Annotated in this window: 207 protein-coding genes, 2 pseudogenes and 1 riboswitch (1 of these 210 running past the window's edge); of the genes and pseudogenes, 104 read left to right on the forward strand and 105 right to left on the reverse strand. The window is 73.9% G+C overall.

Annotated features, from left to right (window positions below; translation table 11 throughout):
• Nucleotides 1-115 precede the first annotated feature (115 nt).
• Complete coding sequence (locus ACFY7C_RS02235; protein ID WP_389642398.1) at nt 116-1,039, reverse strand: NADP-dependent oxidoreductase; 924 nt, start codon at nt 1,037-1,039, stop codon at nt 116-118.
• A gap of 128 nt (nt 1,040-1,167) precedes the next feature.
• Between ACFY7C_RS02235 and ACFY7C_RS02240 the strand changes: the two genes are divergently transcribed.
• Nucleotides 1,168-2,334: a GlxA family transcriptional regulator gene (locus ACFY7C_RS02240; RefSeq protein ID WP_389642401.1), complete on the forward strand. Its 1,167-nt coding sequence runs from the start codon at nt 1,168-1,170 to the stop codon at nt 2,332-2,334.
• Here ACFY7C_RS02240 and ACFY7C_RS02245 read toward each other — a convergent pair.
• Complete coding sequence (locus ACFY7C_RS02245; protein WP_389642404.1) at nt 2,272-3,165, reverse strand: SDR family oxidoreductase; 894 nt, start codon at nt 3,163-3,165, stop codon at nt 2,272-2,274. The two genes, ACFY7C_RS02240 and ACFY7C_RS02245, sit on opposite strands and share 63 nt — an antisense overlap.
• A gap of 234 nt (nt 3,166-3,399) precedes the next feature.
• Here ACFY7C_RS02245 and ACFY7C_RS02250 point away from each other — a divergent pair, with 234 nt between their 5' ends.
• The 4 genes from ACFY7C_RS02250 (at nt 3,400) to ACFY7C_RS02265 (ending at nt 8,292) form a co-directional block, all read left to right on the forward strand.
• On the forward strand, nt 3,400-4,617 hold the full coding sequence (locus tag ACFY7C_RS02250) for a YihY/virulence factor BrkB family protein (protein WP_389642406.1): 1,218 nt from the start codon (nt 3,400-3,402) through the stop codon (nt 4,615-4,617).
• Entirely contained in the window at nt 4,607-5,641 is a 1,035-nt protein-coding gene (locus ACFY7C_RS02255) for a glutathione S-transferase family protein (protein WP_389642408.1), read from the forward strand. Before ACFY7C_RS02250 ends, ACFY7C_RS02255 begins: the two co-directional genes overlap by 11 nt.
• A 202-nt stretch (nt 5,642-5,843) precedes the next feature.
• The gene (locus tag ACFY7C_RS02260; RefSeq protein ID WP_389642411.1) at nt 5,844-7,421 is read left to right on the forward strand and encodes a polysaccharide lyase family 1 protein; all 1,578 of its coding nucleotides are present in this window, start codon (nt 5,844-5,846) and stop codon (nt 7,419-7,421) included.
• A gap of 214 nt (nt 7,422-7,635) precedes the next feature.
• Nucleotides 7,636-8,292 (forward strand): lysophospholipid acyltransferase family protein, encoded by a 657-nt coding sequence (locus ACFY7C_RS02265; protein ID WP_389642414.1) that lies wholly within the window; start codon nt 7,636-7,638, stop codon nt 8,290-8,292.
• Nucleotides 8,293-8,527: 235 nt separating this feature from the next.
• Here the strand turns inward: ACFY7C_RS02265 and ACFY7C_RS02270 are convergent, their stop codons facing one another.
• The 3 genes from ACFY7C_RS02270 to ACFY7C_RS02280 form a co-directional block, all read right to left on the reverse strand.
• The gene (locus ACFY7C_RS02270) at nt 8,528-10,258 is read right to left on the reverse strand and encodes a hypothetical protein (RefSeq protein ID WP_389642417.1); all 1,731 of its coding nucleotides are present in this window, start codon (nt 10,256-10,258) and stop codon (nt 8,528-8,530) included.
• A 124-nt stretch (nt 10,259-10,382) separates the two neighbouring features.
• A complete protein-coding gene (locus ACFY7C_RS02275; protein WP_389642420.1) occupies nt 10,383-11,219 on the reverse strand; it encodes a pyridoxamine 5'-phosphate oxidase family protein in 837 nt (278 codons plus the stop codon).
• On the reverse strand, nt 11,216-12,598 hold the full coding sequence (locus ACFY7C_RS02280) for a globin domain-containing protein (protein ID WP_389642423.1): 1,383 nt from the start codon (nt 12,596-12,598) through the stop codon (nt 11,216-11,218). The genes ACFY7C_RS02275 and ACFY7C_RS02280 overlap by 4 nt, the downstream gene beginning before the upstream one ends.
• Nucleotides 12,599-12,892: 294 nt before the next feature.
• On the opposite strand from ACFY7C_RS02280, the gene ACFY7C_RS02285 reads away from it, so the two are divergent.
• From ACFY7C_RS02285 to ACFY7C_RS02305, 5 genes are all read left to right on the forward strand, one after another.
• Nucleotides 12,893-15,097: a SpoIIE family protein phosphatase gene (locus ACFY7C_RS02285; protein ID WP_389642425.1), complete on the forward strand. Its 2,205-nt coding sequence runs from the start codon at nt 12,893-12,895 to the stop codon at nt 15,095-15,097.
• Nucleotides 15,094-17,622: a SpoIIE family protein phosphatase gene (locus ACFY7C_RS02290; RefSeq protein WP_389642428.1), complete on the forward strand. Its 2,529-nt coding sequence runs from the start codon at nt 15,094-15,096 to the stop codon at nt 17,620-17,622. Before ACFY7C_RS02285 ends, ACFY7C_RS02290 begins: the two co-directional genes overlap by 4 nt.
• A gap of 175 nt (nt 17,623-17,797) precedes the next feature.
• On the forward strand, nt 17,798-18,649 hold the full coding sequence (locus tag ACFY7C_RS02295; RefSeq protein ID WP_389642430.1) for an MBL fold metallo-hydrolase: 852 nt from the start codon (nt 17,798-17,800) through the stop codon (nt 18,647-18,649).
• A 106-nt stretch (nt 18,650-18,755) separates the two neighbouring features.
• On the forward strand, nt 18,756-19,928 hold the full coding sequence (locus ACFY7C_RS02300) for a polysaccharide pyruvyl transferase family protein (RefSeq protein ID WP_389642433.1): 1,173 nt from the start codon (nt 18,756-18,758) through the stop codon (nt 19,926-19,928).
• An 82-nt stretch (nt 19,929-20,010) separates the two neighbouring features.
• Complete coding sequence (locus ACFY7C_RS02305; protein ID WP_389642436.1) at nt 20,011-21,420, forward strand: FAD-dependent oxidoreductase; 1,410 nt, start codon at nt 20,011-20,013, stop codon at nt 21,418-21,420.
• Nucleotides 21,421-21,527: 107 nt separating this feature from the next.
• Here the strand turns inward: ACFY7C_RS02305 and ACFY7C_RS02310 are convergent, their stop codons facing one another.
• Nucleotides 21,528-22,136, reverse strand: coding sequence for an SGNH/GDSL hydrolase family protein (locus ACFY7C_RS02310; protein WP_389642439.1), 609 nt, complete (start codon nt 22,134-22,136; stop codon nt 21,528-21,530).
• 365 nt (nt 22,137-22,501) lie between these two features.
• Here ACFY7C_RS02310 and ACFY7C_RS02315 point away from each other — a divergent pair, with 365 nt between their 5' ends.
• Complete coding sequence (locus ACFY7C_RS02315) at nt 22,502-23,827, forward strand: cytochrome P450 (protein WP_389645887.1); 1,326 nt, start codon at nt 22,502-22,504, stop codon at nt 23,825-23,827.
• Nucleotides 23,828-23,833: 6 nt separating this feature from the next.
• On the forward strand, nt 23,834-24,103 hold the full coding sequence (locus tag ACFY7C_RS02320; RefSeq protein WP_389642442.1) for a ferredoxin: 270 nt from the start codon (nt 23,834-23,836) through the stop codon (nt 24,101-24,103).
• Here ACFY7C_RS02320 and ACFY7C_RS02325 read toward each other — a convergent pair.
• The 3 genes from ACFY7C_RS02325 to ACFY7C_RS02335 all read right to left on the reverse strand — a co-directional run bounded on the left by ACFY7C_RS02325 (nt 24,075) and on the right by ACFY7C_RS02335 (nt 29,447).
• Nucleotides 24,075-24,872, reverse strand: a complete 798-nt coding sequence (locus ACFY7C_RS02325) for a polysaccharide deacetylase family protein (protein ID WP_389642444.1) — start codon at nt 24,870-24,872, stop codon at nt 24,075-24,077. The two genes, ACFY7C_RS02320 and ACFY7C_RS02325, sit on opposite strands and share 29 nt — an antisense overlap.
• A gap of 199 nt (nt 24,873-25,071) precedes the next feature.
• Nucleotides 25,072-28,257 (reverse strand): TIM-barrel domain-containing protein, encoded by a 3,186-nt coding sequence (locus ACFY7C_RS02330; protein ID WP_389642446.1) that lies wholly within the window; start codon nt 28,255-28,257, stop codon nt 25,072-25,074.
• Between the two features lie 347 nt (nt 28,258-28,604).
• Complete coding sequence (locus ACFY7C_RS02335; protein ID WP_389642449.1) at nt 28,605-29,447, reverse strand: alpha/beta fold hydrolase; 843 nt, start codon at nt 29,445-29,447, stop codon at nt 28,605-28,607.
• Between the two features lie 231 nt (nt 29,448-29,678).
• Here ACFY7C_RS02335 and ACFY7C_RS02340 point away from each other — a divergent pair, with 231 nt between their 5' ends.
• The 6 genes from ACFY7C_RS02340 to ACFY7C_RS02365 all read left to right on the forward strand — a co-directional run bounded on the left by ACFY7C_RS02340 (nt 29,679) and on the right by ACFY7C_RS02365 (nt 34,949).
• Nucleotides 29,679-30,617 (forward strand): SIS domain-containing protein, encoded by a 939-nt coding sequence (locus tag ACFY7C_RS02340; RefSeq protein ID WP_389645890.1) that lies wholly within the window; start codon nt 29,679-29,681, stop codon nt 30,615-30,617.
• Between the two features lie 67 nt (nt 30,618-30,684).
• The gene (locus tag ACFY7C_RS02345) at nt 30,685-31,584 is read left to right on the forward strand and encodes a ketose-bisphosphate aldolase (RefSeq protein WP_389642453.1); all 900 of its coding nucleotides are present in this window, start codon (nt 30,685-30,687) and stop codon (nt 31,582-31,584) included.
• A 162-nt stretch (nt 31,585-31,746) separates the two neighbouring features.
• Complete coding sequence (locus tag ACFY7C_RS02350; protein WP_389642455.1) at nt 31,747-32,364, forward strand: histidine phosphatase family protein; 618 nt, start codon at nt 31,747-31,749, stop codon at nt 32,362-32,364.
• Nucleotides 32,365-33,171: 807 nt separating this feature from the next.
• A complete protein-coding gene (locus ACFY7C_RS02355; protein WP_389642458.1) occupies nt 33,172-33,813 on the forward strand; it encodes an endonuclease in 642 nt (213 codons plus the stop codon).
• A gap of 191 nt (nt 33,814-34,004) precedes the next feature.
• Nucleotides 34,005-34,574, forward strand: a complete 570-nt coding sequence (locus ACFY7C_RS02360) for a hemerythrin domain-containing protein (RefSeq protein ID WP_389642461.1) — start codon at nt 34,005-34,007, stop codon at nt 34,572-34,574.
• 12 nt (nt 34,575-34,586) lie between these two features.
• Complete coding sequence (locus ACFY7C_RS02365; protein WP_389642464.1) at nt 34,587-34,949, forward strand: hypothetical protein; 363 nt, start codon at nt 34,587-34,589, stop codon at nt 34,947-34,949.
• 93 nt (nt 34,950-35,042) lie between these two features.
• Here ACFY7C_RS02365 and ACFY7C_RS02370 read toward each other — a convergent pair whose 3' ends face one another.
• Nucleotides 35,043-35,876, reverse strand: coding sequence for a transglycosylase SLT domain-containing protein (locus ACFY7C_RS02370; RefSeq protein ID WP_389642467.1), 834 nt, complete (start codon nt 35,874-35,876; stop codon nt 35,043-35,045).
• Between the two features lie 4 nt (nt 35,877-35,880).
• Nucleotides 35,881-36,070: riboswitch (cyclic di-AMP (ydaO/yuaA leader) on the reverse strand.
• A 406-nt stretch (nt 36,071-36,476) separates the two neighbouring features.
• On the opposite strand from ACFY7C_RS02370, the gene ACFY7C_RS02375 reads away from it, so the two are divergent.
• A complete protein-coding gene (locus tag ACFY7C_RS02375) occupies nt 36,477-37,226 on the forward strand; it encodes a class E sortase (protein ID WP_389642470.1) in 750 nt (249 codons plus the stop codon).
• Nucleotides 37,227-37,233: 7 nt separating this feature from the next.
• Here ACFY7C_RS02375 and ACFY7C_RS02380 read toward each other — a convergent pair whose 3' ends face one another.
• From ACFY7C_RS02380 to ACFY7C_RS02395, 4 genes are all read right to left on the reverse strand, one after another.
• Entirely contained in the window at nt 37,234-37,653 is a 420-nt protein-coding gene (locus tag ACFY7C_RS02380; protein WP_389642472.1) for a DUF6213 family protein, read from the reverse strand.
• Entirely contained in the window at nt 37,650-38,123 is a 474-nt protein-coding gene (locus ACFY7C_RS02385) for a universal stress protein (protein ID WP_389642475.1), read from the reverse strand. Before ACFY7C_RS02385 ends, ACFY7C_RS02380 begins: the two co-directional genes overlap by 4 nt.
• 243 nt (nt 38,124-38,366) lie before the next feature.
• The gene (locus ACFY7C_RS02390) at nt 38,367-38,786 is read right to left on the reverse strand and encodes a CBS domain-containing protein (protein WP_389642477.1); all 420 of its coding nucleotides are present in this window, start codon (nt 38,784-38,786) and stop codon (nt 38,367-38,369) included.
• Between the two features lie 133 nt (nt 38,787-38,919).
• The gene (locus ACFY7C_RS02395) at nt 38,920-39,768 is read right to left on the reverse strand and encodes an SDR family oxidoreductase (RefSeq protein WP_389642480.1); all 849 of its coding nucleotides are present in this window, start codon (nt 39,766-39,768) and stop codon (nt 38,920-38,922) included.
• A 193-nt stretch (nt 39,769-39,961) separates the two neighbouring features.
• On the opposite strand from ACFY7C_RS02395, the gene ACFY7C_RS02400 reads away from it, so the two are divergent.
• Together ACFY7C_RS02400 and ACFY7C_RS02405 are read left to right on the forward strand one after the other, a co-directional pair.
• A complete protein-coding gene (locus tag ACFY7C_RS02400) occupies nt 39,962-41,434 on the forward strand; it encodes an aminotransferase class I/II-fold pyridoxal phosphate-dependent enzyme (protein WP_389642483.1) in 1,473 nt (490 codons plus the stop codon).
• Between the two features lie 281 nt (nt 41,435-41,715).
• Complete coding sequence (locus ACFY7C_RS02405) at nt 41,716-43,350, forward strand: cytochrome bc complex cytochrome b subunit (RefSeq protein ID WP_389642486.1); 1,635 nt, start codon at nt 41,716-41,718, stop codon at nt 43,348-43,350.
• A 34-nt stretch (nt 43,351-43,384) separates the two neighbouring features.
• On the opposite strand, the gene ACFY7C_RS02410 is transcribed toward ACFY7C_RS02405, so the two are convergent.
• The 3 genes from ACFY7C_RS02410 to ACFY7C_RS02420 form a co-directional block, all read right to left on the reverse strand.
• A complete protein-coding gene (locus tag ACFY7C_RS02410) occupies nt 43,385-43,783 on the reverse strand; it encodes a cytochrome c oxidase subunit 4 (protein WP_389642488.1) in 399 nt (132 codons plus the stop codon).
• Nucleotides 43,780-45,417: a cytochrome c oxidase subunit I gene (gene ctaD, locus ACFY7C_RS02415; RefSeq protein WP_389645893.1), complete on the reverse strand. Its 1,638-nt coding sequence runs from the start codon at nt 45,415-45,417 to the stop codon at nt 43,780-43,782. Before ctaD ends, ACFY7C_RS02410 begins: the two co-directional genes overlap by 4 nt.
• Nucleotides 45,418-45,680: 263 nt before the next feature.
• The gene (locus tag ACFY7C_RS02420; RefSeq protein ID WP_389642491.1) at nt 45,681-45,908 is read right to left on the reverse strand and encodes a hypothetical protein; all 228 of its coding nucleotides are present in this window, start codon (nt 45,906-45,908) and stop codon (nt 45,681-45,683) included.
• A gap of 67 nt (nt 45,909-45,975) precedes the next feature.
• Between ACFY7C_RS02420 and ACFY7C_RS02425 the strand changes: the two genes are divergently transcribed.
• Nucleotides 45,976-47,178: a YbdK family carboxylate-amine ligase gene (locus tag ACFY7C_RS02425; protein ID WP_389642494.1), complete on the forward strand. Its 1,203-nt coding sequence runs from the start codon at nt 45,976-45,978 to the stop codon at nt 47,176-47,178.
• 31 nt (nt 47,179-47,209) lie between these two features.
• On the opposite strand, the gene ACFY7C_RS02430 is transcribed toward ACFY7C_RS02425, so the two are convergent.
• Nucleotides 47,210-47,992 carry a 2OG-Fe dioxygenase family protein gene (locus tag ACFY7C_RS02430; protein ID WP_389642497.1) on the reverse strand — a complete coding sequence of 261 codons (783 nt, stop codon included), beginning with the start codon at nt 47,990-47,992 and terminating at the stop codon, nt 47,210-47,212.
• A gap of 509 nt (nt 47,993-48,501) precedes the next feature.
• On the opposite strand from ACFY7C_RS02430, the gene ACFY7C_RS02435 reads away from it, so the two are divergent.
• The 10 genes and pseudogenes from ACFY7C_RS02435 to ACFY7C_RS02480 all read left to right on the forward strand — a co-directional run bounded on the left by ACFY7C_RS02435 (nt 48,502) and on the right by ACFY7C_RS02480 (nt 60,795).
• Complete coding sequence (locus tag ACFY7C_RS02435) at nt 48,502-49,464, forward strand: NAD-dependent epimerase/dehydratase family protein (protein ID WP_389642499.1); 963 nt, start codon at nt 48,502-48,504, stop codon at nt 49,462-49,464.
• Nucleotides 49,465-49,566: 102 nt separating this feature from the next.
• On the forward strand, nt 49,567-51,261 hold the full coding sequence (locus ACFY7C_RS02440) for a carbamoyltransferase (protein ID WP_389642502.1): 1,695 nt from the start codon (nt 49,567-49,569) through the stop codon (nt 51,259-51,261).
• Nucleotides 51,258-52,325, forward strand: coding sequence for a glycosyltransferase family 2 protein (locus ACFY7C_RS02445; protein WP_389642504.1), 1,068 nt, complete (start codon nt 51,258-51,260; stop codon nt 52,323-52,325). Before ACFY7C_RS02440 ends, ACFY7C_RS02445 begins: the two co-directional genes overlap by 4 nt.
• A 413-nt stretch (nt 52,326-52,738) precedes the next feature.
• The gene (locus tag ACFY7C_RS02450) at nt 52,739-53,386 is read left to right on the forward strand and encodes a D-glycero-alpha-D-manno-heptose-1,7-bisphosphate 7-phosphatase (protein WP_389642507.1); all 648 of its coding nucleotides are present in this window, start codon (nt 52,739-52,741) and stop codon (nt 53,384-53,386) included.
• Nucleotides 53,383-54,393, forward strand: a pseudogene (locus ACFY7C_RS02455) (glycosyltransferase family 9 protein); the annotation flags it as partial. The gene ACFY7C_RS02450 and the pseudogene ACFY7C_RS02455, both read left to right, overlap by 4 nt.
• Nucleotides 54,394-54,617: 224 nt before the next feature.
• Complete coding sequence (locus ACFY7C_RS02460) at nt 54,618-55,583, forward strand: glycosyltransferase (RefSeq protein WP_389642509.1); 966 nt, start codon at nt 54,618-54,620, stop codon at nt 55,581-55,583.
• 110 nt (nt 55,584-55,693) lie between these two features.
• Nucleotides 55,694-56,905 carry a glycosyltransferase gene (locus ACFY7C_RS02465; protein ID WP_389642512.1) on the forward strand — a complete coding sequence of 404 codons (1,212 nt, stop codon included), beginning with the start codon at nt 55,694-55,696 and terminating at the stop codon, nt 56,903-56,905.
• A 79-nt stretch (nt 56,906-56,984) separates the two neighbouring features.
• Nucleotides 56,985-57,719, forward strand: a complete 735-nt coding sequence (locus tag ACFY7C_RS02470; RefSeq protein ID WP_389642515.1) for an SIS domain-containing protein — start codon at nt 56,985-56,987, stop codon at nt 57,717-57,719.
• The gene (rfaE2, locus tag ACFY7C_RS02475; RefSeq protein WP_389642517.1) at nt 57,716-59,152 is read left to right on the forward strand and encodes a D-glycero-beta-D-manno-heptose 1-phosphate adenylyltransferase; all 1,437 of its coding nucleotides are present in this window, start codon (nt 57,716-57,718) and stop codon (nt 59,150-59,152) included. The genes ACFY7C_RS02470 and rfaE2 overlap by 4 nt, the downstream gene beginning before the upstream one ends.
• A 509-nt stretch (nt 59,153-59,661) precedes the next feature.
• Complete coding sequence (locus ACFY7C_RS02480) at nt 59,662-60,795, forward strand: glycosyltransferase family 9 protein (protein WP_389642520.1); 1,134 nt, start codon at nt 59,662-59,664, stop codon at nt 60,793-60,795.
• A 56-nt stretch (nt 60,796-60,851) separates the two neighbouring features.
• Here the strand turns inward: ACFY7C_RS02480 and ACFY7C_RS02485 are convergent, their stop codons facing one another.
• Nucleotides 60,852-62,159 (reverse strand): MFS transporter, encoded by a 1,308-nt coding sequence (locus ACFY7C_RS02485; RefSeq protein WP_389645896.1) that lies wholly within the window; start codon nt 62,157-62,159, stop codon nt 60,852-60,854.
• Between the two features lie 465 nt (nt 62,160-62,624).
• Here ACFY7C_RS02485 and ACFY7C_RS02490 point away from each other — a divergent pair, with 465 nt between their 5' ends.
• The 3 genes from ACFY7C_RS02490 to ACFY7C_RS02500 all read left to right on the forward strand — a co-directional run bounded on the left by ACFY7C_RS02490 (nt 62,625) and on the right by ACFY7C_RS02500 (nt 66,732).
• Nucleotides 62,625-63,395, forward strand: a complete 771-nt coding sequence (locus tag ACFY7C_RS02490; protein ID WP_389642522.1) for an SDR family oxidoreductase — start codon at nt 62,625-62,627, stop codon at nt 63,393-63,395.
• A 73-nt stretch (nt 63,396-63,468) separates the two neighbouring features.
• Nucleotides 63,469-64,647, forward strand: a complete 1,179-nt coding sequence (locus ACFY7C_RS02495; RefSeq protein WP_389642525.1) for an alcohol dehydrogenase catalytic domain-containing protein — start codon at nt 63,469-63,471, stop codon at nt 64,645-64,647.
• 195 nt (nt 64,648-64,842) lie between these two features.
• Nucleotides 64,843-66,732, forward strand: a complete 1,890-nt coding sequence (locus tag ACFY7C_RS02500) for a transketolase (protein ID WP_389642528.1) — start codon at nt 64,843-64,845, stop codon at nt 66,730-66,732.
• Here ACFY7C_RS02500 and ACFY7C_RS02505 read toward each other — a convergent pair.
• Nucleotides 66,729-68,882: a SpoIIE family protein phosphatase gene (locus ACFY7C_RS02505; protein WP_389645899.1), complete on the reverse strand. Its 2,154-nt coding sequence runs from the start codon at nt 68,880-68,882 to the stop codon at nt 66,729-66,731. The genes ACFY7C_RS02500 and ACFY7C_RS02505 overlap by 4 nt on opposite strands.
• Nucleotides 68,883-69,078: 196 nt before the next feature.
• Nucleotides 69,079-69,435 (reverse strand): MmcQ/YjbR family DNA-binding protein, encoded by a 357-nt coding sequence (locus ACFY7C_RS02510; RefSeq protein ID WP_389642531.1) that lies wholly within the window; start codon nt 69,433-69,435, stop codon nt 69,079-69,081.
• 159 nt (nt 69,436-69,594) lie between these two features.
• Between ACFY7C_RS02510 and ACFY7C_RS02515 the strand changes: the two genes are divergently transcribed.
• From ACFY7C_RS02515 to katG, 3 genes are all read left to right on the forward strand, one after another.
• Entirely contained in the window at nt 69,595-71,892 is a 2,298-nt protein-coding gene (locus ACFY7C_RS02515) for a DUF4139 domain-containing protein (RefSeq protein WP_389642534.1), read from the forward strand.
• A gap of 8 nt (nt 71,893-71,900) precedes the next feature.
• Nucleotides 71,901-73,517, forward strand: a complete 1,617-nt coding sequence (locus tag ACFY7C_RS02520) for a mucoidy inhibitor MuiA family protein (RefSeq protein WP_389642537.1) — start codon at nt 71,901-71,903, stop codon at nt 73,515-73,517.
• Nucleotides 73,518-73,676: 159 nt separating this feature from the next.
• Nucleotides 73,677-75,872 carry a catalase/peroxidase HPI gene (gene katG, locus ACFY7C_RS02525; protein ID WP_389642540.1) on the forward strand — a complete coding sequence of 732 codons (2,196 nt, stop codon included), beginning with the start codon at nt 73,677-73,679 and terminating at the stop codon, nt 75,870-75,872.
• Between the two features lie 85 nt (nt 75,873-75,957).
• Here katG and ACFY7C_RS02530 read toward each other — a convergent pair whose 3' ends face one another.
• Nucleotides 75,958-76,923: a TIGR03557 family F420-dependent LLM class oxidoreductase gene (locus tag ACFY7C_RS02530; protein ID WP_389645902.1), complete on the reverse strand. Its 966-nt coding sequence runs from the start codon at nt 76,921-76,923 to the stop codon at nt 75,958-75,960.
• A 140-nt stretch (nt 76,924-77,063) separates the two neighbouring features.
• Here ACFY7C_RS02530 and ACFY7C_RS02535 point away from each other — a divergent pair, with 140 nt between their 5' ends.
• On the forward strand, nt 77,064-77,600 hold the full coding sequence (locus ACFY7C_RS02535; RefSeq protein ID WP_389642543.1) for an isochorismatase family cysteine hydrolase: 537 nt from the start codon (nt 77,064-77,066) through the stop codon (nt 77,598-77,600).
• Between the two features lie 15 nt (nt 77,601-77,615).
• Here the strand turns inward: ACFY7C_RS02535 and ACFY7C_RS02540 are convergent, their stop codons facing one another.
• Nucleotides 77,616-78,089 (reverse strand): hemerythrin domain-containing protein, encoded by a 474-nt coding sequence (locus ACFY7C_RS02540; protein WP_389642545.1) that lies wholly within the window; start codon nt 78,087-78,089, stop codon nt 77,616-77,618.
• Nucleotides 78,090-78,232: 143 nt separating this feature from the next.
• On the opposite strand from ACFY7C_RS02540, the gene ACFY7C_RS02545 reads away from it, so the two are divergent.
• Nucleotides 78,233-79,282 carry a DNA topoisomerase IB gene (locus tag ACFY7C_RS02545; protein WP_389645905.1) on the forward strand — a complete coding sequence of 350 codons (1,050 nt, stop codon included), beginning with the start codon at nt 78,233-78,235 and terminating at the stop codon, nt 79,280-79,282.
• Nucleotides 79,283-79,310: 28 nt separating this feature from the next.
• On the opposite strand, the gene ACFY7C_RS02550 is transcribed toward ACFY7C_RS02545, so the two are convergent.
• The 4 genes from ACFY7C_RS02550 to ACFY7C_RS02565 all read right to left on the reverse strand — a co-directional run bounded on the left by ACFY7C_RS02550 (nt 79,311) and on the right by ACFY7C_RS02565 (nt 81,743).
• Nucleotides 79,311-80,018, reverse strand: coding sequence for a DUF6766 family protein (locus ACFY7C_RS02550; protein WP_389642548.1), 708 nt, complete (start codon nt 80,016-80,018; stop codon nt 79,311-79,313).
• Between the two features lie 82 nt (nt 80,019-80,100).
• Entirely contained in the window at nt 80,101-80,538 is a 438-nt protein-coding gene (locus ACFY7C_RS02555; protein ID WP_389642551.1) for a hypothetical protein, read from the reverse strand.
• Between the two features lie 85 nt (nt 80,539-80,623).
• Nucleotides 80,624-81,154, reverse strand: coding sequence for a hypothetical protein (locus ACFY7C_RS02560; protein WP_389642554.1), 531 nt, complete (start codon nt 81,152-81,154; stop codon nt 80,624-80,626).
• Between the two features lie 28 nt (nt 81,155-81,182).
• A complete protein-coding gene (locus tag ACFY7C_RS02565) occupies nt 81,183-81,743 on the reverse strand; it encodes a hypothetical protein (RefSeq protein ID WP_389642556.1) in 561 nt (186 codons plus the stop codon).
• A 139-nt stretch (nt 81,744-81,882) separates the two neighbouring features.
• Between ACFY7C_RS02565 and ACFY7C_RS02570 the strand changes: the two genes are divergently transcribed.
• Entirely contained in the window at nt 81,883-82,803 is a 921-nt protein-coding gene (locus tag ACFY7C_RS02570) for an ADP-ribosylglycohydrolase family protein (protein WP_389642559.1), read from the forward strand.
• A gap of 28 nt (nt 82,804-82,831) precedes the next feature.
• On the opposite strand, the gene ACFY7C_RS02575 is transcribed toward ACFY7C_RS02570, so the two are convergent.
• Complete coding sequence (locus ACFY7C_RS02575) at nt 82,832-83,530, reverse strand: response regulator (RefSeq protein WP_389642562.1); 699 nt, start codon at nt 83,528-83,530, stop codon at nt 82,832-82,834.
• Nucleotides 83,527-84,765 (reverse strand): sensor histidine kinase, encoded by a 1,239-nt coding sequence (locus tag ACFY7C_RS02580; protein ID WP_389642565.1) that lies wholly within the window; start codon nt 84,763-84,765, stop codon nt 83,527-83,529. The genes ACFY7C_RS02575 and ACFY7C_RS02580 overlap by 4 nt, the downstream gene beginning before the upstream one ends.
• 231 nt (nt 84,766-84,996) lie before the next feature.
• Here ACFY7C_RS02580 and ACFY7C_RS02585 point away from each other — a divergent pair, with 231 nt between their 5' ends.
• The 3 genes from ACFY7C_RS02585 (at nt 84,997) to ACFY7C_RS02595 (ending at nt 86,962) form a co-directional block, all read left to right on the forward strand.
• Nucleotides 84,997-85,416 carry a DUF2690 domain-containing protein gene (locus tag ACFY7C_RS02585; RefSeq protein ID WP_389642568.1) on the forward strand — a complete coding sequence of 140 codons (420 nt, stop codon included), beginning with the start codon at nt 84,997-84,999 and terminating at the stop codon, nt 85,414-85,416.
• Nucleotides 85,417-85,781: 365 nt separating this feature from the next.
• The gene (locus tag ACFY7C_RS02590) at nt 85,782-86,378 is read left to right on the forward strand and encodes an NUDIX domain-containing protein (protein ID WP_389642571.1); all 597 of its coding nucleotides are present in this window, start codon (nt 85,782-85,784) and stop codon (nt 86,376-86,378) included.
• A 77-nt stretch (nt 86,379-86,455) separates the two neighbouring features.
• Nucleotides 86,456-86,962: a hypothetical protein gene (locus ACFY7C_RS02595; RefSeq protein WP_389642573.1), complete on the forward strand. Its 507-nt coding sequence runs from the start codon at nt 86,456-86,458 to the stop codon at nt 86,960-86,962.
• A gap of 13 nt (nt 86,963-86,975) precedes the next feature.
• On the opposite strand, the gene ACFY7C_RS02600 is transcribed toward ACFY7C_RS02595, so the two are convergent.
• A protein-coding gene (locus ACFY7C_RS02600; protein WP_389642575.1) for an IS5 family transposase occupies nt 86,976-87,820 on the reverse strand; the annotation gives its coding sequence in 2 pieces (ribosomal slippage) (nt 86,976-87,490 and nt 87,490-87,820; 846 coding nt in all).
• Between the two features lie 242 nt (nt 87,821-88,062).
• Here ACFY7C_RS02600 and ACFY7C_RS02605 point away from each other — a divergent pair.
• The 4 genes from ACFY7C_RS02605 (at nt 88,063) to ACFY7C_RS02620 (ending at nt 93,617) form a co-directional block, all read left to right on the forward strand.
• Nucleotides 88,063-90,891, forward strand: coding sequence for a hypothetical protein (locus ACFY7C_RS02605; protein ID WP_389642578.1), 2,829 nt, complete (start codon nt 88,063-88,065; stop codon nt 90,889-90,891).
• Between the two features lie 170 nt (nt 90,892-91,061).
• Nucleotides 91,062-91,313 carry an EF-hand domain-containing protein gene (locus ACFY7C_RS02610; RefSeq protein WP_356697792.1) on the forward strand — a complete coding sequence of 84 codons (252 nt, stop codon included), beginning with the start codon at nt 91,062-91,064 and terminating at the stop codon, nt 91,311-91,313.
• 70 nt (nt 91,314-91,383) lie between these two features.
• Entirely contained in the window at nt 91,384-92,115 is a 732-nt protein-coding gene (locus tag ACFY7C_RS02615; RefSeq protein ID WP_389642581.1) for a GntR family transcriptional regulator, read from the forward strand.
• Between the two features lie 155 nt (nt 92,116-92,270).
• Nucleotides 92,271-93,617 carry an amidohydrolase family protein gene (locus tag ACFY7C_RS02620; protein WP_389642584.1) on the forward strand — a complete coding sequence of 449 codons (1,347 nt, stop codon included), beginning with the start codon at nt 92,271-92,273 and terminating at the stop codon, nt 93,615-93,617.
• A gap of 40 nt (nt 93,618-93,657) precedes the next feature.
• Here the strand turns inward: ACFY7C_RS02620 and ACFY7C_RS02625 are convergent, their stop codons facing one another.
• Entirely contained in the window at nt 93,658-93,939 is a 282-nt protein-coding gene (locus ACFY7C_RS02625; RefSeq protein ID WP_389642587.1) for a hypothetical protein, read from the reverse strand.
• A 327-nt stretch (nt 93,940-94,266) separates the two neighbouring features.
• On the reverse strand, nt 94,267-94,740 hold the full coding sequence (locus ACFY7C_RS02630) for a DUF5709 domain-containing protein (RefSeq protein WP_389642589.1): 474 nt from the start codon (nt 94,738-94,740) through the stop codon (nt 94,267-94,269).
• A gap of 278 nt (nt 94,741-95,018) precedes the next feature.
• Between ACFY7C_RS02630 and ACFY7C_RS02635 the strand changes: the two genes are divergently transcribed.
• On the forward strand, nt 95,019-95,216 hold the full coding sequence (locus ACFY7C_RS02635) for a hypothetical protein (protein WP_389642592.1): 198 nt from the start codon (nt 95,019-95,021) through the stop codon (nt 95,214-95,216).
• Between the two features lie 189 nt (nt 95,217-95,405).
• Entirely contained in the window at nt 95,406-95,642 is a 237-nt protein-coding gene (locus ACFY7C_RS02640) for a DUF6480 family protein (protein WP_389642595.1), read from the forward strand.
• Nucleotides 95,643-95,711: 69 nt separating this feature from the next.
• Here ACFY7C_RS02640 and ACFY7C_RS02645 read toward each other — a convergent pair whose 3' ends face one another.
• The 5 genes from ACFY7C_RS02645 to ACFY7C_RS02665 are packed head-to-tail and all read right to left on the reverse strand — an operon-like array spanning nt 95,712 to nt 99,318.
• Nucleotides 95,712-96,515, reverse strand: coding sequence for a metallophosphoesterase (locus ACFY7C_RS02645; RefSeq protein ID WP_389642597.1), 804 nt, complete (start codon nt 96,513-96,515; stop codon nt 95,712-95,714).
• A complete protein-coding gene (locus tag ACFY7C_RS02650) occupies nt 96,512-96,781 on the reverse strand; it encodes a hypothetical protein (RefSeq protein ID WP_389642600.1) in 270 nt (89 codons plus the stop codon). The genes ACFY7C_RS02645 and ACFY7C_RS02650 overlap by 4 nt, the downstream gene beginning before the upstream one ends.
• The gene (locus tag ACFY7C_RS02655; protein WP_389642603.1) at nt 96,774-97,604 is read right to left on the reverse strand and encodes a nucleotidyltransferase family protein; all 831 of its coding nucleotides are present in this window, start codon (nt 97,602-97,604) and stop codon (nt 96,774-96,776) included. Before ACFY7C_RS02655 ends, ACFY7C_RS02650 begins: the two co-directional genes overlap by 8 nt.
• A gap of 54 nt (nt 97,605-97,658) precedes the next feature.
• Nucleotides 97,659-98,846 (reverse strand): iron-containing redox enzyme family protein, encoded by a 1,188-nt coding sequence (locus ACFY7C_RS02660; protein ID WP_389642606.1) that lies wholly within the window; start codon nt 98,844-98,846, stop codon nt 97,659-97,661.
• A gap of 40 nt (nt 98,847-98,886) precedes the next feature.
• The gene (locus ACFY7C_RS02665; protein WP_389642609.1) at nt 98,887-99,318 is read right to left on the reverse strand and encodes a CDGSH iron-sulfur domain-containing protein; all 432 of its coding nucleotides are present in this window, start codon (nt 99,316-99,318) and stop codon (nt 98,887-98,889) included.
• Nucleotides 99,319-99,480: 162 nt separating this feature from the next.
• Here ACFY7C_RS02665 and ACFY7C_RS02670 point away from each other — a divergent pair.
• Both ACFY7C_RS02670 and ACFY7C_RS02675 read left to right on the forward strand, forming a co-directional pair.
• Nucleotides 99,481-99,939: pseudogene (locus tag ACFY7C_RS02670) on the forward strand (SRPBCC family protein); the annotation flags it as partial.
• 289 nt (nt 99,940-100,228) lie between these two features.
• Entirely contained in the window at nt 100,229-100,945 is a 717-nt protein-coding gene (locus tag ACFY7C_RS02675; protein ID WP_389642612.1) for a UdgX family uracil-DNA binding protein, read from the forward strand.
• Between the two features lie 30 nt (nt 100,946-100,975).
• Here the strand turns inward: ACFY7C_RS02675 and ACFY7C_RS02680 are convergent, their stop codons facing one another.
• Both ACFY7C_RS02680 and ACFY7C_RS02685 read right to left on the reverse strand, forming a co-directional pair.
• Entirely contained in the window at nt 100,976-101,692 is a 717-nt protein-coding gene (locus ACFY7C_RS02680; RefSeq protein ID WP_389642614.1) for an HAD family hydrolase, read from the reverse strand.
• A gap of 37 nt (nt 101,693-101,729) precedes the next feature.
• Nucleotides 101,730-102,485 (reverse strand): HemK2/MTQ2 family protein methyltransferase, encoded by a 756-nt coding sequence (locus tag ACFY7C_RS02685; protein ID WP_389642616.1) that lies wholly within the window; start codon nt 102,483-102,485, stop codon nt 101,730-101,732.
• 198 nt (nt 102,486-102,683) lie between these two features.
• Here ACFY7C_RS02685 and ACFY7C_RS02690 point away from each other — a divergent pair, with 198 nt between their 5' ends.
• On the forward strand, nt 102,684-103,178 hold the full coding sequence (locus ACFY7C_RS02690) for an SRPBCC family protein (RefSeq protein WP_389642619.1): 495 nt from the start codon (nt 102,684-102,686) through the stop codon (nt 103,176-103,178).
• 48 nt (nt 103,179-103,226) lie between these two features.
• On the forward strand, nt 103,227-103,382 hold the full coding sequence (locus ACFY7C_RS02695) for a hydrophobic protein (protein WP_389642622.1): 156 nt from the start codon (nt 103,227-103,229) through the stop codon (nt 103,380-103,382).
• A 106-nt stretch (nt 103,383-103,488) separates the two neighbouring features.
• Here the strand turns inward: ACFY7C_RS02695 and ACFY7C_RS02700 are convergent, their stop codons facing one another.
• Nucleotides 103,489-103,824 (reverse strand): DUF3040 domain-containing protein, encoded by a 336-nt coding sequence (locus tag ACFY7C_RS02700; RefSeq protein ID WP_389645908.1) that lies wholly within the window; start codon nt 103,822-103,824, stop codon nt 103,489-103,491.
• A gap of 183 nt (nt 103,825-104,007) precedes the next feature.
• Between ACFY7C_RS02700 and ACFY7C_RS02705 the strand changes: the two genes are divergently transcribed.
• On the forward strand, nt 104,008-104,286 hold the full coding sequence (locus tag ACFY7C_RS02705; RefSeq protein WP_389642625.1) for a hypothetical protein: 279 nt from the start codon (nt 104,008-104,010) through the stop codon (nt 104,284-104,286).
• Between the two features lie 5 nt (nt 104,287-104,291).
• Complete coding sequence (locus tag ACFY7C_RS02710; RefSeq protein ID WP_389642628.1) at nt 104,292-104,801, forward strand: hypothetical protein; 510 nt, start codon at nt 104,292-104,294, stop codon at nt 104,799-104,801.
• A 58-nt stretch (nt 104,802-104,859) separates the two neighbouring features.
• Here ACFY7C_RS02710 and ACFY7C_RS02715 read toward each other — a convergent pair whose 3' ends face one another.
• The 3 genes from ACFY7C_RS02715 to ACFY7C_RS02725 all read right to left on the reverse strand — a co-directional run bounded on the left by ACFY7C_RS02715 (nt 104,860) and on the right by ACFY7C_RS02725 (nt 108,772).
• The gene (locus ACFY7C_RS02715) at nt 104,860-106,659 is read right to left on the reverse strand and encodes a thiamine pyrophosphate-requiring protein (protein ID WP_389642631.1); all 1,800 of its coding nucleotides are present in this window, start codon (nt 106,657-106,659) and stop codon (nt 104,860-104,862) included.
• Nucleotides 106,656-107,693: an LLM class F420-dependent oxidoreductase gene (locus ACFY7C_RS02720; RefSeq protein ID WP_389642634.1), complete on the reverse strand. Its 1,038-nt coding sequence runs from the start codon at nt 107,691-107,693 to the stop codon at nt 106,656-106,658. Before ACFY7C_RS02720 ends, ACFY7C_RS02715 begins: the two co-directional genes overlap by 4 nt.
• A gap of 185 nt (nt 107,694-107,878) precedes the next feature.
• Nucleotides 107,879-108,772, reverse strand: coding sequence for a SigB/SigF/SigG family RNA polymerase sigma factor (locus ACFY7C_RS02725; RefSeq protein WP_389642636.1), 894 nt, complete (start codon nt 108,770-108,772; stop codon nt 107,879-107,881).
• Between the two features lie 234 nt (nt 108,773-109,006).
• Here ACFY7C_RS02725 and ACFY7C_RS02730 point away from each other — a divergent pair, with 234 nt between their 5' ends.
• The 3 genes from ACFY7C_RS02730 to ACFY7C_RS02740 are packed head-to-tail and all read left to right on the forward strand — an operon-like array spanning nt 109,007 to nt 110,390.
• Nucleotides 109,007-109,330 carry a plasmid stabilization protein gene (locus tag ACFY7C_RS02730; RefSeq protein ID WP_389642638.1) on the forward strand — a complete coding sequence of 108 codons (324 nt, stop codon included), beginning with the start codon at nt 109,007-109,009 and terminating at the stop codon, nt 109,328-109,330.
• A complete protein-coding gene (locus ACFY7C_RS02735; RefSeq protein WP_389642641.1) occupies nt 109,327-109,911 on the forward strand; it encodes a type 1 glutamine amidotransferase domain-containing protein in 585 nt (194 codons plus the stop codon). The genes ACFY7C_RS02730 and ACFY7C_RS02735 overlap by 4 nt, the downstream gene beginning before the upstream one ends.
• 56 nt (nt 109,912-109,967) lie before the next feature.
• Nucleotides 109,968-110,390 (forward strand): CBS domain-containing protein, encoded by a 423-nt coding sequence (locus tag ACFY7C_RS02740; RefSeq protein WP_389642644.1) that lies wholly within the window; start codon nt 109,968-109,970, stop codon nt 110,388-110,390.
• 100 nt (nt 110,391-110,490) lie between these two features.
• Here the strand turns inward: ACFY7C_RS02740 and ACFY7C_RS02745 are convergent, their stop codons facing one another.
• On the reverse strand, nt 110,491-110,691 hold the full coding sequence (locus tag ACFY7C_RS02745; RefSeq protein ID WP_389642647.1) for an antitoxin: 201 nt from the start codon (nt 110,689-110,691) through the stop codon (nt 110,491-110,493).
• A gap of 167 nt (nt 110,692-110,858) precedes the next feature.
• Here ACFY7C_RS02745 and ACFY7C_RS02750 point away from each other — a divergent pair, with 167 nt between their 5' ends.
• Nucleotides 110,859-112,049: an alpha/beta hydrolase family protein gene (locus tag ACFY7C_RS02750; RefSeq protein ID WP_389642650.1), complete on the forward strand. Its 1,191-nt coding sequence runs from the start codon at nt 110,859-110,861 to the stop codon at nt 112,047-112,049.
• Between the two features lie 78 nt (nt 112,050-112,127).
• On the opposite strand, the gene ACFY7C_RS02755 is transcribed toward ACFY7C_RS02750, so the two are convergent.
• From ACFY7C_RS02755 to ACFY7C_RS02770, 4 genes are all read right to left on the reverse strand, one after another.
• The gene (locus tag ACFY7C_RS02755; protein WP_389642652.1) at nt 112,128-113,459 is read right to left on the reverse strand and encodes a sugar ABC transporter permease; all 1,332 of its coding nucleotides are present in this window, start codon (nt 113,457-113,459) and stop codon (nt 112,128-112,130) included.
• Nucleotides 113,459-114,262, reverse strand: a complete 804-nt coding sequence (locus ACFY7C_RS02760) for an ATP-binding cassette domain-containing protein (protein WP_389642655.1) — start codon at nt 114,260-114,262, stop codon at nt 113,459-113,461. The genes ACFY7C_RS02755 and ACFY7C_RS02760 overlap by 1 nt, the downstream gene beginning before the upstream one ends.
• Nucleotides 114,263-114,291: 29 nt before the next feature.
• Entirely contained in the window at nt 114,292-115,380 is a 1,089-nt protein-coding gene (locus ACFY7C_RS02765) for a substrate-binding domain-containing protein (RefSeq protein WP_389642658.1), read from the reverse strand.
• Between the two features lie 242 nt (nt 115,381-115,622).
• Nucleotides 115,623-117,032 carry an aminopeptidase P family protein gene (locus tag ACFY7C_RS02770; protein ID WP_389642661.1) on the reverse strand — a complete coding sequence of 470 codons (1,410 nt, stop codon included), beginning with the start codon at nt 117,030-117,032 and terminating at the stop codon, nt 115,623-115,625.
• Between the two features lie 136 nt (nt 117,033-117,168).
• Here ACFY7C_RS02770 and ACFY7C_RS02775 point away from each other — a divergent pair, with 136 nt between their 5' ends.
• The 5 genes from ACFY7C_RS02775 to ACFY7C_RS02795 all read left to right on the forward strand — a co-directional run bounded on the left by ACFY7C_RS02775 (nt 117,169) and on the right by ACFY7C_RS02795 (nt 124,941).
• A complete protein-coding gene (locus tag ACFY7C_RS02775) occupies nt 117,169-118,152 on the forward strand; it encodes a LuxR family transcriptional regulator (RefSeq protein WP_389642664.1) in 984 nt (327 codons plus the stop codon).
• A gap of 438 nt (nt 118,153-118,590) precedes the next feature.
• Complete coding sequence (locus ACFY7C_RS02780; RefSeq protein ID WP_389642669.1) at nt 118,591-118,842, forward strand: hypothetical protein; 252 nt, start codon at nt 118,591-118,593, stop codon at nt 118,840-118,842.
• 105 nt (nt 118,843-118,947) lie between these two features.
• Nucleotides 118,948-119,718, forward strand: a complete 771-nt coding sequence (locus ACFY7C_RS02785) for an HlyD family efflux transporter periplasmic adaptor subunit (RefSeq protein WP_389642671.1) — start codon at nt 118,948-118,950, stop codon at nt 119,716-119,718.
• Nucleotides 119,715-121,952 carry an NHLP family bacteriocin export ABC transporter peptidase/permease/ATPase subunit gene (locus tag ACFY7C_RS02790; protein ID WP_389642673.1) on the forward strand — a complete coding sequence of 746 codons (2,238 nt, stop codon included), beginning with the start codon at nt 119,715-119,717 and terminating at the stop codon, nt 121,950-121,952. Before ACFY7C_RS02785 ends, ACFY7C_RS02790 begins: the two co-directional genes overlap by 4 nt.
• Before the next feature lie 67 nt (nt 121,953-122,019).
• The gene (locus ACFY7C_RS02795; RefSeq protein ID WP_389645911.1) at nt 122,020-124,941 is read left to right on the forward strand and encodes an NHLP bacteriocin export ABC transporter permease/ATPase subunit; all 2,922 of its coding nucleotides are present in this window, start codon (nt 122,020-122,022) and stop codon (nt 124,939-124,941) included.
• 39 nt (nt 124,942-124,980) lie between these two features.
• Here ACFY7C_RS02795 and ACFY7C_RS02800 read toward each other — a convergent pair whose 3' ends face one another.
• From ACFY7C_RS02800 to ACFY7C_RS02825, 6 genes are all read right to left on the reverse strand, one after another.
• A complete protein-coding gene (locus ACFY7C_RS02800; protein ID WP_389642675.1) occupies nt 124,981-125,628 on the reverse strand; it encodes an alpha-ketoglutarate-dependent dioxygenase AlkB in 648 nt (215 codons plus the stop codon).
• A gap of 75 nt (nt 125,629-125,703) precedes the next feature.
• Entirely contained in the window at nt 125,704-126,570 is an 867-nt protein-coding gene (locus ACFY7C_RS02805) for an SDR family oxidoreductase (RefSeq protein WP_389642677.1), read from the reverse strand.
• Between the two features lie 316 nt (nt 126,571-126,886).
• Nucleotides 126,887-128,464 (reverse strand): phytoene desaturase family protein, encoded by a 1,578-nt coding sequence (locus ACFY7C_RS02810; RefSeq protein WP_389642679.1) that lies wholly within the window; start codon nt 128,462-128,464, stop codon nt 126,887-126,889.
• A complete protein-coding gene (locus ACFY7C_RS02815) occupies nt 128,451-128,915 on the reverse strand; it encodes an SRPBCC family protein (RefSeq protein WP_389642681.1) in 465 nt (154 codons plus the stop codon). Before ACFY7C_RS02815 ends, ACFY7C_RS02810 begins: the two co-directional genes overlap by 14 nt.
• Nucleotides 128,894-129,985, reverse strand: a complete 1,092-nt coding sequence (locus ACFY7C_RS02820; protein WP_389642683.1) for an SDR family NAD(P)-dependent oxidoreductase — start codon at nt 129,983-129,985, stop codon at nt 128,894-128,896. Before ACFY7C_RS02820 ends, ACFY7C_RS02815 begins: the two co-directional genes overlap by 22 nt.
• 332 nt (nt 129,986-130,317) lie before the next feature.
• Nucleotides 130,318-131,685: an aldehyde dehydrogenase family protein gene (locus ACFY7C_RS02825; protein WP_389642685.1), complete on the reverse strand. Its 1,368-nt coding sequence runs from the start codon at nt 131,683-131,685 to the stop codon at nt 130,318-130,320.
• A gap of 188 nt (nt 131,686-131,873) precedes the next feature.
• Here ACFY7C_RS02825 and ACFY7C_RS02830 point away from each other — a divergent pair, with 188 nt between their 5' ends.
• The 5 genes from ACFY7C_RS02830 to ACFY7C_RS02850 all read left to right on the forward strand — a co-directional run bounded on the left by ACFY7C_RS02830 (nt 131,874) and on the right by ACFY7C_RS02850 (nt 137,683).
• Nucleotides 131,874-133,631 (forward strand): ABC transporter substrate-binding protein, encoded by a 1,758-nt coding sequence (locus tag ACFY7C_RS02830; RefSeq protein WP_389642687.1) that lies wholly within the window; start codon nt 131,874-131,876, stop codon nt 133,629-133,631.
• Nucleotides 133,632-133,735: 104 nt separating this feature from the next.
• Nucleotides 133,736-134,653 carry an ABC transporter permease gene (locus tag ACFY7C_RS02835; RefSeq protein WP_389645914.1) on the forward strand — a complete coding sequence of 306 codons (918 nt, stop codon included), beginning with the start codon at nt 133,736-133,738 and terminating at the stop codon, nt 134,651-134,653.
• Complete coding sequence (locus ACFY7C_RS02840) at nt 134,650-135,636, forward strand: ABC transporter permease (RefSeq protein WP_389642690.1); 987 nt, start codon at nt 134,650-134,652, stop codon at nt 135,634-135,636. Before ACFY7C_RS02835 ends, ACFY7C_RS02840 begins: the two co-directional genes overlap by 4 nt.
• Nucleotides 135,636-136,664, forward strand: a complete 1,029-nt coding sequence (locus ACFY7C_RS02845; protein WP_389642693.1) for an ABC transporter ATP-binding protein — start codon at nt 135,636-135,638, stop codon at nt 136,662-136,664. The genes ACFY7C_RS02840 and ACFY7C_RS02845 overlap by 1 nt, the downstream gene beginning before the upstream one ends.
• Entirely contained in the window at nt 136,661-137,683 is a 1,023-nt protein-coding gene (locus tag ACFY7C_RS02850) for an ABC transporter ATP-binding protein (protein ID WP_389642696.1), read from the forward strand. Before ACFY7C_RS02845 ends, ACFY7C_RS02850 begins: the two co-directional genes overlap by 4 nt.
• 2 nt (nt 137,684-137,685) lie before the next feature.
• Here the strand turns inward: ACFY7C_RS02850 and ACFY7C_RS02855 are convergent, their stop codons facing one another.
• Together ACFY7C_RS02855 and ACFY7C_RS02860 are read right to left on the reverse strand one after the other, a co-directional pair.
• Nucleotides 137,686-138,783 (reverse strand): LCP family protein, encoded by a 1,098-nt coding sequence (locus ACFY7C_RS02855; RefSeq protein ID WP_389642699.1) that lies wholly within the window; start codon nt 138,781-138,783, stop codon nt 137,686-137,688.
• A 231-nt stretch (nt 138,784-139,014) separates the two neighbouring features.
• Complete coding sequence (locus tag ACFY7C_RS02860) at nt 139,015-139,674, reverse strand: hypothetical protein (protein WP_389642702.1); 660 nt, start codon at nt 139,672-139,674, stop codon at nt 139,015-139,017.
• Between the two features lie 239 nt (nt 139,675-139,913).
• Here ACFY7C_RS02860 and ACFY7C_RS02865 point away from each other — a divergent pair, with 239 nt between their 5' ends.
• The 3 genes from ACFY7C_RS02865 (at nt 139,914) to ACFY7C_RS02875 (ending at nt 145,245) form a co-directional block, all read left to right on the forward strand.
• Entirely contained in the window at nt 139,914-140,699 is a 786-nt protein-coding gene (locus ACFY7C_RS02865; RefSeq protein WP_389642705.1) for an alpha/beta fold hydrolase, read from the forward strand.
• Between the two features lie 478 nt (nt 140,700-141,177).
• Entirely contained in the window at nt 141,178-141,945 is a 768-nt protein-coding gene (locus tag ACFY7C_RS02870) for an NPP1 family protein (protein WP_389645917.1), read from the forward strand.
• Nucleotides 141,946-142,119: 174 nt separating this feature from the next.
• Nucleotides 142,120-145,245: a BTAD domain-containing putative transcriptional regulator gene (locus tag ACFY7C_RS02875; protein ID WP_389642708.1), complete on the forward strand. Its 3,126-nt coding sequence runs from the start codon at nt 142,120-142,122 to the stop codon at nt 145,243-145,245.
• Nucleotides 145,246-145,367: 122 nt separating this feature from the next.
• On the opposite strand, the gene ACFY7C_RS02880 is transcribed toward ACFY7C_RS02875, so the two are convergent.
• Entirely contained in the window at nt 145,368-146,294 is a 927-nt protein-coding gene (locus ACFY7C_RS02880) for a MerR family transcriptional regulator (protein WP_389642711.1), read from the reverse strand.
• Between the two features lie 120 nt (nt 146,295-146,414).
• Between ACFY7C_RS02880 and ACFY7C_RS02885 the strand changes: the two genes are divergently transcribed.
• Complete coding sequence (locus ACFY7C_RS02885; protein WP_389642714.1) at nt 146,415-147,920, forward strand: alpha/beta fold hydrolase; 1,506 nt, start codon at nt 146,415-146,417, stop codon at nt 147,918-147,920.
• A 102-nt stretch (nt 147,921-148,022) separates the two neighbouring features.
• On the opposite strand, the gene ACFY7C_RS02890 is transcribed toward ACFY7C_RS02885, so the two are convergent.
• Nucleotides 148,023-148,688 (reverse strand): Tat pathway signal sequence domain protein, encoded by a 666-nt coding sequence (locus tag ACFY7C_RS02890; protein WP_389642717.1) that lies wholly within the window; start codon nt 148,686-148,688, stop codon nt 148,023-148,025.
• Nucleotides 148,689-149,116: 428 nt separating this feature from the next.
• Between ACFY7C_RS02890 and ACFY7C_RS02895 the strand changes: the two genes are divergently transcribed.
• From ACFY7C_RS02895 to ACFY7C_RS02905, 3 genes are all read left to right on the forward strand, one after another.
• The gene (locus ACFY7C_RS02895; protein ID WP_389642720.1) at nt 149,117-149,809 is read left to right on the forward strand and encodes a TetR/AcrR family transcriptional regulator; all 693 of its coding nucleotides are present in this window, start codon (nt 149,117-149,119) and stop codon (nt 149,807-149,809) included.
• A gap of 219 nt (nt 149,810-150,028) precedes the next feature.
• Nucleotides 150,029-150,691, forward strand: coding sequence for a DUF6230 family protein (locus ACFY7C_RS02900; protein ID WP_389642723.1), 663 nt, complete (start codon nt 150,029-150,031; stop codon nt 150,689-150,691).
• 2 nt (nt 150,692-150,693) lie between these two features.
• The gene (locus tag ACFY7C_RS02905; protein WP_389642726.1) at nt 150,694-151,170 is read left to right on the forward strand and encodes a DUF6114 domain-containing protein; all 477 of its coding nucleotides are present in this window, start codon (nt 150,694-150,696) and stop codon (nt 151,168-151,170) included.
• Between the two features lie 131 nt (nt 151,171-151,301).
• Here the strand turns inward: ACFY7C_RS02905 and ACFY7C_RS02910 are convergent, their stop codons facing one another.
• A complete protein-coding gene (locus ACFY7C_RS02910; protein ID WP_389642729.1) occupies nt 151,302-151,661 on the reverse strand; it encodes a winged helix-turn-helix transcriptional regulator in 360 nt (119 codons plus the stop codon).
• A 71-nt stretch (nt 151,662-151,732) separates the two neighbouring features.
• On the opposite strand from ACFY7C_RS02910, the gene ACFY7C_RS02915 reads away from it, so the two are divergent.
• Nucleotides 151,733-152,629, forward strand: coding sequence for an NAD(P)-dependent oxidoreductase (locus ACFY7C_RS02915; protein ID WP_389642732.1), 897 nt, complete (start codon nt 151,733-151,735; stop codon nt 152,627-152,629).
• Between the two features lie 68 nt (nt 152,630-152,697).
• Here the strand turns inward: ACFY7C_RS02915 and ACFY7C_RS02920 are convergent, their stop codons facing one another.
• Nucleotides 152,698-153,864 carry an alpha-hydroxy-acid oxidizing protein gene (locus ACFY7C_RS02920; protein WP_389642735.1) on the reverse strand — a complete coding sequence of 389 codons (1,167 nt, stop codon included), beginning with the start codon at nt 153,862-153,864 and terminating at the stop codon, nt 152,698-152,700.
• A 105-nt stretch (nt 153,865-153,969) separates the two neighbouring features.
• On the reverse strand, nt 153,970-154,551 hold the full coding sequence (locus ACFY7C_RS02925; protein ID WP_389642738.1) for a Type-2Aa cytolytic delta-endotoxin: 582 nt from the start codon (nt 154,549-154,551) through the stop codon (nt 153,970-153,972).
• A 161-nt stretch (nt 154,552-154,712) separates the two neighbouring features.
• On the opposite strand from ACFY7C_RS02925, the gene ACFY7C_RS02930 reads away from it, so the two are divergent.
• The 3 genes from ACFY7C_RS02930 to ACFY7C_RS02940 all read left to right on the forward strand — a co-directional run bounded on the left by ACFY7C_RS02930 (nt 154,713) and on the right by ACFY7C_RS02940 (nt 157,720).
• Nucleotides 154,713-155,822 (forward strand): molybdopterin-dependent oxidoreductase, encoded by a 1,110-nt coding sequence (locus tag ACFY7C_RS02930; protein ID WP_389642741.1) that lies wholly within the window; start codon nt 154,713-154,715, stop codon nt 155,820-155,822.
• Nucleotides 155,823-155,981: 159 nt separating this feature from the next.
• Nucleotides 155,982-157,112: a YncE family protein gene (locus tag ACFY7C_RS02935; RefSeq protein ID WP_389642744.1), complete on the forward strand. Its 1,131-nt coding sequence runs from the start codon at nt 155,982-155,984 to the stop codon at nt 157,110-157,112.
• A gap of 80 nt (nt 157,113-157,192) precedes the next feature.
• On the forward strand, nt 157,193-157,720 hold the full coding sequence (locus ACFY7C_RS02940) for an NUDIX hydrolase (RefSeq protein WP_389642747.1): 528 nt from the start codon (nt 157,193-157,195) through the stop codon (nt 157,718-157,720).
• Here ACFY7C_RS02940 and ACFY7C_RS02945 read toward each other — a convergent pair.
• Entirely contained in the window at nt 157,699-158,040 is a 342-nt protein-coding gene (locus tag ACFY7C_RS02945) for a VOC family protein (protein ID WP_389642750.1), read from the reverse strand. The genes ACFY7C_RS02940 and ACFY7C_RS02945 overlap by 22 nt on opposite strands.
• Before the next feature lie 123 nt (nt 158,041-158,163).
• On the opposite strand from ACFY7C_RS02945, the gene ACFY7C_RS02950 reads away from it, so the two are divergent.
• The 3 genes from ACFY7C_RS02950 to ACFY7C_RS02960 all read left to right on the forward strand — a co-directional run bounded on the left by ACFY7C_RS02950 (nt 158,164) and on the right by ACFY7C_RS02960 (nt 161,340).
• Nucleotides 158,164-159,027 (forward strand): DUF6585 family protein, encoded by an 864-nt coding sequence (locus ACFY7C_RS02950; protein ID WP_389642753.1) that lies wholly within the window; start codon nt 158,164-158,166, stop codon nt 159,025-159,027.
• A gap of 164 nt (nt 159,028-159,191) precedes the next feature.
• Complete coding sequence (locus ACFY7C_RS02955) at nt 159,192-160,379, forward strand: phosphodiester glycosidase family protein (protein ID WP_389642756.1); 1,188 nt, start codon at nt 159,192-159,194, stop codon at nt 160,377-160,379.
• A 166-nt stretch (nt 160,380-160,545) separates the two neighbouring features.
• Complete coding sequence (locus ACFY7C_RS02960; RefSeq protein ID WP_389642759.1) at nt 160,546-161,340, forward strand: VOC family protein; 795 nt, start codon at nt 160,546-160,548, stop codon at nt 161,338-161,340.
• Nucleotides 161,341-161,419: 79 nt separating this feature from the next.
• On the opposite strand, the gene ACFY7C_RS02965 is transcribed toward ACFY7C_RS02960, so the two are convergent.
• The 13 genes from ACFY7C_RS02965 to ACFY7C_RS03025 form a co-directional block, all read right to left on the reverse strand.
• A complete protein-coding gene (locus ACFY7C_RS02965) occupies nt 161,420-163,027 on the reverse strand; it encodes a hypothetical protein (protein WP_389642762.1) in 1,608 nt (535 codons plus the stop codon).
• Nucleotides 163,028-163,146: 119 nt separating this feature from the next.
• A complete protein-coding gene (locus ACFY7C_RS02970) occupies nt 163,147-163,341 on the reverse strand; it encodes a hypothetical protein (protein ID WP_389645919.1) in 195 nt (64 codons plus the stop codon).
• Nucleotides 163,342-163,466: 125 nt separating this feature from the next.
• The gene (locus ACFY7C_RS02975; protein WP_389642764.1) at nt 163,467-164,099 is read right to left on the reverse strand and encodes a hypothetical protein; all 633 of its coding nucleotides are present in this window, start codon (nt 164,097-164,099) and stop codon (nt 163,467-163,469) included.
• On the reverse strand, nt 164,096-164,779 hold the full coding sequence (locus tag ACFY7C_RS02980) for an ABC transporter ATP-binding protein (protein WP_389642767.1): 684 nt from the start codon (nt 164,777-164,779) through the stop codon (nt 164,096-164,098). The genes ACFY7C_RS02975 and ACFY7C_RS02980 overlap by 4 nt, the downstream gene beginning before the upstream one ends.
• Nucleotides 164,772-164,936: a hypothetical protein gene (locus tag ACFY7C_RS02985; RefSeq protein WP_389642770.1), complete on the reverse strand. Its 165-nt coding sequence runs from the start codon at nt 164,934-164,936 to the stop codon at nt 164,772-164,774. Before ACFY7C_RS02985 ends, ACFY7C_RS02980 begins: the two co-directional genes overlap by 8 nt.
• Nucleotides 164,929-166,299 (reverse strand): ABC transporter ATP-binding protein, encoded by a 1,371-nt coding sequence (locus tag ACFY7C_RS02990; protein WP_389642773.1) that lies wholly within the window; start codon nt 166,297-166,299, stop codon nt 164,929-164,931. The genes ACFY7C_RS02985 and ACFY7C_RS02990 overlap by 8 nt, the downstream gene beginning before the upstream one ends.
• The gene (locus tag ACFY7C_RS02995; protein WP_389642776.1) at nt 166,296-167,141 is read right to left on the reverse strand and encodes an ABC transporter permease; all 846 of its coding nucleotides are present in this window, start codon (nt 167,139-167,141) and stop codon (nt 166,296-166,298) included. Before ACFY7C_RS02995 ends, ACFY7C_RS02990 begins: the two co-directional genes overlap by 4 nt.
• On the reverse strand, nt 167,134-168,126 hold the full coding sequence (locus ACFY7C_RS03000) for an ABC transporter permease (RefSeq protein ID WP_389642779.1): 993 nt from the start codon (nt 168,124-168,126) through the stop codon (nt 167,134-167,136). The genes ACFY7C_RS02995 and ACFY7C_RS03000 overlap by 8 nt, the downstream gene beginning before the upstream one ends.
• Nucleotides 168,123-169,739: an ABC transporter substrate-binding protein gene (locus tag ACFY7C_RS03005; protein WP_389642782.1), complete on the reverse strand. Its 1,617-nt coding sequence runs from the start codon at nt 169,737-169,739 to the stop codon at nt 168,123-168,125. The genes ACFY7C_RS03000 and ACFY7C_RS03005 overlap by 4 nt, the downstream gene beginning before the upstream one ends.
• Before the next feature lie 111 nt (nt 169,740-169,850).
• Nucleotides 169,851-170,936, reverse strand: a complete 1,086-nt coding sequence (locus tag ACFY7C_RS03010) for an acyl-CoA dehydrogenase family protein (RefSeq protein ID WP_389642785.1) — start codon at nt 170,934-170,936, stop codon at nt 169,851-169,853.
• Complete coding sequence (locus tag ACFY7C_RS03015; protein WP_389642788.1) at nt 170,933-172,171, reverse strand: acyl-CoA dehydrogenase family protein; 1,239 nt, start codon at nt 172,169-172,171, stop codon at nt 170,933-170,935. Before ACFY7C_RS03015 ends, ACFY7C_RS03010 begins: the two co-directional genes overlap by 4 nt.
• Nucleotides 172,168-173,172 carry an NADPH:quinone oxidoreductase family protein gene (locus ACFY7C_RS03020; RefSeq protein WP_389642791.1) on the reverse strand — a complete coding sequence of 335 codons (1,005 nt, stop codon included), beginning with the start codon at nt 173,170-173,172 and terminating at the stop codon, nt 172,168-172,170. The genes ACFY7C_RS03015 and ACFY7C_RS03020 overlap by 4 nt, the downstream gene beginning before the upstream one ends.
• Nucleotides 173,173-173,274: 102 nt before the next feature.
• Nucleotides 173,275-173,859 (reverse strand): helix-turn-helix domain-containing protein, encoded by a 585-nt coding sequence (locus ACFY7C_RS03025; protein ID WP_389642794.1) that lies wholly within the window; start codon nt 173,857-173,859, stop codon nt 173,275-173,277.
• A gap of 63 nt (nt 173,860-173,922) precedes the next feature.
• Here ACFY7C_RS03025 and ACFY7C_RS03030 point away from each other — a divergent pair, with 63 nt between their 5' ends.
• The 3 genes from ACFY7C_RS03030 to ACFY7C_RS03040 all read left to right on the forward strand — a co-directional run bounded on the left by ACFY7C_RS03030 (nt 173,923) and on the right by ACFY7C_RS03040 (nt 176,895).
• Entirely contained in the window at nt 173,923-174,924 is a 1,002-nt protein-coding gene (locus ACFY7C_RS03030; RefSeq protein ID WP_389642797.1) for an NAD(P)/FAD-dependent oxidoreductase, read from the forward strand.
• Nucleotides 174,925-175,057: 133 nt separating this feature from the next.
• Nucleotides 175,058-175,999: an SDR family oxidoreductase gene (locus ACFY7C_RS03035; protein WP_389642800.1), complete on the forward strand. Its 942-nt coding sequence runs from the start codon at nt 175,058-175,060 to the stop codon at nt 175,997-175,999.
• Nucleotides 176,000-176,115: 116 nt separating this feature from the next.
• The gene (locus tag ACFY7C_RS03040) at nt 176,116-176,895 is read left to right on the forward strand and encodes a VOC family protein (RefSeq protein ID WP_389642803.1); all 780 of its coding nucleotides are present in this window, start codon (nt 176,116-176,118) and stop codon (nt 176,893-176,895) included.
• Nucleotides 176,896-177,073: 178 nt separating this feature from the next.
• Here ACFY7C_RS03040 and ACFY7C_RS03045 read toward each other — a convergent pair whose 3' ends face one another.
• The 5 genes from ACFY7C_RS03045 to ACFY7C_RS03065 form a co-directional block, all read right to left on the reverse strand.
• Nucleotides 177,074-177,727, reverse strand: a complete 654-nt coding sequence (locus ACFY7C_RS03045) for an enoyl-CoA hydratase/isomerase family protein (RefSeq protein WP_389642806.1) — start codon at nt 177,725-177,727, stop codon at nt 177,074-177,076.
• Nucleotides 177,728-177,736: 9 nt separating this feature from the next.
• The gene (locus ACFY7C_RS03050; protein ID WP_389642808.1) at nt 177,737-177,907 is read right to left on the reverse strand and encodes a hypothetical protein; all 171 of its coding nucleotides are present in this window, start codon (nt 177,905-177,907) and stop codon (nt 177,737-177,739) included.
• 69 nt (nt 177,908-177,976) lie between these two features.
• The gene (locus ACFY7C_RS03055) at nt 177,977-178,738 is read right to left on the reverse strand and encodes a PIG-L deacetylase family protein (protein WP_389642811.1); all 762 of its coding nucleotides are present in this window, start codon (nt 178,736-178,738) and stop codon (nt 177,977-177,979) included.
• Between the two features lie 40 nt (nt 178,739-178,778).
• The gene (locus tag ACFY7C_RS03060; protein WP_389642814.1) at nt 178,779-179,672 is read right to left on the reverse strand and encodes an SIS domain-containing protein; all 894 of its coding nucleotides are present in this window, start codon (nt 179,670-179,672) and stop codon (nt 178,779-178,781) included.
• A gap of 71 nt (nt 179,673-179,743) precedes the next feature.
• Entirely contained in the window at nt 179,744-180,892 is a 1,149-nt protein-coding gene (locus tag ACFY7C_RS03065) for a substrate-binding domain-containing protein (protein WP_389642817.1), read from the reverse strand.
• A gap of 180 nt (nt 180,893-181,072) precedes the next feature.
• On the opposite strand from ACFY7C_RS03065, the gene ACFY7C_RS03070 reads away from it, so the two are divergent.
• Both ACFY7C_RS03070 and ACFY7C_RS03075 read left to right on the forward strand, forming a co-directional pair.
• Complete coding sequence (locus ACFY7C_RS03070; RefSeq protein WP_389642819.1) at nt 181,073-181,642, forward strand: hypothetical protein; 570 nt, start codon at nt 181,073-181,075, stop codon at nt 181,640-181,642.
• Nucleotides 181,639-182,232, forward strand: a complete 594-nt coding sequence (locus ACFY7C_RS03075; RefSeq protein ID WP_389642822.1) for a TetR/AcrR family transcriptional regulator — start codon at nt 181,639-181,641, stop codon at nt 182,230-182,232. The genes ACFY7C_RS03070 and ACFY7C_RS03075 overlap by 4 nt, the downstream gene beginning before the upstream one ends.
• A gap of 55 nt (nt 182,233-182,287) precedes the next feature.
• Here the strand turns inward: ACFY7C_RS03075 and ACFY7C_RS03080 are convergent, their stop codons facing one another.
• The 10 genes from ACFY7C_RS03080 to ACFY7C_RS03125 form a co-directional block, all read right to left on the reverse strand.
• The gene (locus tag ACFY7C_RS03080; protein WP_389642825.1) at nt 182,288-183,601 is read right to left on the reverse strand and encodes an alpha/beta fold hydrolase; all 1,314 of its coding nucleotides are present in this window, start codon (nt 183,599-183,601) and stop codon (nt 182,288-182,290) included.
• Between the two features lie 140 nt (nt 183,602-183,741).
• Complete coding sequence (locus ACFY7C_RS03085; protein ID WP_389642828.1) at nt 183,742-185,220, reverse strand: cellulase family glycosylhydrolase; 1,479 nt, start codon at nt 185,218-185,220, stop codon at nt 183,742-183,744.
• Nucleotides 185,221-185,364: 144 nt separating this feature from the next.
• Nucleotides 185,365-185,757 (reverse strand): VOC family protein, encoded by a 393-nt coding sequence (locus tag ACFY7C_RS03090; protein ID WP_389645922.1) that lies wholly within the window; start codon nt 185,755-185,757, stop codon nt 185,365-185,367.
• 188 nt (nt 185,758-185,945) lie between these two features.
• Nucleotides 185,946-186,776, reverse strand: a complete 831-nt coding sequence (gene nadE / locus ACFY7C_RS03095; protein ID WP_389642831.1) for an ammonia-dependent NAD(+) synthetase — start codon at nt 186,774-186,776, stop codon at nt 185,946-185,948.
• 101 nt (nt 186,777-186,877) lie between these two features.
• A complete protein-coding gene (locus ACFY7C_RS03100; RefSeq protein ID WP_389642834.1) occupies nt 186,878-188,167 on the reverse strand; it encodes a sulfite oxidase in 1,290 nt (429 codons plus the stop codon).
• Nucleotides 188,168-188,220: 53 nt separating this feature from the next.
• Entirely contained in the window at nt 188,221-189,822 is a 1,602-nt protein-coding gene (locus ACFY7C_RS03105; RefSeq protein WP_389645925.1) for a molybdopterin-dependent oxidoreductase, read from the reverse strand.
• 104 nt (nt 189,823-189,926) lie between these two features.
• Nucleotides 189,927-190,856 (reverse strand): amino acid ABC transporter permease, encoded by a 930-nt coding sequence (locus tag ACFY7C_RS03110; protein ID WP_389642837.1) that lies wholly within the window; start codon nt 190,854-190,856, stop codon nt 189,927-189,929.
• The gene (locus ACFY7C_RS03115; RefSeq protein WP_389642840.1) at nt 190,853-191,518 is read right to left on the reverse strand and encodes an amino acid ABC transporter permease; all 666 of its coding nucleotides are present in this window, start codon (nt 191,516-191,518) and stop codon (nt 190,853-190,855) included. The genes ACFY7C_RS03110 and ACFY7C_RS03115 overlap by 4 nt, the downstream gene beginning before the upstream one ends.
• A gap of 10 nt (nt 191,519-191,528) precedes the next feature.
• The gene (locus ACFY7C_RS03120) at nt 191,529-192,371 is read right to left on the reverse strand and encodes a glutamate ABC transporter substrate-binding protein (RefSeq protein WP_389642843.1); all 843 of its coding nucleotides are present in this window, start codon (nt 192,369-192,371) and stop codon (nt 191,529-191,531) included.
• A gap of 97 nt (nt 192,372-192,468) precedes the next feature.
• Entirely contained in the window at nt 192,469-193,224 is a 756-nt protein-coding gene (locus tag ACFY7C_RS03125; protein ID WP_389642846.1) for an amino acid ABC transporter ATP-binding protein, read from the reverse strand.
• A gap of 187 nt (nt 193,225-193,411) precedes the next feature.
• On the opposite strand from ACFY7C_RS03125, the gene ACFY7C_RS03130 reads away from it, so the two are divergent.
• From ACFY7C_RS03130 to ACFY7C_RS03140, 3 genes are all read left to right on the forward strand, one after another.
• On the forward strand, nt 193,412-194,080 hold the full coding sequence (locus ACFY7C_RS03130; RefSeq protein WP_389642848.1) for a hypothetical protein: 669 nt from the start codon (nt 193,412-193,414) through the stop codon (nt 194,078-194,080).
• On the forward strand, nt 194,077-195,354 hold the full coding sequence (locus ACFY7C_RS03135; protein WP_389642851.1) for an ATP-grasp domain-containing protein: 1,278 nt from the start codon (nt 194,077-194,079) through the stop codon (nt 195,352-195,354). The genes ACFY7C_RS03130 and ACFY7C_RS03135 overlap by 4 nt, the downstream gene beginning before the upstream one ends.
• 282 nt (nt 195,355-195,636) lie before the next feature.
• Complete coding sequence (locus ACFY7C_RS03140) at nt 195,637-196,095, forward strand: cyclic nucleotide-binding domain-containing protein (protein WP_389642854.1); 459 nt, start codon at nt 195,637-195,639, stop codon at nt 196,093-196,095.
• A gap of 21 nt (nt 196,096-196,116) precedes the next feature.
• Here ACFY7C_RS03140 and ACFY7C_RS03145 read toward each other — a convergent pair whose 3' ends face one another.
• Nucleotides 196,117-196,572 carry a GNAT family N-acetyltransferase gene (locus ACFY7C_RS03145; protein ID WP_389642857.1) on the reverse strand — a complete coding sequence of 152 codons (456 nt, stop codon included), beginning with the start codon at nt 196,570-196,572 and terminating at the stop codon, nt 196,117-196,119.
• Nucleotides 196,573-196,745: 173 nt separating this feature from the next.
• Here ACFY7C_RS03145 and ACFY7C_RS03150 point away from each other — a divergent pair, with 173 nt between their 5' ends.
• From ACFY7C_RS03150 to ACFY7C_RS03160, 3 genes are all read left to right on the forward strand, one after another.
• Nucleotides 196,746-198,185, forward strand: coding sequence for a diacylglycerol/lipid kinase family protein (locus ACFY7C_RS03150; RefSeq protein ID WP_389642860.1), 1,440 nt, complete (start codon nt 196,746-196,748; stop codon nt 198,183-198,185).
• Nucleotides 198,182-198,814, forward strand: coding sequence for a phosphatase PAP2 family protein (locus tag ACFY7C_RS03155; protein ID WP_389642863.1), 633 nt, complete (start codon nt 198,182-198,184; stop codon nt 198,812-198,814). The genes ACFY7C_RS03150 and ACFY7C_RS03155 overlap by 4 nt, the downstream gene beginning before the upstream one ends.
• An 86-nt stretch (nt 198,815-198,900) precedes the next feature.
• On the forward strand, nt 198,901-199,335 hold the full coding sequence (locus ACFY7C_RS03160) for a PPOX class F420-dependent oxidoreductase (RefSeq protein ID WP_389642866.1): 435 nt from the start codon (nt 198,901-198,903) through the stop codon (nt 199,333-199,335).
• A gap of 21 nt (nt 199,336-199,356) precedes the next feature.
• Here ACFY7C_RS03160 and ACFY7C_RS03165 read toward each other — a convergent pair whose 3' ends face one another.
• From ACFY7C_RS03165 to ACFY7C_RS03205, 9 genes are all read right to left on the reverse strand, one after another.
• A complete protein-coding gene (locus ACFY7C_RS03165) occupies nt 199,357-200,073 on the reverse strand; it encodes a GntR family transcriptional regulator (protein WP_389642869.1) in 717 nt (238 codons plus the stop codon).
• Between the two features lie 40 nt (nt 200,074-200,113).
• The gene (locus tag ACFY7C_RS03170) at nt 200,114-201,055 is read right to left on the reverse strand and encodes an ornithine cyclodeaminase family protein (RefSeq protein ID WP_389645928.1); all 942 of its coding nucleotides are present in this window, start codon (nt 201,053-201,055) and stop codon (nt 200,114-200,116) included.
• Between the two features lie 50 nt (nt 201,056-201,105).
• Nucleotides 201,106-202,155: a proline racemase family protein gene (locus ACFY7C_RS03175; RefSeq protein WP_389642872.1), complete on the reverse strand. Its 1,050-nt coding sequence runs from the start codon at nt 202,153-202,155 to the stop codon at nt 201,106-201,108.
• On the reverse strand, nt 202,152-203,156 hold the full coding sequence (locus tag ACFY7C_RS03180; protein ID WP_389642875.1) for a proline racemase family protein: 1,005 nt from the start codon (nt 203,154-203,156) through the stop codon (nt 202,152-202,154). Before ACFY7C_RS03180 ends, ACFY7C_RS03175 begins: the two co-directional genes overlap by 4 nt.
• 13 nt (nt 203,157-203,169) lie before the next feature.
• Nucleotides 203,170-204,081 carry a dihydrodipicolinate synthase family protein gene (locus ACFY7C_RS03185; protein WP_389642878.1) on the reverse strand — a complete coding sequence of 304 codons (912 nt, stop codon included), beginning with the start codon at nt 204,079-204,081 and terminating at the stop codon, nt 203,170-203,172.
• Between the two features lie 72 nt (nt 204,082-204,153).
• Nucleotides 204,154-205,587 (reverse strand): NAD(P)/FAD-dependent oxidoreductase, encoded by a 1,434-nt coding sequence (locus ACFY7C_RS03190; RefSeq protein WP_389642881.1) that lies wholly within the window; start codon nt 205,585-205,587, stop codon nt 204,154-204,156.
• Nucleotides 205,568-205,840 (reverse strand): (2Fe-2S)-binding protein, encoded by a 273-nt coding sequence (locus ACFY7C_RS03195; RefSeq protein WP_389642884.1) that lies wholly within the window; start codon nt 205,838-205,840, stop codon nt 205,568-205,570. The genes ACFY7C_RS03190 and ACFY7C_RS03195 overlap by 20 nt, the downstream gene beginning before the upstream one ends.
• A complete protein-coding gene (locus ACFY7C_RS03200) occupies nt 205,837-206,991 on the reverse strand; it encodes an NAD(P)/FAD-dependent oxidoreductase (protein ID WP_389642887.1) in 1,155 nt (384 codons plus the stop codon). The genes ACFY7C_RS03195 and ACFY7C_RS03200 overlap by 4 nt, the downstream gene beginning before the upstream one ends.
• Nucleotides 206,992-207,050: 59 nt before the next feature.
• On the reverse strand, nt 207,051-209,414 hold the full coding sequence (locus ACFY7C_RS03205) for a collagenase (RefSeq protein WP_389642890.1): 2,364 nt from the start codon (nt 209,412-209,414) through the stop codon (nt 207,051-207,053).
• Nucleotides 209,415-209,589: 175 nt separating this feature from the next.
• Between ACFY7C_RS03205 and ACFY7C_RS03210 the strand changes: the two genes are divergently transcribed.
• The 3 genes from ACFY7C_RS03210 to ACFY7C_RS03220 all read left to right on the forward strand — a co-directional run bounded on the left by ACFY7C_RS03210 (nt 209,590) and on the right by ACFY7C_RS03220 (nt 212,721).
• Complete coding sequence (locus ACFY7C_RS03210) at nt 209,590-209,859, forward strand: hypothetical protein (protein ID WP_389642893.1); 270 nt, start codon at nt 209,590-209,592, stop codon at nt 209,857-209,859.
• Nucleotides 209,860-209,913: 54 nt separating this feature from the next.
• Nucleotides 209,914-210,507 carry a TetR/AcrR family transcriptional regulator gene (locus ACFY7C_RS03215; protein ID WP_389642896.1) on the forward strand — a complete coding sequence of 198 codons (594 nt, stop codon included), beginning with the start codon at nt 209,914-209,916 and terminating at the stop codon, nt 210,505-210,507.
• Nucleotides 210,508-210,654: 147 nt separating this feature from the next.
• Nucleotides 210,655-212,721: a discoidin domain-containing protein gene (locus ACFY7C_RS03220; protein ID WP_389642899.1), complete on the forward strand. Its 2,067-nt coding sequence runs from the start codon at nt 210,655-210,657 to the stop codon at nt 212,719-212,721.
• Between the two features lie 116 nt (nt 212,722-212,837).
• Here the strand turns inward: ACFY7C_RS03220 and ACFY7C_RS03225 are convergent, their stop codons facing one another.
• Nucleotides 212,838-214,139, reverse strand: coding sequence for a YncE family protein (locus ACFY7C_RS03225; protein WP_389642902.1), 1,302 nt, complete (start codon nt 214,137-214,139; stop codon nt 212,838-212,840).
• A 239-nt stretch (nt 214,140-214,378) separates the two neighbouring features.
• Between ACFY7C_RS03225 and ACFY7C_RS03230 the strand changes: the two genes are divergently transcribed.
• Together ACFY7C_RS03230 and ACFY7C_RS03235 are read left to right on the forward strand one after the other, a co-directional pair.
• The gene (locus tag ACFY7C_RS03230; protein ID WP_389642905.1) at nt 214,379-215,596 is read left to right on the forward strand and encodes a sensor histidine kinase; all 1,218 of its coding nucleotides are present in this window, start codon (nt 214,379-214,381) and stop codon (nt 215,594-215,596) included.
• Entirely contained in the window at nt 215,584-216,228 is a 645-nt protein-coding gene (locus ACFY7C_RS03235) for a response regulator (protein WP_389642908.1), read from the forward strand. Before ACFY7C_RS03230 ends, ACFY7C_RS03235 begins: the two co-directional genes overlap by 13 nt.
• A gap of 268 nt (nt 216,229-216,496) precedes the next feature.
• Here ACFY7C_RS03235 and ACFY7C_RS03240 read toward each other — a convergent pair whose 3' ends face one another.
• On the reverse strand, nt 216,497-217,837 hold the full coding sequence (locus ACFY7C_RS03240) for a hypothetical protein (RefSeq protein ID WP_389642911.1): 1,341 nt from the start codon (nt 217,835-217,837) through the stop codon (nt 216,497-216,499).
• Nucleotides 217,838-218,078: 241 nt separating this feature from the next.
• Between ACFY7C_RS03240 and ACFY7C_RS03245 the strand changes: the two genes are divergently transcribed.
• The 3 genes from ACFY7C_RS03245 to ACFY7C_RS03255 all read left to right on the forward strand — a co-directional run bounded on the left by ACFY7C_RS03245 (nt 218,079) and on the right by ACFY7C_RS03255 (nt 220,551).
• Complete coding sequence (locus ACFY7C_RS03245; protein WP_389642914.1) at nt 218,079-218,549, forward strand: cation:proton antiporter regulatory subunit; 471 nt, start codon at nt 218,079-218,081, stop codon at nt 218,547-218,549.
• Nucleotides 218,550-218,552: 3 nt separating this feature from the next.
• On the forward strand, nt 218,553-219,854 hold the full coding sequence (locus ACFY7C_RS03250; protein WP_389642917.1) for a cation:proton antiporter: 1,302 nt from the start codon (nt 218,553-218,555) through the stop codon (nt 219,852-219,854).
• Between the two features lie 61 nt (nt 219,855-219,915).
• Nucleotides 219,916-220,551 carry a cysteine hydrolase family protein gene (locus ACFY7C_RS03255; RefSeq protein ID WP_389642920.1) on the forward strand — a complete coding sequence of 212 codons (636 nt, stop codon included), beginning with the start codon at nt 219,916-219,918 and terminating at the stop codon, nt 220,549-220,551.
• A 46-nt stretch (nt 220,552-220,597) separates the two neighbouring features.
• Here ACFY7C_RS03255 and ACFY7C_RS03260 read toward each other — a convergent pair whose 3' ends face one another.
• The 3 genes from ACFY7C_RS03260 to ACFY7C_RS03270 all read right to left on the reverse strand — a co-directional run bounded on the left by ACFY7C_RS03260 (nt 220,598) and on the right by ACFY7C_RS03270 (nt 222,822).
• Nucleotides 220,598-221,290 carry a hypothetical protein gene (locus tag ACFY7C_RS03260; RefSeq protein WP_389642923.1) on the reverse strand — a complete coding sequence of 231 codons (693 nt, stop codon included), beginning with the start codon at nt 221,288-221,290 and terminating at the stop codon, nt 220,598-220,600.
• 105 nt (nt 221,291-221,395) lie between these two features.
• A complete protein-coding gene (gene lexA, locus ACFY7C_RS03265) occupies nt 221,396-222,124 on the reverse strand; it encodes a transcriptional repressor LexA (RefSeq protein WP_389642926.1) in 729 nt (242 codons plus the stop codon).
• A gap of 77 nt (nt 222,125-222,201) precedes the next feature.
• Nucleotides 222,202-222,822, reverse strand: coding sequence for an L-threonylcarbamoyladenylate synthase (locus ACFY7C_RS03270; RefSeq protein WP_389642929.1), 621 nt, complete (start codon nt 222,820-222,822; stop codon nt 222,202-222,204).
• Between the two features lie 173 nt (nt 222,823-222,995).
• On the opposite strand from ACFY7C_RS03270, the gene ACFY7C_RS03275 reads away from it, so the two are divergent.
• Nucleotides 222,996-223,501, forward strand: partial view of an acyl-CoA dehydrogenase family protein gene (locus tag ACFY7C_RS03275; RefSeq protein ID WP_389642932.1) — the start only. Its footprint extends 652 nt past the window's final position; only the first 506 of its 1,158 coding nucleotides appear in the window; its start codon is at nt 222,996-222,998; its stop codon lies beyond the right edge, outside the window.

The following is a 223,501-nucleotide window of genomic DNA, read 5'->3' on the forward strand; positions in this document are numbered from 1 at the left end:
CAATGGATCAGCGGGGAATCAGCGCGGGCTCAGCGGGAGTTGGGCGGCAATGCCGAAGCCCGGCCCCGGAGGTACCGGGGCCGGGCGACGGCGAAGCGGGGGCAGGATCACATGATCAGGCGACCGTCAGGACGATCTTCCCGGTGGTGCGGCCCTGTTCGCCGATGGTGTGGGCCTTGGCCGCCTCGGCGAGCGGCAGCACCGTGTCGACCAGGGGCCTCAGCCGCCCGTCCTCCACCAGCGCCGCGATCTCGCGCAGACCGAGGTGGTCGGGCTCGACCAGGACCCAGCCCGCGGTCACTCCGGCCGGGACGGCGGGCACGTCGTCCGGGCCCGGCAGGGTGATCAGCCGACCGCCGACGCGGAGCACCTTCAGGGAGCGCTCGGCCGTCTCGCCGCCGAGACCGTCCAGGACGACGTCCACGTCGGAGACGGCCTCCTCGAAGCGGGCCGAGCGGTAGTCGACGACCTCGTCGGCGCCCAGCTCCCGGACCAGGTCGTGCTTGGCCGCGCTCGCCGTGCCGATGACGTACGCCCCGCGGGCCTTGGCGATCTGTACGGCGAAGTGCCCCACTCCCCCGGCCGCGGCGTGCACGAGCACCCGCTCCCCGGGTCGGACGTCCGCCGTGTCGACGAGGGCCTGCCAGGCGGTCAGGGCGGCGAGCGGCAGCGCCGCGGCCTCCACGTGGGTCAGGGAGGCGGGCTTCGGCGCGAGGTGGCGGGCCGGGGCCACCACGTACTCGGCGTAGGCGCCGGCCTGGCGCGGGAAGAGCGGCATCCCGAACACCTCGTCGCCGGGGCGGAAGATCCCCACGCCGGGGCCGACGGCCTCCACCGTGCCGGACACGTCCCAGCCGACGACGGGCACCTCGCTCCAGGAGATCAGGGCGCCGCTCGCGCGGGTCTTCCAGTCCACCGGGTTCACACCGGCGGCGTGCACCCGCACCAGGACCTCGTTCAGGCCCGGCTCGGGGCGCTCCACCTCGCGCTCGACCAGCTTCTCGGGTCCGCCCCACTGCTCCACGACCACCGCACGCATGCCGTCCGCCTCGTTTCCGTCTCTCGTCGGCAGCCGCCGGATCCCTTCCGGCGGCGACCGCTCCACGATCGGGCACGCCACCCCGTCGTGGTATTGGCCGCCGGGCCACTATGTGACAGGATCTGGCCATGAGCACTCCCTCGGAAACGGCCACCCCGCGGACCCCCCGGACCGACGTGCGGGACGAGCGGGCAGAGCGGAACGAGCGAGAAGGGTGGACCGAGGAAGAGCGGGGCGGGCGGGGCGGGCCGGCCGCCGGGCCGGCGCGGCTCCACCGCATCGCCGTGCTCGCCCTCCCCGGCGTGCCGCCCTTCGAGCTCGGCATCCCCTCCCGCGTCTTCGGCAGCGCGATGGACGCCGACGGGCGCCCGCTCTACGAGGTCACGGTCTGTACGGCCGACGGCGAGCCCGTGCCCAGCGACGCCGGTTTCTCGGTGCAGCCGGCGGCCGGGCCGGAGGCGCTCGCCGTGGCCGACACGGTGGTCCTGCCGCCCACGCACGCCATGCCCGAGCTGGGCCGGGGCGGCCCGCTGCCGCCCGAGGTCGCCGCCGCCATCGCCCGGATCCGGCCGGGCACCCGGCTCGTGTCGATCTGCTCCGGGTCGTACGTGCTCGCGGCGGCCGGGCTGCTCGACGGGCGGCCCGCCACCACGCACTGGCACCTGGCCCCGGAGTTCCGCCGCGCCTACCCGGCCGTCAAGGTCGACGAGGAGGTGCTCTTCGTCGACGACGGGGACGTGCTGACCTCGGCGGGCGTGGCCGCGGGCGTCGACCTGTGCCTGCACATGATCCGCCGCGACCACGGCGCCGCGGTCGCCAACCGTGCGGCCCGGATCTGCGTGGTCCCTCCCTGGCGGGACGGCGGGCAGGCCCAGTTCATCGACCGCCCCGTCCCGGAGCCCACCCTGGCCAGCACCACCGCCACCCGCGCCTGGGCCCTGGAACACCTGGCGGAGCCGCTGACCCTCGCCCGGCTCGCCGAGCAGGCCCGGATGAGCCTGCGGTCCTTCACCCGCCGGTTCCGCGACGAGGTCGGCATGACGCCCGGGCAGTGGCTCACCGCGCAGCGCCTGGAACTGGCCAAGCAGCTCCTGGAGACGACCGACCTGCCGGTCGACCTGGTGGCGCACCGGGCCGGACTCGGCTCCGGGAACTCGCTGCGCGCCCACATGAGGACCGCGTTCGGCATCTCGCCCGCCGCCTACCGCCGCGCCTTCGGCACGGGCGCACCGTCAGGGCAGGGGCGTGCCGCCCGTGGCGTTGACGATCTCTCCGGTGATGTAGCTCGCGCCTGACGAGGCCAGGAAGACGTAGGCGGGTGCCATCTCGGCCGGCTGCGCCGCCCGCCCCAGCGGCGCCTGCTTCCCGAACTCCGCCACCTCCGGCATGGTGGCGGGGATCAGCGGCGTCCACACGGGCCCGGGTGCGACCGCGTTGACCCGGATGCCCCGCTCGGCCACCATCTGGGCCAGGCCGTGCGTGAAGTTGACGATGGCCGCCTTGGTCATCGCGTAGTCGAGCAGGTGGGGACTGGGCTGATAGCCCTGGACCGAGGTGGTGTTGATGACGCAGCCGCCGCGGGGCATGTGGGCGAGCGCCGCGCGGGTCAGCCAGAACATGCCGTAGAGGTTCGTCTTCATCACCCGGTCGAACTGCTCCGTCGTGATGGCCTCGATGCCCTCGGGCTGCGCCATCTGGTAGGCGGCGTTGTTCACGAGGACGTCGATGCGGCCGAACGCGTCGACCGCCGTGCCGATCAGCGCCTCGCACTGCCGCTCGTCGCGGATGTCGCAGGCGACGGGCACGGCGGTGCGGCCCGCCTCGCGGATCAGCCGGGCCGTCTCCTCCGCGTCCTCGCGCTCCTCGGCCAGGTGGGTGAACGCCACGTCCGCGCCCTCGCGAGCGAACGCCAGGCAGACGGCCCTGCCGATCCCGGAGTCCCCGCCGGTCACCACCGCCGCGCGGTCCGTGAGCAGCCCGTGCCCGCGGTAGGACTCCTCCCCGTGGTCGGGGCGGGGCTCCATGTCCTCGGTGGTGCCGGGGTGGGGCTGGTGCTGCTCGGGTTGCGGCGGCTGGGGGTGGCGGGTCTGCGGGTCGGGGACGCGGGGTTCTGCGGGGGAGGGCATCCGGTGCTCCTTCGGGTGGTGGTCGTTGCCCGTCGGCGGGTCGGGCCTGGGTTTTGTCTCTCCGGTCCGAGCCGGTCCGGTCCGGTCCGGTCTGGTTTCCGGTATCCGAGCCGGTCCGGTCCGGTCTGGGGTCGACTACCCGAGGCCCGGTCGGACATCCACCCCTTTTCGCCTGTTTCGCCCGGCCGGGGGGCGCCGCGCGTACGTCTCGCCGATGCGGGTAGCCGCCCCGGCATGGCCGATCGGAATCCCCACCCTCATGAAGATCGCGCGCCCGAGGACCGCACGGCGCACGACCGGACGGCGGAATACCGCACGCCCGAGGACCGCACGGCGCACGGCCGCGGGGCGGAAGAGCCCGCGGGCGCGGGCGGCTCCGGTGACGGCGACCCGACCCGTACGCCACCGGATCCGGAGGACGTCGGCCCCGGCCCCGCGGTCGAGGAGCGCGCTCCCGACTCGCCGACCGGGCTGCCGCGACGCTCCTGGCTCGCGGTGCTCAAGGGCTCGCTGCGGGAGTTCACGGCCGACGAGCTGACGGACCGGGCCGCCGCCCTCACGTACTACGGCGTGCTGTCCCTCTTCCCCGGCCTGCTGGTGCTGGTCTCGTTGCTCGGTCTCAGCGGCCGGTCGACGACCGACAAGGTGCTGGACACCCTGCGGGATCTGGCCCCGGGACCGGCCCGTGACGTGCTCGGCCGCGCCGTGGAGAACCTCCAGGGCGGTACGGGCACGGGGGCCGTCATGGCGGTGGTCGGCCTGGTGCTCGCCCTGTGGTCGGCCTCCGCCTACATCGGGGCGTTCATGCGGGCCGCCAACCAGGTCTACGACGTGCCTGAGGGCCGCCCGGTCTGGAAGGTCCTGCCGATCCGCCTGGCCCTGACCGCGGCCCTCATGCTCATGGCGGCGGCGAGCGCCCTGATCGTCGTCCTGTCGGGTGACGTGGCGCGCCGCGCGGGCGATGTGCTGGGCGTCGGCGACACCGCGCTGACGGTGTGGTCGATCGCCAAGTGGCCGGTTCTGGTGGTGCTCGTGACGATAATGATCGCGCTTCTGTACTGGGCCAGTCCGAACGCCAAGGTCAAGGGCTGGCGGTGGATCACTCCGGGCAGCGCCCTCGCGCTGCTGATCTGGATGGTCGCCTCCGCCGGGTTCGCCCTCTACGTGGCGGAGTTCGCCTCGTACAACAAGACCTACGGCACGATGGCGGGCGTCATCGTCTTCCTGGTCTGGTTGTGGATCAGCAACCTGGCCGTGCTGCTCGGCCTGGAGTTCGACGCCGAGGCGCTGCGCCAGCGGGCGGTCGCCGGCGGCATGCCGCCGGACGAGGAGCCGTACGTCGAGCCGCGCGACACCCGCTCGTGGAGCGAGGAGGACCTGAGGACGATGCGCCCCGCGGAGGGTTCCGACCGCGGGCGGCCGAGGGAGGCGCGGGACGACCATGACCGGTGACGGTGCCGATCACGTTGACAAAGACGGTGGCAAGGGCGGCGAGGGCGCGTACGAGCGGGACCGGAGCTACCTCACGACGCGGATCACGGCGGACGGGCGGGACGGCTATCCCGTGGAGCCCGGGCGCTACCGGCTGATCATCGCCAGGGCCTGTCCGTGGGCGAACCGGGCCGCGATCGTCCGGCGGCTGATGGGCCTGGAGGACGCGCTGCCGATGGGCATCGCCGGGCCCCTGCACGACGAACGGAGCTGGGCCTTCCATCTGGATCCGGGCGGCCGGGACCCGGTGCTCGGCATCGAACGGCTGCGGGAGGCGTTCCTCCGCCGCGACCCCGACTACCCGCACGGCATCACCGTGCCCACGATCGTCGACGTGCCCACCGGCGAGGCGGTGACCAACGACTTCGAGCGGATCACGCTCGACCTCGGCAGCCAGTGGTCGGCCCACCAGCGGGCCGGCGCGCCGGACCTCTACCCCGAGCGATGGCGCGACGAGATCGACGACGTGGCCGACAAGGTGTACCGGGACGTCAACAACGGCGTCTACCAGTGCGGTTTCGCCCGGAGCCAGTCGGCGTACGACCAGGCCTACCGACGCCTGTGGGAGCGGCTCGACTGGCTGGAGGAGCGGCTCCGCGACCGGCGCTACCTGGTCGGCGACACCCTCACCGAGGCCGATGTGCGGCTCTTCCCCACGCTCGCGCGCTTCGACGCCGTCTACCACGGCCACTTCAAGTGCAACCGGCAGAAGCTGACCGAGCTCCCGGCCCTGTGGGCGTACGCACGGGACCTGTTCCAGACACCGGGATTCGGCGACACGATCGACTTCGCGCAGATCAAGGCGCATTACTACGTCGTCCACCACGACATCAACCCGACCGGGGTCGTGCCCCGCGGCCCGGACACCCGCAACTGGCTCTCGCCGCACGGCCGGGAATCGCTCGGCGGCCGCCCCTTCGGCGACGGCACGCCACCCGGCCCGCCTCCACCGCCCGAGCGCGTGCCGCCGCTCCAGGAGACCTGAGCCGCCACCTTCTCCCCCTCGGTGATCCTCGCGGCGCCGCCTCTTGTCGCGCGCGGCCGTGCCGACTCTTGTCGCGCGCGGTCTTGTCGCGCCGGGTCTTGTCAGTCGCCCGTGTCGCCCCTATCGTCGGCGCGCAGCGCAGAAAGCGCTTTCTATCTTCGGCGGGGCGCGCCTTGATTCGACGACGCATCGGGAGACGACCATGAGACGACCAGTGGCAGTTCGGCTCTCCGCGGGCCTGGCCACGATGGCCCTGGCGGCGGTGGCCGGCGTGGTGGTGGCGATGCCCCAGGCCTCGGCCTCGGCGGCGGCCACGACCGGGAGCGCCACCGGCTACGCGACCCAGAACGGCGGCACCACCGGCGGGGCGGGCGGCCGGACCGTACGGGCCGCCACCGGCACCGAGATCCACGCGGCCTTGTGCGGCCGGGCGAGCAGCAGCACCCCGATCGTCATCGAGGTCGAGGGGACGATCAACCACGCCAACACCGCGAAGGTGTCGGGCGGCAGCTGCAACACCGCCGACGGCGTGATCGAGCTCAAGCAGATCAGCAACGTCACGCTGGTGGGCGTCGGCGGCGGAGCAGTCTTCGACCAGCTCGGCATCCACATCCGCGAGGCCCGCAACATCATCATCCAGAACGTGACCGTCCGGAACGTCAAGAAGTCCGGCTCGCCGGTCTCCAACGGCGGCGACGCCATCGGCATGGAGAGCGGCGTCCGCAACGTCTGGGTCGACCACGTCACCCTGGAGGCGTCGGGCGGGGAGTCCGAGGGCTACGACGGTCTCTTCGACATGAAGGACAACACCCAGTACGTGACGCTGTCCTACAGCGTCCTGCGCAATTCGGGCCGCGGCGGCCTCGTCGGCTCCAGCGAGACCGAGCTCTCCAACGGCTTCATCACGTACCACCACAACCTGTACGAGAACATCGACTCCCGCGCGCCCTTGCTCCGCGGCGGCGTCGCGCACATGTACGACAACCACTACCTGAGGCTCAACGAGTCCGGCATCAACTCCCGCGCCGGAGCGCGCGCCAAGGTGGACAACAACTACTTCGAGGACTCCAAGGACGTCCTGGGCACCTTCTACACCGACGCGGCCGGTTACTGGCAGGTGAGCGGCAACACCTTCGACAACGTGACCTGGTCGGCCCCGGGCACCGATTACAACCCCGCCGGTCCGGACGTCCGGTCGACCACCACGGTGAGCATCCCGTACGGGTACTCCCTCGACCCGGCCTCGTGCGTGCCCGGCGTGGTGAGCCGGACGGCGGGCGCCGGCAAGGGACTGCTGGTGTCGGACGGCTCCTGCACGCCGCAGACGCCCGCGCCGACGGCGACCGCCACCACACCAGCCCCGACCCCGACGTCCCCGACACCGGTTCCGACCTCGACGGCGACCCCGCCCACCGGGACGAACCTGAGCATCGGCGCCGGCTCCGACGGCTCCAGCAAGGCCGACGGGACGAGTTACGGCAACGTCCGCGACGGCGACCTGGGCACCTACTGGTCGCCGGCCGGCTCGACCGGCTCGATCTCGATCAAGTGGGGCTCCCCCGTCTCCGTGGCGGCCCTCACCATCCGGGAGGCCGCCGGCTCGGCGGGCACCATCCGGACCTGGCGGGTCCGCAACGCCGACACCGGTGCCGTGCTGGCCTCCGGCACCGGCGCGGGCGCCGTCACCTTCCCGCGGACCTCCCTGAGCAAGGTCACCTTCGAGATCACCGGCTCGACCGGCACCCCGAAGGTCGCCGAGTTCGAGACGTACGCGGGCTGATCGGCCGCACCGACGCCGTGCGGGCCGGGCGTGTCCGGCCCGCACGGCCGGCTTTCCTCCCGTGTCATGACGCCGGTCCGGCGGGCACTCCCGTCGGGCCGGCGTCCCGCGCTGAGTACGGGCCCGGCCGGCGGGTGAGTAGCGGAGCTCAGGCCGACGTGGCCGCCGCGGCGGAGCATGAGGGCATCCCGTCGCCGACCCCGGGGAGCAGCACGTGCTCAGCCGTATCTCCAGAGCCCTGGTACCGACCGTGGGCCGACTCGCCGTGACCACGGACCCGCGTGTCGACCTCGCCCCCGGCAGCATCGTCGTCGCCAACCACACCTCGCTCGCCGATCCGGCGATCGTCCTCGCCGCGCTGCACCGCCTCGGCATCGAGCCGGTCGTCGCGGCGACGGCGGGCCTGTGGCGCATCCCCGGGCTCGGCACGGCGCTGGCCCGCGAGGGCCACATCCCGGTGCACCGCCGAAGCGACCGTGCCGCCGACGCCCTCGACCTCGCCGCTGCGGCGCTCGGCAGGGGACGGATCGTGCTGATCTACGCCGAGGGCGGCCTCCCGCGACGCAAGGACGCGGGCGAGGCGCCGCCGGAGGCCTTCCGGACCGGCATCGCCCGCCTCACCGACCGCACCGGAGCCCCCGTCGTCCCGATCGGTCAGGCGGGTGCGCGCCGGGTCGTCTCGGGCGGTACGGCCAAGCAGGTGGCCGGCCTCGCCACCGCACCGCTGCGGCGGCCCGGACTCCACGTCCACGTCGGCGCGCCGCTCGTGCTGAGCGGCGACGGCCCGGCGAGGACGGCCCAGGCCCACGCCGCGGTGACCACCGCGTGGCGCACCGCCGTGGATCGGCTGACGGCGAGGTCCGCCGTGTAGGGGCGAGACCGGCGAGGCGGCCCCTGGGGCCGGGCGGCCGGCGGATCGACTCCCGTCGCACGTCGGGCCCGGGCAGCGGGTGCTGCTGCCGGGGCCCGGGGGCGCTCGCCGCTTCGGCCTCACGCCTGGCACCGCCGACGACTCGTACGGCTCACGGCCGACGGCTCACGCGTCACGGCGTGCCGCTTGCCGCTTGCCGCTTGTCTCTTGTCTCTTGTCTCTTGTCGCTTGCGGCTCAGGGGCAGCCGGGGCCCGTGCTGGGGTTGGCGCAGATGTCGTTGCCCCGGCCGCCGTTGTTGGTGTTGGTTCCGGGTCCGCCGTCGAGGGTGTCGCGACCGCTCTCGCCGATGAGGGTGTCGTCGCCGGGGCCACCCGTCATGTGGTCGTTGCCGGGGCCGCCGTTGAGCGTGTCGGCGCCGAAGCCGCCGCAGACGAGGTCGTCGCCGGAGGCACCGGTCACGGTGTCGTTTCCGGCGAGGGCCATGATCACGTCGCGCTGCGGGGTGCCGGTGATCCGGTCGTCGCCGGGAGTGCCGGTGATCGTCGGCTGTTCGCCGAAGCACGTGGTCAGAGGCTGGACGGTGGTCGTCTCCGACGCGAGGTCGTTGGCCGGGACGGGGTCCGAGACGGCGCCGGCCACCCCGGCCGTGTCGGTCCAGTCGCCGCCGGCGGCGGCGAGCACCGTGACGGTGCGCGTGGCGTCGGTGCCGGCCGGCAGCGTACCGATCTCGCAGGTGACCACCTCCGGCGTGGATCCGGAGACGGTGCATCCGGCGGACGCGGAGGCGAACCGGACCCCGGCGGGCAGGGTGTCCTGCAGGACGACGCCCTCGGCGGTCTCCGGGCCGTGGTTGGTCGCCGTGAGGGTGTACGCGACGGTCTGCTCCTCCTGGGCGGGGTCGGACCCCGCGTCGGACTTGGTGACGCCGAGGTCGGTGTGGGCGAGGCGCACGCTGCCGATCCGGTCCGAGGCCTCGGCGAACCAGATGTCGCCGTCGGGGCCGGTCGTGATGCCCCAAGGGCTGCTCTCGGAGGACGGCAGGGGGAATTCGGCGATCACTCCGGCCGTGCTGATGCGTCCGATCTTTCCGCTGTTGCGCTCGGTGAACCACAGGCTGTCGTCCGGGCCGGCGGCGATGTCCTCGGGGGCGCTGATCTCGGTGGGCACGGCGTACTCGGTGATGACGCCGGCGGTGGTGATCCGGCCGATCCTGTTCCCGCCGAACTCGGTGAACCACAGGGCGCCGTCCGGGCCGGTGGCGATGCCGGTCGGCGCTCCCCCGTCCGGCAGCGGGTACTCGGTGATCTCGCCGCTCGTGGTGATCCGGCCGATCTTGTTGCCGGCGAGTTCGACGAACCACAGGTTGCCGTCGGGACCCGTCGTGATGTCGGTCGGCTGGGCGATCTCGGTCGGCACGGGGTGTTCGGTGATCTCGCCGCTCGTGGTGATCCGGCCGATCTTGTTGCCGTTCTCCTCCGTGAACCACAGCGCGCCGTCCGGACCGGCGGTGATGCCCGTGAGGTCGGCGAACGGGGTGGGCACGGGGAACTCGGTGACCGTGCCGTTCGTCTCGATCCTGCCGATCCTGGAATCGAAGTGCTGCATCGTGAACCAGAGGTTGCCGTCCGGCCCCGTGGTGATCTCGTGCGGGGTGCTGAACTCCCCGGGCAGCGGGAATTCGGTGATGGTCCCGTCCGTCGTGATCCGGCCGATGTTGTTGCCGCCGGCCTCGGTGAACCACAGGGCGCCGTCCGGCCCGCTGGTGATGCCGACCGGGGCGCCGGCGGAAGTGGGGACGGGGTATTCGTCGATGACGACGGCCGCGTGGGCCGCCGGGGCGACGGCGGTCAGGGGCACCGTCAGCAGGGCTCCGGTGAGGAGCGCCGCCGTCAGCCGGCGCGTCCGGCCGGGCTCGGGGCGCGGGAGCGGTGTCTCGGACGGCGCCCGGTGGGGGGTGGGTGGCACGGTGGCAGCACCTTTCGGTCATGGCTGCGGAACGTGCCCGTCATACCAAGGGCCTGACAGCCCTTCGGGGGCGGCACGGTCCGCGCCACGCGGGGAGTGGTGCCGCCTTCACCTGAGCGGCTCATCAGGTGCTGCGACTGAACCAACCGCTGAACGTCCGTGCCCCGGCGGCGGAATCGGCCTTCGCCAGGACCGTCTCGGCCGCCGCGCGCCAGGTCGCCGGGTCGGCCCGCCAGGTCGCCGCGTCCGCGCGGGGCGGTGGCACGAACGGGCCGCGCTCCGGCGCCTCGGCGGCCGCGCCGAAGAAGTCGCCGCCCTTGCGCTTGGCGTCGTCCGTGCCCCAGGACCGGTCGGCGCCTCGCGCGGGAACCTTCTGGAGGTGCGGGATGTGCTTGGCGCAGTGGATGTACGCCTCGTCGACGGCGATCTCGACCCAGACGAGGGCCCGCCGGCCGGGCACCGGGTCGACGGGGAGGTCGGCGTCGGGGTGGGCGCGGCGCATCTCGTCGTCGGGGAGGACCCTGGCCCGGCCGTTGACGTGGAGGCCGATGCGGTCGCGGAGGAAGTCGACCATCAGGATGCCGACGTGCGGGTTCTCCTCGATGTTGCCGAGGCTGGCGTGGACGCCGTTGCCCCGGTACTCGGGGTAGGCGAGGGTCCTGTCGTCCAGGACGTGGAGGAAGCCGGGCGGGCCGGCGCGGAAGGTGTTGTCGCAGTCTCCGTGGCGGTCGGCGGTGGCGAGGAAGAACATCTCCTGCCGCGCCGTGAACTCGCGCATGCGGGGGTTCAGCCGGTCGAGGACCTGTTCGGCGTAGAAGCGGTCGGCGCGTTCGGTGGTGCCCATGCGCCATTGGACGAGGTGTTCGCCGTCGCTGCCCGGGCGGGTGGTGCGCAGGGGCGTCGCCGTCGGCAGCTGCCCGGTCTGTGCGAAGGTGCTCGGGTCCTGCTGGAAAGTGCTCACGTGGTTGCCCCGACCAGTTCCTCTATGGAGTCGTGTCGTATGCGGTGGGTGGGGATGCCGACGCCCATCAGGGCCTCGACACCGCGGCGGATCATTCCGGGCGGGCCGGACAGATAGGCGTCGTGGGTGTGCCACGGGCCGTGTTCGCGGATGGCGTCGGGAAGTCCGCCGGTGGGCAGGCCGCCGGGGCCGTCGTCGACGACCGGTCGGACCGACAGCCAGGGATGTGACTGCCGGAGCCGGAGCATCGTCTCGATGTCGTACAGGCCGTGGTTCTGGCGGGCGCCGTAGAAGACGTCGACGGAGCGGCGCCGGCCGTGCCGGGCCACGTCCTCGACGAGGGCCTTGATGGGCGCGATGCCGGTGCCGCCGCCGAGGCACAGCAGCCCGTTGTCGCTGTTGTGGTCCACGGTCATGGAGCCGGCGGGAGGGCCGAGCCGGATGACGTCGCCCGGACGGGCGCGGTGCACGAGGGCGTTGGAGACCCAGCCCGCCGGAACGGCCTTGACGTGAAAGGACAGCAGTCCGTCGGAGCGGGGCGCGGAGGCGAAGGAGTAGTGCCGCCAGACGCGGGGCCACCAGGGGGTCTCCAGGGCTGTGTACTGCCCGGCGAGGAAGGGGTAGGGCTGGTCGGGCCGGACCGTGACGACCGCGATGTCCGGCGTCCGCATCTCATGGGCTACCACCTCGGCCTGCCACCAGGCGGGCGAACGGAGTTCGTCCTCGGTCGCCGCGTCGATCATGATCTGCGAGATGGTGGTGTACGCGGCCACCCACGCGGCTTCGGTCCTCGGCCCCCATACGGCGGGCGCGTAGCGGGTGAGGGCTCCGATCAGGGCTTCGCCGACGGCCGGGTAGTGCTCGGGGCGGGTGCCGTACTTCCGGTGACCGCGGCCGAGATGGGTCAGGTACGTGGTCAGGGTCGCGGCGTCGTCCGCGTGGGTCGCGGCGGTGAGCAGCGCCTTGAACAGGCGGTCGCGCTGGGTGTTCATCGCCGCGGGGAAGAGCTCCCGCAGCTCGGGGTGGCGGAGGAAGAGCAGGGCGTAGAAATACGAGGTGACCTGGTCGGCGATCGGCTCGATCTCGGCCATGGTGCGGCGCAGGAGCGCGGAGTCCGACGTGTCTGACGTGTCCGACGTGTCCGACGGTTCGGGCCTGGGGTGCGCCGGGGGTGCCTGCGCTGCCTGGGACGACTTGGGCGCGTCCGGGTCCGGCGCCTGCGACGGGTTCGGTGCGTGCGACGGGTTCGGCGCGAAGGAGTCCGGCGTACGGGAAGGGTCCTGCGCACGGGAAGGGTCAGGGCTCTGTGTGGGCCGGCGCGTGAACCAACCGCCGCCCTGGCTGTCGCCGCCGTACGACGGAGTGGTCGGAGCTTCCATCGGTGTGCCTCGCCTCGAATTGCCTCGCCTTCACGCCCACCTGTTCCAGGGCGGCCCGACCATACATCGGCCGTCTGAAGGGACGGGATACCCGTGCCCGCTCGTGAGTTCGGCGCGTTACCGCTGGTCAGAGAGGGTTACCGATGAGTTCGACAGGTGTCGATTCGTGTTCGATACTCGAAGGCCCAAGGAATCCACGACGGAATAGTCACGGCGTCACCCGAACTTCTTCACATCCCCCTGCGCACCGCCGGACGACTGGCGGTCCGCTCCCGCGGCGCGATGATGGAGAGGATGAGCGCGGCGGCCCTTCCCCCTGCCGGCCCGGACCCGGCGAACGGTGAGCTCGCCGTGGAACCCGGCGGGCTTCTCGATGTGCTCGGAGTGGCGGCGGTCGTCCTGGACGCGTCGGGGCGGATCGTCCTGTGGAGTCCGCAGGCGGAGACGATCTTCGGCTACCCGGCGGAGGAGGCACTGGGCCGCCCGGCGGCGCGGCTCCTGGTCGAGGAGCGGCACCGGGACCGGGTGCTGGCCCTGTTCGAGCAGGTCATGTCGGGCGGCGGCCCGTGGGCCGGTGTCTTCCCGGTGCGTCACAAGGACGGCCGAACGATCCCGGTCGAGTTCCGCAACACCCGTCTGCTCGACTCCCTGGGGCGCCGCTACGCGCTCGGACTCGCCACGGACGGGGCCACGGTCAGACGGGTGGAGCAGGACCTCGCCCTGTCCTCCCGTCTGGTCGCCCATTCCCCGATCGGCCTGGCGGTGCTGGACCTGGACCTGCGGTTCGTGCTCGTGAACCCCGCGCTGGAGCGGATCGACGGCCGGAGCGCCGACGCCCATCTGGGCCGCACGTTCCGTCAGGCGGTCCCGACGCCGGACGCCGACGTGGTGGAGTCGGCGATCCGCGAGGTGCTGGAGACAGGGGCGCCCCTGCTGTCCCGGAGCGTGCGGGGCCCCCTGCGACCCGGCGGGAGACAGCAGATCTGGTCGATGTCGCTGTACCGCCTGGAGACCTCGGCGCAGCGGGTGGTCGGGGTCGCCGCCTCGGTCGTGGACATCACCGACCAGCACCACGCCGCCCGCGCGGCCGCGCGGGCCAGACGCCGCCTCGCGGTGATCGCGGACGCCTCCGAGCGGGTCGGCACCACCCTGGACCTGGATCTGACCGCGCATGAGCTGGCGGACCTGGTGGTGCCGGAGTTCGCCGACATCGCGGCGGTGGACGTCCTGGAGGACATCCTGACCGGTCCGCATCCCGGCGGGACGCGCGCCTCGGGTCCGGCGGTGTTCCGGGCGCTCGCGGTCAAAGCCGCCTATCCCACTCCGGCGCAGGAGGCGGCCGACCCGGTCGGCGAACCGGCCCGCTACGGCGCCGAACGCCTGGTCACCCAGTGCGCCCGCACCGGCCGTCCGGTCCTCGTCGAGCGCGTCACCGACGACGACCTGGCCCGCATCGCCCGGGCCGACTCCGCCGCGCGGCTGCTGCGGCAGGCGGGCGTGCACTCCTACCTGGCCGTGCCGCTGCGCGCCCGGGGCGTGGTCCTCGGCGTGCTCGACCTCAAGCGGGCCCGCAACTCCCTGCCGTTCGACCGGGACGACGTCCTGCTCGCCGGGGAGCTGGCGGCCCGTGCCGCGGTCGCGATCGACAACGCCCGCTGGTACCGGCACCAGAGCCAGGCCGCCCTGGCCCTGCAGCGCCATCTGCTGCCGCACGGACCGGCCCGGCTGAACGGACTCGACGCGGCCTACCGCTATCAGCCGGCGTCCGCGGCGGTCGAGGTCGGCGGGGACTGGTTCGACGCGATCCCGCTGCCCGGCGGCGAGACGGCCCTCGTCGTCGGTGACGTGATGGGCAGCGGAATCAACGCGGCCGCCACCATGGGGCAGGTGCGCACCGCGGCCCGTACGCTCGCCGCCCTCGGCCTGTCGCCGGCCGTGGTCCTCACCCACCTGGACCGTACGGTCGCGGGTCTGGACGAGGCGATGGCCACCTGCGTGTACGCGGTCTACGACCCCCGGCGGAGGGTCTGCCGCATCGCCAACGCGGGCCATCCCCCACCCGTCCACGTCCCGGCCGACCGGGCGCCCCGGCTGCTCGACCTGCCCACCGGAGCACCCCTGGGTGTCGGCGGTGTCCCCTTCGAGACCGTGGAGATCCCGTTCGAGGCGGGTGACGAGCTGGTGCTCTACACCGACGGCCTGGTGGAGACCCGCGACCAGGACATCGACGTCCGGCTCGCGGCCCTCACCGACCTGCTGGCCCTGTCGTCCTCGCTCCCGCTGGAGCAGACCTGCGATCTGCTCCTGGGCGCGCTGCGCGGCCCGGACGACCACGACGACGTGGCGCTGCTGATCGCCCGCGCCCACGCGTTGTCCGAGGCCGAGGCCGAGGCCGAGGACGAGGACGGCGGCGAGGACGAGGACGGCGGCGAGGACGACGACCAGAAGCCTGTCCGAGCGGACGACCGTGCGGAAGAGCGCGAGGAGGGGGGACCGTGAGCGACACGCCCTTCCCCGGTGACGGCTTCCCGCCCTTCCCCGAGGGCACGGCCGGGGTCCTGCTCGACGGGCGCGGCCGGGTCAGCGGCTGGACGCCGGAGGCCGGTGCGCTCCTCGGCCGGTCGGCCGCCGAGGTCGTGGGCCGGCCGGCACGCGCCCTCCTGGCGGATCCGGCGGCCTGGCCGGCGTTGCTGGAGGCGTACGGGCGGGGGGCCAGGGGCGGCGAGACGGTGCTGCGCTCGGGCCGGGGCGAGGACGTGCCCGTCGTCTTCCGCGTCTTCGCCCTCGACGGCGACGGCGACGCGGGGAGCGGTGGACACCGGGCGGCGGACTCGATGGCGGGCGCGGGGAACGGCGGGGCGGGGTGTCTCGTCCTGGCCACCGCGGCGTCCCTGGCGGCCCGCTGGCACGAGGACCGCGCGTTCATCACGGAGCTCTTCCTCCAGGACCGGGTGGGGCTCGCGGTGTTCGACCCCGCGCTGCGGCTGCTGCGGACCAACACGCATCTGCTGCCGTACACGGGGGTGCCGTCCGATCTGAGCGGCCGCCGGCTGGGCGACTTCCTGTGGCCCGGGGACGCGGCCGCGGTGGAGGAGAAACTGCGCCACGTCCTGCGGACGGGGCGGCCGCTGATCCGGGCCGAGGAGCTGTTGCGCACCGTCGAGGATCCCGCCGGCGGGGTGGTCATCGCGATCACGGCGTTCCGGTTGCAGGCTCCCGACGGACAGGTCCTGGGCGTCACGGCCCTCTTCACCGACGAGACGGAGCTGCGCCGTTCGAGCGAGCGGCTGGCACTGCTGCACCACGCCACGGCGCGGGTCGGCGGTTCGCTCTCGGTCCGGGACACGGGCGGGGAACTGGCCGCCGCGCTGGTGCCCGGCCTCGGCGACCTCGCCGTCGTGGAGATCGCGGACGCGGTGTCCCTGGGCGAGGAGCCGGTGCCCGACCGGGAGGGGCGGCTCGCGCTCCGCCGTACGGCCGTGGCGGGTCGGCCCGCGAGCGACGTCGCGGGCGAGGGCGGCCGCGGGGCGGGTGCGGGTGTCGACGACGGCGCCGTGCCCGCGGCCGGACCGGCGGCCGGTTCCCACAGCGGTACGGACACCGGCAGTGGTGCCGGGCGGCCCTATGTCGGTGGCTACCCGGTGACCATGGCGGCTCAGCTCTGCGCCCGGGGCATCGTGCTCGGCCGGGTGTCCGTCGGCCGCCACGCCGACCGCGGCCCGTACGAGAAGGCGGACCGGGACCTGCTGCGCGAGATCGCCGACCGTGCGGCGCTCGCCCTGGACAACGCCCGCCGCTTCACCCGCGAGCGGCGCGCGGCCGTCGGTCTCCAGCGCAGCATGCTGCCGCCCACACAGACCGAGACCGCCGCGGCGACCACCGCCGGCGTGTACCTTCCCGCCGACACGACGACCGGCGTCGGCGGCGACTGGTTCGACGTGATTCCGCTGTCGTCGGGGCGGGTGGCCCTCGTGGTGGGAGACGTCGTCGGCCACGGCCTCGCGGCCACCGCCACCATGGGCAGGCTGCGCACGGCCGTCCGTACCCTCGCGGACCTCGACCTCGAACCGGACGAGCTGCTCACCCATCTCGACGACCTGGTCTCCCAGTTGCTCGCCGAACCCGAGGAGACCGACCGGGAGGACCGTGAGGACCGCGCGGACGACGGGCGGGACGGGCCTCGGGGGAAGGACGAGGAGGAGGACCGCGAGTGGGGTGCCCGCCATGTCTCCTCCCCCACCGGCGCGACCTGCGCCTACGCGGTCTACGACCCGGTGTCCCTGCGCTGTGTGGTGGCGTCCGCGGGCCATCCGCCGCCCGCCGTCGCGGACCCGGAGGGCCGGGTGGCGTACCTTCCGGTCGATCCGGGACCTCCGTTGGGCGTCGGCGGTCTGCCGTTCGAGGCGACGGAGGTCGACCTGGCGCCGGGCAGCGTGCTCGCCCTGTTCACCGACGGACTGATCGAGGGGCCGGACGGCGACCTGGACAAGGGCATGGCCGACCTCGCCGCCCGTCTGGCCCGCCCCGGCGCCCTCACCCGGCCGCTGCGCGAAATCGCCCGTGAGATCGTCGCGGGCCGCCCCGCGGACGGCCTCGCCGACGACGTGACGCTGCTGCTCGCCCGTACCCGGGCCGTACCGGCCGAGGACGCGGCGATCTGGACGATCGACGCCGATCCGGCGGCGGTCGGCACCGTACGGGAGGCGGCCACGGCCCGGCTGCGCGCGTGGGGGCTGGAGGAGCTCGTGTTCACCACCGAGCTGGTGCTGAGCGAACTGGTCACCAACGCGGTCCGGTACGCCGGAGGGCCGATCGAGGTGCGGCTGATCCGCGCGGGCCGGCTGATCTGCGAGGTGTCCGACCCCAGTGCCGCCCACCCCCGGATGCGCCGGGCGCGGCTGACCGACGAGGGCGGCCGCGGTCTCTATCTGGTGGCCCAGCTCACCACCCGCTGGGGCAGCCGCTACAGCCGCAGCGGCAAGACCATCTGGGCGGAGCAGGAGTTCCCGCCGACGGGCGAATGACGCGCCCGGCGCCTGGGGCGCGTCCTTTGATCGGTTGATCGGTTGATCGGTAGGTCGGTTGGCCGGACGTGGCCGTCCGGTCGCCCGTCACAAGGTCTGCGTTTGACGACGGCCCGGCACGGGGCTGCACTGGATTCATGGACGCTGCGGCGACTCCGCCTTAAGGAGAGCAGCGATGACGACCATGGAAAGCTTCCAGCTTCTGCAGCCGTACAAGATCGCCGAGGAGACGTTCGTCATCCCCTGGGCCCTCGAGGCCCCACCGGTCGGCCACTTCCCGATGAATTCGATGGTGATCCGGGGAGCCGAACCGGTCATCGTGGACACCGGGGCGCCCGCTGTGCGCTCACAGTGGCTGGAAGCGGCCTGGTCCGTCGTGGATCCCCTGGACGTACGGTGGATCTTCCTCACTCACGACGACCGCGACCACGCCGGCAACCTCCTGGCGGTCCTCGCGGAATGCCCGAACGCGACCCTGCTGACGACCTGGTTCTCCATCGGCCGCATGGCTGAGGAGTGGGAGACCCCCATCAACCGGTGCCGCTTCATGACCGACGGCGACACGATCGACTTGGGCGACCGCACCTTGGTCGCCAAGCGACCGCCCCTGTACGACAACCCCACGACCCGCGCCCTCTTCGACTCGAAGACCGACGTCCTGTGGGCCGTCGACACCTTCGCCACGAACGTGCCGACGCCCGTGCCCGAAACGGCAGCTCTGTCGCCCGACGAATTCCGCGACGGCCAGTTCTTCGGCGGAAGGCTGGTCTCCCCCTGGGTCGCCCTGCTGGACGCCCAGAAGTTCGGAGCGGTCGTCACCGCCTTCCAACAGCTGAACGCCGAGGTCATCGCCGGCTGCCACTGCCCGGTCCTGCGCGGCCACCAGATCCCCGAGGCCTACGACCTTCTCCGCCGGCTCCCCGACATCCCACCGTGGACCGAGTTCACCCAGTCCGACCTGGACCAGTGGATGGCGATCGCCGAGAGCTCGGTTCCGCCGGAGCAGCCGCGGCCGTCGGCGACGTGAGCGGCGCCGCCGCGCGGACGAGACCGAGGAGTCGTCCCGAGATGCGTAAATCTCGCGATGGGGTGAACTGGTGTAGGAGTAAGCGCACCGGGCACGAGAGGCGATCATGGGCGACGACAGCGAAGTCACCGTGGGAGTGCTGGGCTCCTACGGGGGACGGAACGTGGGCGACGAGGCGATCCTCACCGCCATGCTGGACCGCTTGCGGGCGGCACGACCGGATGTCCGTGTCGTGGTGTTCTCCCGCAACCCCGAATACAGCCGCAGCATCCGGCCGGACGTCGAGGTGGTCGGCTGGGAGGGTCTGACGAGAGAACGGACCTCCGAGCACCTGAGGCGGCTCGACGTGCTCGTGCTCGGCGGCGGCGGCATCCTCTACAACACCGAGGCACGCCGTTATCTGCGACTGGTGCGCACCGCCCAGGGCTACGGCGTTCCCGTCTTCACCTACGCGGTGGGCGCGGGCCCGCTGACCGACGAGGTGGACTGCAACTGGGTCCGCACCACGCTCACCGACGCGGCCGAGGTGACGGTCCGCGACGAGGAGTCGAAGGTGGTCCTCGAAGAGGCCGGCCTGGAGCGCCCCATCACGGTGACCGCCGACCCGGCGCTGCTGCTGCGGCCCGGTGACGGCGGGCAGGAGCTGCTGCGGGCCGAGGCCGTGCCGAGCGGTGTGCGGCTGGTCGGAATGAGCGTGCGGGAGCCGGGCCGTGCGGCCGAGCACCTCGACGAGGAGGGCTATCACCAACTCCTCGCCCATGTGGGTGACTTCCTGGTGAACCGGCTGAACGCCCATGTCGTCTTCGTGCCGATGGAGCGCGACGACATCCGGCACGCGCACGCCGTGGCCTCGCACATGGCCGACGCGGGAGCGTGCACGGTCCTGCGGGGCGCCTCGCGTCCGCAGCAGGTGCTCGACATCGTCAAGGAGCTGGATCTGGCCATCGGCATGCGGCTGCACTTCCTGATCTTCGCGGCGCTGTCCGGTGTCCCGTTGCTGCCGCTGCCGTACGCGGGCAAGGTCTTCGACTTCGCCCAGCAGATCGGCGCGCCCGCCCTGCGGGGTGTGGTGCGGGAGAACGTCGGTCTGCTGCTTGCCGAGGTGGACCGTCTGTGGGACGAGCGGCCGGCTCGTCTGGCCGAGACGGCCGCCCGGACCGCGGACATGCGGCTGCGGGCGGACGTGACGGCCCAACGCTTCCTGGCTTACCTGGACCGCATCGCTCCGCCGCCGCTGCTCTCCGATCCGTCGCCACCGCCCCTGGCCCCCGTCGGCTGACGCCGCCCCGGCCGTCCCGGCCCGCGGTCCCGCCCCCGCACCCGTCCCCGTTCCCGGCCCGTCCTGGCTCCCTGGAGATCATGTGACGTACCTGAACCCGCCCCGCGTTCCCCGGAACGTGGAGCTTCCGCCACGCCAGGCCCTGCACGCGGGCTCCACGCAGGTGCTGGTCATCGGCGGCGGGCCCGCCGGGATCGGTGCGGCCCTCGGCGCCGCGAACGCGGGCGCCCAGGTCATCCTGGTGGAGCGCTACGGCTTCCTCGGCGGCAACGCCACCGCCGCGCTCGTCATGCCGCTGATGAGTTTCCACAACGAGGTCAAGCAGGCCGTCGCCGGGGACGCGGCCCGGCTGCTGCCGCCCGACCACGGCGAGGGCGAGCCGGTCGTCGGAGGCGTGCTGTGGGTGCTCCTCGAACAGCTGGTGCGGGCGGGGGCGGCGATCCGGCCCTCGGTAGAGACCGGCTACACGGTGCCCTTCGACGCGGAGCTGTTCAAGCTGGTCGTGTACGACCTGCTGGAGAAGCACGAGGTGCGCACGCTGCTGCACGCCTTCGCCTCCGGTGTCGTCCCGCTGCCGGACCGCGCCCGGGCCGTGTTCGAGACCAAGTCGGGTCCGCTGGTCATCGACGCCGACGTGATCGTGGACTGCACCGGTGACGGCGACATCGCCGCGGCGGCCGGGGCCTCGTACGACATCGGGCGTCCCGAGGACGGCTGGACGCAGCCCATGACGCTGATGTTCCGCATGGTCCGCTTCGACCAGGAGGAGTTCGCGAACTATGCCCGGTCCCATCCGGACCAGTGGAAGGGCGTGCACGGGCTGTGGGACCTGGTCCGCGCGGCCACCGACGCCGGCGAGCTGGACCTGCCCCGGGAGGACATGCTCTTCTTCGCCACCCCGAACGCCGGCGAGGTCGCGGTCAACTCCACCCGGGTCACCGAGGTGCTGGGCACCAGTGTCTGGGACCTGACCCGGGCGGAGTTCGCCGCCCACCGCCAGATGGAGCAGATCGCCCGCTTCCTGCGCGGGCGGGTGCCGGGCTTCGGCCAGTCGTACGTGGTGCAGAGCGGGGTCCAGGTGGGGGTCCGCGAGACGCGGCGGATCCTGGGCGAGTACGAGCTCACCGGGGAGGACGTGCTCACGGCGCGCACGTTCGACGACGCCATCGCCCGCGGCGCCTATCCCGTGGACATCCACAATCCGAGCGGCCGCGGCACCACGCTGCGACGGCTCCCGCGCGGCGCGTCGTACGACATCCCACTGCGCTGCCTGATCCCGAGGGGCGTGGACCGGGTCCTGGTCGCCGGCCGCTGCATCTCGGGGGACCACGTGGCCCACTCCTCGTACCGCGTCATGCCCATCTCGATGGCGACGGGTCAGGCGGCCGGCGTCTGCGCCGCCCTCGCCTCCGCCCGGGGCCGGCTGCCCCGCGAGGTCTCAGTCGAGGCGGTCCAGCGGGAGCTCCGCGCGCAGGGCGCCAGCCTGCGGTAGCCGGGGCCGGGGCAGGTGGCTCCCGGATCCCGGCCCCGGATCGCGGCCCGGATCCGCGGCCCTGGGTCTCGGGCTGCCGGGTCCCGGGTCCCCGGTCCCGGTCCCGGTCAGAGCGGGTCCAGCTCGCCCAGGCCCAGGGTGCGCAGGGTGTGGTTCGCCATCCGGAGATGGCCGACCGCGTTGGGGTGCGCCGGGTCGTCGAGCCACGGGATCGGGTCGTCCGTCCCGAAGTGCTCCAGCCAGTGGGCCTCGTGGTCGACCAGCAGCGCTCCGGTGTCCTTCGCGATCTCCCGTACCGCCCGGCAGTAGTCGGGCAGCGCGGCACGGCGCTCCCGGCCCGAGGCGCTGACCAGGACGGGCGTGTGCAGGACGACCTGCGTGCGCGGGCCGGCCGCCGCGACGATCCGGCGCATCGCGTCGTGGAACTCGGGCAGTCCTTCCGGTCCTTCGAGGCAGTCGTTGGTGCCGAGCGAGACGGACAGCACATCGGGTTCGAACCGGCCGATCAGCCGCTCGTGCGCCGCGAGCACGTCGACCGCCCGCCACGCGGAGACACCGCTGTTGACCACGATGTCGGTGAGCCGTTCCAGCTGCCACCGGACCCGTTCGTGCAGGTGCTCCACCCAGCTTCGGGCGCCGTGGGTGTGCAGCACGCCCTGGGTGATGCTGTCCCCGGTCGCCACCCAGGTCATGGGGCCGTCCGACAGCCTGATCATGGTGTTTCCCTTCCGCGGCCGGTCGCCGCGCGTCCCTGATGAGCGCGCCGCCGGGGCCGGTGGGCCATGCTGCCCGTTCAAGATCGTGAACGCAACGGCGCCCGAGCGCCCGTCGCCGGTGGCGAGACGTGACGCCACATGGCGCCATCATGACTTGCTCTGGCGCCATAGTGGTGCCACTATGGCGACATGAGCGAGGTCGCCTGCGGGCCGATCCGAGCTCGCAAGGGCTCCGACTTCGCGAGACGAAACCGGAGTTAGCTGAAGCAGTACCGCCTGACGCCATGGCGTCAGGCATGGCTCCACATGGCACCGAATGGCGCCACCTCGCCACCTTCTCCCTCGCCTCTTCCACGGAGGACACCGTGCAGCACGAACCGTCGCCCCACGCCGACGCCACCGAGCCGGTCACGCTTCCCACGCAGCGCGCCGCCGGCTGCCCCTTTGACCCGCCCACCGGTCTGGCGGAGATCCGCGAGCAGCGGCCACTGGCCCGGATGACGTACCCCGACGGGCATGCGGGCTGGCTGGCCACCGGCCACTCCACGATCCGCGCGATCCTCGGGGATCCGCGCTTCAGCTCGCGCTACGAGCTCTTGCACCACCCCTTTCCCGGCGGCCCGGAGGGCCCGATCCCGCCGGCTCCCGTCGGGGACATGACCGGGATGGACGCACCCGAGCACACCCGGTTCCGGCGGCTCCTCGCGGGCCGGTTCACCGTCCGCCGGATGCGGCGACTGGCAGCGCGCGCCGAGGAGATCACCGCCGAGCACCTGGACGCGATGGAGCGCGGCGGGCCGGGCGTCGACCTGGTGGAGGCGTTCGCCCGGCCCCTTCCCGCGCTGATGATCTGCGAGCTGCTCGGGGTGCCGTACGCCGACCGCGAGCGCTTCCAGCACCACGCGCACACGCTCATGGCGATGGAGGTGACGCCCGAGGAGCGGTACGCCGCCTTCGTCGGCCTCCAGGACTACATGGCCGAACTGGTCGCGGCCAAGCGACTCGCGGCCAAGCGCGCCACGAGTGCCGCGAGTGGCACGAGTGGCACGAGTGGAGCCGGTGCGGCCGGTGCCGCGGTGACCGCGGGCGCCGAGCACTCCGACGACCTGCTGGGCGATCTGGCCCGGGACTCCGACCTCACCGACGAGGAACTGGAAGGCGTCGGTGGCTTCCTGCTCGCCGCGGGGCTCGACACCACCGCCAACATGATCGCCCACGGTACGTTCGCGCTGCTCGCCAACCCGGCCCAGGCCGAGGCGCTGCGCACCGATCCGGACCTCGCCCCGCAGGCCGTCGAGGAACTGATGCGCTATCTGACCGTCGCGCACACCGGTGTGAAGTCCGCGCTGGAGGACGTCGAGATGGACGGGCGGCTGATCCGGGCGGGCGAGAGCGTCACCCTCTCCTTCGAGGCGGCCAACCGGGACCCGGAGCGGTTCCCCGACCCCGACGTCCTCGACCTGCACCGCAAGGCCACCGGCCATCTGGGCTTCGGGCACGGCATCCACCAGTGCCTCGGACAGCAACTGGCCCGTGTGGAGCTGACGGTGGCACTGCCCGCGCTGCTCAGGCGGTTCCCCACGCTGCGGCTGGCCGTGCCCGCGGAGGAGGTGCCGCTGCGGACGGACATGAACATCTACGGGGTGCACCGGCTTCCGGTGACCTGGGACACGGACGAGGACGAGGGCTGAGCGGCGATGGACGTCCATGTCGACCGCCACCGCTGCCTCGGTGCCGGAATGTGCGCCCTCACCGCGCCCGCCGTCTTCGACCAGGACGAGGACGAGGGACTCGTCGTCCTCCTCGACCCCAGCCCGGCCGAGGACCGGCGTCCGGCGGTCCGCGTCGCCGCCGGGGTCTGCCCGGCCGCCGCCATCTCCCTCATCGAGCAGGGCTCCTCCTCCGCGTCACCCGAGGGCGGCGCGGAGGGCAGGGTCGTCAGGGGGTCGTCCGTACGGGAAAGCTGAAGGAGCGCCCCTGCTCCTTCAGCCAGGGCAGCACCTGGCGCAGGGCGGCGACGGTCTGCCGACGGTCGCCGCCGCCGTCGTGGAAGAGGATCGTCGGCCCGTTGGACAGCTCGGACTTGACCGTGTGGACGATGGCGGCCGTTCCCGGCCGGTCGAAGTCCTTCGTGTCCACGTTCCAGCCGAGCGGCCGCATCCCCGCCGCGGCGGCGATCCGCCGGCTGTCCGGGGTGAACGCTCCGCCGGGCGCCCGGTAGTACTCGACCTTCGCTCCCCCGGCGGCGGCCTCGATCATCTTCTTCCCCTCGAGGATCTGCTGCTTCTGGTAGGCGACGGACTTCTTGTCCATGGCGGTGTCGTGGGTGACGGTGTGGTCGCAGAGCCGGTGGCCGTCCGCGACCACCCGCCTGACGAGGTCGGGGTGCCTCTCGGCCTGCGGGCCGACCATGCAGAAGACGGCCTTGACGTCGTGCTCCTTGAGGATGTCGAGCACCTTGGGGGTCCACCGGGGGTCGGGGCCGTCGTCGATGGTGATGTTCACGGCGTTCCCGCCCTTCTCGGCGGCGTGCGCGATGCTCTCGGGCACCTTCACCTCGGGCACCCGCGTCGGTTCCTCGGCACGTTCCACGGGGGCGTGCTCCGTGCGCTTCACCGTGTTCCCGGCGGCGGCCCCGGTGTCCATCAGCACCGCGGCGCCCCAGACCGCGACGCCGAGTCCGACCGCCGAAGCCGCCACGGCTATGTGCGCGGTGTACTTGCCCTTCAGCCCCATGGATGCCACTCCCCGCAGGTTCTCGACCGTCTCTCCACCGGAGGACGGGAAACACCCCGGGAAGGTTTCACTCGATCGGCCCCTTGACGTGTCGTCATCTGCGCGTGCGCGTCATGACGCCCTTCGCCGGCCGGGCTTGGGGCCCGGCCGGCGAAGGGGACGGTGGACGGTGCGCGTAGCGGTCGGGCGGTCGCGGGCGTCAGGCCGTGGGGGTCCAGCGCTGGGCCGCTCCCCCGGTGCAGGCGGCGAGCTCCAGCTTGGTGCCGTTGGCCGTACCGGAGCGGATCGGGGCGAGGCAGCGGCCGCCGCTCGTCACCGAGAGCTCGGGGCCGAGCTGCCACTTCTGGGGCGCCGAGCCGTCGCAGGCCCGGACGGTGACCGTGGCGCCGGAGCCGTCGAGGCAGACGCCGTCCTTGCCGGTGAGCGTCCCTGCGGAGGTGAACGTCCACCGCTGGTTCGCCCCGCCGTGGCAGGTGTACAGGGTGGGCTCGGTGCCCGGCGTGGTCGCGCTGTACGGCAGGTCGACGCAGCTGCCGGACGCTCCGTTGACCAGGGTCGCGTCGGCCGGGAGCGGAACCGCCCTGCCCAGGGCGGAGATCTCGGCCGCACTGGTCCAAGGGCCCCGGCCGCCGGCCTCCGTCAGGGCCCTCAGCTTCAGATAGCGGCCCCGTTTGGCAGCCGTGGCGACCGTCTTCTCCGCCGCGGTGTCGGCGAAGGTGCCCGTGCCGACGGGGCTGCCCCAGTCGCTCGTCGTGTCCGACACGTACACCTCGTACGCACCGACACGGCCGTTGACGCCGCCGTCCTGGCGGGGGAGGTAGCGGACGCCGTCGATGTCGTACCGGGCGCCGAGGTCGATCTGGATCTCGTGCGGCAGCGGCGCGGTCGTGCCGGAGTAGGCGGTGTGCCACCGGGTGGCCGGGTCGCCGTCGATGGCGTTGGCTGCGGCCCCGTTCTCGGCGGTGGTCTCCTCGCTGTCGGCGCGGACGACCTTCCAGCCGGTCTTCGGGATCGGCGTGCCGGAGGTGCCCGAGACGGGAGCGGCGGGGAGCAGCGTCACGCCGGCGGCGGTGACCGTGAAGGCTCCGGACTTCGAGCCTGTTTTGATCCAGAGCGTGCCGGAGCGGTCGGCCGGGTCGAAGTACCAGCCGGTGGCAGCGGTGTCGTACGCGCTCTTGGAGCTCAGGGCGGGCAGGGCGGTGCCGTCGACGGTGACGCCGGTCGGTGCGGCGGCCGCGTGGACGGTGAACTCGTAGCCGCGGGAGGCCGGCTTGCCGTCGTACGTACCGGTGCTCGCGCCGACGGCGATGCGCACCTCGCCCGTACCGGAGGCCGGGGCGGTGACGTCGACCTTCTGCTTGGCGTAGGCGCCGGTCTGGTGCCGGCGGGTGAGGCCGTCGTCCTCGTAGAGGGTGAAGGTGGAGGAGCCGCGCGGGTGGATGTCGTAGGTGAGGGTGGACACCGGCTTCTCACCGGTGTGGTTCATCTGCGGCCACATGGGCACGATGCCGCCGCCCTTGACGAAGAGGGGCAGGGTGTCGAGCGGGGCGGAGTAGCCGTTGAGCCAGCCCGGGCCGCTGTACGTCTTCCCGGTCCAGTAGTCGGTCCAGGTGCCGGCCGGCAGGTAGATGCCGTCGCGGGTGGCGGTGTCCGCGACGACGGGCGCGACCAGGAAGGAGTCGCCGGACATGAACTGGCCGCTGGTCAGATTGCCGCGCGCTACCGGGTCGTCCGGGTGTTCGAGCACCATGGCCCGGGTGGAGGGCACGCCGGTCTCGTGGGCGACGCGGCTCATCGAGTACAGGTAGGGCATCAGCCGCATCTTGAGCTTGAGGTACTTGCGGTTGATGGAGAGGTACGGGTCGGGGAACCGCCAGGGCTGCTTGTCCTGGTAGCCGGCCGAGGGGTTGGTGGGGCCCCAGCCCGACATGGTCATGAAGGCCGGGGTGAACGCCTTCCACTGCAGGTCGCGGACGTAGGTCTTGGGGCTGCCGCCGAAGATGCCGTCGACGTCACCAGAGGCGTAGTTGAAGCCGGACAGGCCCGCGCCCGCGATGGCGGGGACGTGCCAGCGCATGGCGTCCCAGGTGCCGGAGGTGTCGCCGGTCCAGACGACGGCGTTGCGCTGGGTGCCGGCCCAGCCGTCGACGGTCCACACGTAGCGGCGGGCGTCGGAGTTCTTCTCGATGCCGTCCACGGCCTGCTGGACGCCGTCGAAGGCGTATTTGTAGCCGGATCCGATCCACGCGACGTCGGTCTTGACTCCGCGGGTGCCGGCGGTGCCGACCTCCTGGCCGATGTTCGCGAGGCCGGTCGAGGTCCACAAACCGGTCTGGAAGCCGCGGGCCTTCAGCGCGTCGACGGTGCTCTTGAGGGGGGCGGTGTAGCCGCAGCCGTAGCCGTCGTTGGGAAGGAACCAGCCGGAGGGCATGTCTGCGGCGCGGGCGTCGTCGGCGTATCCGACGACGTCGGGGGTGGTCTGGTGGCGCGGCCGGTTGTGGTCGCCGTTGTAGTCGGGGTTGGAGGCGTTCCAGCAGTCGGCGTTGCCGAGCTCGAAGCCCCACATGGGTGCCAGGAACGGCTTGCCGCTGACGTCCGTGTACGCGTCGAGCACACCCTTGAGGGAGTCGGCGACGAAGTACCAGGCATCGAAGCGGCTCTCGTCGTGGGTGAAGGTGCCGGGCGCGTTGAAGCTGTACGAGCCGGGGGCCCAGGTGTTGCGCATCACGCCGTAGCCGTTGGTCGACATGTAGAAGGGGGCCGGGCTGGCGTTGGTGTTCTCCTTCCAGGTGTTGGAGACGGAGACGGGCACGGTCTTGCCGCGCAGCGCCCACTCGCCGAGCCGCAGGCCCGTGCCGTAGAACTGCTCGTCGGCGCCCTGGGCCAGGTACTGGCTGGTCTGGGAGCCGGTCCAGGAGAGCGGTTGGGCCTCCTGCCAGACGAGGGTGGTGTTGTCGGCCCGGTAGACGGAGAACCGCAGCGGAGACTTGTTGACCCGGATGTTCATGGCCGGCGTGCTGATCCGGTAGTACGCGCCGGCGTCCGCGACGCTCGCGGTCACGGCGCCGAAGTCGGTGTCGATCGCGAGCGCGTTGCCGGCCGGGTCGTCGGTGAAGGTGCCGCGGGGGGACAGCCAGATCCGGAAGATGTCCTGGCGGGCGACGACGACCCGGGCCTTCGCCGCCGTGGAGGTGCTGATCGTGAAGGTGTTGCCCGACCGGGTGACGCCGGTGGCGTTGCCGGCGCTCGCCGCCGACGCCGGGGCGACCGGGCCGCCGAGGGAGAGCAGCGCGGCGACCAGGGCCGCGACGAGCCCCAGCACGGTGAGCCGCCCGCCGCCTCTGTCGGGCCTTCGCCTGCGGGCCCGTCGCGTACGTCGTTCCATCACAGCCGCCTTTCGGCCGGGCGAGCGCCTCGAGCACTCGCCGCCATGTACATGACCGTGGTGCTCGCGCCATGAGAGCAGGGCCGAGAGGTGACGTCAAGTGCGCGATATCTGCGTCATTGAATCAACTCCGCGCAAGAGCAGACAGGAAAGCGCAGGGCGTGGGCTGGCGGCCGCAGATCGGACGAGGGGAAGCGGGAGGGCTGGGCCGGCCCGGGCGTCGACGTCCACCGTTCCGTGAAGGCCGGACCCGTGCGGCGCCCGCCGCCCGCTGTCCGTGCGCCGCGCCCGCCATCCGCCGTCCGCAATCCGCCGTCCTTTATCCGCCGTCCTTTATCCGCTTTCCGCTATCCGAGCGTGAGCATCGCCTCGGCGACCTCGGCGACCGCCGCGTCGGGGAGCGCGGTGGCGGCCTCGTCGAGGACGAGCAGCCGCACCCCGGGGATCTCGCGCGCGATCGCCTCGCCGTTGCCGACGGGGAAGAACCGGTTGCGGCGGCCGTGGACGACGAGCGCGGGGACCGCGATCTCGGACAGGCGGTCGCGCCAGCGGGGTCCGCAGTCGAGCCTGGAGAACACCACCCCCAGCTGGTTGGCCCTCTGGACCGGGGGCGCGGCTCCGGGCGTGCGGTCCCAAATGCGCGCGGCGACCGCACGTGCGGCGACGGGGTCGTCGCCGAGGATCTCCGCGCCGGCAGCGGCGAACTCCGCAACCGCCTCGCGGTCCGTCCAGTCGGGCACGGGACGCGCGAAAAGCCGGCGCATGGTCGCCTGGTCATGGCCGGGGAGGTCGGCGTCGGTCGGCCCGGGGGCGACCGCGCGGGTGCCGACCAGGGTGAGCGCCGAGAACGCGCCCGGATGGTCGAGCGCGGCCACCTGGGCGACCATTCCGCCGACCCCGATCCCCGCGAGGTGCGCGGGCCCTCCACCGAGCACGTCGACGAGGGCCGCCGCGTCGGCGGCGAGGTCGCGCAGGGTGTAGGCGGGCGCCTCAGGATCCGTCGTCGTCGACTCCCCGCTGTCGCGCAGGTCGTCGCGCACCACTCGGCGCCCGCCGGCGGCGAGGCGCTCGCACAGCGCGTCGGGCCAGGAGAGCATCGTCGTCCCGCCCGCGAGCAGGACGAGTGGCGCGTCCTCGTCGCCGAACGACTCGACGCCCAGGGCGATCTCGTTGGCGCGGACAGTGGTCATCGGGTCACCTCGGGACGTCGTTTGCCGCGGGTCATGCCAGGGCAGACCCGATCCGCCCTCCGAACTCATCGCGACGCACTCATCGCGGCGAGGCCGCCATCGAGCCGCCGGTCGGGCTCTTGATCGCCCACACCCCTCTCTTGCTCATTCCTGCGCGCAACAGCTATACATGGAGCATCTTCGAGCATGCGCGCTGCAAGCGCCTCGATCACCTCGCAGGAGGCACGCACCATGACCCATGTCGGCAAGGAGATCGCCAGTCAGCCGGAGTGCTGGCGCCGGGCACTGGAGATGGATCCGGCGGGGCTTCCGGAGACCGGGGAGCGGGTGGCGGTCATCGGCTGCGGCACCTCGCTCTACATCGCACAGGCCTACGCGGTACTGCGCGAGGCGGCCGGGCGCGGCGAGACCGACGCGTTCGCGGCCTCCGAGTTCCCCGCGGCACGGCGCTACGACCGGGTGCTCGCCATCAGCCGCTCCGGCACCACCACCGAGGTGCTGGACGCGCTGCGGCGCACCGGCGACGTCCCCACCACCGCCGTCACGGGCGACCTCGCCACGCCGATCGGCGAGGTGGCGGGGACCGTGGTGGACCTGTCCTTCGCCGACGAACGGTCGGTCGTCCAGACCCGGTTCGCCACCACCTGCCTGGCACTGCTGCGCGGCCGGCTGGGCCTCGCGCCCGCGGACCTGCCCGAGCAGGCGGAACGGGCCCTGCACGCCGAGCTGCCCCAAGGAGCCCTGGAGGCGAACCAGTTCACCTTCCTCGGCACCGGCTGGACGATCGGGCTGGCGAACGAGGCCGCCCTGAAGCTGCGCGAGGCGTCCAACGCCTGGACCGAGTCGTACGCGGCGATGGAGTACCGGCACGGGCCCATCAGCATCGCCGGCCCGAACAGCGTCGTCTGGTTCTTCGGCCGGCCGCCGGCCGGGCTGCCGGCCCAGGTCCGTGCCACCGGGGCGACCCTGTCGCACGCGGAGCTCGACCCGCTGGCCGACCTCGTCCGCGCTCAGCGGCTCGCGGTGGCCCTCGCCGAGCGGCGGGGCCTCGACCCGGACCGGCCGCAGGGGCTCACCCGCTCGGTGGTCCTGGACGACGGCCACGGCCCGACGGACGCCTCGGCGGACGCCCCGTCCGGCTCCCCGGCCCCCGCCCCGGCCGGGTCGTGACGGTGCGACGGGCCGGCGACCGGCGTCCGTTCCCCCACCATCGCCCCGCCGAGCAAGGAGAGTTCCCATGCCGCTGGTAGGAACCGGCGCCGTCGTCACGCCCGCGGCCCGCGCCGGGCACGGCGTCGGCGCGTTCAACGTCGTGCAGCTGGAACACGCCGAGGCCGTCGTCGACGGCGCCGCCCAGGCCGGTTCACCGGTCGTCCTGCAGATCAGCGAGAACGCCGTCCGCTACCACGGCGCGCTGGCCCCGCTGGCCACCGCCGTGCTGAGCATCGCCGAGGCCGCCCCGGTGCCGGTCGCCGTCCATCTGGACCACGCGACCGACGCCGTTCTGGTCGACCAGGCCGTCGAACTCGGCTTCTCCTCCGTGATGTTCGACGCCTCCGCCCTGGACTACGAGGACAACGTACGCGCCACCGCGAAGGTCGTGGCGCGCTGTCACACCGCCGGTGTATGGGTGGAGGCCGAACTCGGGGAGGTCGGCGGCAAGGACGGGGTGCACGCCCCGGGCGCGCGGACGTCACCGGACGAGGCCGTCGCGTTCGTCGCCGCCACCGGCGTGGACGCGCTGGCGGTGGCCGTCGGCACCTCCCACACGATGCTCACCCGTGACGCCGTGCTCGACTTCGCCCTGATCCGCGCGCTGCGCGCGGCCGTGCCCGTCCCGCTCGTCCTGCACGGCTCCTCAGGGGTGGCCGACGAGCACCTGACCCGGGCGGTCGAGCACGGCATGACCAAGATCAACATAGCCACGCATCTCAACCGCGTCTTCACCACCGCCGTCCGGTACGCGCTCGCCGAGAATCCGGGCATGGTCGACACCCGGCGCTATCTCGCCCCCGGCCGGACCGCCATGGGCCATGAGGTCGCCCGCCTGCTCACGGTCCTCAACGCCCCGGTCGTCCGGCCCGCGGCGAACCCGGTCCAGCGGACCGCGGACCGGATCCAGCGCACCTCTGCCTGAGGCCCGGGGCCCGGGGCCTCGGGTGCCGGGGGCGCGGGGCCCGGCCCCGGGGCTCGGGGCTCGGGGCTCGGCCGCGCTCACGGCATCCTCGTTCCCGCCCGGGTACGGTGAGGCTTCCGGATCCGGTGCCTGCGAGGCGCCTGCGAAGGGAGCGGCGCGGCCATGGGTGATCTCCTCCTGATCCGTCACGGTGAGACGGAGTGGAGCGCCACCGGACGGCACACCGGGCGCACCGATCTGCCGCTCACTCCGGCCGGTGAGACCGAGGCTCGCACGCTCGCCCCGTACTTCGAGGGGCGCGCCCTCTCCTTCGTCCTGACCAGCCCGCTGCGGCGGGCCCGGCACACGGCGGACCTGGCGGGGCTGTCCGGCGCGCGGACGGACGAGGACCTGGCCGAGTGGGACTACGGCGGGTACGAGGGCCTGACCACGGCCCGGATCCACGAGGGCCGGCCGGACTGGTCGCTGTGGCGCGACGGCGTTCCCGCGCATCCGGACGGGCGGCCCGGAGAGACCGCGAGGGACGTGGGGCGCCGGGCCGACCGGGTCCTGCGCCGGATCGCGCCCCTGCTCACGGGCTCGGCGGAGGACGGCGTGGTGGTCGCGCATGGCCATCTGCTGCGGGTGCTCACCGCCCGCTACCTCGGCCTTCCGCCTGCCGACGGGCGGCTCTTCCTCCTGAAGACGGCGACCGTCGGGCGGCTCTCGACCGAGCACGGCCTCCCGGTCGTCGCCGGCTGGAACCAGCGCCCCCTGCCCCGTACCGGCGCAACTCCCTGACACGAGTCCCGTCCCGCGGCGGCGCCGGGGCCATGGCGGAGGTGTGGCGTGACCGCCCGTCGTCGGGGCAGACGCCGTCCGGAAGAGCCGGAGACCGACAGGCCGGGGCACCGGAGGGCAGGAAGCGATGGGCGGACTCCTCGACCGGCTGGGCCGGGACAGCGGCGGCTGCTGCGTCCGGGACCGCGCCACCCGCGAAACCCCATGCGGCCACGCTGAGCGACCGGCGCTCGTTCGACGGCGACCAGGTCCTCGCCGTCCGCCAAGGGGCCGAGGTCCGCCTGATCTCCCGGACCGGCAGGCCGCTGAAGCTCAGGAGCGCCGGGACTTCGCCGTCGACGGCGAGATCGTCGCGCTGTCCCGCGGCCGCACCGACTTCGCGCGCCTTCGGCGGACGCCGAACCCGATCCGGCTGGCCCGTCGGCGCGGTGCGCTCGTCGGTCACCAGGAGGAGGGCCGGCTGCGCCACGCGGGCGAGGTCGGCACCGGGTACGCCACCGCCACCCCGCGCCGACCGCGGGGCTCGACGGGCTCCGCCAGGACGCCTGCCCGTTCGTGGACGAGGTCCGTGAGCCTTCGGCGGTGCGGGTTCGGCCGCGGCTGGTCGCGCGGATCGATTCGCGGGGTGGACGCGCGCCGGACGGCTGCGCCATCCGCAGTTCCTCGGACTGCGCGATGAAAACGACCGGACGAGGTCATCCGTGAACGCCCGGCAGGATCGTGAGACGCCGGCCCGGCAGGCGATCCACGTCCGGGCGCTGCGGACCAGACCAGACGGGGCGCTGCGGAGCGGAAGGAGCGACTGTCATGCGAACCTCCGAGACCATCGACAAGCTGCTGGGCACGCACGGACGCACCTTCGCGGACGAGGCCGGCATCACTCTGCGCGACAAGCCCGCCCCGCTCTACCAGCTGCTGGTCCTCACCGTGCTGGCCTCCGTCCGGATCAGTGCCGGTACGGCCACGGCGGCCGCGCGGGAGCTGTTCTCGGCGGGCCTGCGCACGCCCAGGGCCATGGCGGACTCCGCCTGGCGGCAGCGTGTGGACGCCCTCGGCCGGGCGCACTACGTCCGTTACGACGAGAGCACGGCGACGGCGCTCGGTGAGGGCGCCGAACTGGTCCTCGACCGCTTCGGCGGCGATCTCCGCGGACTCCGGGAGGAGGCGGGAGGCGACAGGGACGCACTGCGTTCACTGCTGCGGGAGGTGCCGAGGATCGGACCGGTCGGCGCCGACATCTTCTGCCGCGAGGTCCAGGCCGTGTGGCCGGAGCTGCGTCCGTTCTTCGACGAGCGTTCCCTCGCGACCGCCGAGGCCCTCGGACTCCCGCACACGCCGGCCGGCCTCGCGCGGCACGTGCCGTCGGAGGAGGTGGCCAGGCTGGCGGCCGCCCTGGTGCGTGCCGGCCTGGCGGGCGGGTCCGCGGCGCGGTCGCGAGCCGCCGCCTGAGGCCGGACCGGCCCGGGCGGGCGTGCGCAATCCACCGGTCCGGACGGGCCCGGGGGCGGCGGAGGGCGGGGTTTGGCGCGGCGGCGACGGGCTAGACGCGGGGACAACGACGACGGACTCCCGGCAAGGACGTAGAGGACGTCCGGGAACGGGAGTGGTCTCCATCCGATCGCCACTCCGAAGGAGGGGTCATGAGCATGACGAGCGGTTCGCCCCGCGCGGTCGAGCCCGAGGACGACATCCTGGAGCAGCTGCTGGAGCAGCACGACCGGATCCGGCAGCTCTTCGCCGAGACGCTGGACTCGGAAGGCGACGCCAAGCAGCAGTGCTTCGACGAGCTGCGCGCCCTGCTCGCCGTACACGAGAGCGCCGAGGAGATGATCCTGCGGCCGGTCGCCAAGCGGGTGGCCGGCAAGGAGGAGGCCGAGGCCCGCAACGAGGAGGAGTCGCAGGCCAACAAGGAACTGGCGGAGCTGGAGCATCTCGACGTGCACAGCGCGGAGTTCGACGCCCGTCTCAAGGCCTTCCAGCGCGCCGTGGAGGACCACGCGCGGCACGAGGAACAGGAGGAGTTCCCGAGCATCCGCGCGCGGTGCGACATCGACGCCCGCCGTTCGATGGGACGCCGGCTGCGCGCCGCCGAGCGCATGGCCCCCACGCATCCGCATCCCAGGACCGCCGGCTCGACGGCCGCCCAGTGGACCGTCGGCCCGTTCGCGGCGATGCTGGACCGGGCCAAGGACGCGCTGCGGCGCGGCTGAGCGGAGGCGGTCATGGTCACACCGGTGGCGGTGGCCCGCGGCCAGGGGCTCTTCAACCTCGTCGGCGGTCTCTGGCCGCTGGTGTCGCTGAGGACCTTCGAGCGGGTCTACGGCCGCAAGACGGACGACTGGCTGCAGAAGACCTCGGCCGGCCTGCTGGCCGCCGCCGGGATCGGGATGCTGCGGGCGGCGAACTCCCCCGAGGGCATGCGCCACGCCCGGCGTACGGGCGTCGGAACCGCCCTCACCTTCCTGGCCGTGGACCTCGTCTACGTGCCCCGCCGGCGGATCAGCCCCGCCTATCTGATGGACGCGGCGAAGGAGACGGCCTGGCTGGTCGCCTGGTGGAAGGCCGGCCGCCTGTCCCGCCCGTGACCTGAGCCGCCACGCCCCGGACGGGGCCGACCGGACGCGGCAGGCCGCGCCCACCGGAAGGCGGGCGCGGCCTGTCGTGTCGGGACGCTCGGCTCAGTAGGCGCCGAAGACGTTGTCGATGGAGCCGTAGCGGTCGGCCGCGTAGTTGCAGGCCGCGGTGATGTTGGCGACGGGGTCGTACGGGTCGAAGGGCGTGCCGGCCACGTGGTAGGCGCGGAAGGTGGGGTCGATCACCTGGAGCAGCCCCTTGGAGGGGGTGCCGGCGGCGGCGTTGGAGTCCCAGTTGTTGATGGCCTGGGGGTTGCCCGAGGACTCGCGCATGATGTTGCGGTAGATGCCGTCGTAGCTGCCGGGGATGCCGTTGCGGGCCATGACGTCCAGGGACTCACGGATCCAGCCGTCGAGGTTGTCGCCGTACGTGGCGGCCTTCGCCGGGGCCGCGGCCTTGACCGCCGCGGCGGGGCGGGCGGCCGCCGCGCCCTGGCTCGACGAGCGCTTGGTCGCCGCCGTGCGCTCGGCCTGCGCGGGCTTGGCCTGCTTGCGCTTCGCCTCGGTGCGCGGTGCGGACTTCGCGTCGACGCTGAGCTTCAGACCGGGCCGGATGAGGCTCGGGTTGTCGCCGACGGCGGCCCGGTTGTCGCGGTAGAGCTTCTTCCAGCCGCCCTGCACCGAGTAGGCGTGAGCGATCTTCGAAAGCGAGTCGCCGCGGACCACGGAATACTTCACAGGACCGGCCTTCGCGGCCACCTGAACGGTCACTGCCTTTTCGACTGCGACGGAAGGCGTTCCCTGCGGGGTGACCGCTCCGGCACCCGTCGCTCCGACGAGCGGGAGGGCGAGTGCGGCGCTGCCCGTGAGGCCGGCGGCGGCGAGGCCACGGGCGAGCGGGGTGTTCTTGGGGCGACGGTGCTTCCCGTGTCCACGCATGGCGAGTTCCTCTCCTTCGCCTGCGAGGTGAGCTGTCGGGTTCGGGCAGGAGATGCCCGGCCGCGGTGCGCGCGACTTCACCCCGAGCCGTGTCCGAGGGGCCGGACACGGCGGAGAACCTGGGTCCCCCGCTCCTGCCGGAAGGGTCGTGAGTGCGGTTGCCGGGCGGTGGCAGGATTCGGCGTTTCCGACCGGTTGCCGGGTGACCGTATGCGAAGACAAAGCGCGAGAACAAGACGGAAATTAAGCAAAGCAAATAGTTCTCGACGATCACGGAAAAGGATCATCCGGACCTCTCACCCCCGTTCCGCCAATCCTTTTCCCCACACCCGAGTTTGACGTCTCGCCAGCCCCCGGGTGCGGCGGCACACCTCCCCACCCGTGATTCAGATCACCCCGGTCGCGACAGCAGCCTTTTACGTGTGAAATACAGCCCTTGCGGGATTCCACTCGCCATTCCGGTATTGCAGATGAATAAGCCGACATCATCCGATTTGCCCCTGCGGCCAGCCCGCGCTCTCGGGGGCGGCAGCGCGTAGCGTGGAGGTGTCGGGTGCCTTTCGGGCGGCACCTCGCCCTCCCGGGCCCCGACGGATGATCATGGACCGTTCGCGCGCCCGTTCCCGCAGGGCCCGCCGGGTCGTCGCGACCCTCGCGGCCGTCGTCGCGACGGCCGGCGGCGTGCTCGCCGGCTGTGCCCCCGCCTCGGACCGGGGCACCGAGGGGACGACGCCCGCTCCGGCGCCCACCTCCGGGCCGCCCGACCGTCCCGCTCCCCCGCCGCAGACGGCGCCCGCGCCCCCTCCCACACCACCCCCCACCCCCTCACCCGAGGCCCGGCCTCGGCCCGCCGACCTGGACATCCCCTCGATCGGCGTGAGGGACCTGCGGGTCGTGCCCTACGAGGGGAAGACCGACGACCGGGCCGGCACCCGCATACAGGACCGGGGCATCGCCGCGAGCCCGTACGGGCAGCGCGGCGGCGTCGGCCCCGGCGACATCGGCAACTACCAGGTGACGGCGCACCGCCTCTCGGCCGGCGGACCGATGCGCGACCTGCCGGCCGTCGACGTGGGCGACCGGGTGTTCGTGACGGCCGGCCGCGAGGTGTACGAGTACCGGATCACCGAGACCCGCACGACCTCCTTCCGCTCGGCCCGCTCCCTCGCCGAGCAGCGCGCCGCCGTCCCCGGCTCCCCCGGCGAGAAGCCCACCCGCGCGATGATCACGCTCTCCACCTGCGCGACCCCTGAGGACGACGCGGCCGGCAACTTCTGGCGGGACGCCCTGGGGAACCCCGAGCACCGCATCGACAAGATCGGCGTGCTGGTCTCGGTCCGCCCGGCGTGAGGTGACCTCAGTCCGCCGGCGGGTTCTCCCCGATGCCCGCCTCTCCCGGGCCCGCACCCCCCGGGCCCGAGGCCGGGCCGGCGTCGTCAGGATCGGCGTCGTCAGGGGCGGCGTCGTCAGGGGCGCCGTCGTCAGGGGCGGCGTCCGCGCGCCCCTCCGGGCCGGTCTTCGCACCGCTGTCCGCGTCACTTTCCGCGTCCGCTTCACTGAGCGGCATGAGCCCGATGCACTCGGCGTCGATCTGGTCGGCGATCTCCATGAGCCCGGTCGCCAAGGACAGGACCGTCGCGGGGTCGTGGTCCTCGTACCCCTGATCGGTGGCCTGCAGCCAGCCCGCCGCGACGCGGCGCAGCAGCCCGGTCATCTGGTCGGCGGGGACCAGGAGGTGGCCGTCGGCGAGGACGATGAAGGACGTGGGCGCGTTCACGAGGCGACCTCCGGGCGGACGACGACGACCGGGCACGAGGCGTGTGCGACACACTGCTGGCTGACCGAGCCGAGCAGCAGGCCGGCGAAGCCGCCCCGGCCCCGGCTGCCGACGACCAGCAGCTCGGCGCCGGCCGAGGCGTCGATCAGCGCCTCGGCCGGCCGGCCGCGGACCACGTGCTCGGCCACCGGCACCTCGCCGACCGGGATGAGCACCGTACGGATCTCGTCCGCCAGGGCCCTTCGGGCCGCCTCCTCGTCGAAGGCGGCGGACACCGCCGGCGCGGAGCGCCCCACCGCCCCGGGCACGTCGTAGGCCGCCACGACCTCCAGCGTGGCGCCGATCAGCCGTGCGTGCCGGGCCGCCCATCGCAGCGCCCCGTACGAGGACGGTGAGCCGTCGAGGCCCACGACCACGCGGGCGCTCCGTCCCCCGGTGTCGTTCATGGCCGTGCCCTCGTCCATGACCATGACCATGACCTCCTTGTTCGGTCCGGGGCCGGTGGTTCGGGCCTGGGGGCGGGATGGGGGGCCGGCCGGGGGGCCTGCGGGTCGGGCGGGAAGGGGCGGGTCGGCGGCGCCGGGTGCGGCTCGGTCGGATCGCGGGGGAAGGGCTGGGTGGGCGGCCCCGTCGTCGGACGGGCCGTGGGCAGGGTGTGCGTCACGGTGTCTCGCCTCCTCGGTACGGGTCGGCCCGGGTGCCGGGCCCACCGCTCATGTGGTGCCCTCGGCGGACGAGATGTCCGCGAGCGCCGAGCTCGGGTCCTTCTCGATGGCGAGGTCGCCCAGCGTGACGATGCCGACAAGCCGGCCCTCCTCGGTGACGGGCAGGCGTCGCAGGGCGTGTTCGCGCATGAGGCCCACCGCGCGGTCGATGCCCTCGTCGGGTGCCACGGTGACGGGCCGCTCGCTGCACACCGACTGGACCGTCGTGTCCGCCGGGTCCCTGCCCTCCGCCATCGCGCGGACGACGAGGTCGCGGTCGGTCACGATGCCGCGCAGCGTGTCGCCGTCGACGACGAGGACGTCCCCGATGTCGGCGTCGCGCATCACGCGCGCCGCCTCCGCGACGGACGTCAGGGTGCCGACGGTGACGGGATGGCCGGTCATGACATCGCGTACGGACTGGGTCATGTCTCCTCCTGCTGCCGGGCAGCCGGTTGTCCCATGGGACCGGCTACCCGGCCACCGGGGCGATACGCGTGCGACGCCACGCGCGTCGGCCGCCGCGCGTCGACCACCGCCGGGCTCCCTGCACCACCGGCCGTCAGCCGCTGCGCCAGGCGTCGTCCCGCAGGTGCGAGCCCGCCATCGGCCCCATCCGCAGCATGCCGCCGTCCACGGCCCAGGAGGCGCCGGTGACGTACGAGGCGTCCGGGCCGGCGAGGAAGGCGATGACCGCGGCGACCTCGCGGGCGTCGCCCGGGCGGCCGAGCGGAACGCCCGGGCGGGACTCGGTGGTGACGTCGGTGTCCTCCTGCCCGGTCATGGGAGTCGCGATCTCGCCCGGGGCGACCGCGTTGACCGTGATGCCGTGCTCGGCCAGCTCCAGGGCCATGACCTGGGTCAGGAGGCCGAGACCGCCCTTGGCGGCGCAGTACGGGGCCGCGCCGACCCGCGGCTGGTGCTCGTGCACCGACGTCACGTTCACGATGCGGCCCCCGCGGCCCTGGCGGATCATCCGCCGTGCGGCGCGCTGCCCGCACAGCAGCGGGCCGACCAGGTCCACGTCGATGACCTCGCGGACCGTGGCGGGGTCGAGTTCGAGGAACGGCGTCGACGTGCCCGTACCGGCGTTGTTCACGAGGACGTCGATGCCGCCCAGCCGCTCGGCGAGCGCGTCGACGACCTCGGCGGCGTCCGGCAGCAGCGTCAGGTCGAGGTGCTCGACGTACGCCTCCCGGCCCTGGGCGCGCACCTCGTCGGCGGTCTCCTCGGCGCCGCGCAGGTCCTTGTGCCAGGTGAGGCCGACGTCCATGCCGGACGCGGCGAGCCGGACGGCCGTGGCCCGGCCGATGCCGGAGTCGGCACCCGTGACGACGGCGGTCCTCGGGGTGAGGCTCGACGGCGTGGACGGGGCCGACGGGGCTGAGGGGGTCGACGGACTGTTGTTCATGACGCCTTCCTCGGTCGTGGGACTCCGGCCCTCGGTCGAGGGAAGCCGGTCCTCCGGATCGCAGGGCGCCGCTGCCCACGGCGGCGCGTTTCATGCCCGTCGGCGGCCCGTTTCGCCGGAATCGTCCGGGGCAGGCGTGCCACGCGCCCGTGCGGCGCGCTCAGACAGAACGGCCGGACGACCCGGAGGAGCCATGGATCACTCGCGTGCACCGGTACTCGAAGCACTGGAGGACTTCCGACGCCGGGGGGACATCGTCTTCGGACCGCCGGGGCACAAACAGGGGCGGGGCGCCGATCCCCGGGTCACCGACGTCGTGGGGCAGGACGTCTTCCGGTCGGACGTGCTGCTGCTGAACGGTCTCGACGACCGGCGCGAGTCGCAGGGCGTGCTGGACCACGCCCAGGAGCTGATGGCCGACGCGGTCGGCGCGGAGCGGGCCTTCTTCTCGACCTGCGGAAGCTCCCTGTCCGTGAAGACCGCGATGCTGGCCGTCGCGGGCCCGGGCGAGAAGCTGCTGCTGTCGCGGAACGCGCACAAGTCCGTGATCGCGGCCGTGATCGTGAACGGGGTCGAGCCCATCTGGGTGCACCCGAAGTTCGACGCGGACCGGCATCTGGCCCATCCTCCGGAGCCCGACGACGTACGCGCGCGGCTCGAGGAGCACCCGGACGCCAAGGGCATGCTGCTGATCACGCCCACCGACTGGGGCACCTGCGCCGATGTGCGGGGCGTGGCGGAGGCGTGTCACGCCGCCGGTGTGCCGCTGATCGTCGACGAGGCGTGGGGCGCCCATCTGCCCTTCCATCCCGAGCTGCCGGTGTGGGGCATCGACGCGGGTGCCGATCTGGTGGTCACGAGCGTCCACAAGATGGGCGGGGCGATCGAGCAGAGTTCGGTCTTCCACCTCCAGCACGACCGGGTGTCGCCCGAGGTCCTCAAGCAGCGGGAGGACCTGCTCGGCACGACGAGTGCCTCCTCGCTGGTGTACGCGACGCTCGACGGCTGGCGCCGGCAGATGGTCGAGCAGGGGCGGGAGCTCCTCGACGGCGCGCTGCGGCGGGCGGACCGGGTGCGGAAGGCGGCGGCCGGTCTGCCGGGGCTCGCGCCGATGGGCGGGGAGGTGGTGGAGGCCGGGCTCGCGGCCGAGTTCGACCCGCTCAAGATCGTGATCGATGTACGGGGTCTCGGCATCAGCGGCATGCAGGCGGCGGAGTGGCTCCGCCGGGAGCGCCATGTCGACGTGGGCGGTTCCGACTCCTGCCGTATCAACGTGGCGATCACCCACGCGGACGACGACACGACCGAGCGCGTGCTGGTGGACGCGCTGCAGGCGCTCGCCGAGGCCGACCGGACCGGTCCGCTCGCCCCCCGGCCGACGGTGCGGCTTCCGGAGCCCCGGGCGCTGGAGCTGGAGCAGGCCCGGCGGCCGAGGGACGCGTTCTTCGGGCCGGTGGACCACGTACCGGCGAAGGACGTGGTGGGCCGGATCTCGGCCGAGACGATCAGCCCGTACCCTCCGGGCGTACCGGTGGTGACGCCGGGTGAGGTGATCACCGCCGAGGTGGTGGACTACCTGCGCAGCGGCGTCGCGCACGGCCTGCTGATTCCCGACGCCGCCGATCCGTCCCTGGAGACCTTCCGGGTGGTGGCCCGCGAGGGCTGACCCGGGGACCGAGGACATGCGAAGACGGCGCGCGCCCTCGGGCGCCCACACGCGCACTGCCCAGACGGCCGTTCCCACACGGGGACGGCCGTGGCCGTGCCCGGGACGGCGGCCGTGCCGACTTTTCCCCCGCCCGGCCCAATGTCCGGCGCGCCCGGCCCGCCGACGCGCGGCGGGGCGGCAGGGTCGGCAGGGCGGCCGCCGCGGAGGCCGCGCGCGCGGCAGGAAGACGCGTGAAGCGGCGGATCGTCGGCGGACCGCCAGAATACGTGGAGACGCGCATGTTCCTTCGCAGGCACCGGAACCGCTGGAACGCGCGGGCGAAGGACGCGGCCGTCCGCGGGTTCGACGCGGCCGACGGCCGGCTCCCGCTCGCCGAGCTCGCGCGTGGTGCCCTGCGCAAGGCGTTCCCCGACCACTGGTCGTTCCTGCTCGGGGAGATCGCCCTCTACTCGTTCGTCGTCCTGCTGCTGACCGGTGTGTACCTCACCCTGTTCTTCGACCCGAGCATGGTGGAGAGCACCTACACCGGGCCCTACCGGCCGCTGCGGGGGCAGCGGATGACCCAGGCGTACGCCACGACCCTGCACCTCAGCTTCGAGGTGCGCGGCGGCCTGCTGATCCGGCAGGTCCACCACTGGGCGGCGCTGGTGTTCGTGGCCGCCATCGCCGTGCACATGCTGCGGGTCTTCTTCACGGGGGCCTTCCGCAAGCCGCGGGAGGCGAACTGGGTGCTGGGCGTGACCCTGTTCATCCTCGCGCTCCTGGAGGGCTTCGCCGGCTACTCCCTGCCGGACGACCTCCTCTCCGGCACGGGCCTGCGCACGGCGGCCACCATCATGGGATCCGTGCCGCTGGTCGGCACCTATCTGGAAATGGCCGTGTTCGGCGGCGAGTTCCCCGGTCATGTGGTCATTCCCCGGCTGTACGTGCTCCACGTCCTGCTGGTCCCGGGGCTGCTCGTCGCCCTGGTGACGCTGCATCTGCTGCTGGTGTTCTACCTCAAGCACACCCACTGGGCGGTGCCCGGCCGGACCAACCGGAACGCGGTGGGCCAGCCGATGGTCCCGCACTTCGCCACCAAGTCCACGGGCCTGTTCCTGCTGGTCTTCGGGGTGTTGACGGTCATGTCCGCCGTGGCCCAGATCAACCCCGTATGGAATTACGGCCCCTACCGCCCCGACCAGGTCTCGGCCGGATCCCAGCCCGACTGGTACGTCGGCTTCCTGGAGGGCGCGATGCGGCTGATGCCGGCGTGGGACACCGTGGTGGCGGGCCACACGATCATGTGGAACGTCTTCGTGCCGACCCTCGTCCTGCCGGGGGTCCTGTTCACCGGGCTGCTCTGCTATCCCTTCATCGAGAAGTGGGCGTCGGGGGACCGCGCGGAGCACCACCTCTGCGACCGGCCGCGAAACCGCCCCGCCCGCACCGGTCTCGGCGTGGCCGGCATCACCTTCTACGCCGTGCTGCTGCTGGCCGGCGGCAACGACCTCATCGCCTTCGTCTTCCGGGTCTCGATCGAGACGATCACCTGGCTGCTCAGGGTGGCGCTGGTGCTCGCCCCGGTGCTCGCCTTCGCCGTCACCAAGCGCGTCTGCCTCGCCCTGCAGGCGGCGGACCGCCGCCGGCTGACCGAGGGCGAGGAGACCCGCGAGGTCTTCCAGGAGGTGCAGGGCCGTCTCTCCGGCCGTCACCGGCCCGTACCGGCCGGTGTGCGCTACCGCCTGCTGATGCGCGAGGTGCCGGAACCCCTGGAGCCGCAGGCGCCGCCGGAGGGAGGCCCTGTCCCCCGCCGTCTGCGGTTGCGGGCCGCCCTCAGCCGGTTCCTCCTCGCCGACCGGGTGGAGCTGCCGGCCGCGGAGAAGGAGCGGGCCGCCGTTTCCGAGCGCACGGCGCCGCCCCGCCGGGACTGACCCCGCCGGGACCGTCCCCGTCGGCCCGTACGGCTCACCGCCCCTCGTCGTCCTCCGCCGCGTACTGGAACACCAGGCCGCCCACGCCCGCCGCCAGGACGCCGAGGCCGAGCAGGGCGAGCCACAGCCCGTACACCACGCCGAGCGCGAGGACGGCCGCCCCGACGGCCGTGAGCACGGGCCAGCGGCTGTGCGGCGGGAAGAGGCCGAGGGAACCGTACCGCTCCCGGACCTCGCCGTCCCTGCGGTCCTCGGGCCGTTCGCCGTTCAGACGGTGGTTGCGGGCGAAGAAGAAGCTCACCAGCAGCGCCATCAGGAAGGCCACGGTCAGCGCGGCGGTCCCGGCGGGCTCGCGCGCCCACACCGCGTACAGCACGTCCACCACGAGGAAGAACCCCGCCGTGCCCGCGAACACCACCGACTCGGTCCTCATCGCCGCTGCCCCCGTCCCTCCCGTTCGGCCCGGGCCACCGGTTCCGCCCGGGTCTGGGTGGGCGCCGGGAACTCCGGGTGGTGCAGGTCGAAGGCCGGCGAGTCGGACCGTACGCGGGGCAGGGCGACGAAGTTGTGGCGCGGCGGCGGGCACGAGGTGGCCCACTCCAGCGACCTGCCGTGGCCCCAGGGGTCGTCCACGCCGACCGTGCCTCCCCGGGCACGGGTGCGCGCGACGTTGAAGAGGAACGGCAGCGTCGACAGGCCCAGCAGGAAGGAGCCGATCGACGAGATCGTGTTGAGGAGGGTGAACCCGTCGGCCGCCAGGTAGTCGGCGTAGCGCCGTGGCATGCCGCCCTGCCCCAGCCAGTGCTGCACCAGGAAGGTGACCTGGAAGCCGACGAAGAGGGTCCAGAAGTGGACGGCGCCGAGGCGCTCGTCGAGCATGCGGCCGGTCCACTTGGGCCACCAGAAGTAGAAGCCGGCGAACATCGCGAAGACCACCGTTCCGAAGAGCACGTAGTGCAGGTGCGCCACGATGAAGGAGGAGTCGGTGAGGTTCAGGTCCAGCGGGGGCGAGGCGATCAGCACTCCGCTGAGGCCGCCGAGGAGGAAGGTGACGAGGAATCCGAACGCGAACAGCATCGGGGTCTCGAAGGACAGGCTGCCGTGCCACATGGTGCCGATCCAGTTGAAGAACTTGACGCCCGTCGGCACGGCGATGAGGAACGACATCAGGGAGAAGAACGGCAGCAGCACGGCCCCGGTCGCGAACATGTGGTGGGCCCACACGACGGCGGACAGCATGGTGATGCCGATGGTCGCCCCGACCATCCCGACGTAGCCGAAGAGGGGCTTCCTGCTGAACACCGGGATGATCTCGGAGATCACCCCGAAGAACGGCAGCGCGACGATGTAGACCTCCGGGTGTCCGAAGAACCAGAACAGGTGCTGCCACAGCAGGGCGCCGCCGGAGGCCGCGTCGAAGGTGTGGGCGCCGAACTTCCGGTCCGCTTCGAGGGCGAGGAGCGCCGCGGTGAGCACGGGGAAGGCGAGCAGGGCGAGGACGGAGGTCAGCAGCACGTTCCAGGTGAAGATCGGCATCCGGAACATCGTCATGCCCGGGGCCCGCAGGCACACGATCGTGGCGACGAAGTTGACCGAGGTCAGGGTGGTGCCGACGCCCGACAGGACAAGCCCCATGGTCCACAGGTCACCGCCCGTGCCGGGCGAGAAGACCGGGCCGTTCAGGGGCGCGTACGCGAACCAGCCGAAGGACGCGGCGCCGCCCGGCACGACGAGGCCGGAGATCACCATCAGCCCGCCGAGGAGGAAGAGCCAGTAGGTCAGGGCGTTGAGGCGGGGGAAGGCCACGTCGGGGGCGCCGATCTGCAGGGGCATGACGGCGTTGGCGAAGCCGGCGAACATGGGGGTGGCGAAGAGCAGCATCATCACCGTGCCGTGCACGGTGAACAGCTGGTTGTACTGCTCGGCGCTGACCAGGGACAGTCCCGGCCGGGCCAGCTCGGCCCGCATCAGCAGGGCGAGCAGGCCGGCGAAGAGGAAGAACGCGAACGCCGTGACCATGTAGAGGTAGCCGACGACCTTGTGGTCGGTGGTCGTCAGCAGGCCCATCAGCCGCACCCCGGACCGCACCCGCCGGTCGTCCGTGGCCGGTGTCCCGGGCCGCGTCGTCGCGTCGCCGTCCGGCACCACGCTGTCCCGCCGCATTCGTCGTGCACCCCAGTGTGTCGTTCGGAAGGCCCGTGTCGCGATCCTTCCGCCGAACGCGGCGCCACGTCCGGTGCCAGGCGTCGACGCGCCCGTAATTCACCCCCTCACCCCCTCGCCGGCGTCGCGGCGAGGGGGTGAGGGGGTGAGGGGGTGAGCGGTTCGGGTCAGGGCTCGTCGGGGCGATGGCCGGTGGGGATGCCGCCGTCCGGGGCGACTCCCTTCTCCGCCCGTGCGGCCCGGCCGCCCCGGTCCCGGCGGTCGTCGCGGTGCTCCGCGCCCGGCGCCTTCTCGTCGTCCTTGTGGGCCTGCCTGGCCTTGAGCTCGGCGAGGTCCTTCGGCGTGGCCGCGCTCCTCCCGCCGTGTCGCTGCGCGCGGCTCTGCGGATCACTCATGACCGCCTCCTCGTTGTCGGGGTCGGCTCGGTCTGTCCTTCCGCGTCTCCCCCGCGAAGCCCGGGGCATGCCTCCCGGGCCCGTGGGCATGGGCACGGGGGTGAACACGGACGCGGGCACCGACGAGAGCGTGAACGGTGGGGGTGACGCCGGACGGGTGATGCCGGAGGTGCCGACCTTCGGCGTCGAGGAGGAGTACTTCCTCGTCGAACCCGGCTCCGGGCGGATCAGCGACGCCGCCGGGCGGGTGCTGGCCCGCGCCCGCTCGGAGGACGGCTTCGCCGACACCCTCACCGGCGAGTTCACCCGCTACCAGATCGAGGGGCGCACCCCGCCCTGCACGAGCCTGGCGGAGCTGCGCGCGGAGCTCGGGGCGGTGCGACGCGCCGCCGCCCGTGCCGCGCGCGCCGAGGGCCTGCGACTGTGCGCCTCCGGCACGCCGGTGCTCGGCCGGGCGGCCACGGACGCGATCGGCGATCACCCGCGCTACCGGGCCGGCCTCGCGCAGTACCGCTCGATGATGCGCGACTTCGCGGTCTGCGCCCAGCACGTGCACGTCCACTGCCCGGATCCCGCGCGCGCGGTGCTCGTCGGCAACCACCTCAGGCCCCTGCTGCCGGCGCTGGTGGCCCTGAGCGCGAACTCGCCGTACCACGAGGGTCGCGACACCGGCTACGCAAGCTGGCGGACCGTGATCCGCCAGCGCTTCCCGTGCCTGGGGCCGCCGCCGTACGCGGAGTCGCTCGCGGAGTGGGACCGACGGGCCGAGGCCGTCACGGCCACGGAGGCGATGCTCGATCCGGCGATGCCGTTCTGGGACGTGCGCCCGAACCCGCGGCTGCCGACCGTGGAGATCCGCTGCCCGGACGTCTCCGCCGACCTGGAGACCGCCGTCCGCCTGGCGGCGCTGGCACGGGCCATGGTGACGGCCGCCGACCGCGAGGTCACGCGCGGCGATCCGGGCCCCCGGCTCGGCGCGGAGGAGTTGCGGGCCGCCTGCTGGCAGGCCGCGCGGGACGGCGTGACCGGCCCGGCCGGCGAGTCGGCCCTCCGGTTGGTGACGCGGGTGCGTGAGCCCCTGGAGGCGGCGGGTGACCTGGAACCGGTCGAGTCCCACGTACGGCGTCTCGTGGCCGGCGGTAGCGGAGCGGACGCGCAGCGGGAGGCGGCCCGGGAGGCCGGGCTGAAGGGGGTGGTGCGCCGACTGGTGACGCAGAGCGAGACGGAGCCGGAGACGGAGGCCGCGCAGGACCAGGGCTCTCGGGGCTGACGTCTCGGCCGGCGCGGCGCTCCGGTTCAGGTCACGAGGCGGGCTCGTGCTCGTGCCCGGGTTCGGCCAGGGTGATCACCAGGACGTCGCGGTGGGCGGCACGTCCGGGGTCGTGGGGCCGTACCGCCGAGACTCCGTGGAGGGTGCGGCGGTCGTCGCCGAGGAGCAGCGTGCCGGGCTGGTCCATGACGGTCTGGAAGAGGGGCGCCCCGTCGGGGTGGTAGACCGTGCTCTCGCCGCCGTCCGCGTTGCCCCGGTCGACCAGCAGGGACGACACCAGGGTGACTCCGTCGCGGTGCACGCCCTCCGGCGTGGGTTCCCCGTCCCGGCCGGCGGTCGCCACGACCCGGAAGGGGTGGATCTTGACGGTCCACTCGGGCGGGTCGGCGAGCACGGACGCCGCCTCGGCCAGCAGTCGCAGGATGTCCGTCAGGAGCGGGTCGGCCATGAAGGCGTCGGTGAGCGGTTCGAAGTGCCGCTCCCGTCCCACGTACAGCGGGTTGCTGTCCCCCGGTTGGAGGAAGGCCCCGTGCGGCCGGGGGCGTCGCTCTCCCGTGCGGCTCAGGCCGAAGTGCCCGTAGCGGCGCATCCGCAGGGAGCCCGAGGAGTGCAGATAGGGGTCGGGCACGAGCTCGTCCCAGTGGCGGTCGAAGGCCGCCCACCGCTCGGGGTCCGTGCCGAGCCTCCGGGCGGTCTCCTCCGCGGAGATGAGACAGGCTCCGGGGTCGGCCAGCTGTCGCGTGAAGGGTTCGAGGTCGAGGTTCAGGTCGAGGTCGCTCATGGCCGGGCGGTTGCCCCGGCTCTCGCGCCTCATGCACCCGCCCCGACGCACCGCTCCGTCAAGCGCCTGGTATGCGGCACACGTCCGTCCGGCGCACTCCGTCCGGCGCACTCCCTCGGCGCCCGGCGTCAGTCGGCGCCGCGGACGATGTGCCGCTCCGGATCCGCTCCGTCCTCTGCGTTCACGGCCATCTCCACGTGTCAGGCCCCGGCACCCATGGCCGGAGCGCTGTTGTCTTCACCTACCCGTCACCCTGCCGGAGAGTCGGAGTTTTCGCACAGAAGTTCAACTTTCTCCCGATTCGCTGAGAAAGGCGGTGTACGCGAGGAGTAGCGCTGCTCCAGCGGGGTAACAGCCCGCCGCCACGGCACACGCGCGGCCACCCGCACGAAACGGTCGGGTGGCGGCCCCCCGGACCCCGGGTGAGACTGACTGGCGATGCGTGCAACGCCCCGAGGGCCGACCGGTCCCGGGCTGCGGCGGCAAGGACCGCCCTGAGCCGCGGCTCGTCTCCCCCACTGCTCGGGTTGAGGAGATCCCCCATGGCCATGTCCCACGCCCCTCGTTGGGGACACGCCGTCGTCACCGGAGGTTCCGGTTTCGTCGGATCCCATCTGTGCGCCGCGCTCCTCGCCGGCGGCACGGAGGTGACCTGCGTCGACGACTTCAGCACAGGAACGCCCGCCAACGTGGCGGAACTGCGGGACCATCCCGGGTTCCGGTTGGTGGAAGCGGATGTCCGCGAGCCGTTCACGGTGGACCGGGATCCGGATCTGGTCCTCCACTTCGCCTCGCCGGCGTCCCCCGCCGACTATTTGCGGCTGCCCGTGCACACCCTGGAGACGGGCAGTCTCGGCACCCGCAACGCGCTCGCTCTGGCCCACGCCTGCGGTGCGCGCTTCGTCCTCGCCTCGACCTCCGAGGTCTACGGCGATCCCGAGGAACATCCGCAGAGCGAGCGGTACTGGGGCCATGTGAACCCGATCGGCCCCCGAAGCGTCTACGACGAGGCGAAACGCTTCGGTGAGGCGCTCACCACCGCCGCCGCGCAGGCCCGCGGCACGGACACCCTGATCGTACGGCTGTTCAACACGTACGGACCGCGTATGCGCGGCTACGACGGACGTGCCGTCCCCACCTTCGTACGACAGGCGCTCGCCGGCGAGCCGCTCACCGTCGCCGGCGACGGGCGGCAGACCCGTTCGCTGTGCTACGTCGACGACACCGTGCGCGGTGTCCTCGCGGCCGCGGCGCACGGCATGCCGGGGCCGGTGAACATCGGCAACCCGTCCGAGATCTCCATGCTGGACCTGGCCCGCTGGATCATCGAACTGACCGGTTCGCGCTCCACTGTGCGCTTCGTCGAACGGCCCGTGGACGATCCCGCCGTGCGCTGCCCCGACATCACCCTGGCCCGCGACAAGCTCCAGTGGCAGCCACAGGTCCCGGCCGATCAGGGGCTGCGACGGACGATCGAGTGGTTCCGGTCCCAACAGACCGAATGAGACCGGCCGTTCGTCTCCCGTGTCTCCCGCCCCGGTCTCCTCCGCCCCTCTCCGCCGCTCCCCCGGGCGCACCGCGCCGCATTCCACCGGAAGGCCCCGCTCATGCGTGTTCTCGGCATCAACGCCCTCTTCCACGACCCAGCCGCCGCCGTGGTCGTCGACGGGATGACCGTCGCCGCCGCCGAGGAGGAGCGTTTCTCCCGACGGAAACACGGCAAGCGACCAGTGCCCTTCTCCGCCTGGGAGCTGCCCGAGCAGTCCGCGCGATGGTGCCTGGAGCGCGCGGGGCTGCGCCCCTGCGACATCGACGTGGTGGCGTATTCGTACGATCCCGGACTGGCCCGGCCCGCCGACACCCTGGGTCTCGACGACCCCTGGGACAGCCTGCGCCAGGCCTACGCCCGGCACGCGCCCCGGTTCCTGGCGACGGCCCTGCCCGGTCTGAACCCGGAGGCGGTCCGGTTCGTCGGCCACCACATGGCACACGCCGCGTCGGGGGCGTTCGCCGCCGAGGCCGCCGAGAGTTCGTCGGTGCTCGTGCTCGACGGGCGCGGCGAGTGCGCCTCGCACCTGGCCGCGCGGCGCGTGGGCGACCATCTGGAGCCGCTGCGCGCCCAGTTGCTGCCCGACTCGCTGGGCCTGGTGTACGAGGAGCTCACCGAGCACCTCGGATTCCTGCGCTCCTCCGACGAGTTCAAGGTGATGGCGCTCGCCTCGCACGGCAGGCCCCGGATGGCGGACGAGATCCGGCGGTACGTCCATCCCACGGGCGACGGCGGCTTCCGGGCCCACGGGGTGCCGTGGGCGGAGCTGTGTCCGCCGCGCGGGGCCGACGAGCCGTGGACCGCCGACCACGCGGACCTGGCCGCCAGCGCGCAGGCCGTCCTGGAGGAGACCCTGCTCGACCTGGTGCGGTGGCTGCACGGCGAGACCCATGACAGCGTCCTCACCCTCGCCGGCGGCGTGGCCCTGAACTGCGTGGCCAACTCGCGGATCGCGCGCGAGGGTCCCTTCTCCCGCGTCTGGGTGCAGCCCGCCGCGGGTGACGCGGGCACGGCGCTCGGCGGGGCGCTGCTGCTGTCGGCGGAGGCCGGCGAGCAGCCGTCGCCGATGCCGGGGGCCGCGCTCGGCCGGGAGTGGTCGGACGCGGAGATCGCCGGACGGCTGAAGACGGCGGCGGTCCCCTTCGACCGTCCGCCGGACATCGCCGTCGCCGTGGCGGAGGTGCTGGCCGCGAACGGGGTGGTGGCCTGGTTCCAGGGGCGTTCGGAGTTCGGCCCGAGAGCGCTCGGGCACCGCTCGCTGCTCGCGCATCCGGGGCACGCCGGCAACCTGGAGCGGCTCAACGACATCAAGGGACGCGAGCAGTTCCGGCCGGTGGCGCCGATGGTGCTGACGGAACGGTCCGCCGAGATCTTCGACGGCCCGCTGCCCAGCCCGTACATGCTCTTCGTCCACGAGGTCGCGCCGGAGTGGCGCGACCGTATCCCGGCCGTCGTCCACGTCGACGGCACGGCGCGGATCCAGACCGTGGACCGCCGTCACGAGCCGCTGGTGGCCCGGATGCTGGAGGAGTTCGAGCGGCTGACCGGTTTGCCGGTGGTGGTCAACACCAGCCTGAACACGGCGGGCCGTCCGATGGTGGACGATCCGCGCGACGCCCTGGAGTGCTTCGGCTCGACGCCGGTCGACCTGCTCGCGATCGGGCCGTTCGCGGTCCGCAGGAGCGAGATGTTCGCCGGTGCCGGGACGAACGGATGGAGCGTCACGGCGGCCGACGGGGGTGACGCCCGGTGAACGCCCCTTTCCAGTCGCCGAGTTACGCGGTCGTCGTGCCGACGACGGGCCGGCCGAGCCTGCGGCTCTGTCTGGAGGCCCTCGCGCGGTCGGGCGGCCGGCCGCCGACCCGGGTGGTCGTCGTGCACGACCGGCCGGGGCCGGACGGCACCGTGCCCGAGCTGCCGGTGCCGCACGAGCTGCGCGGGGTCACCACGGTGGTCCCCGGCCTGGCCCGGGGGCCCGCCGCCGCGCGGAACGTGGGCGCGCGCCACGCCGGCGACGTGCCGTGGATCGTCTTCCTCGACGACGACGTCGTGCCGTCCGCCCGGTGGGGCGAGGACCTGGCCCGGGACCTGGCGGCGGCGTCGACCGGAACGGCCGCCGTGGCGGCGCGGATCGAGGTGCCGCTGCCCGACGACCGGCGCCCCACGGACGGGGAACGGAACACCGCCGCGCTGGCCACGGCACGGTGGATCACCGCGGACATGGCCGTACGGCGCGAGGCGCTGGAGGCGGTGGGAGGCTTCGACGAGCGCTTCCGCCGGGCCTTCCGCGAGGACGCGGACCTCGCGCTGCGGCTGCTCGACGGCGGCTGGGTGCTCGCCCAGGGTCGTCGCCGCACCGCCCATCCGCCACGGCAGGGCGGCCGCTGGCTCTCGGTGCGCCAGCAGGCGGGCAACGGCGACGACGTGCTGATGCGGCGGCTGCACGGCCCGGACTGGCGCACCCGCGCCGGTGCGCCGCGCGGCCGGCTGTCGCGCCACCGGGCCCTCACGGCCGCCGGCGCGGCCGCCCTGGGCCTCGCCGTCACCGGTCGCCTTCGGGCCGCGGCGGTGTGCGGCGCCGTGTGGGGCGCCGGTACGGCCGAGTTCACACTCGCCCGCGTCCTGCCGGGCCCGCGCACCCGCGCGGAGGTCCTCGACATGGTCCTCACCAGCGCGGTCATCCCGCCGGCCGCGACCTGGCACTGGCTGCGCGGCCTGGTCGCCCACCACAACGCCCGCCCCCGCCCGCCGGCCCGGCCGCCGGAGCCGAGCGGCGCCGCGATCACGGCCGAGACACGTGCGGAGGCCGTGTCATGACCGCCGACGGCACCCGCTCGGCTCCACCGCTCGACCGGCGAGCGGACCGGAGCGCGCCCCCCACGGCGACCGCCGTACGGAGCGGCCGCGCCGGACACGAGAGTGCGGCCGCGCCGGGCCCGGCGGGGCCGGGCGGGCGGACGACGGACGGGCCGACGGACGGGCGAGCGGCGGAGGAACGACCGACGCACGGACGGACGCCGGAGGAACGACCGACGCACGGACGGGCGGCAGACAGGCGAGCCGCGGACTTGAGCGCCGTCGGCGGACCGTGGCTGTTCGGTGGACCGTGGCCGTACGGCCCGTCGCCGTACGGCGGACCGCGAGAGCGGTCCGTCGCGGACCCGGCAGTCGGCGACCCGGCCACCGTGGGCCCGGCTGTCACGGACCCGCCCGTCCCGGGCCCCGCTGCCATGGACCCGGCTGTCGGCGACCCGGCCGCTGGCGGCCCCGGCGCCCGGGGCGCCGTCGGACCGGCCCCGGATGCGGTGCTGTTCGACCGGGACGGGACGCTGATCGTGGACGTGCCGTACAACGGCGATCCCGAGCGGGTGGTGCCGCTGCCGGGTGCCGAGGAGGCCGTCGCCCTGCTGCGGTCGCGCGGGATCCCCGTCGGGGTCGTGAGCAACCAGTCCGGGGTGGCCCGCGGTCTTCTGACGAGACGCCAGGTGGACGCGGTGCGGCAGCGCGTGGAGGGCCTGCTCGGGCCCTTCGGGGTGTGGGCGGTGTGCCCGCACGGCCCGGACGACGGCTGCGGCTGCCGCAAGCCCGCACCCGGACTCGTACTCGCCGCCTGCGCCAAGCTGGGCGCGCGGCCCTCCCGTACCGTCGTGATCGGTGACATCGGCTCCGACATGGCCGCCGCACGGGCGGCCGGCGCTCGGGGCGTGCTCGTTCCGACGCCGGTCACCCTGCCCGAGGAGATCGCCGCCGCGCCCCGTACCGCGCCCGACCTGATGACGGCGGTGCGGGTCGCGCTCGGCGTGCCGTCGTCAGGGTCGTCGTGGTCATCGTCGTCGTTGTCGTCGGACCGCGCCGTCGACCGGGGCGGTGCCCGGTGAACGCCCGTCCGCGCACGCTCGTGGTGCGCCTCGACAGCGCCGGGGACGTGCTGCTCGCCGGTCCGGCCGTGCGGGCCGCCGCCGCGCATTCGTCGTGGACTGCGGTGCTGTGCGGCCCCCAGGGCGCGCCCGCCGCGCGGATGCTGCCCGGCGTGGACGAGGTGCTGGTGTACGAGGCGCCGTGGGTGGGTCTCGAACCGCCGCCGCTCACCCCGGACGGCGTGGCGCGACTCGTGGAGAGCGTGGCGGCCGGCCGGTTCGACCGGGCGCTCGTCCTCGTGTCGTACCACCAGAGCCCGTTGCCCGCCGCGCTGCTGCTCCGGCTGGCCGGGGTGCCGTGGATCGGCGCCGACAGCGAGGACTACCCGGGGGCGCTGCTCGACCTAAGGCACCGGCGCGGCGACGGCCGGCACGAGGCCGAGGCGGCGCTCGACCTGGCGTTCGCGGCGGGCTTCCGGCTGCCGCCCGGCGACGACGGCCGGCTCCACGTCGGCGCCGTGCCGGACACGACCCACCTGACGGGCAGCGGCCCGTACGTCGTGCTGCACCCGGGGGCCGCCGTCCCGGCGCGCGCCTGGAGCCCCGGCCGGGCCGCCCGGGCGGTGACGGCTCTCCACGAGGCCGGCCGCCGGGTGGTGGTGACCGGGGGTCCGGCGGAACGCGCGCTCACGGCGCGGGTGGCCGGCCGGCACGGCCTGGACCTCGGCGGGGCGACCACGGGCCTGGACGAGCTCGCGGGCGTCCTCGCCCGTGCCGACGCCGTGGTCACCGGCAACACCGGGCCCGCCCATCTCGCGGCGGCCGTCGCGACACCGGTGGTGTGCCTGTTCGCGCCGGTGGTCCCGGCCGAGCGCTGGCGGCCCTACGGGGTGCGGCATGTGCTGCTCGGCGACCAGCGGGCGGCCTGCGCGCTGACCAGGGCCCGCGTCTGTCCCGTGGCGGGGCATCCGTGCCTCGACGGGGTCGGCGACGCCGAGGTGATCGAGGCCGTGGCCTCGCTCCTGGAACCGGACCCGGGGCCCGCTCCCCCCAAGGCCCCGTACGACCACGACGGGCCGCCCCGCACGGAGGGCCCGCACGGACTCGCCGCGCGCCGGGACCGGCCGGCCGCCGCCACCGCACCGGCCGCCGCCACCGCACCGGCCGCCGCCACCCCACCGACCGCGGCGACCGCGGCGACTGCGGGGAAAGCCACGACCGCCGTGTCGGGGGCGAGAGGAGGAACGACCGCATGAACATCCTGCTGTGGCACGTCCACGGATCCTGGACGACGGCATTCGTCCAGGGGCCGCACACCTACCTGACACCCGTCACGCCCGATCGCGGCCCCGACGGGCGGGGCAGGGCCCAGACCTTCGCGTGGCCCGACTCGGTCCACGAGATCGCGCCGGACCGGCTCCGGGACGCGCCGGTCGACCTGGTCGTGCTCCAGCGGCCCCACGAGGAGGAGCTGGCCACACGATGGCTCGGCGGCCGACGGCCCGGCAGGGACGTTCCGGCGGTGTACGTGGAGCACAACACCCCCCGTGGTGACGTTCCCCTGACCCGGCATCCGGTGGCCGACCGCCGGGACCTGACCCTCGTGCACGTCACCCACTTCAACCGGCTGCTGTGGGACAACGGCACGACCAGGACCGCCGTGGTCGAACACGGCGTCGTCGACCCCGGCCACCGCTACACCGGCGACCTCGCCCGAGCCGCCGTGGTGATCAACGAGCCGGTGCGGCGCGGCCGTTACGTCGGGACGGACCTGCTGCCCGAGCTGGCGCGGGCGGTGCCCCTGGACGTCTTCGGGATGCGGACCGAGGGACTGGCCGCGCACCTGGGACTGCCTGAGGAACGGTGCCGCACGGCCGACCTCCCCCAGGCACGGCTCCACTCGGCCATGGCGGAACGGCGTTTCTACCTCCACCCGGTGCGCTGGACGTCCCTCGGCCTTTCCCTGCTCGAGGCGATGCACCTCGGCATGCCCGTCGTCGCGCTCGCCACCACCGAGGCGGTCGAGGCGGTACCCGCCGGTGCCGGAATCCTGTCCACACGACCGGAGGTGCTCGCGCGAGCGGCCCGGCGCTACCTCGACGACCGCGACGCGGCCGCCGCCGACGGCGCCCGGGCCCGTCAGGCGGCCCTCGAACACTACGGCCTCAAGCGCTTCCTGGACGACTGGGAGCGCCTCATCGCGGAGGCGTGCTCATGACCCCTCTCCATTCGAACTCCTCGGCGTCCCCGCCCTCCTCTGCGTCGAACTCCCCGGGGCGGGCGGCGCGTCCGGCCCGGTCGGCGGCTCCGGGGGGTGCGCGCGGCCCCTTGTCGATCGCCCTGATATCCGAGCACGCGAGCCCGCTCGCCGCCCTCGGCGGCGTGGACGCCGGTGGTCAGAACGTGCACGTCGCCCAGCTGGCGGGCGCGCTCGCGGACCGGGGCCACCGGGTGACCGTCTACACCCGGCGGGACGACGCCGCCCTGCCGGACACGGTGCCGCTGCGGCGCGGGGTGCTCGTCCGCCATGTGCCGGCCGGTCCGCCCGAGCACCTGCCGAAGGACGAACTCCTTTCCCACATGCGGCCGTTCGCGCGCCATCTGGCCGACCGGTGGCGCGAGGAGCGCCCTGACGTGGTCCACTCCCACTTCTGGATGTCGGGGCTCGCCGGGCTCTGGGCGACCCGGGAGACGGGCATACCGCTCCTGCACACGTACCACGCGCTGGGCATCGTGAAGCGGCGCCACCAGGGCGCGGCGGACACGAGTCCCCCCACCCGCGTCGCGTACGAGCGGGAGGTGGGCCTGGGCTGCGACCGGGTCGTCGCCACCTGCCGCGACGAGGTCGAGGAGCTGGCCGCGATGGGCATCGCCCGCGTCAAGGCCGACATCGTGCCCTGCGGCGTCGACCCGGCCGCCTTCCGGCCGGACGGACCGGCCGCCCGGCGCGGACCGTACCGCCACCGCCTGCTGCACCTGGGCCGGCTGGTGCCCCGCAAGGGCGCGGCCGTCTCCGTCGCCGCCCTCGGGCGGCTGCCCGGCACCGAGCTCGTGATCGCCGGAGGGCCCGCGCCCGACGCGCTCGACGCGGACCCGGAGGTGCGGCGACTGCGCGCGCTCGCCGCCGAGACGGGCGTCGCGGACCGGGTGTTCTTCACGGGGGCCGTGCCGCCGGCGGCGGTGCCGGTCCTGATGCGGAGCGCCGACGTCGTGCTGTGCCCGGGGGACTACGAACCCTTCGGCATCGTGCCGCTGGAGGCCATGGCGTGCGGCCGGCCGGTCGTCGCCAGCGCGGTGGGAGGCCAGCTGGACACGGTGGCCCACGGTGTGAACGGCCTGCTGGTGCCGCCCGGCAGCCCACCTGTGCTGGCCGCGGCCGTTCGGCTGCTGCTCGCCGATCCCGCGCTGCGCGCGGAGTACGGCAGGGCCGGGCGGCGCCGGGTCCTCGAACGCTTCTCCTGGCAGCGCGTGGCCGGGGCGACGGAGGCGTCCTACCGGGCGGTGCTCGCCGCACACGCGCCGATGGCCGGAGCACTCTGACACCGACGACTGGCGAGGACACCGACGACTGGCGAGGGAGGTGCGGCCCGGTCCCGGCGGGGCACCCGGCCGACGCGACATGAACGAATCCGAGATCTACGAGGACGCACGGCTGCACTGCCGGGCGCTGTGCCAGGCCGTCGACCGTCTGGACGGTGCGGATCTGCGCCGGCTCGCCCGGTGGGGGCGCCGCCTCGCGGCGGTGCTCACCGACGGCGGGCGGCTGCTGGCGGCCGGCAACGGCGGCAGCGCCGCGCAGGCGCAGCACCTCACGGCGGAACTCGTCGGGCGCTACCGCGACGAGCGCCCCGCCTACTCGGCCCTGTCCCTGCACGCCGAGACGTCCAGCGTCACGGCCATCGGCAACGACTACGGCTTCGAGCAGGTCTTCGCCCGCCAGGTCGCCGCGCACGGCCGGCCCGGCGACCTCCTCGTCCTTCTGTCGACCTCGGGCCGCAGCCCCAACCTGCTGTCCGCCGCGATGACGGCCCGCTCCCGCGGCCTCGCCGTCTGGGCCGTCACCGGCCCCGGCCCCAACCCCCTCGCCGAGGCCTCGGACGACGCCCTGACCATCGACGCCGACACCACGGCGACGGTCCAGGAGGCCCACCTGGTGGTCGTGCACCTGCTGTGCGAGTTCTTCGACGCGTCCCTCGTGGACGCGGCCGCGGCGGACCGGGGCGCGCGCACCGGCCTGGCCACCGGGCCCGAGGGCGCCCCCGGGAGGGCCGCCGTGCCGACGGGGCCACCGGCCCGGGCGGGTGGCCACCCGCACGGGGGCGCGAACGGCCGACCGTACGGAGGTGCGTCGTGAGCCGAGGTCCGCTGGTCGTCGTGGGTGATCTGCTGCTCGACGAGGACATCGAGGGCGAGGCCGGCCGACTGGCGCCGGACGCGCCGGTGCCGGTGGTCGACGTGGCGGGGGTGTGGCGGCGGGCGGGCGGGGCGGGGCTCGCCGCGGTCCTCGCCGCGCGGCTCGGCTCCCGGTCCGGCGCGCGGCGCGGCGACCGGCGGAACGCCCCGGACGTCGTCCTCGTCACCGCGCTCGGCTCCGACGAGGCCAGTGCGGCGGCCCGGCGGTGTCTGGGCGACCGCGTGCGGCTCGTCACGGTGCCGCTGGACGGCACCCTGCCGGTGAAGACCCGGGTCCTGGCCGGCGGGCGGCCCGTCGTCCGGCTCGACCGGGGCGGTGGAACCCCGGGACGGCCCGGTACCGAGGTGGCGCGCGCGCTGGAGTCCGCGGGCGCGGTCCTGGTCTCCGACTACGGCCGGGGCACGGCCGACGCGCTGCGCGAGTGGCTCGCCGCGGCGGCCCGGCGCGTGCCCGTGGTGTGGGACCCGCATCCGCGCGGCGGCCCGCCGGTGGCCGGGACCCGTCTCGCGACCCCGAACGCGAAGGAGGCCGCGGCGTTGAGTCCGCGGCCGGGCTCGTCGCTGCGCTCGCACGCCGAGCGGGGCGCCGAGCTCGCCGAGCGGTGGGGCGCCACCCATGTCGTCATCACCCTCGGCGCGGCGGGGGCCCTGCTGACGAGGGCCGGTTCGACGGCTCCGCTGCTGGTGCCCGCGCCCGCCGTCAGCGGCGGCGACCCGTGCGGCGCGGGCGACTGCTTCGCCGCGGCGGCGGCGATGGCGCTCGCCGAGGGCGCCCTGCCGGAGGAGGCGGTGGAACGGGCCGTGTCCGAGGCCGCCGCGTTCGTCGGCGCGGGCGGCGCCTCGGCCGTGTCCGGCGCCCGACAGGACGCCACGCCCCCGACGCCCGGCCGCGAGCCCGCCCAGGACGCCTTCGCCCTCGCCCGCCGCGTCAGGGCCCGGGGCGGCACCGTGGTCGCCACGGGCGGCTGTTTCGATCTGCTGCACGCCGGCCACGTCGGTCTCCTGGAACGCGCCGGCCGGATCGGCGACTGCCTGATCGTGTGCGTCAACTCGGACGCCTCCCTCGCCCGGCTGAAGGGCCCCGGCCGTCCCCTCACCCCGCTCGCCGACCGGATGCGCGTGTTGGCCGCCCTCGGCAGCGTCGACGCGGTGGTGGCCTTCGACGAGGACACCCCGGAACGGCTCCTGGAGGCGCTGCGGCCGGACGTGTGGGTGAAGGGCGGCGACTACTCCCCCGACGGCCTCCCCGAGACCCGGGCCCTACGGCGCTGGGGTGGCCAGACGGTCGTCCTGCCGTATCTGGACGGCCGCTCGACGACCCTCCTGGCCGACCGAGCCGCCCGTGCCGCGGCGGCGGGACGGTCCGACCGATGAGCGCGCCGGAAGCCGCCGGCCGGGACACCACGCGGGATTCCCGGCCGCGCGGAGAGCGCACCGCGCCGGATCGCCGGCCGCCGGGCCGGGCCACCAGGCCGGCCGCCACACCGGGTCACCGGCCACCCGGCGACGGCACCGCGCCCGCCGCCACACGTGATCCTCGGCCGCCCGGCGACGGCACCGCGCCGGTGCGGCACGACCCGCACCATACGCCTGGTCGGGACGCCGCGCCCGCCGCCACACGTGATCCCCGGCCGCCCAGCGACGGCACCGCGCCGGTGCGGCACGACCCGCCCCGTACGCCGTGGGGCACCCGCTCTGGGCCCGCCGCCGCTCCCGAGCGGCCGCACCTGTCCCGTACGCCGAAGGCCTCGGCACTCACGGGGCAGACGTCCAAGGGCCGTTCCCCGCGACCCGACACCGGGCCCGCCGCCGCTTCCGAGCGGCCCGACCCGTCCCGTACACCTGACGAGGCGGCACCCACGGGGCAGCCCGACCCGCCCCGTATGCCGAAGAACCGCCCCTCCGGGCCCGGCGCCGCGCCGGGCGCCACCGCCGCTCCGCGGCACGGCCGTCTCTCCGGCGGGCGGCCGGTGGTGCTGGTGTTGCGGGCTCTCGGGCTCGGGGATCTGCTGACCGCCGTACCGGCGCTGCGGGCGCTCCGGCGGGCGCTGCCGGAGCATGAGCTGGTGCTCGCCGCGCCGCGGGAGCTGGCGCCGGTGGCGCGGGCCACGGGGTGCGTGGACCGGCTGCTGGACGCCTCGGGTCCTGGACGGAGCGTGCCCGCCCTGCTGCCGGGCGAGGCGCGCGGCCCGCACCTGGCGGTGAATCTGCACGGGCGCGGGCCCGCCAGTCACCGTCTGCTCGCCGGGCTCGGGCCGGAGCGTCTGTGGGCCTTCCGCCACCCGGAGGTCCCGGGCGTGCGGGGACCTGCCTGGATCCCGGACGAGCACGAACGGCTGCGCTGGTGCCGGCTGCTGCGCTGGTACGGGCCGGCCGCCGATCCGGACGACGTCCTGATCGCGCCGCCGGCCGGGGCCCGGTCCCCGCTGCCGGGCGCGGTCGTGGTCCACCCCGGGGCGCAGGCGGCCGCCCGGCGCTGGCCGGTGGACCGGTTCGCGGCGGTGGTACGGGGCGTGCGCCGGGCGGGCCTGCCGGTGCTGGTGACGGCGGGTCCGGGCGAGGGCCCGCTCGCCCGGTCGGTCGCGGAGCACGCCGGTCTGCCCCCGTCGGCGGTGATGGGCGGGGACGGCGCGGGCGAGGGGATTCCGTTCGAGGAGCTGTGCGGGCTGGTCGCCGCCGCGCGCTGTGTCGTGGTCGGGGACACGGGCCTCGCTCATCTGGCGACCGCGCTCGGCACCCGCTCGGTGGTGCTCTTCGGGCCGGTGTCACCGGCGCTGTGGGGGCCGCCGGAGAACGGACGCCACCGGGCGCTCTGGCACCCGGGGCACGGCCCGGCAGCCGGGAGCCCGGGCGATCCGCACGCGGACCGGCCGGACCCCCGGCTGCTGGAGATCACGGTCGACGAGGTCCTGGAGGCCGTCCTCGCCCTGTCGGCGTCCGCCGCTCCCGCCGCTGACGCCGGTCGCCCCACTGACGCCGGTCGCCCCGCCCCCGTCGTCGAGGCGGCGAGCCGGTGAGCCGGCGGTCCGCTTCCGGGCGCGCACCCGCGCCCGGCCCGGTGGAGGCGCTCCGCTCAGGCCGCGCTCTCCAGCGCGGGCCGGGTGAGGGGCGTGCGGACCTCGACCGGCTCGGGAAGCGGCTTCGGCGTCATCCGGACGGTCGCGCCGGCGGTCCGGGGACCGCGCAGCAGCCATCCGGCGGTCACCGCGGCCGCGACGACCAGGCCGCCGGTGACCAGGGCGCCCCGCGCGCCCAGGATCTCCATGAGCAGGCCCAGGGTGGGCGGCGCGGCCAGGCCCCAGAGGGTGCGGATGCTATTCCAGGCGCCGAGGACGCGGCCGCGCATGTGGGGCGGCGGGTCGGTCTGCAGCAGGGTGTTCTGGGCGGTGTCGGTGACGGACTCGGCGACGGCCATGGGCAGCGCGAGCACCACGAGGAACATCAGGGACGGCGAGACGCCCGCGACCACCTGGAGGAGTGCGCCGCCCGCGGTGAGGAGGGCGACCATCCGGACCCGGGGGCTGCGCAGCCGCGCGCCGAGCACCGCGCCGACGATGCCGCCGACGGCCAGCGCCGTGGAGACGGCGCTGAAGGAGCCGGCGGAGCCGGCGAGCGGTCCGGTGACCAGGACGGCGAGGGTCAGGGAGTAGTTGCGGCCGAAGAGTGCGCTGACCGCGTTCAGGGCCGCGAGGGCGACGAGCCGGGGGCGCCGGGCGAAGAAGACCAGGCCACCACGGACGCTGGTGTCGGAGGCGTCGGCCGCGTCGGCCGCCGCTCGTGCGGGGCCGGTGGACCCGTCGGCGGCGGAACCGGCCTCCATCGCCCCGTGCTGGGGACGGATCAGCGTCAGGAACGGGATCACGGCCGCCACGAAGAAGAACGAGACGCCGTTGGCGACGTAGGCGGCGGCCGTGCCGAGCGTCGCGACGGTGATGCCGGCCAGGGCGGCACCCGCGAGCCGGCCCGCGCTGTGGGCGAGCGAACCGACGCCGATGGCCGAGGGGACGTCCCGGGCGGGCACGAGGTCGTTGCCGAGCAGCGCGCAGGCCGGGCCGTCGACGGTGGCGACGAGGCCGGTGAGGACGGCGAGCCCGAGGAGGACGGGCAGGTTCAGCTGGTCGAAGGCGACGAGGGCGGCGGTGGCCAGGGCCACCAGGCCGAGCGTCACCTGGGCGAGCGCGGCGGTCACCTTGCGGGGCCAGCGGTCGACGACGGCTCCGCCGAGCAGCCCCATGAGCAGGCCGGGGGCGGCCTGGGCGGAGATGGAGAGGCCGGCGGCGGCGGGCGAGCCGGTGATCTGCAGGACCAGCAGGTTCTGGACGGTCAGCTGCATCCAGGTGCCGGTGTTGGAGACGAGGTGGGCGACGGCCCACCAGCGCATGCTGCGGTGGCGGAGCGAGCGCCAGGGCGACCTGTCGTCGTCGGCGGGGCGGCGGGCGCCGCGACGCGCGGACGCGGCGGAGGACAGGGCCCGCCAAGGGCGGAGGACCGAGGAGGACGGGGAGGAGAGCAGACGCAAGGAAGGCACGGGATCACCGGGCGCGGCGCGAGGCACGCGCGGAAAGTGGAGGGAGCGGGGGCGGCGGGAGCGGCGGGGCGACCGCGATCCGTCGCGCCGGGAACGCCGGGGACATCGGCGGCACCGAGGACACCGGCACGGTGGGAGCGGGTCAGCGGCCCATCGTGGCAGACGGTCTCCGAGAAGAGGGTGACCCCCCTTACACGGCGCCACCACCGCGGTCGCGACCCACCCCAACTCCCTTGTCGCAGAAGCCTTGTGGGGGTCGCGTGGGCTTGCTCACACACATCGGACGAATGCGTGCAGGAAGGGCAGGAAGGGACAGAGATGAACAACGGGATGAACGACGGGACGAACGACGGAGCAAAGATCACACTCGAGGGCCGGTCGGCCCTCGTCACCGGCGGAGCGAGAGGCCTGGGCGCGGCGATCGTCCGCAGGCTGGCGCGCGCCGGAGCGACGGTCCTGGTCGCCGACGTCCGGCAGGAGCTGGCGAAGGAGCTGTGCGAGAGCCTCGTGGCCGAGGGCCGGCAGGCGCGGCCGGTCGGGCTCGACGTACGGGACGCGGAGGCGGTCGAGGAGCTCTTCGAGGACCTCGACGCCTCGGGCGGTGCGGTGGACGTGCTGGTGAACTGCGCCGCCGTGGACGTCACCAAGTCCGTGGCCGAGCTCACGTCCGAGGAGATCACGCGGGTGATCACGACGGACCTGCTGGGCCCGATGTACCTGTGCCGCGAGGGCTACCGCCGCATGGTCGCCCGGGGCGGCGGTCACATCGTGAACATCCTGTCGACCGCCTCCCTCCGTACCTGGACCGAGGCGGGCCCCTACTCCGCGGCGAAGACGGGTCTGCGCGCGTTCACGCACACCCTGTTCAAGGAGGCGCAGCGGGACTGCCCCGGCATCGGGGTCACGGGAATCGTCGCGGGCGGCATGGAGACGCCGTTCATCATGGAGCGCTTCCCGGAGACCGACACGGCGCTGCTGCAGAGCCCGGAGGTCGTCGCGGACGCCGTGATGTACGCGCTCTCGGTGCCGGCGGGCAGCGCGGCCGCCGAGCTGGTCGTCGTACCCCGGCGCGAGGTGTCCTGGCCGTGAGGCGGGGCACCCGCCCCCCACGGGACGACGAGACAGCGGACGAGCGGACGAGACGGACGGGAAGGTGGCCGCCATGAAGGCCGTCACGTGGCAGGGCCGGCGCAAGGTGTCGGTGGAGACGGTGCCCGACCCCGTGCTGCGGGAGCCGACCGACGTGATCGTGCGGATCACGTCGAGCGGGCTGTGCGGGTCGGACCTGCACCTGTACGAGGTGCTGGGGCCGTTCCTCGACCCCGGTGACGTGCTCGGGCACGAGCCGATGGGTGTGGTGGAGGAGGTGGGCGCGGAGGTCCGGCGGCTCAAGCCGGGCGACCGGGTGGTGGTGCCGTTCAACGTCTCCTGCGGCACCTGCCCCATGTGCCTGAGCGGGCTGCACTCGCAGTGCGAGACGACCCAGGTGCACCAGTACGGCACGGGCGCCGCCCTGTTCGGCTACACCAAGCTGTACGGGCAGGTGCCCGGCGGGCAGGCCGAGTATCTGCGCGTGCCGTTCGGCGACAGACTCCCCATCCCGGTGCCCGAGGGCCCGCCGGACGACCGCTTCGTGTACCTGTCGGACGTGCTGCCGACGGCGTGGCAGGCCGTGGAGTACGCCGAGGTGCCGCGCGGCGGTTCGGTCGCGGTCCTCGGTCTCGGCCCGATCGGCGACATGGCCGCCCGGATCGCCCTGCTGCGCGGGGCGGAGCTCGTGGTCGGCATCGATCCGGTGGCCGACCGCCGTCACCGGGCGGCGGCCCGCGGGGTGCAGGTCCTGGACCCGTCCGACTCGGAGCTGGTGGACCGGGTGCGGGACCTGACCGACGGGCGCGGACCCGACGCGGTGATCGACGCGGTCGGCATGGAGGCCCACGGCGCGCCGGTCGCGCACGGCCTGCACACGATGGTCTCCCTCCTGCCCGACGTGCTCGCCCGGGGCCTGATGCGCCGCTACGGCGTGGACCGCCTGTCCGCGCTGCACCTGGCGGTGGAACTGGTGCGCCGGGGCGGGACCGTCTCGGTCGCCGGGGTGTACGGGGGCGCGGCCGACCCGATGCCCCTGCTGGTGATGTTCGACAAGCAGCTGCGGCTGCACATGGGCCAGGCGAACGTCCTGCGCTGGGTCGACGACCTGCTGCCGCTGCTCACCGACGCCGATCCGCTCGGCGTGGACGACTTCGCCACCCACCGGCTGCCGCTCGCCGAGGCCCCGGACGCCTACGCGATGTTCCAGGCCAAGCGCGACGGCGTGGTGAAGGTGCTCTTCCGGCCCTGAGCCGCTGCGGGGGCGGCGCGCCGGGCATCGGGCCGGCGGGCCGCCGCCCGGTGCCCGGGCCGGCTCGCACCCCGACCGCCGGGGCGGTGCATGACCTCCGTGTCCCGGAGCAGACGCAGGGACATGGGCGCGTGCGCCGCGTGCCCGTGACCCCGTGTGTCATCCGTGATCCCCGTGTGTGAAAGGACCTTCGTCATGACCGCACCCGCCACCACCACGCTCGGCCCGCGAAGCGACCTGTCCCAGGTCTTCGAGCTCGCCCAGCAGCTGCGCGTGGACTCGGTGCGCGCCAGTACGGCGGTGGGCTCGGGGCACCCCACCTCCAGCCTGTCAGCGGCCGACCTGATGGCGGTGCTGATGACCCGCCATCTGCGCTACGACTGGGACGCGCCCGACGACCCGGCGGGCGACCACCTCGTCTTCTCCAAGGGGCACGCCTCGCCGCTGCTGTACGCGATGTTCAAGGCCGCCGGCGCGATCGGCGACGACGAGCTGATGACGACGTACCGCCGCCTCGGACACCGGCTCCAGGGTCACCCCACCCCCGAACTGCCGTGGGTGGACGTGGCCACCGGCTCCCTCGGCCAGGGCATCGGCTACGCCGTCGGCATCGCGCTGGCGGTCCGTGACCTGGAGAAGCGGTCCTCGCGGGTGTGGGTGCTGTGCGGGGACAGCGAGACGTCCGAGGGTTCGGTGTGGGAGGCGCTCGACAAGGCCGGGCACCACCGGCTCGCCAACCTCACCGTCCTGATCGACGTGAACAGGCTGGGTCAGCGCGGTCCCACCGAGCTGGAGTGGGACACCGGCGCGTACGTCCGCCGCGCGGAGGCGTTCGGCTGCCGGGCGATCGAGGTCGACGGTCACGACCTGGAGGCGATCGACCGGGCGCTGACCACGGCCGCGGACGGGCAGGCGCCCACGGTCATCGTCGCCAGGACCGTCAAGGGCCGTGGCGTGTCGGAGGTGGCCGACAAGGACGGCTGGCACGGCAAGGCGCTGCCCGAGGACATGGCCGAACGCGCCGTCGCCGAACTCGGCGGCGTACGCGATCTGCGGGTGCGCGGCCCGCGCCCGTCCGCCGACGGATCGGCTCCCGCCGGCAGGGCGCGGGACGGGGCCGTGAGCGTGGAGCTGCCCCGCTACGAGGTCGGGGACGAGGTCGCCACCCGGGTCGCCTTCGGCGCCGCCCTGGCCGCGGTCGGCGCGCGTCCCGAGGTGGTGGCCCTGGACGCCGAGGTCGGCAACTCGACCCATGCCGACGAGTTCGGCAAGGCCCACCCGGAGCGGTACTTCCAGACCTACATCGCCGAACAGCAGATGATCGCCGACGCGGTCGGCATGGCGGTCCGCGGCTTCCGCCCCTACGCCACCACCTTCGCCGCCTTCCTCACCCGCGCCCACGACTTCATCCGCATGGCCGCCGTCTCCCGGATCACGATGGCGCTCTGCGGAACGCACAGCGGTGTCGAGATCGGCGCGGACGGCCCCTCCCAGATGGGTCTCGAGGACCTCGCCATGATGCGGGCCGTCCTCGGCTCCACCGTGCTCTACCCGAGCGACGCCACCTCGGCGGCCGCCCTGACCGCGGCCATGGCCGACCTCGACGGCATCTCCTACCTCCGCACCACCCGCGGCTCCTACCCCGTCCTCTACGGCGCCGACGAGACCTTCCCCGTGGGCGGCTCGAAGACCCTCCGCGAGCACGGCACCGACGACCGGGTCACCCTCGTCGGCGCCGGCGTCACGCTGCACGAGTGCCTCGCCGCCGCCGATGAGCTGGCCGCGGACGGTGTACGGGCCCGGGTCGTCGACCTCTATTCCGTGAAGCCCGTCGACACCGGCACCCTCGTCCGCGCGGCGCGGGAGACCGGCGCCCTCGTCGTGGTCGAGGACCACCACCCCGAGGGCGGCATCGGCGAGGCCGTCCTGTCGGCCCTGGCGTCGTACGGCGGCGAGCGGCCGGCCTTCGCCCACCTCGCCGTCACGGACCTTCCGGGCTCCGGCACCACCGAGGAACTCCTCGACGCCTGCGGCATCTCCCGGAACCACATCGCCCGGGCCGCCCGTGAACTCCTCGCCCCCTAGGGCGGGGATGGTGGCGGGGGCGGCTCTCTTTGGACGAGGAGGAGGGCGACGTCGTCGGTGCGGTGCGCGGCGTCCGTGACGTGGCTGATCAGGTCGTCCGCGAGGTCGTCGAGGTCACGCGCCCGTGACCGGCCCAGGCGCTCGGCCAGGTCCGCCATGGCCGTACCGATGTCGCTGCCGGGGGCCTCGACGAGCCCGTCGGTGTACAGGGCGAGGACGGAGCCGGGCTCCCAGGGCAGCTCCGTGGTGCGGTAGTCGGCGTCGGCCGTGACGCCGATGCCGAGGAGCAGTCCCGGAGGGACGTCGAGGACCTCGGTGCGCCCGTCGGGGTGGCGCAGCAGGGGCGGCGGGTGTCCGGCCGTCGCCACCCGGAGGCGGCCCAGGACCAGGTCGAACTCGGCGATCAGACAGCTGGTGAAGCGGTCCGGGTCGAGGTCGGCCATCAGCCGGTTGGTCCGCGCCAGGATGTCGCCGGGCGACGCGCCGGCCGTGGCGTGCGCGTGGACGGCGGTGCGCACCTGCCCCATCAGGGCCGCGGCGGTCGTGTTGTGGCCCTGGACGTCGCCGATGACGGCGATGACGGTGGTGGGGGTGGCGTGGACGAGGTCGTAGAAGTCGCCCCCGATGTCCATGCCATGCCCTGCGGGCAGATAGCGGGCGGCGACGGCGACCCCGGGAAGCGGGGTCAGGCCGTGCGGCAGCAGGCCCGTCTGGAGGCTGTGCGCGAGGGAGTGCTTGGCGTCGTAGAGCCGGGCCCGCGCCAGGGCCTGGGCGATCAGGCCGGCCAGTGAGGTGAGCAGCGCCCGCTCGGCCGGCGGGAAGGGCCGCGGCCGGTCGTACGAGAGGATCAGCGAGCCCACGGGACGGCCGGAGGCGATGAGGGGCAGGAAGGCCCAGGCGTTGCGCCCCTCGTAGCGCGGCGCGTGGGGGTGCGCGCGGCGCAGGGCCTCGTACGTGGGGAAGAAGACCGGGACACCGGTGGCGAGCACCTGGGCGTCCGCGACCTCCGCGGTCAGCGGGGTGCCGTCGAAGCGGTCGACGAACTCCTGGCGGTAGCCGCGGTGACCGATGATGCGGAGACGGCCCTCGTCCGCGCTCATGAGGACGAGGCCGCGCGGGCCGAAGGAGGGCACGATCTGGTCGGCGACGAGTTCGACGACGTCCTGGACGCCGGCGGCCTCGGCCAGGGACGCCGCCAGATGCATGAGCTGGTACACGGCGGTGGCGCCGACGGGCTCGACCGGTCGCACCGACGTCGTGTCCCCGGTCCCGGTCGTGGCCCCGGTGGCCGCCTCGGTGGGGGGCTGGGCGGTGAGCTCGCTGATGTGCACGCTGACGCCCGTGACGTCGGGATAGAGCTCGAACAGCAGCCGGGTCGCGGGCCGCCGCACGGCGGTGAACGACGTGGGCCGGCGGGTGACCACCGCCTCGCGGTAGCGGTCCTCGAAGTCCGGGTCGTTCAGCCAGAGCAGCACCTCCCAGGGCCGTCTGCCCAGCAGAGCGGCCGCGCCGGCGTTCACCAGCTCGGCACCGGCGGTGTTGATGAAGGTGATGCGCCCGTCGAGGTCGAGCGCGCAGCACCCCACGGGCAGCCGTTCCGCGAAGTCCACGGCGGCCGCGCCGAGGGCGGGGTCGGACTCGGAGGGACGTGCCGGATGCACGACGCGCGGTTCCGCGGGCGGCGGCACCGGCGGGTCCTGCTCGGCGGCCCGCCGCAGCAGCCGCGCCGACCGGCGGCAGCAGTCGTCGAGCGCCGTCCGTTCGCGTGCGTCGAGTTCGGGGGCGTGCCAGATCGGCCAGAGCAGGACGATGCCGCCCCACACGGTGTCGGTGCCGGTGTCGGTGCCCGCTTCTGGGTCGGCGAGGGGCGCGGCCGCCAGCATGAAGTCGTACGGCAGCACGATCCCGACCCGCGGATAGCGGCGGGCGATCTCCTGCTGGCCGCCCAGCCAGACGAGCCTGCGGTCCCGGATGGCGTCGGCGACCGGGATGGGGGCGTCGGCCGGGACCCGGACCCACGGTGCGGCGATCTCCGGGGAGACGCCCGACACCAGGGCCAGCCTCAGCATCCGCTCGCCCGGCACCTGCAGATAGAGGAGCCCGATCGACGCCTCGGTCTGACGCATGACGTCGGCGACGACGGCGTCCATCCGCCCGTCGCCGAAGACGTCCTCGGTGTTCGCACCGGTCGGGCCGCCCACGCCGCTCACCCACGGGCCGGGCGTGCCGGTCGGGCGGCGGCGCGGCGTCGACGGCGGAGCACCACACCCATATGCGGACCTTACGTCGGTCGGCGGCCGCTCGCGCGACAAGCCGGCCGCTCCGGCGCGCGCAGGTGCGGCGTGATCACGGCGCCGGCGGCACCAGCTCCGGGTGGGCCTTGAGCAGTCTCGGCGGGGCCGCCTGGCACCACGAGTCCACGACGATCGCCCGCAGCTCCTCCGCGTCGTCGAGGGCGCCGATGCGGACCCTTACCCAGGCGAAGGCCGCCTCGTGGTCCGCGACCCAGAACTTCTGCGGCTCGGCGAGGACCAGCTCGTCGCGCTCCAGTTTCGGGCAGCGGACGGCCATCGACGTCTCGTCGTCGGGGAGCGTGAGGAACATCTTCCCGGCGACCCGGAAGGTGGGCATGGCCCAGGCCTCCTTCTCCCTGGTCGCCGGCAGGGCGAGGGCGAGTTCACGGACTTCGGCGGAGGTGATCATGCCCCGACCGTACGGCCTTCCACTGACATCGGGACGGGCCCGACGCGTAGGCTTCGCACGGCACGGACGCGGCAGGGGGCTGAGGACATGGCGACGGAGCCGGCACGCAGGTGGGGGGCCACGAAGGGGTCCACGTGGGAATCCGCCCTCGATGCGGTCGTGGTGTACGCGGAGGGCGCGCTGTGCCGCCGGATCGCGCGGGGCGTCGTGCCGCCGGACGGCCGCGTGCGGGTCACGGGTCTGCCCCGCTCCCTCGACCCGGGTTCGCTGCGGGTGCGCGTGCTCGGCCCGTCCGGGATGCGGGTCACGGAGGCGCGGGTCGAGGTCGAGGCCGAACCGCCCGCCGCCGGCGCGGCCGAGGGGCTGCGGCGCGAGGTGGAGCGGCTGCGTGACGCGTACGCGGCGGCGCGGGCCCGCCGGGACCGGCAGGCGGGCCTCATCGAGGAGGTCGGCGGGCTGCGCCCGGTGCCACCGCCCCGCAAGCGCGAGGACCCGCACCGCCGCACCCCCGTCGACGCGTGGCTGGAACTCGCCGACTTCGTGGACGCCCGGCTCACCGGCCTGCACGCCCGCCTGACCGAGCTGGACGAGGCCCTGGCCCTCGCCGGCCACGAGCTGGCCCTCGCCGAGGACACCCTCGCCCGCGCCTCCACCGCCGCCCCGGCAGCCCACCTGGCCACCACGGTCTCCGCGGTCCTCACCCTCACCGCCCCGGACGGCCCATCCACGGGGCCGGGCCAGACGCGGGCGCCGGGGACGGGGCCTCAGGCTGCGGCCGGGCCGGGGCCAGGGGCAGAGCCCCGCCCCGATGGGCCGCGCCCCGAATCGGCGCCCGGGCCGAGCGCGGAATCGACGTCCGGGCTGGAGGTGGAGCTGGAGTACGGGGTGCCGGGGGCCGTCTGGGTACCGGGCTATCGGCTCACGCACCGTCAGGGCGACGGCGACGGGCGGCTGGTGCTGCGGGCGTCGGTCGCCCAGCGGACCGGTGAGGACTGGACCGGTGTGCGGATCGCCCTGGCCACCGCCGACCTGCGGCGCAGGACGGACCTGCCGCAGCTGCGGTCGATCCGCATCGGGCGCCGCCAGGCGGCTCCCGCGCCGTCGGGCTGGCGCGAGCCGCCGGCCGGCCTCGCCGGCCTGTTCGCCGGGTACGACGCCGCCGGACCGCGTCCCGTCACCGTGGCGGGAGGCGCCGCGGCAAGCGGACCGCGTCCCATCACCGTGCCCGCCGGGCGGCCGGCCGTGACGGGAGGCGCCTCCGCGGCCGGACCGCGTCCCGGGCCATCCGCCCCGGCGGGAGGCACCACCGCGAGCGGGCCGCGTCCCGTCACCCCGCCCCCCGGGTACCCAGCCGCCTCCGGGTCCGTGCCGCCGCCACCCCCGCCGGCGCCCGCCGTGCCCGCACCGGTGGCGGTGCCGCCACCGGTCGCGCCGACCCACGCCGGGGCGCCCGCGTCCCTGCCCACCCCCGGCAGCGCGTACGGCGGCGGATACGGCGGCCCGCCCGAGGTCTTCCGGCAGGCCTTCGCCGGGGCTCCCGCTCCGGCCGGCCGCCCGTCCGGGCCCGGCGCTCCCGGCGCGGCCGCGCCCGCTCCGGCGGCCCCGCCGGCGGTGGCCGGTCCGCCGCGGCCGGACGGCGCGGAGCTCGACTACGCCTCCCTCGTCCTGAGCGGCGCCGACGAGCCGGGCGGTCGGCGGGGGCTGCTGTTCCCCGAGGCCCCGTTCGACCCGGTGGCGGCCGAGTACCGCCGGCGCGCCGAGGCGGTGGCCGGGCTGCCGCTGCCCGGCCACGCCGTGCGGCCCCGCGAGTCGGCGGGCTCCTTCGACCACCGCTTCGACGCCGCCGCCCGCGCCGACATCCCGTCGGACGGCACCTGGCACACCGTGACCGTGGGCGAGATCCCGGTCGGTCTGCGCACCGAGTACCTCTGCGTGCCGTCCGTGGAACAGACGGTCTACGCCACGCTGGTGCTGTCCAACGCCACCGACCAGGCGCTGCTGGCCGGGCCGGTGGAGGTCGTCGTCGACGACGAGTTCCTGCTGACGGCGGCGCTGCCCACGCTCGCCCCGGGTGGTGTGCGGAGGGTGGGGCTCGGGCCGGCCGAGGGCGTGCGGGTGACCCGTCGTACGCACCTCGCCGAGTCGACCTCGGGCCTGCGCAACACCACCACGGTGCTCGACCACCGCGTCCACGTGGAGCTGGCCAACCGGCTCGCGGGTCCGGTCACCGTCGAGGTCCGGGAGCGCGTGCCCGTCACCTCCGATCCGGACGTCCGGATCGAGGAGCGCGCCGGCTGGTCCGTGCCCGAGGAGGGCACCGAGCCGGAGCAGCACGCCCCGGGCACCCGTATCCGGCGGGTGGAACTGCCCGCTGGCGGCACCGCCGCCCTCGACGGCGGCTACGAGATCCGCATCCCGGCCGGCAAGGCCCTGGTCGGCGGCAACCGCAGGAGCTGACAGCCACCATGTCCCCCACCTCGCCCGTGCCCCCGGCTCCCGCACCGGAGTCCGCCCCGCCGTCGTCCGACTCCGCACGGCCGGTCCCCCTGCCCGTCACGGCCGTCACCTGTCTGGAGGACCGCGCGCATGTCGAGCGCACCGCCGTGCTCGACCTGACGGCCGGCGTCCAGCGGCTGCGTCTCGGCCCGGTCAGCGCGCTCGCCGTCGACCGCACCCTCCACGCGGAGCTGATCGGCGACCGTCCGGCCACGGTGCTCGACGTACGGATCGTCCGCGACTGGACGCCGCGCGGGCCGGGGGCTCCCGCTGACGGCGACTCCGCCCTGCGCCGGCACACCCACGCCCTCGAAGGGGAGCGGCTCGCCCTCGAACAGCGCCGGGACAGGTTGCGCGCCCGCCTCGACCTGCTCGGCCGGCTGGCCGAGGATCTGCTGCGGGAGATCGGTGAGGGCGCGGGCGCCGGGGAGTTCGAGGGGCAGCGGTGGGCCCGTGAACTGGACCGGGTGGACGGCGAACGCGACACCTGCGGCGAGGAGCTGCGCGCCGTGGAGGCGCGGCTCGCCGCCGTCGGTGTGGAGCTCGGCGAGGCGGAGCGGGCCATGGAACGGTCCGAGGAGGAGCCCGCCGAGCTGGTCGGCCATGTCGAGGTGACCGTGGAGTGCGCGGTCGCCGGGCCGGTGACGCTGCGCCTGAGTCATCTGACGCCGTGCGCACTGTGGCGGCCGGCCTACCGGGCGGTACTCGACGGGGACTCCCTGACGCTGGAGACCGACGCGGTGGTCTGGCAGCGCACCGGCGAGGACTGGTCGGACGTACGGCTGACGCTGTCGACGGCCCGGTCGTCGCTGGCCGGCGAGCCGCCGCGGCTGGTCGAGGACCGGCTGACGCTGAAGGACCGCTCCGCCGCCGAGCGCCGCACCGTCGACGTCGAGCTGCGGGAGGAGGAGATCGGCACCCTCGGTCCGGCCGCCGTGCTGGGGCTGCCGGGTGTGGACGACGGGGGCGAGGTGCGGGTGATGGCCGCGCCCGCACCGGTCTCCGTGCCCGGGGATGGCCGTGCTCACCGGGTGCCGCTGTCGTCCTTCACCACGGTCGCGAGCAGCGAGTACGCCTGCTCGCCGGAGCTGTCGCCGCTGGTCACCCGGCTGGTGCGGTTCGACAACCGCTCCGGTCACGCCCTGCTGGCGGGGCCGGTGGACCTGGTCCGCGGCAGCGGGTTCGGCGGCCGGGCCACGCTGGACTTCACCGCTCCCGGCGCCGCCGCCGAGCTCGCCTTCGGCGGCTCCGACGACTGCCGGGTGGTCCGGTACGCCGAGGAGTCCCGCGACACCTCCGGGATCACCCAGCGGACCGTGGTCACCCGTACCGTACGGCTCCATCTGTCGCGGTTCTCGGCGCCCGGCGAACGCGGCGACCGGCTCGTCGTGCTGCGGGAGCGGATCCCGGTGTCGGAGGTGGCGGCGGTGGAGGTGCGGGTGCGCGAGGCGGACTGCTCCCCCGCGCCCGACGTCGTCGACGCCGAGGGCATCGCCCGCTGGGAGGTCGCCCTTCCACCGGGCGGGCGGCGCACGGTCACCCTGGTCTACGAGCTGTCGGCGAAGGCGAAGGTCGCCGGCCTCTGAGGGCGGCACCACCTTCTCGGGCCATCACGAGGGATAAATCGGCTTTTCCGATCCATTTCCGCCGGGTAGGGGCTCTGCGTGTTCTCACGGTCCCGCGGTCCGCCGTGCGCGACCATACGGACGCCGTAACAGTCACGATGAGCGGAAGAAGGAACCGACGTGCCCGGCAGCGAGAGCGAAAACCCGGCGATTCCCTCCCCGACCCCTACGGAGAAGCGGCCCCAGAGGAACCAGGACTGGTGGCCGAATCAGCTGGACCTTCAGGTTCTCCACCAGCATTCGCCCCTGTCCGATCCGATGGGCGCGGAGTTCGACTACGCGAAGGAGTTCGCGAGCCTCGACGTCGAGGCGCTGAAGCGGGACGTCTTCGCGGTGATGACGGACTCCCAGGAGTGGTGGCCGGCCGACTACGGCCACTACGGGCCGCTGTTCATCCGGATGAGCTGGCATGCCGCGGGGACGTACCGCATCGCCGACGGCCGGGGCGGTGGGGGCAGCGGCGCGCAGCGGTTCGCCCCGCTCAACAGCTGGCCGGACAACGCGAGCCTGGACAAGGCGCGCCGGCTGCTGTGGCCGGTGAAGCAGAAGTACGGGCGGAAGATCTCCTGGGCCGATCTGCTGGTCTTCGCCGGCAACTGCGCCATGGAGTCCATGGGGTTCAAGACCTTCGGGTTCGGTTTCGGGCGCGAGGACATCTGGGAGCCCGAGGAGATCTTCTGGGGTCCCGAGGACACCTGGCTCGGGGACGAGCGCTACAGCGGTGACCGGGAGCTCACCGGCCCCTTCGCCGCCGTGCAGATGGGACTGATCTACGTCAACCCGGAGGGCCCCAACAGCAATCCGGATCCGCTCGCGGCCGCGCGGGACATCCGCGAGACCTTCGGGCGCATGGCGATGAACGACGAGGAGACGGTCGCGCTGATCGTCGGCGGGCACACCTTCGGCAAGTGCCACGGCGCGGTCGACCCGCAGTACATCGGCCCGGAGCCCGAGGCCGCCCCCATCGAGCAGCAGGGCATCGGCTGGCGGAACACGCACGGCACCGGCCGGGGCGCCGACACCCTCACCAGCGGGCTCGAGGGCGCGTGGACCACCGAGCCGACGCGGTGGGACAACGGCTACCTGGACAACCTGTTCCGTTACGAGTGGGAGCTGACCCGCAGCCCCGCCGGTGCGCACCAGTGGAAGCCCACCGACCCGGCGGCCCAGGGCACCGTGCCGGACGCGCACGACCCGTCGAAGCGGCACGCCCCGATGATGCTGACGACCGACCTCGCGCTCAAGGCGGACCCGGTCTACGCGCCGATCGCGAAGCGCTTCCACGAGAACCCGGACGAGCTCGCGGACGCGTTCGCCAAGGCCTGGTACAAGCTGCTGCACCGTGACATGGGACCGCTGTCGCGCTACCTCGGCCCGTGGATCCCCGCCCCGCAGCTGTGGCAGGACCCCGTGCCCGAGGTCGATCACCCGCTGGTCGGGGAGCAGGACATCGCCGCCCTGAAGGCCAGGATCCTCGACTCGGGCCTCTCCCTCCCGCAGCTGGTCACGACGGCCTGGGCGTCGGCGGCGAGCTTCCGCGGCACCGACAAGCGCGGCGGGGCCAACGGGGCGCGGATCCGGCTCGCGCCGATGAAGGACTGGGAGGTCAACGATCTGCCGGAGGTGCGGCAGACGATCGAGACCCTCGACCGGATCCGTCAGGACTTCGAGGGCTCGGGCGGCGGGACGAAGGTGTCGCTGGCCGACCTGATCGTCCTGGGCGGGTGCGCGGCCGTCGAGCGTGCCGCGCGGAACGCCGGCCACGACATCACCGTCCCGTTCGCGCCGGGCCGTACGGACGCCTCGCAGGAGCAGACGGACGTGGACGCGTTCGCGGTCCTCGAACCGCGGGCGGACGGGTTCCGCAACTACCTTCCGTCGGGAGAGAAGCTCTCGCCGGAGACGCTGCTCCTCGACCGCGCCAACCTGCTGACGCTGACCGCTCCCGAGATGACGGTGCTGGTCGGCGGCATGCGAGCGCTGAACACCGGTTTCAAGGGGTCCCGCCACGGCGTGTTCACCGACCGGCCGGAGGCGCTGACCAACGACTTCTTCGTCGGGCTCCTCGACATGGGCACGGAGTGGAAGGCGTCGCGGTCCGACGAGAACGTCTACGAGGGCCGGGACCGCGCCTCCGGCGAGGTGAAGTGGACGGCGACCCCGGTGGACCTCGTCTTCGGTTCGCACTCCCAGCTGCGGGCCCTGGCGGAGGTGTACGCGGCGGCGGACGCGGGCGAGAAGTTCGTCCGTGACTTCGTGGCCGCGTGGGACAAGGTGATGAACCTCGACCGGTTCGACCTGCGCCGGGCCGGGTGACCTTTCCCTCCGGGCGGCGGCGCGTGCGTGTCGCGGACGCGCCGCCGCCCGTACGGGGTCGGGGTCGTGGCCCGGGTCGCCGGGGTCAGAGGTCGCGCAGGGCGGGCAGCAGCTTGCTCTCGGCCCAGTGCAGGAACGGCAGCTGGTGCGCACCGCCGATCTGGACGAGCGCGAGCTCGGTGAAGCCGGCCTCCGCGTAGGGCCGGGCGGCTTCCACGACCGCCTCGACGTCGTCCCCGCACGGGATCTGCTCCGCCACGTCCTCCGGCCGCACGTGCTCGGTCGCCTGCTCGAAGCCGACCGGCAGGGGCAGTTCGGAGTTGAGCCGCCAGCCGCCGACCGACCACCGGAACTGGTCGTGGGCACGGGCCACCGCCGCCTCGCGATCGGTGTCGTAGCAGATGGGCAGCTGCCCGACGCGCGGCTTGCCCGCGCCGCCGTTCCGGTCGAAGGCCTCGACCAGCTCGCTCTTGGGCTCGGTGGCGACGAGCAGGTCCGCGTGCCGTCCTGCGAGCGCGCAGGAGAGCGAGCCGGAGACGGCGATCCCGAGCGGTGGAGGCGGGTCGGGGAGGTCCCAGAGCCGGGCGTCGTCGACCTGGTAGTGCGGCCCGTGGTGGGACACGTATCCGCCGCCGAAGAGCGCGCGGATGATCTCCACGGCCTCCTCCAGCATGTCCAGGCGGACGCGCGCGGAGGGCCAGCCCTCGCCGACGATGTGCTCGTTGAGGTTCTCACCCGAGCCGAGGCCGAGGCGGAAACGGCCCTCGGAGAGCAGCTGGACGGTCGCCGCCTTCTGGGCGATCACGGCCGGGTGGTAGCGGAAGGTCGGGCAGGTCACGAAGCTCATCAGGGGGATGCGGGAGGTGGCCTGCGCGGCCGCCCCGAGCACGCTCCACGCGTAGGGTGCGTGGCCCTGCGACTCCAGCCAGGGGAAGGAGTGGTCCGAGATCACGGAGAAGTCGAAGCCCGCCCGCTCGGCCTCGACCACGTGCTCGACCAGCTCCCTGGGGCCCGCCTGTTCGGTCATCATCGTGTAGCCGATCTGCATCATGCCCTGGCGGCTTGCCATGACCGGGGGTTCGTAAACGGACGTGTGCCGCGATTTGCGGGCATGCCCGGTGGGCGATATGCCGGATTCGGAGCCCCTGGCCGGGGCCCCGGCCGACAGCGGGAGCGGAACGGGAGGACGTCGTGGCGAAGCGCGCGCTCGTCGTGATCGACATGATCAACGCCTACCGGCACGAGGACGCCGAGCTGCTCGTGCCGTCCGTGACCGAGGCACTGCCCCGCATCGTCGACCTGCTCGCGCGGGCCCGGGCCGCGGGCGTCCCGGTCGTGTACGCGAACGACAACTTCGGCCGGTGGCGCTCCCACCACGGCCAGATCCTCGACATGGCGCTCTCGGGCCGGCATCCCGAGCTGGTCGACCCCGTCCGGCCCGACGAGGACTCCCTCTTCGTCGTCAAGGCGCGCCATTCGATCTTCTACGAGACACCGCTGGCCTATCTCCTGCGCACCCTTGAGGTCGACGAACTCGTGCTCACGGGCCAGGTGACCGAGCAGTGCGTGCTCTACTCCGCCCTGGACGCGCACATCCGGCACCTCGGTGTGGTCGTGCCCCGGGACGCGGTGGCCCACATCCACGAGGACCTGGCGGGCGCGGCCCTGCGGATGGTGGAGCGGAACATGGGCGGACGGGTCGTCCGCGCCGCGGAGATCACCTGGTGACCCGCGGCGCCGGGACTACTCGTCGGCGCTGGGCACCTGGAGCGGATGGTCCGGCGCGGACTTCCGTTCCTCGGCCATGCGCTCGCCGAGCGCGACGAGCTGCTTGCGCCCCATCGCCTTGCGGACGTCGGGGAACCACTCCTTCTCCTCCTCCTCGACGTGGTGCCGCACGTTCTCCATGAGCACGGACATCTTGGCGTCGAACCGCTCGTCCCGCGGGTCGAGACCGGTGAGCTCCGAGAGCATCCACAGCACCACGTGGTGCTCCTCGACGCTCTCCAGGACGTGGTCGGTGGTGTCGGGCGCCGCTTCGCGGGCCGCCGGGTAGAAGACCCGCTCCTCGATCCAGGCGTGCGCGGTGAGCTCGCGGATCACCGCGTCGGCGATCTCCCGCTTGCGGTCGTGGGCGTCGTCCCCGACCCGCTCGAACTCCTTGAACAGCTTCTCCACCGTCTTGTGGTCCTCGCGGAGCAGCACGATGCCGTCCATGGCGGGTCCTTCCTCGTTCGGGCCGCCGCCCGGCCGGCCGACCGGGCGGTCCGCATCCGCGAATGCCCCGTGGACGGGCGGTGAACCACCGGTTCTCGGCCGACCCGGTGTGGGCGGGGCGGTTCCCGGGCACCCATCAGGACGTGCGGCTGCGGACGAGCGACCCCGAGCGGCCCGGCTGGCGAAGGATCCGCCACGGCCGGGGCTTCCGTTACGTCGACGAGGAGGGCCGGCCCCTGTCGCCCTCCGACCGGGCGCGGGTCCTGGCCCTGGTCATCCCGCCCGCCTGGCGCGACGTGTGGATCTGCCCGTGGCCGAACGGCCATCTGCAGGCGGTGGGAACCGACGCGGCCGGCCGCCGGCAGTACCTGTACCACGAGGAGTTCCGGGCGCGGCAGGAGCGCGCCAAGCACGCCCATGTCCGGGAGGCCGCGGCGGCGCTGCCCCGGCTCCGGCAGGCCGTCGGTGAGGACCTCGCCCGGCGCGGTCTGTGCCGGGAGCGGGTCCTCGCCTGCGCGGCCCGGCTGCTCGACCTCGGCTTCCTCCGCGTCGGCGGCGACCGCTACCAGCGGGACAACGACTCGTACGGTCTGACCACACTGCGGCGCGAGCACGTCCGCTGTGCGCGCGGCCGGGTCGTCTTCGACTTCCCCGGCAAGTCGGGCCGCCACATCACCATCGACATGGCCGACGACTCCGTCCTGCGGGTGGTGCGCGCGCTGCTGCGCCGGCGCGGCGGCGGTGACCGGCTCTTCGCCTACTGGCAGGGCCGGGCCTGGCACGATCTGCGCGCCGACGAGCTGAACGCCTATCTGCGGGACCGGTCGGGCGTCGACATGAGTGCCAAGGACTTCCGGACCTGGCACGCCACCGTCCTGGCCGCCGTGGCGCTCGCCGTCTCGGAGCAGGCCGGCCGGGACTCGCTCACCGCGCGCCGCAGGGCGGTCCGGCGGGCGGTCTGCGAGGTCGCGGACTACCTGGGCAACACCCCCGCCGTCTGCCGCACTTCGTACATCGCCCCCCGGGTCATCGAGCGGTACGCCGACGGCGAGACCGTCGCCCCGGCCCTCGACGGTCTCGGCAAGGACGTCGCCTTCGGCCGTCCGGCCACCCAGGGCGCGATCGAGCGTGCGGTGCTCGACCTGCTGGACGAGGACCGTCCGGCCCGGCGAGGTGCCCGGGCCGCACGCTGAGACGCCCGCCGCGGCGGTGGCGGCGCGGTCAGCCCTCGACGCCCGTGGCGGCGTGCGAGGCGCCCACCGGCTTGGACTCCGGTGAACCGCGCTGGCGCAGGTAGACGGAGAGGATGGCCATGGCGGCGACGGCCAGGAGCTCCGACTGCCAGTTCTGGAGCGATCGGTTCCAGAAGTCGGCGGAGCCGAGGTAGGAACCCCATCCGAGGGGGTCCTGGAGCTGGCGCAGCCGCTGGTCGTTGTATGCGGAGACGCCCGACACGGACTGGGCCAGCCAGGACAGCAGGAAGAGAGCAGCCATGGTGAGGCCGAGGGAGCGGGAGAACAGGCCCTGGCGCCAGTCCTTCGTCCCGGCCCAACGCGGCGAGTCGTGGCGGGCGTGGTCGCCCATGCGCTGGTCCCGCTCGCTCTCGGTGCCGGTCCGGTCCGGTGGCTTCGACTCGGGCGAGCCGCGCTGGACGAGGTGGACGGTGCCGAAGATGTAGAGGAAGAACTGCAGGAACTCCGACTGCCAGTTCTCGGTGACGTCGACGGCGAAGTCCGAGGACATGAGGTAGTCGCCGAGCCCGACCTGCTGGAGGCCCTCGACGGCGAGCTGCTCGTTGAACTCGGCGCGGCCGGCGACGGCCTGGGCGGCGAGGACGACCAGGAAGGCGGCCCCGAACGCGAGGGAGAGGCTGTTCGACCGCCAGAAGCCCGTCCGGCCGGAGCGGGAGCGGGCACCCCGCGCGCTCACCGGTGCATCGCCCCGATGACGGTGAAGTACGCGAGGCCGCCCAGAATGGTCAGGAGGCACCCCACGAAGACGGTCCTCATCGTCAGTCTCCCTTCACCGAACAGCGGTACGGCTCGTCCTCGGCCTCCGGTTCGCAGCCGGCCGCGGTGACCCGCCAGCCGCGCTCGAAGAGGGACAGGAAAAGCGTGTCCCGCTCCATGCGCAGCAGGGCCTGGCGGCCGTAGACCTGGACCCCCAGGTCGGCGCCGCCGGGCGGCAGGCCGGCGTCCCGCAGCGCGGGGACGCACTCCTTCGTGCCGTCCTCCGTCAGCGCGTCCCTGCTCTCGGGGGCCAGCAGCGCGCACGCCGTCGGATAGTCGCGGGCGGCCAGCGCGGCGGCGAACTCCCTGCCGGCGCGGGTGGCCGCGTCCTCGCGGGGTGCGGAGGCGCCGCACCCGGTGAGGAGCGCGGCGCTCAGCAGTGTGCCGAGCACCACGCCCAGCGGGGTGCCCGGCACGGCCGGGTTCCGGTTCGTCGCCACGCCTCCACGATGCCGGTGCGCGCGCCGCAGCGGCGTCCGGCGCGGCCGATCGGGTGCCGACGTCGCCCGATCGGGTCCCTCCCCGTCAGCGGGTGAGGAGCCGGTTGAAGAAGGAGCGGTACTGGCGCAGGGCCGTCCGCAGCCCCTCGGTGTCGACGTCCTCGCCCTCACTCCACTGCCCCTCCAGGTTCCGCTTGTGGTCGGCGAAGGTCTCGGCGAGCTTCCGCATCACATCGGCGACCAGGGCGTCGGCCGCGTGCACGGCCTCGCGGGGGTCGTCGACGAACATGCTCTGGATGTCGCTCCAGCGGGTACGGAAGTCCTCCTCGTCCGCGGGCTCCAGCAGGCGCGGGGCCTCCCCCTCGCCGTCGGCGGTGTCCGATCCGGTGTCCGCTCGCATGGCGGTCCCGGCGGTGTCGGTGGTGTCGGTGGTGTCGGTGGTGTCGGGGTCCGCGGTGTCCCTGGCGTCGGCGACGGTCTCCGTGCCGGAGCCCGCCTCCGTACCGGCGAACGACTCCGTACCGCCGTACGTGTCGGTGTCGATGCTTTCTCCGGGGTAGACGGGGGGTCCTTGCGAACCGCTGCCCGCCGGGTCCGGTGTCTCGTGCTCACGCATGTCGTGCCCTCCGCGTCAGGTGCGGGCGTCAGGCGCGGCCGGGACCGGCCGCGTCGCCGTTGGAGAGAAGTTCGTCGAAGAGGGCCCGGTAGTGCACCATCGCTCCCCTCAACTGCTCGGTGGTGGCCTGCCGCGAGGAACTGAGCGTGTTGATCTCGTGCGCCGCCCGGTAGTGCTCCAGCGTGCGGCCGTGCTCGACGGAGAGATCCCGCATCTGCTGCTCGAAGCCCTCCGTGGGATAGCCCCGCTCACGCATCAGGGAGGTCACCAGGCGGTCCGCCTCGTGCACCGCGCCCTCGGGCCGGTCCACGAACTCCTCCTGCACGCCGCGCCACTCCTCGGCGTAGCGTTCCCTCGCTCCACTCGGCAGCGGCTTGATGTCCAGCTCCGCGTGGCGCTTCTCGCGGGCCCCCAGCTCCTGCTCGGCGGCCCTCCTGCTGCCGGCATCGTCGACCGTGCGGTCGTACTCGGGACCGAACCGCTCACGCAGCCGGCGTCGGCGCCGCCGGTCCAGGACGATGGCGAGCGCGATCAGCGCGATCACCACCGCGACGGGTATGACGATGGCCAGAATCGTTCCTGTCGACATCGGCCTCGCTCCCTCGGGTCTCATCCGTGTCCACGCGGCGGCTGCCCACCGGCGCCGCCCTGAAACGGCGGAGCCCGAGCGGCCGGGCCGTCGCCGTAAAGCGCGTGCGGGAGCGCCGGCGCGCGGTGATACTGCTCCGATGATCGACGACGTGCCCGCCGCTGTCCGGGACTCGCTGGACGGCCTCGCCTTCGGTGACGCCTTCGGCGACCGCTGGTTCGGGATCCTGCGCCGGGAGGGCCCGGCCGCCCTGGAAGCGCGCACGGTGCCGCCGGAGCCGCTGTGGCGGTGGAGCGACGACACCGCCCAGGCGCTCGTTCTCGTACGGGAACTGGCCGAGGGCGACGGCAGCGTCGACCAGGACCGTCTCGCCCTGCGCCTCGCGGCCGCCTACGCCGAGGACACGCACCGGGGGTACGGAGCCTCGATGCACGACGTGCTGCGGCGGATCGGGGCGGGACAGTCCTGGCGGGAGGTGGTCTCCGGACAGTTCGGGGGTCAGGGGTCCTGGGGCAACGGCGCGGCCATGCGCGTCGCCCCGCTCGGGGCCTGGCACGCCGACGACCTCGACACGGTCGCCGAGCAGGCCGCGCGGCAGGCCGCCGTCTCGCACCACCACCCGGAGGCCCTCGCCGGAGCGGTGGCGGTCGCCCTCGCCGCGGCACTGGCCGCCCGCGGCCGTGGCGGTCCCGCGCCGGCCCGCCCCGACTTCCTCCGGGCCGTCGCCGAACGACTGCCCGAGGGCGACGTCCGGTCGGGCGTGCGGATCGCGGCCCGGATGCCCGAGCGCGCCTCGGTGCGCCACGCGGCGGAGGTCCTGGGCTCCGGCTACACCATGTCCGCGCCCGACACCGTCCCCTACGCCCTGTGGTGCGCGGCCGGCCATCTCGACGACCTGCACGAGGGCCTGTGGGTCACCGTCGCCGGGCGCGGTGACATCGACACCACCTGTGCCATCGCGGGCGGAGTGATCGCCGCCCGCACGGGCGTCTCGTCCCTGCCCCCTGCCTGGCACACGGCCCGCGAACCGCTCCCCCCGCTCATCGGGGCACCCCGCTGACCCAGGGCGTCTCGTGTCACCGGCTCTCTCACCCGCGGCCCCGGGTGCCGTTGCCGGGGACGACCAGGCCCGTCTCGTACGCGACCACGACGGCCTGGGCGCGGCTGTCCACGTTCAGTTTGGTCATGGTGCGGTTCAGGTGGGTCTTGACGGTGGCCTCGCCGATGTAGAGCCGTTCCGCGATCTCGGTGTTGGACAGGCCCCGGGCGGTCAGCCGCAGCACCTCGCATTCGCGGGCGGTGAGGACGTCCAGATCGGCGGCGGTGTCCGGGGCTGGGGCGCCCGCGTCGCAGGGGGCGGGCCGGGTGACGTACGCCTCGATGAGGCGACGGGTGACGCTGGGGGCGAAGAGCATGTCGCCGCGCGCCACGGCGGTGATCGCCTCGATCAGCCGCTGCGGGCCGGTGTCCTTGAGGAGGAAGCCGGAGGCGCCGGCGCGGAGCGCCGCGTAGACGTACTCGTCGAGGTCGAAGGTGGTCAGGACGAGGATCCGGGGCGCGGGGTCGTCGGCGTGGGCCAGGATGCGTTCGGTGGCGGCGGTGCCGTCCGTGCCCGGCATGCGGATGTCCATGAGGACGACGTCGGGCCGGACGCGGGCGGCCTCGGTGACCGCCGCCTCCCCGTCGGCGGCCTCGCCGACGACCTCGATGCCGGGCGCCGCCCGCAGCAGGGCGACGAGACCGGCACGTATGAGCTCCTGGTCGTCGACCACGAGCACGCTGATCATGCCGGTGGCCGACTGCCCCGCGGGTCGTCGTTCCTGGTCACGGGAAGTCTGAGGCACACGCGGAATCCCCCTTCGGCCCGAGGGCCGGCGTCCACTGTTCCGCCGTAGAGCCTCGCGCGTTCCCGCATCCCGATCAAGCCGTGACCCGCCCCGGCGCCGAGCTTGTCCGGATCCGGGTGGTCGGGCCGGCCGTCGTCGGTGACGGTGACGACCAGCTCGCTCGGCCGGTATGCGACGAGCACCGTGGCCCGGGCGGGACGGGCGTGCTTGATGACGTTGGTGAGCGCCTCCTGCACCACGCGGTAGGCGCACAGTTCCGTGCCGGGCGCCAGCGGGCGCGGTACGCCCACGGTGCGCAGGTCGACGGGGACGCCGGCCGCCCCCACCCGCTCGGCGACGTCCGGCAGCCGGGCGAGGCCCGGCATCGGGGCGTACCAGGTCGCGGGGTCGCCGTCGGTGTCCGGGACGCCGTCGGCTCCGGAGCGGAGCAGGGTGAGGATCCGACGCAGCTCCCCCAGCCCTTCCTGGCTGGTCCGGGTGATGGTGCCGAGGGCGGCGCGGGCGGTGTCCGGCGCGGAGTCGAAGACGTAGTCGGCCATGCCGGCCTGGACGTTGATGACCGACATGTGGTGGGCGACGACGTCGTGGAGCTCGCGGGCGATGCGCCGCTGTTCGTCGGCGACGGCGCGCCTGGCCCGTTCCTCCTGCGCTTCGCGCAACTGGGCGGTGAGCACGGCGAGTTTCTGGTTGCGGCGGCTGATCCGCCGGGCGTTGTTGCCGAGGAGCCAGAGCACGGCGGGGACGGCCAGTGCCTGGACGATGGAGGCGGGGAGCCCGAGTTCGGGCGCGTTGAGTCCGCTGTAGAGGACGACGAGGGCGGTGAGCGCGGCGGCCGCGGCGGTGGTGCGGGGCGGCCGCTGGGCGGCGACGCCGTAGAGGGCGATGGCGGGGAACCAGAAGTTGAGCGACGGCTGGTAGCCGGCGGCCAGGTACGCGGCGAACGCCAGGCAGGTCGCGACCAGTACGAGGACGGGGGCGACCCTGCGCAGGGCCAGCGGGAGGCCGACGAGCGCGGTCAGCAGGTAGCCCTGGGCGTCGAACGGCCGCCACCCGCCCGGGTGGTACTGATGGCCGACCACCGCCGTCGCCGCCACCAGCCCCAGGGCCACCGTGGCGTCGACGAGCCGGGGATCCGTCTCCCGGAACCGCCCCGCCCACCGGGCCCTCGTGCGCATCGGACGATGGTACGGCCCGGCCAAGCGGGCGGTCGTCCCCCGGCGGGGGCAGCGCGGGCGGGCGGTGACTACCGCAGGGGTTTACCCCGGAGGTCAACTCTGCGGTGGACGACCCCGGGACGGTGCCCGGGGGATCGTACGGGGGCACCACCGCACGACGACCGCAAGACAGCACGACGACCGCAAGACCGCAACACGACCGCACGACAGACAGACCGATCAGGGGGAAACATGAAGATCAGCAGGCGTACCGGCGTCCTGGTGTCCACGGCGGCACTGCTGCTCGGCTTCGGCGGCACGGCCACCGCGGCGCAGGCGAGCACGGCTTCGGCCACGTCGGCGATGGCGTGCAGCACCAGCAACGCGACGACGCCGAGGACGGCGAGCGTCGACGGCATCCGCATCGAGCTGCGCTACAGCACCTCCAGCCGCTGTGCCTGGGGCCGCATCACCGCGGCGGACCCGGGCGACAAGGTGTGGGTCGACCGCTCCAGCAACGGCGGGGCCTCCTGGTCGGGCCCGCTGGGCATGACCACCGTCCAGTCCGGTTCGGACACGCACACCCCGGCCTACAACGACGCCGGCTACGTGATGCGGGCGTGCGCGTGGAACGACTCCACGGGCAACATCCGCTGCACCGGCTGGTACTGATCCACCCGCGGCCCCGGTCCGGGCCGCACATCCTGAAGACCCGGCGCCGGTTCCGCTCGCTCACGGGGGAGCCACGGGGGAACGAGCGGAACCGGCGCCGGCCGACCGTGGTGGCGAGGCCCCGGGGCGGTGACCGGCCTCGCCACCGCGCCGGTCGGCGGCGGGTCGGATCGGGCGACTCCGGGTCGCGATCCGGCCAGGTCCGGACCAGAGCGGGACCGCCGCCCGCCACGGCCGGCGCGCGTCATGAACGGGCATCGCCTTCACCTCGGCGTTCACGTCTCGTCCGAAACACGTGTGTTCGAAACGCGGAGTCCCGTCGTTGGGCTCCGTGACACACCGGATGCGTCGTCGACCGAGGAGAAGTGAGCACCGTGTCCCCTCCCCCACCTCCGCCCCCGCCCCCGTCCCCTCCCCACCCCGCGCGGGAGACGACCGATGCCGGGGCCCGCGCCGGTACGAGCCGGACCTGGCTGCCTCCGGAGGAGTACGCGGCGACCCTGCCGAAGGCGACCCTCTTCGGCTGTGTCTTCTTCACCGACCGGCACGACCGGCCCCTGCACCTGCGCTCCGTCTACAGCCCGGAGCACCCCTGGCAGTGGGCGGGCGGAACGGCAGAGGACGGTGAGCGGCCGTGGGAGACGGCCGTGCGGGAGACCGAGGAGGAGACCGGGATCGTGGTGCCCGGGCCGCCCCGGCTGCTGGCGGCGGTGTTCGGGCTGCCGGGAGCGGCGTGGCCGTTCGCGACGGTGGGGTACGTGTTCGACGGCGGCCGGCTCAGCGACCGTCAGATCGCCGCCATCACCCTCTCTCCGGAGGAGCACGACGAGGTGCGGGCGCTGCCGTTGGAGGAGTGGCGGGACCTCATGCCGGCGCGGGACTTCGACCGGCTCACCGCCGTCATGGACGCCCGCCGACGCGGGACGACCGCGTACTTCGACACCTGGGACTGGGAGGCCTAGGCCGTTTCCTTCGGATCACGAAGCGGGGCCTCTGTCCCGAGCCTGGAGGAGGTGATCGGTGCAGCTAGCCTGACGGCATGTCCATCTCCTGGCGGTCCAGCGCCGCAGCGTTCGAGCAGATACTGGGTCGGCATGGTGTCGCCGCTGGTGCCTGCACTATGGAGGCGGCGTGGGCTGCCTTCGAGGAGTTCGTGCAGGTGCCGGTCGAGGGCATTGAGGGGCCTGAGGACGACGGGGACGGCTTCATCGTTGAGTGGGGCATCTGGGACTGGACTGGGAACCGGCCCGCGCTGTCTCTTGGACGACTGCTGGCGGTCAACGAGGACGGCGATCGGCAGGATCCGTACTGGCAGCCTCAGTACTGGAAGGTTGAGTTCCAGGCATGCTTCGCCGAGGACCCTGCCTGGGCGGACCTGCACATCAGCGGTGGCGGAGACAGCGGCTTCGATCATGCTGCCATCGGCGAGCCCAGAGCGGATGCGCTCGCGGAAACACGCCGTTTCATCGACAAGGACCCGCTCCTCAGCGCGATGTGGCGGTCCGCTCCGATCGACATCGAAGTCACGCTCGACCGGGCAGATTAGCCGCACCTCCAAATCATCTGTCCGACCAGATGAAGATCCCCGCGAGGTGGAGTCCAGCAAGGTAGATGGTGGCGGTCTTGTCGTAGCGCGTGGCCACGCCGCGCCACTGCTTGAGCTTGTTAATGCACCGCTCAACCGTGTTGCGTTGCTTGTAGGCCTCGCGGTCAAAGGCCGGCGGACGGCCGCCGAGGCGGCCGAGCCGCTTGCGGTTCGCGGCCTGGTCGGCGGGCTGCGGGATCACCGCCCGGATGCCACGCCGCCGAAGATGACTCCGGATCGCCCAAGACGAATACGCCTTGTCTGCCAGGACCACCTCAGGGGTGATCCTGGTCCGACCAACCAGCCGCGGCACCCGTAAGCGGGCCATGACCTGGGGGAATGCGGGTGCGTCCCCGGCCTGGCCGGGCGTGACGACGAATGCGAGCGGCCGGCATCGGCTGTCCGCGGCGAGGTGGATCTTGGTGGTCAGTCCGCCGCGGGACCGTCCGAGGGCATGGTCGTGCGGCTCGCCGGCCGGGGCCCCTTTTGACGGGCCCCGGCGGCGTGCTGGTGGGCTCGGACGATGGTGGAGTCGACCGCGACGACCCAGTCGAGGTCGCCCTCGGCGTCAGCCTGGGCGAGCAGGGCGGTGAAGACCTTCTCCCAGGTGCCGTCGGCGGCCCACTTCCGCAGCCGGTTGTGCGCGCCTTTCCACGAGCCGAAGTGCTCGGGCAGGTCCATCCAAGGCGTGCCGATGCGGTACTTGAACGCGATCGCATCGATCACGTGCCGGTGATCACGCCACCGCCCACCCCGCTTCGGCGTCCGGTCCGGCAGCAACGGCTCGATGCGTGCCCACTGGGCGCCAGTCAACGACACGCATCAACCAACGATCAGATGATCCGAAGGAAACGCCCTAGCCCGCCCCGCCCACCGCCACCACCCACCGCACGACAGCCGCACCATCGGCTCGGCGCCCCGCTCATGACGCGATGTCAGGCAACCGAGGCGATCTCCTCACCGTCCTCACGGGGCGAGAGAGGCACCAGGACCCAGGGGGTCCGACGGGTTTTCCGACGCGTCCCGGTGCCTCGACGAGACCGATCGTGAGGATGACCGCTTTGATACGTGTCACACGCGGCGCGACCACCGCCGTGGCGTTACTCGCGCTGGCGGCGGCGTCGCCCGCAGCGGCGCACGCGCAGCCGGCACCGGGGGACCCGACGGCGACGTCCCCGGGGAGCCGTCTCGGGGAGCAGCGGCTGCCGGAGGGCTGGCGGGTCACCGGGAGCGGTGCGGGCAGGCAGCTGGAGTGGACGCCGGCCGAGCCCGTGCCCATGGGAGACGCCCGGGTCGAGTTCCGGGCGGGGGAACGGCTGTTGGGCCATCCGGTGCCCGGACCGGACGGCCGGTCCTTCCGGTTGCCGCTCGGGAAGCTCGGGCAGGCCCGTCTGGAGGAGGGGGAGCGGCTGCGGGTGACGGCCGGCGGCCGGGCGCTGGACGGAACCGGCCCCGCCCGCTCGGCGCGGGACCGGCCCCTGGCACCCTCCGCGCCGCCCGCGTCGCCCGGCACCGAGCAGGCCGCGCCGCCCGCGAACGCCGTGGACCCGGGAGTGCCCGGCCCTTACCGCACCGTCGGCGGCGAGTACGCCCTGGAGCCGGTCCGGCTGCCCGGCTTCCCGGAGCCCGTCGAGATGCGCGCCGCCGTGGTGGGCCCGGCCGATGCGCCGGGGAAGCGGCCCGTGGCCCTCTTCCTGCACGGCCGTCACTCCACCTGCTACACGCCCGGCACCGAGGACATCAACGGCGCGTGGCCCTGCCCGGCGGGCATGCTGCCGATACCCAGCCACGAGGGCTACCGGCGCACCCAGCGGCTCCTGGCCTCGCAGGGCTATGTGACGCTCTCGATATCCGCCAACGGCGTCAACGGGCAGGACTTCCGGGCCGAGGACGGCGGCGCGCAGGCCCGTTCGTCCCTGGTCCGGCTGCATCTGGCGCGCTGGGCACAGTGGGCGGCGCACCGGAAGGACGCCCCGGCCGCCGTGCGCGGGATGGCGTCCGCCGACCTCTCGCGGGTGCTGCTCGTCGGTCACTCCCGGGGCGGCGAGGGCGTCAACCGGGCCGCGCTCGACAGTCTGGCCGCGCCGCCCGCCGACCAGGACGGCTACCGGGGCCCGGTACGGTGGAAGATCCGCGGGAACGTCCTGATCGGGCCCACGATCTTCGGCCAGAACCCGGTCCCGGACGTGCCGTCGGCGACCCTGCTGCCGGGCTGTGACGGCGACGTGTCGGATCTGCAGGGCCAGATCTACGTCGACGGCACCCGTGGGGTGAGCCGGGGAACCGCGCTGCACAGCGCGGTCTACATGGTCGGCGCCAACCACAACTTCTTCAACAGCGAGTGGACCCCGGGGCAGGCGAAGGCGTCGGCGATCGACGACTTCTCGTCCGAGGACGGTGCCGATCCGGTGTGCACCCCCGGCGCGCCGACCCGGCTGACCGCGACGCAGCAGCAGGCCGCCGGCGCCACCTACATCGCGGCGGCCGCCCGGCTGTTCGTGGCCGGTGACGACCGGGTGCGTCCGCTGCTCGACGGCACCGGCCGCCGGGCGCCCTCGGCGGGCCCGGCCCGGGTCCTCACCCACGCCGTCGGCGCCCACCGGACGCCGGCGTTCCTGCCGGGCCCCTCGGTCACGGTGTCGGGCGCCGGTGCCCGGCTGTGCGCCCAGATCGATCCCGACGCCGCCCGCGCCTGCCTGTCGCCCGACGAGGGCGGCACGTCCCCGCACTTCGCGTCCTGGGAGGCCTCCCCGGAGCCGGGCCGTGACGCGGTCGCGCTGCGCTGGGAGAGGCCCCGGGCGCCGGTCGCGGTGCGGGCGGCCCGGCCGGTCTCCCTGGCGGGCGCCGAGGCACTGGCCCTGCGGCTGATCGTCCCGCCCAACACCTCGGGCACCGCGTTCGACGTGGCCGTGACGGACGTCTCCGGTCGCCGGGCGCCCCTGGGGCGGGTCCTCGTCGACGGGCTGCCGGGCAGCGAGCGGACCACGTCGTACTGGGGCCGTGAGGTGCGCGTACCGCTGTCCCCCGCCGTCCGCGGCGGCCTGGACACGAAGCGGATCAGCGTGCTCGAACTGACTCCGCGCGGCGGCTCCGGCCGCGCCTGGCTCATGGACGCCTGGGGCTGGCGGCCCGGCACACCGGTGGTGAGCCCGGCGCCGCTGGCCCGGGTCGACATCGGCCGGCTGACGGTCGACGAGGGCGATTCCGGGGTCCGTACCCACCGGATCCCGGTGCGGGTGACCGGCAAGGGCTCCGGGCAGGTCCGGCTGTTCGTCCCCCAGCCGGACGGCGAGACGACCGCGTCCCGTCTCGTGACGGTCCGTCCCGGGCGTCATGACATCGAGATCCCGGTCGAGGTGCGGGGCAACACCCGCTACGGCTACGACACGACGCACGACGCCTTCGTCAAGGCGGTGCGCGGCACCGCGGTCGGCGCCCATCGTGGGGGTGTGACCGCGCGGAACGACGACCCCATGCCCACGCTGAGCATGACGCCCGTCGCGGACGACGTGGCCGAGGGCGAGGCCCTGACCTGGCGGGTGACGCTGTCGGCGGCCGCCGACGCGGACGTCATGGGCGGCATCGAGTTCCGGCCGGTGACCGGGGGCGAGGAACTGTCGACGGCGGACGTCGACCGGCGCTGGCTCGAGGAGAACTTCTGGTTCGTGCCCGATCCGCCCCGGCCGCTGTCCCAGCCGGTGGAGCCCGGGGCGTATCTCTCGTTCGGCGTCCCCGCCGGGGAGACGAGCACGCTGGTGACCGTTCCCACCGTCAGGGACGGGGCCGCCGAGCCGACGGAGTCGGTGCGGGCCGCGCTGTTCGGCTATGACGAGGAGTGGGAGAGGGTTCCCGGTCCCGAGGTGACGGGGATGGTGCGGGACGCGGGCTGAGCCGACGCCGTGACCCGGCACCCGGGAGGGGCGGTCCGTGCGGACCGCCCCTCCTGCCGTGGGAGCACGGGCGGCGGGGGCAACTTCGCGGGCGGCTCGCGCGTCCTTCCTGACAGCACCACGCCTGCCACGCCGCCGGCCGGCCGGAATTCCAGCGAACAGGACACGCGATGAGCGACAAGGCCCGCATTCTCTTCGACGCGCTCGATCTCGACCACGACGGCACGCTGACGCGCGCCGAGGTCATCGGTGCCCTGCGCGCCAAGGGCCCGACCCTCGCGGCGCAGGGAGTGATCCCGGTGTGGGGCGTGAGCGGGGACGACGCCGCCTCGGCCCTGTTCGACCAGGCCGACCAGAACGGCGACCGCGTGCTGAGCTTCGAGGAGTTCGCCGCCCTGGTGGACCGCCGCTTCGGCTGGTGAGGCACCGGCCCTCCGCCCGGCCGCCCGACGTATCCTCGGCGCGGGCACGCGGCGAGGGACGGACGGGGACGTGAAGAGGTCGGACGAGGCGGCGGACAGGGCACCGGGCGGGGCGGCCGGCGGTGGCGGTGCCGTTGGCGGCTCGCGTACGGGGACGGCCGGGCCGGCCTCGCTCAGCGCGCGGGCGCGCGAGGAGGTGCTCCAGCGGATCGTCGACCGGCGTTACCCGCAGGGCGCCCGGCTGGTGGAGCGGGAGGTCGCCGAGGAGCTGAGCATGTCCCGCGTTCCCGTGCGCGAGGCGCTGCGCGCGCTGGTGGCCGAGGGACTCCTCGAACTGCTCCCGCACAGCGGTGTGCGGGTGCGGCGCCTCGAGCGCGCCGACGTGGAGCATCTGTACGAGGTGTGGGAGCCGCTCGCGGTCCAGGCCTCGCGGCTCGCGGCGCGGGCCGCGGCGGCGGGTGACACGGCGGGGCTCGCCGTCCTGGAGGCGGCGTTGCGGCAGGCGGAGACGGCGGCCGCCGAGGACGAGGGGACGCGCGAGGTGGCCGCGCACACGGCGTTCCACGACGGCATCGTCGCGATGGCGGGCAATCCGCTGCTCGCCCGCACCATGGAGCAGCTGAGCTGGCAGCTGCGGCTGCTCTTCGGGCTGCGTGCGGAGCCCGCGCACATGAGGGCCCAGCACGCCGAGATGCACCGGCACATCGCGGCCGGCGACCCGGAGGCCGCGGCGGCCGGCACCCTGCTGCACGTGCGGGACAGCCGGGCGGTGGCCCTGCGGACCCTCTTCGGCCAAGCCTGAGAGCTTTGTATACCAAGCCCCCTCACCTCGCATCCCGATCCGCCCCCCGAGGGCTCACAAGCGGGAGATCTTGTTCTGCGAGAGGCGCTTGGTATACAAAGCAGGGAAGCCGTTGTCGGCTCGCCCTGCCGTCGCCGCTCCCTCAAGGAGTCCCCATGCAGCCCTCCTCCCCCGCCACCGGTGCGCTCCCGCGGCGCACGATGCTCGCCGGCGCCGCCGCCCTCGCCGGGGCGACGGCCGCCACCGGAACCGATGCCGCCGCGGCCGCCCAGGCCGTACCTCCGGCGGCCGACGGCACCGCCCGGGAGGCCGGGCGCCACACGAGGACGGTGGTCTTCCGCGACGTGCGGCCCCTCGGCGCGGCGCGGGCGACGGATCTGGTGGTCGTCGACGGCCGGATCACGGACGGGCCGGCGCCGCGCGGGGCGAAGGTGGTCGACGGAGGCGGGCGGATCGCCTTGCCGTCGCTCGTGGACGCGCACATCCACCCCGACAAGACGACCTGGGGCGGCTCCTGGGTGTCCCGGCGACCGGCGACCGGCATCGCCGACTACGTGGCCCAGGACGTGGAGCTCTTCCGCGGCCAGCGCCGCCCCGTCGCGGAACGCGCGTACGGGCTGATGTCCCACGCCGTCGCCCGCGGCACCCGTGGGATGCGGGCCCACGCCGACGTCGCCCCGGCGTACGGACTGGCCGGCGTGGAGGGCGTGGCGGAGGCCCGTGAGCGGCTGCGGCACGCGCTCGACGTGCAGATCGTGGCGTTCCCGCAGCACGGCGTCGTCCGCACGCCGGGCACGGCGCGACTGCTGGAGGACGCGGCGCGCGACGGTCTCGTCGACATGATCGGCGGCATCGACCCGATCGGCTTCGACCGGGCCCTCGACGAGCAGCTCGACCTGGTCTTCGGCGTCGCCGACCGGCACGGCGTCGGCGTCGACATCCATCTGCACGACCGCGGTGACGAGGGCCTGCGGACCCTGCGCGGGATCATCGAGCGCACCCGCGCTCTGGGGCTCGCCGGGAAGGTCACCGTCAGCCACGTCTTCTGCCTGCCCGCCCTCACGGACAGCGAACTCGGCTCCCTGGCCGCCGACTTGGGCGAGCAGGACATCGCCCTCACCACGGTGGCGCCGTCCGACTCCCTGGTGCTGCCGATCGCCCGGCTGCGCGAGCACGGCGTGCGCGTCGGGCTCGGCTCTGACGGAGTGCGCGACTCCTGGAGCCCGTTCGGCGACGCGGACATGCTGCACCGCGCCCATCTGCTCGGCTGGGTCACGGACGTCCGCCTCGACGAGGAACTCACGGACTGCTACGGGGTCGCCGCCGACGGCGGCGCGGACGTCATGGGCCTCCCGCACGCCGACCTCGCACCCGGCTCGCCGGCCGACTTCGTGCTCGTACGGGGCGAATGCCTGCCGCAGGTGGTCGTGGACATGCCCCGCCGCGACATGGTCGTGCACGGCGGGGTCGTGGTCGCCCGCGACGGCGAGTTCCTGGACTGAGACCCGCCGGACCCGGCCGGGAGTCGTCGTCGCCGGAGCTCTACGCCGCGGTGGGCCGGGGCGGTCGGTCGGCGGCCGTCAACGGGCCGACCACGGTGAGCGGGATGCCCAGGGTCTCGCAGATCCTGCGGGCCCGGGAGAGCGTGCTCAGCGAGGCGGGCGACGGATCGGAGGTGGGCAGCTGGATGCGGACGTGCCGCGGCCGGTGGGCGTAGAGGAGCGCTTCGGTCTCCAGGAAGGCGGCGGCCCGGCTGGTCACGTCGAGGTCCCGGAGCAGCGACAGGTGCAGGACGCCGTCTTCGAAGGCGTGGCTGATGAGCATGACGATCTCCTTCCGCCGCTCGATGGGCCGCCCCTGCCGCACGGCGTGCTGTCGGGATGAGCAGGGCAGGCCGGGGCGGCTCACCCAGTATGCGGAGAAGCGTGCTGCCTGGGTCCTTTCGTGGACGTGTCGGGCGGCGGCGGCGTGGTGCCTCGCCAGGGCCCGTACGCGCGCCCGTACGCCCTCGTACGGAGTCGTCGTACCGGAACAAGGCTAGGCAGACGCCCTTCGTGATCGCACCCGCACGCCCTCGGGACCCGGTCCTGCCCGGGTCCCGAGGGCGTGCGCGCCGTCTCGCCGATCGTGCTCCTGGCGTCGGCCGGGGTGTCAGCCGCCGTCGATGGCGGTGTCCCGGTGGACCGCTGCCTCCTCGGCCGACCCGGTCCCGTCGTCGAGTCCCACGTCCTCGGCCGCGACCCCGCCGGAGCCCGGCGCATCGGGTCGCGTGAGGCGCCCGGCCCGGGTGGCGCCCGCCTCCTCGTCGAGCGGTTCGCCGTCCCCGTCGGGGAGGTCTCCGACGTCGTCGCCCCGTGCGGGGGCCACGTCCGGACGCTCCTCGGCGAGCCGGTCGGCCAGCGGCGCGCCCTCGCGCTGTTCGCGCTGGGTGGTCCCGTGGCGGGTGACCGCGTGCGGCCGGTCGGGCGGGGAGTAGCCCGGTTCCTCCACGGCTTCGGTGGTGTCGGCGTCGAGCGCGTTCTCGGGGTCGTACGGTCCGCTGGGCCGGTTCGGGGCGTCCGATCCGGTCGGCTGGTACACGTCGTCCCCTCGGGTGTCCGCTCCCGCCGCGGGGTCCTGTGACATCGTCACGACTCCTTTCGCGCGCTTCGTGAGCTCCGTGAAGCATCGTCCGCTCCGCGCGAGCCCTCGAACCGCTTTCCGTGTCTTCGCCGCCACGGCGGCGGCGCGGCCGGTCCCCCACCCATGTCCTCGTCGTCGTTCTTCGTCGCGACTACCCCGGAGGGGGCGGGCCAGACATCCGGTCCGCCGGTGCGGATCGTCCGGGCGGCGCCGGAGGAATGAAACGCGTGCGACGGGTGAGACGCCCAGCGAGTCCTTCCGTCGCACAGCAGGAGGCCGTGATGAGCAATTCCCAGGGACGTGAGCCGAGGCGGAGCGGGAGGGGTGGCGCGACCCCGCAGGACAGCGCGGCGCTCAAGGCGCAGCAGGCGTCGGAGCCGCGGGGAAAGCGCGGCCGTCCGCACGGCACCGACAAGGGCGAGCGCGGTGGTGGCGAGGGCGGGGGCACCCCTCCCGACCAGCGGGAACCCCACAGCTGAGGCTGTGACCCGCTCCCCCGGGCCTCCGGCAGTCGCCGGAGGCCCCTTTCGTCGCCATGGCCGGTCACGCCGTCGCCGCCGGTCGTGCCGTGGGCGGTCGCGACCGGTGCCCGGATAGCCGGATGCGGGGGCGCGCCCGGGGGTAGGCGCCGGGCATGCGGCCGACCGGCCGCCGAGGAGGTGACCGTCATGACCACCCCAAGCAATCCCGACCCGGACCCCCGCACGTCCGCGGGCCTGGAGCCGGGCGGCGGCGTGCCCCCGGGCGAGACGCCTCCCGCGGAGGCGGGCACGAGCACCGGCACGGGACCGTACCGGCGCCCGACCCGTGGGTGGGCCGCCGGCCCCATGGTCATCCTGTGGGTCCTGGTCCTCGTCGTCGCCGTGGGCTTCGCGGCGTACGGGATCGTGCTGGCGACACGCTGAACGCCCCGGCGACAGCGCGGGAACGTCGCCCCGGCGGGGCGACGTTCCCGAAGGTTCGACCGGCCCGGCTCAGCCCGGCCCGGCCGTGGGGTCCGGAGCGCCGTCGGGGGCGTGGTGGCCGTCGACCGGCAGCTGATAGAGGGCGAACGCCTGGCGGATCACCGGCTGGGCGACGTTGCGGACCCGTACGCCGCCGGCGGTCATGCCGTGCTCGGTGCCCAGGTGGGCGTGGCCGTGCACGGCGAGGTCGGCGCCCGCGGAGTCGATCGCCTCGGCCAGGAGATAGCTGCCGAGGAAGGGATAGATCTCCAGCGGCTCGCCCGCCAGTGTGTCGGGCACCGGTGCGAAATGGGTCAGGGCGATGCGTACGGCGCAGTCGCCGACGGCCAGGTCCCCGAGGGCGGCCGTCAGCCGTTCCGCGCTCAGCCGGGTGGTGCGGACGAACGCCTTCATCTCGGGTTCCCCGAACTCGCCCGCGCTGCGGCCGACGAAGCCGCCGCAGAATCCCTTCGCGCCCGCGATGCCGACCTTGCGCCCGGCCACCGGCAGCACCACCGCCTCCCCTTCCAGGACGGCGACCCCGGCGTCCTGGAGCACGCGGGTCACCTCGGCCTCCTGGCCGGAGTGGTAGTCGTGGTTGCCGAGCACGGCCACCACCGGCACACCGCTCTCCCGGACCTCTCCCGCCACCACGGCGGCCTCCGCGGCCGTGCCGTGCCGGGTCAGGTCGCCGGCGAGCAGCAGCAGGTCGGCGCAGTCGGAGAGGCGGGAGAAGGCGGGCTTCAGCAGTCCTTCGCAGTCCTCACTGAGGTGGATGTCGCCGACCGCCGCCACCCTGACGACGTCGTGCGCTGTCGACGTGGCGGTGCTCATGGCAGCTCTTCCCATCGCTCGGGCGCGTCCGCGCAGGCCACCGCGAGGTCCGCGAGCACGGTGAAGCCGGCCAGCTCGTCGCGCGCGAGCCGCAGGATCTCGTCCCGCCGGGAGGTGGTCGGCACGGTGCCCGTCAGGACGACGGCGGAGCCCCGCTGCTCGATCTGCACACCGAGCTCGGCCAGGTCGTCGCCCGCGAGCCGCTCGCGCAGCCGTGCGATGCGGTATTCGCCCTCGTACGCACCGCCATGGTGCTGTTCAGTCATCGCCGCTCCCTTCTCCCGCCGCCCCTCCGGCCGCCGCGGGCCCGGTCACCCCGGTCGCGCTCACCCCCATGGCCGTCGCGCCGGTGTCGGGCATGCCCCTCTCCGTCGCGCCGGTCCGCCCGGCCTCCGGCTCCGCCGCCGTCTCGGCTCCCTCCGGTGGAATCACGTCGAGCAGTTCGAGCAGATACAGGAAGGCCGCGGCCATCGGACCGCCCCGGGTCTCGGCGCGCACCCGCGCCCAGTCGACCCGTTCGCGGAGCCCGCGGGCGACCGGCAGCAGGGCGCCGAAGTCGCAGTGGTGCTCGGAGAGCGCCGCGAGCCGGACGATCATCATGTCCGTCGGGTCGATCACCGGCATGTGCACGGAGTCGACGGGCAGTGTCCAGGCCCGCGCGAGGAACTCGGTCGTGACCGGGCGGCCGGCCAGGGAGAAGATGAGGTCGATCTCCTCGCCCCCGCTGCGGGCCTTCACCAGCCAGTCCTCCGGCGGCTCCACGATCCGGATGCCGCGCTCGCGCAGGAGCTGGGTGACGGTCTCGGCGTCCTCCCTGCGCACCGCGAAGTCGGTGTCGTGCTGGAGCCGTACGGGGATGCCGTGGGCGTACGCCGCGACGCTTCCCACGAGGGCGAAGGCGCAGCCCGACTTCTTCAGGACGGCGGCGACCTCCTTGGTCGCCTCCAGGATCGCCTGCGTGTGGTCCGGCGGCAGGTCGTGGGCACGGTCGTCGGGCTCCAGCCGGATCTCGCCGTGACCCGACCGCAGCTGATGCGGGTGGGAGTGCGGGGCGTGGGCGCCGTCGCGACGCCCTTCCGTGAGGTTCATGGGGTCCTCCTCCCGGGGACGACCGGCGTCTCGTCGGGGGCCGGAGCCCTGCCACTACCCCGAACGGCGGGAAGCATCCCCGTCACCCCCCGTGGGCGGAGTCGTGGGCACGTGGGCGCGGCCGGGGCCGTCTCCGGTGCCGTCTCCGGTGCCGTCTCCGACGCCGAGGGGGGCCCGCAGGGCGGTGGTCCCGGCCTCCCATGCGCGGGTGGCGGAGTCGGAGAGGGCGTCCTCGAGGAGGACGGTGGCCTCCACGCCGAAGGTCACGTCGTCGGCGAGGTCCGGCTCGTCGGCGAGGAGCCCGCCGACGACGTCGCGCCGCACCAGCTGCTCGTGCACGGCGTCGGCCTCCACGTGCTCGTCGTAGAACCGGATCGCGGCCTCTCCGGCGCCCATGCGGCGCATGGCGGCGGCGATGCGGGACGCGGCGGGCGAGGAGGTGACCTCCAGGGCCGCGAAGTGGCCGACGAGCGCGCCACGACGGGAGCGGTGGAGTCCGAACAGCGACATCAGGTTCACCGCGGCGAGGGCGGGCGCGCCGACGAAGGGCAGGTAGCGGCCGTAGCCGGAGTCCAGCCCGAGGTCCTCCATCAGGTCCGCGAAGAGCCGCGCGTGCATCTGCTCGGCGCGGCCGCAGCCGTACTCGTCGTACTGGACGGTCATCATGGCGGCCTTGGCGCGGCCCCGGAGCCGCGGGACGACCCACAGGTGCGGGTCGGCCTCTCTGAGCTGGTACACCGAGCGCAGCACGGCGTACTCCCGCAGCTGGTCGAGCGTGCCGTGCCGGAGCAGGTAGTGGGACGCGCCGCTGCCGTCGACCGGTTCGGTCAGGAGCGCGTCGAACACCTCGCGCACCCCGCCGGACCGACCGCGGCGCTCGCGCAGCGCGTCCTCGAAGCGCCGCTCCAGGAGGGCCCGCAGCCGCAGCAGGTCCGGGTCCCACTCCATGTCGTCCGGCACGCCGTCGAAGCCCCGGTAGTGGAGCTCGTAGGCGAGGTGCAGTGCGAGGTGGAGATCCTCGCCGTACGGGTCGGCGTCCGCCGCCGCGCGGGGCCCGGGCAGGCTGCGGCTCCGGCCGAGGAGGAAGTCGGTGACCGCCTCGGAGAGGTCTCCGCGGGGCGGCGGGAGCGCCGGCCGGTCAGCCGGCCGGCGGTGCTCCCGGACCTCCGCCCGGGTGCGCTCCTCCGTGCGTTCCTCGGCGGCACGGCCGTCGGCCGTGCCGCGCGGGGCTGTGGTGGTCATGGCAGGGCCTCCTTGCCGCCGGACTCGGGGACCGCGGCGCTCACCGCGGTTCCTCCGCTTCGTCCCGTGCGGCTCCGTCCTGTACGTGTTCGCCGTCCCCGGCGTGGTCGTGCATGTCCCGCTCCTCCGCGGCCCCGTCCACCGCGGCTCCGTGTGCCGCGGACGCGTTCTCCTCGGACGCGTTCTCCGAGGATGCGCCGTCCGCGGCTCCCTCGCCTCTCGTCCTGTCCCGTGCGCCCCGGCGCAGCCGGGGGCGGTGGCTCGTGTCGCAGAACGGCGCGCGCAGACTGCGCCGGCACATGCACAGCGCGATCACGGGCCGGTCGCAGCGGCGGACCGTGCCGTCGTCGAGGACGATCTCCACGGGGCCCTCGACCAGCAGCGGGCCGTCCGCCACCGGGGTGACCCGCGCCGCGGCGGGGCGCGGTCGCGCGGCACCCCCGTTCGTGGCGCGTTCGTCGTAAAGGGTCACGGCACACCTCCGCTCGGATCGGCGTGAGTGGACGGGTGCCCCGTTCCGCCGCCGGTATGCGGGGCCGGGGCCCGACGCGTGAGCGGGGCGATCCGGGGTAGCCGCAGACGTCAAGCCACCCACCCACCACCGGACCACCCGGACGCGTTCGAGGAGGATTCCATGAGCATGGTGCAGGAAACGATCAGGGTGGAGGCCCCGCTGCACACGGTCTACGACCAGTGGACGCAGTTCGAGGAGTTCCCCCGCTTCATGGACGGCGTGGAGCAGGTCCGGCAGCTCGACGACCGGCACTGCCACTGGCGCACCAAGGTCGCCGGCGTCGCCCGGGAGTTCGACACCGAGATCGTCGACCAGCTTCCCGACGAGCGGATCTCCTGGCGCACGGTCGGGGGCGACGTCAAGCAGAAGGGCGTCGTCACCTTCCAGCGCCTGGACGACACGCACACCCGCGTGAGCCTGGCCATGGACGTCGAGCCCCAGGGCATGGTCGAGAAGGCCGGTGACGCCCTCGGCTTCCTGGAGAGCCGGGTCCAGGGCGACCTCCAGCGGTTCAAGCACTTCATCGAGGAGCGCGACGACGCGACGGGCGCCTGGCGCGGCCGGATCCGGCCCGGGGACAGCGCCGCGGGCGCCGGAGGCGAAGGCATGAGCGCCGGCTCCGGGACGGGCATGAGCGCGGGCACGGGCATGGGCGCCGGCACGGGCGAGGCGCCGCGCACCGAGCCCGAGCGGCCGGGCCCCTATCCCGGCCCGCTGCCGACCGACCCGGGCGAAGAGCCTCGCGGCTGACCTGCGAGGACGACGGCACGGATCGCGAGGACGCGGTTCGTGCTGCCCTCGCGAGGGCCGCGAGCCGGCGCCGCCGACGGGGGGACCCGCCCCAGGACCCGTCTCGAGGAGGCCCTCCATGAACGCGACCCGTGACGGCGGCGGCTCGGACGCCGCCGCCGCGCCCGAGCCGTACGACGCCACCCCCTTCCTGCCGAGCCGTGGCGGGCTGCCCGCGCACCGCCGGGCCGCCGCCGACTGCCGGGGCTGCCCGCTCCACAGGGACGCGACCGGCACCGTCTTCGGACGCGGCGACGCGCACGCGCGACTGATGCTCGTCGGCGAGCAGCCCGGCGACCAGGAGGACCGCGAGGGCGTCGCGTTCGTGGGTCCCGCGGGACGGCTGCTGACCCGGGCACTGCGTGACGCGGGGATCGACGAGGAGGGTGTGTACGTCACCAACGCGGTCAAGCACTTCAAATTCACCCAGGAGGAGACCCGCAAGCGGCGCATCCACAAGTCCCCCAGCCTGCGCGAGACCCTGGCCTGCCGCCCCTGGCTCGAAGCGGAACTCCGGCTGGTCTCCCCCGACTTGGTCGTCACCCTCGGCGCCACGGCCGGCCGCGCGCTGCTGGGGCCGTCCTTCCGGGTCGGCACCGACCGGGGCGTCCCCAGGCCGCTGCCGGAGCCCGGCGCCAAGGGTGGCTTCGACGAGGACGTACGCGAAGGGGTGCGGGTGCTCGCGACCGTCCACCCGTCGGCCGTCCTGCGCGCCCGGGACGAGGACCGGGAGAACATGTACGCGGGCCTGGTGGCCGACCTGCGGACGGCCGCCGAGGCCCTGGCCGAGGTCTAGGAGGAGGCCGAGGTCGAGGAAGGCGAGCGGCTAGGAACCCGAGGCCTGGGCCCTGGCAGAGGGCGGCCGGGACAGCGGGCTGGAGTCGAGGTGGCGGAGGAGGGTGCGGGCGTCCTCGTAGACGACGACCGCACCGGCGTCCTCCAGTTCGCGGGCCGAGGTGCCGCCCGTCGTCAGGCCGACGCACGGGACGCCCGCGCGGCCGGCGGCCTCGACGTCCCACACGGTGTCGCCGACGAAGACCGCGTCGGCGGGGTCGGCGTCCACGGCCCGCAGCGCGCTTTCCACCAGGTCCGGCGCCGGTTTGGTGGAGTCCACGTCGCCGCCGGAGGTGGCCGCCGCGATCACGTCGTCCGCGTCCAGGCGCTTGCGGATGGCCGCCACCTCCTCCTCCGCCGCCGAGCTGGCGAGGACGATCTGCCAGCCGCGCGCGGCCACCGCGCGCAGGAGATCCGCGGCGGCCTCGAAGGCTGGCAGGACGTCGTACCAGACCGCGTAGAGCGTGCTGTGCGCGTCGGCGACGGACTCGTCCTCGTCCCGGCGGCGCTCGGAGCCGAGCACCGCGTCGAGGAGCCGGTCCGCGCCCATGCCGACGGCGTGGTGGATGCGGGCCATCGGCACCACGTGCCCGTACTGGCGCAGCGCCTGCCACCAGGCGAGGGTGTGGAGGTAGTTGGTGTCCACCAGGGTCCCGTCGAGGTCGAACAGGGCGGCGCCCCGGTCCGTGCGTCCGGCGCTGTCTGTCATCGGGTCCGTCCTCCTCCGTTCGGGCGGTCGGCGTGGGTCACGCCGCTTCCGCCTCCTCCTCGTCGCCGCCGCTGCCGCCGCCGCTGCCGAGGGCGCTCGGCGTCACCGGGCGGTTGCCCTCCATCGACGTCGCCATGCGGACCGGCTCGCGGACCGCCCGGATCACCACCAGTCGCTCGCTGCGCGTCCCCGGTGCGACCAGCCCCCGTTCCTCGAACCAGGCGGCCCGCTCGCTCATGACGGGCCCGAACGGCTGGGCACTGGACGCCGTCACCCGGGCCCACAGCCCGGCCCGGCCCAGCGCCGCCAGGCTGGCCGTGACGTCGCTGAGCGAGGACTGGACGAGCAGGAGCACGCCCCGTGGCGCCAGGAGCGACGGAGCCTCGCGGCAGATGCGGTCGAGGAGGAGGCGGCCGTCGGGCCCCGCGTCCCACGCGCGGCGGCGGCCTCGGGAAGGGAGCCGGCTGGAGGCGGCGGGCACGTACGGAGGGTTCACGGTCACCAGGTCGAAGCGCTCGCCCGACACCGGCTCCGCGAGGTCTCCTCGTACCACCCTGACCCGGCAGCGGTGGAGCCTCGCGTTGAGCCGTGCCGTCGCCACGGAGGTGCCGGAGATGTCGACCGCCGTCGCCTCGGCGCCCCTGCGGGCCGCGGCGACGGCGAGGACGCCGGTGCCGGTGCACAGGTCGAGCGTGCGGGCTCCCGGCCGTAGTTCCTCGCGGGCCAGGCTCTCCATCAGCAGGGCCGTGTCGCCCTGCGGACCGTACACGCCCGGCGCCCTGACCACTCTCATCCCCATCGCCTCCGTCCCGGCTCCGTGATCACTTCCCGTGTCGTGGTCCTCGATCGGTTTCATTCCGCGCGGTTACCCGGCTCCCGTCGGACCACGCCACCGCCCGGCCCGACGATTACGCCGGGCGCTGCCGGGTACTCGCGCAGCCGACCGGTACCGCACCGGTAGCACCGCGCCCGACCGAGGGAGATGACCGCGATGGTGCACGACACGATCGAGGTGACGGCCCCGCTGCGCGAGGTCTACGACCAGTGGACACAGTTCGAGGAGTTCCCCCGCTTCATGGACGGTGTCGAGGAGGTCCGGCAGCTCGACGACCGGCACTGCCACTGGCGCACCAAGGTCGCCGGCGTGACCCGGGAGTTCGACACGGAGATCGTCGACCAGCTCCCCGACGAGCGGATCTCCTGGCGCACGGTGGGCGGCGACGTCAAGCAGAAGGGCGTCGTGACGTTCGAGCGGGTGGACGACGCGCACACCCGCGTGAGCCTGGCCATGGATGTCGAACCGCAGAGCATGGCCGACAAGGCCGGAGCGGCCGTGGGGGTCGTGGACAGCCGCGTGGAGGGGGACCTGAACCGGTTCAAGGAGTTCATCGAGGACCGCGACCGTGCGACGGGCGGCTGGCGCGGCCGGCTGAAACCCGCGGACAGCCCGCCCGAGTCGCCTTCCGCGGCCCGGGACCCCGGATGATCACGTCATCGACCGAATCGACCGACCTGTTGCCCTAGGAGGCTCGTCATGGTCCCGCTTCTCATCGTCCTGCTGGTGATCCTGCTGCTCTTCGGCGGCGGCTTCGCCCTCGACATCCTGTGGTGGATCGCTATCGCCCTGCTCGTCGTCTGGATCCTCGGCTTCCTGATGCGGAGCTCGGGCGGCCGTTGGTACCGGTGGTGACCCACGGGCTGCCTCGCGTACCTCGTCCACCCCTGCACACGGCGCCCGCCGCTCCCCGTCCGGGGACGGCGGGCGCCTTCGTGCTCCCGCCTTCCCGCCTTCCGTCTCACTCGTCCCTGCCGTTCCACTCGTCGGGCCGGGAGGCCGCCCACCGTCGGCACCAGCGCACGACGAGGACCGTCAGACCGGCCAGGGCGGTGACCCAGGCCGCGGCGAACGCCCAGACGTAGGCCGCCCGGCCGGTGGCGTTGGCCGGCACCACCAGCACGGCGGCCCCGGCGAACGCCAGGGCCACGCCCAGGGGCAGCAGTCGCCGGGGGACGCCCCGCCTCCCCCGGCGCATCGACCGCAGCCTGCGGTCGAGGGTCTCGTCGCGGCGGAGCGCCTCCTCGATCTCGGCGAGGATGCGTCGCTCGCGGGCGGACAGCCGGGCTTCCTCCATCACGGACACCTCCTGCGCGTGGCGGACACCTCCTGCGGAGCGGCTACCCGCGTGGGCGGTCACCAGACGTCAGACCGTGGCCGGGTGGTGGCCCCGTGCCCCACGCGTGTTCCGCGCGCGCCGGGGCAGTCGCACGACGGGACGTCGGGCTTCGGCGAGCGGGCGAGGCGGAGGAGCATGGTCATGAGCGGCACCGCGCGAGTCGGACTCCCCGCCACGGTCGCGGTGGCGGCCGGCCGGATGGCCCCCGGACTCCTGGGCCGGTACCTTGCCCGTACGGGATGCGACGCGGCGACAGACCGACGAGCCGGCGCCCCCGGCCCGCCCAGCCTCCGGGTGCCGCCGGACGGCACCGGCGACCGCGACCACGGCGCCCACGGCGCGTTCGACGACGAGGCCGCCGCGGGGGCCACGGTCCTGCCGGTCCGCGCGGTGCGCCGATCCCGTGCCGAAAGGCGGTGACCGTCGTGAAGGATTTCGAACTGCTGGACGTCTCCTTGTACACGGAGGAGCTGGGGCGCCTCGAAGTGCCCCTGGAGGAGACCGGGGGCGATATCGAGGGGCCGGAGCCGCTGGCGCTCCCGGAAGGGGCGGTGGTGAGTGTCGGGCTCACCTTCCGGCTCGGCCGGGAGATCGACGGCGTGGCCTTCGAGGACTCCCGCATCCGGGAAGGGACCGTGCTCGGCAGCACCCGGACGGTGCTGGGCGGCTTCCGGGCCGGCGGTCCGTACGAGGTGCGGCTGCCGGCGGAGCGGCTGCCGGTGGGCCGGGCGCACTGCGGGGTGTACGAGGTGACGGGCCGCTTCACCGACGGCGAGGGCCATGAGCTGGCCCTGGAGCACCACCGGGTGCGCGTCGACCACCAGCCGGCCGCCCACAAGCGCTACGTCGGCGACCCTCCGGCCCCGGACCGGCCCCCGACGGCCCTCCACAAGGACACCAGGGCGACCCTGCCGGGAGAGACGCCGGCCGCTTGAGGGCGGCCGGCCACCTCCCCTGTCTTCGCCGCCTTCCCCGTCCGCGCCCCGCCGCGCGTCACCGGCCGCCGGGGCGGCGCGGCAGGATCTCCTGCGCCTTCGCCTTGAGGCCCTGGACGACGACGTGGCCGCGATGGCCGTCGCCGTGGGTCAGGGAGGCGAGGGTGGCCTCGATCTGGTCCCAGGTGGAGTGGGGCGGGATCGGCGGCACGGCGGGGTCGGTGCGGAAGTCGAGGACGGTCGGTCCGTCCGCCGCGAGGGCCTGGCGCCAGGCGTCCTCGACGTCGTCGGGGTCGGTGACGCGGATGCCGTTCATGCCGAGGGACCGGGCGAAGTCGGCGTAGGGCACGTCGGGCAGGGCCTGCGAGGGCTCGAAGGGCGGTGTGCCGCCCATGGCCCGCAGCTCCCAGCTGACCTGGTTGAGGTCCCGGTTGTTCCACACCGCGACCACCAGTCGCGGATCGGTCCACTCCAGCGCGTATTTGGCGACGGTCACCAGCTCCGCCATGCCGTTCATCTGCATCGCCCCGTCGCCGACCAGGGCGATCGCGGGCCGGTCGGGGTGGGCGAACTTGGCGCCGATCGCGTACGGGACGCCGCAGCCCATCGTGGCGAGGGTGCCGGAGAGCGAGCCCCGCATGGTGCCGCGCATGGTGAGGTGGCGTGCGTACCAGTTGGCGACGGAGCCCGAGTCCGAGGTGAGCATGGCGTCGTCGGGGAGCTGCGGATCGAGGGCGCGGGCCACGTACTCGGGGTTGACCGGGTCGGCGGAGAGACCGGCGCGGCGTTCCATCACCGTCTTCCAGCGGCGGACGTTGCCGGCCACGGTCTCCTGCCAGCTCCGGTCCTCCTTGCGGTTGAGCTTGGGCAGCAGCCGGCGCAGGGTGGCGGCGGCGTCGCCCACCAGGTTGACCTCGTACGGATAGCGCAGCCCCACCATGTGCGGGTCGATGTCGATCTGGACGGCGCGGGCCTGTCCGTACGCGGGCAGGAACTCGGAGTAGGGGAAGTTCGAGCCGATGGTCAGCAGGGTGTCGCAGTCCCGCATCAGCTCGTACGAGGGGCGGGTGCCGAGCAGTCCGATGGAGCCGGTGACGTACGGCAGTTCGTCGCTCAGCACGTCCATGCCGAGCAGCGCCTTGGCCACGCCGGCGCCGAGGACGTCGGCGATCCGCTCCACCTCGCGGGTGGCGCCGGCCGCGCCCTGTCCGACGAGCAGGGCGACCCGTTCGCCGCTCTCGAGGACCTCGGCGGCGCGGGCGAGCGATTCGTCGTCGGGCACCGGCGTCCAGCCGCTCACGTCGAGACTGGAGGGCACCATCTTGTGGGCGTGCTCCGGTGCGGTGTACGGCAGGTCCTGGACGTCCCCGGGGATGATGAGGGCGGTGGGGGCGCGGCGGGCGTACGCGGTGCGGATGGCCCGGTCGAGGACGTTGGGGAGCTGTTCGGGGACGTTGACGGTCTCCAGGTAGGCGCCGGCGACGTCCTTGAACAGGCTGTGCAGGTCGACTTCCTGCTGGTAGGAGCCGCCCATGGCACTGCGGTCGGTCTGGCCGACGATCGCCACCACGGGTACGTGGTCGAGCTTGGCGTCGTAGAGGCCGTTGAGGAGGTGGACCGCGCCGGGACCCGAGGTGGCGGTGCAGACGCCGACGCGGCCGGAGAACTTGGCGTAGCCGACGGCCTGGAAGGCGGCCATCTCCTCGTGCCGGGCCTGGATGAAGCGGGGGTCGTCGTCCGCCCGTGCCCAGGCGGAGAGCAGGCCGTTGATGCCGTCGCCGGGGTAGCCGAAGACATGGCTGACGCCCCAGGCGCGAAGCCGGTCGAGCAGGTGGTCACCGACGGTCACCTTGGTCATGACCGGTTGCCTCCGTTCTTTCCGTGGCCGTCGTTCGTCGCGTTCGTCCCGGTCGCTCCCGTCGCTCCGGATGTTCCGGTCGCTGTGTCGAGGAGCGGCAGGACCTCCTTGCGGTAGAAGTCGAAGAAGCCGCGCTGCTCGGGGCCGATCTGGCCGATGTGGACGCGGTCGAAGCCGGCGTCCACGTATGCGCGCAGGCGCCGGACGTGTTCCTCCGGGTCGGGGCCGCAGGCCACGCCCTGCCCGACCGTCTCCTCGGTCACCAGCTCGCAGGCCTGCTCGAAGTGGCTCGGGGTGGGGAGGATCTGGTTGAGCTCGCCGGGCAGGTGCTCGGTCGGCCAGACGCGGTGGGCCGTGCGGACCGCCTCCTCGCGCGACGGCGCCCAGCAGACCTTGGTCCCGGCGAAGACGGGCCGGTCCGGGCCGCGGGCCCGGAAGCGCGCGATCATGTCGGCGTCCGGCGCGGTGGTGACGAAGCCGTCGGCGATCCGCGAGGCGAGGTCGGCGGCGCGGGGGCCGAAGGCGGAGATGTCGATGGGGGGCGGGGTCTCCGGGAGGGTGTAGAGGCGGGCGTTCTCGACGGTGTAGTGCCGGCCCCGGTGGGTGACCTCGTCCCCCGTGAACAGCTTCCGGATGACGGCGACGGCCTCCTCCAGCATGTCCAGACGTTCGTCGGCGGGAGGCCAGGGGTCGCCGAGGACGTGCTCGTTGAGCGCCTCGCCGCTGCCGAGTCCGAGCCGGAAGCGCCCGTCCAGCATGACCTGGGAGGTGGCGGCGGCCTGTGCGATCACGGCCGGGTGGATACGGACGGTCGGGCAGGTCACGGCGGTCTCGACGGGCAGCCCGCAGCTCTGGGAGAGGGCGCCGATGACGGACCACACGAAGGGGCTGTGGCCCTGTTCGTCGTTCCACGGGTGGAAGTGGTCGGAGATCCACAGCGAGCGGAAACCGGCGTCCTCCGCCATCCGGGCCTGCTCGACGAGCTCGTCGGGCCCGAATTCCTCGCAGGACAGGAAGTAGCCGAACTCGGTCATGACACCTCCATGGGTGCGGGTCGTCGCTCCGTCCGGTGGGTTCCGTGTGCGGCTGCCCTGGCGACCGAGGGGGAAACGTGGGCCGGAAACGGCCTCCCGGATCCGGGGGTGCCGGATCCGGGAGGCCGTCGAGGCGTCCGGGAGGCCGCTGAGGCGAAAGAGCGAGGCCCCGGGTACGGGTCGGGTCAGCCCTCGGCCGACTCCGGGCCGTCCTGGAGGAGACCCGCCCTGAGCTCGTCGAGGATCCGGGTGAGCAGGCGGGAGATGTGCATCTGGGAGAGGCCGAGCCGCTCGCCTATCTCCGCCTGGGTGAGGTCCTCGCCGAAACGCAGCGACAGAATGCGCCGGTCCCGTTCGCCCAGACGGGCGATCAGCGGCTTGAGCGAGGCGAAGTCCTCGATCAGCTCGTACGCGGGCTCGGCGGTGGCGAGACGGCGTGAGCTGTCGCGCGGGGCGTCGTCCTCGGCCACGGTCACGTCCAGGGAGCGGGCCGTGTAGCCGCGTGCCGCGAGCTCGCCCTCGGCGACCCGGTCCTCGGGCAGGTCCAGGTGGGCGGCGACCTCGGCGCGGGTGGGGCGGTGGCCGAGCCGCTGCTCCAGGACGTCGGCGGCCTTGGCCATGTCGACGCGGAGTTCCTGGAGCCGTCGCGGCACCCGGACGGCCCAGCTGGTGTCACGGAAGAACCGTTTCATCTCACCGACGACCGTCGGCAGCGCGAACGCCGAGAACTCGATGCCCCGGGTGGGATCGAAGCGGTCGATGGCCTTGATCAGGCCGATCGTGCCGACCTGGACGATGTCCTCGCGCTGCTCGGGCCGGTTGCGGAAGCGGCGGGCGGCGAAGCGCACCAGGCTCAGATTGAGCTCTATCAGCGTGTTGCGGACGTAGGCGTGCTCCGGCGTGCCCTCCTCCAGTTCCCGCAGGCGGGTGAGGAGCGAGGCGGAGAGCGTCTGCGCCTCGTCCGTGGAGACCTGGGACGGCCGGTCTATCTCGGGCAGGCCCTGCAGCGCCGCGTGGCGTATCGCCGCGGCCTCCGAGGCGAGCCGGTCGGTGGTGGTTCTGACGGTGCGGGTGGACATGAGGCTCCTTCGACGGGGCGATGGGCCTGCGCCGCTCATGGGGCGTGCGGCACGGTCCGTCGTCGGGCATCTGAGAACAGGATTCCCGGTACTGGACGGTTTGACACGAATTGTCGCCATCAGGTCAGAAACCTATCGTCTGATCACGGTCTGCGCATGAAGCGCGGTTGAGGGGGCAGCGGCCGAGAAAGACCCCCGTGCCCACCGAAGGGCCCGTCGGAGAGGAGCGGAACGATGCCCCGTGGATCGAGCCCGAAGCGGGAACGCCAGTACGAACACATCAAGGACAGCGCCCTCGACCGGGGCGAGAGCAAGGAGCGCGCGAAGGAGATCGCCGCCCGCACGGTGAACAAGGAACGCGCCCGTTCGGGCGAGTCCAAGACCGCGAGCAAGAGCTCCACCGAGGACATGTCGTCCTCGCGCCGCGGTGGCAAGCGGTCGCACAGCGGCTCCGAGGGGCCGACGTACGACCAGCTCTACGCGGAGGCCCAGCGACGCAACCTGCACGGCCGGTCCTCCATGAACAAGGCGGAACTGAAGCGGCACCTGGACAAATGACACAGGAGGAGTTGTCGACCGTGACGCTCGACGGAATGAACGTCCTCGTCCTCACCACGAACTACGGCACGGAGCAGGACGAACTGAACAAGCCCGTGGCCGTGCTGCGCGAGGCGGGCGCCCGGGTCACGGTCGCCGCGCAGCGCAAGGAGCCCGTCCTCACCGTGGTCTCGGACCGGCGGCCCGGCACGGTCGTCGAGCCGGACACGACCTTCGGGGACGCCTCCGCCCAGGAGTACGACGCCGTGGTCGTGCCGGGCGGCACGCTCAACGCGGACCGGCTGCGGACCGACGACCAGGCCCAGCGTCTCGTCTCGGCCTTCGCCGAGGCCGGCAAGCCGGTGGCGGCGGTCTGTCACGGGCCCTGGCTGCTGGTGAACAGCGGCGTCGTCCGGGACAGAAAGCTCACCTCCTATCCCTCGCTGCGCTCGGACCTGGAGAACGCGGGGGCGAGCTGGCAGGACGAGGAGGTCGTCGTGGACACCTCGGGCGGCCACCCGCTGATCACCTCCCGCAGGCCGGGCGACCTGGAGGCCTTCTCCGCGGCCATCGTCCAGGCCCTGGAGGACCGCGCGAGCTGACGCGCCCCCCTACCCCCACCCACGACACGAGGACAGGCAGGAGTGAGGCAGAAGTCATGACCACCGCACGCGACATCATGACGGCGGACGCCACCTGCGTCCGCGCCGCCGAGACGGTCGTCGACGCGGCCCGCAAGATGGTCGAGCTCGACGTCGGCGCGCTGCCGATCTGCGGGCCCGACGAGCGGCTGAAGGGCATGCTCACCGACCGCGACATCGTCGTGAAGGTCGTCGCCCAGGGAAAGGACCCGTCGCAGTGCACGGCCGGTGAGCTCGCCCAGGGCGAGATCGTCACCGTCTCCGCCGACGACGACGCGAGCGAGGTGCTGCGGGTGATGAGCGAGCACAAGATCCGCCGCGTCCCCGTCATCGACGGGCACATCCTGGTCGGCATCATCGCCCAGGCGGACATCGCCCGAACCCTCTCGGACGACAAGGTCGGCGACCTCGTGGGCACCGTCTCCGAGGAGTCGTCCTGACGGCCTGACGACGACATGAGGACGTCGACCTGACGACGACGAGGTGACGAGAGGGGCGCGCGGCCGGACATCGGCCGCGCGCCCCTCGTGTCGCCTCGGATCACCGCTGGGGCGGCTCCTCCGGGGGTCGCTGCGGCGTGTCGCCCAGCTGCTGCTTGAGCCTGTCCTGCGCGGTGTCGACGTGGCGGCTGTACTTGCCCTGGGTCCGGCCGTCGACGTAGTCGCCTGCCTTGTCGATGCCTTGCCCGGCCTTGTCCTCGTGACCCTTGAGCATCTGCTTGAGCTTGTCCATCACGGACATCGCGGCCCTCCTCGGATGGCCCCCCTGTCCCGTCCAGGATCGCGGACCGGCCCGCGGATCGCATCCGCAGGCGGAGGAGGGCGTCCGACCTGCGGGCTACACCGTCGCGAGGACCTCCGACCGTGGGCTGACGCAGGGGCCGCGCGGGCCGCCGTAACGTCCTCGGCATGGTCAAGCTGACTCGGGCGGCCGCTGCCGCCCTTCTCGCCTGCGCGGTCGCCTTACCCGTGACCGCCCTCCCCGCGTCCGCGGCGACCCCGTCGTCCGCCGCGTCGCCGGTCTCCGTCACCTCCCCCGCCGCCTACCCCCTCCAACTCCCCGCACCCACAGGAAAGTTCGGAGTCGGAAGCGCCACCCTCCACCTCGTCGACCGGTCCCGGCCGGACCCGTGGGTGCCCACGGCGGACGGCCGCGAGCTGATGGTGACGCTGCACTATCCCTCGGCCCGCCGTGCGCAGGGCGGGTCCCCGCCGTACGCCACCGAGGAGGAGGCCCGGCTGCTGCTGGAGGGCGTGGGCGTGACGGACCCCGCGGCCGTACGATCCCTGGCCGGCATGGGCACGTACAGCGCGACGGACACGCGGCCCGCGCCGGGGCGGCACCCGCTGGTGGTGCTGTCGCCCGGCTTCGGGGTCCCCCGCTTCACGCTCACGAACATCGCGGTGGACCTCGCCTCGCGCGGCTATGTGGTCGCGTCCGTCGACCACGCCTACGAGAGCTCGGGCACCGCCGTCCCGGACGGCCGGGTCCTGACCTGCGTGGCCTGCACCGCGCTGGAGGAGGGCCGGGCGAAGGGCAGCGATGTGACGGCCGCGCGGGCGGCGGACGTCCGCTTCCTCCTGGACCGGCTCACCGGCCCCCGGCCCGCCTGGCCGTACGCGACGCGGGCGATCGACCGGTCCCGGATCGGTATGGCGGGGCACTCGATCGGCGGCGCGAGCGCCGCCGCGGCCATGGCCGCGGACCGGCGGATCGACGCCGGGGTGAACATGGACGGTTCCTTCTGGGACGCGGTGCCGGCCGACGGCCTGGGCGGGCGTCCGTTCCTGTTCCTCGGCACGGACGAGTTCCACCGCCCGGGCGGCGAGGACACGAGCTGGGACGAGACCTGGCGGTCGCTCGGGGGCTGGAAACGCTGGCTGACGGTGTCCGGATCGGACCACTTCAGCTTCTCCGACGGCCCGGTGATCCAGCATCACTTCGGCCTGCCCGCAGGCCCCATCCCGGTCGACCGGGCGCTGACCGTGACGCGCGCCTATCTCGCCGCGTTCTTCGACCAGCATCTGCGCGGGCGGCCGCAGCCGCTGCTCACGGGGCCGAGCGCGCAGCATCCTGAGGTGTCGTTCCACCGGCCGTAGCGCGTCCGGTGACGGCCGTCCTCGTCGGAGGCGGGATCGACGGCCGTCCTCGTCGGGCCCGGGACGCGCCTGAGGGCCTCAGGCGCGTCCCGCGGCCTTCTGGCTGCGCCGGGACAGGGAGTCGACGACCACGGCGGCCAGCAGCACCGAGCCGGTGATCATGAACTGCACGGCGTTGCTGACGCCCATGATGTTCATGCCCGACTGGATGGAGCCGATGACGAGGGCGCCGAGCAGGGCGGACCACACCGAGCCACGTCCGCCGAACAGGCTCGTGCCGCCGATGACGGCGGCGGCGATCACGTTCATCAGCAGGTTGCCACCGCCGGAGGTCTGGCTCGCGGACTGGATCTGTCCGGCGAGGAAGATCCCGCCGATCGCGGCCATGGTGCCGGCGATGGTGAAGACGCTCATCCGCACGAAGGGCACGCTGATGCCGGCCCGGCGGGCGCCCTCGATGTTGCCGCCGACCGCGAAGATCTGCCGCCCGTAGCGGGTGCGGCGCAGCACGAAGTCCAGCACCACCAGCAGGATCAGGAAGATCAGCAGCGCCAGCGGCAGGCCCTGGTAGCGGTTGAGGATGTACGCGGCGGCGAAGGCGATCGCCGCGATGACGACCGTACGCAGCACGATCTCGGCCACCGGCCGGAACGGCACTCGGGCGGCTCGCCGGCGCCGGGCGTCGAGGAGTGAGGCGAGCAGGAAGAGCCCGACGCCCACGGCGGCGGTGACATAGGCGGCGGCCGGGCTGGAGAAGATCGTCGAGTACAGCTCGGCGACGACGCTCTCGCTCGGGATGTTGACCGTGCCGCTGGTGCCGAGCACCTGGAGCATGAGGCCGTTCCAGGCGAGGTTGCCCGCGAGGGTGACGACGAAGGCGGGCACGCCGACCTTGGCGAAGAAGAAGCCGTGGACGAGGCCGACGGCCGCTCCCCCGGCGACGGCGACGAGCAGGGCCAGCCATTCGTTCATGCCGTTCAGGACGTTGAGGACGGCGAAGATCGCCGCGCACAGGCCGCTGACGGAGCCGACGGAGAGGTCGATCTCGCCGAGCAGCAGCACGAAGACGATGCCGACGGCGATCATTCCGGTGCCGACGATCTGCTGGCTGAGGTCGGAGAGGTTCTGCGCGGAGAGGAAGGCGCTGTCGAGGCTGCCGAAGACGGTCCAGATGATGACCACGGCGATGACGACGGGCAGGGACCCCAGTTCGCCGCTGCGCAGCTTGCGCCGGAACTCGCCGACGTAACCGCGGAAGCCCTCCTCGCGGACGATCAGCCGGCTGTCGACGGCGGGCACGGCCTCGGGCGCGGGCTGCTGCGGCCCGTTCCCGACGGTCCCGCCGATGCCGTCCCGGCCGCCGAGTCCGTCCCGGCCGCCGTGGCCGTCGGGGTCCTGGGGGCGTCTCATCACGGCTCCTCGCCCTCCCCCCGCTGTTCGCGCACGTCGCGCATCCGGGCCTGGCGGCGGGTGACGGCGCTCTCGGTGGCCCCGGTGATGGCGGAGATGATCTCTTCGGTGGTGGTGGACCGTTTGTCGAAGAAGCCGTTGTTACGGCCGAGGCGCAGCACCGCGATCCGGTCGGCGACGGCCATCACGTCCACCATGTTGTGGCTGATCAGAATGGTCCCGAGGCCGTGTTCGCGGAGCCGTTCGACGAGGTCGAGGACCTCGGCCGTCTGCTCGACGCCCAGCGCGGCGGTCGGCTCGTCCAGGATGACGACCTTGGGGTCGCCGATCAGGGAGCGGGCGATGGCCACCGTCTGGCGCTGGCCGCCGGACAGGGACGCGACGGGGATGCGGACGGAGGGGATCCTGATGGACAGGGTGTCCAGGAGTTCGCGGGAGCGCTGCTCCATGCGGACCTCGTCGAGGACCCCGAAGCGGCGCAGTTCCCGGCCGAGGAAGAGGTTGCCGACCACGTCCAGGTTGTCGCACAGCGCGAGGTCCTGGTAGACGGTCGCGATGCCGAGGTGCTGGGCGTCGTGGGGCCGGTTGATCGAGACCGGCCGGCCCTGCCACTCGATGACGCCGCCGTCGGGCGGGTTCACTCCGGCGATCGCCTTGACGGCGGTCGACTTCCCGGCGCCGTTGTCGCCGACGAGGGCGACCACCTCGCCGGGACGGACCTGGAGGTCGAAGTCCGACAGGGCCTGGACCGCGCCGAACCGTTTGGAGATCCCCCGCAGTGTCAGCACTGGTGCTTCCGGCACCGCGACCGCCTCCTCGGCGGGACGGCCGGCTACTGGAGTCCGGCCTTCTTGCAGGCGTCGGCGTAGGCGGGCGTGCAGATCTCCTGGACCGTGTACAGCCCGTCCTTGACGACCGTGTCCTTGATGTTGTCCTTGTTCACCACGACCGGGGTCAGCAGCGTGGCCGGGACCTTCTGGCCGCTGCCGCTGGTGACGGTGGTGGGGGTGAGGTCCTTGGAGAGCGGCTTGCCCTCGGCGAGTTCGACGGCCATCCGGGCGGCGATGTCGGCCTCGGGCTTGTACGGCTTCTCCACGGTGATGGTCTGGGTGCCCAGCAGGATCCGCTGGATGGCGTCGAGTTGGGCGTCCTGGCCGGTGAGCGGCACGTTCATGCCGGCGGCCTTGAGGGCGGTCGCGATGCCGGCGGCCAGTCCGTCGTTGGCCGAGTAGACGCCGACGATCCGGTCCTTGCCGAGTGCGCTGATGGCACCGGACATCTGCTGGTTGGCGTTGTTCGGGTCCCAGTTGGGAGTGTCGTACTCCTTGCCGATCTTCACCTTGCCGTCGAGGACGGAGTGCGCTCCGGCCTTGAACTCGGCGGCGTTCGGGTCGGTGGGCGAGCCGTTGTGCATCACGATCTCGCCGTCGTCGGCCTTGTCGCCGAGCGCGTCAAGGAGCGCCCTGCCCTGCAGCTCGCCGACCTTGCGGTTGTCGTACGAGACGTAGGCGTCGACCGGTCCCTGGGCGAGGCGGTCGTAGGCGACGACCTTCACGCCGGCCTTGTTGGCCTTCTCCACGGAGGACTGGATGGACTTGGCGTCCACGGCGTCCAGGATGAGGACCTTGTCGCCCTTGGCGAGGGCGGTGTTGACCTGCTGCTGCTGGGTCGTCGCGCTCTCGGCCGCGTTGTAGTAGTCGATCTGGGCACCGGGCGCCAGTTCCTTGATCTTGGCCTCGATGTACGGCCGGTCGAACTTCTCGTACCGGGTGGTCTTGCTCTCCGGCAGCAGCAGTCCGATCTTCACGTCCTGCCGGGCCGCCGCCTCGTCCGTCGCCTGTGCGGCGGTCGTGGCGAGCACGCCCAGGGACAGGGCCGCGGTTCCCGCGAGGGCGATCGCCGCTCGCACTGTACGGGTCATGGCGGGCTCCTTCCGCGCGCCCGGGTCCCTCCACCGCGGGGCTGTGGGGCTGCGAGAACCACCAAGCCGCGGGAGCGTCGGCGCACCTATGGCCTATGTATCGACACTAGCCCCGGCCCGGGTGCGGCGCAGGCCGGGAGGCGGGGAGGCCGGGTGCACGGCGGGGAAGGCCGTCCGGGAGCGGCGCCGTGCCCCCGTGGCACGGCGCCGCTCCCCGAGCCGGCGGGAAGGGTGGGCGGCGGTCAGCCGGCGGTGCGGGCCATCCAGGCCTCGACCTCGTCGGCGGAGCGCGGCAGGGCCGCCGAGAGGTTCTCGTGGCCGTCCTCGGTGACGAGCAGGTCGTCCTCGATGCGGACGCCGATGCCGCGCCACTCCTCGGGCACCGTGAGGTCGTCCGGCTGGAAGTACAGGCCGGGCTCGACGGTGAGCACCATGCCCGGTTCCAGGACGCCGTCGACGTAGTCCTCGTTGCGGGCCTCGGCGCAGTCGTGGACGTCGAGGCCGAGCATGTGTCCGGTGCCGGCCATGGTGAAGCGGCGCTGGAGGCCCAGTGCGTAGGCCCGCTCGGCGGGGCCCTCGATGAAGCCCCACTCCACGAGCCGGTTGGCCAGGTGGCGTTGGGCCGCCTCGTGGAAGTCGCGGTAGGCGGCGCCGGGCTTGACGGCGGCCATGCCGGCCTCCTGGGCCTCGTACACCGCGTCGTAGACCTGGCGCTGCACGGGCGTGAAGGTGCCGCTGACCGGGAGGGTGCGGGTGACGTCGGCGGTGTAGAGGGTGTGGGTCTCCACCCCGGCGTCGAGGAGCAGCAGCTCGCCCGGGCGGACGGGGCCGTCGTTGTCGGTCCAGTGCATGATCGTGGCGTGCTCGCCGGCGGCGCAGATCGAGCCGTAGCCGACGGAGTTGCCCTCCAGCCGGGCGCGGCGGAAGAAGGTGCCCTCGATCCAGCGCTCGGAGGTGGCGACGGCGCGGGAGAGCTCGGCGACCGCGTCGGTGAAGCCGCGGACGGTGGAGTCGACGGCCTTGCGCATCTCGCCGATCTCCCAGGCGTCCTTGACGAGCCTGAGGTCGCCGAGCGCCTCCTCCAGCTCGGCGTCGCGCTCCTCGTCGGTGGTGACGGCGGACTGAAGGGCCGGGTCGATTCCGCGGACGATCCGGGTGGGCGTCGTGGCGGCGGCCAGGTCCCGGACGGCGGTGCGGACGTCGCGGCAGGGCAGGCCGAGGACGCGCTCGGACTCGGCGAGGGAGCGGCGGCGCCCGGTCCACAGCTCGGCGTGGTAGCCGATCCAGAACTCGTCGGTGTCCCGGCTGTCCCGCGGCAGCTGGTAGCAGTAGGCGTCGTGGCCGCCGTCGGCGCGCGGTTCGAGGACGAGGGCGCCGTCCCGGGCCTGGTCGCCGGTCATGTGCACATAGCCCGAGTACGGCCGGAACGGGTAGGTGTCGTCGTTGGAGCGGACCTTGAGGTTCCCCGAGGGGATCACCAGGCGCTCGCCCGGGAAGCGCGCGGAGAGCGCGGCGCGGCGGCGGGCCGCGTGCGGGGCCTGCTCGTCGGGCGTGAGGTCATGGCGCTCGGTGTCCGCCCAGCCCGTGCGCATGAGCGCGGACAGTTCCTGGGAGATCTCTGTGTACAGACCGTTCTTTCGGCGCTTGGCCACGTGTGCCCCTTCGTCCGGTGGGAGTGCGCTGCGTTCGGCTCCTGGACCGTAGCCCCGCGCACGGTCGCCGTGGGCCGGAGAGTGCCACTGGCACTGATCGGCCACCCGGGGCCGTGGCGCGCCGATAATGCGTCGTATGACGAACGCGAAACTCGGGGAGGCGCTGCGGCTGCTCGGCGTCGGCGAGGCGGCCTGCCGGGTCTATCTGGCGCTGCTCGACGCGGCGCCCGCGCCGCTGGGCGCGGTGGGGCGGGCCGCGGGCCTGGGCGGGGCGGAGCTCGCGGCGGCGTACGGGGAGCTGGTCGACGCCGGTCTCGCGAGCGCCGCCGCGAAGGACGGGGAGGTGGTGGCGCCGGTGCCGCCGGCGGCGGGCCTGGAGATCCTGGCCCGGCACCGGGCGGCGGAGCTGGAGGAGTCCAGGATCGCGGTGGGCGGCGCCTTCGAGTCGTTCCGGCGGCACCGGCTGGCCGCCTACAACGACCATCTCGTGGAGGTCGTCACCGGGGACGCGATCGGGCCGCGGATGAGGCAGGCCTGGGCCAGTGCCCGCGAGCAGATCCGGCAGTTCGACTCGCCCCCGTACGTGCCCATCGCGGGCGCCACCGAGGACGCGCTGGCCACGCTCGCCCGGGGGGTGACGCAGCGCGTCGTGTACTCGCAGGCCTCTCTGGAGCACCCGGCCAAGCTGAGCACGGTGATCGAGCCGTGCATCGAGGCCGGTGAGCAGGCGCGGGTGCTGCCGTCGGTGCCGGTCAAGCTGCTGATCATCGACGAGGCGTACGCCCTGGTGTCGCTGTCGATCCAGGAGGCCGACGTGGTCAACACGGTGCTGGTCGTCCAGCCGTGCGGGCTGCTGTCCGCGCTGGTGGCGCTGTTCGAGCAGTCGTGGCGCACTGCCCTGCCCTTCCACGGCCGCACGGCCCGGCCGGCCGGTCTGCCGCCCGCCGACCGGCGGTTGCTGCGGCTCCTCGCGGGCGGCGCGAGCGACGAGGTCATCGCGCGTGAGCTCGGCGTGAGCCGCCGCACCCTGTTCCGGCGTCTGCAGGTCCTGATGGCCCGGCTCGGTGCGGCGAACCGTTTCCAGATGGCGTTGCAGGCGCAGCGGTCCGGGTGGCTGTGACGGGCGGACATCCGCGGGCGTGGTGCCCCGCGTCTTCGGCGGGCCCCGGGATCGGACGATCCCCGGGGCCCGTCGCGTTCCCCGCGCCCGTCCCCGGCCGGCCTGCCGGGAACCGGCACCTGTCGAGAACCCGCACATTGTGTACGTGCCGCGAAGCCGGCCTCCTCCGCCGCTCCTCGATTCGCCCCACGGCGCCGGACGTTTCCGCCGGATATCACCCTGTTCATACGCCGAGTGGACCGGACCGCCCGAATCCGTTACTCGCTCCTGCGAAGAAGTTGTCACCTTCGCGTGAAACATGCTGCACGCCGGTCGCCGGACGTGCACGAACAGCTCTGAAAGGGCGTCAACGGAATTGGCTCGGCCACCCGTTCGCGTGCTTTGATCTGCCGCGCCGCGGCTTTTGGATTCCCCCCACCCAGACGAAAGGTGCGCTCCATGCGTAACGACATCGAGACCCTCGAGCTCGACGACAACGCCCTCGACGCCGTCTCCGGCGGTGTCATCAGCGTGAGCGGCGGTCTCGCCGGCGCCGCGACCGGTGACGTCGCCACCCTGCTCGGCACCGTCGGCTCGCTGCAGTCCGTGCAGGCCGTCGAGGGCATCGCCACCGGCGTCCCGGGCCTGGCCCAGGGCATCACCGGCGTCTCGGTGAACACCGCCGCGATCACCGGTCTCGCCGGTCTCTGAGCAGACCGCGCCCGTGGACCCCGGGGGTATTTCCCGCCCCCGGGGTCCGCGGCCCCCGCCGGTCTTCGTGGCGCGGCGCGAGAAATGCAGTCGAAGGAACAGTCCATGCAATTTCGCCAAAAGGCTCTTTCGAAGCTGCAGTCGCCCGAAGAACTCGATCTGCCGGTGCGTTTCGCCCGCCCCCAGGGCCGCCTCGTCCTGGCCGTCACGGTCCTCGTCATGGCCGCGGCCGGCGTCTGGGCCTTCACCGGCACGGTGACGTCCAAGGCGAGCGCGCCCGGGATCCTCACCCGGGCCGAGGGCAGGTATCTGCTGCAGAGCCCGGTCGCCGGACAGGTGACCGAGGTCCTCGTCACCGAAGGTGCCCGCATCTCCCCCGATCAGCCGCTCGCCGTCGTCCGCACCGAGCGGGGCGACCGGCCGGTGCGAGCCGTGGCCGGCGGCCGACTGGCCGCGCTGCACGTCCGCACGGGCGCGGTCCTCGCCGTCGGCGCCGATGTGGCGACCGTCGAACGCGTCACCGATCCGGACGACCCTCTCGTGGCGGTCCTGTACATGTCGGCCGGCGACACCGCGACCATCCGCGCGGGCGCCCGGGTCGACGTCACCCTCCCCTCGGTGGCCGGGGACGGCAGCGCGGTGCTCCGCGGCCGGGTCGGCTCGGTGGGCCGCGCGCCGCAGACACGGGCGCAGATCGGCGGCTTCCTCGGCGACGACGGACTCGCCGCGCAGTTCACCCGGCAGGGCAATCCCGTGGCGGTGCTCGTCACTCTGGACCGCTCCGGCGGCCGCCCGGACGACGACGACTCCGGCACCCCGGTCACCGGCGCCGTCCACCTCTCCTCGCAACGCCCCGTCGACTGGCTGCTCCCGTGAACCGGCTGAACCCGCGCAAGAAGACCTCCCCGGCCCGGCGCCGCCCCGCGCCCCGGCGCCGCCCCCTCCCGAAGGGCCGCAGGCCCCGGACCGTCCGCACCCCCACGGTGCTCCAGATGGAGGCGGTGGAGTGCGGCGCGGCGGCGCTCGCGATGGTGCTCGCCCACTACGGCCGCCACGTGCCCCTGGAGGAGCTGCGCATCGCCTGCGGCGTCTCCCGCGACGGCTCGCGCGCGAGCAACCTCCTGAAGGCGGCGCGCGGTTACGGGCTCCAGGCCAAGGGCATGCAGATGGACCTGGCGGCGCTCGCCGAGGTCGCGGCCCCTGCCGTGCTGTTCTGGGAGTTCAACCACTACGTCGTCTACGACGGCATGGGACGCCGCTTCGGCCGCGCCGGGGTGTACGTCAACGACCCGGCCAAGGGCCGCCGGTTCGTGCCCATGGAGGAGTTCGACACCGCCTTCACCGGCATCGTGCTGGTCCTCGAGCCCGGCGCCGCCTTCCGCCGTGGCGGCCGCCGGCCGGGCATCCTGGGCGCCATGCCCGCCCGGCTGCGGGGCACGTCGGGCACGATGGCCGCCGCGGTGCTCTCCAGCGTCCTGCTGGTCGCCGTCGGCGCGTGGGTGCCGGCCCTGAGCCGTACGTACATCGACACCTTCCTCATCGGCGGCCAGACCTCGCTGCTCGGGGTGCTGTTCACGGCCATGGCGGCCGCACTGGTGCTCACCGCCACGCTCACCGCGCTCCAGCAGACCAATCTGCTGCGCGGTCGCATCGTCTCCTCCACCCTGGGTGGCGCCCGTTTCCTGCGGCATCTGCTGCGGCTGCCCGTCGCCTTCTACGCGCAGCGCAGCCCCGCAGACCTGGTGCAGCGGCTGCGGTCCAACGACACCGTCGCCGAGACCCTCGCCCGCGATCTGTCCGCGGCCGGTGTGGACGCGGTCGTGGTGCTGCTGTACGCGGTGCTGCTGTGGACCTACGACCCACAGCTCACCGTCGTCGGCGTCGGCGTCGCGCTGCTCAACGTGGTGGCCCTGCGGATCGCGGTCCGGGTCAGGGCCACCGGCACCCACAAGCTGCGCGCCGAGAGCGCCCGGCTGACCAACACCTCGTACGGCGGCCTCCAGCTGATCGAGACCATCAAGGCCACGGGCGGCGAGGACGGCTTCTTCCGCCGCTGGTCGGGACAGCACGCCGTCACCCTCGACGTGCAGCAGCGGCTCGGCGTGCCCAGCGCGTGGCTCGCGATCGTGGCGCCCACCCTGGCCGCGCTCAACAGCGCCCTCATCCTCATGATCGGCGGCCTGCGGGCGGTGGACGGCCATCTGACGGTGGGTCTGCTGGTCGCCTTCCAGACCCTGGTGACCGGCTTCACCACGCCGATCGCCCGCCTGGGCGCGGTGGCGGGCCGGGCGCAGGACTTCGCCGCCGACGTCGCCCGGCTCAAGGACGTCGAGAACTTCCCCGTCGACCCGGTCCACACCCGGCGCGAGCCGGCCGGCGGTGCCCGGCGGCTCACCGGCCATGTGGAGCTCGACGGCGTCACCTTCGGCTACAGCCCGCTGGACCCTCCGCTGCTCACGGACTTCTCCCTCGCGGTCGGGCCCGGCCGGCAGGTCGCGCTGGTCGGCGGATCCGGCAGCGGCAAGTCCACCGTCTCGCGTCTGATCGCCGGCCTGTACGCCCCCTGGGAAGGGGCCGTCCGGATCGACGGGATGCGGCTCGCGGACATCCCGCGCGGCGCGCTCGCCGCGTCCGTCGCCTTCGTCGACCAGGACGTGTTCCTCTTCGAGGGCACCGTCCGGGACAACGTGGCGCTGTGGGACCCGTCGGTGCCGGACGAGGCCGTGGTCGCCGCGCTCGCGGACGCCGCCGTCCTCGACGTGGTGTCCCGGCGGCCCGGCGGCATCCACAGCCGGGTCGAGCAGGACGGCCGGAACTTCTCCGGCGGCCAGCGCCAGCGCCTGGAGCTGGCCCGGGCCCTGGTCCGCGACCCGAGCGTGCTGGTGCTCGACGAGGTGACCAGCGCCCTGGACGCGGTGACCGAGCGGGAGGTCATCGACAACCTGCGGCGCCGCGGCTGCGCGTGCGTGGTGATCGCCCACCGGCTCAGCACCGTGCGGGACAGCGACGAGATCCTCGTCCTCGACCGGGGCACGGTCGTGGAACGCGGGCGGCACGCCGACCTGGTGGCGGCGGGCGGCCCGTACGCCGAACTGGTCAAGGAGCACTGAGGTGACCACCCCGTTCCCCGGCCCCTCCGCCGGCCTCTCCGCCGGGTCGTCCGTCGCCGCGGCCGCCTTGCCCTCCGACCCGGTGCTCGCCGCGCTGGGCGGGCTCGGCACGCCCGTCGACTGCTCGGGCCTGCGCAGCCTGTCCCTGGAGGGTCCGTCGGTGCTGTGGCTGGTCGTCCACGGCAGCCTCGACCTGTTCGCCGTGGACGCGGCGCACGCCGGCGCGTGGCACTTCCTCGGCCGGGTGGAGGCGGGCGCGCTGCTGCTCGGCCCCGCCGAGGGCCCCCGGCACACGCTGGTCGGCCGGCCGTCGCAGGAGTGCCTGCTGCGCCGGATCGAGCTGCGCGAGCTGCGGCGGCCGGAGTACGGGACGGCGCCCGGGCAGGGGACGTGGGGCGGGACCTGGAACGGGGCCTGGGACGGCTCGTGGCATCAGGAACAGGGCGGATACGGGGCGTACGACGGGTACGGGGCTACCGCCCCGGCCGGTTCCCCGGTCGGCGTGCCGGTCGCGAGCCCGCTGGAGAACGCCTTCGCGCTCGGCGTCGGCCGGGGTCTGCGGGTGCTCTACGAGGCGCCGCTGGACGGGAGGTTCGGCGAGACCCGGGCCGGCGGTGACGACGAGATCGTCTGGATGCACGTCACCCCGGGCAGCCTGGCGTACGGCGCCGCCTACGAGGCGGAGGCGGCGGGCACCCTGCTCGTCGACGCCACGCTGTGGCAGGGCATGGTCGAGCAGCAGTACCGGCTGCTGTACGCCCTCGACGACTGGATCGAGCAGCGCGAGCGCGCCCAGGAGGACCGTACGGCGGCCGGTCTGGCGGCGGGCCGTGCGGCCGGCAGCGAGGCGGACCGCGCCCTGCTCGCCGCGCTCGGCCGCCCCGGCGGCCGCGACCGGGGCGGCGACGGTGCCGACGCCACCCTCGCGGTGTGCCGGCTGGTGGCCGCGGAGGCCAGGATCGCGCTGCCCGACACGGTCGCCTCGGCCGTCGCCGCGGAGGCGGGGTCCGGCGCCGAGCGGACGGACCCGGTGGACCGCGTCGCGCTCGCCGCGCGCGTGCGCACCCGGGAGGTCGGGCTGCGCGGGCGCTGGTGGCGGGAGAACTACGGGCCGCTGGTGGGCCGGCGGGAGGCGGACGGCACACCGGTCGCCCTGCTGTGGCGGCGCGGCGGCTATGTGGCGGTCGACCGCGACGGAGGACGGCGGGAGCGGATCGGCGAGGCGAACGAGGCCGACTTCGAGCGGCGGGCCGTGATGTTCTACCGGCCGTTGCCCGAGGGCCGCCTCGGACTGCCCCGGCTGCTGCGCTTCAGCCTCCGCGGCACCCGCCAGGAGCTGCGCGACCTGATGCTCGGCGGTCTGGTCGCGGTGGTCCTCGGCGCGACCGTGCCGGTGGCCACCGGGCGGGTCCTCGGCGAGTACGTCCCGGCCGCCGAGCGCGACCTGATCGTGCTGACCGCCGTCGCGCTGGTGGCGACCGCCGTGGTCTCCGCCGCGTTCATGCTGCTGCAGAACGTCTCCCTGCTGCGCATGGAGGGACGGATCGAGGCCACGCTCCAGCCGGCGGTGTGGGACCGGCTGCTGAGGCTGCCGACGACCTTCTTCACCGGACGCTCGACGGGCGAGCTGGCCAACGCGGCCCTCGGCATCGGCGCCATCCGCCGCATGCTGGCCGGAGTCGCCCCGGTCTGCCTCCAGGCGGGCACGGTCGGCGTGACGAACCTCGTCCTGCTCCTGGTGCACAGCGTGCCGCTGGCGCTCGTGGCCCTCGCCCTGCTGCTGGTGGTCGCGGCGGTGTTCCTCGGCCTCGGACTCTGGCAGCTGCGCTATCAGCGCAGGCTCGTCGAGCTCGGCAACCGGCTCGACAACCAGGCCTTCCAGACCCTGCGCGGGCTGCCCAAGCTGCGGGTCGCCGCCGCCGAGAGCTTCGCCTACGCGGCCTGGGCGCGGGAGTTCGCCCGTACCCGGGTGCTCCAGCAGCGGGCCGGCCGGATCCAGAACGCGCTCACGGTGCTCGGCGCGGTGTGCCTGCCGCTGTGCAGTCTGGTGATGTTCATGCTGCTCGCCGGACCGGCCCGCGGCACCCTGTCCGCCGCCGAGTTCCTCACCTTCTCGACCGCCCTGACGATGCTGCTGTCCTCGGTGACCCAGGTGACCGGGGCGCTGCTTTCGGTCGCGGCCGTGCTGCCGGTGTTCGAGCAGGTCGAGCCGATCCTGCGGGCGACGCCCGAGGTGCGCGGCGGGGCGGCGCGGCCGGGCGTGCTCAGCGGCGCGATCGAGGCCCGGCAGCTGTCGTACCGCTACACCGAGGACGGCCCGCTCGTGCTCGACGGGGTCGACCTGACGGTGCGGCCCGGGGAGTTCGTGGCGATCGTGGGGGCGAGCGGCTGCGGCAAGTCGACGCTGCTGCGGCTGCTCATCGGCTTCGACCGTCCCACCGAGGGCAGTGTGCTGTACGACGGCCAGGACCTGGCCGCGCTCGACCAGGCGGCGGTGCGCCGCCAGTGCGGGGTGGTGCTGCAGCACGCCCGGCCGCTGACGGGCTCGATCCTGGACTGTCTGCGCGGCGCCGAGGCGTACACGCTGGAGGAGGCCTGGGAGGCCGTGACCCTCGCGGGGCTCGCCGACGACATACGGGCCATGCCGATGGGCCTGCACACGATGCTGTCGGACGGCGGCGGCACCGTCTCCGGCGGTCAGCGGCAGCGCCTGATGATCGCTCAGGCCCTGATCCGCAAGCCCCGGATCCTGTTCCTCGACGAGGCGACCAGTGCGCTCGACAACGAGGCCCAGCGCGTGGTGATCGAGTCGACGAGGGCGCTGGCCGCGACCCGGGTGGTGATCGCCCACCGGCTCTCGACGGTCATGGGCGCGGACCGGGTGATCGCGATGGCGGACGGCCGGGTCGTCCAGCAGGGCACACCGGCGGAGCTGCTCGCGGACGCGGGCGGTCTGTTCCACGAGCTGGTGCGCCGCCAGTTGCGCTGACCGGGCGGGGGGACGGCCCTGGGCCGGTCACCGGCCGCGTCAGCGGACGCCGCGCGGGCGGAACTGCACGCTGATGCGGGGGCCGACGGCACGGCTGGTCTTCGGGACGGCGTGCTCCCAGGTGCGCTGGCAGGAGCCTCCCATGACGAGGAGGTCGCCGTGGCCGGAGGGGAGGCGGAGGGCCACCGGGCCGCCGCCGCGCGGGCGGAAGGCGAGGTCGCGGGGGTCGCCGAGGGCGAGGATCGCGACCATCGTGTCCCGGGTGGCGGAGCGGCCGGTGCGGTCGCCGTGCCAGGCGACGCTGTCGCGTCCGTCGCGGTAGAGGCAGAGCCCGGCCGTGACGAAGGGCTCGCCCAGCTCGGCGGCGTAGTGCGCGTCCAGGGCGTCGCGGGCCTCGACGAGGGCGGGGTGCGGGAGCGGGACCCCTTCCCGGTAGTACGCGAGGAGGCGCGGGACGGCCACGACGTTGTCGTACATCGTGCGCTCCTCGGCCTGCCAGGGGACGCCCTCGACCAGCTCCTCGAACAGGGCGTCGGCGCCGTGGAGCCAGCCGGGCAGATGGTCGACCCAGGCGCCGTCGCCGAGCTCGGTTCGCCGGACGCCGTCCAGGGGGCCGGGTCCGATGTCGGAGCCCTGGTCGAAGAGCGAGCCCTGGAATCCGGGGAGGGCGGGTCGTGCTGCGGTCATGGTTCCAGCGTAGACGATAAACCGAACACGTGAGCGATTCAGGGTGGGCGACTCACTGCGGGCGGCTCAGTGCGATCAGCGGGAGAGGAGGCGCCGATAGCTCTCCGGGTGGGCCGCGAGGAACTCCGCGAAGGACTGCGGCGGGTGCCCGGTCAGGGTGCGGACGTCGTCGGACACGTCGTCCATCTCCCCGACGGCGACGGCCTCGTACGAGGTCACCCAGCCCTCGACCTCCCACTCGGGAGCGTCGTAGACGGCACGGGAGGCGTACGCCTCCTCCCGGGTCTCGGGGTGATAGGTGACCGTGCGACCGCTGGCCGCGCTCAGCGCCGCGGCGACCTCGTCGAAGCTCAGTGCCTCGGGGCCGGTCATGTCGTACGTGACGTCGTCGTGGCCTTCGCCGAGCAGCACCGCGGCGGCCGAGTCGGCGACGTCGTCGTGGGTGACGGCGCCCACCCGGCCGTCCGCCGCCGGCCCGCGCAGGACGCCCTCGGAGGACGCCATCGCGACCAGATCGGCCTGGTAGGTGCTGTCGCGCAGGAAGGTGAAGGGAAGGCCGGTGGAGCGGATGTGCTGCTCGGTGTGCCAGTGGTCGCGGGCGAAGGTGAAGGTCGCGTGCGGCGCGGCGTTGAGGTACGAGAGGTAGACGATCCGCCGCACCCCGGCGGCGACGGCGGCGTCCACGGCGGTGGCGTGGGTCCTGACCCGGCCGGGCGCCTCGTGTGCGGAGACCAGGAAGAGCGTGGCCGCGCCGTCGAGCGCGGCGCGCATTCCGGCGCCGTCGTCGTAGGACGCCGTCCGGGTGTCGGTGACCGGCAGCGCGGCCAGTCTCGCGGGATCGCGCCCCAGCGCCCTGACCTCGGCGCCCGCCTCGGCGAGCCGGCCGACGACTCGCCGTCCGATCCGTCCGGTGGCTCCGGTGACCGCGATCAGCTCGCCCATGCCCTGCCGTCCCTTCTCCGTTCCCGTGAACGTGCCCGTGCCCGTGTACGTGCCGCGTACGTGCCCGTGTCGGTGCCCGTGCCCGTGTACGTGCCGCGTACGTGCCCGTGTACGTGCCGCGTACGTGCCCGTGTACGTGCCGCGTACGTGCCCGTGTCGGTGCCCGTGCCCGTGTACGTGCCGCGTACGTGCCCGTGTCGGTGCCCGTGCCCGTGTACGTGCCCTCGTACGCGCCCGTGTGCGCTGCCGTTTCCGCTCTGCACCCCATTCGACCCCGGCCACCCGGCCCGCGCACCCGCACGGGGCGGCCGCCGCGTCAGTGCCGCCACCCGGACCGCAGGTGGGCCCTGAGGGCCGCACGGGCCGCGTTGGCACCCGGCGCGCCGTGGACGCCGCCGCCGGGGTGGGCGGTGGCCGAGGCGAGGTAGAGGCCCCGGACCGGCGTCCGGGGGCGCCCGGTGCCGGGCAGGGGCCGGAAGACGAGCTGCTGGTGGAGGTTGGTCGTGCCCTGGTTGACGGCGCCTCCGATCAGCGCCGGGTTGCGCCGTTCCAGGTCGGGCGGTGCCAGCACCCGCCGGGCGAGGACCGAGGCGCGGAATCCGGGAGCGAGCCGCTCGACGCCGGTCTCGACGCGGTCGGCGATCGCCTCCTTCTCGCGCTCGTCCCAGCGGCCCTCGATCCCGTCGGGGCCCGCGTCGGCGCGGATGCGCTGGGGCACATGGGTGTACCCCCAGGCGGACTCGGTGCCGGCGGGCGACCGGGTCGGATCGGCGGTCGTCATCTGCCCCAGGACGGTGAAGGGCACGTCCGGGACCTGGTCCATGGCGAGCAGGCCCGCGAAGCGGGTGAGGGCGTCGACGCCCTCGGCGACGTGCACCGTCCCCGCGCCCCGCGCGGCGGCGCTCGCCCAGGGAATGGGACGTGCGAGGGCCCAGTCGACCTTGACGGTGGCGAAGTCCCACTGGAACCTCGCGAGGTCGGCGCGGACCGCGGCCGGAAGGTGCTCCTCGCCGACCAGCCGCCGGTAGAGCACGGGGGCCGGGATGTCGGCGAGGACGGCGTGCCGTGCCGGGACTTCCGTACCGTCGTCGGTGCGCACGGCCACGGCACGGCCCGACCGCACCACGACCCTGGTCACGGCGTGGCCGCAGCGCAGTTCGCCGCCCCGGTCGCGGAAGCGGTCGACGAGGGCGCGGGTGAGCATCCCGGCGCCGCCGACCGGCACGGGGAAGCCGTGGACCTGCCCGAGCATGCACATCAGCCAGCCGAAGCCGCCCCCGAGGGCGGACTCCGGGCCGAGGTCGGCGTGCAGGGCGTTCCCGGCGATCAGCAGCCTGCCGCCCTCGCCCGCGAAGTTCTCCTCGCCGAAGCGGCGGGCCGGCAGCAGCATGGTCCGGGCGAGACGGAGCAGGTCGCGGCCCGTTCGGCCGGCGAACCGCAGGCCGGGCAGCACCGGCGGGAACGGGGTGAAGAGGCAGTCGACGAGGTCGTCGCCGGTGCGGAGCCAGAGGCGGTGGAGCCGCTCCCAGGAGGCTCCGTCACCGGGCGCGAACGCTTCGACGGAGTCGGCGGTCCGGCGGACGTCCCGGCTGAGGACCGCGCAGCGCCCGTCGGCGAGCGGATGGGCCACGACGGCGGGGGCGTGTCGCCAGCGCAGACCGTGGCGCTCCAGGTGCAGCGCGCCGAGCACGGGCGAGGCCGCGGCCAGCGGGTAGAAGGCGCTGAAGGTGTCGTGGACGAAGTCGGGGTGGACCTCCCGGTCGCTCCGCACGGCGCCGCCCGGCTCGTCCTGGGCCTCCAGGACCACGACGTGCCACCCGGCGTCGGCGAGGACGTTGGCGGCGACCAGACCGTTCGGGCCCGCGCCGATGACGACGGCGTCAGCCGGGGGCACGGGACGTGTCCTCGCGCGCGCCGGCCTTCTCCGCGACGGCCCGTTCCAGCCGGGCGAGCATGTGACGGTGCCGCCAGCGGATGAGCGCGTCGAGGGCGGTGTTGTGCAGCGGCGTGACGGGGCCGCGGAGCGGGTGTTCGTCGACCAGGACCAGACAGCCGTCGCCCCACCGCAGGGTCCGGAAGCCGATGCGCGCGCTGCCCAGCCCGTTGACCGCCTCCAGCTCCAGGCGGTGTTCCGGTTCGCAGATGCGCGAGACGGTCCGGCCCTCGGTGATCCACGGGCCGAGCTTCAGGGTGTAGCCCAGCTCGGCCCCTTCGGCCGGCCACATGTCGTCCCGCTCCCAGGTCTCGTGGGTCCCCACCACCCATCGGGCGTAGAGCTCCCCGTCGCCGAGGACGGACCAGACGTGTGCCGGGGACGCGTCGATCAGCCGGTGCCATTGAGCCATGAGCGCGGCCTCCTTGGGTGAGAGGTGAACGGGCGGACGGAAGGTGGCGGTCGGTGTCGGGATCGGCGCCGGGCCGCGGCCCGGACGCCGAGGGCGGCCGCACCGAGTGCCGAGGCGGCGCGGGCGGCCGTACGCGCCCCGCCGGCGCGCCCGCCCCGCACCGCGGCCGAGTCGCCGGACGGGGTCCGCAGACGGCCCGGGGTGTCCTCGGCGGATCCGTGCGGGCCGAGGTAGTGGTGCTCGGTCCGCCAGGCGATGAGGCCGAGTGCGGGCCGCCGGGCGACGGCGAGGGCGGCGGGCAGCAGTCGCGCGCCCGGCCCCACGGCCACGAGCCGGCGGGGGCGGGCGGTCGTGCGCAGGACGGTCCGGGCCACGCGTTCCGGCGTGGCCACGGGTGGCAGGGAGCGCAGGCGTCGGCCGGTGTGGTTGGCAGCGTGGTCGAAGAATGGGGTGTCGACGCCGCCCGGCAGGACGGTGCACACGGCCACGTCGTGGGCGCCGGCGAGCGACAGCTCCCGGCGCAGCACCTCGTCGAGGGTGACGAGCGCGGCCTTCGAAGCCGCGTAGGCGCCCATGTACGGGGCCTGGACGACGCCCCCGAGGAGGGAGCCGATGTCGATCAGCACGCCGTGTCCCTGCGCGCGCATCGCGGGCAGCGCCGCCCGGGCGCCGTGGAGGACGCCGAGCACGTTGACGTCCCACAGGCGGCGCATGTCTTCCAGGGGCGCCTCGGTGAGGCTGCCCAGGATGCCCACGCCCGCCGCGTTCACCCAGACGTCGATGCGGCCGAAACGGGTGAGCGCCGTGCGGGCGACCCGGTCCACGGCCGCGGCGTCGGTGACGTCGGCCGGCACGGCGACCGCCCCGGCGGCCGGATGGGCGGACCGGCACTCCCCCGCCACCCGGTCCAGCACCTCACCGCTCCGCGCGCTCACCACCACGCGGGCGCCGCGCCGCGCGAACGCCAGCGCCGTGGCCCGGCCGATGCCGCTGGAGGCACCGGTCACCACGACGACGAGTCCGGGCGGGAGCCCGCGTCCGAGCAGGTTCACCCCCGGCGTGTCTCCCACTCACGGCGTTTTCATGCCTCCCCCGGCGCACCGACCGCCGCGGCCGATGCCGGCGCGGGGCCGCGAGGCGCCCGCGCCCTCGCCTGCGGCTGCTCACCCCGGCTGCCGCCCGGGGACCGGTCGCCAGACCGCAGGCCGCCACGGCGCAGGCCGTACACCGGGCTGCTGCCCGGTGGCCGGCCGCCACGGCGCAGAACGCACCGGCCTGCGGCCGGGGGCGGCCGGGAGTGCGCGGCCGCCGGACCGCGGACCGCCAGGCCGCGGGCGACACCCCGCCCGGCGGCCTCGGAGCACCCGCCGCCCGGCGGTCACGGACAGACCACTCCCCGCCGTCACACCACCCCCGTCGGCGCCAGCGTGTACGTCCGCGACGAGGTGTAGAACTCGAGCGCCGCGGCGCCCTGTTCGCGGGGGCCGAAGCTGGAGGACTTGGTGCCGCCGAAGGGGAGGTGGAAGTCGACGCCGGTGGTGGGGGCGTTGACGCGGATCATGCCGGTGTCGAGCCGGTCGAGGCCGTGCAGGGCGGCGTTCAGGTCGGCGGTGTGGACGGAGGTGACGAGGCCGTAGCGGGCCGCGTTGGTGATCCGTACGGCATGGTCGAGGTCGCGGGCGGGGAGCAGGGCCGCGACCGGGCCGAAGACCTCCTCGCGCAGGAGGCGGTGGCCGGGGGCGACCTTCTCGACGAGGGTGGGGGCCGCGTACCAGCCGGGGCGGTCGGGGACGGTGCCGCCGGCGAGGACCGAGAGGCCCTGCCAGGCGGCGCCGGTGTCGTCGCGGGCGGTCTCGGTGATGAGCGGGCCGCAGACGGTCGACGGCTCGGCGGGGTCCCCGACGGGGACGGCCCGAAGCGCTTCGGCGAGGGCCTCGCGCAGCGGGTCGAGGGCGGCGCCGACGGCGATGACCCGGCTGGTGGCGGTGCACTTCTGTCCCGCGTAGCCGGCGACGGAGGCGGCGATGTGGGCCGCCGCCCGGCCGAGGTCGGCGTCGGGCAGCACGATCGCCGCGTTGAGTCCGCCCGTCTCGGCCTGGACGGGGATGCCGCGGGCGGTGGCGGAGCGGACGACGGTCCGGCCGACGGCGGACGAGCCGGTGAAGGAGACGACGTCGGCGGCGGAGACCAGCGCGCCGCCCTCGGTGGCGCCGCCGGGCACGACGATGAACAGGTCGTCGGGCAGGGCGCTCCGGACGATCTCGGCGAGCCGCAGGGCGCACGCGGTGGCCTCGGGGGCGGGCTTGAGGACGACGGCGTTGCCGACGGCGAGCGCCGGGGCGGCCTTCCAACTCGGAATGGCGAAGGGGAAGTTCCAGGGCGTGACGAGGCCGGCCACGCCGTACGGGCGGCGCCGGGTGAGGAGCAGCCCGGGACCGGCGGCGGTCTCGTGGACGGTGCCGGTGGGCTCGTAGGGAGCCTGGGCGTAGTAGCGCCAGATCGCGACCGTGCGGGCGACCTCGGCGCGGGCCTCGGCCAGCGGCTTGCCGACCTCGCGGACGGCGAGCGCGGCGAGTTCCGCGCGCGCCGCCTCGACGGCGTCGGCCACCGCGCCCAGGGCGGCGGCCCGTGCGGCGGCGCCGCCGTGCGCCCAGTCGGGCTGCGCGGCCCGGGCCCGCTCGACCGCGTCCGCCGCGGCGAAGGCGCCGGGGGACGGGATCTCGACGAGGACGTCGGCCGGGTCGGCGGGGTTGCGGGAGATGACGGTCATGCGGCGAACCTTCTCTCTGTCGCCCGCGCTCTCTGACGCCCGACTCTCTGACGCCCGAGGGCTTGGTGGTGTCCGGGTGTCGGTGGTCGCAGGGTTGGTGGTGTCCAAGGGCTTGCGAAGTACAATTTCACATTACTATTTTACGGGTCACATTTCAGTCTGCGCCTCTCCACTCGGAAGTGACCCTGATGGACAAGCACGCTCGACTCGCCCTCGCCACCGCCCTGTTGACGGCCCTCTCCCTCGCCGCCGCCGGCTGCTCCGGCGCGGGCGGTGACGCCGCCAAGGGCGGCGGACGCACCGGCGCCAATCCCGCGACCGGCACCAACGGCACGATCGTGGGCGGCACTCCGGTCAAGGGCGGCACCCTGACCGTCCTGTCCAGCCAGGACTTCACCCATCTCGACCCCGCCCGCAACTGGGTGATGGGCGACATGGACTTCGGCACGCGGCTGCTCTACCGCACGCTCGTCACCTACAAGGCCGAACCGGGCGCCAAGGGAGGCGAGTTGGTCCCCGACCTCGCCGAGGACCTCGGCACCTCCTCCAACGGGGCCAAGACCTGGACCTTCCGCCTCAAGAAGGGCCTGAAGTACGAGGACGGCTCCCCCGTCACCGCCCAGGACGTCAAGTACAACGTGGAGCGGTCCTTCTCCCCCGACCTGCCCGGCGGCCCCGACTACGCCGCCCGCTACCTCGCCGGCGCCGAGGGCTACCAGGGCCCCGCCGGAGGCAGGCACCTCGACTCCGTCAGGACGCCCGACGACCGGACCATCGTCTTCGAACTGCGCAAGCCCTTCGCCGAGTTCCCCTACGCGGCCGTGCTGCCCACCTTCGCCCCCGTCCCCAGGTCCCAGGACAAGGGCCCCCAGTACGACAACCGCCCGTTCTCCTCGGGGCCGTACAAGATCGAGTCGTACGCCCGCGACAAGCAACTGGTCCTGGTCCGCAACCCGCACTGGGACCCCACCACCGACACCGTGCGCAAGGCCTACCCCGACCGGATCGTCGTGACGATGGGCCTCAAGGGCAACCAGATCGACGACCGGCTGGTCGCGGGCGCCGGCGCGGACGCCTCCGCCGTCCCCTGGGCCAAGCTCCGGCCCGAGTCCACCCCCAAGGTCCTCACCAGGCCCGACGTCCGGTCCCGGCTGCTCGCCGAGTCGACCAACTGCACCGAGATGGTGCAGATGCACACCGGCCGCGCCCCCTTCGACGACGTGCGGGTCCGACAGGCCGTGCAGTACGCCCTCGACCGCCGGGCCGTGCTCACCGCCTCCGGCGGCCCGGCGCTCAACGACCCGGCCACCGCGCTCATGCCCGGCTCCCTCTTCGCCGGCGGGAGGCAGCCCGACACCCTGAGGATCCCGCCGACCGGCGACGTGGCGAAGGCCAGGCAGCTCCTGAAGGACGCGGGCAAGGCCGACGGCTTCTCCACCAGCATCACCGTCTCCACCGGCGACAAGGGCGTCGCCGAGGCCGTCCAGCAGTCTCTCGGCCGCGCCGGGATCAAGGTGGTCATCGAGACCGTCGACCCGTCGGCCTTCTACGACGCCATCGGCGACACCAGGAACCGCACCGACCTCGTCTACACCGGCTGGTGCCCCGACTACCCCTCCGGATCGACCTTCCTGCCCTTCGTCTTCGACGGCCGCTACATCAAGGAGAAGGGCAACTCCGGCAACCACTCCCTCTTCCGCGACCCGGCCACGATGAAGCGGATGGACGAGATCGCGGCGATGACCGACGCCGCGCGCGCCAACACGGCCTGGCAGGAACTCGACGGACAGATCCTCGCCAAGGCGCCCACCGCGCCCGCCGTCGTCGAACGCATGCCGCTCCTCGTCGGCCCGAACATCGCCGGCGCCTTCGGCCACACCTCCTTCGGCGGTCAGATCGACTACGCGACCGTCGGCCTCAAGGACCCCGCGAAGAGCGGAAGCTGAGACCCCACGTGACCTCCCACGACACCTCTGACACCCACGACACCCACCACGCCCACGACACCCGCCACGTCCACGACACCGCGCGGCTCCCGGCCGCCGACGCCGTGAAACCCTCCGCCCCCACGAGCAGCAGCCCCTGGCGGCTCGCCGCCGCCGAGCTGCGCCGCCGCACCTCCGCCCTCGTCGCGCTCGGCGTCGTCGCCCTCTTCGCCCTGATGGCGCTGGCCGCCCCGCTGCTCAGCGCCCTGGGCGGCTGGGGCCCCGACGAGTTCGACCCCTCCGCCGTCGACCCGTACCTGGGCGGCCTGCCCCTCGGACCGCTCGGCGGGGTGTCCGCCGAGCACTGGCTCGGCGTCGAACCCGTCACCGGTCGCGACCTGTTCGCCCGGGTCGTGCACGGCGCCAGGGTCTCGCTGCTCATCGCCTTCGCCGCGACCGCGATCGTGGTCGTCGCCGGGGTCGCGGCGGGCGTCGCCGCCGGCTACTTCGGCGGCCGCACCGACACCGTGCTGTCCCGGCTGATGGACCTCACCATGTCCTTCCCCTCCCTCATCTTCATGATCGCGATGATGTCGGTGGCCAGGGACGTCAACCGGATCCTGCTCATGACCCTCGTCATCGGCCTGTTCGGCTGGCCCGGCATCGCCCGGGTGGTGCGCGGCCAGACGCTGTCGCTCAGGCACCGCGAGTACGTGGACGCGGCGCGGGTCAGCGGCGCGTCGAACCTGCGGATCCTCGTCCGGGACATCCTGCCCGGCGTCGCCGGACCCGTCATCGCGTACACCACCCTGATCGTGCCCGGGATGATCGCCACCGAGGCCGCGCTCAGCTATCTCGGCGTCGGCGTGCGCCCGCCGACCCCGTCCTGGGGGCAGATGATCGCCGAGAGCGTCGCCTTCTACGACACGGACCCGATGTACTTCGTCGTGCCGAGCCTGTGTCTCTTCCTCACCGTCCTCGCCTTCACCCTCCTCGGGGACGCGCTGCGGGACGTGTTCGACCCACGGGGAGGCCGCTCGTGATCCTCTACCTCGGCCGCCGGCTCCTCGGCGGGCTCGGTGTCCTCGTCGCCGTCGCCGCCATCACCTTCCTCATCTTCTACGTGCTGCCCTCCGACCCTGCCGCCGCGGCCTGCGGCAAGTCGTGCAGCACCGAACGGCTCGCCGCGATCCGCGCCCACATGGGCCTGGACCAGCCGCTGTGGCGGCAGTTCACCGGCTTCCTGACCGGTGTCCTCACCGGGCGCACCATCGGCACCGGCCCGTACGCGCTCGCCTGTGACTTCCCCTGCCTGGGCTACTCGTACGAGAACAGCCAGCCCGTCTGGGACCTGCTCGTCGACCGGCTCCCGGTCTCCGCCTCGCTGGCGATCGGCGCGGCCGTGATCTGGCTGGTGCTCGGGCTCGGCGCCGGTGTCACCGCCGCCCTGCGCAAGGACACCCTCACCGACCGCGCGCTGATGGTCGGCGCGGTCGCCGCGGCGTCGCTGCCCGTCTACTTCACCTCGGTGATGCTGATCTACGGGCTGATCCGGGTGGCCGGGCTGCTGCCCTATCCGAGTTACGTGCCGTTCGCCACGAACCCGGCGGCCTGGGCGTCGAACCTGCTGCTGCCCTGGCTGGCCCTGGCGGTCCTCTACGCGGCCATGTACGCGCGGCAGAGCCGCAGTTCGATGATCGAGTCGATGGCGGAGCCGTACATCCGCACCGCCCGCGCCAAGGGACTGCCGCGGCGGACCGTGGTCGTCAAGCACGGCCTGCGGGCCGGGATGACACCGATCCTGACCATCTTCGGCATGGACCTCGGCGGCCTCCTCGCGGGCGCCGTCATCACCGAGTCGATCTTCGGTCTGCCGGGCGTCGGACGGCTCTTCTACGGGGCGCTCGCCACCGGCGACCAGCCGGTGATCCTCGGTGTGACGCTGCTCGCCGCCACGTTCATCGTCGTCGCCAACCTGTGCGTCGACCTGCTCTACGCGGTCGTCGACCCGCGAGTGAGGTACTGATGACCGCTCCCGAGACCCTGCTGTCCGTCCACGATCTGACGGTGGTCTTCCCCACCCGGCACGGCCCGGTGCGGGCCGTGGACGGGCTCTCCTTCGACGTGCCGCGCGGCCGGACGCTCGGCATCGTGGGCGAGTCCGGATCCGGCAAGTCCGTGACGTCGATGGCGGTGATGGGACTGCACACCGGCGCCGAGGTGTCCGGCTCCGTCATCCTGGAGGGGCGCGAGCTGGTCGGCCTGCCGGAGCGCGAGCTGAACCGGCTGCGCGGCCGGCGGATGGCGATGATCTTCCAGGACCCGCTGTCCAGCCTCCATCCGTACTACACCGTCGGGGAACAGATCGCCGAGCACCACCGGGTGCACTTCGGCTCGCGGCGGGCGGCCGCCCGCCGACGGGCCGTCGACGCGCTCGGCGAGGTCGGCATCCCCGAGCCGGGGCGGCGGGCCGGGGAGTACCCGCACCAGTTCTCCGGCGGCATGCGCCAGCGGGTGATGATCGCCATGGCGCTCGTCTGCGAACCCGAGCTGCTGATCGCCGACGAGCCGACCACCGCCCTCGACGTCACCGTGCAGGCCCAGATCCTGGAGCTGATCGCGCGGGTCCAGCAGGAGCGCGGCCTCGGCGTCGTCATGATCACGCACGATCTGGGCGTGGTGGCGCGGGTCGCGCACGAGGTGCTGGTGATGTACGGCGGGCGGGCGGCCGAACGGGCCCCGGTGGACGAGCTCTTCGCGGCTCCCGCCCACCCGTACACCCGGGGGCTGCTCGACTCGCTGCCCCGGCTCGACGACCGGGACGACGTCCCGCTGCGGGCCATCCCGGGCTCGCCGCCCTCGCTGCTCGACCCGGCGCCCGGGTGCGCGTTCGCGCCGCGCTGTCCCCGGATCGCCGCCGGGACCGGTACCGAGACCGCCACCGCCACCGGCGAGGAGCGGACGCGGTGCGCGAGTGAGCGCCCGGTGCTCGCCGGTCCGGCCGGACATCCGACGGCCTGCCACTTCCCCGCGTACGAAGGCGTCCCCTCATGACCACACAGCCCCTCCAGCCCGTCCCGCCGCTCCTGTCCGTGCGGGACCTGACGATGGCCTTCCCCGGACGCCGGTCGCGCTCGGCCCCGGTCCGGGCCGTCGACGGCGTGAGCTTCGACATCGCGGCGGGCGAGACCCTGGGCCTGGTCGGCGAGTCCGGCTGCGGCAAGTCGACGACCGGCCGGATGATCGTGCGGCTGCTCGCCCCGACATCCGGCAGCGTCGTCTTCGACGGGCGCGACATCAGCCGGCTTCCCCAGCGCGCCCTGAAACCGCTGCGGCGCGAGCTCCAGATGGTCTTCCAGGATCCGCACTCCTCCCTCAACCCGCGTCAGACGGTGGCCAGGATCATCTCCGACCCGCTGCTGGTGCACGGAACGCCGGTGGCTCAGGCGCGCCGGCGCGCGGCGGAGCTGATGGAGCTCGTGGGGCTGATCCCGGAACATCTGGACCGCTATCCGCACGAGTTCTCCGGCGGCCAGGCCCAGCGGATCGGCATCGCGCGGGCCCTGGCGACCGGGCCTCGGCTCGTGGTCGCGGACGAGCCGGTGTCGGCGCTCGACGTGTCCGTGCAGGCGCAGATCGTCAATCTGATGGAGGGGCTGCGGAAGGAGCTGGGTCTGGCCTATCTCTTCATCGCCCACGACCTGTCGGTGGTGAAGCGGGTCTGCGACCGGGTGGCCGTGATGTATCTGGGGCGGATCGTGGAGATCGGCCCCAAGGACCGGGTGTACGAGGAGCCCGCCCACCCCTACACCCGGGCGCTGCTCTCGGCCGTGCCGCTGCCCGATCCGGCGGCCGAGCGGGCGAGGGAGCGGATCACCCTGCTCGGCGACCCGCCGAGCCCGGCCGCGCCGCCGCCGGGCTGCACCTTCCATCCGCGCTGCCCGAAGGCGCGGGAGATCTGCCGGAAGGAGCCTCCCCTGTTGCGGATCGCCCGGGCGGGGGAGGCGAGGGAGGTGGCCTGCCACTTCCCCGAAACGGAGCCGGAGACGGAGACGGGGACGGCAATGGACTGAGCTCAGTTGGTCGCCGGGCGCAGCCGGTCGATGGGGTGGGTGTTCACGTACGTCGCCAGCGTGTCGTCCTTGAACGCCCGCCACAGCTCCGCGCAGCGCGCCCGGTCGAGGTGGACCACCGACTGCCCCCTCTCGGTGCCGGTGCCCTTCACCGGGGCGTTCATGAAGGTCATGTCCCCGGCGCGGACCTGCCGCATGTTCCACACCAGGTCGCGCATCTCGTCGTCGCCGAAGCGCTCGTCGACGCTGACGGTCTCGGTGAAGATGTCGAGGGTCCTCTTCAGGCCGCGCGGATCCTTCAGGGATGCGGAGGTCATCACCTTCTCCAGGACGGTGCGCAGGTAGTTCTGCTGCCGGTGGGTGCGGTCGAAGTCGCCGTTGGGCAGGTTCTTGCGCTCCTGGACGTAGGCCAGCGCCTGCTCGCCGTTCATGTGGCGGCGCTCGCCGTCGGCCATGAGGATGTCGACGCCGCCGACGGCGTCGGTGAGCTTGCGGAAGCCGCTCCAGTCGATGACGGCGAAGTGGTCCACGCGGACGTCGGTCAGGCGCTGGACCGTGTCGATGAGCAGCGGCGGCCCGCCCCAGGAGAAGGCCGCGTTCAGCTTGGCCCGGCCCCGGCCCGGTACGTCGACCCAGGAGTCACGGGGCAAGGAGACCACGTACGCGGCGGAGTGGTCGTCCGGGATGTGCACGAGCATCATCGCGTCGCTGCGCTGGTCGCCGTACGTCCACAGCCTGCCCTTGGCGTCGCTGCCGGTGGTGGGCACGTCCGACCGCGAGTCGAGGCCCATCAGGAGGAAGTTCCGCCCGCCCTTGGAGGCGGCGGGCACCGGCGCGTTCGTCGGGAAGGTCTGCGGGATCCGCTGGACCCGTCCGGTGTAGTGCTGGTACGCCCAGTAGCCGGTGCCCGCGGTGAGCAGGACCGCCCCGACGAGCAGGGCGAGTGCGGTCAGCAGGACCGTCCTGGCCTTCGGGCGCCGCCGCCCGCGCGGCCGGGCCTCCACGCCCTCTTCCTCCGTGCCCTTTTCCTGCGCCGCGTCCTCTTCCAGCACGGCCTGATCCGCCGTCCGCCCCTCGGTGCCCCGTTCCCGCGTGCTCATCGGCTACGCCTCCCCCTCCGCTGCCCGCCCCGAGCCCCCCGGCTCCCCGACTCGCCCCGCCGGAGGCGTACTTCAGGCCACCAGCATGCCGAAGACCGGCCCGCCGCGGGGCGAGTCCCGGGAACCGGCTGGGAGCGGAACCGGGCGTGGTACCCGGGTGGGCGGCCGGTGACCTCGGGGCGCCGGGCCGGGGCGTCGACCCGGTGCGGGAGCCGGCGGGGCTCCGCGGGGTCAGCTCGTGACGGTGATGTGCTGGGACGGGTCGGTCGTGTCGGTGATGCGGTAGGTGGCGCTGAAGGTGGCCGACTGGTTGCCGGTCGGGCAGAGGAACCCGCCGGTGACCGTGGCCGGGACCGGGGCGTTCGCGATGGCCAGGGTGGAGGGGGCGCCGTTGGTCCAGGTGCCGTTGACGGCGGTCGGGCCGGTCGGGGAGGCGGTGATGGTGCAGGAGGCGAAGCCGCTGGTCTTCAGCACGACACCGCCCTTGGGGATGGTGAAGCCGCCCGTGACGGGCGCGCCGTTCTGGGTGGAGAGCGTCCAGGCTCCGTTGGTGGCGTTGCTGGTGACGGTCACGCTCACGCCGGCGATGCTCGTGGTGCAGCCGCTGAAGGTGGGCGGGTTGACGGGGACCGTGACGGGGCCGGCCGCGTTGTGGTTGGCGGGGGCGGCGGGGACCTTGTTGTTGGCTCCGCTCGTCGGTACGGAGGAGGAGACCGTACACGTCATCGTGGTGGAGCCGGCCACGAAGGTGGCCTTGCCGGTGAGCTGGGCGGAGAAGGAGTGACCGGCCGGGAGCAGCGTGGTCGACGCGGCGGCCTGCGGGCCCGCGGCGCCGAAGGTGAGCGCGGTGGCCGCGGCGAGCCCGGTCGCGGAGACGAGCAGCTTGGACATGGGATCTCCTCGGTGTCGGAGTGTGGGGAGCGAGGAGGTGCGGATGCGCGGGGACGGACCTGTGGGGTGGGGGCACGCGCAAAGTGACTTGAGAGTAGAACCGGCCGGTAGGGGTGTCCAGGCGCGATTCCCGCCACTGCTGACAGAATGTCAGAAATATTGACCCGACTCGGTACTTGACGCTGACACGACCCCGCCGACCCACCGCGCCCGCCGCCCCGGGGGACCACACTGGGCCCATGGAAACCACGGTGCCGGTCGACGGCGGCGAACTCTGGGCGGACGACACGGGCGGCGACGGACTCCCGATGGTCCTGGTCCACCCCGGCGTCGGCGACTCGACGATCTGGGACCCGGTGCTGCCCGCGCTCGCCGCGCCCCACCGGCTGATCCGCTACGACGCCCGGGGCTACGGCCGCTCCCCCGCCCCCCGCGTCCCGTACTCCCCCGCCGCCGACCTCGCCGCCGTCCTCGATCACTTCGGCCTTACCCGCGCGGTGCTCGTCGCCTCCAGCATGGGCGGTGCCGCGTCCCTCAATTTCACCCTGGACGCCCCCGAGCGGGTGGCCGGACTGGCCCTCCTCGTGCCCTCCGTCACCGGCTACGACGCCCTCGACGAGACCGAGCTCCTCCAGGAGGTGGAGCGGCTCGCCCTGGCCGGCGACATGGAGGGCATCGTCCGGCTGGGCCTCGACCTGTGGGGCCGGGCGGGCGGCGGCAGCCCCGAGTCCGACCCGGTCGCGGCCGCCCAGTTCCGGGCGGTCCTGCCCGCCTGGTTCGCCAACGTCGGCCACCAGCGGACCGATCCCCCGGCCTTCGACCGCCTCGGCGAGATCGCCGCGCCGACCGTGCTCGCCCTCGGCGAGCTGGACCGGCCGGGGGTCGTCCGCTGCAACGAGGAGATGGCGTCCGGCATCCCCCGCTGCCGCCTGGCCCGTCTGGCCGCCTCGGACCACTACCCGACGCTGCGGGAGCCGGAGACCGTGGCCCGCCTGGTGGAGGAGCTGTACGCGGAGGCGCGCTGAGGCCCGGCGGCCCCGCCCACCCCCGTAACGACATCCGTGCACGACACCCGAGGGCACGGCATCCGCGTACGGCAGCCGCGCACGACACCGCCCCCGGAGCGGAGCCTCGTTCCGGGGGCGGCGGGAGCGGCGATGTCGGCGCACGACGCTCGGGATGCGGGGTGCGGGAGCCCCCACGGCTCCCGTTCGGCTGTGACCCCGCACCCCGATCCTGCCGTGTCCCGTGCCGCGTTCGGCGATCTTCCGGCGCGTCCCACACGATCCGACGAAGACGGGGCCGTCCGCTTGACGGTCCGTGCGCCCTTCGTGCTCCCCTCGTCCGCCCGCCGCGCACCCCTTGCGCGGACCCCGCGCCCCCCACGTCACCCCACAGGTGATCCGTAACCCACCGTTCCCCGCACGGTGGTTGACGGTCCGCGCGCCCTGCTGCGAAGGTCTGGCAGCCCTCCCCCACACCCGAGGAGTTGACGTGTACCTGATATCCCCGTCGAGGCGCCGGAGGTCGGCGCTCACCGCCGTCCTCTGCGCCTTGGCCCTCGTCCTGGGCCTCCCCGCCACCGCTCACGCCGCCGTGCTCCAGCCGCTGCCGCAGAACGCCGACGGCCTGGAGCAGACCTTCGCCCCGGCCTACGACTTCGACACCGACGGCTGCTACATGACCGCCGCCATCGGCGCCGACGGCACGCTCAACCCCGGCCTGAAGCTGGGCGGCACCGTCAACGGACAGTGCCACGACGCCGCCCAGCTCGCCGCGGCCAACTCCTACTCCCGTGCCAAGTGCAACAACGGCTGGTGCGCCGTCGTCTACGCCGGCTACTACGAGAAGGACCAGGCCACCTGGGGCCCCTGGGCCATCGGCCACCGCCACGACTGGGAACACGTGGTGGTCTGGATCAGCGGTGACCAGGTCCAGTACGTGTCGGTCTCGCAGCACAGCAGCTACCAGGTGGCCGCCCGCTCGGCGATCCGCTTCGACGGCACCCACCCCAAGATCGTCTACCACAAGGACGGCGCCTCCACCCACTGCTACCGCTTCGCCGGCTCCGCCGACGAGCAGATCGAGAACGCCACCGGCGGCTGGTTCTACCCCCGCCTGGTCGGCTGGAACGGCTATCCGACCGGGCTGCGCGAGAAGCTCATGGGCGCGGACTTCGGCTCGGCGACCCTCAAGATCAGGGACTCCGACTTCGCGAACGCCCTGTCCCGTGCCAAGCCCGCGGGCATTCCGTTCGACCCGTACGCCTGACCGGCCGACCCGCCCCACCGGCGCCACCCGCCTCGCCCGCCGGGTTTCCGGACGGTTCCGGCCCGTACCGTCCGGTTCCGGCCTCTTCCCACGTCTGGAGGGTTTCGACAAAGGCCCTGGGCACGACGGTGGGGATACTGGGACCCCACGAAACAGAGCGACAGGGAGGGCCGGGTGGAGTTCCGCCTGCTCGGGACGGTGTCCATCGCGGCCGAGGCAGGTGAACTGCCGCTCGGCCCCGCCAAGCGGCGCAGCGTACTCGCGGCGCTGCTGCTGCGCGCGAACGCCGCCGTCCCCGTCGACCGGCTGATCGACACGGTGTGGGACGAGTGCCCGCCCGCGCGGGCCCGCACCGTCGTCCAGGGGCACGTCTCCCGGCTGCGCGCGCTCTTCGAGCAGGGCGGCGCGAGCGACTACGGGGTCGAGCTGGCCACGCACACCCAGGCGTACGAGCTGCGCATGCCCGAGCAGCTCCTCGACACCCACCGCTTCGAGGAGCTGGTCCAGCTCGCCGGGCACCAGAGGCACCCGGCCGACGCGGTCCTGATGCTGCGTGAGGCGCTGTCGCTGTGGCGCGGGCCGGCGCTGACCGGCACCGTGGCGAGCGAGCCGCTGCTGGCCGCGGCCCGGGCCCTGGAGGAGACCCGGCTCGTGACGGTCGAGCAGCTGGCCGCGGCGTACGGGCGGCTCGGCGAGCACGTGAAGGCGGCGGCCCTGCTGCGGGCGGAGGCGACGGCGAACCCGCTGCGCGAGTCGCTCTCGGCGGCGCTGATGCTGTCGCTGTACCGGGCGGGGCACCAGTCGGACGCCCTGGACTGCTACCACCGCACCCGCACCCAGCTGGCGGAGGACCTGGGCGTCGACCCGGGCCCGGCGCTGCGGGCCGCGTACGAGGCGGTCCTGCGGGGCCTCCCGCCCGCCGGGCAGACCATGCCCTGGCCGGAGGGCACGGCGACGGGCGCGTACGGGGAAATGGCCGCCCCGGCCGGCCATGGCCAGGGCCCGTGGGTGGACAGGACGTCGGGCGCTGCGGGCGACGGCGCCTGGGCCACCGGCGGACCGGCCGACGGCGTCCCAGGCGGCCGCGCCCCGGGCGCCGACGCCCCGGGCGCGGGCGGCTCGCCGCAGGGCAGCTCGGGACCCCGCGCCTCGGACCCGCGCGTCTCGGACCTCCACCCCTCGGACCTCCGCACCACCGGTTCCTCCACCTCGGGCGCCGGCACCATGCGTCCTCACCCCGCGGCCGACGGCTCCGTCGGCTCCGATCCCACCGGCGCCGGTGCCTTCGGTGTCGGCGTGGGCGGGGGCGTCGGTGTCGGCCCCTCGGGCATGGGAACGTCCCCGGCCGGCGGCACCTCATCGGGCCACGGGCACGACGCCGCCGTCACCCCGCCGTCGGCCGGTCTCCCGGCGCTGCCGGCCCCCGATCTGCTGCCCCGCACCCCGCGCGGCTTCCTCGGCCGCGAGCGGGAGCTCGCCGCGCTCGACGCGGCCGTCGACACCGCCCGGGTGGCCCTGGTGACCGGCCCCGCCGGAGTCGGCAAGACCGCGCTCGCCCTGCACTGGGCGCACCGGCGGGCCGCGCGCTTCCCCGACGGGGTGCTCTACGCCGACCTGCGCGGCTTCAGTCCCGACGACGGGCTCGACGCCCTCGACGTCCTCAGGGAGTTCCTGCCCGCCCTCGGTGTGCCGCCGCGCCGGATCCCGGAGTCGCCGACGGCCGCCGCCGCGCTGTACCGGTCCCTCACCGAGGACCGGGCGCTGCTCGTCGTCCTCGACAACGTGCGCGGCGCCGACCGGGCCAGGCCCCTGCTGCCCGCCGGGCCGCGGAGCGCCACCGTGGTGACCTCGCGGCTGCGGCTGGGCGGCCTCGTGGTGACCGAGCTCGCCCGGCCGGTGCCGCTCGGCGTCCTGGGGCTCGACGAGTCCGCCGCCCTGCTCGCGGCGGCCGTCGGCGCCGAGCGGGTCGACGCGGAACCGGCCGCCGCCCGGCGGCTCGCCGAGCTGTGCGACGGGCTGCCGCTCGCGCTGCGGGTCACCGCGGCCCAGCTGGCCGCCCGGCCGCACTGGCGGCTCGCCGATCTGGCCGCCGAACTCGCCGACGAGCAGCGCCGCCTGGCCCTGCTGTCGGTGCACGGCGCCGAGGACGCGGACGGTCCCGGCGTGCCCGCCGCGCTGCGGCTCACCGTCCAGAGGCTGCCGGCGGAGGCGGCCCGTCTGTTCCGCCAGGTGGGTGTGGTGCCGGGGACGGACCTGGACCGCCACGCCGCCGCCGCGCTGCTCGACAGGGCTCCGGCGGTCGCCGCCGAGGCCCTCGACCGGCTCTGCGACGCCCATCTGCTCACCGAGTACGCTCCGGGCCGGCACACCGCGCACGATCTCGTACGCCTCTACGCGCGCAGCCTGGAGCCCGACGAGGACGCGCTGCTGCGCCTGCTCGACCACTACACGCTGACGGCGATGGCCGCGGCGCGGGCCGCCGAGCCCGACGACCAGCCGTGCTGCGCGGCCCCGCCGGACGCCCGGGTGCCCCGTACCACCGTGCACTTCGCGGGCCGGGACGCGGCCCTGCTCTGGTACGCGGCCGAGCGCGACAACCTCGCCGCGGCGGTCGCCGCCGCCCGGGCGGCCGGGCACCACGACCGGGCCTGGCGGCTCGCCGTCCTCCAGTGGCCCTTCATCCTGTGGAACAGCCACGACGGCTGGGTGCCCCTGCTGGAGGACGCCGTGGACTCGGCCGCCCGGGTGGACGACCCCGACGCCGAGTCCCGGGCCCGGGCGCTCCTCGGCTGGCTGCTCACCCAAGACGGCCGTCTCCCCGAGGCCCTGGTCCACCTGCGACTCGCCCCCGCGCTCGCGGCCCGCGCGGGCGAACGGTCGAGCGAGGCCACCGCCCTGGTCAACCTCGCGGTCGCCCTCGACAGGTCCGGGGTGACCGACGAGTCCCTCGCCCACACCGCGCGCGCCGCCGAACTCGTACGCGACAGCGGCGACGTGATGACGGAGCTGCTCGCCCTGGAACACCGCGCCCGCCAGCTCCTCGCGGTCGGCGACCCGCTCGGTGCGCTCGCCTGCGCCCGCGCGGGCCTGGCCCTGGAGGGCGACACCGTCAACGGCCTGGTCGGCATCCGCCAGAGCGAACTCACCGCCACGGCCGGCGCCGCCCTCCTCGACCTGGGCCGCCCCACCGAGGCCCGGGCCGCCCTCACCCGAGCCCGTGAACTGGGCCTGGCCCACGGCTACCAGGAAAGCGTCCGGCGGGTCGAGGCACAGCTGCTGCGGATCCGCGAGACGGCGTAGCGACCGGGTCCGGGGGGCAGGTACGTGGGCGGGTGCGCCGTTCGCCTCGACGGTGGTGCGCCCCCGCTGAGCGGGCGGGCGTCGGCGGCCCCGGCGTGTCCTGACCGAGGCCTGACGGAGGATCAGCACGATCCGGTTCGCGAGGGCCGCGGAATCGGCTGCGCGCCGATGTCGGACTTCAAAGCGCCGCACAGGCGGCCGTGCAGGGCGCCCGCGGTCGGGCCGGGGGTCAGTTCCGCGGCCAGGTCCCAGTAGCGGCCGATCAGCGGGTCGGCGCCGCGGGCCAGCAGACCGGTGAGGCGGCGGCGGAAGGCGGGGCTGTCGTGGGTGCCGAGCGCGGACGCGTAGGCGCCGACGAAGCAATCCAGCGACGGGCCGGACCGCGCGTCGGAGGCGTCCGCCTCGGCCCGGGCCAGTGCGTAGGCCTCGCCCAGGCCCGCGTACAGCACGCTCGGCCGGTGCTCCACGTCCGCGAGGTGCACGACGGGCGCGGCGGCGCGGGCGACGAGGGCGTGCAGGCGGGCGAAGGCCAGGACCTGGGCCGGGGTCGGATCGTCCGGCGGGGGCGGTACGGCCGCGTCGACGACCGCGGTGGCGAGTCGCGCGGGCAGGCGTACGGGCAGGGTGCGCCGCCAGAAGCGCGCGAGGGCCGTCGTGTCGGGCGGCAGGGACAGGTCGCCGAGCAGCCTCAGCCGCTCGGCCCGCTCCCCCGGGGCGCGGTCCCGCAGGAGCAGCAGCGCCGCCTCCCGCCAGCGCAGCGCGGCCAGCCGTCCTCGGACGTCCTCCAGTCGGTGGGCGACGACGTCCTCCAGCGCGTCGTCCCCGTCCAGCACGCGGCCGACGTCCGCGACCGGCAGGTCGAGCGTGCGGAGCGAGCGGATGAGCCGGAGCCGTTCCAGGGCCTCGGGCCCGTACCGCCGGTGGCCGCCGCCACTGCGGCCCGTCTCGGGCAGCAGCCCGCGGTCGGAGTAGAAGCGGACGGTCTTGACGGTGACGCCCGCCCGCTCGGCGATCTCTCCGATGCTCCACGGTCCGGTGTCCACGCCCATGAGGGCCAGCGTACGAGGGCGGCGGGGCGCCTCTTGAACCTCCCCCAGGGGGAGTTCCTACGGTGCCGGCGGCCACGGAGGACGTGGCGCGTGTGGTCGGTGCGAGGCGAGGAGAGCGTGATGACCGCTTTCGTGTTGGTGTCCGGGCCCTTCACCGGGGGGTGGGTGTGGCGGGACGTGGTGGCGCGGCTGAGGGCGGCCGGAGCGGAGGCGTACGCCGTGACGCTCTCCGGCATGGAGCCGGGCGTGGAGCCGGAGCCCGGGAGCGTCCGGGCCGCGGAGGTGGACCTGGAGGCCCATGTCGCGGACGTGGTGCGGGTGGTCGACGGCATCGGGGCCGGGGCCGGTGACGTGGTGCTCGTCGGGCACGACTACGGCATCCATCCGGTGCTCGGGGCCGTCGGACGACGGCCGGGGCGGTGCGGGCGCGTGGTGTTCCTGGACACGGGAATGCCGGCGGACGGCGATCCGGCGACGGCGTCGCTGCCGGCCGCGGCCGCGACCGAGCCGGTCGACGGACTCGTGCCGCCGCCCGCGGGCGAGGAGTGGGAGCGCTGGGGCAGCACGGCGGGGTTGTCCGCCGAGGCCCGGGAGCGGCTCGACCGACTGGCGGTGCCGCAGCCGGTACGGACGCTCACCCGGCCACTGCGGCTCACCGGCAGGCCCTTCGACCGGCCGATGACGGGTGTGCTCTGCACCGCGAGCGGTTCGGGGATCTCCATGGTCGAGATGCTGGTGGCGTCGGGGCCGCCGCGGTTTCGCGTGCTGGCCGATCCACGGGTGGGTTTCTTCGAACTCGACACCGGCCACTGGCCGATGCTCTCCGCGCCGGGACCGCTGGCCGAGGTGCTGCTGCGGGCCGCCGCCGACGAGGGGATCCGGCTGTCCGTGCCGGGGCCCGCGGGGGATCGGCCGGACGACGCCGGGGCCTTCCTGCTCGACGTACCGGAGCGGCCCAGGGAGCGCCGGGGCCGGGTCGACCTGCACCTTCCGGAGGCGGAAGGGCCGCGCCCGGCCGTGCTGTTCGTGCACGGCGGACCCGTCTCGCCGGAGCAGCGGCCCACCCCGCGAGACTCTCCGGCCTTCCTCGGGTACGGGCGTCACGTGGCCGGCCTGGGTGCGGTCGGCGTGACCCTGGACCACCGGTTGTACGGGCTGGCGGACTATCCGCGGGCGGCGGAGGACGTCGCCGGTGCGGTGGAGCTGGTCCGCGCGGACCCCCGGGTCGACGGGGAGCGGATCGCGCTGTGGTTCTTCTCCGGCGGCGGTCTGCTCGCGGCGGACTGGCTGGCGGCGCCGCCGTCGTGGCTGCGGTGCGTGGCCCTCAGCTACCCGGTCCTGGCGCCGCCGCCGGACTGGCGTGCCGTTCCCGCCCGCTTCCACCCGGTCCGGGCGGTGGGGGCGTCGAGCCCGCCGGTCGTGCTGACCCGGGCCGGCCTGGAGCACCCGGTGTTCCAGGCGACGGTCGACGCCTTCCGTACCGCCGCGGACCGCGCGGGCGCCACCGTCGACCTCGTCGACGTCCCGCTCGCCCACCACGGCTTCGAGACGGTGGATCACACCGAGGAGACCCGAACGGCGGTCGTCCGCGCGGTGCGTTCGGTGCTGCGTCACGTGGCGGGGTGAGCGGACGGCTCTCGGCCCCGCCCGCTGACGGGGGCATGCCGGAGGGGCGGCCCCGGTGGCCCTTCGGCTCCGGTGCCGCCCCGTTGGCACGGGTCGGTCGGGTCAGTTCACGAACACCACCGGGCTGCCGGTCTGGCTGGTGTCGCGCACCGGTCCGTACTTGGCGCTGAAGTAGCCGTTGGCCGGGCAGGTGCCGGGGCCGCTGTACTTGGTGAACAGCTGGTTGGTGAAGCCGAGCGAGTTGTCGGCGTTGTCCGGCGTCGCCGTGAGGCTGCCGGCGCGGTAGACGCAGGTCGTGACGCCGAGGATCGTGTTGATCTTCAGGGTCGTCTGGATCGGGCCGGCGGCGCCCGCGGAGACGGTGAGGTTGCCGCCGGAGGTGACGGCCGCGGCGAACGGCAGGTTGTTGACGGTGATGCTCTGCACGCCCGTCGCACCGGTGATGTTGGTGGTGCAGCTGCTGAGGGTGTGGGCGGTGACCGTCTCCGTGGCCGTACCGGGGGCGGTCGGGTTGGTGTTCACCGTGGCGGTGAAGGCCGAGCTGTTGCAGGTGATGCCGGTGCTGCCGCCCAGGGTGGTGGTGATCTTCGCCTGGGATCCGGAGGCCAGGGAGGCGGACAGGACGTCACCGGAGGCGACGGCGGGGCCGCCGGCGCTGCCGGTGGTCAGGACGTTGCCGGCGGAGGCGGTCGCGGAGGCGGAGGCGGTCACCGCGAGCACGGCGGCGACGGCGGCGCCGAAGGCCGCAGAGAGGGCACGCTTGTCCATGGGGGTTCCTTTCGCACGAAGGCGGAGGGTGGAAAACGCGACGGTCAGCGTGGGTGCGGTGGCGCACGTGGGGACGTACGCGCACCGAGGGAGTACGAGGGGGTGCGCCGTGGAGGGGATCACGCCACCGGACGGACGCCGAACACGGCCGCGAGGGACGGCGAGGCGGTGACACGGTGGGCGTGGTGACACGGCGGCACCACGGTGGCGACGGCCGCCGCCGGAACGATCCGGCGCCACGGATCTCCGGCAACGGTGTCGCGATACGGGGTGGAGCGTAATACTCGGTGTGCGGTGCGCGGCGGGGGCGCATCCCGTCCCACTGGGGTGCGGCTCCACCGGATCGCCCGGAGCACCGAGAGGAAAACCCATGAGGGTTGTAATCCTGTCGGGTATGTGACGTCAACAACCGCCGAAGGATGTGGCCGATGACGAGCGTTCGCGGTGCCGAGGAGGAACTGGTCCTGCCGGGGGCCCGCACGGGCCGCGATCCCGAGCGCTCGCTGCGGCCCGGACCGCGCCGGCTGACGCCCGAGCAGGTGGCCTCCCGTCAGCGGGAGCGGCTGCTCGACGGAGTGGCCCGCACGGTGGCGGCGAACGGCTACACGGGCGCGCGGATCAGCGACATCTGCCGCACCGCCGGGGTGACCCGTCCGGTCTTCTACGAGCTGTTCTCCGGCAAGGAGGACGCCGTGCTGGCCGCGTACCGGGGCGGGACGCAGACGGTGCTGCGGGCCATGCAGCGGGCGTACGACGAGGCCGGCGGCGCCGGCGACTGGCCGGTCGCCGTGCGGGCCGGACTGCGGGTGCTGCTGACCCTCCTCGCGCAGACGCCGGCCTTCGCCGCGATGGCGGTGGAGATCGAGTCCCTGCCCGCGGGGCGCCGGGCGAGGACCGAACTTCTGGCCGGTTTTCGCCGCTTCTTCGCGGACGCGCCGCCGGGACCGGCCGGGGTGGAGCGGGGGGAGCTGGTGGACACGGTGGTGGGGGCGGTGCACGCGGCGGTGCACCGGGCGGTGGACGAGGGCCGGTTCACGGACGCGAGCGAAGGGGCCGGCGGACTTCCCGGCCTCCTCGACGTGCTGGTGCATGTCGTGGTGACGCCGTTCTCCCGCCCCTGACAGGAGCTGAACGACCGGCCGGGGCAATCGGCTGAATGATCGTCAACAAGGTTTTGTTACTGACTAGTTGACGCGCCTTATAACCGCGCGTACGGTCCGTTTCGGTTCCCTGCGGCACGGCTGCCTCCGCACGAGTCCGGGAAGACCCAGGTGGATGGGGAACCGTCCGCGCCAGGACGTCGCCGCGCTCCGATCCCTCATTCATGTCAGGAGCACCGCATGGCCCTGTCCGAAGGCACCACCGACCCCACTTCCCCGCCCGCACCGGCCTCCCCGGGCGGTGCGGAGACACGCGGCGGGGTCCGCTACCGCCGCGCGGCCCTCATGGGCGTACCCGCGTTCCTCGCCGCGAGCACCCTGGTGGTGCTCACCGCCCAGGGCGCCCTCGCCGCGCAGTTCGCCATCTCCGGCATGCCGTTCACCGTCACGGCCGACTCCCTGGAGGGCACCGGCTTCGGGCAGTTCGGCGCCCTGGACCACATGGCCGAGGGCAGCCCCAACGCGGGCGACACCGGCGGCCAGGTGCTGGTCATCGTGACCGCGATCCGCGAGGCCAAGCTCACCAACCTGTGCCAGAGCGTGGAGCTCGGCGGCACCCACCTGCTGATCACGGCGGGCAACAGGGGCACCCCGGTCAAGGCGTCCGGCCTGACCACCGATTCGACGGAGATGGCGGCCAGGCTGGCGGAGTTCGACAACATCGAGATCGGCGGGGACGCCAGCACCTTCGACAAGCCGCCGGTGAAGGGCCCGCTGGGCTCCTTCGGCCAGCAGGCGGACACCGTGAGCATCAAGAACGTCCGCCAGACCAACTACGCCACGACCGCGACCCGGTTCACCCTGCCCGATCTCCACATGGGCTTCAGCTCGAAGGGCTGCTGAGCGTGGCGCCGGGCACGGACGAGGCCGTCGCGCCCGCCCCGGCGGCGGAGCGCCGCCGCCGGCATCCCTGGCGGGCCTTCCGGCGCTGGCGGCACCGCCGTCCCTTCGGGGCGGGCCTCGCGCTGGCGCTCGGCGGTGCGGAGATCCTGGTGACCCAGCGGGCGAGCGTCTCGGTGATCCTCACGGCCGGCGCGGACAGCCTGGCGGGCTATGTGCTGCCGATCATGATGATCGTCTGCGGCGTGCTCATCGTGGTCAACCCCCGCCAGCGGCTGTTCTATTCGGTGATCGGCGTGCTCGCGTCGCTCGCCAGCTGGGTGACGTCGAACCTCGGCGGCTTCTTCGTCGGCATGCTGCTCGGCCTGGTGGGCAGCTCGCTGGCCTTCGGCTGGCTGCCCGACCGCCCCCGGCGCCGCCGATGGCCGCGCCGGGGTCGCCGTACCGCTGAGGCCCGGCAGGATCGGCGAGACATCCCCTAGCCCGGCCGCACCCGCGCGGGGCGGCCGGAGCGATCGCGATACCCACTTTTTTGTGGGTACTTGTGAGGCGGCGGCCGTCGGGAGAGCCTGGTGACCACCGGACGAGAGGAGAAGGACGAGACAGCAGGACCTCAGGACACGGCGCGTTCCGCTTCGGCGGCGACGAGCCGGTCCAGCCGGCGGTGGCCCCAGTCCGAAAGGGGAGCCAGCGCCTCGGAGAGCTCGCGGCCTTCATCGGTCAGCGAGTAGACGGTCTTCGGCGGCAGCACGTCGTACACCTCGCGGTGCACGAGACCGTCCTCCTCCATCTCCCGCAGCGCCTGGGTCAGCACCTTCTCGCTGATCTCCGGCACCTTCCGGCGCAGTTCGCCGGGCCGGTGCGGGCCGGATTCGAGCAGCCAGAGCAGCAGCGTCTTCCACTTGCCGTCGATCACCGCGACGGCGGCGGTCACGCCGCACACGTTCGTCTCCCTGGTCCGCATGCGCGCCATCGTCCTCGTCCTTCTCTTCGCTCGGTTCCGCGTTGTCATTGTCATGCTTTCCGTTACAAGGGAGTTCCGTCATGTCTTCTTCCCCGCAGCCCGCGCCGGAGCGGTCCGTCACCGTGATCGGGCTCGGCCCCATGGGCCGCGCGCTGGCCGGTGCCTTCGTGGCCGCCGGGGTGCGCACCACCGTGTGGAACCGCACGCCGGGCCGTGACCGCGAGCTGATCGAGCGGGGCGCGATCGGGGCGGCGAGCGCCGCCGAGGCGGTGGCGGCGAGCCCGCTGACCGTGGCCTGCCTGGTCAACTACGACGCCACGGACGCCGTGCTCCGCCAGGAGGACGTCACGGCCGCGCTCAAGGGGCGCACCCTGGTCAATCTGAGCGCCGACGTTCCCGAGCGGGCCCGGGACACCGGGCGGTGGGCCGGTGAGCACGGCATCGCCTATCTCGACGGCGCGATCATGACGCCGACGCCGACCATCGGCACGCCGGCGGCCGTGTTCCTCCACAGTGGTCCGGCGGACCTCTACGGTGAACACCGCCCGGTGCTCGACGCGCTGGGCGGCACGCACACCCACCTCGGCGAGGACGTCGGCCGTGCGGCGGCCTTCGACATCGCGCTGCTCGACATCTTCTGGACCGCGATGACGGGCTACGGCCACGCGCTCGCGCTGGCCGGCGCGGAGGGCATCTCGCCGCGCGAACTGGCCCCGTTCGCCCAGGGCATCGGAGCGATCCTGCCGCCGGTGTTCCAGGAGTGGGCCGAGGACATGGAGAGCGGCGCCTTCTCCGGGGAGGGCAACCCGCTGACCTCGGCGGTGTCGACGATGGCGCATGTCGTCCACGCCTCCGAGTCGCACGGCATCGACGCGAGCGTGATGCGGGCCGCCGAGGGGATCGCCCGCCGCACGGTGGCGCTCGGCCACGGCGCGGACGGCTTCTCCCGGATCGCCGAGTTCCTCGGCCGCCGCTGACCCCGGGGGCCGGCGAGCAGCGGCTGCCGGGTGACGTCCGCGAGGCGGTCCGCCGCCCCACCGGTCCGTCAGACCCGGCGCAGGGCCCCCTCCGCCCGGAGGTCCGGGAGGGTCGGGTAGCCGTCGACGGCCATGACCAGGTCGGCCTCGGCGAGCAGCGAGCGCAGGACGTGGACGATGCCGTCGGTGCCGTCGAGGGCGAGGCCGTAGGCGTAGGGGCGGCCGACGGCGACGGCGGTGGCGCCGAGGGCGAGCGCCTTGACGACGTCGGCGCCGCTGCGGATCCCGGAATCGAAGAGGACCGGGAGTTCCCCGGCGGCCTCGACGACGTCCGGCAGGGCGTCGAGGGCGGGCAGTCCGCCGTCGGCCTGGCGGCCGCCGTGGTTGGAGCAGTAGATCCCGTCGACTCCGCCGTCCCTGGCCCGGCGGACGTCCTCGGGGTGGCAGATGCCCTTGAGGATCAGCGGCAGGTCGGTGAGGGAACGCAGCCACGGCAGGTCGTCCCAGGTCAGCGGGTTTCCGAAGATGCCGGTCCACTCCAGGACGGCGGCCTGGGGATCCTCCTCGGGCGCCTTGGCCAGTCGGGCGCGGAAGACCGGGTCGGAGGTGTAGTTGGCCAGACAGTGGCCGCGCAGCTGGGGGAAGTTGCCGGTGGCGAGGTCACGGGGGCGCCAGCCGGTGACCCAGGTGTCGAGCGTGACGACGATGCCTCGGAAGCCGGCCGCCTCGGCGCGGTGCACGAGGCTCTCGGCGAGGGCGCGGTCGGTCGGGGTGTAGAGCTGGAAGAGGCCCGGGGTGTCACCGCAGGCGGTGGCGACGTCCTCGAGCGGGTCCATGCCGAGGGTGGAGGCGATCATCGGTACGCCGGTGGCGGCCGCGGCGCGGGCGGTGGCGAGGTCGCCGTGCCCGTCCTGGGCGCAGAGGCCTATGACGCCGACGGGCGCCATGAGCAGCGGGGTGGGCAGCCGCATCCCGAACAGGTCGACGGACAGGTCGCGCTGGGCGGCGCCGACCATCATCCGGGGCACCAGTCCCCAGCGGTGGAACGCCTCCGCGTTGGCGCGCTGGGTGTGTTCGTCGCCGGCGCCTCCGGAGACGTACGACCAGACGGACGGCGGGAGCGCGGCCTCGGCGCGCCGCTCGAGTTCGGCGAAGGTCATGGGCAGTTTCGGCGTCGTGCCGAAGAGTCCGCCCAGGTAGATCTCGTTCTGGTAGTCGCCGAACCGCTGGTTCATCACGCCCTGGTCCCCTTCCGCCGGTCTTCGCCGCTGGGACGCTACCGCCCGGTACCCGCGCGTGGCCATGGCCCGGGACGGCGGGCCGTGACGGATGGCGGGTGGTCAGGCGGCGACGGGCGCGAGGTCCTGGCGGACGACGATCGCGTTGAGCCGGAGGGCGAAGGGGGCGGTGTCGGTCATCCGCAGGGCGCCGACCCGGGCCTTGTCGAGGCCGATGGTGACGTCGATGCAGAAGGCGATGGCGTACAGGTAGGCGCCGGTCCCCTCGTCCTGGAGGGCGAAGAACAGGTCGCGGTAGTAGCGGGTGCGGTCGGGGGCCTCTTCGTAGTAGGAGAGGCCGGGCATGCCCTCCTGTTCGGCGAGCCCGGTGAAGGCGCTGACGAGTTCGCGTTCGATGGTGTCCCAGAACGAGGCCTCCGCCGACTCGGGCGGCAGGGCCTGGCGTACGGCCTCCTTGAGGGAGAGCACCATCACCAGGACGGGGGCCTCCTCCTGCAGGCCCCAGCCTCGGACCATCCTGACGATGTCGCTGTCGGGGATCGCGGCGGCGGCGTCGCGGATGTGGTCGAAGTCGAAGTTCACGGTCGCGGGGGCGATGGCCTCCTGGAAGGCGCGGCCGAGGGCCTCCGCCTGGGCGAGGTGGGCGGGGCCGACCTCGATGACCGTCCTGAAACTGGCTGCCAAGACTTCTCCTTAAACATTCTGTTGATCAAGGGGGCGACAGTATGCCCCAGTGGCCGGGAGGAGCGGGAGGAGGGTCCACGGCGGGACGGTGGCGGAGGGGCCTGCCGGGGCTCACACGGGCGGCCCGGGCCCGCCGGTCCCCGGCGTAGCCTGGAAGGACGATGTGCCCCTCCGTGATCCCGCGCGGGCCGGGCGCCACCGCCTGGTCGCCCGAGACGGTGACCACCGACCCGTACAACGCCGAGACACCGGCGGCCGCCCTGACCGAACCGGTCACCCCCGCCGGTGCCCTGTTCGTGCGCGACCACTTCGCGGTCCCCCGCACGGCGCCCGGCGCGTGGCGGCTGCGGATCGACGGGGCCGTGCGCGCGCCGTACGACATCGGCCTCGACGAGCTCGCCGCGCTCGCGCACCGGGAGTTCGACGTGGTGCTCGAATGCGCGGGCAACGGGCGGACGTCGATGACGCCGACGCCGCCCGGCCTGCCCTGGGGGCAGCGGGCGGTCGGCTGCGTCCGGTTCGCGGGCGTGCCGTTCCGGCTGCTCGCCGAGCGGGCCGGAGTGGAGCCGGACGCGGTCGAGTTCGTCTTCACCGGCGCCGACTCCGGCAGCGTCCACGGCAGGCCCACCGCCTTCCGGCGCAGCCTTCCGCTGTCCGTCGCCCTCCACCCCGACACCCTCCTCGCCACCCACCAGGGCGGCGCGCCGCTCACGGCCGGGCACGGCGCCCCGGTGCGCCTTGTGGGGCCGGGCCGTTTCGCCGTGGCGGACGTGAAGTGGCTGGTCGGGGCGCGGGCGGTCACGCGGCCGTTCGAGGGGGTCTTCCAGACCGAGGAGTACGTGTACGTCGACGCGCGCGGCGTCCCCGAGGGGCCGGTGGGCCCGCTGCGGGTCAAGTCGCTGATCACCGCGCCCGAGCCCGACGAGGACCTGCGGCGCGGCCGGGCCGCGGTGGTGCGCGGCCGGGCCTGGTCGGGCGACGGCGTGCCGGTCCGCCGGGTGGAGGTCCGGACCGTGCCGGAGGACGAGCCGGAGGCCGGGGCAGCCGCCGGGGCGGCGGTCGGCTGGCGGGACGCGGCCCTCGAGGAGCCCTCGGGGCCGTACGCCTGGACGGGCTGGTCGCTGCGCTGGACGCCGCACTCTCCCGGGCGCTATCGGGTGCTCGCGCGGGCCACCGACGCGCGCGGCGCCACCCAGCCGGAGCAGGCCCCGTGGAACGCCCAGGGCTACGGCTGCAACACCGTCGCCGCGGTCGACGTGGTGGTCGTCTGAGCGGCCGGCGCGACCCCGCTCCTCGCCCGGGGAGCGACCGCCGGGTCAGCCGATCGGCTGACCCGGGGCCGGTGGGAGCGGCCGGAGCATGGGAGACGGGGGCGGGCCGCACGGCGCGCTCCCGACGCCCGTCCGCCGTGCCCCCTGGGAGCTCCCCCCATGAACCGATCCCGTGCCCTCGTCGTGCTGGCCGCGTCCGTCGCCCTGCTCGCGGGCTGTGCCCAGGGCGGTGGGGAGCCCGTGCGGGCCGCCGAAAGCCGCCCGGCGACGGCCGCCCCGCCGGCGCAGAACGCGGTGCCCTCGCCGTCGGGCCGCACCCCCGCGGGCACGCTCCTCGTGGCCGACTTCGGCTCCGACACCGTCACCTTCGTGGACCCCGCCCGAGGGCCGTTCGCCTCGGTCGAGGTCGGCACCGCGCCGTACGGCCTGGTCCTCGGCGCCGACGGCCGCGCCTGGGTCGCGACGGCCGAGGGGGTGGCCGTCGTGGACACCGGCACCCGCACGCGCCTGGCGCTCGTGCCGTACCGGACGGCGTCGGGGCCCGTGACCGGCGGCGAGTACCGGGGCGGCGGGATGGGCATCGCGCTCTCGCCGGACGGCCGCCGGGTCTACGTCGGGGTCAACATGCCCGGCGGCAACGGCACTCTGGAGGTGCTCGACACCGCGTCGCTGAAGGTCACCGACCGGGTGCCGGTCGGCCGGCGCCCCTTCGACGTGGACGTCTCGCGCGACGGCTCGGAGGTGTACGCGACGAACCACGACTCCTTCGACGTGACCGTGGTCCGGGCCGACACCCTGCGGACCCGCCGGATCGAGGTGGCCCCGTACGGCACCGAGGGCGGGCTCGGCTCGTGGCTGAAGCCGCACTACGCGGCCGTACGGCCCTCGGACGGGCGGCTCCTGCTGCCCTTCGAGGGCGAGCGGCTCGTGGTGGTCGATCCGCGCACCGGCCGCTCGGAGATCCGGCCGATGACGGCGAACACCCACCAGCACGGCGTGACGGTCACGCCCGACGGCACCCTTCTGACCGTCGGCACGGGCCCCATCGATCCCGCGACCGACCGGGGGCCCTCGCTCACCGTGCGCTCGCCCGACGGCTCCGAGCGCGTGTTCCCGCTGGACGGCCCCCACGAGAACGTCGCCGTGTCAGCGGACGGCCGCACCGCCTATGTCACGGGCGGGTTCACCCGGGACGGCTTCTGGGACGGCGTCACGGTCGTGGACCTGACGGACGGATCCGCGCGGCGCCTGCCGGCGGGGGCGCGTCCGCTGGGCATCGCGGTCCTGTGAGGGGTCTGCCCCGTGAGCGCGGTGTCGGCGCGATGGTGTTGGCTGGTGGCCGGACCCGGCCCCGTACGAGGAGACCCGCCATGACCGTCCCCGCCCACCGCAACGCCCAGCCGCCCGACGCCCAGGCCTCCCTGGGCGCGGGCGTGGTGGTGACGGACGGGGCCGGCCGGGTCCTGCTCGGTCTGCACCGCTCGGGCGTGTGGGAGCTGCCCGGCGGCAAGGTGGAGCCGGGTGAGTCCATCGAGCAGGCGGCGGTGCGCGAACTCGCCGAGGAGACCACGCTCGTGGCCTCGCCGGCCGATGTCTCGGTGATCGGTCTGATCCTCGACACCGCGACCTCGGCCGAGCTCACCCGGATGACCGCGGCCACGGTCGTCCACGCCCACACGGGCACGCCGGCCGTGGCCGAGCCCGACAAGATCGACCGCTGGGAGTGGTTCGCACCCGACCGGCTGCCGGAGTCCCTCTTCCTTCCCTCGGCGCAGGCCCTGGGCTTCTGGCTGCCCGAACTACCGCTGCCCGAGGGTCCGTTCCACCGGTACGGGGTGGAGCCCCGCCCCGTCGACGCCCGGGGTCGGGGTCGGGGTCAGGGTCCGACGTACTCGTAGATCCCGCCGTGCGGGTGCCGCAGCACCGCACGGTGCCCGTTCGGCGTGGGCGCGGGGGGCATGACCACCTCGGCTCCGGCCGCCACGGCTTCCGCGACCGCCTCGGCCACGTCCGGGACCGTCAGCGTGGCGGCCACCCGGGCCACCTGCGCCACGGCCTCGTCCGAGCCGCTGAAGAGCAGGAAGGGTCCGACGCTCGCCAGGCTGACGCCGGCGAAGGCGAAGCGGTTCGCGGGCGCGCCGGTCAGCTTCTCGTAGAAGGGGACGGCCGCGTCGAGGTCGTCCACGCGCTGCCGCGCGACCACGGTTTCGATACCCATGATCGTGATCCTCTCATCGCTCCGGGGCGGCCGGGAAGGCCGGCAGGGGCGGGAGGAAGCGGTTCGCCGGGGCTCTGGCACGGGCGCGGGGCGGCTGTCATCATGCCGATGGGGGGATGCGCTATGGGGCAGCTCGACCGGGTGACGGTGCCTCCGCCGGACGAGACGGCGACACGGGCGGCGCGGGAGGCGGGGCTCGGGGTCTATCTGCGGGGTTTCCGCGCCCGGCACGCCACGGACGAACCAACGCCGCGCCGAAGGCCGTTGGGGCCATATCTCGTCCTGCTGCTCGCGGGCGCCGCCCTCGTGGTGCCGGCCCTGGCGACGCGTCTGGTCGGGCCGGGCCTCGGCGTACCCCTGTTACTGCTGCCGTTCGGAGCCCTGGGCTGGTTCCTGTGGCGGTCGTTCCCAGCGCCGGCGGTGACCCTGCGCCCCGGGGAGTACGTATACCTGTACGAGCGGGGTCTGGTCTGCCCCGGCGAGAACGGCACGGCGCGGGCCGTGCCCTGGCGGTCCGTCACGGCGATGCACCAGGATGTCACGCGCACCTACGTCAACGGCGGCTACACGGGCACGCACTACGCGTACCGGCTGCGCACCGGGGGGCGGCACGGGGTGACGGTCGGCGGGTTCCTCGACGAGGAGACGGTGCCGCGCCCGAGCGATCCCCAGATCCGTGAGCTGGCGCAGATCGTCCTGGACGAGACGGTGCGCCGGGCGCTGGCGCCGGCGGTGACGGCGCTGGAGGACGGCGAGCGGGTCGAGTTCGGCGACGTGGCGCTGCACGCGGAGGGCATCCGGCTGCCGTCGGGGACGGCACCGTGGGAGCGGGTGCGGCGGTTCGAGTGGCGCGGCGACGGGCTGGTCGTGGTGCGGACGGCGGGGTCCGGCCGCTGGGCGCGCGAGGCGCGGGAGATCCCCGACTTCCCGGTCTTCTGGGCGCTGGTGAAGGAGCTGTTTCCGCACGCGCGCGAGTTCCGCCGCTGAGTGGCCGGATCCCGTGTCACCCGAAGGGGCGTCTGGCCAGGCTCCGTTCGCGTTGGGACATTGGAGTGAGCTCCAGGAGGGTGCTGGGGCGTCGGGGACGCGGGGCGGGACCGGGGAGACCGGGGGGATCTGTGAGGTGTCGACGGACGCGGCCGCGTACGGTCGTGGCCCTGCTGCTCGTCTGGTGCGCGGTGGCGCTGGGGCTCGCGCCCGGGGCGGCGGGTGCGGAGAGCGGGCGGGATCCGGCGCCGGGGGTGTCGTATCGCAGCTTCGAGACGACGGGGGCGCACGGGAGGGTCCGGGTGCATCTGCTCTCCGTCGACCTCCGCCGCAAGGGCGTCGAGGTCGGTCTGCTGTATCCGGGGGTGGTCGCGGCGCGGGCGCCGCTGTCCCGCCTCGCGAACGCGCGCGGGGCGGTCGCCGGGATCAACGGGGACTTCTTCCATCTCTCCGAGACCCAGCATTCGGGCGTGGAGGCGACCGGTGCGCCGGTCGGGCCCGCCGTCGCCGACGGACGGGAGCTGAAGGCGGCGGTGCCCCGGGGGCAGCGGTTCGGGCCGCGGCTGCCGCCGGGGACGGGGACGCGCGAGGTGTTCGGCCTTGGCACGGACCACCGGGCGCGGATGGGCCGACTGGTCCTGGACGGTTCGGTCGACGGCCCGGAGGGGTCCTTCCCGCTGGGCGGGCTCAACCAGTACGCGCTGCCCGTCGGGTCCGTCGGCGTGTTCACCGCCGCGTGGGGCCGGGCGTCGCGGCTGCGCGCGGTGTGCGGGACGGACACCGACCGTGGCGCGCCGTGTGCCAGGGAGACGTACGAGGTGACGGTGCGCGCCGGTCGGGTGGTGGCGGTGGCGGAAGGACCGGGGCGCGGTCCGGTGGCGAAGGACACCGAGGTCCTGGTGGGGCGCGAGGAGGGGGCCAGGCGGCTGCGGGCCCTGGCGGTGGGCGACCGGGTGCGGGTGCGCCACCGGCTGGTCGCGGAGGGTTCCCGCGTTCCGTACCGCTTCGCGATCGGTGGCCATCCGCTGCTGCGTGACGGCGCACCGGCGACCGGCCTGGACGACGTCACTCCGGCGGTGCGGACGGCGGCGGGGATCACGGACGGCGGGCGCGGGGTGCTGCTGATGGCGCTGGACGGCTCGCGGGGTCTCGGGCGGGGACTGACGCTGGCCGAGGTCGCGGCGCTGCTGGCGAAGGCGGGTGCGCGGGACGGTTTCAATCTGGACGGCGGGGGCTCGTCGACGCTGGTCGCCCGGGCGGCGGGCGAGACGTCGGTGACGGTGCGCAACCACCCGAGCGGGGGCGTCGAGCGGCCGGTTCCGAACGGGATCGGGGTTTTCTCGCGCGGCTGAGCGGGACGTCGGACGGGACCCGGACGGGAGGCCGTCGGGACGCCTCGGGACGCGGTCGGGGCGACCGGACGGGGTGGTCACGGTGGGTCACCGAGCGGAGTGGGCCGGTCGTGGCTAGCGTGGCCGGTGAGACAGCGACGTCAATCGAATCGGAAGCGAGTACGTCATGCCCTCACCTGAAGGCACCCCGATCTGGACCGACGCGATGTTCACCGACATCGAGGGCGCGAAGACGTTCTACGCCGACGTGCTCGGCTGGACCTTCGGCGAGTCCTCGTCGGAGTACGGCAACTACACCCAGGCCTACAAGAACGGCAAGGCGGTCGCGGCGGTGGTGCCGCCGATGCCCGGCCAGGACGGCGAGCCCAAGTCGGCCTGGTGTCTCTACTTCGCCTCACCCGACGTCGCCGCCACGGCCGAGAAGATCAGGGCCGCGGGTGGCGCGGTCCTGATGGAGCCCATGCAGGTGGGCGACTTCGGTTCCATGTGCCTCGGGCAGGACCCCACGGGCGTGGTCTTCGGCGTGTGGCAGGGCGGCACCCACGAGGGCTTCGAGCTCCAGGGCGAGGCGGGCAGCTATGTGTGGGCGGAGGTGTTCACCCGTGAGCCGGCGAAGGCCGACGACTTCTTCACCCGGGTCTTCGGCTTCAACTCCAAGAAGATCAAGGACGAGCAGATGGACTACCGGGTCTTCGACCTCGGTGCCGATCCCGTGCTCGGCCGGATGGTGATGACGGCGGAGGACTTCCCGGCCGACATCCCGGCGTACATCCAGATCTACTTCGCGGTCGACAACTGCGACAAGGCCGTCGAGGCGGCCGAGCGGGCCGGCGGCCGGAAGGTGTTCGGGCCGATGGACAGCCCGTTCGGCCGGTTCGCGGCGCTCATGGACCCGCAGGGCGCGGCGTTCGCGGTGATCGACGTGCGGACGACGGTCGGCGAGATGCCCGAGATGGAGTGACCGGCCCGCCCGTCCCCTCGCGGACACGGGTGCCCGGGGCCACGGGGGTCCCGGGCACCCTCGCGTGCGGCGCCCGGGGTCAGGCTCCGTCGCGGACGGAGACGATGCCGTTGAAGACGCCGATGTACGCGGCGCCGTCCGGGCCGATGGTGATCGGCGCCCAGTTGTTGTCGTAGGCGGGTCCGGTACCGGTGAGCCGCGACCAGACCTTGTCGCCGGAGCGGAAGTCGACGGCCGTCAGGTACCAGGCGTCGATGCCGAGGGCGTTCGGCCGCTTCTCGTAGAAGTAGAGGAGGCCGTTGGCGGTGGAGAGCTTGGGCACGGTGGACGGGGAGCGGACGTCGCTCTCCCACACGGTGTCGCAGCCGCTGCCGTCGGGGCGGACGTCGATGCGGGTGGCGCCGCCGACGACGCTGCGGCCGAAGGTGAGCGAGGTGGGGTTCTCGTAGCCGTAGTTGTTCTCGACGACGAGGCTGTTCCCCCAGCTGATCAGGGAGTTGTCGGTGGTGGAGGCGCCGGGGCCGAAGACCGGGACGGAGCAGACGAGGCGGTCGGCGTCGGCGACGTCCGTGCCGCGCCGGTAGACGAGCACGTTCATCCGGTCGTCGGCGTTGTCGGTGATGGCGACGTATTTCTCGCCGCCCTGGCCGAAGAGGTCCGGTGTGGTGCCGGAGCCCTGGTTCACGGAGCCGGGCTTGGTGCCGGTGCCCCGGTCGTAGGTCTGGCGCCACTGGACGCGCGGGGTGCCGTCGGGGTCGGCGCGGAAGCTGTAGAGGGCGTGGTCGGAGACGATGGAGACGCCGTCCTCGGCGACGGAGAAGGAGTTCTGGATCTCCTCGCCCACAAGTCTCACGGCGCGCAGCGCGCCGGTTGCGGGGTCGAGGGTGCCGACCCTGCCGAGGCGGGTGACCCACCAGATCCGGCCGTCCCAGTCGGGCATGACGGAGGTGACGGGGTCGCAGACGCCGCTGGGGAAGAGGTTGGTCCAGCTGACGCAGTCGTGCGGGACGAGGGAGGTCAGGTCCCAGTCGTCCTCGACGACGAACTCCCAGGCGCCGTCGGTCCTCTGGCGGTGGGCGATGCGCAGGACGTGCTGGCGGGAGTCGGCGAGGACGACCCGGTCGCGGTCGTCGAGGTAGAAGTAGGCGCCGCCGGAGGTGTCCTTGAAGATCTTCTCGAAGTCGAGGCGGGTGACGGCCTCGACGGTGGAGGACCGCTGCGGCAGGCGGTGCTCGGCGAGGGTGTCCAGGGTGCGCGGGTCGAGCAGCTTGAGCAGGAAGCCGTTGAAGGTGCCGCAGACGGTGACGAGCCGACCGCCGGTGTCGAAGGTGACGGTGGCGCACTCGCCGCCGAGTGCGGCGATCCTCTCGCTGTCGACGCGCGGGGCCCGGCCGAGCGGCCCGGGGTAGGGATGGGTGCCGCTGCCGGCGGCGTCGGCGTGCATGCCGCTGCGGCCGTTGGGGGCGAGGTGGGGGTGCTGGGGCGGGGCCTCGCCGGGGAGGGGGCGGGCGGTGGCGGGAGCGCCGTAGTCGTGCTGGACGAGGCGGTGGCCGGGGGCGAGGGGTATCTCGTCGGCGTGGGCGACGGGGGTGGCGAGCGCGAGGACGGTCGCGCCCACCGCGGCGGTCAGCGCGAGTGCGCGGGCTCGCCGGGCCGGGGCTCGCCGGGTCGGGGGACGGGTGGTCACTGGGGCTCCTCGGGTCCGTGCGTACGAAGGTCGCGCCGGCGGCCGACGGTAGGCCCGAGGGTGGGAGATGTACATGGAAAGGCCCGGTGTTTCATGGGCACTTCACGGTGGTGAAACGATCAGGGCCTGAGGCTGGAGACCACGTTGGCGGTGGCGGCCACGCCGTTCTGGATCGTGGGCGCCATGCTGGTGCTGGCCAGGAAGAAGCCGAGCAGGGCGCAGACGATCGCGTGCGAGACCTTGAGGCCGCCGCTGCGGAGAAAGATCACGGCCAGGATCAGCAGAAGCAGCACCACGGAGACGGAAATGGCCATCACGCTCACCCTCCTTGCGCCGCACCGGAATTGCGGCGTTCGGCGGACAGTGTGACGTAAGGGACGATCCGGACGGGTGCATGGCGCGGCGGCCATCCGGGTGACGTTCCGGTCGCGGCCGTTTCTCAGCCTCTGGCCAGGGCTTCCGCGATGCTCGGACGGCGGACCGCTTCGAGCTCCTCGTCGGCGAGGAGGGCGGCGATCAGACCGGCGCTGCCGAAGACCTCGGTGGCGCACAGGTCCCAGTCGGTGAGCACAAACCAACTTCCGTCGACGGCCCACCAGTTGGCGGGGAAATTCTCCCACTGCGTGGTGTGGTGCGCGGGGGCGTCGGCGAGCCGTCCGAGGCGGGCCGGGAGCGGCCGGTCCGCCCGTTCGATGCCGGCGTGGACGGCGTAGCAGGGCGTGTCGGGTCCCTCGGGGCCGTACCGGGAGAGGACGTCGACGAGCCGTGCGAGGGTCTCGTGGTCGATCTCGCCGTCCGAGGGGCCCTCGTACGCGTCCGTGCCCGCGATGCCCTCGAAGAGCAGGTACGAGGGAGGGTGCGGCCAGTCCTCCAGGCGCCGGCCGGCCGTGGCCAGGACCTCGCGCCAGCGCAGCCGCCGGCCGTCGGCGTCGCGGATGGCGTGCAGGACCCAGCAGCGGTCCTCGAAGCCCTCGCTCGGCTCGTGCCCGAGCTCGGCGTCCGCCCCGTCCAGGACGGGGCGGAGCCCGCCGAGGGGGTGGTCGTCGGGCAGCGGCGCCCAGGGGCCGGTCATGCCGCATTCTCTCCCGGGCGTCCGGCGGCCAGGCAATCGGCCCACTCGACCGTGCGGTCGCACCAGCGTTCCAGGAGCACCCGGTCGTGGCCGACGGCGAGCAGGCCCGCGCCGGTCTCGGCGCGATAGGTCTCGACGGCCGCGACGAGGGCTGCGGTGGTCGAGGCGTCGAGCATGGCGGTCATCTCGTCGCAGATCAGCCAGCGGGGCCGCAGGACCAGCGCGCGGGCCAGACAGGCCCGCTGCAGCTGGCCGTCGCTGACCTCGTGCGGCCGGCGGCCGAGCAGATCCTCGGTGAGCCCGACGGCGGGCACCAGGGCCGCGAGCCGCTCCGCGGCCTCGGCCCGGCGGCCGGTCGCGCGCAGCGGCTCGACGATCAGGTCGGCGAGCCGCAGCCGGGGGTCGGCCGACAGGCGAGGCTGCTGGAAGACGACGCCGACGGCCGTGCGCAACGCGCGCGGAGCGCGGTGCCGCCACCCCCGGACCTCGGCACCGTCGAGCACGACCCGACCGGCATCGGGACGGTGCAGCAGGGCGGCGACCCGGGCCAGGGTGGACTTCCCGCAGCCGCTCGGGCCGAGCAGGCCGACGGCCTCACCGGGCGCGACGACGAGGCTCGCGCCGCGCAGAACGGGCTTGCGCCGGTCGTACCCGGCGGTGACGTCGGTCAGTTCAAGCACGGAACGCTCCGTCGAGGTGATGCGGCAGGGCGGCGACCCGGGCCAGGGTGGACTTCCCGCAGCCGCTCGGGCCGAGCAGGCCGACGGCGAGGCTCGCGCCGCGCAGGACGGGGTCACGCCGGTCGTACCCGGCGGTGACGTCGGTCATTTCACGCACGGAACGCTCCGTCGGGGTGGTGGCAGGCGACGCCGGCGAGGAGGTCAGGGCGGGTGGCGCAGGTGTCGCTCGCCACGGCGCAGCGCGGGGCGAAGGCGCAGCCGTCGGGCAGGTTCGACAGTTCGGGCGGCAGGCCGGGGATCGGGGTGAAGGTGCGCTCCGGGAGGGCGTCGAGCAGTCCCCTGGCGTACGGGTGCCGGGGGCCGGGCTCGCCGAAGAAGCGGTCGGCGGACGCGATCTCGACGATCCGCCCCGCGTACATGACGGCCACCCGGTCGGCCACCCGCCGGGCCGCCGCCAGGTCATGGGTGATGAGCAGCAGGGCCTTGCCCTGGTCGGCGTGGCGGCGCAGCTCGTCGGCGGTGCGGTCGACGAGCTCGCGGTCCAGCCCCGTGGTGGGCTCGTCGGCGAGCAGCAGCGGCGCGTCGCCGATGAGGGCGAGGGCGGTGGCCGCCCGCTGGGCGAGGCCGCCGGACAGCTCGTGCGGATAGCGGTCGAGGTGCCCCGGCGGGAAGGCGGCCCGCTCGGCCGCGGCCTCCGCCGCCGCCCGCCGCTCCCGGCGGGGCGTGTCCGTGAGCGCCCGGACGGTCTCCTCCAGCTGCGCCCGCACGGTCCGCACCGGCGTGAGATGCGCGGCCGGACTCTGCGGCACCAGTCCGATCCGCCGCCCGCGCACGGTCCGGGCGAGCGTCCGCTCGTCGGCGGCGAGCAGGTCGACGACGGGCGGACACCCCGTCCCGTCCCCCTCGCGCGCGCCGGAGCCGCCATCCGGGTCGGCGTGGCGCTCGGGGCCCCGGCCCGCCGTCCGGTCCCCGCCGTACGATCCGGGCCCCCCGCCCCGCGCGGCTGAGCCGTGCCCGTCGACGGCGGCCCGCGGTCCGTCGCCCCCACGCGCGTCGACCGAGCCGTGCCGGTCGACACCACCGGCCCGACGGCCGACCGCGCCCCCGTATGATCCGGGCCCCCCGCCCCGCGCGGGGGAGCCGTACCCGTCGACGGCGGCCCGCAGCCCGTCGCCCCCACGCGCGTCGGCACCACCGGCCCGACGACCGGCCGCGCCGCCGACGCCCGGCGTGCCCGGTCCGCCCGCCAGCAGGGCCGTGCCCCGCGTCTCCGCGTTCGCGGGGAGGAGGCCGAGGAGGGCGGAGGCCAGGACGGACTTGCCGCAGCCGCTCTCGCCGACGAGGGCCAGGCATTCGCCCGGTGCCAGGTCGAAGGTGGCGTCGGTGACGGCGGCGACGGTGCGGCCGCCGCGGAGGCGGAAGCGGACGGTGAGGCCGCGGACGCTGAGCAGGGCGTCGCCGGCGCGTTCGGCCGTGACGGCCTGCAAGGCGCGCAGGACCTGATCGTTCGCGGCGTTCACAGCATCAGCTCCGATCGGCGGCGGGGGTTCAGCCGGTCGCGCCAGACTCCGGCGAGGCCGGCGACGGCGAGGGTCGGCACGATGAGGAAGAGGCCGGGGAAGAGCGTCGGCCACCAGTCGCCGGCCAGCAGCGAGGAGCGCGCGCCCTGGACGAGGTTGCCGAGGCTGGCCTGGTGGCTGGGCAGGCCGAGGCCGAGGAAGGAGAGCGCCGACTCGTGCCACATGGCGTGCGGCACCATGAGGACGGCGGCGAGACCGGCCTGCGGCAGGACGGCGGGCAGCAGGTGCCGCACGGCGATCCGCCACCGGGAGGCGCCGCCGGAGATCGCGGCGTCGACGAAGGGCCGGGAGCGCAGCGAGAGGACCTCGGAGCGGACGATCCGGGCGGTGGACAGCCAGTGGGTGAGCGCCACGGAGACGATCACCGGCCAGACGCCCGGCCGGAACATGGCGACGATGAAGATGCCCATCAGCAGGTGCGGCACGGACGCGAAGCCGTCGACGACCCGCATGACGAGCCGGTCGGTGCGGCCGCCGAGCGCTCCGGCGGCGGCGCCGACGGCGGTGCCGATGACGGTGGCGACGAGCGCCGCGACCAGGCCGACGAGCAGCGAGATCCGCAGGCCGTAGACGCAGCGCAGCAGCAGGTCGCGGCCGACGTCGTCGGTGCCGAAGGGGTGGTCCCAGGACGGCGGCAGGAGCTTGCTGCCCAGGTCGACGGCCTGTTCGTCGAGCTGGACGAGGGGCGGGACGAGGAGGACGGCGAGGACGACCGCGCCGGTGACGAGCGCGGAGCTCCACAGGCGGATCCGCCGGGTGCGGGCGTCGCGGGGGTCAGCCATCGAAGCCCACCCTCGGGTCGGCGAGCCCGTACAGGAGGTCGGAGAGCAGGTTGCCGAGGAGGACGGCGGCGGTGGCGAGCACGGTGAGCGCGGCCAGCAGCGGGAAGTCCACGGAGACGGCGGCCTGGACGGTGGCGGCGGCGATGCCGGGCCAGCTGAAGACGGTCTCCACGAGGAGGGCGCCGGTGATGAGTTCGGGCACCCGGGAGCCGACGAGGGTGAGCATGGGCAGCATTCCGGAGCGCAGGGCGTGGCCGGTGAGGACGGTCCGTTCGGCGAGGCCGCGGGCGCGGGCGCCGCGCACCGGGTCCTCTTCCAGGGCGTCGCCGACGCCTTGGCGTACGTACAGGAAGAACCAGGGCAGCTGGGAGATCCCGAGGACGAGTGCGGGCAGGACGAGGTGGGTGGCGACCTGGCCGGCGGTGACGGTCTCGCTCGCGGTGTCGGTGAGGCCGCCGGCCGGCAGCGCGCCGAGCTTCAGGGAGAAGAACCAGATGGCGAGCAGTCCGAGCCAGAAGGCGGGGGCGGCTTCCAGGGTGTACGCGGCGGAGCTGACGGCCCGGTCGAGGAGGCCGCCGCGGCGGCGGCCGGCGAGGACGCCGAGCGCGGTGCCGAGGGTGATGGCGACCAGGAACGCGGTGGCGGCGAGCAGCGCGGACCAGCCGACGCGCTCGGCGATGACGTCGGCGACGGGCTGGCGCATGACGCTGGAGTCGCCGAGGTCGCCGGTGACGGCGTGGGTGAGCCACTGCCACCAGCGGCCGAACCAGGGCCGGTCGACGCCGAGGTTGGCGCGCAGCTGGTCGAGGTGCTCCTGGGAGGCGGTGAGGCCGGCGGTGCCGGCGTAGGCCTTGACGGGGTCGAACGGGGAGGCGGCGGCGACGGCGAAGACCGCGAGGGTGACGCCGAGGAGGACGGGGACGGCGGCGAGGGCGCGCCGTCCCGTCATCCGGGCCATGGCTCCCCAGGGGAGGCGTCGGCTCACTTCGCGGTCGCTCCGCTGCCCTTCGGCTTCCAGTCCTCGACGTTCCACCAGGGGCCGGAGGCCAGGCCGTGGTCGTGCGGCTCGGTCTGGGTGGAGAGTCCGTCCCAGCGGTCGGCGACGACGTAGAGGTGGTCGATGTGGGTGAGGAAGGTGTAGCCGGGGTTCTTCACCAGTTCGCGCTGGACGGTGTCGTAGGCGGCGTGGCGCTTCGCGGGGTCGTCGGTGCGGCGGCCGTCCTCCAGGGCGCGGTCGACGGTCTTGTTGTCGTACCAGGCCATGTTGTTGAAGCCGTCGCCGCCGAGGGAGGACTTCAGCAGGAGGTACTGGTCGAAGTCGGGGTCGCCGGGCGAGCCGCCGCCGGCGAGGACGGCGTCGGTCTTCATGCGGGGTTCGATGACCTCCCAGGTGCCGGCCTGGGTGGTGATGTCGATGCCGGCCTTCTTGGCGTCGGAGGCGTAGGCGAGGGCGTGGTCCTGGCGGAGCTTGTCGCCGGAGAGGTACCAGAGCGGGAAGGCGGCGCGGACGCCGTTCTTGACGCGGACGCCGTCGGGGCCGGGCTTCCAGCCGGCCTCGTCGAGGATCTTCTTCGCTCCGGCGAGGTCGTGGCGGCGTTCGGTGCCCTTGGCGAACCAGGGGCTGTCGGTGGGGACGGGCCCGTAGGCGGGCTTGCCCGCGCCTTCGAGGATCTTGTCGACCATGGCCTGCCGGTCGACGGCGAGGTCGAGGGCGCGGCGGATCGCGGTGTCACCGCTGACCTCGTGGTGGGTGGGCAGGGTGACCGTGCGGTAGTCGTAGGTCTTCGCCGCCCAGGTCTTCTTCGTCTTGTCATGCGTGAAGCCGGCGGCGAGGTTGGGCGGCAGGATGGCGCCGTCGAGGTCGCCGGCCCGCAGGCGGGTGGCGCGGACGTCGTCGTCCTTGATGACGGCCATGGTGAACTTCTTCACGGCCGGGGCGCCGCCCCAGTAGTTCGGGTTGGCCTGGAAGCTGAGCTTCTCGCCCTTGGACCAGCCGGTGAGGACGTACGGGCCGGTGCCGACCGGCTTGGTGGTGAAGGGGCCGGTGTTGACGTCCTGCGCGCCGGCGACGTGCTGCGGGGCGATGGCGAGGACGGTGCGCTCGGCGAAGGGCGCGTAGGGGTACTTGAGGGTGAAGACGACGGTGTCGTCGCCGACGGCCTTGACGTCCTTCAGGGCGTCGAGCTCGGTCCTGGAGGGGTTGTTGGTCTTCGGGTCGAGGATGGTCCGGTAGGTGAAGACGACGTCGGCGGCGGTGAAGGGCTTGCCGTCGGAGAACGTCACGCCGGGACGCAGCTTGTAGGTGTAGGTGAGGCCGTCGGCGCTGACCGTGGGCAGGGCGGCGGCGAGGGCGGGCTCGAGCTTCATGTCGGCGCCGAAGGCGAGGAGCCCGTCGAAGATCTTGGAGTTGCCGTCCTTGCCGTAGCCGAGGAGGGGGCTGAGGGTCTCGGGCTCGTAGGCGATGCCGACGACCGCGGAGTCACCGGGGCCGCCGGAGCCGGCTGCGCCGTTGCCGGGGTCGGAGCAGGCCGCCGCGGTGAGGGCGACGGCCCCCGTGAGTATCGCGGCGGTCGCGCGGCGGACGGTTCGGGCGGCCATGATGTCCACACCCCTCTTGAAGATCAACTGTTATTGCGAAACGATCGCAATTAAACAGCATGTATAAGGGGTGCGGACACGTGGGACCCTTACAAGCGCTGGTGGCGCCCCTTACGCGGGGGCGGGGAGGTCCGCCAGGACGGCGACAGTGTCCTGGTGCCGGCCGGGTGAACCCAGCGCCGTCCGGTCGGACACGGCCCGCTTGAGGGCCAGGTGCGCGGGGTGCTCCCAGGTCATGCCGATGCCGCCGTGCAGCTGGACGCACTCCTCGGCGGCGTGCACGGCGACCTTCGAGCAGTACGCCTGGGCGACGGCCACGGTCAGCCCGGCGTCCGCGGCGCCGGTGGCGAGCGCGTCGGCGGCGGCGCGGGCCGCCGCCCTGGCCCCGACGAGCTCCAGCCAGAGCTGGGCCATCCGGTGCTTCAGCGCCTGGAAGGAGCCGATCGGACGGTTGAACTGGTGGCGTTCCCTGGTGTGCCGGACGGTCTCCTCCAAGCACCATTCGGCGATCCCGAGCTGCTCGGAGGCGAGCAGTCCGGCGCCGGACAGCAGTCCGCGCCGGACCGCCTCGCGGGCGCGGTCGGCGTCGGCGAGTCGGGTGCCGCCGGCGCCGCTCGCGTCGACACGGGCGAGCGGCCGGGTGAGGTCGAGCGGGGAGAGCGGGGTGATCACCGCGTCCGCGGCGGGCACGGCGTACAACCCGTCGGGGCGCGGCACGAGCAGGACGTCGGCGGCGACGGCGTCCGCGACGGCGGGGACGGGGCCGTCGGCCACGGGCGCGGCGCCCGGGGCGGTGGCGAGCGGGACCGCCAGGACGGCGGTCCGCTCGCCGGACGCGAGGGCGGCGAGCAGGTCGGCCACCGGCTGCCGCTCGGTGTCGAGGGCGAGCAGGGTCTCGGTCGCGATCACGGCGCTCGTCAGGTACGGCGCCGGGGCCACCGCCCGGCCGAGCTCCTCCAGGACCACGGCCGCCTCTCGGTGGCTCGCGCCCTGGCCGCCCAGCTTCTCGGGGACGAGCAGCCCCGCGGCCCCGATGCCGGCGCCGAGGGCCTCCCAGAGGCCGGGGACGTAGGGGCTCGGCTCCTCGATCCGGCCGAGCAGGGTCTGCGCGTCGGCCCGGTCGGCGAGCAGGGAGCGGACCGCCGCCCGCAGGTCGTCCTCGGTCTCGGAGTAGAGCAGGTCCGGCTGCGCGTTCATCGGGCGAGGTCCTTCCAGGCGACGTCCTTGTCGTTGCGGGGCTCGGCGGGCAGGCCGAGCACCCGCTCGGCGACGATGTTGAGCAGGACCTCGGTCGTCCCGCCCTCGATCGAGTTGCCCTTGGCGCGCAGATAGCGGTAGCCCGCGTCGCGGCCGGTGAAGTCGACCAGGTCGGGCCGGACCATCGCCCACTCCCCGTAGAGCAGGCCCTCGTCGCCGAGGAGTTCGACCTCCAGGGAGCTGATGGCCTGGTTGAGGCGGGCGAAGCCGAGCTTCATGGCGCTGCCCTCGGGGCCGGGCTGGCCGGCGACGAGCTGCTGCCGCAGCCGCTCGCCGGTGAGCCGGGCGACCTCGGCGTCCACCCAGAGGTCGAGGAGGCGGCGGTGCAGGTCGTGGGTGCGCAGCTCGGGGCGGTCCCGCCAGGTGGCCGCGGCCTTCCCGATCATGCCGCCCTCGCGCGGGATGCGGGCGCCGCCGATGGAGACCCGCTCGTTCATGAGGGTGGTCTGGGCGACCCGCCAGCCGTCGCCGACCTCGCCGAGGCGATGGGCGTCGGGGATGCGGACGTCGGTGAGGAAGACCTCGTTGAACTCGGCCTCGCCGGTGATCTGGCGCAGCGGCCTGACCTCGACGCCCGGGTCCGTCATGTCGCAGACGAAGTAGGTGATGCCGCGGTGCTTGGGCAGGTCCGGGTCGGTGCGGGCGATGAGGATGGCCCAGCGGGCCACATGGGCGCTGGAGGTCCACACCTTCTGCCCGTTGACCACCCAGCCGTCCCCGTCGCGGACGGCGCGGGTGCCCAGCGCGGCGAGGTCGGAGCCGGCGCCCGGTTCGCTGAAGAGCTGGCACCAGACCTCCTCGCCGACCCACAGCGGCTTCAGGAAGCGCTCCTTGACCTCGTCGGAGCCGTAGGCGAGGAGGGTGGGGGCGGCCATGCCGAGGCCGATGCCGATCCGGCGGGGGTCGTTGTCGGGGGCTTCGGCGGCGGCGAGTTCGGCGTCGACGACCGCCTGGAGGGCGCGGGGGGCGTCGAGCCCGCCTAGGCCGACCGGGTAGTGCACCCAGGCGAGGCCCGCGTCGAAGCGGGCGCGCAGGAAGTCGGTGCGGTCGGTGTCGGCCGGCGGGTGCTCGGCGAGGAACCGCCGGGTGCGGGCGCGCAGTTCGTCGGCGTCGACGGCTCGGCCGCTGCGGGCGGCGCCGTCGGTGGGGGCCGTTTTGTCGGTACGGGTGGTCATGCGCGGGCTCCTTCCGTGAGTCCGTCCGGGAGTCCCTCGGGACGCCCCGCAGGGAGGACGACCAGGCGACCGGTGGTCACGCCCTCGGAGAGCCGCTGCACGGCGTCGGCGGCGCCGTCGAAGGGGACGCGCTCGCTCACGTACGGCTTGATCAGGCCCTTGGCGGCGAGTTCGGTGAGGGTCTCGTGGCAGCGCAGGACGGCGGCCGGGTCCTTGAGGTTGTACAGCCCCCAGTGGAGGCCCACGATCGAGTAGTTCTTCACCAGGGCGTGGTTGAGGGCGGGGCTCGGGATGGTGCCGCTGGCGAAGCCGACGACCACGATCCGGCCCTCGAAGGCGACGAGCTTGGCCGACTGCTGGTAGGCGGCGCCGCCGACCGGGTCGTAGATCACATCGGCGCCGCGGCCGCCGGTGGCCTCCTTGACGGCGGTGACGACGTCCTCGGCGTGCCGGTCGACGACCGAGTCGCAGCCGAGCTCCCGGGCGACGGCGGCCTTGTCCGCGCCGCCGACGACGCCGATGACGGTGGCACCGGCCGCCTTGCCGAGCTGGACGGCGGCGCTGCCGACGCCGCCCGCGGCGGCGTGCACGAGGAGCGTCTCGCCCTCCTTGAGGGCGGCCCTGCGGTGCAGGCCGAACCAGCCGGTCTGATAGCCGATGTGGAGGGCGGCGGCCTCCGCGTCTTCCAGCGCCTCGGGCGCCGGGAGCAGCGTGGCCTCGTCGGCGACGGCGTACTCGGCGAGGCCGCCGTACGGCAGTGAGGGGGTCGCGATGACCCGGCGGCCGTCCTCGGTCTCGGCGCAGATCTCCACGCCGGGGGTGAACGGCAGCGGCGGCCGCACCTGGTACTGGCCCCGGCACAGCAGCGCGTCGGGGAAGTTGAGGCCGGTGGCGCGGACCTTCAGCAGCACCTGACCCGCACCGGGCTCGGGCCGGGCCACCTCGTCGCGCTGCATCACCTCGCCCGGTTCGCCGTTCTCGTGCACTCGCCATGCCTGCATGCGGAGGCCTCCAGCAGCCGTCGTGGTCCTGGGCGCCGTGCGGCCGTGCCGCACGGATGGCTCGCATACTAAGCGGTCGCTTGGCCTGACGGAACCAGGCGCTCAGGACTTCTTGGGCCGCGCCCGTACGTGCATCCGTTCGCCCTGCGGCCCGAACAGGCTCAGGAACTCCACCGGACGGCCGTCCGCGGGCCCGAACCAGTGCGGGACCCGCGTGTCGAACTCGGCGGCCTCCCCCGCCGCGAGCACCACGTCGTGGTCGCCGAGGATCAGCCGCAGCCGCCCCGAGAGCACATAGAGCCACTCGTAGCCCTCGTGCACCCGCGGGTCCGGGCTCTCGGCTCCGGGCTCCTGGACGACCTTGTACGCCTGGAGGCCGCCGGGCTGGCGGGTGAGCGGGTACAGCGTGCGGCCGTGGCGCACGATCGGCCGGGACCGGACTCGGGGGTCGCCGACCGGCGGGGCGCCGACGAGCTCGTCGAGCGGGACCTGGTGCGCGCGGGCGATCGGCAGCAGCAGCTCGAGACTGGGTCTGCGGCCACCGGACTCCAGCCGGGAGAGCGTACTCACCGAGATGCCGGTGGAGGCGGACAGCTCGGCGAGGGTCGCGCCGCGTTCCCTGCGGATGCGGCGCAGACGCGGGCCGACCTCGTCGAGCACGGAGGCGATGCGTTCGTCTTCGGTCATTTTCCTATTGCAGAAACGGCAACTCGGTTTGTCAAATGTGGAGCCGGAAGCAACCCTCGACATATGAACGAGAGCACGCACACCGAGAACCGGAACGAGCGCGGGACCGAGAACCGGACGTACGACGTGGTGGTGGTCGGCGGCGGCGCGGCCGGCCTCAGCGCCGCCCTGGTCCTGGGCCGGGCACGGCGCGCCACCCTGGTGGTCGACGCCGGGGAGCCGCGCAACGCCCCCGCCGCCCATATGCAGGGCTACCTCTCCCGGGACGGGATGAACCCGGCGGAGCTGCTGGCCGTGGGACGGCGGGAGATCGCCGCGTACGGGGTGGAGTGGACGCGGGGGCTGGTGACGGCGGCCGTGCCGGACGGGCCGGAGGGTGCCGACGGGCGGGACGGCTTCACCGTGACGCTCGCCGACGGGCGGATGCTCCGCGCGCGCCGGCTGGTCGTGACGACCGGTCTGGTGGACGAGCTGCCGGAGATCGACGGGGTCGCGGAGTGGTGGGGACGGGACGTCATCCACTGCCCGTACTGCCACGGCTGGGAGGTCCGCGACCGGGCCTTCGGCGTGATCGCGCACCCGGTGATGCCTGCGCATCAGGCCCTGATGGTCTCGCAGTGGTCCCCCGACGTGACGCTGTTCCTGCACACCGCGCCGGAGCCGTCGGCCGAGGACGCCGCCCGGCTCGCGGCGGCCGGCGTGACGGTGGTGACCGGCGAGGTGGCGGGGCTCGTGGTCGAGGACGACCGGATCACGGGCGTACGGATGGCGGACGGGCGGATCGTGCCCCGCGAGGTGCTGTTCGTCGGGACCAGGACGGTGCCGCGCGACGGGCTGCTGCGGGCGCTGGGCGCGGCCACGCACGAGACGCCGTTCGGCGAGTTCGTCACGGTCGACGAGACCGGCCGGACGAGCGTGCCCGGGGTGTGGGCCGCCGGCAACGCGATCGGCGCCCACGAACAGGTGATCAACGCGGCGAGCGGCGGCTACCGGGCGGCCGCCATGGTCAACGCGGACCTGCTGATGGCCGACCTGGACCGGCGCGTGGCGGCGGCCGAGGGGTGAGGGAGCGGTGACACGGGGCGCGGGGGCGGCCCGGCGCCATCCCCGCGCCCGTCCTCCGCGCGCCGGACCCGCCCGCCCCTGCCGGGATGCGGCGCGTCTTCCGTTCTCGTGGGCCGCGCGCTATCGATGCGCCATGACGGACGCGAAGGACGACGAGACCGTGGCCGCACCCGGGCTTCCCGCTCCTCCCCCGCTCGGGGCGAGCGCCCTGCCGGCGGGGACCTACGCCGGGCGGACGGTGCTGGTGACGGGTGGGGGGTCAGGGCTCGGGAAGGCGATCGCCGCCGAGTTCGCGCGGCTGGGGGCGGATCTGGCGATCGTGGGGCGGACCGCCGGGCGGGTCGCGGCGGCCCGCGAGGAGCTGACCACGGTGGGCGGAACCCGGGTGGCGGCCCTGGTCTGCGACATCCGTGAGCCCGAGCGCCTCGCCGACGGCTTCGACGCCTGCGAGGCGGAGCTGGGCGCCCGGCCGGACGTCCTGGTGAACTGCGCCGCCGCCAACTTCCCCGTACCGGCGGAGGAGCTGTCGCCCGACGGCTGGCGGGCGGTCGTCGACATCACGCTCACCGGGACCTGGTTCACGACGCGGGAGTTCGCGCGGCGGCACCTGGCCGCGGGCACGCCCGGCTCGGTGGTCAACGTCGGTGCCTCCTACGCCTGGACGGGCGGGCCGGGCTACGCGCACTCGGCGGCGGCGAAGGCCGGTGTGAAGAACCTGACCGAGACGCTGGCCGTGGAGTGGGGGCCGTACGGGATCCAGGTCAACGGCCTGGTGCCGGGTCTGATGCCGCACGAGGACCTGCCGCCGGACATCCGGGCCAACCTCGACCGGGCCGGGCGGCCGGACGACCGGCAGCCCGCCCTGCGGGTGGGCCGCCCACGCGAGCTCGGCTGGGCGGCGACCTTCCTGGCCTCCCCGTACGCCCGCTTCGTCAGCGGTCACACCCTGGTGGTCGACGGCGCGAACTGGCAGCGCCGGTCCCTGGTCAACGAGCCGGTCGTGCCGGTGCGCACCCAGCTGGGGCGCGGGCCCTTCCCCGAGGCGGGCCCTTGTGGGACGGGCGGCCGGCGCTGAGCGCTGGGCCGAGCGGATGAAACCCGGGCCGGCGGGGCACACGGACCGGAGGCAGCGACGAGGATCGGACAAGGTGACGGGAACACATTCCCTCAGGGAAGGACGGGACTCACCCCATGCTCGGTACGGACTTCACGACGGGCTCCCCCAGCTGGATCGACCTCGGCAGCCCCGACACCGACGCGGCCGCCGTCTTCTACGGCCGGGTCTTCGGCTGGGACTTCGTCCCGGCGGGACCGGAGGCGGGCGGCTACGGCTTCTTCCAGCAGGACGGCCGTACGGTCGCGGCGCTCGGCCCGCTCACGGAGGAGGGCGCGAGCAGCGCCTGGACCGTCTACTTCCAGACCCCGGACGCCGAGGCCACCGAGCACGCCGCCGAGGCCAACGGCGGGACCGTACGGGTCCCCGCCTTCGACGTCATGGACGCGGGGCGGATGGCGGCCCTGACCGACCCGGGCGGCGCCGAGTTCGCCGTGTGGCAGCCGGGCACGATCAAGGGCCTGGAGCGGACCTCCGAGGACAACACCCTGGTGTGGGCCGAACTGCACACCGGCGACCCCGAGGTCACCCTCGCCTTCTACAGCGCGCTGTTCGGCTGGCGCTGGCAGGCGATGGACACGCCGGGCATGACCTACCGGGTCGTCTCCACGGCCGAAGGCGACCAGCAGGACGCCTCGTTCGGCGGTGTGGCGCCGCTCCAGAGCGGCGCGTCCCGGGCGCGCTGGGTGCCGTACTTCGCGGTGACGGACCCGGACGTGATCGCCACGTCGGTCCAGGAGAGCGGCGGTTCGGTCCTCATGCCGCCGACGGACGTCCCCGACGTCGGCCGGATCGCCTGGCTCGCCGACCCCTTCGGCGCGCCCTTCGCCGTCCTGAAGCCCGCGCCCACGCACTGACGGACGCCCCATGCGCGGAGGGACCGGTCCGAGTCCGCGGAACTGCTCGGCCGCCTTCGGCGGCGCGCCCCCGTGCCGCGGGATCAAGGGCCAGGGCGGGGGCGGAAGCCAGGCCACGGAGGCCGGAGGGCTGCGGGGCCCTCGGTGGCGCGCACGAGGGCGCCCCGGCCTGGCTGCCTCAGCGGCCCTCGAAGCGGGGTGGGCGGCGGGTCGCCTTCGCCGTGTAGCCCTCCTGGGCGTCCTCGGAGGTGAGGGTGAGCGCGGCGGCGAGGGCCGTGCGGTCGAGGGCGTCGGCGAGGCCCCGGTCGGCGAAGGCGTCGACGTTCCGTTTGACCGCCCGCACGGCGAGCGGGGCCGCCGCCGCGACGGCGGCGGCCGTCTCGGCGGCCTCCCGGTCCAGGTCGCCGACGGGTGTGACCCGCTGGACCAGACCGATCCGCTCGGCGGTGGCCGCGTCGATCCTGCGGCCGGTGAGCGCCAGGTACTTGGCCCAGCCCGCCCCCGCCTCGCGGGCGATCCGCAGGTCGCCGCCCGCGTCCACGGCGACGCCGATGCCGGTCTCGGGCAGGCCGAAGACGGCGTCCTCGGCGGCGATGCGGACGTCGGCCATCAGGGCGAGTTCGAAGCCGAAGCCGAGGCAGAAGCCCTGCACGGCGGCGACGACCGGCTGCGGCAGCCGGGCGAAGGCGGCGAACCGCTCGTGGGCCCAGCGGATGCCCTCGGCGTAGCGGTGGGCGCGCTCGGCGGCCGAGCGCCCGGTGATGCCCCCGCCGGGCGCGGTGACGTCGATGCCCGCGCAGAAGGCCCGGCCCTCGGCGCGCAGCAGCACCACCCGGATCCGCTAGTCGAAGCGGATCCGGTCGGCGAACACCCCGAGCTGCCGACTCGCCTCCCAGCTCCAGCCGTTGAGCTTCTCCGGGCGGCACAGGGTGAGCACCCCGATGCCGTCCTCGATCCGGAGGGAGAGGCGCTCCTCGCCCTCCGGGATCGTGTGGTCGAGCGTGTCGATCACCGTGCACCCCCGGGTTACTGACGGACGATCAGGTCAGGCGGACCGGTCAGGGAGCCTAGCCGGGGGCCGTCAGCGGGGGAACACCTCGAACGCCACCGCCGGGCGTCCGCCGAAGCGGGCGGCGGCACGGCCGGTCGACTCGGCGACGAACGCGCGGCAGTACTCCTCCGCGTCCTGGTCGGTCAGCGCCTCGATGTACGTGCGGTGGGCGAGGAGCGAGCGGGTGGCGCGCTCCAGGCCCGGGCGGGCGTCGACGGCGTGGGTCGGCAGGTGGGAACCGGCGACGGCCACCCAGCGGACCCCGGTCCAGGGGTCGAGGCCCTGCTCGGTCAGCTCGGGGAAGATCCAGCGGTTGCCCGCGTCCGCCGCCGCGTCGAGGGTGGCGCGCCCGACGGCACGGTGGTCGGGGGTGTTCCAGAAGCCGCCGGGCCCCGGGCCCCAGGTGTCGCGGTGGTTGAGGGTGATCACGAGCTCGGGCCGGTGGCGGCGGACGGCCGCGGCGATGTCACGGCGCAGCCCGAGCCCGTACTCGATCACCCCGTCCCGGTGGTCGAGGAACTCCACGGCCTCCACGCCCACGACCGCCGCGCTGTCCCGCTGCTCCCGCTCGCGCAACGGGGCGCAGGTGGCCGGGTCGAGGCCGTCGATGCCCGCCTCGCCGCGCGTGACGAGCAGGTACGTCACCTCCTTGCCCGTGTCCGTCCAGCCCGCAACGGCGGCGGCGCAGCCGTACTCGAGGTCGTCGGGGTGGGCGACGACGGCAAGGGCGCGCTGCCAGTCGGAGGGCATCTCTTCCAGCTGCGGCGGGTCCTGTTCGATCTTCTCGCTCATGGCCGCAGAATACGGCCCGAGGAGTGGGGAGTTCAGCGGCTCAGCGGGCGCCGGCGAGGATCACGGAACGGGTCAGGTTGCGGGGCCGGTCGGGGTTGAGGCCGCGGCGGCCGGCGAGGGCGACGGCCAGGCGCTGGGCGCGCACCAGGGCGGCGACCGGGTCGACGGCGTCGGCGACGAAACGCGCGCCGGTGGCGAGGACCTCGTCGGCGAGACCGGACGGGACGGGGCCGACGCACCAGACCAGGCTGCCGGGGTCGCTGATGCTGATGGGACCGTGGCGGTACTCCATCGCCGGGTACGACTCGGCCCAGGCGCGTGCGGCGCCGCGCAGCTTGAGGGCGGCCTCGTCGGCGAGGCCGACGGTCCAGCCGGTGCCGAGGAAGGTGAACTGGCGGTGCGTCGTCCAGGCGGCGGGCAGCGGCTCGTAGAGGGCGAGTTCGGCGTCCGTGATCGACGGGGCGAGGTCGACGCCGAGTCCGGCCCGCAGCAGCTGGAGGGCGGTGGTGGGGAACCGGGTCTGGACGACGGAGCGTTCGTCGGCGAAGGCGAGGTCGAGGACCGCGTCGGCCCGGCGCGCCGCGGGGCTGTCCGGGACCGCGGTGAGGACGAGCGTCGGGATCCGGCCGGCGGCGCCGTCGAGCAGGGCGGCGACCTCGGTCGTGGTGCCGGAGCGGGTGAGGGCGACGATCCGGTCGTAGCGGCGGCCGAGCGGGGTCGGGTCGGAGGCCGGGAAGGCGTCGGTCTCGCCGGCGCCCAGGGACTCGCGCAGCGCCGCGTAGGAGCGGGCGATGAAGTACGAGGTGCCGCAGCCGACGACGGCGACCCGCTCACCGGGGCGGGGCAGCAGCTCGGCCCGTTCGGCGGCGAGGCGGGCGGCGCGGCGCCAGCAATCGGGCTGAGCGGCGATCTCGGTGTCGACATGGGTGGTCATGGCGTCCGGTTTCCTCTCTCGGGGCTCCGGACGGATGTCTATCGCCCGTCGGCCTGACGCACCATGAGCAATCAGTGAGCACCGCTTGGACTTTTGTCCGCGATGCGGTCGGGGGCCGCGCCGCAGGAGGCGCGGACGACCAGCCGGGGCCGCAGTTGCACCTGGTGCAGGGGCGAGGCGTCTCCCTCGGCGAGCCGCCGCAGCAGGATCCGCGCGGCCAGCCTGCCGACCTGGAACTTGGGCGGCGACACGGCGGTCAGCGGGGTCTCGGCGACGTCCGCGAACTCGTTGTCGTAGCTGATCAGGGCGAGGTCGTCGGGGACCCGCAGTCCGGCCCGGCGGGCGGCGGCGAGCACCAGCGCGGCCTCGCGGTCGCCGAAGCAGAGCGCGGCGCTGACCCCGGCCTCGCGCAGGGCGGCCACCGCCCGGTCGGCGCGCTCGGGGTTCCACTCCCCCATCACGTCGCTCTGCCGGTGGGGCGACGCGGGCAGGCCGAGGTCGGCGACGGCGCGGGCGAAGCCGGACTCGATGGGGGCGGTGGTGGGCGCGTCGGAGCGGACGACGAGGCCGAGCCGCCGGTGCCCGAGCGCCCGCAGATGGCGTACGGCGTCGTAGGCGCCGCCCTCGTGGTCGGTGCACACGTGCTCGGTGGGGTCGCCGGGCCCGTGGGCGGCGAGCCGCCGCTCGACGAGGACGGCGGGCACGGGCAGGGCGAGCAGTTCCTCGGCCCGCCGCCCGGGGTCGATGGCGGTGTGCAGGGTGGGCACGAGGAGCAGCCCGTGGACGCCGGCGGTCAGCAGACGGGCGACGGCGGCGTCCTCCTCGGCCGGGTCGTAGTGGGAGCAGGCGAGGACCAGCCGGGCGCCGGCGGCGGTGAGTTCCTGCTCGATGCCGTGGAGGACGCGCGGGTAGTAGAAGGCGGTGTCGGGGACGAGGACGCCGACCACGCTGCGGTCGGGGCGGTCCTCCTCGGTGCGCGGGGCGGCGAAGGTGCCGGCGCCCTGGCGGCGTTCGACCAGACCGAGGGCGACCAGGTCCTCGTAGGCGCGGCGGACGGTGGTCACCGACACGCCGGTGTCGGCCGCGAGGGCCCGCTCGGTGGGGAGTTTGCTGCCCGGCGGCCAGGTCCCGTCGAGCATGCCGCGGCGGAGCTGGGCCACGAGGGCCCGGAACTTCAGTTCGCGTCCGGACGCGGGCGCGGGAATCCCTCCGTGTGCCATCGGGCCCCCTCGTGCTCCGACCGTCGACCGCCGGCCACCGCCGCTGATCGATTGCGCCGCGAATCCTATCCCCGCGCCCGCGGATTGCTCCCGCTCGGAACGCGGGCTTCCGTCCGGCGTCGCGCGCCGATCCCGCCGAGCACGCCACCCCTCGCCCTCTACATGTGTAGAGTGCGGCTCATGAGTGGAATCGCAGGCACGTACGTTCCTCGTCCGCACTTCGGATCGCGCTATCAGACCGTCATCCCCGCTCCCCTGGAGACGGTGTGGACGGCATGGCGGACGATGGAGCAGCCCGGCGGGGAGGGCTGGGGGCCGGTCGTCCGGGCCCTGTTCGCCCTACGAGGGTGGCTCGGCCGCTGGAAGAACGGCCGTGACCAGGCGTCGATGACGGAGAACGGCTTGCGGAGCGGTTTCCTGCTGCTCGCCGAAGACGCCCCCCGAGAGATCGTCCGGGGGATCGTGGGGCAGTGGTGGACCATGGGAGCGGCCAACGGCCGGCCGGACGTCACCGACGCGCGCGCGTTCGCGGCCTTCGACGAACCGGGTTACGCGAAGGCCACGTTCAGCATGCGCTTCACCCCCGATCCGGCCACCGGCGGCACGAAGGTCGTGACCGAGACCCGCGTCCTGTGCCTCGACGACACCGCCCGACGTGCCATGGGGCGGTACTGGCGGCTCATCAGACCCTTCAGCGGGCTCGTACGCCTGCTGATGCTGCGCAGGCTCCGGCAGCGGGCCCTCGGATGAGCGGCGCCCGGAGTCCGCGGGTGCGGGCGCTGCTCGACGCGGCGGTGGGGGTCATCGCCGAGGAGGGACTGCGCGGCCTGACCCATCGTGCGGTCGACGCAAGGGCCGAAGTCCCGGCGGGCTCCACCAGCTACTACTTCCGCACCCGCCAGGCCCTGCTCGCCGCCGTCGTCGCGTTCATCGCCGAACACGAGGTGGCGGACATCGAGGCGGCGACCGTCTCCGAGGCGCTGGCCGACGCCCCGCCGCTGCTCCAGGCCGCGGACCGCTTCGCGGGCGTGCTCGCGCACTGGCTGGGCCCGCGACGGGACCGGACCCGCGCACGCCTGGAGATCGTCCTCCTGACCGCCGGGCGCCCGCACGACGAAGTGGGGGCGGAACTGCACCGCGTCAGGCGGCTGTTCGTGGACCGGGCCCGGCTCCTGGCGACGGCGGCCGGCAGCCCGGACCCCGAGGAGGGCGGACGGATCCTGGTGGCCTTCGCCGAAGGACTGGCCTACGACGGGGTGACCCGTCCCGGCCCCGACACCACCGACCGCGCGGCCCTGCGGCGGATGACGCAGAAGGTCCTGCGCACGCTCGCCGGGTAGCCGCACCCGGCGCGTCCCCGGCGCGTCCCGGCGCGGGGCGCCCCCTCGGGACGACTCAGAGCTCGCCCCGGGCCAGCGCGAGGAGCCGGTCGAGGACGCGCGGCCCGCCGGCCCGCACGCCGTCGTGCTCGAACTCGTCGGTGACCCAGGTGCGCAGGCCCCGGATCGCCCGCGCCGTCTCAAGAGAGTGGGCGGTGTCGACGTACATGTCGTCGTGGTAGACGACGGCGGCGGCCGGCACCTCGTTGGCGGCGAGCCGCGCGGGGTCGTACAACGGGGTCCAGTCGGTGCGCGCGGCGAGGTGCTCGGCGGTCTCGCGCAGCGGGCGCAGGGCCGGGTCGGTGGTGAAGTGCCAGGGGTGGATCGTCTCGCCGGTGAGGAGGACGGGGCCCTCGCCGGCGAGCGCCTTGGCGGCGTCGAACTCGGGGAACTCGGCGCGGACGCGTTCGGCGGCCCAGTCGGTCGGCCCGTGGCCGCGGCCGGGCCCCTGGGCGTAGATGGCCTCGTGGAGGACGGCGTAGAGCGGGTGTCCGGCGTAGGAGAGCTGGGCCTGTACGCCTTCGAGGAAGGCGTCGGAGAGGGCGGGGCCGGCCGGGGTGGGGACGAAGGCGTCCTCGAGGAGGAGGTGGAGCTGGTGGGTGCCCGTGCCGCCGCCGAGGAGGATGCCGAGGGACTGGAAGGCCTCAGGGGTGAGCAGGCCGCCGCCGGGCAGGGCGACCCGGTGCTCGTGAAGGTGGGCGGCGATCCGGCGGACCCGTTCGACGTCCTCGGGGTGGCGGGCGTAGTGGTCCTCGTTCTTGCGCCGGATGCGCGGGTAGGCGGCCCGGTAGACCTCGTCGGCGGTGGCGTGCAGGGACGGCAGGCCACCGGTGACGAGGACGGTCGCGAGGCCCTCGGGGGCGGCGCCGAGGTAGTGGGTGGCGCAGAACCCTCCGAAGCTCTGGCCGAGGACGGTCCAGGGGGCTCCGCCGGTCACTTCCCGGCGGACGAGCTCGCAGTCCCTGACGATGGAGTCGGCGCGGAAGTGGGCGAGGTAGTCGGCCTGCTCGCGCGGGGTGCCGCGCAGCGGCAGGGTCTGCCGGTTGGCGGGGGTGGAGTTCCCCGTGCCGCGCTGGTCGAGCAGGAGGACCCGGAACTCCTGGACCGCCCGGCCGAGCCACGCCTGCCGGCCGATGAAGCGGCGGGCGCCGAAGCCGGGCCCGCCCTCCAGGTACAGCAGCCAGGGCAGGTCGGTCCGGTCGGCCTTGTCGCTCGCGACGATCTCGCGTCCGTAGAGCTCGATCGACTCGCCGCCGGGGCGGTCGTGGTCGAGGGGGACGGTGAACCGGCGGTCGGTGAGGACGAGTCCGGGCTGACGGTATGTGGACACGCTGGCTGCTCCTGTTCGTGACGCCCCCGCCAGGACAGTGCATCACAGGGCGGGGGCGCACACCGCTTCAGGGGTCCGGCGGGTTCACCGGGTCGGGAGGCGGATCAGGAGGAGGGGAAGGAGCCGGGTCAGGAGGTGGGTCAGGAGGTGGGGAAGTCGTCCGCCGTCCTGATCCGGTCGCGGATCCAGACCCCGGCGGGCTTGAGGGAGCCGGTCCCGGTCCACGGGCCGTTGTTCGCGCAGGTCCCGCTCTTGAACACGGCGCCGCTGCGGTGGTCGTCGGAGTAGTTCCAGTTGACCCAGCTGATCTTCTTCGCGGCCATGAGGTCCAGGTACCTCTGGCTCATCGCGAAGTCGTCGACGCCCTCGCCCGCGTAGTTCTGGGTGCCGAACTCGGTGACGAAGACGGGCAGCTTGTCGGCCGCGCGGGAGAGGGTGTTCAGGTACTCGTCGCGGTGGGAGTACGCGTAGAAGTGGAAGGTGTACATGATGTTGGCGGCCTTCACCGGATCGGCGACGACCTCGGCCTCGCCGCCGCCCTCGGACACGCCGAAGGAGGACCAGGCGCGGGTGCCGACGAGGACGGGGGCCTCGGGGTCCTTGGCGCGGATGACCGGGATGAGCTCCTCGGCGTAGGAGCGGATGCGGGACCAGGCGACGCCGCTGGGCTCGTTGGCGATCTCGTAGAGCAGATTGGTCTTCGTGCCGTGGCGCTGGGCGATCTCGGTGAAGAAGGTCTTGGCGCGGGCGAGGTTGGCGTACGGGTCGCCCGGGTCGAGCATGTGCCAGTCGACGATCACGTACATGCCGCGCGCGGTGGCCTGGTCGATCAGGCCGGAGGCGAGCTCGGTGTACGTGCGCGGGTCGGTCTCGTAGCCGCCCTCCTGGACGTAGGTGGAGACGCGCAGGACGTCGGCGTTCCAGTCCTTGGCGAGGGCGTCGAGGGAGCCGGTGGTGAGGCACTGCGCGTACCACTGGGTGCCGTGGCTGGACATGCCGCGCAGCTGGATCGGCTTGTCGTGGCGGTTGCAGAGCTTGGTGCCGCAGACCTTCAGCTGGCCGTTGACGGCGGTGGGGGTGCCGGTGGCGGGCGGCGGGGTGGTGGCGGTGTCCACGGCGAGGTGGTCGACGTTGGGGCCGCCGTTCGCGGTGGTGGCGGTGGCGCGGACGGTGTTGGTGCCGGCCCTGAGGGCGGCGGTGAGGCTGGTGGTGGACCAGGTGGTCCAGGCGCCGGTGGGCCCGAAGGCCTTCTCGTCGGCGACGAGGGTCCCGTTGACCGTGATGTCCATGGGCCGGCCGGTGGTGCTGCCGTTGGCGTACCGGAGGGTCAGGGTGCCGGTGCCGGCGGTGGCCGCGTCGACCTTCCACTCAACGTAACCGCCGGTGGTGTTGTGGTAGTTGACGAAGCCGCTGCCGGTGAATCCGGTGTGGTCGGACTCGACCGCACCCTGCGAGACGGTGGCGGTCTCGGCCTCGCGGACGACGGCGGAGGCGGCCGTGGGAGCCGTGGGGGCCGTGGGGGCCGCCTCGGCGGTCGAGGGTGGGGTGAGGCCGAGCAGGAGGGCGGCGACGGCGGCTCCGAGGCCGCCGCCTATCTGAACCGATCGTGCCGAAGTCATGGGGGTCTCCGCGGACGATGGGACTGGAAGGAAACTTTCCTAACGGAGAGATAGCAGGAGCGCCGCCCCACCCACAAGAGTCATGACAGAGAACGCTGTTCAGCGGACTGACTCGTCCGCCGACCGCAGCGCTCGACGGTGGTGCTACTCCTGGAGGACGGCGAGGACGTTCCTCGCCGGATCGGTGAACCAGGCGATGGCCGGGCCTTCGTTGTCGCTGTTGCGGACGATGCCCTTGTCGTCGTGGTCGAAGCCCGGATACCGCCGGAACTCGACGCCCTTCTCCTTCAGCGCGGCGACGGCCGTGTCGATGTCGTCGACCTGGAAGTTCAGGACGGTGAAGTTCGCCGGGGCGTGCTGGTCGCCCTTCGGGTACACGAAGACCTTCGCGCCGCCGGCGAGGGTGAGGAACAGCATCCGCATGTCCCCCGTCCCCTCCTCGCCGACCTGAAGGCCCAGCGTGTCGCCGTAGAAGCCGCGGGCCGTGTCGATGTCGTCGACCGAGAAACTGCTGAACGCCGGGGTGCTGCCGAACAACACGGGTGGTTCTCCCTTCGGTGGGACGTCTGCTGACGTCCTCTCAGGGCACACCACCCGCACGACGACCGGCCGTCCCCGCCACGCGGAAACGGCCGGATGGTCCTCCGCCTGTCACCCTCGGGTGCGGACGCCCGGGTGCGGGGCACCGGGGTGCTGACGGCAGGGTGCTGACGGCGGGGGTGCGGTCAGGGGGCGATCGGGAGGCGGCGCTTGTGGTCGGTCAGGCGGTAGCGGCGCACGATGGAGGCGAAGGCCGCCTCGCCGACCGGCTTGCCCTCCAGGAAGTCGTCGATCTCGTCGTACGTCACGCCGAGCGCGTCCTCGTCGGGCTTGCCCGGGTCGAGGGTCTCCAGGTCGGCGGTCGGGGTCTTCCACACCAGCTCGGCGGGGGCGCCCAGCTCGGCCGCGACGGCGCGGACCCGGCGCTTGGTGAGGCCGGTGAGCGGGACGACGTCGGCGGCGCCGTCACCGTACTTGGTGAAGAAGCCGGAGACGGCCTCGGCCGCGTGGTCGGTGCCGACGACCAGGCCGTCGTGGGCGCCGGCGACCGCGTACTGCGCGATCATCCGCTGCCGGGCCTTGATGTTGCCGTGCACGAAGTCCTGGTGGTGGTCGTCGCGGAAGACGACCCCGGCGGCGCGGGTGGCGTCGAGGGCGGCGTCACTGGCCGGCCGGATGTCCACCGTGAGCACCTCGTCGGCCTGGATGAAGCCGAGCGCGAGCTGCGCGTCGTGCTCGTCGGCCTGGACGCCGTAGGGCAGGCGCATGGCGTAGAAGGTGGCGTCGTGACCGGCCGCGCGGACCCGCTCGACGGCGAGCTGGCAGAGCCGTCCCGTGGTGGTGGAGTCGACACCGCCGCTGATGCCGAGGACCAGGCAGCGCAGCCCGGTGGAGGTGAGCCGCTCGGCGAGGAAGGCCACCCGTCGCTCGATCTCCTCGCGCGGGTCGAAGGTCTCGGAGACCTCGAGCTCCCGGGCGATCTGCTGCTGCACGGCGGTGGTCTCCGGGTCGGTCACGGAAAGCTCCTCGGTGGGGGTGCGGTGGTGCGGTGGTGTGCGGTGGACGTCCCGGGTCGACTCTATCCCGGGGCCCGCCGCCCTCCGGAGGCCCGCACGCCCTACGTGAGGCAGACCACTTCGACCCGTTGGACGAGGTTGTTCCCGAAGCCGCCCCGGTTCCAGGGCGCGGTGAGCGGCTGGGTGCGGCCGGTGGCGTCGGTGGCGCGGACGGTGAGCCGGTACGGGCCCGGGGTCGCGGTCCAGGTCGTGCGCCAGGCGGCCCATGCCCAGGGCCGGGCCGGGTCGGCGGTCACCTCGGTGTCGGTCCAGGTCTCCTCGCCGTCGGTGCTGAGCTCCACCCGCGCCACCGGGCCGTGCCCGGACCAGGCGCGGCCGGCGAGCGGGACGGGGCCCGGGCGGACGACGCGGGCGCGGGACATGAAGTCGGGGAAGCCGGGCGGGATCATCAGAGCGCGGGGCGCGACGACGTCGACCGCTTCGCCGGGCTCGTCGGGGTCCTGCCGGTAGCGGTAGGCGACGGTCTGCTGGAAGCCGGTGAACGGGGTGTCGGTGACGGTGATGTCGCGCAGCCACTTCACCGAGGCCATGCCGTACCAGCCGGGCACGACCAGGCGCAGCGGGTGGCCGTGCTGGGGCGGCAGCGGGGCGCCGTTCATGGCGTACGCCACGAGCACGTCCCGGGCCGGGTCGGCGGCGACCGTCAGGGGCAGGGCGCGCCGGTAGTCCTGCTCGACGCCGCGTTCGACGCCGTGGTCGGCGCCGGTGAAGACGGCCTCGACGGCGCCCTCGCCGACCTCCGCCTCGGCCAGCAGGGCGGCCAGCGGGACGCCGGTCCAGTCGGCGGTGCCGACGGCCTCGACGAGCCAGGGCTGGCTGATCGGGCGCGGGGCGAGGCGGGCGCGGCCGTTGCCGGCGCACTCCAGGGTGACCCGGTGGGTGACGGCCGGCCGTTCGCGCAGTGCGGCGAGGTCCAGCGAGAGGGGGCGGCGGACCCGGCCGCCGACGGTGAGCCGCCAGTCGTCGGCGGTGGTGGCGGGGATGTCGTAGTGGACGAGGACGTAGTGCAGGCCGGGCGGGGTGGTGTCGTAGCGCAGCGCTTCGAGGGGAAGACCGTGGTTTCGGGCGGCGAGGGCCAGCTCCGCGCCGCTGATGCCCTCGTCGGACCCGGCGAGCCGGCCGGGCGCGCTGACGTCCCTGAGGTCCGGCGCCGCGTGGGCGCGGCTCGGGGCCGCGCGAGCCGGGGCCGTGGCCGGGATCGGGTCCGTGGCCGGGATCGGGTCCCTGGCCGTGGCGTGGGGCTCGGCCGGGGCCGGGGTCGAGGGGGCGTGGTCCGGTGGGGTGGGGGCGCGGTCCGATGGGGTGGGGACGCGGTCCGGGGTGCCGTCCATGTCTTCATGGTGCGCCGCCGGGCGGCCCGTCTCATCCGCTGGCGGGTGGAGCGTCATCCGGCCGGTTCGACGCTCACCGTGATCGTGTGCAGTCCGGTCGCCCCGTCCGGCATGGTGTCGGCGCGTGCCTCGGTCTGCGCCGCTCCGGTGCCGTCGACGGCGCGCACGGTGAGGGTGTGCCGGCCGGGGGTGGCCTGCCAGCGGTGGACCCACTGGCGCCAGGTGTCGGGGCTGTCCTCGGCCCCGAGCTCCGCTTCCCGCCAGGGGCCGTCGTCGACCCGGACCCGCACCCCCGAGATCCCCCGGTGCTGGGCCCAGGCGACGCCCGCCACGGCGACCGGCCCGGCGGTGAGGCGGGCTCCGTCGCGGGGGGTGTCGATCCGCGACTGCGTCTTGACGGGGGCGCGGGCCGCCCAGCCGCGCGGCACCCAGTAGGCGTCGTACGCGGCGAACGTGGTCAGTTCGATGGAGGCGATCCATTTGCACGCGGAGACGTAGCCGTAGAGGCCGGGCACGATCATCCGGACGGGGAAGCCGTGGGTGAAGGGCAGCGGTTCGCCGTTCATGCCGAAGGCGAGGAGCGCGTCGCGGCCGTCCATGACCTCCTCGACGGGCGTGCCGATGGTCATGCCGTCCACGGAACGGGCCACGAGCTGGTCGGCGGGGCCGCCGGCGGACGGCGGGCGGACCCCGCAGTCGCGCAGCAGGTCGGCGAGGCGCACCCCGAGCCAGCGGGCGTTGCCGACGAGGGAGCCGCCGACCTCGTTGGAGACGCAGGCGAGGGTGATGTCCCGCTCGACGACCTCGCGGCGCATCAGCTCGGGCAGGGTGAAGGTGCGTGCGTCCGCGACTCCCGCGCCGTGGACGCGGAGTCGCCAGCCGCCCGCGTCGACGCGCGGGACGACGAGGGCGGTGTCGACGCGGTAGAAGTCGCGGTTGGGGGTCACGAAGGGGCTGATGCCGTCGACGTCGAGCTGGGCCCCGGCCGGGACGGCGGGCGCGGGCGAGGCGGGCCGGGGCAGCCGGAGGGCGTTGCGGGAGGCGGTGGCGTTCCCGGACCGGGTGGATCCGACGGTACGGGCCAGGGCCATGGCTCCGGTCGCGCCCACGGCCACGCCCGCGCCGGCGACCAGGAACCGGCGCCGACCCCCCGTCGTCGCCCCCGCCCCCGTCGTCGCCCCCGCCCCCGTCGTGGCCCGCCGCGTCAGGAGCCACAGCAGCACCATGGCGGCGAGCGCCCCGGCGAGCGAGGGCAGCGCGTCGGCGGCCGACTCGGAGTCGGGCCGTGTCACCGCCGCGAGCGCCCCGAACACCCCGACGGCGGCCACCCCGGCGAGGGCCGCGCCGAGGTGCCGGAGCGCGAGCCGCCCGAGCACGGCGGCGAGGGCGGCGAGCAGCACCAGGATGCCGAACTCCAGGACGGCCTTGTCCCGCGCGCCGAACGTGCTGATCGCCCAGTCCTTCACGGCCGCCGGGGTCCGGTCGACGACCGCGTCCCCGACCGCCGCCACGGGCCCGGCCTCGGGCCGCACGACCACGCCGACGAGCGCGGCGACCGCGAGCCCGCCGTAACCGGCGAGGATGCCGCCGAGCGCGGCGAGAAGACGGTCGGTGCGGGTCGGAGCGGCGGGTTCGGAGGGCGGAGGCGGTGCCATGGAGGAGTCCATGCTCCTCTCTTCGGCACGGGCCCGTCCCGGGCTGAACCGGCGCGCCGGGGACCCCGTCGCTCAAGCCGCCGCTTTCCTCATGGTCGCTTTCCTCATGGTCGCTTTCCTCCGGGCCGTTCACCGCCCGGTGGCCCGTGCTCCCCCGGGACCGCCAGTTCCTCCACCGCGTCGGCGCCGACCACCGCTCCCGTGGACTTCTTGGCGCGGCGCAGTCGGGCCTCCAGCCAGGCGGCGAAGGAGGTGAGCAGGAAGTTGAGGGCGACGAAGACCACGGCGACCACGGTGAAGCTGGCGATGGTGTTGGCGCCGTAGTTGGCGCTCATCGGGCGGACCGAGGCGAGCAGCTCGGAGAAGCCGAGCATCGCGCCGCCGAGGGCCGTGTCCTTGACGATGACGACGAGCTGGCTGACGAGCGCGGGCAGCATGGCGGTGACCGACTGCGGCAGCAGCACCTGCGTCATGGTCTGGCCCTTGCGCATGCCGATCGCCTTCGCCGCGTCGGTCTGGCCGGCCGGGAGGGCGAGGATGCCCGCGCGGACCACCTCGGCGAGGACGGACCCGTTGTAGAGGACGAGGCCGGTGACGACCGCGTACAACGGCCGTGTCTCGGGGCTGATGTCGGTGAACTCGGAGTAGGCCGCGTTGGCGAAGAGCATCAGGATCAGGACCGGGATGGCGCGGAAGAACTCCACGACGGTGCCCGCGCCCATCCGTACCCAGCGGTGGTCGGAGAGCCGGCCGATGCCGAAGAGCGCGCCGAGCGGCAGGGCGATGACCATGGCGAGGGCCGCGGCGATCACGGTGTTCTTCAGGCCCGGCAGCACATAGGTGCTCCAGACCCGGGAGTCGGTGAAGAAGGGCTCCCATTTGGCCCAGTCGAGCTGGTTCTTGTCGGCGAGGCTCCGCACCACCCACCAGACGACGAGGCCGAGGGCGACGAGGAAGACGAGGGTGAAGAGGAGGTTCCGGCGGCGGGCCCGGGGGCCGGGGACGTCGTAGAGGACGGTCGGTCTGGTCTTCACCGTTTCACCGCCACCTTCTTGGCGACCCAGCCGAGGATCAGCCCGGTGGGCAGGGTGAGGCAGAGGAAGCCCACGGCGAAGATCACGGAGATGAGGATGAGCTGGGCCTCGTTCTCGATCATCTCCCGCATCAGCAGGGCGGCTTCGGCGACGCCGATGGCGGCGGCGACGGTGGTGTTCTTGGTCAGGGCGATCAGGACGTTGGCGAGCGGCCCGACGACGGACCGGAAGGCCTGCGGCAGGACGATCAGCCGCAGGGTCTGGGTGAAGTTCAGCCCGATGGCCCGGGCGGCCTCGACCTGCCCGAGCGGGACGGTGTTGATGCCGGAGCGCAGGGCCTCGCACACGAACGCCGCCGTGTACGCGGTGAGCCCGAGGACCGCCAGCCGGAAGTTGACGACGGTGAAGTCCTTGGCGCCCAGGCTCACGCCGAGGGTCTGGAAGAGGCCCAGGGAGGTGAAGACGATGATGACGGTGAGGGGGATGTTGCGGACGATGTTGACGTAGACGGTGCCGAAGCCCCGCATGAGGGGGACGGGGCTGACCCGCATGGCGGCCAGCAGCGTCCCCCACACGAGGGAACCGATCCCGGAGTAGAGGGTCAGCTGGACGGTCGTCCAGAACGCTCCGAGCAGGTCGTAGCCTTCGAGGAAGTCGAACACGTCGGCCTTCTCACTTCACCACGGTGCCGATCTTCGGGGCGGGTTCGTTCTTGTAGTTCGCCGGACCGAAGTTCTTCTCCACGGCCTTGTCCCAGGAGCCGTCGGCGACCATCTTCTCCAGCGCCTTGTTGATCTTGTCCTTGAGGTCGCTGCCCTTCTGCACGCCGATGCCGTAGTTCTCGTTGCTCAGCTTGAAGCCGCCGAGCTTGAACTTGCCCTTGAAGGCGTCCTGCGAGGCGTAGCCGGCGAGGATCGAGTCGTCCGTGGTGAGGGCGTCGATCACCCCGTTCTCGAGTCCCGTCAGGCACTCGGAGTAGCCGCCGTACTCCTGGAGCTGGGCGTCCGGCGCGACCTTGTCCTTGACGTTCTGCGCGGAGGTGGAGCCGGTGACCGAGCACAGCCTCTTGTTGTTGAGGTCGGAGGGCTTCTTGATGGAGTCGTCGTCGGCGCGGACCAGCACGTCCTGGTGGGCGAGCAGATAGGGCCCGGCGAAGTCGACCTTCTCGGCCCGCTTGTCGTTGATCGAGTACGACGCCGCGATGAAGTCCACGTCGCCGCGCTGGAGCATCGTCTCGCGGTCGGCGCTCTTGGCCTCCTTCCACTCGATGTCGGAGGGCTCGTGGCCGAGTTCCTTGGCGACGTACGTGGCCACGTCGACGTCGAAGCCGGTGTACGTGCCGTCCGGGGTCTTCAGGCCGACGCCGGGCTGGTCGTACTTGATGCCGATGGTGATCTTGTCGCCCCCGTGGTCGGCCGGCAGGCCGGCGGCGTACGCCGTACCGGTGAAGGAGAGGACGACCGCGGCTGCCGCGGTCACCGCGAGCCTTCGGTTCCTGAGCGGGTTCATGGTCATCACCCCAACGGTGATACGGGTCGTACTCGGGCGGTGCGGGTGGTGCGGGTGGTACGGGTCGGTGGCGCGGGGCGCTGGGCGGCGCCTCGCCGGGTCCTCAGTGGTGCAGGATCTTCGACAGGAAGTCCCTGGCGCGCTCGCTCCGCGGGTTGCCGAAGAACTCGTCCGGGGCGGCCGCCTCGACGATCCGCCCGTCCGCCATGAAGACCACACGGTTGGCGGCGGACCGGGCGAAGCCCATCTCGTGGGTGACGACCACCATCGTCATGCCGTCCCGGGCCAGCTGCTGCATCACCTCCAGGACCTCGTTGATCATCTCCGGGTCGAGCGCCGAGGTCGGCTCGTCGAAGAGCATCACCTTCGGCTCCATCGCGAGGGCGCGGGCGATCGCGACCCGCTGCTGCTGACCGCCGGACAGCTGGGCGGGGTACTTGTCCGCCTGGCTGGCCACCCCGACCCGGTCGAGGAGTGTCCGGGCGCGTTCCTCGGCCTTCCTGCGGTCCTTCTTGCGGACCTTGATCTGGCCGAGGGTGACGTTCTCGAGGACGGTCTTGTGCGCGAAGAGGTTGAAGGACTGGAAGACCATGCCGACGTCCGCGCGGAGCGCCGCGAGGTCCCGCCCCTCGGCGGGCAGCGGCTTGCCGTCGATGACGATGGTGCCGGAGTCGATGGTCTCCAGGCGGTTGATGGCACGGCAGAGGGTGGACTTGCCGGACCCGGAGGGGCCGATGACGACCACGACCTCCCCGCGGTGGATCGTGAGGTCGATGGACTGGAGCACATGGAGCGTGCCGAAGTGCTTGTCGACGTCTTTCAGGACGACGAGCGCGTCGCCGCTGTCCGGGACGGACATGGCACCCTCCTGGGTCACCGCCCCCGCCTGTCGCTCCCTCCCTCTTCACGTTCATGCTCCGCCCTCCGCCGGACGGGCGCACGCCGGGCGGCCGCGGGCCCCGGCGGTGGTGGGCGGTGGCCGGCCGACCGGCATGCGGGACGGGCCGGGAAAGGTCTTGCCCCGGCGGCCCCCGGTTGCTTGGATCTTGCCCACCCAGGAACCGCGCACGATCCGGCCGGCGTCCGCGCCGACGCCGAGGAGGGAGCCTCCCATCGCCGCCGCCACCGTCCCGGAGTATCTGCGCGCCGAGGGCGCCGTGCTCACGGATTCGCTCATCCCCCTGGTGAACCGCTTCCGGGCCCGGCAGTCCGACGACGGCACCCTGTCCGCGCCGGACCCGTCCGACCGGGCGCTGCTGCTGCGGATCCGGGAGGAGGGCGCGGCCTGGTACCGGCGGCACGCGCTCGACGGCCAGGCCGCGGCGCTGGAGGCCGACATCGACGGCTGGCTGGCCGCCGGACTCGACAGCCGGCCGGACTTCGGGCGGTCCCGGGACGCGCTGCCCGAGCCGGTGGCGGGCGAGACCGTCTTCCTCCTCGCCTGCGGCCACGCCCAGCACGGCACCCCGCCCGGGGACGGCCGGCTCGACTGCTTCTTCGCCCTGTACGGGAAGACCCCGGCACCGATGCCCGGAGGCGACCGGGCCGGCTCGTCGCCGGTCCTGATCGCCGGCAGCGAGGGCTTCGCGCCGCCCGCGCCCGCGAGCGGACCGGCGCCCCTCCCGGGACCGGCCCCCGCTCCCGTACCGGAACGGGCGCCGGACGCCGTGGCCTCCGTCTCCGTCTCCGTCTCCGGGCGAGGAACCCCGTCGTGAGCGCCGCGCGCCCCACCCTGGTCCTCGTCTTCCAGCGGACCACACTGCCCTGGATCTTCGAGGCCGCCGAACGGGCCGGCATCGATCTGGTGCTCGTGCCCCGGCCCGACGAGGAGATCGCGGCCGACCGGCTGCCGCCCGCGGTCGTCGAGCTGCTGCCGCTGGACCCCGAAGGCGACCGGGCCGGGGCGCTGCGGGTCCTGCGCGCGCGTCACGCGGCCCGGCCGTTCCAGGGCCTCGCCACCCTGTACGACCCGATGGTGCCGTTCGTCGCCGATGCCGCCGAACTCCTCGGGCTGCCCGGGATCGGCCGGGACGCCGCCCTCGGAGCCCAGGACAAGCGGGTGATGCGGGAGCGGCTGGCCGCGGCGGGGCTGAACGTGCCCCGGTTCGTACGGATCGACGGTCCGGACGCCGAGCCGGGTCTGGCGGCGGCCGGGCGGCTGGACTTCCCGGTGGTGGTGAAGCCCGCGCACGGCTTCTCCAGTCTCGGCGTCACCAAGGCGGAGACGCCCGCCGCGCTGCGCGCGGTGGTCGCCGGGGTGCGCCGGGTGTGCGCGGCGAAGCTGGGTGTGGCGGACGCGGCGCTGGTGGTCGAGGAGTATCTGGACGGCCCCGAGTTCGCCGTGGAGTCCCTGGCGTACGGGGGCACGGTGCAGGTGCTGTCGATCGGCTACAAGGGCGAGCCGCAGGGCCCGTACTTCGAGGAGAGCGTCTACCGGGCGCCCGCCGAGCTGCCGGAGGCCGTGCGCGACGCGGTCGTCCGCGAGGTGGTCGCCGCGCACGCGGCGCTCGGCATCACGGACGGGCCCGGCCACACCGAGCTGCGGCTGCGCGGCGGGGCGAAGCCGTACCTCCTGGAGATGGGGGCGCGGATCGGCGGCTCCGGTGTCTCCCACTACGTCGCCTCCCGGGTCTCCGGGATCGACCTGGCGGCGGAGGCGCTGCGGATCGCGGTGGGCGGCGCGCCCTCGTTCCCGCTCGGGGAGGGGCTGCGGGAGCCGGTGGGGGCCGCGGCCAACTACATCGTGCCGTGCGGCGGCCACGGCCGGATCACGGCGCTGCACGGTCTGGCCGAGCTGCGGGCGGACCCGCGCGTCGACCATGTGGTGCAGATGCTCTTCCCGGGCGACGTGGTGCGCCCGCACCCGGACTTCACGGGCTATCCGGCGTTCGTGATCTCCCGGCACGCCCACCTGGCGGAGGCCGAGGAGTTCCACGCCCGTCTGGACCGGACCGTCCGCGTCGACTACTCCGGGGACACCGCCTCCTGAGCCGGCGTCCGCCGTACCGGCTCGTGACGGTCACCGGCTCGTGACGGCCCGCCCCGATCGGCCGTCGGGGCGGGCCGGGCTTCGCCGCAGGACACGGTATGCGGCGGGTGACCGGCCCGCCACCGGCCGTTCGGGGCATCCGGGGAGTGGGTGCGATGGGGCGTGAGCGTACGGCGTCCGGCGGACCGGCGCCCGCCGGTCCGCGTGGTGCCTGCGTACGGCGCCCGGCGGGCGGACACTGGAGGCGGACGCACCGCAGCCGCAGGTCCGAGGAGGTCCGCCATGAACACCGCCGCACCCAAGGTCAGCACTCTGCCGCGCGAGCACCGGGAGCGGCTGATGGCCTTCGCCGAGGACGTGTATTTCGAGGCCGGTGACCGGCTCTTCGAGGAGCAGGACCGCGCCGAGCGGTTCTGGATCGTGAAGACGGGCGCGGTCAGCCTGGACGCCAAGGTGCCGGGGCGCGGCAGGCCGGTCATCGAGACGCTGCGGCACGGCGAGCTGGTGGGCCTGTCGTGGCTGTTCCCGCCGTATCTGTGCCAGTCGGGCGCGGAGGCGACGACCCCGGTCAGGGCGCACGAGTTCGACGGGACGGCCGTGCGGTCGATGTGCCGGACGGACCCGGAGTTCGGCGCGTCCGTGATGTTCTGGGTGGGCCAGATCCTCGCCCACCGTCTCCAGGTGACCCGGGTCAGACTGCTCGACCTGTACGCGCCGCACGGCAGCGGGATCCTGGCCTGAGCCCTCGGCCGTCGTGCCGGGTCAGGGGCTCGCGAGCAGCCGCACGTACCAGTCCCAGAGTGCACCGTCGGCGTGGCTGATCTGGCCGCGGCGGGCGAAGCCGGCGCGCCGCGCGACGGCGCCCGAGGGGCCGGGGTCGGCGGCCGGGACCAGGATCACGGCGCGGCGGGCGCCCCGCGCGAGGGCGTGGGCGCAGGCGAGGCGGACGGCCCGGGTGGCGAAGCCGCGGCCTCGGGCGTCCGGCAGCAGGGCGTAGGACAGCTCGACGTCCCCCCGCGCGAGCCCGGCGGCCGCCGGGCTCAGCTCGACCCTGCCGACCACCCGTCCGGCCCGGATGCCGAAGGCCCGCGAGGGGCCGTGGGCGCGCCACGGTGCACGGGGGTGGGGGCGGTGGAGTGCGGGCATCGGGTCCGGTTCGCCCGGGCCCAGCGGTGAGAGGGTGACGACTCCGTCGGTGAGCTTCGCGTCTTCGTGCACCCCAGCGATCTTGTCGGCTCCGCGGCAGGTCCACAATCGGTATCCGGCCGCACGGGCGGAGCTGTCCGGAGACGGCCTCACCCGGACGGGCGTCCCCACCCGAACGGGCGTGTGGGACTGTGCGGCGGCCCGGCGGGTACCAGGCTGGTCGAAGACGCGGGGAGGGCCGGGAGATGGAGAGACAGACGGTGACCGAAGGCGTGGCGGTGGCGACGCGGGCGCGGATGTTCGCGCGGCTCGCGCTGCTGTGCGCGGCGGCGGCGGTCGTCTCGCTGTTCGTGCCGTTCGGGAGCGGCGGTCTGCTGATCGTCGGCCTCGGCCTCGTGGGGCTCGTCCTGTGCGGGGCGGGCATGTGGTGGTTCCTGGCGCACCGCGGACCGGTGCGGCTCCTCGGGGCACTGCTCGCGCTCGGCACGCCGGTGGGGATCCTGCTGCTCTACGTCAACGGCGGCCTGTGGCAGGCGGCGCTCACCGCGCTCGGCCTGTGGGCGGCCGCCCTGCTGTGCGCCCGCGCGGCCCTGCGCAGGCCGCACCGGCCGCCGGCGGCCACGCCCGCGGCGCGCCCCCGCAGACCCGTGCTCCTGATGAACCCCAGATCGGGCGGCGGCAAGGTGGAACGCTTCGGCCTCGTCGAGCACGCCGAGCGGCTGGGGGCGCGGGTGGTCCTGCTGGAGGGCGGGAAGGAGGACTCCGACGAGTCGGAGCAGGGCTCCGGGGTCTCGAAGGAGGGCTCCGGGGCTGCGGAGGAGGGATCCGGGGCGTCGGAGGAGGGATCCGGGGCGTCGGAGCAGGTGGACGTCACCGCACTGGCCCGCCGGGCCGTCGCGGACGGCGCCGACCTGCTGGGGGTGGCCGGCGGCGACGGGACGCAGGCCCTGGTGGCAGCCGTGGCGGCGGAGCACGACCTGCCGTTCCTGGTCATCAGCGCCGGCACCCGCAACCACTTCGCCATGGACCTGGGGCTCGATCGCGACGACCCGTCGCGCTGCCTCGACGCCCTCACCGACGGCGAGGAGGTGCGGGTGGACCTCGGCGACGTCGGGGGGCGGGCGTTCGTGAACACGGTCTCGTTCGGCGTGTACGCGGACGTCGTGCGACGGCCCGAGTACCGCGACGCCAAGACGGGGACGGCCCTCAACGTGATGCCCGACCTGCTGACGGGCGGCGACGGCCGGCGCTTCGACGCGGTCGTCGACAGCACCACGCTGCCGGACCAGCAGGCCCTGCTCGTCAGCAACAACCCGTACGACGCCTCCGACCCGCTCGGCGCGGGCCGGCGGCCCCGGCTGGACCGCGGTGTCCTCGGGGTCATCGCCCTCCGGGTGGAGGGCGCCGCGCAGGCGGCCGAACTCGCCGTGCGCGGCGCGCAGTCCCCCGGCCTGAACATCCTCGCCGCCCGCCGCGTCGAGGTCACCGCCGCCACCGCCACCCTCCCGGTGGCGGTCGACGGCGAGGCCCTGTTCCTGCCCACCCCCGTCGTCTGCACCCTGCGGCCCCGTGCCCTGCGCGTACGCGTTCCGCGCGACCGGCCCGGTACCGTGCCGCCCGCCTCGCCGCTGCGGTGGCGGCGCATCGTCGTCCTGGCCTTCGGCCACCGAGGAGAGTCCCGATGAACGAACCCACCCCCCACACGGCCCCCGACGCCACCTCCGGCGCCGCCTCCGATGCCACGGGCGGCACCGGCTCGGCCGTCCGGGCCGTCCTCTCGGACCTGCGCGCGGTGGACGGCGCCCTGTACGCGGCGGTGGCCGCCACGCCCACGCCGACCCTGGACCGGACGCTGCGCCGGCTCTCCCACACGGCGGACCACTCCAAGATCTCCCTGTCCGTCGCCGCCGCCCTCGCCCTGATCGGCGGCCGCGCCCGCACGGCGGCGATCGTGGGGATCGGGGCCGTCGCCGTGGCCTCGGCCTCGGCGAACCTGCTCGGCAAGCGGCTGGTACGCCGGGCCCGCCCGGACCGCGAGGCGGCCCGGGTCACCGTCGACCGCCACGTCCCGATGCCCACCTCGGCCTCCTTCCCGTCCGGCCACACGGCCTCGGCGGTCGCCTTCGCCACGGCGGTGGGCGTGGTCCTCCCGCCGGCGGCGATCCCTCTCGGCGCCCTCGCGAGCGCCGTCGGCTACTCCCGCGTCCACACCGGCGTCCACTACCCCGGCGACGTCGCCGCCGGCGCCGTCCTCGGCCTCGCGAGCGCCGCCACGGCCCTGGCCGTCGCCACGGCGGCACAAGCCAGGCGCTGACCGCCGGACTCCGGCCGCCCCACGGCACCCGGCACCGATCGGGAAGGCGGGAACAAAGCGGCGGGGCACGGCACTTGAAGAGGGACATGACCACGACGACACGGTTCGACGCCCGCGTCCTCCTCGCCGAGAGCCGGCTCGGCGTCCTCGCCACCATCAAGGCCGACGGACGCCCGCAGCTCTCCCCCGTGATGCCGTACTACGACCCCGAGACCGACACCGTGTACGTGTCGATGACCGAGGGCCGCGCCAAGACCGTGAACCTGCGGCGCGACCCGCGCGCGGCCCTGGAGGTGACCAGTGCCGACGGCTGGTCGTGGGCGACCGCCGAGGGGACCGTGACCCTGATCGGCCCCGGCACCGACCCGTACGGGCCGGAGGTGGAGGCGCTCGTGGAGTACTACCGTCTGGCCGCCGGGGAGCACCCGGACTGGGAGGAGTACCGGTCGGTCATGGTGAGCGACCGGCGGGTGCTCATGCGGATGCCCGTGGACCACGTCTACGGGCAGTCCGTGCGCTGAGGTCCACGGGCGCGGGCAGGGTCAGCCCTTGCGGACCGGGCCGAGGCGGCCGGCCGGGCGTTCCACCGGTTCGTCGCGGGCCTCGGCCCACAGCGAGCGGACGTGGCCGAGGTGGCGGTGCATGCAGGCCTCGGCCGCCGTGACGTCGCCGGAGATCATCAGGTCGAGGAGCTCCAGGTGCTCCTCCGCCGAGGACACCAGCTTGCCGGCCTCGTCCAGGCCGGTGAGGCCGTAGAGGCGGGAGCGCTTGCGGAGGTCGCCGACGGTCTCCACCAGCCGGTCGTTCCCGGCCAGACCGAGGAGGCCGAGGTGGAAGCGGCGGTCGGCCTCCAGATAGCCGATCAGGTTGTGCTCGCGCGCGTTGGTGACGATCTCCTCGGCGAGCGGGCGCAGTTCCTCCAGCTGCTCCCGGGTGGCGAGTTCCGTGACCCGGCCGACCGTCGGCACCTCGATCAGCATGCGCAGCTCGGTGCACTGGTCGAGTTCGCGCTCGCTGACCTCGGTGATCCGGAAGCCCTTGTTGCGGACCGGCTCGACGAGGCCCTCGCGGGCGAGGTCGAGCATCGCCTCCCGCACGGGCGTGGCCGACACGCCGAGCTCGGCGGCGAGACCGGGCGCGGAGTAGACGCTGCCCGGCCGGAGTTCGCCCGCTATCAGGGCGGCGCGCAGCGCGTGGCCGACCTGGTCGCGGAGCCGCTCCTGCGCCTTGATGAGACTGTGCTGCTTCAGGTCACCCACGCTGATCCTCCGAGAACTCGCAGGAGGACAGCGTACAATGTCACGTTTCTCCGCCGGGTCCTCCTGTGGCCCGCGACGGCGGCTCCGCCGTCGCGCTGAGCGCCGCCCGGTAGACGGCCACCGCCACGGCCAGATCCTCCCAGGCCATGCCGACGCTCTTGAAGAGGCGGGGCGCCGTCCCGTCCGCCGGTGCCGGGCACCGTCCGGTGACCAGATCGGCCAAAGTGCCGGCGATGTGCCCCGGGCCGATCGCGCCCTCGGCCTCCGGGATCAGCAGGTCCCCCGCCTCGCGCAGCGCCGCCGCGCGCGACTCGACGTAGACCGAGGACCGCCGGACGAGGGCGGTGTCGGTCTCCCGTGCGTCGGGTTCGTGCGAGCCGACGGCCACGACGGTGGCGCCCGCCGGCACCAGCCGCCCGTCGAAGAGAGGGGTACGGGCGGTGGTGCAGCACACCACGAGGTCCGCGCCCGCCACGTCACCGGCCGTTCCGGTGCGGGCCTCCGGCACGCCGAGGGCCCGGGCGTGCGCGACGAGCCGTCGTCCGCGCTCCGGATCGCGGGCGACGACCACCGTCTCGGCGACCTCGCGCACGGCGAGCACCGCCGTCAGGTGACCGTACGCCTGCGGCCCGGAGCCGAACAGCACCAGCCGCGACGGCCGTCCGGGCGGGGTGAGGTGACGCAGTGCCAGGGCGGAGACCGCAGGGGTGCGCAGGGCGGTGAGCGCGGCGCCGTCGAGCAGGGCCACCGGCTCCAGGGTGGCGCCGTCCAGGAGCAGATAGCCGCCGGTGATCCGGGGCAGCCCGACGGCCGGATTGCCCGGGGCGACGCCCGTGATCTTCACGCCCGCCCAGGTGCCCGTGGCGGCGGGCATGAGCAGCAGTTCCCCGGCGGGCACGGGCACCGAGGTCCGCCGCGGGCAGCGCTCCGGGTCGAGCCCTTCCCGCAGCACCTCGGCGAGCGCGTCGACGGCCCCGGCCATCGGCAGCAGGCGCGCGACGGCCGGGGCGTCGATCCACAGCGGTCCGGCGCTCACAGGAGGAATCCCGTGCCGAGGGTGTCGTGCGGGTCGAGGAGGAAGCGGTGTTCGCCGGTGCGGTGCGCCGTTCCGGTCACCTCGGTGACCAGGCCCTCCTCCGAAGGCACCGCTCCGGGCACGGCCCGGCCGGTGAAGAAGGTGCCGGTGACCGACTCGTGGGTGAGCTCCCGGCCTTTACCCAGCCGGCCGTCGTCGGCGAGCAGGGCGAGGCGGGCGGACGTGCCCGAGCCGCAGGGCGAGCGGTCGACCTGGCCGTCGGCGAAGACGGTCACGTTGCGCTGGTGCGGCCCGGCCGGGGTGTCGGGCAGCTCCTCGTACAGGATCACCCCGTACACGCCGGAGAGCAGCGGCCCGTCCGGGTGCCGGGTGGCGGGGTGGCCGGCGAGCGCGGTCCTGATCTCACGGCCGACGGCGACGAGTTCGGGCAGCGCGGCCCGGTCGACGCGGAGGCCCAGGGCGGCGGCGGGGAGGGAGGCGTAGCAGGCGCCGGCGTGGGCGAGGTCGACGTCGACCGGGCCGAGGCCGGTGGTCACCCGGACCCCGCGGGCGGTGACCCGGGCGGGGACGTTGCGGAAGGTGACGCCGGTGGTGCGGCCCCGGGCGCGGTGGACGGTGGCGCTGACCCGGCCCGAGGGGACGTCGATGCGGACCTGGACGTCCCGGTCGGCCGGGGCGGCGACGAGACCGGAGTCGACCGCCCACGCGCCGAGCGCCATGGTGCCGTGACCGCAGGCGGTCGAATAGCCGTCCTTGTGCCAGAACAGCACGCCCAGGTGGGCGCCGTCGTCGTCGGGTGGCACGACGAAGCCGCCGTACATGCCGGCGTGGCCGCGCGGTTCCCGTACGAGCAGCCGCCGCAGCTCGTCGTGCGGGGTGGGGCGGGGGGCGGTGCCCGCGCCGGCCGGGCCGAGGAGGGTGGCGCGGCGCTCGGCGACGGTGTCGCCGGGGATCGCCGGGAGACCCTCCGACACGATCCGGAAGGGTTCGCCGGCGGTGTGGTAATCGGTGGTGCGGACCTCGGCCGGCGGCGCGGACGGACTCACAGCAGGAAGCCTCCGGGGAAGGGGTCGGTCGGGTCGAGGAAGTACTGCGCGGTGCCCGTGATCCAGGCCCGTCCGGTGACCGTGGGCACCACGGCCGGGCGGCCCGCCACCGTGGCCTCCCCGGTCAGCCGGCCCGTGAACCGCGTGCCGATGAAGGACTCGTTGACGAAGTCGGTGTCCAGGGGCAGCAGTCCGCGGGCGTGCAGCTGGGCCATGCGCGCGCTGGTGCCGGTGCCGCACGGCGAGCGGTCGAACCAGCCGGGATGGATGGCCATGGCGTGCCGTGAGCGGCGGGCGTCCGAGCCGGGGGCGGCGAGGTAGACGTGCTTCAGGCCGCCCTGGGCCGGGTCCTCCGGGTGGACCGGCCGGTCCGGGCCGTTGTTGACGGCGTCCATCAGGGCGAGACCCGCGGCGAGCAGATCCTCCTTGCGGTTCCGGTCGAAGGGCAGACCGAGGGAGTCCAGGTCCACGAAGGCGTAGAAGTTGCCGCCGTACGCGAGGTCGTAGGTGACCGTGCCGTGGCCGGGCACCTCCGCCTTCAGGTCGAGGCCGACGGAGAAGGCCGGCACGTTGGTGAGGGTGACGGAGGTGGCCGCGCCGTCGTCGACGCGTACGTCCACGGCGACCAGGCCCGCCGGGGTGTCGAGGCGGACCGTGGTGACCGGTTCGGTCACCGGGACCATGCCCGTCTCGACGAGGACGGTCGCGACGCCGATCGTGCCGTGGCCGCACATCGGCAGCAGGCCCGACACCTCGATGAACAGCACGCCGTAGTCGGCGTCGGGACGGGTGGGCGGCTGGAGGATCGCTCCGCTCATGGCCGCGTGGCCGCGCGGCTCGTACATGAGGAGCGTACGGAGGTGGTCCAGGTGCTCGATGAAGTGCAGGCGCCGCTCGGCCATGGTGGCGCCGGGGATCACCCCGACTCCCCCGGTGATCACCCGGGTGGGCATGCCCTCGGTGTGGGAGTCGACGGCGTGGTAGACGTGACGGGTGCGCATGGGTTCCCCCGGGTCAGTGGTGGCCCTCGGCCAGGGCCTTCTCGGTCGCGGAGCGTACGGCGGCGTGGGCGTCGCCGGTGAGCGGGTGGCGGGGCGGGCGGGTCGGGCCGCCGTGCCGTCCGGCCAGGTCCATGGAGAGCTTGATGGCCTGGACGAACTCGGTCCTGGAGTCCCAGCGCAGGAGCGGGTGCAGCGACCGGTAGAGCGGGAGGGCGGTGGCGAGGTCCCCGGCGACGGCCGCGCGGTACAGCTCGGCGCAGGAGGCGGGCAGCGCGTTCGGGTAGCCGGCGATCCAGCCCACCGCCCCGGCGAGGGCCAGTTCCAGGAGCACGTCGTCGGCGCCGATCAACAGATCGAGGTCCGGGGCGAGTTCGGCGATCTCGTAGGCGCGGCGGACATCGCCGCTGAACTCCTTCACGGCGACGATCCGGCCCTCGGCGTGCAGCCGGGCGAGGAGGGCGGGCGTGAGGTCGACCTTGGTGTCGATGGGGTTGTTGTACGCGACGACCGGCAGCCCGGCCGCCGCGACCTCCGCGTAGTGGGCGAGGACGGCGGTCTCGTCGGCGCGGAAGGCGTTCGGCGGCAGCAGCAGCACCGAACCCGCGCCGGCCTCGGCGGCCTGCTCGGCCCAGCGCCGGGACTCCGCGCTGCCGTAGGCGGCGACGCCCGGCATGACCCTGGCCCCGTCACCGGCCGCCTCGACGGCCGTACGGACCACGCGGGCCCGCTCCTCGTCGGTGAGGGTCTGGTACTCCCCCAGCGATCCGTTGGGCACGACGCCGTCGCACCCGTTCTCGATCAGCCGGCGGACGTGCTCGGCGTACGCGTCGTAGTCGACCGAGAGGTCCTCGCGCAGGGGGAGGGCGGTGGCGACCATGATGCCGCGCCAGGGGCGGTCGGGGGTCCAGGTGGTGCTCGCGTTCATCGACGACTCCTTTGTAGTGTGTGACATTTTATTGAGTGGCGTACGACGGCCACAAGACCGCCTCGGGAAAGATCAGCCCCGATCCGGGGGAAGCTCCGCCAGCCGGCGCAGCGACACGGGGCAGGCCAACGGCCTGCGGTCCGGGGCAGGGTCGGCCCCCGCCCCGCACAGCACGGACACCGCCGGACCGCACATCCGGCCCTGGCACCAGCCCATGCCGGCCCGGGTCAGCAGCTTCGCCGTGCGGACGTCACGCGCGCCGAGCGTGTCGACCGCCTCCCGGACGCGGCCGGCCGGCACCTCCTCGCAGCGGCACACATCGGTGTCGTCCCGCAGCCAGTCCTTCCACCCGTCGGCCGGGCGGTGCGCCGCGCCCATCGCGTCGGCGAAGGCCCGCAGGCGGTCCCTTCGGCGGCGCAGCACCGCCGAGTCGCCGGCGGGCGCGACGCCCAGGGCACCGGCGATGGAGCGGGCTGCCAGCTCGCCCTCCACCAGGGCCAGCTGGGCCCCGCCGACGCCACCGGTCTCGCCGGCCGACCAGACGCCCGGCACCGAGGTGCGCTGATTGTCCGTCAGGTCGAGGGCGACCGTGCCGTCCGCGGCGGTGCGGGTGGCGCAGCCGAGGGCCGTGGCGAGGGACAGTTCGGGTACCAGGCCGTGGCCGACCGCGACGGAGTCGCACGGGATCCGGCGGCCGGTGCCGGGGACCGGACGCCAGTCGCGGTCCAGGCGGGCGACGGTCACCGCCTCCACCCGCTTCGTGCCGTGGGCCTCCACGACGGCGTGCCGGGTCAGCAGCCGTACCTGGCGGCGTGCCAGCGCGGCGCCGAAACGGGCCCCCTCGGCCAGCTTCGCCGGGTTCCGCAGGAGCGTCCCGGTGCTGCGGGCGTAGCCGCCGTACGCCGCCGCCTCCACCACCGCCGGGACCCGCGCCCCGGCGGCGGCGAGGGACGCCGCGACGGCCAGGAGCAGCGGTCCGCTGCCCGCCACGACGGTCCGCCGGCCCGGCAGCACCAGGCCGCCCTTCAGCATGGCCTGCGCCCCGCCCGCCCCGACCACGCCCGGCAGGGTCCAGCCCGGGAACGGCAGCTGCCGCTCGTACGCCCCGGTGGCGAGCAGCACGGCGCGGGCGGTGACGGTGGTGGGATCGGCGGCGGGGGCGGTGTCCTCCTCGGTGCGGGTGTGGAGGGTCCAGGCGCGGCCCTCGGGGGCCACGGCCCAGACGTGGTGGAGAGGGAGGTAGGTGAGGCGGTGCGCCGCCTCGTGGGTGCGCAGGCGGCGCTCGCGGGAGGTGAAGGCCCGCCAGTCGTGCGGGTGCGGCACGTGGGGCCGGCGGCCCGCCGCCGCCCGGAGTTCCGGGGCCGCGTGGCGGTAGTACTGGCCGCCGGGGAGTCGTCCGGCGTCCACGAGCACCACGGACAGGCCCAGGTCGGCGGCGGTGACGGCGGCGGCGAGGCCCGCGGGGCCCGCGCCGACGACGGCGAGGTCAGCAGCCGAGTGCGGCACGGCCGGTTCCTTCCTGGGGGGTGACGGTGTCGCCCGACCGGGCCGGGACGAGACAAGCCCGCCGATTGGGGCGGCCGTTGACGGTGACCAGGCAGTCGAAGCACTGACCGATCCCGCAGAACGCGCCGCGCGGGGCGCCCCCGGCGCGGGTGGTGCGCCAGGTGAGGACGCCCGCCGACCACAGCGCGGCGGCGATGGACTGGCCTTCGCTGAAGGGGAGTTCGCGGCCGTCGAAGGTCAGGGTGCTGCTCATCGAGGGGTGCCTCCGAAGTCGCGGTCCGGGCGGAAGGGGGTGGGGTCGAGCGGTGGTGCGGTGCCGGTGAGCGCGGCGGTGACGAGGGCTGCGGTGGCCGGGGCCAGGCCGATGCCCGCGCCCTCGTGGCCGCACGCGTGGTGGAGGCCGGGGACGCGGGGGTCGGGGCCGATCGCCGGGAGGTGGTCCGGGAGATAGGGGCGGAAGCCGTGGTAGGCGCGGAGGACGTCGACGTCGGCGAGACAGGGAAAGAGGGTGGCGGCCTGGGCCGCCAGACGGCGGAGGGCTTCGAGGGAGAGGCCGCGGTCGAAGCCGACGCGTTCGCGGGTGGCGCCGATGAGGACGGGGCCCGCCGGCGTGCCCTCGACGACGGCGGAGGACTGCAGCGATGCCGAGTCGCTGGCCACGTCGGCGATGTAGTCGGCGGCGTAGACCTTGTGGCGCACCACGCGGGGCAGCGGTTCGGTGACCAGGACGAAGCCGCGGCGGGGCAGGACGGGCAGGTGGCTGCCCGCGAGGGCGGCGATCCGCCCGCCCCAGGTGCCGGCCGCGTTGACGACGGCGGGCGCGAGGAGTTCGCGGCGGGGGGTGCGGATGCCGCGGACCGCTCCGGCGGGGGTGCGGAGGATCTCCGTGACCTCTTCGCCGAGGTGGGTGGCGCAGGCGGCGGCCGCCAGCAGGCGGGCGGCGGCCTGCGCGGGCTGGACCTGGGCGTCCTGCGGGTAGTGGAAGGCGCCGGCCATGGCGGGGTTCAGATGGGGTTCGTGGTCGGCGAGTTCGGAGCCGGGGATCTCGGTGGCGACGACGCCGGCGGCCCGCTGGCCCTCCGCGAAGGTGCGGAGGGCCTTGAGGGTGGTCTCGTCGGGCGCCACGACGAGACCGCCCTTGGGCTCGTACTCCATGTCCGGCGGGAGTGCGCCGGACAGTTCGCGCCAGAGACTCGTGGACAGCAGCGCGAGGTCGAGCTCGGGGCCCGCCTCCTTGTCGGAGACGAGCAGGTTGCCTTCCCCGGCGCCCGTGGTGCCGCCCGCGACGGGACCGCGGTCGACGACGGCGACGGAGAGGCCGGAGCGGGCCGCGTAGTACGCGCAGGCGGCTCCGACGACGCCGGCACCGATGATCACGGCGTCCAGGGAGTGTCTCTTGGGCACGGCAGTAATATGTCACATTCTTCAGATGGTGCCCAGGGGTTGCCCCCTGGGCCTGTCGGTCAGGTGCGGAGCGGGCCCTCGCAGCGGTAGCTCGACGTGCCCGCGGTCCTGTTGGACCAGATCTCGATCGGTCCGAAGCTGCAGTTCATGTCGGCCAGGTTGTTGAGACGGGACTCGGCGGCACGGTCGAGGAGGAAGTAGTCGACCGTCTCGGACATGTCCTTGAAGTTCCGGTCGTCGCTGGTCCAGTCGGTGAGGTTCGCGGTGATGCGTCCGGTGCAGACGAAGCGGCGCTTGCCGGGGTCGCCGTTCTCGACGCAGTCGGGGTTGTTGTAGGTGGCCCCGGCGAAGGCGGTGCGCACGCCCGCCACGGTGGAGTAGGTCAGCTGCTCGTTGGGCGTGAACGTGGTGTTCGGGACGTACAGGCGGTCGACCTGGGCGATCTGGGCGTCCAGGAAGCGGTCGTAGCCGGCCTGGAGGCTCGTGTCCGCGCTGAGGCGCCCGCGCCAGGCGTCGAAGCGGGTGACGTCGTTCGCGCGCAGATGGGTGTACATCTCGCGCAGGAGGGAGGGGCGTTCGGTCCAGAGGAACTCGAAGAACGTGCCCGCGTAGTTGTAGAAGCGGAAGCCGTCACCGTCGTAGGTGGCGTGCAGGATCTGGCGCACGTTCATCCGCGGGCCGCCGCCGGCGGTGTCGTTGATGATGCCGCGCACGAGGGACTTGCGGACGGCGATGCCGTCGTCGCGGGTGGCGCCGTCGAAGAACTCGGCCGTGCCCTCGTCCATGGCCGTGGTGCGGTCGTTCTGGTACCACGGGCCCTCGCCGAAGAAACCGGGCACCGCGAAGCGGCCGTTGAGGTAGTGGACGTACTCGTGGCGGAAGAGCTCTTCGAGGGTGAGGCTGGAGTCCTGGGGGACGCGGCGCTGGTAGGTGTAGAAGGTGGCGCCGTTCTCGATGTAGATGCCGCCGTTGTTCGTGTCGTACCCGGTCAGGATCGGGTGGTAGTTCTCGTAGTCGGCGCGGGAGGCGTACAGGACGATGTTCAGGGTCGTGTTGGGGTCGCCGGCCAGGGGCTGTTCGGTGCCGAGCACACGGTGGTACTGGGCCTTGACCTGCTTGCTCGCGTAGTAGAGCTGGTCCACGGTGGCCCGGTCGAGTCCGGTGCGGACCTTGATGGTGCCGTTGTCGTAGGTGTAGGTGTACGGGAAGATCCGCTTCTCGATGTCGGCCTTGCAGACGTTGTAGGGGGCGCAGGCCTCGTAGAAGTTGAGCCAGGTGACGAGCTTGGCCCACGGCTGGCTGCCGGAGCCGAAACCGGTCTCGACCGGGCGGAGGAGAGCGCCGAGGTCGGCGACGATCTGACTCCGCAGGCCGGCTATCTGGCCGAAGCGGCCGTATTCGGAGAGGGCGTCGCGGACCACCCAGGCGTTGGCGCCGCTCTTGAGGTGGGTGTGGCCGGCGAAGGCCTTGAAGGCGGCGCGGTAGGCGGGGTCCGCCTTCACGGCGTCGTGGAAGGCGGTGTCCTGGTTTCCGGGGTAGACGCCCAGATAGTTGACGGACAGCGCGGCGAGCGCGGCCCCGGCCCAGGTGGGGTCCTGGTGGGTCGCGGGGTGCGCGGCGTCCATGGTGGCGAGGACCTTGACGATCAGGCCGAGCTGGTGCTGGCGCAGGCCCGGGGCGCTGCCGATGTAGAGGGCCTCACGCAGGGTGCGGGCGTTGGAGGCGGTGACGTCGAAGGTGCGGGCCGCGTTGCCGAAGTCGGCGATCGCCCGGCGGAGGGTGTCGACGGTGGGCGCGTCGGTGATGTCGATCTCGGTGCGGGAGAAGTCGTGGTAGGCGACGGCGTGGAGGTAGGTGAACATCTCCTCCAGGTGGGAGGAGTTGCGTCCGTCGTGGGCCGCGGCGAGGGTGGATATCCGGCGGGCGACGGCCTGCACGTGGGCGTCGGACATGACGGGGACCAGGCGGGCGTCCCAGGTCCAGACGAGGTCGCGCAGACAGCCGTCGGCGGTGACCGCCGGGTCGGCGAGGAAGTCGGCGAACCGCTCGGGTGCGAGGCCCGTGATGCCGTCCAGGGTGCAGGGCACGCCGGCGGCGAGGGCGGGCGCTTCGGCGGAACGGGCGGCCTGGGACGTGGACTTGGCGTGGGTGTCCTTGGCGGGGCCCGGTACGCGGGCCTGGGCGCCTGTGCCTCCGGGGGCCGGGGCTGGGGCGGGCTTGTGGGGCCGGGCGTTCGCCAGGTGGTCGACCTCGTCGAAGGGGTTGGCGCCGGTGGCGCCGGCGGCGGCCGCCGGGGCGAAGGTGGCGGGCACCCTTGCGGGCGGCTCGGCGGCCTGGGTCACGGCCTGTCCGGCGGAGGCGACGAGGGTCACCGCGACGGCGGTGGCGAGAAGGGAGGTACGCACGACTCTGTGCTGGGACACCTTGGCTCCTGGTCGGGGAGTAGTGGGGGATGCGGTGCGTACGGCGAACTCCCCTGGCTCACGGGGGAGTCGGCGGGCCGAGCCCGTCGCCGTGAGCGGTAACATAGTAATGTGAAATTGCACTGACAAGGTCTGTGCGCCCCTCAGTTCCGGTGCGGCTCACTACGCCGCCCCGATGACCGTCGACGCACTCGCCCGCGGCGAGCTCCACGACCCACCCCTGCGCCCCCTGCCGGAGCGCGCCGCCGAACTCCTTCGCGAACTCGCCGCGCCACCCCGCCTCGTGGCCCACCTCCGGGCCGTGCACGACGTGTCCGTCCGGCTCGCCGCGGCGGCCGGCCGGGCGCGGTGGGGGAGGTACATGGAGCTCGACGACCTGCTCGTCGCGATCGGGGAGGCCGCCGAGGAACGGCTGGCGTTCCAGGCGGCGCACCCCGTCGCGTGACGGGGCGGGGCGAGGGGGCTGCGGATACCCTGGCGCCTGACCCGAGGAGGAAGCATGGCGCGGATGCCGTCGGCCGAACGACGCCGACAGCTGGTGGAGGCGGCGGTACGGGTCATGGCCAGGGACGGGGTGGCGCGGACGACGACCCGTTCGGTCTGCGCCGAGGCGGGTGTGTCGCTGAGCGTCTTCCACTACTGCTTCGACTCCAAGCAGGCGCTCCTGGAGGCCGCCATCCAGTCCATCACCGGCAGCTACGTGGCGCGGGTGATGTCGGCGGTCGAGCCGCGGGCGACGCTGCGCGAGACGGTGCGGGGCGCGCTCGGGACGTACTGGGAGCATGTGACGGACCGTCCGGCCGAGCACATGCTGACCTACGAACTCACCCAGTACGCGCTGCGCGAGGAGGGCTTCGAGCATCTGGCGCGGGCGCAGTACGAGCAGTACGTGGCGTCCGCGACGGCGCTGGTCGAGCAGGTGTGCGCGGTGCGGGGGGTGACGCCCCGGGTTCCGGTGGAGCTGCTGGCGCGGGTGCTCGCGGCGACCATCGACGGGCTCACGCTGCAGTATCTGGTACTCGGCGACGAGCGCGCCGCGGCGGACCTCCTCGACACGACCGCCGACCAGCTGGTGGGGCTCATCGAGGGCTGACAAGCCGTCAACAGGTCATTTGACCCGGACCCTTGACTCGCTCGGGGATCCTCGCGATCCTCGGCCCGAGCCGCTGTTACCGCGAGAAACCCCCACGGGACGGCTCACAGCCCGGTATCCCCCATGACCGAAGGCGTGGCTGACCACATGAAACGACCATCTACGCGCGGGGCGGCCGGCCGGTTCGCCCTCGTGTCCCTGTTCATCGCCCTGGCCTCCGTCGTCTTCGGCGCGGGGCCGGTCCCCGCGGCCGACGGCCCGAACTGGTGGGAGCCCACCGCACGCCCGGCGCCCGACTCCCAGATCAACGTCACGGGCGCCCCCTTCAGGGGAACGGACGCCGACGGCAAGGTGCGCGGCTTCGTCGACGCGCACAACCACCTGATGTCCAACGAGGGTTTCGGCGGCCGCATGATCTGCGGCCAGACGTTCTCGCAGGCGGGTGTCGCCGACGCGCTCAAGGACTGCCCCGAGCACTACCCGGACGGCGCGGGCGCGATCTTCGAGCACCTGACGGGCGGCGACGACGGCCACCACGACCCGGTCGGCTGGCCCACCTTCAAGGACTGGCCCGCCCATGACTCGCTGAGCCACCAGCAGAACTACTACGCCTGGGTCGAGCGGGCCTGGCGCGGCGGCCAGCGCGTGCTGGTGAACGACCTGGTGACCAACGGACTGATCTGCTCACTGCTGCCCCGGGACCGCGGCTGCGACGAGATGGACGCCATCCGCCTGGAGGCCCGCAAGACGTACGAGCTGCAGGACTACGTCGACCGGATGTGGGGCGGCCCCGGCAAGGGCTGGTTCCGCATCGTGACGGACGCGGCGCAGGCCCGCTCGGTGATCGAGCAGGGCAAGCTCGCGGTGGTGCTCGGCGTGGAGACCTCGGAGCCGTTCGGCTGCAAGCAGATCCTCGACGTCGCCCAGTGCGGGCAGGCGGACATCGACAAGGGGCTGGACGAGCTCTACGCGCTGGGCGTGCGCAGCATGTTCCTGTGCCACAAGTTCGACAACGCGCTGTGCGGGGTGCGCTTCGACAGCGGCACCACGGGCGTGGCGGTCAACATCGGCCAGTTCCTGTCCACGGGCACCTTCTGGACCACGGAGAAGTGCACGGGGCCGCAGGCCGACAACCCGATCGGGCTGACCGCCCCGGCGGCGATGGCCGCGAAGCTGCCGCCCGGGGTGAGCGTCCCCGCGTACGCCTCCGACGCCCGCTGCAACACCCGCGGGCTGACCCGGCTCGGGGAGTACGCCCTGAAGGGCATGATGCGGCGCGGCATGATGCTGGAGCTGGACCACATGAGCGTCAAGGCGGCCGGCCGGGCCCTGGACATCCTGGAGGCCGAGGAGTATCCGGGCGTCCTGTCCAGCCACAGCTGGATGGACCTGGACTGGACGGAGCGGGTCTACCGCCTCGGCGGCTTCGTCGCCCCGTACATGCACGGCGCCCAGGGCTTCGTCGGCGAGGCCGCCCAGAAGGCCGAGCTGCGCCGGAAGTACGGGGTCGGTCTCGGCTACGGCAGCGACATGAACGGGGTCGGCGGCTGGCCGGGCCCGGTCGGCGCGGACGCCCCGAACGCCGTGAAGTACCCGTTCCGCAGCTTCGACGGCGGCTCGGTCCTGGACCGCCAGGTGACGGGGCAGCGCACCTGGGACCTCAACACCGACGGCGCCGCGCACAACGGCCTCGTGCCGGACTGGATCGAGCAGATCCGGCTCACGCCCGGCGGCCCGGCCGTCGTGGACGAGCTCGCGCGGGGCGCGGAGTCGTACCTGACCACGTGGAAGCGGACCCAGGCCCACGAGCCGGACGTCGACCTCGCCTCGGGGCGGCCCACCTCGGCCAGCACCACGCAGTGGTGGAACCCGTTCGTGGACTACTCCCCCGGTCTGGCCGTCGACGGCAGCACGGGCACCCGCTGGGCGAGCGAGTGGTCGGACGACCAGTGGTGGCAGGTGGACCTGGGCTCGGCGCACCGGGTGGGCCGGGTGACCCTCGACTGGGAACGGGCCCACGCGCGGGCGTACCGCATCGAGCTGTCGGACGACGGCGCGAACTGGCGGACCGCCTGGTCCACGGACTCCGGCGACGGTGGTTACGACACGGCCGAGTTCGCCTCCCAGTCGGCCCGCTACCTGCGCGTTCACGGGGTGCGGCGGGCGACCGACTGGGGCTATTCGCTCCACGAGGTGAAGGTCACCAGGTCCTGACCGCCCGAGGGTGACAGACCGAAGGGCCCGCCGGACGATCCGGCGGGCCCTTCGTCGGGTCCGGGCTCGGTCGGGTCCGCGCTCGGTCGGGCCCGGACCTCAGGCGGGTCCGATCCTCAGCCGGCCGTGGGGCCGGTCCAGTCGGCGGGTACGTGCGCGAGGCGGACGCGCTGGGGGTGGTCGCCGACGTCCACGGTGGCGACCCGCTTCCCGGTGGCGAAGTCGATCGCGGTCACCCGGTCGGAGCCGCTCTCGGAGACGACGCAGGACCGGCCGTCGCCGCTGACCGTCGCCCAGTAGGGCTTGCTGACCTCGACGAGCGGGCCTTCCTGGAGGGTGGCGCGGTCGACGACGGTGGCGTAGTCGTCCATGGTGCCCGCGACGCACAGCTTGCTGCCGTCGGGACTGATCGAGAGGCCGTGGTGGCGGGAGTCGTTGACCCAGGTGGTGCGGTCGGGGTCGGTCGCCGGATTGCCGGGCAGGTTCTTGAGGCGGGTGATCCGGTCGGCGGCGATGTCGTACTCCAGGAAGCCGTTGAGGAAGGAGACCTGGAAGTAGAGCTTCTTCTCGTCGGGGGTGAGGACGAGGGGCCGTACGGCGTCGGAGAGGTCGCCGCGGCCGAAGGCGTCGAGGCGCTGGCGCATGTCGATGACGCGTACGGTGCGGAAGGTGCTCGCGTCGACGACGGTGATCTTCCGGTCGCCCTTGGTCCAGTCGAGCCAGGGGGCGTCGAGGGCGGTGGTGACCTCGCCGATCGACATGTTCCACAACAGCCCGTCGGAGGTGAAGACGTTCTCGTGGGGCTTGTCGCCGGTCTTGAAGGAGCCGAGCTGACGGCCGGTGACGATGTCGAGGACGTGCACGGTGTTGGCGGTGGAGGCGGAGACGGCGACGCGGGTGCCGTCGGGCGAGACGGCCATGTGGTCGGAGCGGTAACCGGCCACCGGGAAACGCCAGTTGATCCGGCCGGTGCGCAGGTCGACGGAGACGACGTCGGCGAAGCTCGGCCGGGAGACGACCATGGCCGTGCCGTCGGGGGTGGCGTACATGTCGTCGACGAACTGGTCGTGCCCCTCGCCCGGCCCGTTGCGCACGCCCAGGAAGAAGGCCAGCTTGATCGGGTCGAGGTGGATCTCGCGGAGCCGCTCCTCGCGGTCGGGTATGACGTTCACCCGGCCGACCCGGCGGAACTCGCCGCGGGACTCGATGACATCGGCCGTGCCGTCCCAGTTGTTCCCGACGAACATCACCTCGCGCAGCCCCGCCGCGTCCTGCTGCCGGGGCGAGGCGGCCGCGCCCGTGCCGCCGGTGCCGCCGACGGCGGCGAGGAGCGCGAGGGCGGCCGTGAGGGCCACGCCGAAGCGGCGCCGGGCGCGGGTGCGAGGCGGCTGACTGCGGGGCAGGCGGGGAGAGGGCATGGGGGTTCCTTCTTCCGGCTCCGAACAGGGACTTACCCGAGGTAACCACGGCACGCCGCCCCCAACAAGCCCTCGGAACGGACCCGTTACCCTTCGGTACGGACAGCCGTCACATCACCTGCACACTGCCTTCACACCGTCTGCGAAACGGCTGGTGGAAGGCGTGTCCACGACTGCCCGAGCGGGCAGAATGCGGGGCGACGGGGACGGTCGTGACAGGGCGGGAGTGGGAGATGGTCATGCCGGCGGTATCCGTGCCCCTGGCGCGGTGGCGCGCGCTGCGGTGGTCGAGCGGGACGGGCTCGGCGCTCGGCCGCGCCCGCTCCTTCATGATCCTCACCACCCTCCTCTACCGGGCGAGCCATCTCACCGTGGGCGTCCTCGCCGTGGCCCAGCACCGCCCGGACCGCCCCGTGCCGTACCTGGGGCTCGCGGCCGCGCTCGGACTGAGCGTCCTGATGTTCGCGACGGCCCTGCGGCGAGGCTGGTTCGACCCGCGCCAGGTCGGCGCGGACGTCCTGGTCACGGGGTGCGCGCTGCCGTTCGCGCTGTACGCCTGGGGTGGGCTGCGGGACACCCCGGCGCTCGGCTGGGCCATGCTGCTCGGCGGTTCGGCGAGCGCCGTCGCGGCCGTCGCCCTCGCCCGGCCGTACGCCCTCGTCGCCGTCGCGCTGCTGGTCGTGACCCACCTGTTCGGCTATCACCTGGTGGGGGCGAGCCGTGCCGTCCTCGGCGGGCACCTCAACTCCCTGGTGTCCTCCGCCGTGATGGTCTGGGTGATGTGGTGGTATCTGCGCCGGCAGGGCCGGCTCCTCGACGAGGCGAACGCCCGCGCCCTGGCCGCCGAGGCGCAGAAGGCCCGCTACGCCGAGCGGCTCGCCCACCATCGCGCGCTGCACGACACCGTGCTCGCCACCCTGACCGCGCTGGCCGCCGGCGGCATCGACGCCAACGCCCCCGAGGTGCGGGAGCGCTGCGCCCGCGAGGCCGCGTACCTGCGCCGGCTGGTCCAGCGCGGCGCCGACGAGCTCCCCGACGCCGGGACTGGCACCGGAGCCGGCGCCGGAGTCGGCGCCGCCCTGGAGGAGGCGGTCGGCTCCGCGGAGAGCCTGGGGCTGCGCGTCACCGCCCAGTACCACGCCCTGCCCGAGGTGCCGCCGGAGGTCGCCGCCGCGTTCGCCGACGCCACGCGCGAGGCCCTCAACAACGTACGGCGCCACGCGGGCACCGGGCACGCCTACGTCACCGCCACCGGCGGCGCCGAGGGTCCGGACGGCCGGGCCGGGGCCGTCGTCACGATCGTCGACCGCGGGCCCGGGTTCGACCCCGGATCCGGGGAATCGGGCTTCGGTCTGCGCCGCTCGGTGCGCGGGCGGCTGGCCGAGGTCGGCGGCCGCGCCGTGGTCGACACGGCGCCCGGCGACGGCGTCCGGGTGGAGCTGAGATGGCCGGCGTGATCACGGTCGCCGTGGTCGACGACGACCGGATGCTCCTGGACGGCATGCGGGCGTGGCTGGGCGGGGTGCCGGAGCTGCGCCTGGTGGCGACCGCGGCCACCGTCGGCGAGCTCCTCGCGGCCGGCTCCGACGCGCCGCCGCCGGACGTCGTCCTGCTCGACCTCGTGCTGCGGGACGGCTCCGCGCCCGCCGACAACATCCGCTCGCTGCTGGCCACCGGAAGCCGCGTCCTGGTGATCAGCACCGTGCCCGACCGCACCCGGATCATCGAGTCGGTCCGGGCCGGCGCCGACGGCTATCTGACGAAGGACAACGACCTGCCCACCCTGGTGGCCGCCGTCAAGGACATCGCGACCGGTCAGGGCACCCACTCCCCCGAGCTGGCCTTCGCCTGCGCGCACGACGACTCCCCCGCCCGGCCGCGCCTCTCGCCCCGCGAGCGGCAGATCCTCCTGGACTACGCCTCGGGGATGACCCTGAAGTCCGCCGCCCGCCGCGCCGGCATCACGGTCCACACGGCGAAGGACTACCTCGACCGGGTCAAGACCAAGTACCGCCAGGCCGGCCGCCCCACGTTCACCAAGATCGACCTGGCCCGGCGCGTCCGGGAGGACAGCCTGGACGCGGGCTGAGGACGGATCCCCGGGGGCGCGCCCCGGGCCGTCGGCGCAAGCCCCCCAAACGGACGGCTGCTGGGGACGGGCCGCCCCTCCCTATCGTCGTCTCCGGCGCCGCGGTCATACCCCCGTAGCCGCGGCGCCACCACAGCTGCTCGGCGAGGGGGAGGGGCGGCACGGGGAGTACGGGGGTCTCCCCCGTGCCGCCCCCGGGAAACGGTCCGTCCGGTGTCGGGAACCGCGGGTCACGGCAACAGCGGATCGGGGAGGGGCGTCAGGCCGGTCAGGCCGGGTGCTTCACGTCCGCCGTGTAGGTCGACCCGGCGAGGCAGTCACGGATCTCGTGACGCGGCGCGGCCGTTCCCGTCCAGCGCAGGAAGCCGTCGGCACCCGTCGACTTGTTCATGTCGATGAAGCGACAGCCGTCGTAGAGCACCTTGCCCGAGGTGGTCGGGGTGCTCCCGGTCCTCACCTGGTGCGAACCCATCAGCGCGCAGTCGACGTAGCGCACCATCGGTCCGCTGTTGCCTCCGGCGGTGAAGTCGTACGCGTGCGGCACGGCCGTCGACGCGAAGGGCAGGAAGTGCTGCGCGGTGTCGTCGCAGGACACGAAGGTGATGTTGCCGCGGGTCCAGCGGGAGTCGATCACCTTGTGGTCGCGGCTGCGCAGCTCGAAGCGGACGCCCTCGACGTACAGCCGCAGGACGGAGTCGGCCCGGGAGGAGGCGTCGCCGGTCAGCTGGAAGAAGGTGCCGGGCTTGGTCGTGTCGGTCAGGATGTAGGAGCCGCCGATGAAGTTCATCGAGCCGCCCCGGACGTTCTTCACGAAGACGCCGGACTTGAACTCCACCTTGCAGTCGCGGAACCAGTAGTTGAGGAACTGGTCCTGCTGGGTCGCGGCCGTGTTCATGCCCATGACGAGGAAGCCCTCGGAGTAGGTGCCCCCGATCTGGCAGTGGTCGAAGCCCATCTCGCTGTTCAGGTCGGACTGCGGGACGCTGTCGTCGTCGCTGTCCGGGGGGCCGTCCAGGCCGATGCCGCGCTTCCAGTCGCCCCGCCACTCCACATCGGTGTACCAGGTGTCCTGGGCGCCGTAACCGCCGTCCTCCGCGAAGGAGTAGCAGAAGCTGGAGGTGGGGTTGTTGCTGGTGAACGTGAGGCCGGAGATCCGGATGTTCTTGTAGCGCCGGTAGTTGGTCCACAGCGTGGTGTCGTTGGCGGTGGGCGCGTACACGATCCGGGAGGTGCGCTTGCCGTATCCGGTGATCGTGATGCCGTCGACGACGCCGCCGCCACCACGGCCGTCGACGTTGGGCAGCAGCGAGTCGGGCTGCGTCAGAAGGTAGTTGCCCGGCGGGATCAGCAGGACCTTCTTGAGGATCGTCCCCGAGATCGGGTTCTTCTGCCAGTTGGCGGCGCCGAGGAGCTCGGCGGCGGCCGCGCGGAAGGCCGCGTCGCTCGGGGTGGCGCCCGTCGGGTCGGCGTTGTGGCTCATCACGTTGACGACGTACGGGTCGCCGCCGGCCCCCGCCGCGTACGCGGGTCCGCCGCCCGCCACGAGCGCTCCCGCCGCGACGCCGGCTCCCGCCGTCGCCATCCCGCGCATGACGGATCTGCGGTCCATGTTTCCGGTCATTTCCTGCCCCCCATTTTCATGATCTTGGAACGGACAGCACATCCGATCACGACGGACCCGCGTGCGCAAGATCCCACGGAGAGGGACGAGTTGTAGCGGTTCGGGCGGACTCGCCCGCCGGCCGACCGATGTGTTGCCTGGGTAAAGTCCTTGCCAAGTCGCCCGCGCCCGTCGGTCCGCCGGCGCCCACCCCTGCCCGCCCAGGAGAGTCACCGTGTCCGCTGCCCGTATGAGCCGTACGCCCCTGCCCGGCATCGGCGTCCGCTACGACCTGACCACCCGTGAGGACCGCCGGATCTCCGTCGTCGCGAGCCGCGACGGCACCCGCGTGCTGAACGCGTACCGCCGCGACGATCCCGACGAATGCTCCCTGTCGGTCCGGCTGACCGCCGGGGAGTCGGAGGCCCTGATCGACGCCCTCATGCCCTCCCACCACAGTCCGAGCCTGCTCTCCACGACGGATCTCGGCCTGGTGGCCGAGCGGATCGAGCTGTCCTCCGTCTCCCACTGGAACGGTCGCCACCTCGGCGAGACCCGGATGCGCACCCGTACCGGCGTCTCGATCGTGGCCGTGCTGCGCCGCGCCGACGCCATCCCCTCCCCCGGGCCCGACTTCCGCCTCGCCGGGGGCGACACCCTCATCGTCATCGGCACCCGCGAAGGGGTCGACGCCGCCGCCCTGATACTCGAAAGGGAGTGATCCATGCACTCGTCCGCCGTCTTCCTCATCGAGTTCGGTGCGATCATCCTCGGCCTGGGCCTCCTCGGCCGGATCGCCGGACGGCTGAAGTTCTCCCCCATCCCCCTCTACCTGCTCGCCGGACTGGCCTTCGGCGAGGGCGGGCTGCTGCCGCTCGGCGCGAGCGAGGAGTTCGTCGCCATCGGCGCCGAGATCGGCGTCATCCTGCTGCTGCTCATGCTCGGGCTCGAATACACGGCCACGGACCTGGTCACCAACCTCAGGACCCAGTATCCGGCCGGCCTGGTCGACGCCGCCCTCAACGCCCTGCCCGGCGCCGCCATGGCCCTGCTCCTGGGCTGGGGCCCGGTCGCCGCCGTGGTCCTCGCGGGCGTCACCTGGATCTCCTCCTCCGGCGTCATCGCCAAGGTGCTCGGCGACCTCGGCCGGCTCGGCAACCGGGAGACCCCGGTCGTCCTCAGCATCCTGGTCCTGGAAGACCTGGCCATGGCCGTCTACCTGCCGATCGTCACCGCCCTCCTCGCGGGCGTCGGCCTCGCCGCCGGCAGCGCCACCCTGGCCGTCGCGCTCGGCGTGGCGGGCCTGGTGCTGTTCCTCGCGCTGCGCTACGGACGGCTGATATCCCGCTTCGTCTCCAGCGACGATCCGGAGAAGCTGCTCCTCGTGGTGCTCGGCCTCACCCTTCTGGTCGCGGGCGTCGCCCAGCAGCTCCAGGTCTCCGCCGCCGTCGGCGCCTTCCTGGTCGGCATCGCCCTGTCCGGCGAGGTCGCCGAGGGCGCCCACAACCTCCTCAGTCCGCTGCGCGACCTTTTCGCCGCCGTGTTCTTCGTCTTCTTCGGCCTCCACACCGACCCCGCCAGCATCCCGCCCGTGCTGCTGCCCGCACTCGCGCTCGCCGTCGTCACCGCCGGTACGAAGATCGCGACGGGCTACTGGGCGGCGCGGCGGTCCGGCATCTCCGCCAAGGGCCGCTGGCGCGCCGGCGGCACCCTGGTGGCCCGCGGCGAGTTCTCCATCGTCATCGCCGGACTGGCCGTCACCGCGGGCATCGAGCCGTCCCTCGGGCCACTGGCCACCGCGTACGTCCTCATCCTCGTCGTCCTGGGCCCGCTCACCGCCCGCTACACCGAGCCCCTCGCCACCCGACTGACCCGGCTGACCCGGCTGACCCGCCGTCACCGTCCGGCCGAAGCGGGCCCGGCGGGCGTACGGGAGGAGGAGCCGGCACCCCCCGCCGCGAGCGACACGGCGATGTCCGGATCTGCAACTCACATGACATTGCCGCCATCAGGAGGGGCTTCGTAGCGTGGAACCACAGCCACCGGACCCCGGTCCGGGACCCAACGCACGATGAGAAAGGGCGGCCATGCCGACCACCACGCCTCCGACCACCACGCCTTCGACCACCAGCGCCTCGGTCACCCTGCGCGAGCTCAACGGCTTCGACCCGACCCCGGCTCCGCTGGCCGACTCGACGCTGATCCTGGTCGATTACCAGAACACCTACACGCGGGGCGTGATGGAGCTGACCGGCTGGGAGGCCGCCCTCGACTCCGCCGCGGAGCTGCTGGCCCGGGCCAGGGCGGCCGGCGCCAAGGTCGTCCACGTCATCAACGACGGCGGCGAGGGCACCCCGTACGACATCCGGGCCGAGATCGGGCGGATCCACCCGCGGGTGGCGCCGGTCGAGGGCGAGACCGTGGTCGTCAAGACCGTGCCCGACGCGTTCGTCGGCACCGATCTCGGCGAGCACCTCGACGAGGCCGGCACCAAGGACGTCGTCGTCGCCGGGTTCATGACCCACATGTGCGTGGCGTTCACGACGGCCGGCGCCTTCCTGCGCGGCAACCGCCCCACCGTCGTCGCCGACGCCTGCGCCACCCGCCCCCTCGGCACCACGGGCGGCGTCCGGGTGTCCGCCGAGCAGCTGCACCGGGGCGCTCTCGCGACCATCGGCGACCTGTACGGCGTGGTGGTGCCGGACGCGGCCGCGCTGAACTGACGGGACGAGCCGGTGCGGCCCGGGGTCGGGCGTACGTGCGCGGGTGTCAGTTCAGGGTGAGCTGGAAGTGGGCCGTCTCCCGGTAGCCGGGGTCCGGCGGCGCGATCTGGACGGTGACCGGGATCCCCTTACGGGTCGGCTGGATCCGCACCGGCACGGTGCGGGTCTCCCCCTCGCCCAGCGGCGGCATGAGGGCGGTCGCGGTGGCCCGCCAGTCGGGCCAGTCCAGCCCGTACCCGGCGGCGTCGTCGCGCCTCGACTCCCCCGCGCGCACGACGAGCGGGGCCTGGCCGTAGGTGCTGGTGCTGACACTGCCGTCGAGGGAGTCGCCGCCGGGGTGGATCACCTCGTCCGTGTCGTTCTCGTACGTGACGGTGAAGGCGTACGTGCGGCCGCCGGCGTCCGGGCGGGGCGCGCTGACCGTGATCTTCAGGCCGTCCTCGTAGCGTGCGGTCGCACCCGGCCCCAGCGGCTCCGCGAAGCTGCCGGAGGCGCCCGCCTGCTCCAGCTGCCCGTCGCCGTCGAGTCCCTTCTCGAACTCGGTCAGGGCCAGGGCCCCGAGGACGAAGAGGACGAAACCGACGATCATCGCGACGGCGCAGCCGACGGGCCACCGCGAGTCCCGAGGAGCAGCGGCCTCGGCGGGGGCGGGGGCGGGGGCGGGAGCGTCGGTGGAGGCGGGAGTGACGTCGGGGGCGGGGGTGTCCGCGCCGTCGGCGTGCTGCGCGTCGGTGTCCATGCGGATCACCTTAGGAGCCGCGGGGACGCGGCCCATGGGCGCTCGTACTCGATCGCCGTCTGAGTACGGTGGGTCAGAGGCGGCCGAGCCGGCGGTCGAACCGCCTCAAAGGCGGCGGAACACGGACACGACCCTGCCGAGGATCGTGGCCTCGTCACCGGGGATCGGCTCGTAGCTCGGGTTCGCGGGCAGCAGCCAGACGTGCGGGCCGTCGTGGGAGAGCCGCTTGACGGTGGCCTCCCCGTCGAGCATGGCGGCGACGATGTCGCCGTCGTCCGCGGTGTCCTGCGCCCGGACGACCACGACGTCGCCGTCCTCGATGTGGGCGTCCCGCATCGAGTCGCCGACGACGGTCACGGCGAACAGCCGGCCCGCGCCGACGACCTGGGCGGGCAGCACGAGGGTGTCCTCGACGTGCTCCTCGGCGGTGATGGGCACGCCGGCCGCGATCCGCCCGACGAGGGGCACGACCACGGCCTGCCGCTCGCCCTCCCGCGCCATCGGGCTCCCGGTCCCGCTCCCCGTCCCGGCGCCCGGCCCCAGCCCCGACTCCGGCGACGTGTCGCCGTCGGCGCCGCTGTCGACCAGCACGTACGCGCGCGGGCGCTGGGGGTCCTGGCGGAGCACGCCCTTCTTCTCCAGGGCCCGGATCTGGTGGGAGACGCTGGACGTGCTGAGGAGCCCCGCGGCCGCCGCGATCTCCCGCATCGAGGGCGGGAAGCCGTGCTGCCGCGTGTGCCGGCGGATGATGTCCAGGATCTGCTGCTGCCGCTGGGTGAGCCCGTCGTGGTTCGTGCGGGTGCCCGGCGGCCGGCCGGCACGGTTCCTGCCCATGGTCGGCCTCCGTTCTTCAGCTTCGCCGATGAGGGCACACTAACCCGGACCGCCCCGATCGCAGCAGGTCGGGTGGGTCACTCGAAGCGCGAGGGGTCCCCGGCACCGTGCCGTACGACCTCGGCCCCGCCGCCCGAGAAGTCGACGACCGTGGTCGGCTCCGTGCCGCAGTCGCCCGAGTCGATGACGGCGTCGAGCACGTGGTCGAGCCGTTCCTTGATCTCCCAGCCCTGCGTCAGCGGCTCCGCCTCGTCGGGCAGCAGCAGCGTGCTCGACACCAGGGGTTCGCCGAGTTCGGCGAGGAGCGCCCGGGCGACGGGGTGGTCCGGGATCCGCACGCCGACCGTCTTCTTCTTGGGGTGCATGAGCCGGCGCGGGACCTCCTTGGTGGCGGGGAGGATGAAGGTGTAGCTGCCCGGGGTCGCCGCCTTGACGGCGCGGAAGACGTCGTTGTCGACGTGCACGAACTGGCCCAGCTGCGCGAAGTTCTCGCACACCAGGGTGAAGTGGTGCCGGTCGTCCAGGCGCCGGATGGACCGGATCCGCTCCAGGCCCTCGTGGTTGCCGATGCGGCAGCCCAGCGCGAAGCACGAGTCAGTGGGGTACGCGATCAGGGCACCGGACCGGAGGCTGTCGACCACCGTGCCGATGGTGCGCGGCTGCGGGGACTGCGGATGGACGTCGAAGTACTTGGCCATTTTCCGACCCTACGGGATCCTCCGCGTCCGGACGCCGCGACGACGGCCTGCTCCTCCTTCCTGACGGGGTGGATCCCGTCCGTTGACAGCGTCGCTCACCCCTCCGGATACTGACTGATGGTTCAGTCAGTATCAGAGTGAGCCGGTCACCCGTTGCCGCATCTGGAGGCACCATGTCCGACCTCCCCACCGAGCTGGTTCCGTTCACCCCCGAGCAGCGCGGCATCGTCGAGCTCTCCCGGACCTTCGCCCGCGAGGAGATCCGTCCCCGGGCGCGGGCCGTGGACGAGGCCGACGTCGAGACCCCGTGGGACCTGTGGCACAAGGCCGCCGAGGTGGGCATCACGGGCTTCATGCTTCCCGAGGAGTACGGCGGCGGCGGCTTCACCGACGTCTTCACGCAGTGTCTGGTGCAGGAGGAGCTGTGCGTCGGCGACCTCGGCATCGGCAACCTCCTCTGTTCCAACGGCTTCTTCGCCGACCCGTTGCTCGAACTCGGCACGGAGGAGCAGAAGCGGATCTGGCTGACCCCGCTGACCGGCTCCGACACCCCGATGACGGCCCTCGCCACCACGGAACCCGGAGCCGGCTCCGACGCGGCGTCCATCGTCACGACGGCGACCCGCACCGAAGGCGGCTATCTGCTCAACGGCCAGAAGGCCTGGATCTCCAACGCGGG

The sequence above is a fragment of the Streptomyces sp. NPDC012769 genome (assembly GCF_042901205.1).
GTDB lineage: Bacteria > Actinomycetota > Actinomycetes > Streptomycetales > Streptomycetaceae > Streptomyces.

Bases quoted from the DNA above. Each gene is read 5' to 3' on its own strand.
- ACFY7C_RS03035 (WP_389642800.1), top strand. From the start codon at position 175,058: ATGACGGACGCGAAGGACGACGAGACCGTGGCCGCACCCGGGCTTCCC.
- ACFY7C_RS02740 (WP_389642644.1), top strand. From the start codon at position 109,968: ATGACCACCGCACGCGACATCATGACGGCGGACGCCACCTGCGTCCGC.
- ACFY7C_RS02625 (WP_389642587.1), bottom strand. From the start codon at position 93,939: ATGCTCATCAGCCACGCCTTCGAAGACGGCGTCCTGCACCTGTCGCTG.
- ACFY7C_RS02410 (WP_389642488.1), bottom strand. From the start codon at position 43,783: ATGAGGACCGAGTCGGTGGTGTTCGCGGGCACGGCGGGGTTCTTCCTC.
- ACFY7C_RS02360 (WP_389642461.1), top strand. From the start codon at position 34,005: ATGAGCATGACGAGCGGTTCGCCCCGCGCGGTCGAGCCCGAGGACGAC.
- ACFY7C_RS03025 (WP_389642794.1), bottom strand. From the start codon at position 173,859: ATGACCGAAGACGAACGCATCGCCTCCGTGCTCGACGAGGTCGGCCCG.
- ACFY7C_RS02755 (WP_389642652.1), bottom strand. From the start codon at position 113,459: ATGAGACGCCCCCAGGACCCCGACGGCCACGGCGGCCGGGACGGACTC.
- ACFY7C_RS02720 (WP_389642634.1), bottom strand. From the start codon at position 107,693: ATGACCGAGTTCGGCTACTTCCTGTCCTGCGAGGAATTCGGGCCCGAC.
- ACFY7C_RS03100 (WP_389642834.1), bottom strand. From the start codon at position 188,167: ATGGACGGCACCCCGGACCGCGTCCCCACCCCATCGGACCGCGCCCCC.
- ACFY7C_RS02490 (WP_389642522.1), top strand. From the start codon at position 62,625: ATGAACAACGGGATGAACGACGGGACGAACGACGGAGCAAAGATCACA.
- ACFY7C_RS03225 (WP_389642902.1), bottom strand. From the start codon at position 214,139: ATGCCCTCTCCCCGCCTGCCCCGCAGTCAGCCGCCTCGCACCCGCGCC.
- ACFY7C_RS02300 (WP_389642433.1), top strand. From the start codon at position 18,756: ATGGGCGACGACAGCGAAGTCACCGTGGGAGTGCTGGGCTCCTACGGG.
- ACFY7C_RS02425 (WP_389642494.1), top strand. From the start codon at position 45,976: ATGCCTCCCGGGCCCGTGGGCATGGGCACGGGGGTGAACACGGACGCG.
- ACFY7C_RS02505 (WP_389645899.1), bottom strand. From the start codon at position 68,882: ATGGACGCCGTCGTCGCCGACGTCATGCGTCAGACCGAGGCGTCGATC.
- ACFY7C_RS02850 (WP_389642696.1), top strand. From the start codon at position 136,661: ATGACCACACAGCCCCTCCAGCCCGTCCCGCCGCTCCTGTCCGTGCGG.
- ACFY7C_RS02730 (WP_389642638.1), top strand. From the start codon at position 109,007: ATGCCCCGTGGATCGAGCCCGAAGCGGGAACGCCAGTACGAACACATC.
- ACFY7C_RS02295 (WP_389642430.1), top strand. From the start codon at position 17,798: ATGACGACCATGGAAAGCTTCCAGCTTCTGCAGCCGTACAAGATCGCC.
- ACFY7C_RS03125 (WP_389642846.1), bottom strand. From the start codon at position 193,224: ATGTCCGTCCCGGACAGCGGCGACGCGCTCGTCGTCCTGAAAGACGTC.
- ACFY7C_RS02825 (WP_389642685.1), bottom strand. From the start codon at position 131,685: ATGACCGTCATCTCCCGCAACCCCGCCGACCCGGCCGACGTCCTCGTC.
- ACFY7C_RS02255 (WP_389642408.1), top strand. From the start codon at position 4,607: ATGACCGGTGACGGTGCCGATCACGTTGACAAAGACGGTGGCAAGGGC.
- ACFY7C_RS02970 (WP_389645919.1), bottom strand. From the start codon at position 163,341: ATGGCCATTTCCGTCTCCGTGGTGCTGCTTCTGCTGATCCTGGCCGTG.
- ACFY7C_RS03270 (WP_389642929.1), bottom strand. From the start codon at position 222,822: ATGGCCAAGTACTTCGACGTCCATCCGCAGTCCCCGCAGCCGCGCACC.
- ACFY7C_RS02865 (WP_389642705.1), top strand. From the start codon at position 139,914: ATGGAAACCACGGTGCCGGTCGACGGCGGCGAACTCTGGGCGGACGAC.
- ACFY7C_RS02705 (WP_389642625.1), top strand. From the start codon at position 104,008: ATGAGCGGCACCGCGCGAGTCGGACTCCCCGCCACGGTCGCGGTGGCG.
- ACFY7C_RS02400 (WP_389642483.1), top strand. From the start codon at position 39,962: ATGGATCACTCGCGTGCACCGGTACTCGAAGCACTGGAGGACTTCCGA.
- ACFY7C_RS02420 (WP_389642491.1), bottom strand. From the start codon at position 45,908: ATGAGTGATCCGCAGAGCCGCGCGCAGCGACACGGCGGGAGGAGCGCG.
- ACFY7C_RS02800 (WP_389642675.1), bottom strand. From the start codon at position 125,628: ATGACCGCAGCACGACCCGCCCTCCCCGGATTCCAGGGCTCGCTCTTC.
- ACFY7C_RS02250 (WP_389642406.1), top strand. From the start codon at position 3,400: ATGGCCGATCGGAATCCCCACCCTCATGAAGATCGCGCGCCCGAGGAC.
- ACFY7C_RS02675 (WP_389642612.1), top strand. From the start codon at position 100,229: ATGAACGCGACCCGTGACGGCGGCGGCTCGGACGCCGCCGCCGCGCCC.
- ACFY7C_RS02785 (WP_389642671.1), top strand. From the start codon at position 118,948: ATGCAATTTCGCCAAAAGGCTCTTTCGAAGCTGCAGTCGCCCGAAGAA.
- ACFY7C_RS03070 (WP_389642819.1), top strand. From the start codon at position 181,073: ATGAGTGGAATCGCAGGCACGTACGTTCCTCGTCCGCACTTCGGATCG.
- ACFY7C_RS02375 (WP_389642470.1), top strand. From the start codon at position 36,477: ATGGACCGTTCGCGCGCCCGTTCCCGCAGGGCCCGCCGGGTCGTCGCG.
- ACFY7C_RS02320 (WP_389642442.1), top strand. From the start codon at position 23,834: ATGGACGTCCATGTCGACCGCCACCGCTGCCTCGGTGCCGGAATGTGC.
- ACFY7C_RS02610 (WP_356697792.1), top strand. From the start codon at position 91,062: ATGAGCGACAAGGCCCGCATTCTCTTCGACGCGCTCGATCTCGACCAC.
- ACFY7C_RS02780 (WP_389642669.1), top strand. From the start codon at position 118,591: ATGCGTAACGACATCGAGACCCTCGAGCTCGACGACAACGCCCTCGAC.
- ACFY7C_RS02895 (WP_389642720.1), top strand. From the start codon at position 149,117: ATGACGAGCGTTCGCGGTGCCGAGGAGGAACTGGTCCTGCCGGGGGCC.
- ACFY7C_RS02660 (WP_389642606.1), bottom strand. From the start codon at position 98,846: ATGACCACCACAGCCCCGCGCGGCACGGCCGACGGCCGTGCCGCCGAG.
- ACFY7C_RS03160 (WP_389642866.1), top strand. From the start codon at position 198,901: ATGACCACGACGACACGGTTCGACGCCCGCGTCCTCCTCGCCGAGAGC.
- ACFY7C_RS03120 (WP_389642843.1), bottom strand. From the start codon at position 192,371: ATGACCATGAACCCGCTCAGGAACCGAAGGCTCGCGGTGACCGCGGCA.
- ACFY7C_RS02235 (WP_389642398.1), bottom strand. From the start codon at position 1,039: ATGCGTGCGGTGGTCGTGGAGCAGTGGGGCGGACCCGAGAAGCTGGTC.
- ACFY7C_RS02460 (WP_389642509.1), top strand. From the start codon at position 54,618: ATGAACATCCTGCTGTGGCACGTCCACGGATCCTGGACGACGGCATTC.
- ACFY7C_RS02855 (WP_389642699.1), bottom strand. From the start codon at position 138,783: ATGAGCACGCGGGAACGGGGCACCGAGGGGCGGACGGCGGATCAGGCC.
- ACFY7C_RS03245 (WP_389642914.1), top strand. From the start codon at position 218,079: ATGAGCCGTACGCCCCTGCCCGGCATCGGCGTCCGCTACGACCTGACC.
- ACFY7C_RS03235 (WP_389642908.1), top strand. From the start codon at position 215,584: ATGGCCGGCGTGATCACGGTCGCCGTGGTCGACGACGACCGGATGCTC.
- ACFY7C_RS02650 (WP_389642600.1), bottom strand. From the start codon at position 96,781: ATGACTGAACAGCACCATGGCGGTGCGTACGAGGGCGAATACCGCATC.
- ACFY7C_RS03220 (WP_389642899.1), top strand. From the start codon at position 210,655: ATGAAACGACCATCTACGCGCGGGGCGGCCGGCCGGTTCGCCCTCGTG.
- ACFY7C_RS03230 (WP_389642905.1), top strand. From the start codon at position 214,379: ATGCCGGCGGTATCCGTGCCCCTGGCGCGGTGGCGCGCGCTGCGGTGG.
- ACFY7C_RS03180 (WP_389642875.1), bottom strand. From the start codon at position 203,156: ATGCGCACCCGTCACGTCTACCACGCCGTCGACTCCCACACCGAGGGC.
- ACFY7C_RS02530 (WP_389645902.1), bottom strand. From the start codon at position 76,923: ATGATGCAGATCGGCTACACGATGATGACCGAACAGGCGGGCCCCAGG.
- ACFY7C_RS02350 (WP_389642455.1), top strand. From the start codon at position 31,747: ATGGGTGATCTCCTCCTGATCCGTCACGGTGAGACGGAGTGGAGCGCC.
- ACFY7C_RS02620 (WP_389642584.1), top strand. From the start codon at position 92,271: ATGCAGCCCTCCTCCCCCGCCACCGGTGCGCTCCCGCGGCGCACGATG.
- ACFY7C_RS02395 (WP_389642480.1), bottom strand. From the start codon at position 39,768: ATGAACAACAGTCCGTCGACCCCCTCAGCCCCGTCGGCCCCGTCCACG.
- ACFY7C_RS02370 (WP_389642467.1), bottom strand. From the start codon at position 35,876: ATGCGTGGACACGGGAAGCACCGTCGCCCCAAGAACACCCCGCTCGCC.
- ACFY7C_RS02500 (WP_389642528.1), top strand. From the start codon at position 64,843: ATGACCGCACCCGCCACCACCACGCTCGGCCCGCGAAGCGACCTGTCC.
- ACFY7C_RS02630 (WP_389642589.1), bottom strand. From the start codon at position 94,740: ATGTCACAGGACCCCGCGGCGGGAGCGGACACCCGAGGGGACGACGTG.
- ACFY7C_RS02430 (WP_389642497.1), bottom strand. From the start codon at position 47,992: ATGAGGCGCGAGAGCCGGGGCAACCGCCCGGCCATGAGCGACCTCGAC.
- ACFY7C_RS02885 (WP_389642714.1), top strand. From the start codon at position 146,415: ATGACCGCTTTCGTGTTGGTGTCCGGGCCCTTCACCGGGGGGTGGGTG.
- ACFY7C_RS02915 (WP_389642732.1), top strand. From the start codon at position 151,733: ATGTCTTCTTCCCCGCAGCCCGCGCCGGAGCGGTCCGTCACCGTGATC.
- ACFY7C_RS02245 (WP_389642404.1), bottom strand. From the start codon at position 3,165: ATGCCCTCCCCCGCAGAACCCCGCGTCCCCGACCCGCAGACCCGCCAC.
- ACFY7C_RS02725 (WP_389642636.1), bottom strand. From the start codon at position 108,772: ATGTCCACCCGCACCGTCAGAACCACCACCGACCGGCTCGCCTCGGAG.
- ACFY7C_RS02640 (WP_389642595.1), top strand. From the start codon at position 95,406: ATGACCACCCCAAGCAATCCCGACCCGGACCCCCGCACGTCCGCGGGC.
- ACFY7C_RS03065 (WP_389642817.1), bottom strand. From the start codon at position 180,892: ATGGCACACGGAGGGATTCCCGCGCCCGCGTCCGGACGCGAACTGAAG.
- ACFY7C_RS03020 (WP_389642791.1), bottom strand. From the start codon at position 173,172: ATGCAGGCATGGCGAGTGCACGAGAACGGCGAACCGGGCGAGGTGATG.
- ACFY7C_RS03140 (WP_389642854.1), top strand. From the start codon at position 195,637: ATGAACACCGCCGCACCCAAGGTCAGCACTCTGCCGCGCGAGCACCGG.
- ACFY7C_RS02805 (WP_389642677.1), bottom strand. From the start codon at position 126,570: ATGGGCGAGCTGATCGCGGTCACCGGAGCCACCGGACGGATCGGACGG.
- ACFY7C_RS02735 (WP_389642641.1), top strand. From the start codon at position 109,327: ATGACACAGGAGGAGTTGTCGACCGTGACGCTCGACGGAATGAACGTC.
- ACFY7C_RS02830 (WP_389642687.1), top strand. From the start codon at position 131,874: ATGGACAAGCACGCTCGACTCGCCCTCGCCACCGCCCTGTTGACGGCC.
- ACFY7C_RS03005 (WP_389642782.1), bottom strand. From the start codon at position 169,739: ATGGCCGCCCGAACCGTCCGCCGCGCGACCGCCGCGATACTCACGGGG.
- ACFY7C_RS02470 (WP_389642515.1), top strand. From the start codon at position 56,985: ATGAACGAATCCGAGATCTACGAGGACGCACGGCTGCACTGCCGGGCG.
- ACFY7C_RS02390 (WP_389642477.1), bottom strand. From the start codon at position 38,786: ATGACCCAGTCCGTACGCGATGTCATGACCGGCCATCCCGTCACCGTC.
- ACFY7C_RS03210 (WP_389642893.1), top strand. From the start codon at position 209,590: ATGACCGTCGACGCACTCGCCCGCGGCGAGCTCCACGACCCACCCCTG.
- lexA (WP_389642926.1), bottom strand. From the start codon at position 222,124: ATGGGCAGGAACCGTGCCGGCCGGCCGCCGGGCACCCGCACGAACCAC.
- ACFY7C_RS02540 (WP_389642545.1), bottom strand. From the start codon at position 78,089: ATGGACGGCATCGTGCTGCTCCGCGAGGACCACAAGACGGTGGAGAAG.
- ACFY7C_RS02565 (WP_389642556.1), bottom strand. From the start codon at position 81,743: ATGTCGACAGGAACGATTCTGGCCATCGTCATACCCGTCGCGGTGGTG.
- ACFY7C_RS02405 (WP_389642486.1), top strand. From the start codon at position 41,716: ATGTTCCTTCGCAGGCACCGGAACCGCTGGAACGCGCGGGCGAAGGAC.
- ACFY7C_RS03085 (WP_389642828.1), bottom strand. From the start codon at position 185,220: ATGACTTCGGCACGATCGGTTCAGATAGGCGGCGGCCTCGGAGCCGCC.
- ACFY7C_RS03060 (WP_389642814.1), bottom strand. From the start codon at position 179,672: ATGACCACCCATGTCGACACCGAGATCGCCGCTCAGCCCGATTGCTGG.
- ACFY7C_RS02655 (WP_389642603.1), bottom strand. From the start codon at position 97,604: ATGAACCTCACGGAAGGGCGTCGCGACGGCGCCCACGCCCCGCACTCC.
- ACFY7C_RS02480 (WP_389642520.1), top strand. From the start codon at position 59,662: ATGCCGAAGAACCGCCCCTCCGGGCCCGGCGCCGCGCCGGGCGCCACC.
- ACFY7C_RS03195 (WP_389642884.1), bottom strand. From the start codon at position 205,840: ATGAGCAGCACCCTGACCTTCGACGGCCGCGAACTCCCCTTCAGCGAA.
- ACFY7C_RS02510 (WP_389642531.1), bottom strand. From the start codon at position 69,435: ATGATCACCTCCGCCGAAGTCCGTGAACTCGCCCTCGCCCTGCCGGCG.
- ACFY7C_RS02240 (WP_389642401.1), top strand. From the start codon at position 1,168: ATGAGCACTCCCTCGGAAACGGCCACCCCGCGGACCCCCCGGACCGAC.
- ctaD (WP_389645893.1), bottom strand. From the start codon at position 45,417: ATGGGCCTGCTGACGACCACCGACCACAAGGTCGTCGGCTACCTCTAC.
- ACFY7C_RS02560 (WP_389642554.1), bottom strand. From the start codon at position 81,154: ATGCGTGAGCACGAGACACCGGACCCGGCGGGCAGCGGTTCGCAAGGA.
- ACFY7C_RS02700 (WP_389645908.1), bottom strand. From the start codon at position 103,824: ATGGAGGAAGCCCGGCTGTCCGCCCGCGAGCGACGCATCCTCGCCGAG.
- ACFY7C_RS02440 (WP_389642502.1), top strand. From the start codon at position 49,567: ATGCGTGTTCTCGGCATCAACGCCCTCTTCCACGACCCAGCCGCCGCC.
- ACFY7C_RS02815 (WP_389642681.1), bottom strand. From the start codon at position 128,915: ATGGCTCAATGGCACCGGCTGATCGACGCGTCCCCGGCACACGTCTGG.
- ACFY7C_RS02685 (WP_389642616.1), bottom strand. From the start codon at position 102,485: ATGAGAGTGGTCAGGGCGCCGGGCGTGTACGGTCCGCAGGGCGACACG.
- ACFY7C_RS02280 (WP_389642423.1), bottom strand. From the start codon at position 12,598: ATGGAAGCTCCGACCACTCCGTCGTACGGCGGCGACAGCCAGGGCGGC.
- ACFY7C_RS02325 (WP_389642444.1), bottom strand. From the start codon at position 24,872: ATGGGGCTGAAGGGCAAGTACACCGCGCACATAGCCGTGGCGGCTTCG.
- ACFY7C_RS02345 (WP_389642453.1), top strand. From the start codon at position 30,685: ATGCCGCTGGTAGGAACCGGCGCCGTCGTCACGCCCGCGGCCCGCGCC.
- ACFY7C_RS03105 (WP_389645925.1), bottom strand. From the start codon at position 189,822: ATGGCACCGCCTCCGCCCTCCGAACCCGCCGCTCCGACCCGCACCGAC.
- ACFY7C_RS02935 (WP_389642744.1), top strand. From the start codon at position 155,982: ATGAACCGATCCCGTGCCCTCGTCGTGCTGGCCGCGTCCGTCGCCCTG.
- ACFY7C_RS02385 (WP_389642475.1), bottom strand. From the start codon at position 38,123: ATGGTCATGGACGAGGGCACGGCCATGAACGACACCGGGGGACGGAGC.
- ACFY7C_RS02745 (WP_389642647.1), bottom strand. From the start codon at position 110,691: ATGTCCGTGATGGACAAGCTCAAGCAGATGCTCAAGGGTCACGAGGAC.
- ACFY7C_RS02950 (WP_389642753.1), top strand. From the start codon at position 158,164: ATGGGGCAGCTCGACCGGGTGACGGTGCCTCCGCCGGACGAGACGGCG.
- ACFY7C_RS03155 (WP_389642863.1), top strand. From the start codon at position 198,182: ATGAACGAACCCACCCCCCACACGGCCCCCGACGCCACCTCCGGCGCC.
- ACFY7C_RS02910 (WP_389642729.1), bottom strand. From the start codon at position 151,661: ATGGCGCGCATGCGGACCAGGGAGACGAACGTGTGCGGCGTGACCGCC.
- ACFY7C_RS02930 (WP_389642741.1), top strand. From the start codon at position 154,713: ATGTGCCCCTCCGTGATCCCGCGCGGGCCGGGCGCCACCGCCTGGTCG.
- ACFY7C_RS03260 (WP_389642923.1), bottom strand. From the start codon at position 221,290: ATGGACACCGACGCGCAGCACGCCGACGGCGCGGACACCCCCGCCCCC.
- ACFY7C_RS03030 (WP_389642797.1), top strand. From the start codon at position 173,923: ATGAACGAGAGCACGCACACCGAGAACCGGAACGAGCGCGGGACCGAG.
- ACFY7C_RS03185 (WP_389642878.1), bottom strand. From the start codon at position 204,081: ATGAACGCGAGCACCACCTGGACCCCCGACCGCCCCTGGCGCGGCATC.
- ACFY7C_RS03010 (WP_389642785.1), bottom strand. From the start codon at position 170,936: ATGAACGCGCAGCCGGACCTGCTCTACTCCGAGACCGAGGACGACCTG.
- ACFY7C_RS02485 (WP_389645896.1), bottom strand. From the start codon at position 62,159: ATGCGCTGGTGGGCCGTCGCCCACCTCGTCTCCAACACCGGCACCTGG.
- ACFY7C_RS03170 (WP_389645928.1), bottom strand. From the start codon at position 201,055: ATGGCCGGGGCCGTCGACGCGCTCGCCGAGGTGCTGCGGGAAGGGCTC.
- ACFY7C_RS02995 (WP_389642776.1), bottom strand. From the start codon at position 167,141: ATGGCTGACCCCCGCGACGCCCGCACCCGGCGGATCCGCCTGTGGAGC.
- ACFY7C_RS02750 (WP_389642650.1), top strand. From the start codon at position 110,859: ATGGTCAAGCTGACTCGGGCGGCCGCTGCCGCCCTTCTCGCCTGCGCG.
- ACFY7C_RS03240 (WP_389642911.1), bottom strand. From the start codon at position 217,837: ATGGACCGCAGATCCGTCATGCGCGGGATGGCGACGGCGGGAGCCGGC.
- ACFY7C_RS02775 (WP_389642664.1), top strand. From the start codon at position 117,169: ATGACGAACGCGAAACTCGGGGAGGCGCTGCGGCTGCTCGGCGTCGGC.
- ACFY7C_RS03075 (WP_389642822.1), top strand. From the start codon at position 181,639: ATGAGCGGCGCCCGGAGTCCGCGGGTGCGGGCGCTGCTCGACGCGGCG.
- ACFY7C_RS02940 (WP_389642747.1), top strand. From the start codon at position 157,193: ATGACCGTCCCCGCCCACCGCAACGCCCAGCCGCCCGACGCCCAGGCC.
- ACFY7C_RS02575 (WP_389642562.1), bottom strand. From the start codon at position 83,530: ATGATCAGCGTGCTCGTGGTCGACGACCAGGAGCTCATACGTGCCGGT.
- ACFY7C_RS03250 (WP_389642917.1), top strand. From the start codon at position 218,553: ATGCACTCGTCCGCCGTCTTCCTCATCGAGTTCGGTGCGATCATCCTC.
- ACFY7C_RS02945 (WP_389642750.1), bottom strand. From the start codon at position 158,040: ATGGGTATCGAAACCGTGGTCGCGCGGCAGCGCGTGGACGACCTCGAC.
- ACFY7C_RS02635 (WP_389642592.1), top strand. From the start codon at position 95,019: ATGAGCAATTCCCAGGGACGTGAGCCGAGGCGGAGCGGGAGGGGTGGC.
- ACFY7C_RS02645 (WP_389642597.1), bottom strand. From the start codon at position 96,515: ATGAGCACCGCCACGTCGACAGCGCACGACGTCGTCAGGGTGGCGGCG.
- ACFY7C_RS02330 (WP_389642446.1), bottom strand. From the start codon at position 28,257: ATGGAACGACGTACGCGACGGGCCCGCAGGCGAAGGCCCGACAGAGGC.
- ACFY7C_RS02310 (WP_389642439.1), bottom strand. From the start codon at position 22,136: ATGATCAGGCTGTCGGACGGCCCCATGACCTGGGTGGCGACCGGGGAC.
- ACFY7C_RS02520 (WP_389642537.1), top strand. From the start codon at position 71,901: ATGTCCCCCACCTCGCCCGTGCCCCCGGCTCCCGCACCGGAGTCCGCC.
- ACFY7C_RS02495 (WP_389642525.1), top strand. From the start codon at position 63,469: ATGAAGGCCGTCACGTGGCAGGGCCGGCGCAAGGTGTCGGTGGAGACG.
- ACFY7C_RS02365 (WP_389642464.1), top strand. From the start codon at position 34,587: ATGGTCACACCGGTGGCGGTGGCCCGCGGCCAGGGGCTCTTCAACCTC.
- ACFY7C_RS02920 (WP_389642735.1), bottom strand. From the start codon at position 153,864: ATGAACCAGCGGTTCGGCGACTACCAGAACGAGATCTACCTGGGCGGA.
- ACFY7C_RS02845 (WP_389642693.1), top strand. From the start codon at position 135,636: ATGACCGCTCCCGAGACCCTGCTGTCCGTCCACGATCTGACGGTGGTC.
- ACFY7C_RS03150 (WP_389642860.1), top strand. From the start codon at position 196,746: ATGGAGAGACAGACGGTGACCGAAGGCGTGGCGGTGGCGACGCGGGCG.
- ACFY7C_RS02880 (WP_389642711.1), bottom strand. From the start codon at position 146,294: ATGGGCGTGGACACCGGACCGTGGAGCATCGGAGAGATCGCCGAGCGG.
- ACFY7C_RS03055 (WP_389642811.1), bottom strand. From the start codon at position 178,738: ATGAGCGAGAAGATCGAACAGGACCCGCCGCAGCTGGAAGAGATGCCC.
- ACFY7C_RS02450 (WP_389642507.1), top strand. From the start codon at position 52,739: ATGGACCCGGCTGTCGGCGACCCGGCCGCTGGCGGCCCCGGCGCCCGG.
- ACFY7C_RS02435 (WP_389642499.1), top strand. From the start codon at position 48,502: ATGGCCATGTCCCACGCCCCTCGTTGGGGACACGCCGTCGTCACCGGA.
- ACFY7C_RS02690 (WP_389642619.1), top strand. From the start codon at position 102,684: ATGGTGCACGACACGATCGAGGTGACGGCCCCGCTGCGCGAGGTCTAC.
- ACFY7C_RS03040 (WP_389642803.1), top strand. From the start codon at position 176,116: ATGCTCGGTACGGACTTCACGACGGGCTCCCCCAGCTGGATCGACCTC.
- ACFY7C_RS02695 (WP_389642622.1), top strand. From the start codon at position 103,227: ATGGTCCCGCTTCTCATCGTCCTGCTGGTGATCCTGCTGCTCTTCGGC.
- ACFY7C_RS02260 (WP_389642411.1), top strand. From the start codon at position 5,844: ATGAGACGACCAGTGGCAGTTCGGCTCTCCGCGGGCCTGGCCACGATG.
- ACFY7C_RS03015 (WP_389642788.1), bottom strand. From the start codon at position 172,171: ATGACCACCCGTACCGACAAAACGGCCCCCACCGACGGCGCCGCCCGC.
- ACFY7C_RS02335 (WP_389642449.1), bottom strand. From the start codon at position 29,447: ATGACCACTGTCCGCGCCAACGAGATCGCCCTGGGCGTCGAGTCGTTC.
- ACFY7C_RS02860 (WP_389642702.1), bottom strand. From the start codon at position 139,674: ATGTCCAAGCTGCTCGTCTCCGCGACCGGGCTCGCCGCGGCCACCGCG.
- ACFY7C_RS02570 (WP_389642559.1), top strand. From the start codon at position 81,883: ATGATCGACGACGTGCCCGCCGCTGTCCGGGACTCGCTGGACGGCCTC.
- ACFY7C_RS02340 (WP_389645890.1), top strand. From the start codon at position 29,679: ATGACCCATGTCGGCAAGGAGATCGCCAGTCAGCCGGAGTGCTGGCGC.
- ACFY7C_RS02900 (WP_389642723.1), top strand. From the start codon at position 150,029: ATGGCCCTGTCCGAAGGCACCACCGACCCCACTTCCCCGCCCGCACCG.
- ACFY7C_RS03215 (WP_389642896.1), top strand. From the start codon at position 209,914: ATGGCGCGGATGCCGTCGGCCGAACGACGCCGACAGCTGGTGGAGGCG.
- ACFY7C_RS02580 (WP_389642565.1), bottom strand. From the start codon at position 84,765: ATGCGCACGAGGGCCCGGTGGGCGGGGCGGTTCCGGGAGACGGATCCC.
- ACFY7C_RS02890 (WP_389642717.1), bottom strand. From the start codon at position 148,688: ATGGACAAGCGTGCCCTCTCTGCGGCCTTCGGCGCCGCCGTCGCCGCC.
- ACFY7C_RS02595 (WP_389642573.1), top strand. From the start codon at position 86,456: ATGTCCATCTCCTGGCGGTCCAGCGCCGCAGCGTTCGAGCAGATACTG.
- ACFY7C_RS02765 (WP_389642658.1), bottom strand. From the start codon at position 115,380: ATGACCCGTACAGTGCGAGCGGCGATCGCCCTCGCGGGAACCGCGGCC.
- ACFY7C_RS02285 (WP_389642425.1), top strand. From the start codon at position 12,893: ATGAGCGCGGCGGCCCTTCCCCCTGCCGGCCCGGACCCGGCGAACGGT.
- ACFY7C_RS02975 (WP_389642764.1), bottom strand. From the start codon at position 164,099: ATGACCGGCCCCTGGGCGCCGCTGCCCGACGACCACCCCCTCGGCGGG.
- ACFY7C_RS02585 (WP_389642568.1), top strand. From the start codon at position 84,997: ATGAAGATCAGCAGGCGTACCGGCGTCCTGGTGTCCACGGCGGCACTG.
- ACFY7C_RS03255 (WP_389642920.1), top strand. From the start codon at position 219,916: ATGCCGACCACCACGCCTCCGACCACCACGCCTTCGACCACCAGCGCC.
- ACFY7C_RS02355 (WP_389642458.1), top strand. From the start codon at position 33,172: ATGCGAACCTCCGAGACCATCGACAAGCTGCTGGGCACGCACGGACGC.
- ACFY7C_RS02715 (WP_389642631.1), bottom strand. From the start codon at position 106,659: ATGACCAAGGTGACCGTCGGTGACCACCTGCTCGACCGGCTTCGCGCC.
- ACFY7C_RS02680 (WP_389642614.1), bottom strand. From the start codon at position 101,692: ATGACAGACAGCGCCGGACGCACGGACCGGGGCGCCGCCCTGTTCGAC.
- ACFY7C_RS02960 (WP_389642759.1), top strand. From the start codon at position 160,546: ATGCCCTCACCTGAAGGCACCCCGATCTGGACCGACGCGATGTTCACC.